Annotated in this window: 181 protein-coding genes and 2 pseudogenes; 97 read left to right on the top strand and 86 right to left on the bottom strand. The window is 72.8% G+C overall.

Going from position 1 to position 230,483, the window contains the following annotated elements; translation table 11 throughout:
• Positions 1 to 123: 123 nt before the first annotated feature.
• The 3 genes from ACFPIJ_RS14900 to ACFPIJ_RS14890 all read right to left on the bottom strand — a co-directional run bounded on the left by ACFPIJ_RS14900 (position 124) and on the right by ACFPIJ_RS14890 (position 2,665).
• Positions 124 to 1,125, bottom strand: coding sequence for a hypothetical protein (locus tag ACFPIJ_RS14900; RefSeq protein WP_380115457.1), 1,002 nt, complete (start codon positions 1,123 to 1,125; stop codon positions 124 to 126).
• 1 nt (position 1,126) lies between these two features.
• A complete protein-coding gene (locus ACFPIJ_RS14895) occupies positions 1,127 to 1,468 on the bottom strand; it encodes a pilin (protein ID WP_380115456.1) in 342 nt (113 codons plus the stop codon).
• Positions 1,469 to 1,783: 315 nt separating this feature from the next.
• Positions 1,784 to 2,665, bottom strand: a complete 882-nt coding sequence (locus ACFPIJ_RS14890; protein ID WP_380115455.1) for a sigma-70 RNA polymerase sigma factor region 4 domain-containing protein — start codon at positions 2,663 to 2,665, stop codon at positions 1,784 to 1,786.
• A 687-nt stretch (positions 2,666 to 3,352) separates the two neighbouring features.
• Here ACFPIJ_RS14890 and ACFPIJ_RS14885 point away from each other — a divergent pair.
• Positions 3,353 to 4,138 (top strand): hypothetical protein, encoded by a 786-nt coding sequence (locus ACFPIJ_RS14885; RefSeq protein WP_380115453.1) that lies wholly within the window; start codon positions 3,353 to 3,355, stop codon positions 4,136 to 4,138.
• A gap of 54 nt (positions 4,139 to 4,192) precedes the next feature.
• On the opposite strand, the pseudogene ACFPIJ_RS14880 reads toward ACFPIJ_RS14885, so the two are convergent.
• Positions 4,193 to 4,585, bottom strand: a pseudogene (locus ACFPIJ_RS14880) (IS256 family transposase); the annotation flags it as partial.
• A gap of 512 nt (positions 4,586 to 5,097) precedes the next feature.
• Between ACFPIJ_RS14880 and ACFPIJ_RS14875 the strand changes: the two are divergent.
• From ACFPIJ_RS14875 to ACFPIJ_RS14865, 3 genes are all read left to right on the top strand, one after another.
• Positions 5,098 to 5,508 (top strand): hypothetical protein, encoded by a 411-nt coding sequence (locus ACFPIJ_RS14875; protein WP_380115451.1) that lies wholly within the window; start codon positions 5,098 to 5,100, stop codon positions 5,506 to 5,508.
• A gap of 513 nt (positions 5,509 to 6,021) precedes the next feature.
• On the top strand, positions 6,022 to 7,368 hold the full coding sequence (locus ACFPIJ_RS14870) for a S8 family serine peptidase (protein ID WP_380115461.1): 1,347 nt from the start codon (positions 6,022 to 6,024) through the stop codon (positions 7,366 to 7,368).
• 107 nt (positions 7,369 to 7,475) lie between these two features.
• Complete coding sequence (locus ACFPIJ_RS14865; protein ID WP_380115450.1) at positions 7,476 to 7,712, top strand: hypothetical protein; 237 nt, start codon at positions 7,476 to 7,478, stop codon at positions 7,710 to 7,712.
• Between the two features lie 52 nt (positions 7,713 to 7,764).
• On the opposite strand, the gene ACFPIJ_RS14860 is transcribed toward ACFPIJ_RS14865, so the two are convergent.
• Positions 7,765 to 8,511: a sulfite exporter TauE/SafE family protein gene (locus tag ACFPIJ_RS14860; RefSeq protein ID WP_380115448.1), complete on the bottom strand. Its 747-nt coding sequence runs from the start codon at positions 8,509 to 8,511 to the stop codon at positions 7,765 to 7,767.
• Positions 8,512 to 8,544: 33 nt separating this feature from the next.
• Complete coding sequence (locus tag ACFPIJ_RS14855; protein WP_380115447.1) at positions 8,545 to 9,705, bottom strand: MFS transporter; 1,161 nt, start codon at positions 9,703 to 9,705, stop codon at positions 8,545 to 8,547.
• 64 nt (positions 9,706 to 9,769) lie between these two features.
• Between ACFPIJ_RS14855 and ACFPIJ_RS14850 the strand changes: the two genes are divergently transcribed.
• Positions 9,770 to 10,810 (top strand): DUF5937 family protein, encoded by a 1,041-nt coding sequence (locus ACFPIJ_RS14850; RefSeq protein WP_380115445.1) that lies wholly within the window; start codon positions 9,770 to 9,772, stop codon positions 10,808 to 10,810.
• On the opposite strand, the gene ACFPIJ_RS14845 is transcribed toward ACFPIJ_RS14850, so the two are convergent.
• From ACFPIJ_RS14845 to ACFPIJ_RS14785, 13 genes are all read right to left on the bottom strand, one after another.
• A complete protein-coding gene (locus tag ACFPIJ_RS14845) occupies positions 10,793 to 12,322 on the bottom strand; it encodes a S8 family serine peptidase (RefSeq protein WP_380115444.1) in 1,530 nt (509 codons plus the stop codon). The genes ACFPIJ_RS14850 and ACFPIJ_RS14845 overlap by 18 nt on opposite strands.
• 203 nt (positions 12,323 to 12,525) lie before the next feature.
• Entirely contained in the window at positions 12,526 to 12,885 is a 360-nt protein-coding gene (locus ACFPIJ_RS14840; RefSeq protein ID WP_380115442.1) for an immunity protein Imm33 domain-containing protein, read from the bottom strand.
• Positions 12,886 to 12,898: 13 nt separating this feature from the next.
• Positions 12,899 to 13,456 carry a hypothetical protein gene (locus tag ACFPIJ_RS14835; protein ID WP_380115441.1) on the bottom strand — a complete coding sequence of 186 codons (558 nt, stop codon included), beginning with the start codon at positions 13,454 to 13,456 and terminating at the stop codon, positions 12,899 to 12,901.
• Positions 13,456 to 14,097: a hypothetical protein gene (locus ACFPIJ_RS14830; protein ID WP_380115440.1), complete on the bottom strand. Its 642-nt coding sequence runs from the start codon at positions 14,095 to 14,097 to the stop codon at positions 13,456 to 13,458. Before ACFPIJ_RS14830 ends, ACFPIJ_RS14835 begins: the two co-directional genes overlap by 1 nt.
• A complete protein-coding gene (locus ACFPIJ_RS14825; RefSeq protein WP_380115439.1) occupies positions 14,094 to 15,410 on the bottom strand; it encodes a cation:proton antiporter in 1,317 nt (438 codons plus the stop codon). The genes ACFPIJ_RS14830 and ACFPIJ_RS14825 overlap by 4 nt, the downstream gene beginning before the upstream one ends.
• Positions 15,411 to 15,418: 8 nt before the next feature.
• Complete coding sequence (locus ACFPIJ_RS14820) at positions 15,419 to 16,678, bottom strand: ATP-grasp domain-containing protein (protein WP_380115438.1); 1,260 nt, start codon at positions 16,676 to 16,678, stop codon at positions 15,419 to 15,421.
• Positions 16,679 to 16,691: 13 nt separating this feature from the next.
• The gene (locus ACFPIJ_RS14815; RefSeq protein ID WP_380115436.1) at positions 16,692 to 17,075 is read right to left on the bottom strand and encodes a nuclear transport factor 2 family protein; all 384 of its coding nucleotides are present in this window, start codon (positions 17,073 to 17,075) and stop codon (positions 16,692 to 16,694) included.
• Positions 17,076 to 17,223: 148 nt separating this feature from the next.
• Positions 17,224 to 18,255 carry a guanitoxin biosynthesis L-enduracididine beta-hydroxylase GntD gene (gntD, locus tag ACFPIJ_RS14810; protein ID WP_380115435.1) on the bottom strand — a complete coding sequence of 344 codons (1,032 nt, stop codon included), beginning with the start codon at positions 18,253 to 18,255 and terminating at the stop codon, positions 17,224 to 17,226.
• On the bottom strand, positions 18,237 to 19,133 hold the full coding sequence (locus ACFPIJ_RS14805) for an MBL fold metallo-hydrolase (RefSeq protein ID WP_380115434.1): 897 nt from the start codon (positions 19,131 to 19,133) through the stop codon (positions 18,237 to 18,239). Before ACFPIJ_RS14805 ends, gntD begins: the two co-directional genes overlap by 19 nt.
• Complete coding sequence (ddaH, locus tag ACFPIJ_RS14800) at positions 19,130 to 19,939, bottom strand: dimethylargininase (protein WP_380115433.1); 810 nt, start codon at positions 19,937 to 19,939, stop codon at positions 19,130 to 19,132. The genes ACFPIJ_RS14805 and ddaH overlap by 4 nt, the downstream gene beginning before the upstream one ends.
• Before the next feature lie 10 nt (positions 19,940 to 19,949).
• On the bottom strand, positions 19,950 to 21,200 hold the full coding sequence (locus tag ACFPIJ_RS14795) for an ATP-grasp domain-containing protein (RefSeq protein WP_380115432.1): 1,251 nt from the start codon (positions 21,198 to 21,200) through the stop codon (positions 19,950 to 19,952).
• Between the two features lie 5 nt (positions 21,201 to 21,205).
• On the bottom strand, positions 21,206 to 22,282 hold the full coding sequence (locus ACFPIJ_RS14790; protein WP_380115431.1) for an NAD(P)/FAD-dependent oxidoreductase: 1,077 nt from the start codon (positions 22,280 to 22,282) through the stop codon (positions 21,206 to 21,208).
• A 31-nt stretch (positions 22,283 to 22,313) separates the two neighbouring features.
• Positions 22,314 to 23,282, bottom strand: coding sequence for a TauD/TfdA family dioxygenase (locus ACFPIJ_RS14785; RefSeq protein ID WP_380115430.1), 969 nt, complete (start codon positions 23,280 to 23,282; stop codon positions 22,314 to 22,316).
• A gap of 268 nt (positions 23,283 to 23,550) precedes the next feature.
• Between ACFPIJ_RS14785 and ACFPIJ_RS14780 the strand changes: the two genes are divergently transcribed.
• From ACFPIJ_RS14780 to ACFPIJ_RS14725, 12 genes and pseudogenes are all read left to right on the top strand, one after another.
• The gene (locus tag ACFPIJ_RS14780) at positions 23,551 to 24,831 is read left to right on the top strand and encodes a lysine N(6)-hydroxylase/L-ornithine N(5)-oxygenase family protein (protein ID WP_380115427.1); all 1,281 of its coding nucleotides are present in this window, start codon (positions 23,551 to 23,553) and stop codon (positions 24,829 to 24,831) included.
• A gap of 20 nt (positions 24,832 to 24,851) precedes the next feature.
• The gene (locus tag ACFPIJ_RS14775) at positions 24,852 to 25,238 is read left to right on the top strand and encodes a cupin domain-containing protein (RefSeq protein ID WP_380115424.1); all 387 of its coding nucleotides are present in this window, start codon (positions 24,852 to 24,854) and stop codon (positions 25,236 to 25,238) included.
• A 1-nt stretch (position 25,239) separates the two neighbouring features.
• Positions 25,240 to 26,892, top strand: coding sequence for a class I tRNA ligase family protein (locus ACFPIJ_RS14770; protein ID WP_380115423.1), 1,653 nt, complete (start codon positions 25,240 to 25,242; stop codon positions 26,890 to 26,892).
• An 8-nt stretch (positions 26,893 to 26,900) separates the two neighbouring features.
• Positions 26,901 to 28,178: an MFS transporter gene (locus ACFPIJ_RS14765; RefSeq protein WP_380115421.1), complete on the top strand. Its 1,278-nt coding sequence runs from the start codon at positions 26,901 to 26,903 to the stop codon at positions 28,176 to 28,178.
• A gap of 77 nt (positions 28,179 to 28,255) precedes the next feature.
• The gene (locus ACFPIJ_RS14760; protein ID WP_380115419.1) at positions 28,256 to 30,043 is read left to right on the top strand and encodes an ABC transporter substrate-binding protein; all 1,788 of its coding nucleotides are present in this window, start codon (positions 28,256 to 28,258) and stop codon (positions 30,041 to 30,043) included.
• An 85-nt stretch (positions 30,044 to 30,128) separates the two neighbouring features.
• Positions 30,129 to 31,397, top strand: coding sequence for an ATP-grasp domain-containing protein (locus ACFPIJ_RS14755; protein ID WP_380115418.1), 1,269 nt, complete (start codon positions 30,129 to 30,131; stop codon positions 31,395 to 31,397).
• Positions 31,394 to 31,867 (top strand): cobalamin B12-binding domain-containing protein, encoded by a 474-nt coding sequence (locus ACFPIJ_RS14750; protein WP_380115416.1) that lies wholly within the window; start codon positions 31,394 to 31,396, stop codon positions 31,865 to 31,867. The genes ACFPIJ_RS14755 and ACFPIJ_RS14750 overlap by 4 nt, the downstream gene beginning before the upstream one ends.
• 56 nt (positions 31,868 to 31,923) lie before the next feature.
• A pseudogene (locus ACFPIJ_RS14745) lies at positions 31,924 to 33,177 on the top strand (methylaspartate mutase); the annotation flags it as partial.
• A gap of 39 nt (positions 33,178 to 33,216) precedes the next feature.
• Positions 33,217 to 34,230 carry an asparagine synthetase A gene (locus ACFPIJ_RS14740; RefSeq protein WP_380115460.1) on the top strand — a complete coding sequence of 338 codons (1,014 nt, stop codon included), beginning with the start codon at positions 33,217 to 33,219 and terminating at the stop codon, positions 34,228 to 34,230.
• Between the two features lie 58 nt (positions 34,231 to 34,288).
• Positions 34,289 to 35,542 (top strand): glutamate synthase-related protein, encoded by a 1,254-nt coding sequence (locus ACFPIJ_RS14735; protein ID WP_380115414.1) that lies wholly within the window; start codon positions 34,289 to 34,291, stop codon positions 35,540 to 35,542.
• The gene (locus tag ACFPIJ_RS14730; RefSeq protein ID WP_380115412.1) at positions 35,539 to 35,877 is read left to right on the top strand and encodes an avidin-fold protein; all 339 of its coding nucleotides are present in this window, start codon (positions 35,539 to 35,541) and stop codon (positions 35,875 to 35,877) included. Before ACFPIJ_RS14735 ends, ACFPIJ_RS14730 begins: the two co-directional genes overlap by 4 nt.
• On the top strand, positions 35,874 to 36,893 hold the full coding sequence (locus ACFPIJ_RS14725; protein ID WP_380115411.1) for an asparaginase: 1,020 nt from the start codon (positions 35,874 to 35,876) through the stop codon (positions 36,891 to 36,893). The genes ACFPIJ_RS14730 and ACFPIJ_RS14725 overlap by 4 nt, the downstream gene beginning before the upstream one ends.
• A 6-nt stretch (positions 36,894 to 36,899) precedes the next feature.
• Here the strand turns inward: ACFPIJ_RS14725 and ACFPIJ_RS14720 are convergent, their stop codons facing one another.
• Entirely contained in the window at positions 36,900 to 38,357 is a 1,458-nt protein-coding gene (locus ACFPIJ_RS14720) for an AAA family ATPase (protein ID WP_380115410.1), read from the bottom strand.
• Positions 38,358 to 38,543: 186 nt separating this feature from the next.
• Between ACFPIJ_RS14720 and ACFPIJ_RS14715 the strand changes: the two genes are divergently transcribed.
• On the top strand, positions 38,544 to 38,717 hold the full coding sequence (locus ACFPIJ_RS14715) for a hypothetical protein (protein WP_380115409.1): 174 nt from the start codon (positions 38,544 to 38,546) through the stop codon (positions 38,715 to 38,717).
• A gap of 15 nt (positions 38,718 to 38,732) precedes the next feature.
• Here ACFPIJ_RS14715 and ACFPIJ_RS14710 read toward each other — a convergent pair whose 3' ends face one another.
• Positions 38,733 to 41,714: an AfsR/SARP family transcriptional regulator gene (locus tag ACFPIJ_RS14710; protein ID WP_380115407.1), complete on the bottom strand. Its 2,982-nt coding sequence runs from the start codon at positions 41,712 to 41,714 to the stop codon at positions 38,733 to 38,735.
• A gap of 388 nt (positions 41,715 to 42,102) precedes the next feature.
• Here ACFPIJ_RS14710 and ACFPIJ_RS14705 point away from each other — a divergent pair, with 388 nt between their 5' ends.
• On the top strand, positions 42,103 to 43,551 hold the full coding sequence (locus ACFPIJ_RS14705; RefSeq protein ID WP_380115405.1) for an RICIN domain-containing protein: 1,449 nt from the start codon (positions 42,103 to 42,105) through the stop codon (positions 43,549 to 43,551).
• Between the two features lie 25 nt (positions 43,552 to 43,576).
• Here ACFPIJ_RS14705 and ACFPIJ_RS14700 read toward each other — a convergent pair whose 3' ends face one another.
• From ACFPIJ_RS14700 to ACFPIJ_RS14680, 5 genes are all read right to left on the bottom strand, one after another.
• On the bottom strand, positions 43,577 to 44,233 hold the full coding sequence (locus ACFPIJ_RS14700; RefSeq protein WP_380115403.1) for a class I SAM-dependent methyltransferase: 657 nt from the start codon (positions 44,231 to 44,233) through the stop codon (positions 43,577 to 43,579).
• A 125-nt stretch (positions 44,234 to 44,358) separates the two neighbouring features.
• Positions 44,359 to 44,739 carry a restriction endonuclease gene (locus tag ACFPIJ_RS14695; RefSeq protein WP_380115402.1) on the bottom strand — a complete coding sequence of 127 codons (381 nt, stop codon included), beginning with the start codon at positions 44,737 to 44,739 and terminating at the stop codon, positions 44,359 to 44,361.
• A 28-nt stretch (positions 44,740 to 44,767) separates the two neighbouring features.
• Positions 44,768 to 46,186, bottom strand: a complete 1,419-nt coding sequence (gene tnpB, locus ACFPIJ_RS14690; RefSeq protein WP_380115400.1) for an IS607 family element RNA-guided endonuclease TnpB — start codon at positions 46,184 to 46,186, stop codon at positions 44,768 to 44,770.
• Entirely contained in the window at positions 46,183 to 46,764 is a 582-nt protein-coding gene (locus ACFPIJ_RS14685) for an IS607 family transposase (RefSeq protein WP_380115459.1), read from the bottom strand. The genes tnpB and ACFPIJ_RS14685 overlap by 4 nt, the downstream gene beginning before the upstream one ends.
• 89 nt (positions 46,765 to 46,853) lie before the next feature.
• Positions 46,854 to 47,555: an SDR family NAD(P)-dependent oxidoreductase gene (locus tag ACFPIJ_RS14680; RefSeq protein ID WP_380115398.1), complete on the bottom strand. Its 702-nt coding sequence runs from the start codon at positions 47,553 to 47,555 to the stop codon at positions 46,854 to 46,856.
• Between the two features lie 82 nt (positions 47,556 to 47,637).
• Here ACFPIJ_RS14680 and ACFPIJ_RS14675 point away from each other — a divergent pair, with 82 nt between their 5' ends.
• From ACFPIJ_RS14675 to ACFPIJ_RS14655, 5 genes are all read left to right on the top strand, one after another.
• Positions 47,638 to 48,216 carry a TetR/AcrR family transcriptional regulator gene (locus ACFPIJ_RS14675; RefSeq protein WP_380115397.1) on the top strand — a complete coding sequence of 193 codons (579 nt, stop codon included), beginning with the start codon at positions 47,638 to 47,640 and terminating at the stop codon, positions 48,214 to 48,216.
• Between the two features lie 126 nt (positions 48,217 to 48,342).
• Entirely contained in the window at positions 48,343 to 50,085 is a 1,743-nt protein-coding gene (locus ACFPIJ_RS14670; RefSeq protein WP_380115396.1) for a CocE/NonD family hydrolase, read from the top strand.
• A gap of 49 nt (positions 50,086 to 50,134) precedes the next feature.
• Positions 50,135 to 50,332 carry a hypothetical protein gene (locus ACFPIJ_RS14665; RefSeq protein WP_380115395.1) on the top strand — a complete coding sequence of 66 codons (198 nt, stop codon included), beginning with the start codon at positions 50,135 to 50,137 and terminating at the stop codon, positions 50,330 to 50,332.
• A gap of 75 nt (positions 50,333 to 50,407) precedes the next feature.
• Positions 50,408 to 52,114, top strand: a complete 1,707-nt coding sequence (locus tag ACFPIJ_RS14660) for an NAD-dependent malic enzyme (RefSeq protein ID WP_380115393.1) — start codon at positions 50,408 to 50,410, stop codon at positions 52,112 to 52,114.
• 5 nt (positions 52,115 to 52,119) lie between these two features.
• Positions 52,120 to 53,544 (top strand): class II fumarate hydratase, encoded by a 1,425-nt coding sequence (locus ACFPIJ_RS14655; protein WP_380115392.1) that lies wholly within the window; start codon positions 52,120 to 52,122, stop codon positions 53,542 to 53,544.
• A gap of 57 nt (positions 53,545 to 53,601) precedes the next feature.
• On the opposite strand, the gene ACFPIJ_RS14650 is transcribed toward ACFPIJ_RS14655, so the two are convergent.
• Together ACFPIJ_RS14650 and ACFPIJ_RS14645 are read right to left on the bottom strand one after the other, a co-directional pair.
• Positions 53,602 to 54,123, bottom strand: coding sequence for an RICIN domain-containing protein (locus ACFPIJ_RS14650; protein WP_380115391.1), 522 nt, complete (start codon positions 54,121 to 54,123; stop codon positions 53,602 to 53,604).
• Between the two features lie 56 nt (positions 54,124 to 54,179).
• Positions 54,180 to 55,370 carry an FAD-dependent monooxygenase gene (locus ACFPIJ_RS14645; RefSeq protein ID WP_380115389.1) on the bottom strand — a complete coding sequence of 397 codons (1,191 nt, stop codon included), beginning with the start codon at positions 55,368 to 55,370 and terminating at the stop codon, positions 54,180 to 54,182.
• 93 nt (positions 55,371 to 55,463) lie between these two features.
• On the opposite strand from ACFPIJ_RS14645, the gene ACFPIJ_RS14640 reads away from it, so the two are divergent.
• Both ACFPIJ_RS14640 and ACFPIJ_RS14635 read left to right on the top strand, forming a co-directional pair.
• Entirely contained in the window at positions 55,464 to 56,186 is a 723-nt protein-coding gene (locus ACFPIJ_RS14640; protein WP_380115387.1) for a TetR/AcrR family transcriptional regulator, read from the top strand.
• Positions 56,187 to 56,405: 219 nt separating this feature from the next.
• Positions 56,406 to 57,041, top strand: a complete 636-nt coding sequence (locus tag ACFPIJ_RS14635; RefSeq protein ID WP_380115386.1) for an HNH endonuclease family protein — start codon at positions 56,406 to 56,408, stop codon at positions 57,039 to 57,041.
• A 49-nt stretch (positions 57,042 to 57,090) separates the two neighbouring features.
• Here the strand turns inward: ACFPIJ_RS14635 and ACFPIJ_RS14630 are convergent, their stop codons facing one another.
• Both ACFPIJ_RS14630 and ACFPIJ_RS14625 read right to left on the bottom strand, forming a co-directional pair.
• Positions 57,091 to 57,330, bottom strand: coding sequence for a hypothetical protein (locus ACFPIJ_RS14630; protein WP_380115384.1), 240 nt, complete (start codon positions 57,328 to 57,330; stop codon positions 57,091 to 57,093).
• A gap of 86 nt (positions 57,331 to 57,416) precedes the next feature.
• Positions 57,417 to 58,226, bottom strand: a complete 810-nt coding sequence (locus tag ACFPIJ_RS14625; RefSeq protein WP_380115382.1) for a HEAT repeat domain-containing protein — start codon at positions 58,224 to 58,226, stop codon at positions 57,417 to 57,419.
• A 61-nt stretch (positions 58,227 to 58,287) separates the two neighbouring features.
• Here ACFPIJ_RS14625 and ACFPIJ_RS14620 point away from each other — a divergent pair, with 61 nt between their 5' ends.
• Together ACFPIJ_RS14620 and ACFPIJ_RS14615 are read left to right on the top strand one after the other, a co-directional pair.
• Entirely contained in the window at positions 58,288 to 60,006 is a 1,719-nt protein-coding gene (locus tag ACFPIJ_RS14620) for a cation:proton antiporter (protein WP_380115381.1), read from the top strand.
• Between the two features lie 6 nt (positions 60,007 to 60,012).
• Entirely contained in the window at positions 60,013 to 60,870 is an 858-nt protein-coding gene (locus ACFPIJ_RS14615) for a DUF3626 domain-containing protein (RefSeq protein ID WP_380115380.1), read from the top strand.
• Here the strand turns inward: ACFPIJ_RS14615 and ACFPIJ_RS14610 are convergent.
• Entirely contained in the window at positions 60,867 to 61,370 is a 504-nt protein-coding gene (locus tag ACFPIJ_RS14610; protein ID WP_380115379.1) for a hypothetical protein, read from the bottom strand. The genes ACFPIJ_RS14615 and ACFPIJ_RS14610 overlap by 4 nt on opposite strands.
• A 94-nt stretch (positions 61,371 to 61,464) precedes the next feature.
• A complete protein-coding gene (locus ACFPIJ_RS14605; protein WP_380115378.1) occupies positions 61,465 to 62,880 on the bottom strand; it encodes an amidohydrolase family protein in 1,416 nt (471 codons plus the stop codon).
• Positions 62,881 to 63,064: 184 nt separating this feature from the next.
• On the opposite strand from ACFPIJ_RS14605, the gene ACFPIJ_RS14600 reads away from it, so the two are divergent.
• Genes ACFPIJ_RS14600 through ACFPIJ_RS14570 form a run of 7 tightly spaced genes read left to right on the top strand, consistent with a single transcriptional unit; the run spans position 63,065 to position 69,149 of the window.
• The gene (locus ACFPIJ_RS14600) at positions 63,065 to 64,195 is read left to right on the top strand and encodes a CaiB/BaiF CoA transferase family protein (RefSeq protein ID WP_380115376.1); all 1,131 of its coding nucleotides are present in this window, start codon (positions 63,065 to 63,067) and stop codon (positions 64,193 to 64,195) included.
• A complete protein-coding gene (locus ACFPIJ_RS14595; protein WP_380115374.1) occupies positions 64,180 to 64,962 on the top strand; it encodes a citryl-CoA lyase in 783 nt (260 codons plus the stop codon). Before ACFPIJ_RS14600 ends, ACFPIJ_RS14595 begins: the two co-directional genes overlap by 16 nt.
• Before the next feature lie 13 nt (positions 64,963 to 64,975).
• Positions 64,976 to 65,839 carry a DODA-type extradiol aromatic ring-opening family dioxygenase gene (locus ACFPIJ_RS14590; protein ID WP_380115372.1) on the top strand — a complete coding sequence of 288 codons (864 nt, stop codon included), beginning with the start codon at positions 64,976 to 64,978 and terminating at the stop codon, positions 65,837 to 65,839.
• Positions 65,836 to 66,198: a hypothetical protein gene (locus ACFPIJ_RS14585; RefSeq protein ID WP_380115371.1), complete on the top strand. Its 363-nt coding sequence runs from the start codon at positions 65,836 to 65,838 to the stop codon at positions 66,196 to 66,198. Before ACFPIJ_RS14590 ends, ACFPIJ_RS14585 begins: the two co-directional genes overlap by 4 nt.
• Positions 66,198 to 67,148, top strand: a complete 951-nt coding sequence (locus ACFPIJ_RS14580; protein ID WP_380115370.1) for a quinone oxidoreductase family protein — start codon at positions 66,198 to 66,200, stop codon at positions 67,146 to 67,148. Before ACFPIJ_RS14585 ends, ACFPIJ_RS14580 begins: the two co-directional genes overlap by 1 nt.
• A 39-nt stretch (positions 67,149 to 67,187) precedes the next feature.
• Positions 67,188 to 68,009 (top strand): IclR family transcriptional regulator domain-containing protein, encoded by an 822-nt coding sequence (locus ACFPIJ_RS14575; RefSeq protein WP_380115369.1) that lies wholly within the window; start codon positions 67,188 to 67,190, stop codon positions 68,007 to 68,009.
• Positions 68,010 to 68,048: 39 nt separating this feature from the next.
• Positions 68,049 to 69,149 carry a hypothetical protein gene (locus ACFPIJ_RS14570; protein WP_380115367.1) on the top strand — a complete coding sequence of 367 codons (1,101 nt, stop codon included), beginning with the start codon at positions 68,049 to 68,051 and terminating at the stop codon, positions 69,147 to 69,149.
• Positions 69,150 to 69,195: 46 nt separating this feature from the next.
• On the opposite strand, the gene ctaD is transcribed toward ACFPIJ_RS14570, so the two are convergent.
• The 7 genes from ctaD to ACFPIJ_RS14535 form a co-directional block, all read right to left on the bottom strand.
• The gene (gene ctaD, locus ACFPIJ_RS14565) at positions 69,196 to 70,872 is read right to left on the bottom strand and encodes an aa3-type cytochrome oxidase subunit I (protein ID WP_380115366.1); all 1,677 of its coding nucleotides are present in this window, start codon (positions 70,870 to 70,872) and stop codon (positions 69,196 to 69,198) included.
• Positions 70,873 to 71,014: 142 nt separating this feature from the next.
• Positions 71,015 to 73,156 (bottom strand): hypothetical protein, encoded by a 2,142-nt coding sequence (locus tag ACFPIJ_RS14560; protein ID WP_380115364.1) that lies wholly within the window; start codon positions 73,154 to 73,156, stop codon positions 71,015 to 71,017.
• Entirely contained in the window at positions 73,156 to 75,099 is a 1,944-nt protein-coding gene (locus ACFPIJ_RS14555; protein WP_380115363.1) for a glycoside hydrolase family 31 protein, read from the bottom strand. The genes ACFPIJ_RS14560 and ACFPIJ_RS14555 overlap by 1 nt, the downstream gene beginning before the upstream one ends.
• Positions 75,100 to 75,107: 8 nt before the next feature.
• Positions 75,108 to 75,920 (bottom strand): carbohydrate ABC transporter permease, encoded by an 813-nt coding sequence (locus tag ACFPIJ_RS14550; RefSeq protein ID WP_380115361.1) that lies wholly within the window; start codon positions 75,918 to 75,920, stop codon positions 75,108 to 75,110.
• 41 nt (positions 75,921 to 75,961) lie between these two features.
• Positions 75,962 to 76,822, bottom strand: a complete 861-nt coding sequence (locus ACFPIJ_RS14545; RefSeq protein WP_380115359.1) for a carbohydrate ABC transporter permease — start codon at positions 76,820 to 76,822, stop codon at positions 75,962 to 75,964.
• The gene (locus ACFPIJ_RS14540; RefSeq protein WP_380115358.1) at positions 76,819 to 78,018 is read right to left on the bottom strand and encodes a sugar ABC transporter substrate-binding protein; all 1,200 of its coding nucleotides are present in this window, start codon (positions 78,016 to 78,018) and stop codon (positions 76,819 to 76,821) included. Before ACFPIJ_RS14540 ends, ACFPIJ_RS14545 begins: the two co-directional genes overlap by 4 nt.
• Positions 78,019 to 78,090: 72 nt before the next feature.
• On the bottom strand, positions 78,091 to 79,068 hold the full coding sequence (locus ACFPIJ_RS14535; RefSeq protein ID WP_380115357.1) for a LacI family DNA-binding transcriptional regulator: 978 nt from the start codon (positions 79,066 to 79,068) through the stop codon (positions 78,091 to 78,093).
• A gap of 161 nt (positions 79,069 to 79,229) precedes the next feature.
• Between ACFPIJ_RS14535 and ACFPIJ_RS14530 the strand changes: the two genes are divergently transcribed.
• Positions 79,230 to 80,321, top strand: coding sequence for a ricin-type beta-trefoil lectin domain protein (locus tag ACFPIJ_RS14530; RefSeq protein WP_380115356.1), 1,092 nt, complete (start codon positions 79,230 to 79,232; stop codon positions 80,319 to 80,321).
• A 64-nt stretch (positions 80,322 to 80,385) separates the two neighbouring features.
• Here ACFPIJ_RS14530 and ACFPIJ_RS14525 read toward each other — a convergent pair whose 3' ends face one another.
• The gene (locus ACFPIJ_RS14525) at positions 80,386 to 80,973 is read right to left on the bottom strand and encodes a hypothetical protein (protein WP_380115355.1); all 588 of its coding nucleotides are present in this window, start codon (positions 80,971 to 80,973) and stop codon (positions 80,386 to 80,388) included.
• A gap of 349 nt (positions 80,974 to 81,322) precedes the next feature.
• On the opposite strand from ACFPIJ_RS14525, the gene ACFPIJ_RS14520 reads away from it, so the two are divergent.
• Complete coding sequence (locus ACFPIJ_RS14520; protein ID WP_380115353.1) at positions 81,323 to 81,598, top strand: hypothetical protein; 276 nt, start codon at positions 81,323 to 81,325, stop codon at positions 81,596 to 81,598.
• A gap of 184 nt (positions 81,599 to 81,782) precedes the next feature.
• Here the strand turns inward: ACFPIJ_RS14520 and ACFPIJ_RS14515 are convergent, their stop codons facing one another.
• From ACFPIJ_RS14515 to ACFPIJ_RS14495, 5 genes are all read right to left on the bottom strand, one after another.
• Positions 81,783 to 81,998, bottom strand: coding sequence for a hypothetical protein (locus ACFPIJ_RS14515; RefSeq protein ID WP_380115352.1), 216 nt, complete (start codon positions 81,996 to 81,998; stop codon positions 81,783 to 81,785).
• Between the two features lie 68 nt (positions 81,999 to 82,066).
• Positions 82,067 to 82,561: a GNAT family N-acetyltransferase gene (locus ACFPIJ_RS14510; RefSeq protein WP_380115351.1), complete on the bottom strand. Its 495-nt coding sequence runs from the start codon at positions 82,559 to 82,561 to the stop codon at positions 82,067 to 82,069.
• The gene (locus tag ACFPIJ_RS14505; protein WP_380115349.1) at positions 82,527 to 83,000 is read right to left on the bottom strand and encodes a hypothetical protein; all 474 of its coding nucleotides are present in this window, start codon (positions 82,998 to 83,000) and stop codon (positions 82,527 to 82,529) included. The genes ACFPIJ_RS14510 and ACFPIJ_RS14505 overlap by 35 nt, the downstream gene beginning before the upstream one ends.
• Positions 83,001 to 83,034: 34 nt before the next feature.
• Positions 83,035 to 83,709: a response regulator gene (locus tag ACFPIJ_RS14500; RefSeq protein WP_380115347.1), complete on the bottom strand. Its 675-nt coding sequence runs from the start codon at positions 83,707 to 83,709 to the stop codon at positions 83,035 to 83,037.
• Positions 83,706 to 84,047, bottom strand: a complete 342-nt coding sequence (locus ACFPIJ_RS14495; protein ID WP_380115345.1) for a hypothetical protein — start codon at positions 84,045 to 84,047, stop codon at positions 83,706 to 83,708. Before ACFPIJ_RS14495 ends, ACFPIJ_RS14500 begins: the two co-directional genes overlap by 4 nt.
• 64 nt (positions 84,048 to 84,111) lie before the next feature.
• Here ACFPIJ_RS14495 and ACFPIJ_RS14490 point away from each other — a divergent pair, with 64 nt between their 5' ends.
• Positions 84,112 to 84,825 (top strand): PIG-L deacetylase family protein, encoded by a 714-nt coding sequence (locus tag ACFPIJ_RS14490; protein WP_380115343.1) that lies wholly within the window; start codon positions 84,112 to 84,114, stop codon positions 84,823 to 84,825.
• On the opposite strand, the gene ACFPIJ_RS14485 is transcribed toward ACFPIJ_RS14490, so the two are convergent.
• The gene (locus tag ACFPIJ_RS14485) at positions 84,809 to 86,104 is read right to left on the bottom strand and encodes a condensation domain-containing protein (RefSeq protein WP_380115342.1); all 1,296 of its coding nucleotides are present in this window, start codon (positions 86,102 to 86,104) and stop codon (positions 84,809 to 84,811) included. The two genes, ACFPIJ_RS14490 and ACFPIJ_RS14485, sit on opposite strands and share 17 nt — an antisense overlap.
• Before the next feature lie 97 nt (positions 86,105 to 86,201).
• Here ACFPIJ_RS14485 and ACFPIJ_RS14480 point away from each other — a divergent pair, with 97 nt between their 5' ends.
• Complete coding sequence (locus ACFPIJ_RS14480) at positions 86,202 to 87,362, top strand: hypothetical protein (RefSeq protein WP_380115340.1); 1,161 nt, start codon at positions 86,202 to 86,204, stop codon at positions 87,360 to 87,362.
• A 3-nt stretch (positions 87,363 to 87,365) separates the two neighbouring features.
• Here the strand turns inward: ACFPIJ_RS14480 and ACFPIJ_RS14475 are convergent, their stop codons facing one another.
• The 4 genes from ACFPIJ_RS14475 to ACFPIJ_RS14460 are packed head-to-tail and all read right to left on the bottom strand — an operon-like array spanning position 87,366 to position 91,320.
• Positions 87,366 to 88,253 carry a DUF4304 domain-containing protein gene (locus ACFPIJ_RS14475; RefSeq protein WP_380115339.1) on the bottom strand — a complete coding sequence of 296 codons (888 nt, stop codon included), beginning with the start codon at positions 88,251 to 88,253 and terminating at the stop codon, positions 87,366 to 87,368.
• Positions 88,250 to 89,290 carry a LacI family DNA-binding transcriptional regulator gene (locus tag ACFPIJ_RS14470; RefSeq protein ID WP_380115338.1) on the bottom strand — a complete coding sequence of 347 codons (1,041 nt, stop codon included), beginning with the start codon at positions 89,288 to 89,290 and terminating at the stop codon, positions 88,250 to 88,252. Before ACFPIJ_RS14470 ends, ACFPIJ_RS14475 begins: the two co-directional genes overlap by 4 nt.
• Before the next feature lie 21 nt (positions 89,291 to 89,311).
• Positions 89,312 to 90,343 carry a LacI family DNA-binding transcriptional regulator gene (locus ACFPIJ_RS14465; protein ID WP_380115336.1) on the bottom strand — a complete coding sequence of 344 codons (1,032 nt, stop codon included), beginning with the start codon at positions 90,341 to 90,343 and terminating at the stop codon, positions 89,312 to 89,314.
• Positions 90,344 to 90,354: 11 nt separating this feature from the next.
• On the bottom strand, positions 90,355 to 91,320 hold the full coding sequence (locus ACFPIJ_RS14460; protein WP_380115335.1) for an acetylxylan esterase: 966 nt from the start codon (positions 91,318 to 91,320) through the stop codon (positions 90,355 to 90,357).
• A 173-nt stretch (positions 91,321 to 91,493) separates the two neighbouring features.
• Here ACFPIJ_RS14460 and ACFPIJ_RS14455 point away from each other — a divergent pair, with 173 nt between their 5' ends.
• From ACFPIJ_RS14455 to ACFPIJ_RS14420, 8 genes are all read left to right on the top strand, one after another.
• Entirely contained in the window at positions 91,494 to 92,402 is a 909-nt protein-coding gene (locus ACFPIJ_RS14455) for an ABC transporter permease (RefSeq protein ID WP_380115334.1), read from the top strand.
• Positions 92,399 to 93,244 (top strand): carbohydrate ABC transporter permease, encoded by an 846-nt coding sequence (locus ACFPIJ_RS14450; RefSeq protein WP_380115332.1) that lies wholly within the window; start codon positions 92,399 to 92,401, stop codon positions 93,242 to 93,244. The genes ACFPIJ_RS14455 and ACFPIJ_RS14450 overlap by 4 nt, the downstream gene beginning before the upstream one ends.
• A gap of 23 nt (positions 93,245 to 93,267) precedes the next feature.
• Positions 93,268 to 94,926, top strand: a complete 1,659-nt coding sequence (locus tag ACFPIJ_RS14445) for an ABC transporter substrate-binding protein (protein WP_380115331.1) — start codon at positions 93,268 to 93,270, stop codon at positions 94,924 to 94,926.
• Positions 94,923 to 96,401, top strand: coding sequence for a GH39 family glycosyl hydrolase (locus ACFPIJ_RS14440; protein WP_380115330.1), 1,479 nt, complete (start codon positions 94,923 to 94,925; stop codon positions 96,399 to 96,401). The genes ACFPIJ_RS14445 and ACFPIJ_RS14440 overlap by 4 nt, the downstream gene beginning before the upstream one ends.
• A gap of 5 nt (positions 96,402 to 96,406) precedes the next feature.
• The gene (locus tag ACFPIJ_RS14435; RefSeq protein ID WP_380115329.1) at positions 96,407 to 97,045 is read left to right on the top strand and encodes a YesL family protein; all 639 of its coding nucleotides are present in this window, start codon (positions 96,407 to 96,409) and stop codon (positions 97,043 to 97,045) included.
• Positions 97,042 to 99,036 carry a beta-galactosidase gene (locus ACFPIJ_RS14430; protein WP_380115327.1) on the top strand — a complete coding sequence of 665 codons (1,995 nt, stop codon included), beginning with the start codon at positions 97,042 to 97,044 and terminating at the stop codon, positions 99,034 to 99,036. Before ACFPIJ_RS14435 ends, ACFPIJ_RS14430 begins: the two co-directional genes overlap by 4 nt.
• Complete coding sequence (locus ACFPIJ_RS14425) at positions 99,033 to 100,988, top strand: alpha-glucuronidase (protein WP_380115325.1); 1,956 nt, start codon at positions 99,033 to 99,035, stop codon at positions 100,986 to 100,988. The genes ACFPIJ_RS14430 and ACFPIJ_RS14425 overlap by 4 nt, the downstream gene beginning before the upstream one ends.
• Before the next feature lie 115 nt (positions 100,989 to 101,103).
• Positions 101,104 to 102,696 (top strand): glucuronyl esterase domain-containing protein, encoded by a 1,593-nt coding sequence (locus tag ACFPIJ_RS14420; RefSeq protein ID WP_380115323.1) that lies wholly within the window; start codon positions 101,104 to 101,106, stop codon positions 102,694 to 102,696.
• Positions 102,697 to 102,715: 19 nt separating this feature from the next.
• On the opposite strand, the gene ACFPIJ_RS14415 is transcribed toward ACFPIJ_RS14420, so the two are convergent.
• Complete coding sequence (locus tag ACFPIJ_RS14415; RefSeq protein WP_380115321.1) at positions 102,716 to 103,384, bottom strand: TetR/AcrR family transcriptional regulator; 669 nt, start codon at positions 103,382 to 103,384, stop codon at positions 102,716 to 102,718.
• Between the two features lie 99 nt (positions 103,385 to 103,483).
• Between ACFPIJ_RS14415 and ACFPIJ_RS14410 the strand changes: the two genes are divergently transcribed.
• Both ACFPIJ_RS14410 and ACFPIJ_RS14405 read left to right on the top strand, forming a co-directional pair.
• Entirely contained in the window at positions 103,484 to 104,221 is a 738-nt protein-coding gene (locus tag ACFPIJ_RS14410; protein ID WP_203853050.1) for a Crp/Fnr family transcriptional regulator, read from the top strand.
• A gap of 36 nt (positions 104,222 to 104,257) precedes the next feature.
• The gene (locus ACFPIJ_RS14405; RefSeq protein ID WP_380115320.1) at positions 104,258 to 104,545 is read left to right on the top strand and encodes a DUF1905 domain-containing protein; all 288 of its coding nucleotides are present in this window, start codon (positions 104,258 to 104,260) and stop codon (positions 104,543 to 104,545) included.
• Between the two features lie 6 nt (positions 104,546 to 104,551).
• Here the strand turns inward: ACFPIJ_RS14405 and ACFPIJ_RS14400 are convergent, their stop codons facing one another.
• Together ACFPIJ_RS14400 and ACFPIJ_RS14395 are read right to left on the bottom strand one after the other, a co-directional pair.
• The gene (locus ACFPIJ_RS14400; protein WP_380115319.1) at positions 104,552 to 105,457 is read right to left on the bottom strand and encodes a M56 family metallopeptidase; all 906 of its coding nucleotides are present in this window, start codon (positions 105,455 to 105,457) and stop codon (positions 104,552 to 104,554) included.
• Entirely contained in the window at positions 105,454 to 105,825 is a 372-nt protein-coding gene (locus tag ACFPIJ_RS14395; protein WP_203853053.1) for a BlaI/MecI/CopY family transcriptional regulator, read from the bottom strand. The genes ACFPIJ_RS14400 and ACFPIJ_RS14395 overlap by 4 nt, the downstream gene beginning before the upstream one ends.
• Positions 105,826 to 106,019: 194 nt before the next feature.
• Here ACFPIJ_RS14395 and ACFPIJ_RS14390 point away from each other — a divergent pair, with 194 nt between their 5' ends.
• Genes ACFPIJ_RS14390 through cydD form a run of 3 tightly spaced genes read left to right on the top strand, consistent with a single transcriptional unit; the run spans position 106,020 to position 112,304 of the window.
• Entirely contained in the window at positions 106,020 to 107,417 is a 1,398-nt protein-coding gene (locus ACFPIJ_RS14390; RefSeq protein WP_380115317.1) for a cytochrome ubiquinol oxidase subunit I, read from the top strand.
• 10 nt (positions 107,418 to 107,427) lie between these two features.
• Positions 107,428 to 108,438 carry a cytochrome d ubiquinol oxidase subunit II gene (gene cydB / locus ACFPIJ_RS14385; RefSeq protein WP_380115316.1) on the top strand — a complete coding sequence of 337 codons (1,011 nt, stop codon included), beginning with the start codon at positions 107,428 to 107,430 and terminating at the stop codon, positions 108,436 to 108,438.
• Positions 108,435 to 112,304, top strand: coding sequence for a thiol reductant ABC exporter subunit CydD (cydD, locus tag ACFPIJ_RS14380; protein ID WP_380115314.1), 3,870 nt, complete (start codon positions 108,435 to 108,437; stop codon positions 112,302 to 112,304). The genes cydB and cydD overlap by 4 nt, the downstream gene beginning before the upstream one ends.
• Here cydD and ACFPIJ_RS14375 read toward each other — a convergent pair.
• Positions 112,294 to 112,893 carry a TetR/AcrR family transcriptional regulator gene (locus ACFPIJ_RS14375; RefSeq protein ID WP_380115313.1) on the bottom strand — a complete coding sequence of 200 codons (600 nt, stop codon included), beginning with the start codon at positions 112,891 to 112,893 and terminating at the stop codon, positions 112,294 to 112,296. The two genes, cydD and ACFPIJ_RS14375, sit on opposite strands and share 11 nt — an antisense overlap.
• A gap of 58 nt (positions 112,894 to 112,951) precedes the next feature.
• Here ACFPIJ_RS14375 and ACFPIJ_RS14370 point away from each other — a divergent pair, with 58 nt between their 5' ends.
• The gene (locus ACFPIJ_RS14370) at positions 112,952 to 114,061 is read left to right on the top strand and encodes an alkane 1-monooxygenase (RefSeq protein ID WP_380115312.1); all 1,110 of its coding nucleotides are present in this window, start codon (positions 112,952 to 112,954) and stop codon (positions 114,059 to 114,061) included.
• An 8-nt stretch (positions 114,062 to 114,069) separates the two neighbouring features.
• Here ACFPIJ_RS14370 and ACFPIJ_RS14365 read toward each other — a convergent pair whose 3' ends face one another.
• Positions 114,070 to 114,381, bottom strand: a complete 312-nt coding sequence (locus ACFPIJ_RS14365) for a ribosomal protein L7/L12 (RefSeq protein ID WP_380115311.1) — start codon at positions 114,379 to 114,381, stop codon at positions 114,070 to 114,072.
• Positions 114,382 to 114,399: 18 nt separating this feature from the next.
• Positions 114,400 to 115,095, bottom strand: a complete 696-nt coding sequence (locus ACFPIJ_RS14360; RefSeq protein ID WP_380115310.1) for a DUF4386 domain-containing protein — start codon at positions 115,093 to 115,095, stop codon at positions 114,400 to 114,402.
• Between the two features lie 82 nt (positions 115,096 to 115,177).
• On the opposite strand from ACFPIJ_RS14360, the gene ACFPIJ_RS14355 reads away from it, so the two are divergent.
• Positions 115,178 to 115,858 (top strand): TetR/AcrR family transcriptional regulator C-terminal domain-containing protein, encoded by a 681-nt coding sequence (locus ACFPIJ_RS14355; protein ID WP_380115309.1) that lies wholly within the window; start codon positions 115,178 to 115,180, stop codon positions 115,856 to 115,858.
• Between the two features lie 6 nt (positions 115,859 to 115,864).
• Here the strand turns inward: ACFPIJ_RS14355 and ACFPIJ_RS14350 are convergent, their stop codons facing one another.
• Complete coding sequence (locus ACFPIJ_RS14350) at positions 115,865 to 118,441, bottom strand: DUF4132 domain-containing protein (RefSeq protein WP_380115308.1); 2,577 nt, start codon at positions 118,439 to 118,441, stop codon at positions 115,865 to 115,867.
• Between the two features lie 69 nt (positions 118,442 to 118,510).
• Here ACFPIJ_RS14350 and ACFPIJ_RS14345 point away from each other — a divergent pair, with 69 nt between their 5' ends.
• Complete coding sequence (locus ACFPIJ_RS14345) at positions 118,511 to 119,560, top strand: aldo/keto reductase (protein ID WP_380115307.1); 1,050 nt, start codon at positions 118,511 to 118,513, stop codon at positions 119,558 to 119,560.
• On the opposite strand, the gene ACFPIJ_RS14340 is transcribed toward ACFPIJ_RS14345, so the two are convergent.
• From ACFPIJ_RS14340 to ACFPIJ_RS14330, 3 genes are read right to left on the bottom strand one after another with little or no spacing between them, the layout of a single operon-like run.
• On the bottom strand, positions 119,557 to 119,895 hold the full coding sequence (locus tag ACFPIJ_RS14340) for a nuclear transport factor 2 family protein (RefSeq protein WP_380115306.1): 339 nt from the start codon (positions 119,893 to 119,895) through the stop codon (positions 119,557 to 119,559). The genes ACFPIJ_RS14345 and ACFPIJ_RS14340 overlap by 4 nt on opposite strands.
• Positions 119,892 to 120,437, bottom strand: a complete 546-nt coding sequence (locus tag ACFPIJ_RS14335; protein ID WP_380115304.1) for a TIGR03086 family metal-binding protein — start codon at positions 120,435 to 120,437, stop codon at positions 119,892 to 119,894. Before ACFPIJ_RS14335 ends, ACFPIJ_RS14340 begins: the two co-directional genes overlap by 4 nt.
• On the bottom strand, positions 120,427 to 120,783 hold the full coding sequence (locus ACFPIJ_RS14330) for a cupin domain-containing protein (protein WP_380115302.1): 357 nt from the start codon (positions 120,781 to 120,783) through the stop codon (positions 120,427 to 120,429). The genes ACFPIJ_RS14335 and ACFPIJ_RS14330 overlap by 11 nt, the downstream gene beginning before the upstream one ends.
• Before the next feature lie 87 nt (positions 120,784 to 120,870).
• Here ACFPIJ_RS14330 and ACFPIJ_RS14325 point away from each other — a divergent pair, with 87 nt between their 5' ends.
• Positions 120,871 to 124,068: an ATP-binding protein gene (locus ACFPIJ_RS14325; protein ID WP_380115301.1), complete on the top strand. Its 3,198-nt coding sequence runs from the start codon at positions 120,871 to 120,873 to the stop codon at positions 124,066 to 124,068.
• Here ACFPIJ_RS14325 and ACFPIJ_RS14320 read toward each other — a convergent pair.
• From ACFPIJ_RS14320 to ACFPIJ_RS14310, 3 genes are all read right to left on the bottom strand, one after another.
• A complete protein-coding gene (locus ACFPIJ_RS14320) occupies positions 124,055 to 124,924 on the bottom strand; it encodes an alpha/beta fold hydrolase (protein WP_380115300.1) in 870 nt (289 codons plus the stop codon). The genes ACFPIJ_RS14325 and ACFPIJ_RS14320 overlap by 14 nt on opposite strands.
• A gap of 66 nt (positions 124,925 to 124,990) precedes the next feature.
• Positions 124,991 to 125,407: a hypothetical protein gene (locus ACFPIJ_RS14315; RefSeq protein ID WP_380115299.1), complete on the bottom strand. Its 417-nt coding sequence runs from the start codon at positions 125,405 to 125,407 to the stop codon at positions 124,991 to 124,993.
• Between the two features lie 85 nt (positions 125,408 to 125,492).
• Positions 125,493 to 127,088: a CocE/NonD family hydrolase gene (locus ACFPIJ_RS14310; protein WP_380115297.1), complete on the bottom strand. Its 1,596-nt coding sequence runs from the start codon at positions 127,086 to 127,088 to the stop codon at positions 125,493 to 125,495.
• 143 nt (positions 127,089 to 127,231) lie between these two features.
• On the opposite strand from ACFPIJ_RS14310, the gene ACFPIJ_RS14305 reads away from it, so the two are divergent.
• The 3 genes from ACFPIJ_RS14305 (at position 127,232) to ACFPIJ_RS14295 (ending at position 133,738) form a co-directional block, all read left to right on the top strand.
• Positions 127,232 to 127,801 carry a TetR/AcrR family transcriptional regulator gene (locus ACFPIJ_RS14305; RefSeq protein ID WP_380115296.1) on the top strand — a complete coding sequence of 190 codons (570 nt, stop codon included), beginning with the start codon at positions 127,232 to 127,234 and terminating at the stop codon, positions 127,799 to 127,801.
• A gap of 127 nt (positions 127,802 to 127,928) precedes the next feature.
• A complete protein-coding gene (locus ACFPIJ_RS14300) occupies positions 127,929 to 131,252 on the top strand; it encodes a DUF4132 domain-containing protein (RefSeq protein WP_380115293.1) in 3,324 nt (1,107 codons plus the stop codon).
• Between the two features lie 1,379 nt (positions 131,253 to 132,631).
• Positions 132,632 to 133,738: a CPBP family intramembrane glutamic endopeptidase gene (locus ACFPIJ_RS14295; protein WP_380115292.1), complete on the top strand. Its 1,107-nt coding sequence runs from the start codon at positions 132,632 to 132,634 to the stop codon at positions 133,736 to 133,738.
• Between the two features lie 35 nt (positions 133,739 to 133,773).
• Here the strand turns inward: ACFPIJ_RS14295 and ACFPIJ_RS14290 are convergent, their stop codons facing one another.
• Positions 133,774 to 134,769: an aldo/keto reductase gene (locus ACFPIJ_RS14290; RefSeq protein ID WP_380115290.1), complete on the bottom strand. Its 996-nt coding sequence runs from the start codon at positions 134,767 to 134,769 to the stop codon at positions 133,774 to 133,776.
• 42 nt (positions 134,770 to 134,811) lie between these two features.
• Between ACFPIJ_RS14290 and ACFPIJ_RS14285 the strand changes: the two genes are divergently transcribed.
• Positions 134,812 to 135,660: a metallophosphoesterase gene (locus ACFPIJ_RS14285; protein WP_380115289.1), complete on the top strand. Its 849-nt coding sequence runs from the start codon at positions 134,812 to 134,814 to the stop codon at positions 135,658 to 135,660.
• Positions 135,661 to 135,713: 53 nt separating this feature from the next.
• Here ACFPIJ_RS14285 and ACFPIJ_RS14280 read toward each other — a convergent pair whose 3' ends face one another.
• The gene (locus ACFPIJ_RS14280; protein ID WP_380115288.1) at positions 135,714 to 137,390 is read right to left on the bottom strand and encodes a condensation domain-containing protein; all 1,677 of its coding nucleotides are present in this window, start codon (positions 137,388 to 137,390) and stop codon (positions 135,714 to 135,716) included.
• A gap of 240 nt (positions 137,391 to 137,630) precedes the next feature.
• On the opposite strand from ACFPIJ_RS14280, the gene ACFPIJ_RS14275 reads away from it, so the two are divergent.
• A complete protein-coding gene (locus ACFPIJ_RS14275; RefSeq protein WP_380115287.1) occupies positions 137,631 to 138,983 on the top strand; it encodes a glycoside hydrolase family 10 protein in 1,353 nt (450 codons plus the stop codon).
• A gap of 10 nt (positions 138,984 to 138,993) precedes the next feature.
• Positions 138,994 to 140,319: an extracellular catalytic domain type 1 short-chain-length polyhydroxyalkanoate depolymerase gene (locus tag ACFPIJ_RS14270; RefSeq protein WP_380115286.1), complete on the top strand. Its 1,326-nt coding sequence runs from the start codon at positions 138,994 to 138,996 to the stop codon at positions 140,317 to 140,319.
• A 58-nt stretch (positions 140,320 to 140,377) separates the two neighbouring features.
• Here the strand turns inward: ACFPIJ_RS14270 and ACFPIJ_RS14265 are convergent, their stop codons facing one another.
• On the bottom strand, positions 140,378 to 142,696 hold the full coding sequence (locus tag ACFPIJ_RS14265) for a beta-xylosidase/alpha-l-arabinosidase (RefSeq protein WP_380115284.1): 2,319 nt from the start codon (positions 142,694 to 142,696) through the stop codon (positions 140,378 to 140,380).
• A 105-nt stretch (positions 142,697 to 142,801) separates the two neighbouring features.
• Positions 142,802 to 143,806 carry a LacI family DNA-binding transcriptional regulator gene (locus ACFPIJ_RS14260; RefSeq protein WP_380115282.1) on the bottom strand — a complete coding sequence of 335 codons (1,005 nt, stop codon included), beginning with the start codon at positions 143,804 to 143,806 and terminating at the stop codon, positions 142,802 to 142,804.
• Between the two features lie 119 nt (positions 143,807 to 143,925).
• Here ACFPIJ_RS14260 and ACFPIJ_RS14255 point away from each other — a divergent pair, with 119 nt between their 5' ends.
• From ACFPIJ_RS14255 to ACFPIJ_RS14245, 3 genes are read left to right on the top strand one after another with little or no spacing between them, the layout of a single operon-like run.
• Positions 143,926 to 145,242, top strand: coding sequence for an ABC transporter substrate-binding protein (locus ACFPIJ_RS14255; protein WP_380115280.1), 1,317 nt, complete (start codon positions 143,926 to 143,928; stop codon positions 145,240 to 145,242).
• Between the two features lie 10 nt (positions 145,243 to 145,252).
• Positions 145,253 to 146,221: a carbohydrate ABC transporter permease gene (locus tag ACFPIJ_RS14250; RefSeq protein ID WP_380115279.1), complete on the top strand. Its 969-nt coding sequence runs from the start codon at positions 145,253 to 145,255 to the stop codon at positions 146,219 to 146,221.
• Between the two features lie 5 nt (positions 146,222 to 146,226).
• Positions 146,227 to 147,054, top strand: a complete 828-nt coding sequence (locus ACFPIJ_RS14245) for a carbohydrate ABC transporter permease (protein ID WP_380115278.1) — start codon at positions 146,227 to 146,229, stop codon at positions 147,052 to 147,054.
• Positions 147,055 to 147,130: 76 nt separating this feature from the next.
• On the opposite strand, the gene ACFPIJ_RS14240 is transcribed toward ACFPIJ_RS14245, so the two are convergent.
• Positions 147,131 to 147,769 carry a maleylpyruvate isomerase N-terminal domain-containing protein gene (locus ACFPIJ_RS14240; RefSeq protein WP_380115277.1) on the bottom strand — a complete coding sequence of 213 codons (639 nt, stop codon included), beginning with the start codon at positions 147,767 to 147,769 and terminating at the stop codon, positions 147,131 to 147,133.
• 37 nt (positions 147,770 to 147,806) lie between these two features.
• Positions 147,807 to 148,496: a TetR/AcrR family transcriptional regulator gene (locus ACFPIJ_RS14235; RefSeq protein ID WP_380115276.1), complete on the bottom strand. Its 690-nt coding sequence runs from the start codon at positions 148,494 to 148,496 to the stop codon at positions 147,807 to 147,809.
• Between the two features lie 90 nt (positions 148,497 to 148,586).
• On the opposite strand from ACFPIJ_RS14235, the gene ACFPIJ_RS14230 reads away from it, so the two are divergent.
• On the top strand, positions 148,587 to 149,564 hold the full coding sequence (locus tag ACFPIJ_RS14230) for an NAD(P)-dependent alcohol dehydrogenase (protein WP_380115275.1): 978 nt from the start codon (positions 148,587 to 148,589) through the stop codon (positions 149,562 to 149,564).
• Positions 149,565 to 149,569: 5 nt separating this feature from the next.
• Here the strand turns inward: ACFPIJ_RS14230 and ACFPIJ_RS14225 are convergent, their stop codons facing one another.
• Together ACFPIJ_RS14225 and ACFPIJ_RS14220 are read right to left on the bottom strand one after the other, a co-directional pair.
• Entirely contained in the window at positions 149,570 to 149,776 is a 207-nt protein-coding gene (locus ACFPIJ_RS14225; protein WP_380115274.1) for a hypothetical protein, read from the bottom strand.
• A 246-nt stretch (positions 149,777 to 150,022) separates the two neighbouring features.
• Positions 150,023 to 152,911: an ATP-binding protein gene (locus ACFPIJ_RS14220; protein WP_380115272.1), complete on the bottom strand. Its 2,889-nt coding sequence runs from the start codon at positions 152,909 to 152,911 to the stop codon at positions 150,023 to 150,025.
• A gap of 61 nt (positions 152,912 to 152,972) precedes the next feature.
• Here ACFPIJ_RS14220 and ACFPIJ_RS14215 point away from each other — a divergent pair, with 61 nt between their 5' ends.
• Together ACFPIJ_RS14215 and ACFPIJ_RS14210 are read left to right on the top strand one after the other, a co-directional pair.
• Positions 152,973 to 153,806, top strand: a complete 834-nt coding sequence (locus ACFPIJ_RS14215) for a PIG-L family deacetylase (RefSeq protein ID WP_380115270.1) — start codon at positions 152,973 to 152,975, stop codon at positions 153,804 to 153,806.
• A gap of 64 nt (positions 153,807 to 153,870) precedes the next feature.
• The gene (locus ACFPIJ_RS14210; RefSeq protein WP_380115269.1) at positions 153,871 to 154,755 is read left to right on the top strand and encodes an expansin EXLX1 family cellulose-binding protein; all 885 of its coding nucleotides are present in this window, start codon (positions 153,871 to 153,873) and stop codon (positions 154,753 to 154,755) included.
• Positions 154,756 to 154,765: 10 nt separating this feature from the next.
• Here the strand turns inward: ACFPIJ_RS14210 and ACFPIJ_RS14205 are convergent, their stop codons facing one another.
• Entirely contained in the window at positions 154,766 to 155,713 is a 948-nt protein-coding gene (locus ACFPIJ_RS14205; protein WP_380115267.1) for a methionyl-tRNA formyltransferase, read from the bottom strand.
• Between the two features lie 200 nt (positions 155,714 to 155,913).
• On the opposite strand from ACFPIJ_RS14205, the gene ACFPIJ_RS14200 reads away from it, so the two are divergent.
• The 8 genes from ACFPIJ_RS14200 (at position 155,914) to ACFPIJ_RS14165 (ending at position 187,098) form a co-directional block, all read left to right on the top strand.
• A complete protein-coding gene (locus ACFPIJ_RS14200; RefSeq protein ID WP_380115266.1) occupies positions 155,914 to 157,266 on the top strand; it encodes a lysine N(6)-hydroxylase/L-ornithine N(5)-oxygenase family protein in 1,353 nt (450 codons plus the stop codon).
• The gene (locus tag ACFPIJ_RS14195; protein ID WP_380115265.1) at positions 157,263 to 158,414 is read left to right on the top strand and encodes a FecCD family ABC transporter permease; all 1,152 of its coding nucleotides are present in this window, start codon (positions 157,263 to 157,265) and stop codon (positions 158,412 to 158,414) included. The genes ACFPIJ_RS14200 and ACFPIJ_RS14195 overlap by 4 nt, the downstream gene beginning before the upstream one ends.
• Before the next feature lie 5 nt (positions 158,415 to 158,419).
• A complete protein-coding gene (locus ACFPIJ_RS14190; RefSeq protein WP_380115264.1) occupies positions 158,420 to 159,478 on the top strand; it encodes a FecCD family ABC transporter permease in 1,059 nt (352 codons plus the stop codon).
• Complete coding sequence (locus ACFPIJ_RS14185; protein WP_380115262.1) at positions 159,475 to 160,278, top strand: ABC transporter ATP-binding protein; 804 nt, start codon at positions 159,475 to 159,477, stop codon at positions 160,276 to 160,278. Before ACFPIJ_RS14190 ends, ACFPIJ_RS14185 begins: the two co-directional genes overlap by 4 nt.
• Positions 160,279 to 160,308: 30 nt before the next feature.
• The gene (locus ACFPIJ_RS14180; protein WP_380115261.1) at positions 160,309 to 160,548 is read left to right on the top strand and encodes an MbtH family protein; all 240 of its coding nucleotides are present in this window, start codon (positions 160,309 to 160,311) and stop codon (positions 160,546 to 160,548) included.
• 1 nt (position 160,549) lies between these two features.
• Entirely contained in the window at positions 160,550 to 162,241 is a 1,692-nt protein-coding gene (locus ACFPIJ_RS14175) for an ABC transporter transmembrane domain-containing protein (protein WP_380115260.1), read from the top strand.
• A 150-nt stretch (positions 162,242 to 162,391) separates the two neighbouring features.
• Positions 162,392 to 164,158 carry an ABC transporter ATP-binding protein gene (locus tag ACFPIJ_RS14170; RefSeq protein WP_380115259.1) on the top strand — a complete coding sequence of 589 codons (1,767 nt, stop codon included), beginning with the start codon at positions 162,392 to 162,394 and terminating at the stop codon, positions 164,156 to 164,158.
• Positions 164,159 to 164,193: 35 nt separating this feature from the next.
• The gene (locus tag ACFPIJ_RS14165; protein ID WP_380115257.1) at positions 164,194 to 187,098 is read left to right on the top strand and encodes a non-ribosomal peptide synthase/polyketide synthase; all 22,905 of its coding nucleotides are present in this window, start codon (positions 164,194 to 164,196) and stop codon (positions 187,096 to 187,098) included.
• Positions 187,099 to 187,157: 59 nt separating this feature from the next.
• On the opposite strand, the gene ACFPIJ_RS14160 is transcribed toward ACFPIJ_RS14165, so the two are convergent.
• Positions 187,158 to 188,177, bottom strand: coding sequence for an ABC transporter substrate-binding protein (locus ACFPIJ_RS14160; RefSeq protein WP_380115255.1), 1,020 nt, complete (start codon positions 188,175 to 188,177; stop codon positions 187,158 to 187,160).
• A gap of 132 nt (positions 188,178 to 188,309) precedes the next feature.
• On the opposite strand from ACFPIJ_RS14160, the gene panD reads away from it, so the two are divergent.
• The 4 genes from panD (at position 188,310) to ACFPIJ_RS14140 (ending at position 195,774) form a co-directional block, all read left to right on the top strand.
• The gene (gene panD, locus ACFPIJ_RS14155; RefSeq protein WP_380115254.1) at positions 188,310 to 188,744 is read left to right on the top strand and encodes an aspartate 1-decarboxylase; all 435 of its coding nucleotides are present in this window, start codon (positions 188,310 to 188,312) and stop codon (positions 188,742 to 188,744) included.
• A 4-nt stretch (positions 188,745 to 188,748) separates the two neighbouring features.
• Entirely contained in the window at positions 188,749 to 189,120 is a 372-nt protein-coding gene (locus ACFPIJ_RS14150; RefSeq protein ID WP_380115252.1) for a hypothetical protein, read from the top strand.
• A gap of 123 nt (positions 189,121 to 189,243) precedes the next feature.
• Positions 189,244 to 190,128, top strand: a complete 885-nt coding sequence (locus tag ACFPIJ_RS14145; protein WP_380115251.1) for an alpha/beta fold hydrolase — start codon at positions 189,244 to 189,246, stop codon at positions 190,126 to 190,128.
• A 267-nt stretch (positions 190,129 to 190,395) separates the two neighbouring features.
• Positions 190,396 to 195,774, top strand: a complete 5,379-nt coding sequence (locus tag ACFPIJ_RS14140) for a HEAT repeat domain-containing protein (protein ID WP_380115250.1) — start codon at positions 190,396 to 190,398, stop codon at positions 195,772 to 195,774.
• 109 nt (positions 195,775 to 195,883) lie between these two features.
• Here ACFPIJ_RS14140 and ilvY read toward each other — a convergent pair whose 3' ends face one another.
• Positions 195,884 to 196,777: an HTH-type transcriptional activator IlvY gene (ilvY, locus tag ACFPIJ_RS14135; protein WP_380115249.1), complete on the bottom strand. Its 894-nt coding sequence runs from the start codon at positions 196,775 to 196,777 to the stop codon at positions 195,884 to 195,886.
• 74 nt (positions 196,778 to 196,851) lie between these two features.
• Here ilvY and ACFPIJ_RS14130 point away from each other — a divergent pair, with 74 nt between their 5' ends.
• The 3 genes from ACFPIJ_RS14130 to ACFPIJ_RS14120 all read left to right on the top strand — a co-directional run bounded on the left by ACFPIJ_RS14130 (position 196,852) and on the right by ACFPIJ_RS14120 (position 200,969).
• Positions 196,852 to 198,318: a ketol-acid reductoisomerase gene (locus tag ACFPIJ_RS14130; protein WP_380115248.1), complete on the top strand. Its 1,467-nt coding sequence runs from the start codon at positions 196,852 to 196,854 to the stop codon at positions 198,316 to 198,318.
• A 70-nt stretch (positions 198,319 to 198,388) separates the two neighbouring features.
• On the top strand, positions 198,389 to 198,826 hold the full coding sequence (locus ACFPIJ_RS14125) for a hypothetical protein (RefSeq protein WP_380115247.1): 438 nt from the start codon (positions 198,389 to 198,391) through the stop codon (positions 198,824 to 198,826).
• Positions 198,816 to 200,969: a hypothetical protein gene (locus ACFPIJ_RS14120; RefSeq protein ID WP_380115246.1), complete on the top strand. Its 2,154-nt coding sequence runs from the start codon at positions 198,816 to 198,818 to the stop codon at positions 200,967 to 200,969. Before ACFPIJ_RS14125 ends, ACFPIJ_RS14120 begins: the two co-directional genes overlap by 11 nt.
• An 11-nt stretch (positions 200,970 to 200,980) precedes the next feature.
• On the opposite strand, the gene ACFPIJ_RS14115 is transcribed toward ACFPIJ_RS14120, so the two are convergent.
• Entirely contained in the window at positions 200,981 to 201,244 is a 264-nt protein-coding gene (locus tag ACFPIJ_RS14115) for a hypothetical protein (RefSeq protein WP_380115245.1), read from the bottom strand.
• A gap of 146 nt (positions 201,245 to 201,390) precedes the next feature.
• Positions 201,391 to 201,999: a TetR/AcrR family transcriptional regulator gene (locus ACFPIJ_RS14110; RefSeq protein ID WP_380115244.1), complete on the bottom strand. Its 609-nt coding sequence runs from the start codon at positions 201,997 to 201,999 to the stop codon at positions 201,391 to 201,393.
• A 109-nt stretch (positions 202,000 to 202,108) separates the two neighbouring features.
• Between ACFPIJ_RS14110 and ACFPIJ_RS14105 the strand changes: the two genes are divergently transcribed.
• Positions 202,109 to 202,795 carry an SDR family NAD(P)-dependent oxidoreductase gene (locus ACFPIJ_RS14105; protein ID WP_380115242.1) on the top strand — a complete coding sequence of 229 codons (687 nt, stop codon included), beginning with the start codon at positions 202,109 to 202,111 and terminating at the stop codon, positions 202,793 to 202,795.
• A 6-nt stretch (positions 202,796 to 202,801) separates the two neighbouring features.
• Here ACFPIJ_RS14105 and ACFPIJ_RS14100 read toward each other — a convergent pair whose 3' ends face one another.
• The gene (locus ACFPIJ_RS14100; RefSeq protein WP_380115458.1) at positions 202,802 to 203,419 is read right to left on the bottom strand and encodes a response regulator; all 618 of its coding nucleotides are present in this window, start codon (positions 203,417 to 203,419) and stop codon (positions 202,802 to 202,804) included.
• 62 nt (positions 203,420 to 203,481) lie between these two features.
• Positions 203,482 to 204,771: a sensor histidine kinase gene (locus tag ACFPIJ_RS14095; RefSeq protein ID WP_380115241.1), complete on the bottom strand. Its 1,290-nt coding sequence runs from the start codon at positions 204,769 to 204,771 to the stop codon at positions 203,482 to 203,484.
• A 182-nt stretch (positions 204,772 to 204,953) separates the two neighbouring features.
• On the opposite strand from ACFPIJ_RS14095, the gene ACFPIJ_RS14090 reads away from it, so the two are divergent.
• Positions 204,954 to 205,676 carry an ABC transporter ATP-binding protein gene (locus ACFPIJ_RS14090; RefSeq protein ID WP_380115239.1) on the top strand — a complete coding sequence of 241 codons (723 nt, stop codon included), beginning with the start codon at positions 204,954 to 204,956 and terminating at the stop codon, positions 205,674 to 205,676.
• Positions 205,673 to 208,057: an ABC transporter permease gene (locus ACFPIJ_RS14085; protein WP_380115238.1), complete on the top strand. Its 2,385-nt coding sequence runs from the start codon at positions 205,673 to 205,675 to the stop codon at positions 208,055 to 208,057. The genes ACFPIJ_RS14090 and ACFPIJ_RS14085 overlap by 4 nt, the downstream gene beginning before the upstream one ends.
• A gap of 40 nt (positions 208,058 to 208,097) precedes the next feature.
• Here the strand turns inward: ACFPIJ_RS14085 and ACFPIJ_RS14080 are convergent, their stop codons facing one another.
• Positions 208,098 to 209,657, bottom strand: coding sequence for an alpha/beta hydrolase (locus ACFPIJ_RS14080; protein WP_380115237.1), 1,560 nt, complete (start codon positions 209,655 to 209,657; stop codon positions 208,098 to 208,100).
• Positions 209,658 to 209,804: 147 nt separating this feature from the next.
• Here ACFPIJ_RS14080 and ACFPIJ_RS14075 point away from each other — a divergent pair, with 147 nt between their 5' ends.
• The 3 genes from ACFPIJ_RS14075 (at position 209,805) to ACFPIJ_RS14065 (ending at position 215,527) form a co-directional block, all read left to right on the top strand.
• The gene (locus ACFPIJ_RS14075) at positions 209,805 to 210,860 is read left to right on the top strand and encodes a LacI family DNA-binding transcriptional regulator (protein WP_380115235.1); all 1,056 of its coding nucleotides are present in this window, start codon (positions 209,805 to 209,807) and stop codon (positions 210,858 to 210,860) included.
• A gap of 198 nt (positions 210,861 to 211,058) precedes the next feature.
• Positions 211,059 to 213,257, top strand: coding sequence for an RICIN domain-containing protein (locus ACFPIJ_RS14070; protein WP_380115234.1), 2,199 nt, complete (start codon positions 211,059 to 211,061; stop codon positions 213,255 to 213,257).
• An 83-nt stretch (positions 213,258 to 213,340) separates the two neighbouring features.
• The gene (locus ACFPIJ_RS14065; RefSeq protein ID WP_380115233.1) at positions 213,341 to 215,527 is read left to right on the top strand and encodes a carbohydrate-binding protein; all 2,187 of its coding nucleotides are present in this window, start codon (positions 213,341 to 213,343) and stop codon (positions 215,525 to 215,527) included.
• 246 nt (positions 215,528 to 215,773) lie between these two features.
• Here ACFPIJ_RS14065 and ACFPIJ_RS14060 read toward each other — a convergent pair whose 3' ends face one another.
• Positions 215,774 to 216,028 (bottom strand): hypothetical protein, encoded by a 255-nt coding sequence (locus tag ACFPIJ_RS14060; RefSeq protein WP_380115232.1) that lies wholly within the window; start codon positions 216,026 to 216,028, stop codon positions 215,774 to 215,776.
• A gap of 837 nt (positions 216,029 to 216,865) precedes the next feature.
• Positions 216,866 to 219,007: an NAD-dependent DNA ligase LigA gene (gene ligA, locus ACFPIJ_RS14055; protein WP_380115230.1), complete on the bottom strand. Its 2,142-nt coding sequence runs from the start codon at positions 219,005 to 219,007 to the stop codon at positions 216,866 to 216,868.
• A 109-nt stretch (positions 219,008 to 219,116) separates the two neighbouring features.
• Between ligA and ACFPIJ_RS14050 the strand changes: the two genes are divergently transcribed.
• From ACFPIJ_RS14050 to ACFPIJ_RS14040, 3 genes are all read left to right on the top strand, one after another.
• Positions 219,117 to 219,347, top strand: coding sequence for a hypothetical protein (locus ACFPIJ_RS14050; protein WP_380115229.1), 231 nt, complete (start codon positions 219,117 to 219,119; stop codon positions 219,345 to 219,347).
• A gap of 10 nt (positions 219,348 to 219,357) precedes the next feature.
• A complete protein-coding gene (locus ACFPIJ_RS14045) occupies positions 219,358 to 219,693 on the top strand; it encodes a VOC family protein (RefSeq protein WP_380115228.1) in 336 nt (111 codons plus the stop codon).
• Between the two features lie 137 nt (positions 219,694 to 219,830).
• Positions 219,831 to 220,832, top strand: a complete 1,002-nt coding sequence (locus ACFPIJ_RS14040; protein ID WP_380115226.1) for a LacI family DNA-binding transcriptional regulator — start codon at positions 219,831 to 219,833, stop codon at positions 220,830 to 220,832.
• 1,016 nt (positions 220,833 to 221,848) lie between these two features.
• Here ACFPIJ_RS14040 and ACFPIJ_RS14035 read toward each other — a convergent pair.
• The 5 genes from ACFPIJ_RS14035 to ACFPIJ_RS14015 all read right to left on the bottom strand — a co-directional run bounded on the left by ACFPIJ_RS14035 (position 221,849) and on the right by ACFPIJ_RS14015 (position 225,071).
• A complete protein-coding gene (locus ACFPIJ_RS14035) occupies positions 221,849 to 223,030 on the bottom strand; it encodes a hypothetical protein (RefSeq protein ID WP_380115225.1) in 1,182 nt (393 codons plus the stop codon).
• Positions 223,027 to 223,530: a SigE family RNA polymerase sigma factor gene (locus ACFPIJ_RS14030; protein ID WP_380115224.1), complete on the bottom strand. Its 504-nt coding sequence runs from the start codon at positions 223,528 to 223,530 to the stop codon at positions 223,027 to 223,029. The genes ACFPIJ_RS14035 and ACFPIJ_RS14030 overlap by 4 nt, the downstream gene beginning before the upstream one ends.
• 78 nt (positions 223,531 to 223,608) lie before the next feature.
• The gene (locus ACFPIJ_RS14025; RefSeq protein WP_380115223.1) at positions 223,609 to 223,737 is read right to left on the bottom strand and encodes a hypothetical protein; all 129 of its coding nucleotides are present in this window, start codon (positions 223,735 to 223,737) and stop codon (positions 223,609 to 223,611) included.
• A 190-nt stretch (positions 223,738 to 223,927) separates the two neighbouring features.
• The gene (locus ACFPIJ_RS14020) at positions 223,928 to 224,173 is read right to left on the bottom strand and encodes a DUF397 domain-containing protein (RefSeq protein WP_380115222.1); all 246 of its coding nucleotides are present in this window, start codon (positions 224,171 to 224,173) and stop codon (positions 223,928 to 223,930) included.
• Between the two features lie 40 nt (positions 224,174 to 224,213).
• Complete coding sequence (locus ACFPIJ_RS14015; RefSeq protein ID WP_380115221.1) at positions 224,214 to 225,071, bottom strand: helix-turn-helix domain-containing protein; 858 nt, start codon at positions 225,069 to 225,071, stop codon at positions 224,214 to 224,216.
• 166 nt (positions 225,072 to 225,237) lie between these two features.
• Between ACFPIJ_RS14015 and ACFPIJ_RS14010 the strand changes: the two genes are divergently transcribed.
• From ACFPIJ_RS14010 to ACFPIJ_RS13990, 5 genes are all read left to right on the top strand, one after another.
• Complete coding sequence (locus ACFPIJ_RS14010; RefSeq protein WP_380115220.1) at positions 225,238 to 225,876, top strand: GOLPH3/VPS74 family protein; 639 nt, start codon at positions 225,238 to 225,240, stop codon at positions 225,874 to 225,876.
• A gap of 75 nt (positions 225,877 to 225,951) precedes the next feature.
• On the top strand, positions 225,952 to 227,481 hold the full coding sequence (locus ACFPIJ_RS14005) for an APC family permease (protein WP_380115218.1): 1,530 nt from the start codon (positions 225,952 to 225,954) through the stop codon (positions 227,479 to 227,481).
• Between the two features lie 32 nt (positions 227,482 to 227,513).
• Entirely contained in the window at positions 227,514 to 228,128 is a 615-nt protein-coding gene (locus ACFPIJ_RS14000) for a GNAT family N-acetyltransferase (RefSeq protein WP_380115217.1), read from the top strand.
• Between the two features lie 80 nt (positions 228,129 to 228,208).
• Positions 228,209 to 229,309, top strand: coding sequence for a type III PLP-dependent enzyme (locus ACFPIJ_RS13995; protein WP_380115216.1), 1,101 nt, complete (start codon positions 228,209 to 228,211; stop codon positions 229,307 to 229,309).
• Between the two features lie 9 nt (positions 229,310 to 229,318).
• A partial coding sequence (locus ACFPIJ_RS13990; RefSeq protein ID WP_380115215.1) for an Hsp70 family protein occupies positions 229,319 to 230,483 on the top strand: 1,165 nt, incomplete at its 3' end.

Here is a 230,483-nt window from a genome sequence, read left to right as displayed (position 1 = left end):
CGTTCCGCCTCAAACCAAACCCAACAGCAAACGGAGACCGCGCAGTATGAAGCAGCCGTCGGGATACCGGCCGTCGGCTCGGTGTCCGGGTCATGACGCATGACCACTCCTATCTGACGGGTCCTATCTGACGGGCCAGCCGGCCGGCTGGCGTGTGCCGCGTCCACGGCCGGCGCCGGCTACGCGACCGCCGCCTCGTGCACCACCACCTGCACCGCGGCCGAAGCGCAGGGCCTTGGTCAACTGCTGGACGACCACGACCCGCAGGACCGTGCCGAGCATGTTCGGCTTGGACTGCGTGACGTACTTGCGCATCAGCCCGGGGATCTTCACGATCGCCCAGAACATGCACAGAATGATCAACAGGTTCAGGACGGCGTTCGTCTGCGCCGGAAAACCGAGCATCTGCAGGTTCGCGGCCGGGTTGAGGAAGATCGTCAACGTCGTGTGCAGGGCAACCGCTTGCATGATCACCGTGGCCAGCGTGGCGCCGAGCGTCCGCCACCACAGCTTCGCCACCGCCTCGGTGTGGGGGGTGCCGTGCAGTGCCAGGGCGATCGGGGCGATGCCCGCCACCACGATCAGCAACCCGACCCGGCTGATCCACTGCACCAACAGCAACCCGACCAGCACCGTGATCAGCAGCGCCAGCAACAGCAGCAGCAGCGCCGCCGGCGACTGCTGCTGCTGCGTGCCGACCGACGCGATCGTCATGTCGCGCAGCAGCCGCATCGACGCCGGCGAGCTGATGTTCTGCCCGGTCAACGCGGCCGTGACCGCGTTCGCCGTGGCGATCGCGGCGGAACACGCCGGCAGCGCGAAGTTCGCCGCGATCAACCCGATGATCAGCCGGGGCACGAGCTCTCCGGCACCGTAGCGGCTCTGGATGGTGTCACGTCCCATGACCAGCACCGCGACCCACAACCACGCCAGCACGTAGCAGGCGTTCACGATCTGCAGCGACGTGCCGGCAAACGCGCTCACCTGCGGCAACGTGGTGACATCCGGGTTGACGAAGACCGCGCTGGCAAGCAGGTCCCACAACGCGTTCAGCGCCGCAAGCACCGCCTTCGCGAACTGGTTGACGAGCGGACCGAGGACGCTGTTGCCGATCCAGTCGCCCATCTCAGCCGCCAATCCAACCCTTGACGACACCCAGCAGCACCGGCGCGAGCACGGCCAGGGCATAGCCGATCAGACTGTTCTTGAACGCCGAGTTCGACTTCTCGATCTCGGCCGGGTCGCCACCGGCCGCCAACCGGCGCAGCCCACCCACCGTGAGAAACAGCGTGGCGACCCCGACCAGAATCCCGGTGACCCAGTTCGTGATATTCGTGATGATCGCGTTGATCCGGGCCGTCGGGTTCGGATCAGGCGCCGGGGCAGCCGAGGCCGGCACGGCAGCGGCCGCGACGATCAGCGCAGTCACAACAACCGCGCTGATCCGGTAGACGATGCGGCGGAACATGATGACACCTCCCGCCCCGCCAAGGCGGGGCTCGAATCGGGGACGACAGGGCACCAGCAGGGACCGGGACGAGACCGAGGGAGCAACGCTCCTTCCAGCCGTGAGTGATCGAGCGCGAACACAGCCACACAGGCCAGCCACGCCCCGATCCCCGAGGCGCCGACACCGAGCTCCGTATGAGTCCGATGCCTTGCCACCGAATGCCTGCCGTCCGGCACCCAACACGACCCTGTTGGCCGAACCCGCACCCAACAGCACGCCAACAACCACGTCGGCTGATGCTCGCCAGGACCCGCCGAATGCCAACGGCGACGGTCAGGCCATCGAGCGGGCCACGGGCTGGTCAGACCTCTCAAGCTGTCCGGGACGTTGCCTCCGAGCTGATGCATCCCGGCCGTCGTCACCTCGCCGGGCTCGGATCGGCACGAACGCGAGGTCACCGGCGCGAATCGCCTCCGCGAGCCGCAACTCTGCTCTGCGCCGCCACGACGAGGCCATACCAGCACTGATCCCGAGCTGCTCAGCGCTCTGTGCCAGCGTTGTCTCTCCAAGCCGTGTCGCGCCGATCAGCGTCGCCTCGGCAGCATCCAGGACCCCCGCGGCGACGGCGCGGACCAGGACCAGATCCGGGTGGTCCCACGGCTGGACCGGCGCGAGCGGCCCGGCCACACCGGTCCGGACGAGCTGCGCGTCGGACTCACGGTCCCGGGCCTTGCGAGCCGCCCGCATGCCAGCGTCGATGAGCCGGCCACAGATCCGAGGCTCCGCAACATCGACGGTCTCCAACCGTGCGACAAAGCCGACGATGAGCTCCGAATCCAGATCATCGCTGTCGCCGTGCCACCCAGAGGCCAACACCCCGGCCACCCGACGCAGCCCTGGCATCGCGATCCCGACCGCGCCGATCACCCACGCCGGACCGTCCCGGCGCGCCCTGATCACCAACTCCCGCCAAACCGCATCACGAACCTGGAACGGTGTCGCCCACACCAACAGCACGCGACGCAGCTCATGCAACGGCAAGATCCGGTCCGGAAGCCCGTCGAATCCCCGCCCGTCGAACCCAACCTGCGTCGGCGCCTGCACGAGCAGATCGAAGGCGCGTTCCGCCGCATCCAACGGGGACGTCGGCCATTGCGACGACGAGAAACGGGAACGTGGTAGACGCGGTCGATCAGGTTGCTGCACAGCAGACATGCGCGGAACTCCCTTTAGCACGTCGCACCACCCCATTGGCGATGCCAGATGCACATCTGCGCACGCCGACCCAACACCACCGCTAGCTGCGCCGGCGCAATCACGGCAGTTGCCTCAGGCCAGCAACCCCACGTCCATGCTGCCGGAGCCAGCTGTAGACAGGTGGTCACCTGGAGCTATACGCCATGGTCCAGCGCGACGATCCGCGTGTTGAACGGTGTTGTCCAACCGGCACCGGGAACCACCATGTACCGATGCCGCGGCCGCCACCGGCGCCGGGCGCGGACCGAACATATCGCGGCGCAACGGAGCAATCGCCCAACATCACGGCCCTGTTTGCAAGGACAACGTAAGGCGCCGCCGCCCAACGTAAGCACGTGTTGGACGGAGCGAACCCAACAGCGCTGCACCGTTGGGTGGCTGTTGGGCGCAGCGAACCCAACAGCGCTGCACCGTTGGGTGGCTGTTGGGCGCAGCGAACCCAACAGTGCCAAACACAGGAGTGCTGTTGGGCGAATCTGACCCAACAGCACTACACGGTTGGTTGGCGTTGACCAGATGGGAACCAACACCGTTGCGCTGTTGGCCGCTGTTGCCCTGCTGAGTCCCGCGTTCCGCCGTCCGGAGTGCCGGCCTTGGGCGTTTGGGTGGTGCGAACACGGCTAGCAGCGCGGGGGCCATCCACCCATGACGCAACGTCCTGAACGGCGCCGGCAGCGCGCCAAGCACCCTGCATCACTGTGCGAGTGGCCAGACATCGACCACGACGCCCCATCTGGCGATCCGATCACCCGGATCGCAGTCTGGCGACTCGACGACAGCAACGATGACCATCTCGACGCCGATCCGAACACCGTCTTCACGTCGCAGCTCACCAAACGGCTTATCCTCATGTACAGCAATCGAGGAGACACGATTGTCGACCTCGACAACGATGCCCAGCTGCTCACGGCGGCCCGCGCTGCCGGCCGCGAACATCTCGCCATCACCGACACCGCAGACATCGCCGTGCTCGACGAGCTGCACTCCGACGGCCGACAGATCGGTCTCGTCACGGTGCAATGGCCTCGGCCTGCCCAACTCGACGTCCCCCCACCCGCCGCAGCGATCGCCGACTTGTTCCTGGCATGTCGACTGATGACCGGCGGGACCGCAACCGTCATCTTCGTTATGCATCCCGCCACGGCCGCAACCCCAGACACGTTCACTGGGTACGAGCGCGACCTGCGTGCCGCCGCCGAAGCATGCGGCTTCGGCCACCCACAACAGATCATCGCGGTCGGCGCACCGAGAGACGGCGATGCCTTCGTGTACTACGCCACCCACGCCGAAGCCAAGGACATCGCCGCGAGCGAGTCGTCGCCGCCCGTCAGGCTCCTGGTCTTCACGCCGCCGCCCGCGGGCACCCGCACGCACAGTTCCGAGCCAACCGTCGGCACCGTGTCGACGTTGCACGACTTGCTCGATCCCTGATACACCGCGTAGCGCGCGATCCCGGGCCCACGCGAATCCCGTTCACCGGAGGCGGGCGTCATCCTGCCACTGCACTGTCAGGCGGGTGACCGTCGTCGCGGACAGGCCCGCGTCGGTGCCGAGGAAGCTCTCCAGCGCGGGCACGAAGTCCTTACTGGACAGGCCATGCAGGTACAACAGCGGCAGCACCTCGGTCACCTTCGGCGACTTGCGGCACCACGCCGGCAACACCACCGAGGCGAACCGACGCCGCTGCCCGGTGACCTCGTCGACCCGCTTGTCGTTCACCCGCGGCGCCCGCACCTGCACCGCGCCGGCGTGCGCCGCGATGTACGCGGCGACCTCGGCCTCCAACGCCGCCGCCAGCATCCGCCGCGCACCCTCCCGCACGATCTCGTCGATCGGCGACACGCTCGACGCCGCCACAGCGGCAGCCGCTGGCGTCACGTCGGGGTCGGCAACTACCGTGAGCGTGGGCGTATCCTCCCGACCCGCGTTGGCGCGCGGGCCTCACTCGATACCTGGACTGGGCTTCGTTGGGAGGGTATCCCGCCCGACGCTCACCCACAGGCTTCGAGCATTACTCGCCATCGCCATCGCCAGATGGAAACACATCAGCGGACAATCCGCGCCAGCCCCCGTGCTCCTGACCGGCGCCACAGGGCCGCGACCGGCATCGGAGTTCGTGGAGTGGCTGATGTGGCCTCTGGCTGGGTGACCAATCCGACGCTGGGCTTGACCCACAGCCAACAACTCACCGCCCAGTCGCCGCGGCTGCGGGTGAGGTCGACGTTCTCGGCGCGGAGTTTGTCCGATACGGGCCAGCGCCGCGTCGAGGCGTTGCCGCAGCGACGCGGCGGTCGCCGCGGTCGGTGATGCGGGCGGGCGGTGTGGTTCCCTTACCCGGCAACGGGTTTCCTCTCGAGATCTCGACCTGCCTGCCGTGATACGGAGATGACATGGAGCGTGAGGCACTGGCCCGACTGCGTGACGCCTTGGCGCTCGTCCAACGGGACCTGGAGGCCGGCGGCGTGCGGCGGCAACTTCATCTCGAGGACGTCGACGGCTCCTGCGTCGTCGCCCTCGATGACGGTAGCTATTGGGGCGGCGGGCCAGAGCTGGACAGCGGGGAGGACGCCGCCGCGCTGTGGACGATGGCCGAAGCAGCGCAGGACTTGCTGGCAGTGGTCCTAGGCACGCTATGGCCAGTCTGCCCAAGGCATGATCTCGGTCTGCATGTGTGGCCGGACTGGGCCGGATTACAATGGTCCGCCGACGCGGGCCCTGGGAACACCGACGTGGTGGTGCAACGCCGACGGCGGACACAGGATCGCGTCGGCCAGCTTCCACCCAAGCACGTCCACACCTGAAACGCCCAACTACCGAGAACCAGTCAATAAGATCACGATGTACGGCTGCCGCACTGGACCCCGCAGCGGCGTCGCCGCGAACACGGTCACGCCGCCTGTCGGCATGCCTGCGCACATGATTTCCGAATGCTTACCTGCAGACGGCGAACTCGCCCGCCACATCTTCTACGGCCAGAAAGGCGAAATCAGCGCAGGCAGAGCCAGGTTTGCCTGGTGGGGCGCCGGGTACCGATCCTCCGCGCGTCGCTGTCGTATATGCCAACAGGGCAACAACACAGCACCGCCCCGCCTTGTCAGCGGGTTGCCGAGCCCGACCTGGGACGATCCCAGGACTCAATCGCGGCCGTGGAACGACATTCTTCATCGCGGCGGTGCAACGACTCCGGAAGACGGATGCTCATCGAGCCCGGCGGAGCGCACGTCGTTGGACCGGCAAACGGGTGCCGCCCAGGCAGTGGCGACTCGGGAAACGCGGCCTTTCATCAGACGAGCGAAGAGAGGATGTGTTGAGTGATGATGAGCGAGCCGAGTGATTTTGGTTTCGGTGAGGTCGACGGCGCTCTGGCGGGGCACCTGCCGGGCGAGGCGGGCGAGCCGACGGGACGTTATGTACTGACCTTGGCCGATGATGTGGTGGGCGACGCGAACACGATGAGGGCGACGCTCCAGTCGGTGGCCGGGGTGTCGAACGTCGTGGAAAGTGGTGAGCTGTCCGAGGGCGGCGCTGAGCTGCAGGAGCTGACCGATTCGGATGCCGTGCTGTATCCCAAGCTCGGGATCGCGGTGGTGACCGGTGCGGAAGACCGGTTGGAGTCGTTGAGCACGGCGACGGCCGAGGACGAGCGGATCGAGGCGATGGAGCCGGAGCTGACGGTTTATGCGCTGCAGCAGCCGGGGGTGCTGGAGACGGAGTACCTGCGGGGGTATCGGGACGCGGCGAACGAGCTGTATGAGCACGCCAACGGCGGCACTGCCGGTGTCGCAGTGGAGGCCGCGCCGTCGTTTGCCGACACGGCGGCGTTCACCTGGGGCCTGCAGGCCGTACGGGCCGACACGTCCCGGTTCAGCGGGCAGGGGGTGCCGGTCGCGATTCTCGATACCGGGTTCACGGTGCGCCACCCCGACTTTGCCGGCCGCCGCATCACAAGCAAATCGTTCATCCCCGACCAGGCACCACAGGACGGCCACGGCCACGGCACACACTGCACCGGCACCACGTCCGGGCCGCAGCGCCCGCCGGGGGGCGCCCGCCGCTACGGCATCGCCTACAACGACAACATCTTCATCGGCAAGGTTCTGAACAACCAGGGCAGAGGAACCGACGGGCAGATCCTGGCCGGCATGGAATGGGCCGTGAACAACCGCTGCCGGGTCATTTCCATGTCGCTCGGAGCCGACATATCCACCGTGTCGGCGGCCTATGAGGCGGCCGGTCGGCGGGCGCTCGCGAACAACTGCTTGATCGTCGCCGCCGCCGGCAACGGGGCCGGCCGCGCCCGCGGCAGATTTACGTTGGTCGGCAGGCCGGCGAACAGCCCGTCCATCATGGCTGTCGGCGCGGTGGACTCCCAACTGCGCATCGCGGACTTCTCGGCGCGTAGCAACCCGGTCGCCGGCGGCCAGGTCGACATCGTCGGACCCGGCGTGGATGTGTTCTCCACGTGGAAGATGCCCGACCGGCACCGGTCGATCTCCGGCACCAGCATGGCCACCCCGCATGTGGCGGGCTGTGCAGCGTTGTGGGCGCAGGCCACCGGCGCGGGCGGCGCCTCCCTGTATGCACAGCTCATCCGGTCCGCGCAGCGGCTTCCCATCCCCTCCATCGACGCGGGCGCGGGCCTGGTCCAGGCCCCGCAGTAGTCGCGCCCTCGGTTGGCCGGCGGCCCCGCCGGCCAACCGGCACAGGCCCCGCGGCCGCGTGAACATCCGGCCGCCGGCGTCAGGAGCCAGCACCTGGAGGTATCCGCATGGACCATGACATCACGGTCACCGTCGAGGACGCTCATCGGGAACGTATCGAGGCGGTTGCCGACCAGCTTCGGGCCGCCGGAATGCAGATCGGGCAGGTCCACCCCACGATCGGCGTCATCATCGGGACGGTGCCAGAACGCCAACGAGACGCAATCGCCAACGTGGGGGGCGTTGCCCATGTAGAGGAACAAGAGGTAGTCCAGCTACCACCCCCGGACGCTGACATTCAATAGGGTGTGTCCGCGGCGACACGGATCCGGTCCATCGCGACGCCTCCAGCAACGCTCAGCGGTACGCCTGCCAGCCGAGGTGCGCGGCGAGCCCGAGCCCCAGCACGGCGATGACGCCGCGCAGCGCCGCCGGCGGGCTCCGGCGGATCACGACCGGCCCGAGCCGCCCGCCGATGAACAGCCCGGCGCCGAGCGGCAGGACCGCCAGCCAGTGCACCGGGCCGAACAGCGCGAACGCGCACGCGGCGACCAGGTTCGCCGCGCCGAGCAGCACGTTCTTCGCGGCGCTGCCCCGGGCGAAGCTGTCCGGTGTCATCGCCAGGAACAGGGCGAGCAGCACGATGCCGGCGGCGGCGCCGAAGTAGCCGCCGTACACGCCGACGAGGGCGACCCCGACGGCCAGCAGCCACCCCTGCCGGGGGTGCCGTTCGGCGTCGGGGGCCTGCCGGGGCAGCAGGATCGCGAGGGACGCGGCGGCGATCAGCCACGGCACCACGAACTCGAACGTCTCCGCCGGCGCGAGCAGCAGCAGGGCGCTGCCGGCCGCACCCCCGGCGACGGCCGCGACCGCGAGCCACCGCAGCCGCGCCGCCTGCCCGTCCAGCTCGGGCCGGGACCCGACCACCGAGCCGGCGCTGGCGAACACGAGCGAGACGCTGTTGGTGACGTTCGCGGTCACGGGCGGCAGGCCGATCGCCAGCAGCATCGGGTAGCTGATCAGCGACGCCAGCCCGGCCACGCTGCCGACGAGCCCGGCGCCGATGCCGGCCAGGGGCAGCACCACGTACATCCACCATGTCACGCGCCAGAGTCTGCCCTGCGCCGCGCGGACCGGTCACAGGGCCCGGCGGGAGTGCAGCAACGCCGGGACGGCCAGCGCGACCGCGACCGCGCGGACGGTCCCGGCGACGAGGTACGGGGCGCGCAGCCCGTAGCGGTGGGCGATCAGCCCACCGATCACGGTCCCGGCCGGGACCAGCCCCCAGCCGAGCATCCTGGTGCTGCCGACGACGCGGCCCAGCAGGTCCGCCGGCACGAGCTCCTGCCGCAGGCCGGCGGTCACGACGTTCCAGGTCGTGGTGGCCAGGCCGTTGACCGCCAGGCACACCCCGAGCAGCGGCACGGTGGGGCTCGCGCCGGCGCCGAGGATCGCGGCGGCGTTGACGGCGAGCGCGCCGATGAGCGCCGGGACCGCGCCGACGCGCCCGGCGAGCCGCCCCGCGGCCAAACCCCCGGCGACCCCACCGAGTGCGGCTGCGGCGAGCAGCAGCCCGTAGCCGTGGGCGTCGACGTGCAGGGTCCGGGTCGCGAGGAGCACGAGGACGGTGTTGGCGAGCTGGCCGCAGCACATGTTGACGCTCACCAGCACCGCGAGGGTGCGCAGGAGCCGTTGCCGCGCCAGCCAGCGCACGCCGTCCCAGGTCGAGGGCCGGGAGGTCCGGACCGCGGCGCGGGCGGGCAGGCCGGCGAGCAGGCCGGCGGACAGGACCAGCGCGGTCGCGTACGCCACGAACGGCCACCAGGTGGCGAGCGCGAACAGCAGCCCACCCAGCGGCGGGCCGATGAACAGCTGGCCGGCGACGATCGCGGTCTGCTGGTGGCCGTTCGCCCGGTGCAGCAGCGGCCTCGCGACCAGCTCCGGCAGGACCGCCTGGGCCGCGGTGGAGTACACGACCGCGCAGCTGCCGAGGGCGAACGCGGTGACCACAAGCGTCGGCACGCCGGACCGGCCGCTTGCCAGAAAGACGCCCACCACGACGATCTGGGCGAGCTGCGCCCGCCACATCAGGGTGGTCCGGTCGCGCCGGTCGACGAGCGCGCCGGCCGGCAACGACACCAGCAGCCACGGCAGGTACGCCGCCGCGGCGACCAGCGACACCAGGCGGGGGTCGGTGGTGACCGTGACCGCGAGCAGCGGCATCGCGGCGACGTACGCGCCTTCGCCGGTGCTGCTGAGGCCGGTCGCCGACCACAGCCGCCAATAGGTCCGCGTCATGCCCGCATGCTCGCCGGGCGGCGCGGGAATCCCGCAGCATGTAGCGGTCGCCTAAACTGCCCGGGTGGCGTTGACGGTCGAGCTCAACGTGACGGACCTGGCCGCGACCCGGTTCGCGACCTCGCCGCTGTCGGAGACCGTGGCCTGCCTGCAGCAGCTCGGCGGGCACGAGCGGCGGGTCACCACCCGCCCCTGGCTGCGCTGGGCGCGGGACCAGCTGGCCCGCGACCCGGTCAACCTCGCCTGGACCTGGCCGCTGCTCGTCAACGGCCGGCCCACCTGGCCGGAGTTCCTCGTGCCGGCGCCGGCCGGGCCGCATCCCACCATCGAGGCGGAGCTCGCCGCGCTCCGGCAGACCCCGGCGCGGCAGGTGCGGGCCAGCCTGACCCGCGTCTTCGGGGCCGACCTGCCACCGGCGGCCGCGGCCCTCGCGGCCGACCCGGCCGAGGGGCTCCGCGGCATCGCCGGCGAGCTGCGCACCGCCCACCGGCGGCTCATCGCCCCGCACTGGCCGCGGCTGCGGGCGATCCTGGACGCGGACGTCCTGCACCGCGCGGAACGGCTCGCCACCGGCGGCGCGGAGCGGCTCTTCGCCGGCCTGCATCCCGAGGTGCGGTGGCGGGACGGCCGGCTCATGCTGGTCGGGCGGCGCTGGCCGGTCGACGTCACGGTGCGGCACGCACCGCGCGGGCTGGTGCTCATCCCGGTGGCGCTCGGCCCGCCGCACGTGTTCATCAAGCAGCACACGTCGACGCGGACCACGGTGCGCTACCCAGCCCGCGGGACGGTGCGACTGACCGGGGACGCCGAAGCGCCCGAAGCGCCCGAGGCCCTGGAACGGCTGCTGGGCCGGGCGAAGGCGCGCATCCTGGACCTCTTGTGCGTCCCCGCGACGACCTCCGACCTGGCCGGCGCGCTGGGGGTCACCCCGAGCGCGGTGTCGCAGCAGCTCGCCGTGCTGCGCGACTGCGGGCTGGTCCAGGGGCGGCGGGCCGGCCGGACGGTGCTGTACCGCACCACCGAGCTCGGCACCGCACTGTGCGCCGGGCCGTCGCCGGCCCGGCGCAGTTCCAACCGATCAGAAGACTTACGACCAGGACGCTGACGCCCAGTCGTCGCTGGACCAGTAGTGGCCGGACCAGTAGTGCCCGGACCAGTAGTGACCCGACCAGTAGTGCCCGGACCAGTCGGGGTCGGTCCACGTCGTGGCGCCGTTCCACGGCTTGCCGGTCCACGTCGCGGCGGCCCACGTCCTGGACGCCCAGGAGGTGCCGGTCCAGCCGTCGCCGGCGACGCGGTAGCCCATCCAGGTCCCGCCCGACCAGCTGGTCACGGCGGCGCTGCGCTGGGACCAGGTGGTGGTGTTGAGCGCGCCCCAGACGGTGTTGTCGCCGCTGAGGGCCACGTTGTCGCGGACCAGGCGGCTGGCGCCGCGGGCGTCGTCGAGCTTGCCGGTGCCGGTGGAGCGGTTCCAGCCGGTCGCGTACAGGTCCTGCGAGGCGAGCGCCGCGTTGAGGTTCAGCGCCTTGATGTTGCGCTGCATCGCCAGGCCGGAGACGAAGCTGGCCGAGGTGGTCAGGACGGTCTTGACCTGGTCCGGGGTGAGCGTCGGGCGGGCCTGCAGGAGCAGCGCGACCGCCGCGGAGGTGACCGCGGCCGCCTGGGAGCTGCCGCTGCCGCGCAGCAGGGTCGTGCCCACCTTCGCCGACGGGTACGTCAGGTCCACATTGGACCCCGGGTCGGCCAGGGACACGATGGACTCGCCGGGGGCCAGGACGCTGACGCTGCGGTTGGTGCCGCCGATCGTGGTGAACGAGGCGAAGTCGTCGTCGGCCGCGGTCGCGGTGCCCTTGGTGGTGCTGGCGGCGACCGCGATGACGGCGGGGTCGCTGGCCGGGTCGCTGACGACGGTGTCGCTGTTGCCCTCGTTGCCGGCCGCGGCGACGACGACGATGCCCTTCATCCATGCCTGCTCGACCGCGTACTGCACGGGGTCGGTCCACGAGTTCGGGGTGCCGCCGGTGCCGTAGGAGATGTTGATGACCCGGATCGGGTTGGCGGGGTCGTCGTTGCGGTGCGCCGCGACCCAGTCGATCGCCGCGATCATCTGCGACACGTCGACCGCGCCGTTGGCCGTGCCGACCTTGATGGACGTCAGCTTCGCCTTTGGCGCGATCCCGACGGTCCCGGTCGAAGGGTCGTTGCCGACGATGATGCCGGCCATGTGGGTGCCGTGCCCGTAGGTGTCGAGGTAGCGCAGGTCCGGGTCCTGCGACTCGAACGACAGGTCGGGGCCGTTGACGATCTGCGTGGCAGGCAGCCCGTCGACGGGGGCGACGCCAGTGTCGATGAGCGCGACGCCGACGCCGGCCCCGGTCAGCCCGGCCGCCGCGCCCGTGGACGCGTTGATGGACGCGCGCACCGCGGCGAGGGTGGTGCCACCGCTGCCGGTGCTGCTGCCGAGCCAGGCGCCGGCGGCCCAGCCGCCGTCGCCGACGGTGTGGTGGGTGGGTGCTGCGGCGGCGCCGAGTCCGGCGACGGCAGCGGCTGCGGCCGCGAGGGCCGCCACGATCCGGCGTCCTGCCGCCGCCCGCCGCCGCAAGGCAGATCTAGGCATGAGGTGCTCCGTTCCTGCCGCTGATGATCAGCGACGCGTGCTCCACGATGACCCGTCGCGGCCGGGAAATCACTGGCCGTGAGCCCTCTCGGGCCGCGCGGCCGCCGGATCCGTCCGACCACCTGACGCGATGTCAGGTGGTGACCGTCGCGCCGCACCCGTCCCGCACCCGTCCGGCCACCGTCCGAGCAAGGAAGCGTGATTCAGACGTCGAGGATGTCGGCGTCGAACCAGACGTCCTCGTAGTCCGGCGCGAGGAGCACCCGCCAGCCCGGTGGCAGCGCCAGGTAGGGCAGGAGATCCGGCGCGAGGTCAGCGACGTGCTCGACGTGACTGGGCACGAAGAACGCGTCGTCGTCCTGCGGGATCTCGTCGCCGCGCCACAGGAACCAGCCGTTGCCGTTGCCCGCCGGTGGGTGGCGCAGCGCGTGCAGCGGCAGCTCGTCGCGTCCCCGCGATGGGGCCACGGCGACCATGGTGCCGGGCACCGGCGCCTGCGGGTCGACCGAGAACCGCCGGCAGACCTCACGCTGCGCCGCTGACACCGTCATTGGACCGGTCATGCCGCACGCACCCCTATTGGTGAGCGCGGCCGAGGGCGTGGTCGGCGAGGATGCGGTTGTGGCCGCGGGCGAACAGCACCCGGCCCGACCCCATCACCCGCTCGGCGAGGGCCTGCGCGGCCTCGGCCACGACCGGGTCGCGCAGGACCGCGGCGATCTCGTCGTAGGGGCCGCGGACCATCATCTGGTCCTCGCCCGCGCCGTAGTACTGCGAGTCCACGAACTGCAGGTGCGGGTAGCGACGGGCGGCCTTCGACCGGCCGCCGAAGCCGGACTCGAGGGCGGAGCGTTCGACGATCATCAGCGCGTCGACCGGGGAGCCCTTCATCTTCGGCAGGGTCTGGTAGATGACGACGATGTCGGTGGCCCGCATGGTCAGCGCGGACAGCCGGCCCGGGGTGGTGCCCGGCAGGCAGGACAGCGCCCAGTACTCGCCTTCGGTGGCCGCGGCCTCGGGGAGCGCCGCGGCGACGTAGGCGGTGGCGACCTCGACGACCGGCGTGAAGAACTCGCCCCGGGCGAGGCGGTCGTACTTGCGTTGCATCGTCATGCCGCTGCTGGGTTTGCGCATCAGGAAGTCCCACCCCCGAGCGTGATGAAGACGTAGGTGTACTCGTCGAGGATCTTCGCCAGGGAGACGCCGGGGCGGCCGAGGTGCGCCGGCAGTGCGGCGTCGTCGATGCCGGTCGAGGCGACCAGGTCCGCGGCCCAGGCGCGGCCGAGCGTCAGGTGGCGGGTGAAGGCCGCCCCGTCCCTGGCCCCGTGCAGGGTGACCGCGATCGCGGCGTCCCAGGGCATCACGGTGTCCGGGCGCAGCGCGTAGAGGGCCTTGGCGGCCGCCGTCGGTCCCAGCGTGCGGCTGGGACCGGCCGGGGTGGCGGCGAGGGCCGCGTAGGCGGCGCCGAGCGCGGTGAGGTCGTCGTCGCCGGCCAGCCGCAGCGACCCGGTCGGCAGGGTGGCGCCGAACGCGTCCCACCAGGCCGCGGTGCCGGCGTCGAACACGTCGGGCTCGCCGTCGCGCGGATACCGGATCCGGCAGCCCCACGAGTTGAGCCAGCGGTGCAGGAGGCGGCGGTGGTCCGGCCGGTCGAGATCCGGACCTGGCACGGTCTGTGCGACGAACTCGTGCCAGGTCCGGTCCACGTTGGCGTAGCCGTTGAAGACCCCGATCGAGTGGGCGAGCCGGTCCGGGGTCGGGGCCTCCAGGGTCACGCCGACGATCCTACCGGGACCGCGGTGGGTGAATCGTCACGGTCGAGGCCGAGTCGCACCTCGCGGTCGTGTTCGTCCTGGGTCGTCGCGATGCGGCCGAGCGTGTAGCGCAGCATCGGCGGTGCCATCACCGAGGTGGCGAGGGCGACCAGCACGATGATGGTGTAGCCGGTGGTGTCGACGACACCGACCCGCAGCCCGACAGAGGCGACCACGATCTGCACGATGCCGCGCGCGTTGAGCCCGGCGCCGAGGCTCAGGGCGTGCCACCGGTCCAGGCCGATCATGCTCGCGCCGGCGTACGCGCCGCCGAACTTGCCGGCGACGGCGACGGCGAGGACCACGATCGCCGACAGGGCCACGACCGGGTTGCCGAGCAGGGTCAGGTCCATCCGCAGGCCGGCGGTGGCGAAGAAGATCGGGGCGAAGACGCCGAGGACGACGGTGCGCAGCGAGGCCAGCCTGGCCGGCTCGACGAGCCTGGTGGAGCTGATCGCGATGCCGCACAGGAACGCGCCCAGCACCGCCTCCATCTTCAGTGCCTGGGTGCCGGCCGAGGCCAGCAGGATCAGCACCGCGATGACGCCGACGGCAGCGCCCTGGTCGGTGGCCCGCAGGACGACGCGCAGCATGGGCCGCAGCACCAGCGCGGTGAAGAGCAGGATGCCCACGAGGGTGGCCACGCTGAGCGTGACCGCGCCGGTGCTGACGCCCACGGTGGCCATGGTGGTGACGACCGCGAGCAGGAGCCAGCCGACGGCGTCGTCGACCCCGGCCGCGATCAGGATCAGCTGGCCGAGGTCGCGGTGCAGGATGCGCAGGTCGGTGAGGATCTTCGCGATCACCGGGATCGCGCTGACGCACAGGGCGACGCCGATGAAACCGGCGAAGACGGCACGGTCGCCGCCCGCCGGCATGATCACGGCCGGCAGGAGCAGGCCGCACGCGATGCCGAGCCCGAGCGGGATGACCAGGCTGGTCAGGCTCACCACGCCGGCCCGCGGGCCCTGCCGGCGCAGCAGGCCGACGTCCAGGCACATGCCGGCGACGCCGACGAGCAGCAGCATGCCGATCTGCCCGACGGCGTCGAGCATGTTGAACTGGCCGGCCCGGTGCGGGAACAGCCACTCGGCCACCGGCGGCGAGAGGTGGCCGAGGACCGACGGCCCGAGCACCACGCCGGCGAAGAGCTCGCCGACGATCGCGGCCATGCCCAGCCGGGTCGCCAGCCGGCCGAGCAGGATGGCGGCCAGCAGCAGGACGGCGACCTGGGTCAGGAACACCAGCAGCGTCGCGGCCGCCACGGGCGGCATCGGCCCCATCAGGCACCGTCCAGGGGGGCCACGTCGACCTCGACGGCGGCGGCCGCAGCGTCCAGCGCGGCGTCGCACTCGGCGGGGGAGTCGCCGCGGCAGATGACGTAGGCGAACCGGGCGATGAAGTCGTGCGGCGGCAGCCGCAGCACCGTGCCGAGCTCGACCATGGCGTGCGCCTCCAGCAGCCCGGGCACGGAGCCGGGCGCGGGCAGGCGGATGCCCGTGATCCGCCCGTCGAAGGGCGGGTTCAGGAACCGGATGCCGACGGTGCCGGTGGTCCGGGACCGGGTGAGGTCCGGCCCGAGGCCGGTGGCGAGGTCCACGGCCACGAACGCTGGGTCGATGCCGGTGGCGAGTTTGCCGATGTACGGGATGAGGTCGCCGCCGAGCCGCGCGTTGACCTCGATGATCGCCGGGCCGCGGTCGGTGAGCCGGATCTCGGTGTGGGTGATGCCGTCGCGGACACCGACGGCGCGGTGCGCCTCGGTCAGCACGCGCAGGATCTCCGGGTCGCGCAGGAGCGGGTCGTCCACGCTGACCGTGTGGCCGATCTCCTCGAAGTACGGCGGCGCGCCGATGCGCTTGCGGGCCAGGAAGAACGGCTGGTACTCGCCGCGGTGCAGCGCGCCGTCGACGCTGATCTCGGGTCCTTCGAGGTACTCCTCGACCAGCACGCCGCCCTCGTACGCGGGAGCGCCGGTGTGGCTGGCAGCCTCCGCCACGGTGAAGGCCGCCTCGATCTCGGCGGCGTCGGCGGCCCGGACCACGCCGATGCTCGCGCCGCAGCCGCGGGGCTTCACCACCACCGGGTAGCCGAACCCGGCCGCGGTCTCGACCGCCTCCTCGAGGGTGGTGACGTAGGCGAACCGCGGCTGCGGCAGCCCGGCGGCGGTCAGCGCCAGGCGGTTGCGGTGCTTGTTGCGGCAGTTCTCGACGCCGTCCACGGACAGGCCCGGCAGGCCGAGCGCCTCGGCGATGTGCGCGGTGGTGACGACGAGGGTCTCGTCATAGGTGAACACGCCCATGACCCGGTGCTCGGCGGCGATCTCCTGCGCGGTCTTGACGAGGAGCTCCCGGTTGGGGATGAGCCGCTCCTGATCGACCAGCGGGACGACGGAGGTGTGCCGCACGTACGGCTGCTGCCACGTGTTCGGCGCGCCGTCGAGCAGCCACAGGGGCCGCCGGCGGCTGGCCGAGTCGAGCAGGTACTCCCGGTAGGTTTGTCGGGCGCTGCCGACGACGAGGACGACACCTTCACGGTCCATGGCCACGAACCTCTCAGTTGGGGGCGACGTAGTAGTAGCGGCGGTAACCGAGCAGCAGCCCGAAGTCGGACAGCGTGAAGACGTCGACGAACTCGACGTCGACGGGCGGGCGGACGAAGCGGCCGGTGACGACGATGCTGTCGCCCTCGGCGATGATCCGCTCGAGCAGGTGCCGGCCAGGTGGTCCGGTGACCTCGGCGTGCAGGCGCTGCACCTGCACCCGGCCCTGGCTCTGGGCCGCGTCCGGCCGGCGCACCTGGACGTTGTCGTCCAGCAGCGAGCCGTACGCGTCCAGGTTCCCGGCGTCCAGATAGTCGTAGGACAGCCGGACATGGTCGACGCCGACCGACGTGACGGCCGGGATCCGGGACGATCGTCTTGCGTCGTAGCCGGCCATGTCAGGTCCTCCGATCGGTGTGGCCCAAGCAGAGCCGGTGCGATTTACAGTGCGGGAGATCGCCAACCGTGCGTTATCACGGCGCTATCACGCCGGGTGGCGGTGCGGTGCGCACCGCCACCCGGCGCCGCGGTCACAACACGACGCGTCAGAACACGACGCGGGCGGTCGCGGAGGCCCGTGAGTCGCGCGACTTGCGGATGTCCCGGGTGATGTTGACGCGGCGCAGCCAGCGGTCCCGCCCGTCGAAGTTGGCCTTGAACGGCTGCCGGCCGTGCACCGCCCGGTAGTTGTCGACGAACATGACGTCGCCGGGCTCGAGCACGACCCCCCGCAGGTGCTTGTCAACCTCGGCCATGAACGCGTCCAGGGCCGCCACCGCCAGCGGGTCGTCGATGTCCCGTTCGATCGCGTCGGAGTCGAGCCGGATGTACGGGGCAGACGGGTCGCCGAACAGGACCGCGGTCTTCTCCGGGTTGCGGATGATCTCCTCGATCCGCGCGTAGCTGCGGGCGACCGCGGCCTCGGTCCCCGGCGCGACCACCATGTTCGGGTCGCGGTTGACGGGCAGGTGCGCGTCGTCCGGACGGAACACGAAGCGCTGCTCGAAGAGCACCTTCGACACCTCCTCGGCGATCGGCACCTCGTCCATGCACGCGAGCATCGTCGCGGTGCGGTCGGGGTTGCGCATGCACATGAGGCCGATGTAGTCGGCGCGGTACGGGTGGAACGCGTCCTCGGTGTGCCACAGCAGTTCGCTGGTGCTGCCGGAGTTGATCTGGCGGTCCTCGTCGCCCTTGATCGGCACCACCTCGTTGACCAGCCGGCCGCCCTGCTGGCTCGACCAGCAGAACACGTCGCCCAGCAGCGTCGCGCACAGGATGAAGAAGAACTCCTCGCGGACCGTGCCGGACTGGCGCAGGGTGTCCGCCCAGTGCTGCGGCGTGGCACCGATGCGGTCGTCGTCGACCTCGAAACCACTGACCAGCAGGGCACCCGAGGTCTCCTGGTGGCGCAGCTTGTGCGCGGTCGCCCGCAGGCGTTCGGGCATCCGCTGCGCGTAGAGGGTCACGCGGCGCAGAAACGCGGCGTCGTTCGCGTCGGGGAACGTATCGATCAGCTCGGCGAGGATCGCCTCGACCTCCGCACACTCGGTCGGGCTCAGGCGGACTTCCAGCACGACTGGACTCCATTCGGGTCGGTGAGGGTGAAACCGTGCCCGTCGCGGGCGACCAGCACCGCGGTGGGCGACGGGAAGTGGGAACCGATCAGCAGGGTGCCGGCGTCGGCGCACCGGCCGAGCAGTTCGACGCGGGTCCGCCGGGCCAGCTCGGGGTCGTGGTCGGCGTGGACGGTCCACTCCGGGTGCGCGATCTGGCACGGGTGATGGATCGCGTCGCCGGAGATGAGGGCGCGCTCACCGGCCGACTCCACCTCGACACTCACGTGGCCCGGGGTGTGTCCCGGGGTCGGGACCAGCCGGATGCCCTCGTGCACCCGGTGTTCGCCGGTGACGAGGTCGAGCAGCCCGGCGTCGAGCACCGGGCGCACCGAGTCCTCGAAGCCGGCCCGGTCGTCCGCGGACTCGCGTTCGGGTCGCGCCGCCCAGTAGCGGAACTCCGTCTCGCTGACGAGGTGCCGGGCCCGGGGGAATGTCGGCACCCACGACTCGTCGAGGGGCACGGTGTTCCAGCCGACGTGGTCGAAGTGCAGGTGCGTGGAGACCACGGTGTCGACGTCGCCGGGCTTCACCCCGTGCCCGGCGAGCCGCTCGAGGAAGTCGGTGTCCAGCCCGCTCCACGCGGGCAGGCCCGGCCGGGGCTTGCCGTTGCCGATGCCGGTGTCCACCACGACGACGGCGTCGCCCAGCTCGATGACGAACGCCTGCACCACACTGCGCAGCTCGCCGTCGTCGGTGATGAAGTCCGGTCGCAGCCAGGGAATGCCTTGCAGTCGCGACGGGGTGGCGTCGCGCATGCCGGACTGGATGATGCAGCCGGCGACGGAGGTCTCCACGATCGGTGTGACGCGGGCCGCGCCCACCTGCCATCCGGTCATGTTCGCAGTTCCAGCGTGCAGCACTTGACGCTGCCGCCGGCCTTGAGCAGCTCGGACATGTCCGCGCCGATCGGCTCGAAGCCGCGCTCCCGCACCTGCGCGATGAGCCCGGTCGCGGCCTGCGGCAGGACCACGTGCCGGCCGTCGGAGACCGCGTTGAGGCCGAACACGGCGGCGTCGAGGTCGCCCGCCCGGATGGCGTCCGGGTACAGCTCCTCCAGCAGCCGGCGGCTGTCCGGGGAGAACGCCCGCGGGTAGTACATGACGGTGTCGGCGTCGAGCACGCACAGGGCCGTGTCCAGGTGGTAGTAGTGCGGGTCGACCAGGGTCAGCCCCGTCACCGGCACGCCGAAGAACTCCGCGGCCTCGCCGTGCGCCCTGGAGTCGGTGCGGAAGCCGGTGCCGGCCAGGATCCGCCCGCCGGCCACGAGGTAGTCGCCCTCGCCCTCGTTGACCCAGCGGGACTGCCGCACGTCGTGGTAGCTGTGCGCGCGGAACCAGTCGAGGTAGGCACCGGCCTCCGGCTGGCGCTGCGGATGCCGGAACCGGGCGACGAATGCCTGACCGTTGAGGACGGTCGCGCCGTTCGCGGCGAACACCATGTCGAGCAGCCCCGGCCGCGGCTCGAGCTGCTCCACCCGGTGGCCCAGCTCGAGATAGAGGTCGCGCAGCCACTCCCATTGGGCGATCGCGAGGTCGGTGTCGGTGGGCTTCTTCGGGTCCATCCACGGGTTGATCGAGTACTCGACGTCGAAGAACGTCGGCCTGACCATCAGATAGTGCCGCGGGGTGGCTGTGCGGGGCATGCGGTCCTCCTCAGTGAGTCCCGGTCAGACGGACGTCGATCTTGCCGGCCAGATCGAGCGCTGCCCGCATGGCGTCGTCCAGGGACGTGCCGAGCGCGCCGATGCCGCCGATGATGCTGTTGCCTTCCGGGGGCCGGCGGATGACGTCGCCGGGCCGGGCCGTGATCTTCAGGAAGTACAGCTGCTCGGCCTCGGTCACCTCGGGCGGCGCGGTCACCGACTCGATCGTGCCGCTGGGGCAGATCAGGCACATCGCGGCCGTGTGCACCTCGGTCGGCTGGAAGTGGTGCACGTCGGGGTGCACGCCGGCGGCGACGTCGGCGACGGCCCGGATCGGGTCGTAGCCGGCGGAGATGCGGGCCATGTAGTCCAGTCCGCCGCCGCCCGGCCGGACCGCGATCTCGAGGATGAACGGCTTGCCCCGGTGGAAGCGCACCTCGGCGTGCATGACGCTGCGGTGCAGGCCCTGCGCCTTGACCGCGGAGCGGACCAGCGCGTGGACATCGGCGACCTGTTTGGCGGTGAGGGCGGTCGGCGCGTGGTGCACGTCGTCGTCGAACGTGTCGCCCTCGACGGTCACCCGGTCCACAATGGAGCCGAGGTAGACCTCGTCGTCCCAGACGAGCGCCTCGATGAGGTGTTCGTGCCCGTCCAGGAACGACTCGACCAGCAGCCCGTGCGGGCCGAGGTCTAGCCCACCGGCCTCCATCTCGTACCACGACATCCGCTGGATGCCGTCCTCGGCCTGCCGGTACCGTTCGCGCAGCTGCTCCTCGTCGTCGACGCGGAACACGAAGTTGCTCGCCGCGCCGAGGGTCGGCTTGAGGATGACCGGGTAGCCGAACTCCGTGGCCGCGGCGAGGGCCGCGTCGAGGTCGGTGACGAACGCGAAGCTCGGGTGCGCCACGTCGCCGCGTTCGTGCGCCTGCCGCATGATCAGCTTGTTGCGGCTGGCGACCGCCGCGTCGACGCCGATGCCCGGCAGGCCGAGCGCGGTCGCCACGGCGGCCACGGCGACGACCGCGGACTCGGAGAAGGTGAAGACGCCGTCGAAGTGCTCCTCGGCGTGCCACGCCTTGGCGTCGGCGATGAGGTCGTCGATGTGGGTGCTGCCGGCCCGGCGGTAGCGTTCCGCCGGCCAGAAGTCGTCGGAGCCGACGCCGTTGAGCACATAGAGCTCGACCCCGAGCGCGGCGATCTGCTGGTAGCGGGACAGGTAGTAGTAGGCGTTCTGGCTGGCTTCCAACCCGAGCAGTTTCACGACCCTCACCTCACTGGGACCTCGTTGGACACTTGCTGCACAAGGGAACGGGCGATGAGCGGGGCGAACTTGAACGCCCCGCCGCCGCACGCCGCGTAGGACACGACCCGGTCGCCGAGCATCACCGACATCGGGCCGCCGGTGGAGCGGCGCATCAGGTAGTAGGCGTCGCGGCCGCCGGTCACCCAGCCGGCGTCGAGGCCGCGGACCAGCGGCACGAACTGCTCGACGAGGTGGTCGCGCCAGTAGTGCGGGGTGTCGGTGCCACCGACCTCGGTGACGACCCGGCACGCGCTCGCGGCGCTGAGTTTCAGGGATGTGCCGGCGACGGGCGGCACCAGCCACCCGCCGTTGCTCGTGCCGAACGTCGAGATCGGCGGGGTGGCGGACCACACCGCGGTGTCCCGCTCCGGCACCGCGCAGAGGACCATGCTCTGCCGGCACAGCACCAACTCGTCGGCGAGGTGGGCCGGCAGCAGCCGCCGCGACCACGCCCCGGCGGCCAGCAGCACCGCGTCGGGGCGCAGCACCTCGCCGTCGGCGAGGTGGACGGCCGCGTCGTCGGCGTCGACCGCGACCGCGGCCCGGTGCGGCAGGAGCTCGGCGTCCGGGGCCGCCCGCAGCCAGCCGGCGCAGGCGATGAGGATCCGGTCGGCGAGCAGCACCCCGGCGAGGTCCTCCAGCACGGCGGTCGCCCCGTCCGGGAACCGCACCTGCGGGTAGGTCGCCGCCAGCGACAACGGGCCGAACAGGTGCGCCCCGGATCCCGCGCCCGTCAGCATCCGTTCGGCGCGGGCCAGGTCCTCGGCCGGCAGCACGTGCAACGCGCCGACCGGCTCGTAGATCCTGGTGCCGAGCAGCCGCTGCAGGCGCAGCCACTGGTGGTGGGCCCGGACCGCCGCGGCCGTCGCCGCCGGGTCGTCCAGGTGCAGCGCACGGATGACCCGTTGTTGGTCGAACGACGTGGAGCCGGACCAGGGGATGCCCGCCTGGTCGACGAGCACCACCTGATGCCCGGCGGACACGCACTCCACGGCGCTGAGCAGGCCGACGACGCCGGCGCCGACTATGACGATCCGCATGGCGCACCTCCGTCGCGCCGGTGCGGTGTCATCAGTGCACCCGGCGGCTGTCCGCGGCACTGCGGTAGCGGATGTCCCACAGGCTGCGGCGCAGGTAGGTGCGCTGCAACCAGCGGTCGTGACCGTCGTGCTGGGCGAGGAACTGCGACCGGGCGTGCAGGCCCTTGCGGTTGTTGATCAGCAGTGCCGTCCCGCGTTCGAGGCGCACCTCGTGCGCGACCGCGCGGCAGGACCGCTGCAGCTGCGCCAGTGCGGTGTCGGCCTCGACGGTCAGCCCCACCACGCCGTTGGCCGACACGACGATCCCAGGAGCCGACGGCGGGCCGGAGATGATGGCGATCGGGTCCGACAGCACCGCCGCGCCGCCGGCGTGGTCGCGCACGTAGCTGCCCGGCGCGTTCAGCCGGAACTGCGGGGTGCGCAGCGTCTGCTCCACGTCGGCGGGCAGGTCGCCGACCACGTCGCGGGCGTCCGCGTAGTAGGTGACGGCCTCCCGGTTGCGGTCCTGCCGGAGGCAGTTGAGCACCAGGAAGTCGGGGTTCGGCAGGTCGAACCGGCCGAACTCGTCGAACACGATGTCGCTGTGGAAGTTGAGGAACGCCGCTGAGCTCTGGTTCGTCTGCGACGTCGCGCCGGTGGACACCGGGACGACGTCGTGCACCAGCCGGCCGGCCTTCTCGGTGGTGATGCCCACCGGCTCGCCCAGCAGCTGGCTGAGGCCGAGCAGCACACCCTCGGCGACGAACGTCCGCTTCAGCGGGCTCGGCTCGCCGTTGACCGGCGTCATCGGCAGTTCGGGGTCGACGGGCAGGTTGCGCACGAGCGCGACACCGGCGGTGTCCGCGTGCCGCCCGAAGTCCAGGATGCCCTGCAGCAGGTCGATCGGCAGCGCCGAGAACACCACCCGCAACCAGGTCAGTGAGCGGTCGATGTCCTCGACCGGGTCGGGCGAGGACTCCAGCAGTTCGCCGATCGCGTCCCGGACACTGTCCGGGAGCACGAATTCGGTGAATGTTCGGTCCAATGTGCGGACATCCGCATCGGCAAGCATGGCCAACAATCCTCTCCAACGAGAAGGGGGCGTTGTTGGCAAGACAACCGCCTCGTCGAGACGACGTCAATGAATGCGATGACCGGGATTGTTGGTCGATGGTGGATTGATTGTTCTGCGCCCGGCGGGGTTCCGGTCAACGCCGGCACGGGGTGAAGTAGCCGGCAGCGAAGCGTGGTCCCGACGACGGTTGGAGCACTCTATGGCGGATCGAGACGTGGAACTACTGGCGATCGGGGCGGGACCATCGAACCTCGCACTCGCCGTGGCACTGGAGGAGCTCGCCCCGGATCTGGCGCGCGACTCCCTCATCATCGAGCGGAATCAGGAGGTGAGCTGGCAACCCGGAATGCTGTTTCCGGAGGCGCTTTCCAATACGTCGTTCCTGAAGGATCTGGTGACGTTGCGGAATCCGCGCAGCCGATTCTCGTTCCTCAATTATCTGCACGCCACCGGCCGGCTCGACCATTTCGTGAACATGGGCAGCCTGACGCCCTACCGGGCCGAGGTGGCGGACTACCTGCAGTGGACGGCGCGCTCGCTGGCGCTGGTGGAGCTGCAGTACGGCCGGCAGTGCGTGGACATCAGTCCGGTCTGGACCGGTGGCACGCTCACCGGCTGGACGACCACCCTCGCCGACGGCCGGACGATCGGCAGCCGGTATCTGGTCCTCGGCACCGGCCGCGACATCCGGATCCCCGAGGTGCTGCGCGACGTCGACCGGGACCGGGTGGTGCACAGCACCCAGTACCAGAAACGGATCGGCGCCCTGCGCAAGGACCTGCCCTACCGGGTGGTGGTGGTCGGCGGCGGGCAGAGCGCGGCGGAACTGTTCTACTCGGTGCAGATCGACCTGCCCGAGTGCCGTCCCACGATGGTGATGCGCTCGGTGGGCCTGAACTCCTACGAGACCAGCAAGTTCACCAACGAGCTGTTCTTCCCGTCGTTCGTCGACGAGTTCCACGCGTCCCGGCCGGAGGCGCGGGCGCAGATGCTCGCCGAGATGCGGCCCACCAACTACGCCGGGGTGGCGCCCGGCATGATGGATTCCCTCTACCGCCAGGTGTACCTGGACCGCCTCTCCGGCCGGTCCCGGCTGCAGATGATCACGATGCACGACATCACGTCGGCGCGCGACGAGGGCGACGAGATCGTCCTGGAGCTCACCGACTGGCGCAACGGCGCCACCCGTGAACTGCGCACCGATCTGGTGCTGCTCGGCACCGGGTTCTCCCCGCAGATGCCGTGGGCGGTGCGCCGGCTGGCGGAGCGGATCGGCCTGTCCGACGTCGCCGTCACCCGCGACTACCGCCTGGTCGTCGACCGGCCGAGCACGGCGGCGTGCTACCTGCACGGCGTCAACGAGCAGACCCACGGCATCGCCGACTCGCTGCTGTCGGTGATGGCGAACCGGGCCAACGACATCCTGCAGGACGTCCTCACCGGCGACCACCTCGACCTGACCCCTGTCACGGCGCCCGCCGTGGCGGCGACCTGACGAAGGAAGGAAAGGCAGTCATGGAAATCCGACCGCTGGTCCGGGAGCGCATGAACCACGAGAACGGCGCGGACGCACAGCGCCTGGTGCCGTGGCCGGTGCTGAACGCGCCGTTCGAGGGCTCCTGGTGCGTGGTCGCCCCGGGTGGCGCGACCGGGACGCACGCGCACCACGAGTACGAGATCTTCATCGCCCTCAGCGGCGAGGCGGTGCTGGACTCCGAGGGCGAGCGCAGGCCGTTCAAGGCCGGCGACATCGTGCACTTCCCGCCGCACACCGCGCACCGCGTCATCAACGAGAGCGACGAGGACTTCCAGCTCTACTGCGTGTGGTGGGACGCCGAGATGTCCGAGAAGTTCATGGCGCGGCACACGCAGGACCCGACGCAGCTGCCGGCGAAGGCCTGAGATGGCCGCGATCGACGGTGGGAACGGCCGTCCGGTCCTCGTGATCGGCGGCCCGCCCACGACGAATGGTGACCTGCACGTCGGGCACGTCGCCGGGCCGTACGTGGCGGCCGACGTGTGGTCGCGCTACCAGCGGGCCCTCGGCCGCGACGTGGTGTTCGCCTCCGGCGGCGACGACAGCCAGACCTACGTCACGACCACCGCCGCCCGGCTCGGCACCTCGCCGACCGAGCTCATCACGAAGTCGTGGTCGCAGATCAAGAGCACGTTCGAGGCGATGGGAATCGCCGTCGACGGCTTCGCGCCGACCGACGACGACTACCGGTCCACGGTGTACGACTACGTGAACCGCCTGCACGCACTGGGGAAGTTCCGGCTGCGCACGGTGCGCCTGCCCTACAGCGAGGCGACCGGCACGTACCTCGTGGAGGGCCTGGTCGGCGGGGACTGCCCGACCTGCCTGGCGGACAGCCGCGGCGGGATCTGCGAGGCCTGCGGGCACTGGATCGACTTCGACGGCCTGCTCGACCCGTGGAACCTGCTGGACCCGTCCGACGAGGTCACCTACCGCGAGGCGGAGATCCTGGTCTTCCCGCTCGAGGAGTACCGCGAACGGCTCATCGCGTTCCACGAGGAGAAGGCCTCCACCTGGCGGCCGCACCTCGTGTCGCTGATGCGGGAGCTGCTGTCCAAGCCGCTGCCGGACTACCCGATCACCTACCCGGTGGCGTGGGGCCTGCCCGCGCCGTTCCCGGAGACGCCGGGACAGACCATCAACGCGTGGACCGAGGGCATGCCGGCCTCGATGTACTGCAACCACTACGGCCGGCTGCAGCAGGGCCACCGGCCGCCGACCACCGACGACGCCTGGCGCGCCGAGCACGACGCGGAGCTGGTCTTCTTCGTCGGGTTCGACAACCTGTTCATCTGGGCGCTGGTCCACGTCGCGGAGCTGATGGCGCACGAGGGCCGCTACGTCCTGCCGAGCACGATCCTCACCAACGAGTTCTACGAGCTGGAGAACGAGAAGTTCTCCACCAGCAAGGGCCACCTCGTGTGGGCCAGGGACCTGGTGGCGGACGTGCCGCGGGACGTCGCCCGGTTCTACCTGAACCTCAGCGCCCCCGAGCACGCCCGCACGAACTTCAGCCAGGCGGTGCTGGACAAGGTCGCCGGCGAACGCCTCGTCGAGCCGTGGAACGAGCTCGGCACGACCCTCGCCAAGCTGGCGGTCGACGGTGAGCCCCTGCCCGTCTCACCGGGGACGCAGGCGCGGATCGCGGCCATGATCTCCCGGTTCCGGCACTGCTTCGAGCTGGACAGCTTCAGCCTGAGCCGGGCCGCCGACCTGGTGGTCCAGCACACCGCGCGGCTACGCGCCGACGCGCAGCTCGCCCTGACCGCGGAGCCGGCCGCGCTGCCGTTCCGTGCCGGTGACCTGTTCCTGCAGACGCGGGCGCTCATCACCTGCGTGTCGCCGATCCTCGTCGACGTCGCGGCCCAGGTGGCCGGGGACGGCGAGTTCGAGCCGCGGTTGTCGGCCGAGGCGTTCGACGTCACGCACACCACCGCGTTCACCGTGCCGGGCCTGAGCCTGCGCACGGCGGGCGCCGACCGTCCGGCCGATCCGGCCGTCCCGACCAGCATCGTTTGAGGCAGAACATGGCTATCGACACGTCATCGTCCACCACCACCGGCTCCGTCCGGCGGTCGAGGCTGACCGAGCGGCAACTCGTCGCCGCCGGATTCATCACCACCGCAGGCAACGCGTTCCAGATCACCGCGGCCGCCATCATGGTGTTCCGGGCCGAGAACACCACTCTGTCGGTCGGCTGGCTGTTCATCGCCGTGTCGATCCCGCAGGTCGTCCTGTCGGTCATGTTCGGCCGCCTGGTGGACCGGATGGACCGCCGGATCCTGTGCGTCATCGCCGACGTGGTGAGCGCGGTGACCGCGTTCGCGCTGCCGGTGTGGATGTGGTTCGGCGGGCCCGTCAGTCTCGGGTCCTACCTGGCGAACTTCCTGCTCGCCGTCACCGCGGCGCTGTTCATGCCGGCCAGCAACGCGCTGGTCAAGGAGCGCGTCCTGGACGGGCGGCTCGGCCGGTTCAACAGCCGCTACGAGATGGGCACCAACACCGGCATGCTCCTGGCGTCGTCCTCGGCCGGGTTCCTGATCGTCATCTTCGGTGCGACGCCGCTGCTCGTGTTCAACGCGTTCACCTTCGTCGCGTCGGCGATCCTGACCTGGTTCATCGGCGCCAAGCCGGTGGCCGGGACGTCGTCCACCTCGGACGGTGAGGACGGCGCGGCGACCGGCGGGCCGGCCACGCCGGTGCGACGGCAGCCGATCAAGCGGCTGGCGCTGCTGTACACCGCCGGCAACGCCAACCTGATGGTCAGCAACGTCATCCTCACCACCATCGTCCTGCAGCACTGGAAGCAGAGCCCGTGGGTGATCGGTGTGGTCGACGCGCTGGCCGGGGTCGGGTTCATCATCGGCGCCGCGTGCTACCCCTGGATCAGTGCCCGGATCAAGGGTCTGCACCTCGCGGTGCTCGGCCAGCTCGGGTGCATGACGATGGTCATCTTCGAGCCGCTGCACTACATCGCGCTCATGTCGGTCATCCCGGTCGCGGCGTTCTGCTTCGCCAACGGGCGTATCGCCGCCCGGACCCTGCTGATGCAGGCCAGCCCGGTGGAGCGGGTGGGCCGGATCTTCGGCGGCGCGCAGGCGTTCGGGCTGGCGCTCGGCGTGGCCGCGACGGTCGGACTGTCCGCCGTCGCCGACGGGATCTCGGTGCCCTGGGCCTTCTGGGGCCTGGTCATCCTCGTCGACGCCATCGCCGTCGGCACCTACCTGAGCCTCCGCAAGCCGCTGTCGGAGCCCGAAAAGGCTCCCGAGCCGGTCGCTGCCGAGCCGGTGGCCGTCCCCGCCTGACGGACGGCGGCGCCCGGTCCACCCGGGCCGGGCGCCGCCCGACCAGCCGGATCACCGCATCCACGAGAGAGGTCATGATGGACCAGCAGTTGACATCCGCGGCCCGCTCGGCACAAGGCGGCGTCGCCACGTGGGCCTGCCTTCCCGGGTTCCCGCCGGCGGTCATCTTCCCGTTCACACCGCCCGAGCGGTACGGCATGCGCAGCACCTACGAGTTCCAGATGCTCATGTACCGCCCGCTGTACTGGATCGGCCGGGACGGCAAACTGGAGATCGACTTCGACCTGAGCCTCGCCGACGAGCCGGTGTGGGACGAGGACGGCCGCACGGTCACCATCCGGATCAAGCCCTGGAAGTGGTCCAACGGCGAGACGGTGTGCGCCGACAACGTGATCTTCTGGATGAACATGCTCGCCCGCAAGGGCCCGCGGTTCGGCGCCTACGTCGAGGGGTTCTTCCCGGACAACCTGGTGTCCTACGAGAAGGTCGCGGACGACAAGGTGAGCTTCACCTTCGACCAGGTGTACTCGCAGTACTGGGTCCTGATGAACCAGCTGACGATGATCACGCCGATGCCGAAGGCCTGGGACCGGACCGCTGAAGGCCCGGCCGACGCCAGCCACGACATCGAGCAGGTCGAGGCGGTCTTCGACTACCTCCTGGCGCACAACGGCAGCCCGACCGCGGAGAGCAACGCCCACCGCGTGCTGTGGCCCGAGAGCCCGATCTGGAGCGTCGTCAACGGGCCCTGGAAGCTGCGGACGTTCACCGCGGAGGGCGCCGTCACGTTCGTGCCGAACGAGCACTACAGCGGCCCGAACCCGGCCCGGCTGGCGGAGTTCCGGCAGCTGCCGATCGAGACCGACGAGCAGGAGTACGAGCTGCTGCAGCAGGGTGACTCGATCCAGATCGGCTACCTGCCGATGGGGCTCGGCACGCAGCCCAGCGGCGACCCGACCGTCGGTGGCCCCAACCCCCTCGGCGACCGGTACGAGCTGGTCCCGCAGGTGCTGTTCAGCCTGCACTTCATGGCCCTGAACTTCTACAACCCGAACATCGCCGGCAAGCTCATCCACCAGCCGTACATCCGCCAGGCGCTGCAGAGCTGCCTCGACCAGGACTACGGCGCGCGGGAGATCTACCAGGGCTACGGGTGGCGCCAGGACGGCCCCGTGCCGAGCCTGCCGGACAGCGACCTGATCTCGCCGCGGCTGCGCAACGGCGGGGTGGTCTGGCCGTTCGACCCGGACCGGGCCCTGACGCTGCTCGCGGAGAACGGCTGGGACACCAGCGTCACGCCGGCCGTGTGCGTGCGGCCCGGCACCGGCCCCGGGGAGGCCGGCGAGGGCATCCCGGCGGGCACCGAGCTGAGCCTGTCGCTGCGGTACATCGAGGGCCGGCCCGCGCTGACCCGCCTGATGGAGCAGTTCCGCGCCGACGCCGGGAAGGCCGGCATCGAGCTGCGGCTGTCGGAGATCTACGCGTCGGTCCTCGTGGCGCAGGACGGGCCGGGCGCGCCGACGCCGGAGAACCCCCGCACGTGGGAGCTGTCCTGCTGGAACGGCGGCTGGGTCTACAACCACCCGACCGGCGAGAACCTCTTCCAGAGCGGCGCGGCCTGCAACTTCAGCAACTACCGCGACGAGCGCGCGGACGAGCTCATCGCCCGGACCGTCACCACCGACGACCCGCAGGCGCTCTACGACTACCAGGACTACATCAGCGAGCAGGCGCCGGTCCTGTTCACGCCGAACTTCCCGCGCCGGCTGTTCGAGGTCGCCTCGAACCTGCGCGGCTTCACGCCGGTCAACCCGTACGGCCTGATCAACCCGGAGAACTGGTACTACGTCGAGGAGGGGTCATGAGCGGCCAGCGAAGCGGCTCGGGCCGCGAAGCGGTATTGCAGCATCTCGGCTCGCGGCGGCGCCGGAGCGAAGCGGAGGTGGCGTCGTGAGACCGGTGATTCTCGTGGGCTTCGTGGGCGCCGCGCTGCCCACCCTGCCGGACATCCAGCCCGACCAGTCGGTGATCTTCGTGGAGGAGCCAGACGTCGTGCGCAAGCGCGACGTGCGGGTCAAGGTCGCCGGATGCCCGACCGTCCGGGAGCTCGTCGAGTGGGAGTTCCACCTGCCCGGCAAGGCCGACGAGTTCTACCACACCTACCGCGACCTGGACCCGGAGGCGGTCATCCCGCTGACCGAGTACGCGACGCCGTTCGCGGCCCGGCTCTCCGAGCGCTACGGCCTGCCGGGCGCCGGGTTCGCCGCCGCTTCGCTGCTGCGGGACAAGGCGTTGCTGCGCAACGTCAGCCGCGCGGCCGGGGTCACCAACCCGCGCAGCGTCCGGGTGGACGGCCCGCACGAGGTGCTCGCGTTCATGCGGTCGGTCGGCGGCCCGATCGTGCTCAAACCCGCCAACCGGCAGGCGTCCGTGGGCGCCTGGCTGATCCACGACCCGGCCGAGGTGCCGGAGGCGTGGGACGCCTGCGTGGTGCAGGACGAGGGCGTGTTCGTGCCGGACCGCCCGATGGAGCTGCGGATGCTCGCCGAGGAATGCGTGGTGGGGGAGCAGTTCAGCGTCGAGATGCTGGTGCGGGCCGGCGAGGACCTGTTCACCAACGTCACCCGCGCCCGCCTTGTCCCCGGCCAGATCCCGGCCGAGGCGTCCCACGTCGTCCCCGCTGACACGACGCCCGAGCTGATGGCGCTGCTCGGCGAGCAGACCCGGCGGATCGTCGACGCGGTCGGCTTCCGCGACGGCATCGTGCACTGCGAGTGGATCGTCCGCGACGGCGTGCCCAACCTGGTCGAGTGCGCCGGCCGGTTCGCCGGCGACGGCATCATCGAGCTGATCGAACGCGCCTACCCGGTGGACCTGGTGCGCGCGTACTACGCGGTGATGAAGGGCGTGCCGATCCCGGTCGTGCTGCCCCGCGCGGCCCAGCGGGCGGCGGCCGTGCGGTTCCTGACGATCGGCACCGGCGTCGTGCGCGACGTGCGCGGCGTCGACCGGGCCGCCGAGGCCGACGGGGTGTTCCTCTGCGACGTCACCGTCAAGGCGGGGGAGCGGTTCGGCGGGCTGCGCAGCTCGTGGGACCGGGTCGGCGACGTGATGGTCACCGGCGACACCCCGCAGGAGGCGCTGCGCCTGGCGGACAACGCCGCCGCGCTGATCGAGATCGACGTGCTCGTCCCGGAGCTGGAGACAGTGGCGCCGTGACGACCCAACCTGCCGGGACGCTCGTCGCACGGACCCGCCTCGACGTCGTCGTCACCGGCCTGTCCTCCGACGCGCACACCTGGAACCTGGTCTACCTGCAACTGCTGCTCGAAGAGCTCGGCTGCGCAGTGACCAACCTCGGCGGGTGCACGCCGGACGAGGTGATCGTGCGCGAGTGCGCCGACAGCCGGCCGGACCTGGTGGTGATCGGCAGCCTCAACGGCCACGGCTGCCAGGACGGCGTCCGGCTGATCGCCGCCATGCGGGCCTGCCCCGCCCTGGCGGCGACGCCGGTGGTGATCGGCGGCAAGCTCGACGTGGCGGGCGGCGGCGACGGCCACAACGGCGACCGGCTGCTGGCCGCCGGCTTCGACGCCGTGTTCGAGGACACCGGTGGGCTGAACCCCTTTCGGTCGTTCGTGCGGACCCTCGCCTGGCGACCGGCGGCGGCCTCGGTGGGCGCCAGATGACCGCGGACGTCACAGAAGCTCGGTCCGGTGCGCTGTCACTCACCGGGACGACCACCCTGCCGGCAGCAACGACGCTGCCGCGGGTGCCGTCCTTCGGCGAGGTGGTGGCGGCGCACCGGGCCGCCGGCCGGCTGGTCGTCCAGCCGAGGATGGGGTTCGCCGACCCGGCCCGCATGCGCCAGGGGCTGCTCGCCACCCGCGACGCCCGCGCGGCCACCGTCGGCACCATCACCCTCGACAGCTACACGAGGGTCGGTGACCACGACGCGGTGACCCGGGCCCTGGCCGCCGGCGCCGACCTCAACGGCTACCCCCTCGTCGACGCCGACCCGGCGGCCACCGCACGGATGCTGGCCGACGTGCTGACCCCGGCGTTCCCGGTGCAGGTGCGGCACGGCTCCGCCGACCCCCGGCGGATCGTGCGGACCCTGCTGCGCCGCGGGTTGCACGCCACCGAGGGCGGGCCGGTGTCCTACTGCCTGCCCTACAGCCGGATGCCGCTGGTCACCGCCGTGGAGCACTGGCGGCAGAGCTGCGAGCTCCTCGCGGCGGCCCGGGAGCACGGCAGCGAACCGCACCTGGAGACCTTCGGCGGCTGCATGATGGGCCAGCTGTGCCCACCGGCACTGCTCATCGCGTTGAGCGTGCTGGAGGGCATGTTCTTCCGGCAGCACGGGGTGCGCTGCGTCTCCTTCAGCTACGCCCAGCAGACGCATCCGGGCCAGGACGAGGAGGCCGTCGCGGCGTTGCAGCGGCTCATCCGACGGTACGTGCCGGACGTCCGCAGCCACGTCGTGATCTACACCTACATGGGGGTGTACCCACGCACCCCCGGCGGCGCACGGGGGCTGCTCGCCGCGTCGGCCCGGCTGGCGGTGCGCACCGGCGCCAGCCGGCTGATCGTCAAGACCTCGGCCGAGGCGCACCGGATCCCGACCGTGGCCGAGAACGTCGCCGCCCTGGAGCACGCCGCGGTCGCGGCCCGGCAGGTCGACCTCGGCGAACCGCCCACCGACACCGGCCTCTTCGCACAGGCGCAGGCCCTCATCGACAACGTGCTCGCGCTCGACGACGACCTCGGCCGGGCGCTGACGGTCGCGTTCGCCCGCGGCCACCTCGACGTGCCGTTCTGCCTGCACCCGGACAACGCCGGCCGGGCCCGCGGCTACCTGGACCCCGACGGTCGCCTGCAGTGGCAGCGCATCGGTGCGATGCCGCTCGGGGGTCTCGTCACGGTGCCGGCCACCGAACCGATGACGTCCGCCGGGCTGCTCGAGGCCCTGCAGTACGTGCAGCGGACGTACGACGCACAGCACTCCATCAATTCGACCGGAACTTGGGAGAGCCGCATGACCACCACCCCGCTGGACAGCAGGATCTCGGCCGGGCAACGGCCGCCCGGCACCCGCGCCCACCTGACCTCACCGGTGACCCAGGCGGCGCTGCGCATCCAGAACTCCGTCCTCGCCGGCAGCCGCGAATACCTGAGCACGCTGGGCTTCCAGGAGATGATGCCGCCGATCATCGGCCCGGTGACCGACCCCGGCGTGCGCGGCGCCAAGCAGATCGACGTGGACTTCTACGGGCACCGGTACAAGCTGATGACCAGCGTCATCCTGTACAAGCAGGCGTCGCTGCTGGCCTTCGACAAGATCTTCTACGTCGCGCCGAACGTCCGGCTCGAACCCCTCGAGACCGCGGGCACCGGCCGGCACCTGGCCGAGTTCACCCAGATCGACGTCGAGGTCGCCGACGCGAGCCGGGAAGACATCCTGGACCTGCTACAGGGCCTGCTGCGGCACATCGTCCGGCACGTGCTGCGCGAGAGCAAGGCCGACCTGGCCGCGCTCGGCCGCGACCCGGAGGTGTTCGAGGCGCTGCTGCGCGAGGAGTTCGAGCGGATCAGCCACCCGGACGCGGTGGCGCACCTGCGCCGGCTGCAGCACCTGCAGAGCACCGACTCGGAGATCGACTGGGAGGGCGAGCGGCTGATCTCCGAGCAGACCGACCGGCCGTTCTTCATCGTCGGCTACCCGAAGGGCTCCCGCGGGTTCACCGACGGTGAGTCGAGCACCGAGCCGGGCGTGCTGCGCAACTTCGACCTCATCGCCCCCGACGGGTTCGGCGAGCTGTGCAGCGGGGGCGAGCGCACGTACGAGTACCGCCGGCTCATCGAGCGCATGCGCGAGACCGGCGAGAACCCGGCCAAGTACACGTGGTACCTGGACCTGGCCCGGGAGGGCCTGCGCCCCAGCGCCGGTTTCGGTCTCGGGCTCGAACGCGTCACCCGGTACCTGGCCGGGCTGGACGCCGCCTGGCAGGCCAACGCCTTCCCCAAGCTGCCCGGGATCGTGTCGCCATGAGCGGACCAGAGCGCAGCGCAGCGGCCGCCCGACGCCGGAGCGCAGCGGGGGTGGCGGCATGATCAAAGCACCGCAGCTGCCGGAGGCGGCGATCCGGGCGCGGGCCCGCGACGCCACCGCGGCCGCCTTTCCCGACCTCACCGAGTACGGGCACGCGCTGTTCGGTGCGACCCCGGGCCCGCCGTCCGGCGACGAGCTCGACCTGGCGCGGATCGTGCCGCCGGTGTTCATGCCGCGGCGGCTGGAGCGGATGTTCGACCTCGGCCGCGAGCCGCTGCCCGGCGACGCCGTCCTCAGCTGCGAGATCGGCGGCTTCCAGGCGCCGCTGCCGGTCTTCCTGTGCGCGTTCGGCTCCACCCAGGTCGCCGGCCGCGGCCTGGGGGTGGACGCGAGTGAGCAGGCCGGCCGGCTCGGCATCCCGATGGTGATCGGCGAGAACGTGGTGCCGATGCACGGCTACGGCCGCACCGCCGACGATCCGCCGCCGGACGGTGGCCTGCTGGGCCGGATCCGGGCGTACGCCGACGCGGTGCCCGACGGGCTCGGCGGCGTCGTCGTGCAGCAGAGCACCGAGGACGCCGACGCCGAGGTGTGGAACCTCGTCTACAGCGACCCGTTCGCGACCCGGCTGCTCGACAGCGGCCGGCTCGCGTTCGAGCTGAAGGTCGGGCAGGGCGCCAAGCCCGGGCTCGGCGGGATGACGGTGATGTCCCGCCGGGCGGCCGCCGCCGTGTCCGAGCAGTACGCCATGGATGAGGCGTTCGGCCGGGACACCGGCATGGTGCTGCGGTGCAGCAGCCCCGGCACGTTCACCGAGGAGATCCTGCGCCAGCAGGTGCACCTGATGCGCAACAACTATCCGCGGGCGCGGGTGTGGGTGAAGCTGCACCCGGGCCGCGACGTCGGGCGCGCCGCCGAGGTGGCCTGGGCCGCCGGGGCGGACGCGGTCACGGTCGACGGCGCGGAGGGCGGCACCGGATGGGCGCCGTCGGTGTTCCTGGAGCAGGTCGGCCTGCCGCTCGCCGAGTGCCTGCGCCGGGTCGGCAAGCACGACGCGTCCCTGCTGGTCTCCGGCCGCGTCTGGGAGGGCAGCCGGGCCCTGAAGTGCCTGGCGATGGGGGCCTCGGCGGTCGGGCTCGGACGGGCCGCCCTGATCGCCGTGGACGAGGACGCCGCCGACGGGCTGGTGCGCCTGGTGCGCTGCCTGGAACTGGAGCTGCGGCTGCTGCTCAGCGCGCTCGGCAAGTACGACATCCATGAAGTGACCGAGGACGACCTGTGGTTTCCCGGCAGAGGTGAGGAGTCCCGATGACGATCAACTATGACGGCCGGACGTTCCGCGCGGTGCACGCCGACCCGTCGCTGCCGGCGTCCTCGGCGGTCTACCGGCAGAAGGACGACCTGGTGTGGGCGGAGTTCGGCGGCGGCGAGATCCGCCGGGGCTCGCTGACCGGCCTGTGCGGCGAGGACGGCGTGGTCGAGTTCGCCTACACGATGGTCCTGGCCGACGGCGCGGTGATCTCGGGGCGCAGCGTCAACACCCCGGAGTTCCTGCCGGACGGCCGGATCCAGCTCAACGAGGAATGGGAGCGCTACGGCTCGCACGCCGACCGCGGGTTCTCGGTCATCGTGGAAGTCCCGCAATGACCAGGGTCGGTCTCATTCTGACCGGCGGCACCGTGGGGGCCCGGCGGACCACCCGGGCCGGCGAGACGGTGGTCAGCGTGGCCACCGACTCGCCCGGCCCCGGACTGGTCGGCTCGGCCGTCCCGGCGGGGCTCGACATCGAGTTCGTGCCGCTGTCGCCGCTCACGCTCGCGTCGGAGGACATGCGGCCCGACGACTGGCGCAGGATCGCCGGCGCGGTGCGCGCGCACGTGGCCGCGGGCCTGCGCCGGGTGCTCATCCTGCACGGCACCGACACGATGTCCTTCACCGCCGCGGCGCTGTCGTTCATGCTCGCCGACCTCGACGTCACGGTCGTCATCACCGGCTCCAACGTGTCACCGGACCAGGAGCACTCCGACGCGCGCAAGAACATCCACGACGCCGTGGTCGCGCTGCTGGAGCTGCCGCGCGGCGCATACGTCGTCTTCGCCGGCGGCGAGGACCTGCCCAGCCTGGTCCACCTGGGCACCCAGGTGCGGAAGGTCCGCATCTCGGGGCAGTCGTTCCAGTCGGTCAACCGGCGCCCGGTCGCGCGGGTCCACGGCGGCGCGCTCACCTGGATCGACCGCTGGCGACCCGGATCGTCCGGCCCGGGCCCGCGCGGCGACCTGGATCCCGGGGTGCTGTCCTTCCGGCTGTATCCGGGGCTCGACTTCGACGCGATGCGGCACGCGCTGGAGGCCGGCGGGCACCGGGCCGTCGTCATCGAGCTGTACGCGGCGGTGACCGGGCCGAGCTTCGCGCTGCCGGAGTTCATCCGGAAATGCCGGGACGGCGGGGTGAACGTGTTCCTGACCGCGTCCGCGCCGGCGGCGGCGGACCTGAGCGTCTACGACTCGTTCGTCGCGTTGCGCGAGGCCGGCGGCAGGTACCTGCCCGGGATGATCCCGGAGACGGCCATCGTGAAATGCATGTGGGCGCTCGGGCAGACCAGGGACCCCGCGGCGGTCGCCGCGATCATGTCCACGCCGGTCGCGGGTGAGCTGACCGGCTGAGCGGCACTACGCGAGCACGTCGCCGCGGGCCGCGAAGGACAGCGCGTTGGCCCGCACCCGCGGCGGCAGGTCGGCGCGGCCGAGGTTCATCCGCCGGCTCACGATGGTGTCCGCCTCGGGTTTCGTCGCCGCCGCCGATGCCGGTGCTGGGGCGGCGTGCGGCGTGCTCATGGCGAACGCGCGGACCAGGGCCGACATGCCATACCGGCCGGTGCTGTCGGCCCTCGTGAGCAGCCCGCTGTCCACCAGTGACTCGAGAAGTTCGTCGGCCGCGTCGACACCGATGCCCATGCTGGCGGCAACACCGCCCGCGGTGGCGCCGGCGGCGACGAGTTCGTGCAGGGCCTGCCGGGCGGTGGGGGTGAGACGGCGGTAGGCGGCGGCGAAGATGTCGCGCACCTTGACATCGCCGACGCTGAGGCTCGCCATGACCCGTTCGGCGTCGGCGAGGGCCCCGGCCAGCCCGGCCACCGTCCATTCCGGCCTGGCGGCGATCCTGCGGCCGACGACGCTGACGGCCAGGGGCAGGTCGCCGCAGAGCTCGGCGAGCGCGTCGGCGGCGTCGAGCTCGGCCCGGATCCGCTCCTCGCCGGCGAGCCGGCCGATCAGGGTCAGCGACTCGGGCCGGGTGAGCACGCCCAGGTCGATGCGGTGCACGCCGTCCAACCCGAGCAGCCGGGCCCGGCTGGTCACCACGATCAGGCTGGAGGTGGACCGGCCGAGCAGCGGCCGCACCTGCCGTTCGTCGGTGGCGTTCTCCAGCAGCACGAACAGCCGCCGCTGCGCCAGCATCGTGCGGAACAGGCCGATCGAGGTCGCGTCGTCGGGCACATACGCGGGCGGCACGCCCAGCGCGTGCAGGAACCCCGGCACGACGCCGGCCGCCGACGACGTGGCGGCGCTGAGGTCGGCGTAGAGCTGCCCGTCCGGCAGCGCGGCGGACAGTTCGTCGGCGAGCCGGAGCGCGAACGTGGTCTTGCCGGCGCCGATCGGCCCGCTGATCATCAGCGCCGGACCGGCGTGGGTGGCCAGCCGCGCCGCGTCGGCCAGGGCCTGATCGCGGCCGACGAAGGTGCTCGTGCCCATCGGCAGCTGCGCCGGCCGGGCCGCCGCCGGTGCACGCCCGGTCCGGTCCACCGTGGACGGTGAGCGCGGCGGGGTCGGCGGGGCGTCCTGCTTCTCCGGCGGCGGTGCGGTGCCCTGCGCCGCCGCGAGTTCGCGCCACCGCCGCTCCCAGACGGTGGGTTCGCCCCCGCAGGCGGCCACGAAGGCCAGGGTCACCGGCAGCGACGGCAGCCGGTGCCCACTGGCGGCGCTGGAGAGCACCGACGGCGCGAACATCGCCGACCGCGCGAGCCGCCGGTAGCTCGGGTTGCCCGCCCGGCTGCGCAGCGCGCGCAGGTCGGAGGCGAACTCGCCGATCGGGTCCTGCACGCTGTCCAGCGGTCGTTCCGGCCTACCCATCGCATTTCTCCCTTGTGAGGCAGCGCGCTCAGTTCTGCCCGCACCCGGTATCCGCCCGGCATCACGGCGCCAACCGGCCGTGATAGCGCCGCTGATAGCGGCGCGATAACAGCCGCGATAGTCCCGGGTTTGCCGCCCTTCCTACGTTGTCGTCACCTGCCACAACGAACGAAGGAATCGCCCGCCATGCGTGCTTCCACAGTCGCCAGAATCGTTTTCGCCGTCACCGTCGCCGCCGTTCTGACGATCGGAGCGGGCGTCGCGTCCGCCGGCACCTCCGCCGCGCCGAGCGGCACCGCCACGACCGGTGGCACCTTCGCGGCCGGCGGCCCCAGCACCAACAACAACCCCTGGGACTGAACCTGATCCGGCGCGTCAGCGCCGAGCGGTGACCGTTGCCAGCAGCTGCTCGGCCTGGCCGCGTTCAGGTTCCATACTGCGGTCCTGGAACGTCGCGATCGCGCGCTCCAGCAATTCGGCGGCAGCGGCGGGTTCACCGATCCGGTCCATCAACCGGGCGAGGTCGAACCGGATGAGCGCCGCGCCGCCGTGGTCCAGGACCTGCTCCCGGACCGTGAGACCCCGCACGAACATCTCCCGGGCCTGCGTGAAGCGTCCCAGCTCGGTGTTCACCTGGCCGAGGTTGCGCAGCAGGTGACCCTCGCCGATGACGTCGCCGCTGCGCCGGACCATGGCCAGCACGTCGGTCAGGATCTGCTCCGCCTGCGCGCTCTCGCCGCGCTGGGCCAGGACCTGGGCCATCCGCCGCAGCGCCTGCGCCTGACCGCCGACGTAGCCCGCCGAGCGGTAGATGTCCAACGCCTCTTCCAGCTCCGCGTGGGCGATCGTGCCGTCGCCGCGACGCATCCGGATGTGTGCCCGCTGGGTCAGCACGGACGCCCGGCCCACGACGTCGCCGACCAGGTCGAAGCCCCGCAGCGCCTGCTGGTAGCTGTCCAGGGCGGCGTCGTCGGCGCCGCGCTGCCGGTCGAGCAGGCCCAGATCCCGGTGGCACATGGCCAGCCCGTGCCGGTCGTCGAGCCGCTGGAACAGCGACTGCGCCCGAGCCAGGGCGGCCCGGGCCTGGTCCGGCTGGCCGCGGCTGATGTGCAGGGTGCCGACCGAGGCGAGCAGCACCGCGGTGCCGCGGAGGTTGCCGGCCCGGTCGGTCGCCTCGAGGGCCTGCCGGTGGCTCTTCTCCCACTGCTCGTGATAGCCGCGCGCCTCGAACAGGGTCACCAGCGTCGCGGCCAGGTCCCAGCACAGCTCGTGGAGCTGCTCGGCGGCGGCCTGCTCGACGGCGGTGCAGAGGTTGACGTGCTCGCTGTCCATCCACTCGAGCGGATCGGCGAGGACCTGCTCCACGTATCCCGGCGGGGGCTGCCATCGCGGCGCGGTGCCGTGCAGCACCGTGAAGTCGCCGCCGTAGATCCGGCGGTGGGCCTGCTCGGCGATGGCGAGCCAGCCGCCGAGCATCCGTTCGCGGGCGGCCACCCGCACCGCGGCATCGTCGAGCGCCACGAGCTGCTCACGGGCGAACACCCGGATGATCTCGTGGAACCGGTATCGGAACTCGCCGGTCGGCTCGACCGCGACGGCCTCGAGCATCTGGACGTCGACGAGCGGCTCCAGCAGGTCGGACGGGAACGGCCGGTGGTCGTCGATGGCCGCGCCGGCCAGCCAGCCGGGCATGCTCGGCCCCTCCGCGAGACTGAGCAGCCGCAGCAGCGCCCGCGCGGACCGGTCCAGCCCGTCGTGGGTCAGCGACAGGCTGGCCCGGATCGTCATCTCGCCGTGCGCGAGCTCGTCGAGGCGGTGCCGTTCGTTGGCCAGCCGGTGCACCATCGACGCCAGCGACCAGTGCGGCCGGGCGGCCAGCCGGGCCGCGATGATCCGCAACGCCAGGGGCAGCCCGCCGACGGTGCGCACCAGCGCGACCGCGGCCTGCGACTCCTTGGCCACCCGCCCGGCGCCGATCACCCGGCCGAGCAGTTCGAGGGCCTGCGCGGTGTCGAGGATGTCCAGCTCCAGCTGGTGCGCGCCGGGCAGCGCGGTCAGCCGGACGCGGCTGGTCACCAGCACCGCGCAGCTCGCGCTGCCCGGCAGGAGCGGGATGATCTGCTGCTCCGACGCGGCGTCGTCGAGCACCACCAGGACCCGTCGCTGGGCCAGCAGATTGCGGTACATCTCCGCGCGCTCGTCGAGCGTGTCCGGGATCATCGGACCGGGAATGCCCAATGCCCGCAGGAACCGGCCGAGCACCTCCACCGTCTCGACCGGCACGGCGCGGGTGCCGCCCAGGTCGCAGTAGAGCTGGCCGGTCGGGAAGTGCTCCCGGCCGAGCCGATGCGCGATGTGCCGGGCCAGGGTGCTCTTACCGACCCCCGGCATGCCGACGATCACCACGACACCCATGGCCCGCCACGCGTCCGCGCCGGTGAGAATCTCCTCCGCGGCGTGGATGAGCTCGTCCCGGCCCACGAAGTCGGCGGTGTCGGCCGGCAGCTGGTGCGGCTGCTCCATCGGCGGCGGGCCCGCGGCGACCGGCGGGGCCACCTCGACCGGGCCCTGGCCGGGCAGTTCGTGCAGCGAGGGGGCCCCGGCCAGGATGGCCGCCTCGAGGCTGCGCAGGTCGTCGCCCGGCGTCAGGCCCAGCTCCTCGATGAGCAGGTCCCGGCCGGTGCGGTACACCTCGAGCGCCTCGGCCTGGCGGCCGGAGCGATACAGCGCCAGCATGAGCTGGCCACGCAGCCGCTCCCGCAACGGATGCTCGTGGACGAGCCGGCCGACCTCACCCACCAGCTGGTGGTGCCGGCCGAGTTCGAGCTCCAGGTCGAGGTAGGTTTCGATGGCGTTGAGGCGGTCCTCGTCGATCCGCAAGGCCCTGGCCCGCAGCGCGTCGCTGGGGATGCCGGTGAGGAACGGGCCACGCCACAGCGCGACCGCGGACCGGAGCCGCTCCGCCGCCTCCGCCCTGGCGCCGTCGCCGGCGAGCACCCGCGCCTCCGCGACCAGACGGTTGAACACGTGCAGGTCGATCGCGTCGTCGGTGGCGCGCATCAGGTATCCGGGGGACTTGGTCGCGATCGACGCCTGGATGCCCGCGTCGGCCAGATTCCGGCGCAGCCTCGACACGCAGATCTGGACCTGGGTCCGCGCGGTGTCCGGCGGCTCCTCGTCCCAGATCAGGTCCACCAGATGGCTGCTGCCGACGACCCGGTTGATCTCCATCAGCAGCGCGGCGAGGACCACTTCCTGCCGGCCGGGTGGCACCCGGACCGGCCCGTCGCGGCCGGTGACCTCCAGCGGCCCGAGCACCCTGAAGTCGATCCGCGCGCGCTCCGGCAGCCCCGCCACTGGGGAACGATACCGTATCTCCACGGTGACGGCGCCCTCACAGAATTGGGGAACGTTGATGTAACGGTCGCCTTCCAATCGCCCGCTGTCTATCAGGCAAAGGACACTCGTTTCGGCCCGGACGAGGGTTGTGTGAGTGTGACCCGTACGTTATTGGCGTATTCCTGCGTTCATCTGTGAGTAATGTCGAGCCTAGTATCGTAACGACAGCAGCCGATCTGCCGCCCGGCGTCGCCCGGAGTGCGCCCCCCGGCCGGGGTTCGGCCGATCATGAAATCTCTCTAAAGAAACTTGTCTATTTCGACGGATGTGCCCATCCTGGGTCCGTTCGTCCGTGTGGCAACGATGTCATATGGGTCCATGCATTCCTTCCGCCAAGGGAGTGTCTTTGAAAACGTTGTTCCGCCGACCGAAACGGTTCCTGCTCATCGGGGCGGCCGTCCTGCTGGGCACCGCCGCGCTCAACATCCCGGACTCCCTTGCCGGCACCGCCGCCCGGGACGGCGCCTCGACCGTCATGCCGGCCAACGACGCGGCCCGCGGGCTCGTCTACGACGGCTTCCGGGCCGGCACCGGCCGCTGCAAGGGCATGATGGAGGTCAAGAGCATCCCCGGTGCCTGCACCCACGGCCCGGACGCCACCTTTCCGGGCATGACCGTGTCCGAGTCCGTCGCGCCGCTGCCGGCGAACCTCGCGGCCGCCGGGACGGCCGCAGCCGCCGTCGTCTGTGACGGCGACGGGCAGAGCGGTAACCGGGTCCAGGTGCTCTACGTGCGCGGCTCCGGCAACGCCGACCGCTACAACCAGTACCTGGCCTCGATCCGCACCTGGACGCAGGGCGTCGACGACATCTACAGCGCCAGCGCCGCGCAGACCGGCGGCACCCGGCACATCCGGTTCGTCACCGACAGCGGCTGCAACATCGCGGTCACGAACGTGTCGATCGCCAACAGTGCGCTGAGCGACTTCGGCAACTCAGTGAACGCGCTGAAGAACGCGGGCTACAACCGCACCGACCGCAAGTACCTGATGTACGTGGACGCGACCGCGCTGTGTGGCGTCGCGTACGTGACGCTCGATGACCAGCCCGGGCAGAACAACGCCAACAACTCGGGCGCGAGCTACAGCCGGGTCGACTCCGGCTGCTGGTCGCCCGGCCCGGCCGCGCACGAACTGACGCACGCCATGGGCGCGGTGATGAGCTCGTCGCCGAACCACACGGCGTACGGCCACTGCACCGACGACTACGACATCATGTGTTACAACGACGGGCCCGGCACCTCCGTCCGGATCGTCTGCGCCGACCAGGCCCAGGACAACCGCCTGGACTGCAACAAGAACGACTACTTCAACACCAACCCGCCGGCCGGCTCCTACCTCGCCACCCACTGGAACGTCGCGAACAACCGGTTCCTGATCAACGGCGGCAACGGCGGCGGTGGCACCAGGACCGGCCCGCTGACCATGGTCGGCGTCGGCAAGTGCGTCGACGTCAACGCGGCCGGCACCGCCAACGGCACCAGGATCCAGATCTGGTCCTGCAACGGCGGCGCCGCCCAGCAGTGGACGGTGCAGGGCGACGGCTCGATCCGGGCCGTCGGCAAGTGCCTCGACGTGGCTTCGGGCGGCACCGCCAACGCCACCAAGCTCCAGCTGTGGGACTGCAACGGCACCGGCGCCCAGCAGTGGACCTACGACACGGCCCGGCAGACGCTGCGCAACCCGCAGTCCGGCCGCTGCCTGGACGACAACGCCGGCAGCACCACCGACGGCACCCAGCTGCAGATCTGGGACTGCAACGGCTCCAACGCGCAGCGGGTGACCCTGCCCGCCTGATCCGGCGATCCGGCGGCCCGGTGCACTACCTGCCGGGCCGCCGGTCTCCGCTGCCCCAGTAGTACGGCCCGGTCGAACGGACCTTGATGCGCCAGCCGAGCCGGTCGAGCCGCTGTTCGAGGTCCTCGGGCCGATGCGGAACCTTGACGATCCGGTAGGCCGTCCCGTCGGTGAGCCGGCGTTGAATCACCGGGGAATCCTCGCCCTCGATGAGTTCCTCGGCCGTGCGGTGCGTGTCGTCGACGAAGAACACCCGTCCGTCCGGCTCCAGACAGTCGGCCACCAGCGACCAGAACGACGCGAACCGTTCGGCCGGGACGTGTGACAGCCAGAACCCGAAGAACACGACGTCGTAGCGGCGCTCCGGCCGCCACTCGAACACGTCGCCGGTCATGAACCGCGCCGGCTGCGGGCCGACCCGGGCCGCGGCGATGCGGAGCATCTCGGCCGAGGCATCCACGGCCGTGACGTCGGCGGCGTGCCGCAGCAGCTGGGGCGTCCAGGTGCCGGGACCGCAGGCGAGTTCGAGCACGCTGCCGGTCGGCCGGAAGGCGTCCAGCGCCTCGGACAGCTCGTCACCGCCGGGGAACGGCAGCGCGTGGTCGTCGTACTCGCCCGCTACCGCCCGGTAGAACGAGGCCTGCTCGTCCAGCAACGCCGCCAGCCGTTCACCGTCACCCATCCATCGACTATCCCGCAGGATCGGTAGGCCTGGCCAGACCCGGTCCGGTCCGACGAGGTGGCGCCGGGCGATGGGACTGACCACGGTGCCGTTGTTCGTCGTGGCGCTGTTCGGCGCGGTGCGCTTCAGCCAGGGATCAAGGTCGACCGTGCGGCGCCGTCGAGCGGGGTGAAGTCATAGGCGTCGTCGCCGTCGGGGGTCATCACGTAGGCGCAGTACCGGCCGGTGGGGACGGGTGGGGCGGCCGTTGCGCTGTGGCGCGTGATGTAGGTCCACGCGGTGTCGACCAGGCGGACGCAGGCGATGCCGTGGGCCTCGGCGAACTCGAGGGCGCCGCTCTGGAAGCCGGTGGCGGCCACCACCACGCCCTTCTGGGCGCCCGTGGACTGGAGCTTGGCGAGCAGGACCTGCACGTCGGACCGTTTGACTGGGTCCTTGTGGCGCTTGCACTCGAACAGGATCAGGAAATCCATGCCGGCCAGCCGGAAGCGGGCCGTGACGTCCATGACGTAGGTCCCGTCCAGCCGTTACCTTTCAGCGGGCAAATGTGAGCACACGATCGGTAGCCGTCCGTTGCCGGGCGGCGTTGACCCAGGAGGGTCTAGACGCTTCGCGGCCCGCTGCCCCGCCTGCGGGTGCAGGTCTTACGGGTCCTACGTAGGCTCCACGTCCTGTTTTAGCGTCGCCCGGCAACTCCAGGTCGACGTGCCGCACGAGGGCGGCGAGATTGCGTGCTGCGTTGACGTCGCGGTCTAGGGACATCCCGCACGTGGTGCAGTCGAAGGTGCGCTCGGCCAGCGACAGCTTGGGTTTCACCGTCTGGCAGCCTGAGCAGGTCTTGGAGCTGGGGTACCACCGGTCGGCCACGTGCAGCGTGCTGCCGTACCAGCCGGTCTTGTAGCCGAGGTGCCGGCGCAGCGTCGCCGGGGCGGCGTCGGTCAGGGACCGGGCCAGCTTGCGGTTGCGGACCATCCCGGCCACATGCAGATTCTCGACCACAATCGTGTCGAACTGTTGAGCCAGTCGGGTGGTGAGCTGGTGCCACGAGTCGGCCCGCACGGCGGCAACCGTGGCGTGCAGCTTCGCGACCCGCTCCTGCGCCCTGTGCCACCGGTTCGACGCGGTTCGTTTGCGCTTGGTAGCTGGGTCGAACGGGCCGATCCGCCGAGAGGCCCGGCGTTGCGCCTTGCCCAGCTTCTTCAGGGCGGCCTTGAACGGAGCCGGGTTCGGCACCAGTTCGCCGGTGGAAAGCACCGCAAGATGCTTGATCCCGGCGTCCACGCCGACGACCCGCCCAGTCCTGGGTGCGTGCGCCGGACGACCGACGGTGCGACGGACGGCGACCTGGAATGAGCAGAACCAGCGGCCGGCGGTTTCGGAGACGGTCGCGGACAGGATCTGCGCAGTACCTGCCTGTACCCGGCGGGCCAGTTTGCGGGTGGACTCGCAGGCGCGGATGCGTCCCAGCCGGGGCAGCACCACATGCCGGTAGTCCGGGTCGACGCGGATCGCGCCGGTGGTGAACCGGGCGGACCGGTGGGCGTGCTTCTTCTTGGGGCGGGGCCAGCCCATCCGGCGCCCCTTGCGGGCACCGGTACGCGACGCGTGCCAGTTTCCCAGGGCGGCGGACAGGTTCGCCAGGCCGGTGTTGAACGCCTCCTTGGAGCACTCCGCCCACCACGGCGCCACCCAATGCTTGATCTCGTTCCAGGTCCGGCGCAGGTCCGGCAGAGACCAGCCTTGCCACGGCGTCAGGTCCGCCTCGGCCACCCCGTAGCTGGCCTCGGCGGCGCGCTGCGCTTTCACTGCGCAGACCCGGCGCAGCATGTGGTTGTACGCGAACCGGGCCGCGCCGGTGTTCCGCCGCAGCCCGCCCACCTGCGTGACAGTCGGATCGAGAGCAAACTTGTACGCCTGCACCGTCCAACCGGCGGGCGGCTCGTACCGCTTCACGGCAGGTCTCCCGCGTCTGCGGTGGCGGCGGCGACGGCTCGGCTTGCCCGGTTCGCCGCAGCTCGCCGGCCGTACAGCCGTGCGCAGAGACTCGTCAGGATCTCCGTCACGTCGCGGACCAGGTCGTCGTCGACTTCGGCGGGGTCGGCAACGAGCAGCCGGCGGCCCTGCGCCGTGAGCGCGGCCTCAACGTACTCAGCGCCGAAACGGACGAACCGGTCGCGGTGCTCGACCACGATCGTCGACACGGCCGGGTCGCGTAGCAACGCGAGGAACTTCTTGCGCCGGCCGTTGAGTGCGGACCCGACCTCGGTCACCACGCGGGAGACGACCATGTTCTGCCCGGTGGCCCAGGCGGTGACCCGGGCCACCTGACGGTCCAGGTCGTCGCGCTGGTCGGCCGACGACACCCGGGCATACACCACGACCTGCCCCTGCGGGGCGGCGTCGGCCACATCCACCATGATCGTGCCGGACGGGAGTCGCCGAGCGGGCACCGGCATGGTCCCCTCACGGAACCAGCGATACGCGGTCTGTGGGTGCACACCGTTACGCCGTGCCCACTCGGCAAGCTTAATCCATTGATACTAACACTCACGGATACATACGGATGCTCACGAACTAGTGAACTGTAGTCAGCCCCGTCGGCGGCGGGCCCGCCACCCGATCACGGATAGGTGAGCTCCGGCTGGCCGGCCGTGTCGGGCATGCTCCAGAGCAGGTCGGCAAGGTGCGCGGGGTCGACCGAGGGGATGCCGGGGACGGGTTCGCCGGCGGCCTCGGCCGCCCGCAGCCGCGCGTGGAACGGCGTGTGCTCGATCGCGGCACCGATGTAGAGCCCGCCGACGAAGACGCCCCGGCCGGCGACCGCGGCGTGCAGTGCCTGCAGGTAGTTGCGCTGCGCGGCCAGGATGACGCCGCCGGCGATGTGCGGATTGCCGTGCACGGCGCTGGCTCCCTGCGCGCTCAGGATCGCGCCGCTGCCCCGGGTGAGCATGGCCGGCAGGAACTCGCCCGTCAGTGCGAGCAGCGTGGAGAGACCGAGCGGCAGGAGGTCCAGCGCGTGCCGCGGGGTCAGCTCGAGCACCGGGATGAATCCGTTGGCGGAGGCGCCGTAGTAGAGCACGTCCGGGTCGCCGACCGCGGCGCGGATGCGTCCGGCCAGTTCCGGGACGGCGCCGGTGTCGGCGAGGTCGGCGACGATCACGTGCGCTCGCGCCCCGGCGCCGGTCAGCTGGGCGGCGAGCTGGTCGAGCGGCTCCTGGCGGCGGGCCACGAGGGCGACGGCGTAGCCCTCGCGCGCATACCGGTGGGCGACGGCTTGACCCAGGCCCGGGCCGGCCCCGAGCACGGCAATCGACTTGGACACGGCGACTCCCTCACGACGGCTGGCGGATAACTTGACGCTAGGGTCAAGTTGACGGTGCCGTCAAGTTGCTATCGTGAGGTGCGTGAACTCCAGCACGTCGGGGGTGCCCCTGCGGGCCGACGCCGCCCGCAACGTCACCCAGATCCGCGCCGCCGCCATCGCCGCGTTCCGTGGACGCGGACTGGGCACGCCACTGGAGGAGATCGCCGCGGCGGCCGGGGTCAGCAAGGCCACCGTGTACAACCGCTTCGGCGGGCGGGACGGGCTCATCGACGCCGTGATCGGCGAGCTCGTCGCCGCCGAGATGTACGCGATCATGGACCGGGCCGGCCGGGTCGACGCCCCGTGGCAGGCCATCGCCACCTACGTCGGCGACCGGCGTGACCTGCAGTACCGCGAACCCGCCTTCACCGACGCGCTGCTGATGCTCTACCCGAACTCCGCGCAGCTCGTCGCGCTCGCGACGGCCGCCACGGACATGACCGAACGGCTGCTGCGGCGGGGCCACGACGCGGGCGTGCTCCGTGAGGACTTCACCGCCGGCGACCTGTACTACGCCGACGTCGCCAACGGGCTCGCCCTCCGCGCGCTGCGGGCACCCTCGCGCGAGGACTACGACCGCCGGACCCGCTTCTTCATCGACGGCCTGCGCCCGCGCTAGCCGGCGCCCTTCCGAAAATCTCAACACGTGTTTATATTGCTCCGAGACGGGCGTGCTGAGCTGCCCGAACGGCCCCGCCATGCGGCCGTTCGGGCGCCGGACGTCGGACCGATCGAGGAGTTCGCCATGAGTGATGACCTGAAGGTGTTCATGCCGTCCCGCCCGCTGGAGCCGGGTGACCGGTACGGCCTGCTGAGCGGCTTCGACCCGGGGACCCGGACCCTGCCGGCGGGCTTTCAGATCGCGCCGCCGTTCCGGCCGATCCCGGTCGACATCGTGCTGGAGAAGGACGTGCCGGTGGTCCTGCGCGACGGCGTGACGATCCACGTCGACGTGCTGCGCCCCGCCGGGACGCAGCCGGTGCCGGTCATCGTGGCGTGGAGCCCGTACGGCAAGGGCCAGGGCACCTCCACCAGCGTGATGGGCGTGTTCGGGCTGGTCGGGCTGGACAACGGGATCGTCTCCGGGCTGGCGAAGTTCGAGGGCCCGGACCCGGCGTACTGGTGCGCGCGGGGCTACGGGATCTGCAACCCCGACGTGCGCGGCGTGGCCGACTCCGAGGGCGACAGCGTCCTGTGGGACCGTCAGGAGGGCCTGGACTGCTACGACCTGATCGAGTGGCTGGCCGGGCAGGAGTGGTGCACCGGCAAGGTCGCGATGAGCGGGACGTCCTATCTCGCGGTGTCGCAGTGGTTCACCGCGGCCGAGCAGCCGCCGCACCTGGCCGCGATCAACCCGTGGGAGGGCGTCAGCGACGTGTACCGCGACCTGGTGCTGCGCGGCGGGATGCCGGACACCGGGTTCGCCCGCCAGCTGCGGGACTTCAGCTTCTGGGGGCTCGGGCGCAAGGAGGACATCGTCGCGGAGGCCGAGCGGTACCCGTTGATGAACGACCTGTGGCAGCACAAGATCCCGGACTTCGACCGGATCACGGTGCCGGCCTACGTGGTGGCCAGCTACTCCAACACCCTGCACACCGCCGGGACGTTCCGCGCCTGGCGGCGGATGGCTTCGGCGGAGAAGTGGCTGCGGGTGCACAACACCCAGGAGTGGCCGGACTACTACGACGAGGCCAACGTCGAGGACCTGCGCCGGTTCTTCGACCACTACCTCAAGGGCGAGGACAACGGCTGGGAGCGCACGCCGCGCGTCCGGTACAGCCTGCTGGACCTTCGCGGTGGTGACCGGGTCGGCGTCGCCGCGGGCGAGTTCCCGCCGGCCGACGTCACCCCGACGAGGTACTACCTCGACGGCCGCTCGCGCGCCCTGACCACGACGGCGCCGGCGGACGCGGTGCCGGCCGCCTACGACGTCGGCGCGAACCCGGATCTGGTCTCCTTCGTGGTCCGGTTCGACCAGGAGACCGTCCTCGTCGGCTACCCGAAGGCCCACCTGTGGGTCGAGGCCCGCGGCGCCGACGACATGGACCTGTTCGTCCTGCTCCAGAAGCTCGACGCGCACGGCACCCCGCTGCAGGCGTTCACCACCCCCAACCAGGGCCCGATGGTGCAGGACCTCACCGAGCGCGGCGCCACGATCCTGCGGTACAAGGGATCCGACGGGCGGCTGCGGGTCTCGCTGCGCCACCTCGACGAGACACTGTCGACCGCCGACGTGCCGGCGCACAGCTTCGACCGGGTCGAGAAGCTCGCCCCCGGCGGGATCGTCGACGTGGAGATCGACCTGCTGCCGGTCGGGCTCGTCTTCCACCCCGGCGAGCAGCTCCGCCTCGTCGTCAGCGGCCGGAACCTGCTCGGGACGATGATGCCGAGGCTGGTCGAGTACACCCCGGCCAACAGCGGGCAGCACGTCATCCACACCGGTGGCGCGCACGCCTCCTACCTGCGGCTGCCGGTCCAGGCACGGTAGTCGCAGCGACCGGTGAGGAGCGTGACGGTGTGCGTGGCGCACGCACTTCGTGTGGCCGGAGGGCCTCCCGCACCACGTCGAGGCGCATGACGTCAGGCTGCCCGGCGAGGCCGGCGCCGTCGCCGCCTGGGGCGCGGCGCCCACCGGCGGCAACCCGGCCGCCCTGGACGGCGCCGCCCCGCTGCGGCCGTTCCTGTTCCACCGCACGCCGGGCGGTCTGGAGCCGATCTGGCTCGGCGAGGTGTAAGCCGGCGGCAACGGGTAGGCCCTTCGGCGAACGTGGCGAACCAGAGGCCGTGCCCGTTGAACGGAGGACGTGCTCATGACTGCTGTCGCGGCGAAACGAAGGTTCTGGGTCGAGGACGGATCGAGCGTGACCTCGGCCCGCGGCGTGGAGGTGCTCGACACGCCGTTGCTGAACAAGAACACGGCGTTCACCCGGCAGGAACGCGCGGAGCTGGGCCTGGAGGGGCTGCTGCCGGCGGCGGTGCAGACCCTGGAGGACCGGGTCAGGCGGGTGTACGAGCAGTACCACGAGCAGCCGACCGACCTGCTGAAGAACGTCTTCCTGGCGATGCTGCAGGACAACGACGAGGTGCTGTTCTACCGGCTGCTGACCGAGCACCTGCGCGAGATGCTGCCGGTCGTCTACGACCCGACGGTCGGTGAGGCGATCAAGCGGTACAGCCACGAATACCGCCGCCCGCGCGGGGTGTACCTGTCGATCGCCGAGCCCGACCGGATCGAGGCGGCGTTTCAGGACCTGGGGCTGGGCGCCGGTGACGTGGACCTGATCGTCGCCTCCGACGCCGAGGAGATCCTGGGCATCGGCGACTGGGGCGCCGGCGGGATCGGCATCGCCGTCGGCAAGCTCGCCGTCTACACCGCCGCCGCCGGGATCGACCCGGGCCGGGTGATTCCGGTGTCGCTGGACGTCGGCACCAACAACGAGGCGCTGCTCAACGACCCGGACTACGTCGGCAACCGGCACTCCCGTGTCCGGGGGCAGCGCTACGACGACTTCATCGACGCATACGTGCGGACCGCGACGAAACTGTTCCCCGGCGCGCTGCTGCACTGGGAGGACTTCGGCCCGAGCAACGGCCGGCGGATCCTGGAGCGGTACCGCGACCGGATCTGCACCTTCAACGACGACATGCAGGGCACCGGCGCGATCGTGCTCGCCGCGACCCTCAGCGCCGTCCGGGTGGCCGGCACCCGGATGCGCGACCAGCGGATCGTGATCTTCGGCGCCGGCACCGCCGGGGTCGGGATCGCCGACCAGCTGCGCGACGCGATGGTCCGCGACGGCCTCGAGCGGGGCGACGCCACCCGCCGGATCTGGTGCGTCGACCGGCAGGGCCTGCTCACCGACGACATGACCGCCCTGCGGGACTTCCAGAACCCCTACGCCCGGCCCACCGCGGAGGCCAGGGAATGGGCCGGCACCGGCGGGATCGGGCTCGCCGAGGTCGTCGCCAACGCGCAGCCGACCATGCTCATCGGCACCTCGACCGTGCACCGCGCGTTCACCGAGGCGATCGTGAAGGAGATGGCCCGGCACGTCGACCGGCCGATCATCTTCCCGCTGTCCAACCCGACCGAGCGCATCGAGGCGATGCCCAGCGACCTGATCGCGTGGACCGGCGGCCGGGGGCTCATCAGCACCGGCATTCCCGTGCCACCCGTGACGTACGAGGGCGTCACGTATGCGATCGGCCAGGCCAACAACGCCCTGCTGTACCCGGGGCTGGGCCTCGGCGCGGTGGTGGCCCGGGCGAAGCGGATCAGCGACGGGATGTTCGCCGCGGCCGCCGAAGCGGTGGCCGGCCTGGTCTCCGTGAGCACCCCGGGCGCGTCGCTGCTGCCACAGGTGGAGAACCTCCGGCAGGTGTCGGCGACCGTCGCCGTCGCCGTCGCGAAGCAGGCCGCCGCGGAGCACCTCGCCCAGGCCCCGCTCAAGGACCCGGTCCAGCAGGTCCAGGACGCGATGTGGCAGCCGGAGTACCGCCCGGTCCGGGCCGGGTGACGCGCATGGCCACCGTCCACGACATCCCCATCGGCCTGGCCGCCACCGGCACCCGCCGCGAGTTCGACAGCCTCGGCGACGTCGACGTGCCCGCCGGGCGCTACTGGGGCGCCCAGACCCAGCGCAGCCTCGAACACTTCAACATCGGCGACGACCGGATGCCGAAGGAGGTGTACCACGCCTACGGCATCGTGAAGAAGGCAGCGGCCGTCGTCAACACCGGCGCCGGCCGGCTGCCCGCGTGGAAGGGACGCCTGATCCAGCGGGTGTGCGACGAGGTCGCCAGCGGGGCCCTGGACGAGGAGTTCCCGCTCTACGTCTGGCAGACCGGCTCGGGGACGCAGTCCAACATGAACGTCAACGAGGTCATCTCCAACCGCTGCATCCAACTGGTCGCCGGGACGCTCGGCTCGCAGCGGCCGGTGCACCCCAACGACCACGTCAACATGGGGCAGTCGAGCAACGACACGTTCCCCACGGCCATGCACATCGCCGCGTACACGATGACGACCCACCGGACCATCCCGGCCCTGAAGCGGCTGCGTGACGCGCTCGCGCAGCACGCCCGGACGTGGGACGACGTGGTCAAGATCGGCCGGACCCACCTGGAGGACGCCACCCCGCTGACCGTCGGCCAGGAGTGGTCCGGCTACCACGCCGCCCTCGACGACGCGATCGCCGAGGTCGAGCACGCCACCGACGGGCTGCTGCAACTGGCCGTCGGCGGCACCGCGGTCGGGACCGGGCTCAACGCCCCCACCGGCTTCGGCGCGCAGGTCGCCCGGGAGATCGCCGCGATGACCGGCGCCCCCTTCCAGGCCGCACCGAACCCGTTCGCCGCGCAGGGCACCCTCGACCGGATGGTGCGCGCACACGGCGCGCTCAAGTCCCTCGCGGTGACCCTGTTCAAGATTGCCAACGACCTGCGCTGGCTGGGCTCCGGCCCCCGGACCGGCCTGCACGAGCTGCTGCTGCCGGCCAACGAGCCGGGCTCCTCGATCATGCCGGGAAAGGTCAACCCGACCCAGGCCGAGGCCATGCTCATGGTGGCCATCCAGGTCATCGCCTCGGACGTGGCCGTCACCATGGGCGGCGCCGAGGGCAACTTCGAGCTCAACGCCTTCCGCCCGATCCTGATCGACAACTACCTGCACTCGGCGCGGATCCTGGCCGACATGTCCGAGCACTTCCGCTCCTACATGGTCGAGGGCGCCGCACTGAACGAGCCGCAGCTGGCGTCCAATGTGGAACGCTCGGTGATGATGGTGACCGCGCTGTCACCGCTCATCGGCTACGACAAGGCCGCGGTCATCTCGCACCACGCCATCGCCCACGACCTGACCCTCAAGCAGGCCGCCCTCGCCAACGGCGTCAGCGAGGAGCTCTTCGACCGGGTCGTCGACCCCCTCGCCCTCACCCACGGCGGCTGAGTCCGTGCAGACGACCGCCCCGGCTCCGCGCGGGAGCCGGGGCGGTCACGGTTGCGGTCAGCGCCACGCCTGGTGCGTGGTCACGCCGCCGGCGTTGCAGTCGTACTGGACGAGCTTGGCGAGTGCCAGGATGCTGCCGTCGCGGACGGTCAGGCACTTCCAGCTGTTGCGGTTGACGAAGTGGTAGTAGCCCGGCACCGTGGTGATCTCGATCTGGAACCACCACTGGTTCGTGTCGCCGTGACAGGTGTACTGCTGGACGACCGCGTTGTTGGACTTGCTGCGGTCCCGCACGTCGAGGCACTTGCCGCTGTTGTAGTTGCGGATCAGGTAGAATCCCTCGTCGCCGACCGGCTCCAGGTTGAACAGCTGCGCCGTGGAGCCGTTGCACGGGGACTGCTGCAGCTGCAGCTTGTTGCTGGTGCCCCAGTTGGGGACGTCCATGCACTGCCCGCTGTGCGCCACGTCCCAGGAGCTCCACACCGGTGCCTGCGCGGCCTGCGCCGCCGCGACCGGCGTGATGGCCAGCCCGGCCCCGAGGACCAGCGCCAGCAGGACCCGGCGAACGATCGTGATCACTTCTCGTACCCACCTTCGGTTGTGCGCCGCCGCTCTGGCGGTGCACCGAGGAGGGTTCAGGACGGCCCTGAAACGGCGCTGAAACGATAGTCCGGCAGGTCGATGTCGGTGCTGCGGTCCTCGGCCGTCTTGAGCATCATGGCCATGAGCGGCGGCCGGTTGAGCAGCCAGTTGCGCATCCGGGCCGCCGTCGCGGTCCGCGGCGCGAAGAACCGGCCGGTGGTGTCGCCGCCCTTCTGGCAGCGCCGGGCGAAGTCGGCCAGCAGCCGCTCGTAGCGGGGGAACGCGACCGTGTGGTCGCCACCGGCGGCGGCCAGCTCGCCGGCGAGGACGTAGGCCGCGACCACCGCGGTGCCGGTGCCCATGCCGCCGATCGTGGCCCCGGCGGCGGCGTCGCCGATCAGCGCGATCCGGCCACGTGACCACGACGGGACGTCGACCCGGCAGATCGCGTCGAAGTAGAGGTCCGTCGCCCCGTCCAGCGCGGCGAGGAGCCGCGGCACCTCCCAGCCCATCCCGGTGAACCGCGCGCGGATGATGTCGCGCTGCTGGTCCTGGTCGTGCCGGTCGTAGTCGATGCGGGGCGCGGCGAACACCACGAAGGCGCCGGCCCTGGACGGGTCGCGGTGGTCGCCGCCGACGCTGGCCATCCGGCCGGGCGCGGTGAACAGCACCGAGTGCCGGTCGAGGCCCAGGTCGTTGGGCAGCCCCCAGGTCGCCACGTAGTAGCCGAGGTGCCGCACGAAGCGCACCTGCGGGCCGAACATCAGCCGGCGCACGGCCGAGTGCACCCCGTCGGCGCCGACGACCAAGTCGAAGGTGCGACGCGTGCCGCTGGCGAAGGTGACGTCCACGCCGCGGGCGGTGTCGGACATGGCCGCGATGCTGTCGCCGAACAGGTATTCGGTGGTGTCGCGGCTGCGCTCGTGCAGGACCCGGGCCAGGTCGAAGCGGGGCACCTCGATGTCGCCGCCGGCGAAGTGGGCCGGCAGCTCCATCAGCCGGCGGCCGGCGGCGTCGACGAACCGCATCGCGGTGCCGCCGGTCTGCACCGCGCGCAGGTCGTCGAGCACGCCCATCCGCTCCAGCACGCCGAGGTGGGTCCGGCCGCGGAAGTCGACCCGGTTGCCGCCGGCGCGCAGGGCCGGGGCGATCTCGACGACGGTCGGCCGGAAGCCGTGCCGCCCCAGCCAGTACGCCAGGGCCGGCCCCGCGATGCTGGCACCGGAGATCAGGACGGTCTTCATGGCTCACTCCTCCAAACAGTGTCCGACGGACACGGTTATTATTGTGTACCATGGAGACAGTTCGAGTGACAACATTCCGGGGGTTTGATCACGGTGCCGAGTGACTTCCTGTGGGGCGGCCGGGCGCAACCGACCCGGGGACCCAAGCCCACGCTGACGCCCGAGCACATCGCCGACGCCGGGATCGCCATCGCCGACGCCGAAGGACTCGCGGCGGTGACCATGCAGCGGGTGGCCGCCGATCGCGGGTTCACCAAGATGTCGCTGTACCGCTACGTGACGAGCAAGGGCGAACTCGTCGCGCTCATGGTCGAGCGGGCGATCGGCGCGCCCCCGGCCGTCGACCTGCCCGTCGACCTGTCCGGCGACCCGTCCGGCGACCCGGACGGCTGGCGGGCGGCGCTGAAGCAGTGGGCCCGGCACCTGCTCGAGGCCCACGTGCGGCACCCCTGGGCGGTCGAGGCGACCCTCGGCCCCCGGCCCGTCGGCCCCAACGAGCTGGCCTGGATGGAGTGCGCGGTGACCATCCTGCCGTCCGCGGGCCTGACCGGGACCGAGCGCCTCGACGCGATCGCGGTGCTCGCCGGCCACGTCCGCGCGATCGCCCAGCAGTTCATGGTGGGCCGGCATCCGGAGGAGGACCTGGCCACCGAGATCGCCGAGCAGCTGCGCCGGCACGGCGACCGCTTCCCGGCGCTGGCCGCGACGATGGCCGCCGCGGCGGCCGACGGCGGTCAGGACCAGGCGTTCGAGTTCGGCCTCGACCGGATCCTCGACGGCCTCGACCTCCTGATCACCCGCCGCGCTACCTCCTGACCGGGTCGAGGCGCTGACGCGCCCGCCCGCAAGCTGAACCTCCGCGCCCGTTCGGATGTGAACGGTCGGTGATGACGGCTGCATCTGTTGCGTCGTAGGACGTCCACGGGATGTTCACGCCACGGCCGTCGCACCTGACACTGGTGATCGTCGATATTTGTCGACGGCGGTGCCGGTACCGGTGCCGCCTTCATCGCCGCACGTCCGATCGGAGCAGGAATGACCCGACCGTCCCGTTTGCTCGCCGCGCTGCTGGCCGGTGCGCTCGCCGCGCTCGCCCTGACCGCACCCGCCGCCGCGGCCCCGACCGGGATCCCGTCGAAGGCGACGGCGCAGAGCTGGCTCACTGCGCTGACCGTCGCCGCCGAGGGCTCCTCCAGCGGCTACTCCCGTGACCTGTTCCCGCACTGGATCACCATCAGCGGCGCCTGCGACACCCGCGAGACCGTCCTCAAGCGCGACGGCACGTCGGTGGTCACCAGCAGCTCGTGCGCCGCCACCTCCGGCCGCTGGTACTCCCCGTACGACGGCGCGACCTGGACCGCCGCCTCGGACGTCGACATCGACCACGTCGTGCCGCTCTCCGAGGCGTGGCGCTCCGGTGCCAGCTCCTGGACCACCGCCAAGCGGCAGAGCTTCGCCAACGACCTCACCCGTCCGCAGCTGATCGCGGTCACCGACAACGTCAACCAGTCCAAGGGCGACCAGGACCCGTCGACGTGGCAGCCGTCGCTGTCGTCGTACCGCTGCACCTACGCGAAGATGTGGATCGCGGTGAAGCACTACTGGGCGCTGAAGCTGCAGTCCGCGGAGAAGTCCGCGCTGCAGACCATGCTCAACACCTGCTCCTCCTGACCCGCGCGGCGGTCGCCGGGGCGCGCCCGCGCCCCGGCGCCGCTGCCGATCAGCTCGCCAGCGGGTGCCCGCCGTCGCCGTCGACCTTGACGTCCATGATGCCGTCCTCGTCGAGGTCGACCATGGTGACGTTGACGGCGCCGTCACCGTCGCTGTCGAGCTGGAACAGGTCGGCCTTGCCGTTGCCGTCGGTGTCGATGGCCAGCACGTCGGCGACCCCGTCCTGGTTCGTGTCGACGGCGAGCAGCTCGTCGCGCTGATCGCCCCGGGTCTCGACTGATTCGGTCATGTCCGTCGCCTCTCGTGCCTGTGTCCCGCGATCGCTGGAGGAGGGCATCCTAATCCTCCAGCGACCCTCAGCGGACAGTCGCTGGGTCAGGCCGCCGCCGAGCCGGGCGAGCAGGCCTCGATCGCCGTGTCCAGGACGGACGGCAGGGGGTCCCGGAGCTGCCAGCCCGACTCCTTGAGGCGCAGCAGCGCGGGCAGCGCCTCGCTCGCCCCCAGCGCGCCCGCCGCCTCGACGACGAGGTTGCCCGGGTCGTCGTCGAGCCAGGCGAGCAGCGGGGCCAGGGTGCGCGGGTCGCCGCGGCGGGCCAGGCCGAGCAGGGCCTCACCGGCGGCGTCGCCATCCTCGTCGGTCAGCCGCGCGGCCAGGGCGTCACGGACGTCCTCGCCGTCCGCGTCCAGCTGGGAGCCGAGCCCGAACGTGGCCCAGTCCCGGACCTCCGGGTCGGCGTCCGCGCTCAGCCGGATCAGCCCCGCGACGGCTCGGGGGTCGGGCGGGTCGCCGGCGACGGCGGGTAGGGCGACCGCGACCGCGTACCGCACCTCGTCGCTGACGTGCCTGGCGTGGCCCAGGACCGCGGGCAGGCCCCGGTGGTCGCCGACGTGTCCGAGCGCGGTGACGGCGGCGGCGATGACGTCGGGCCGGTCGTCCGTGCCCGCCGCGATCAGGACGGGCAGCGTCTCCTCCAGAAACGGACGATCCGCCGCAAATCCGATCTGGCCCAGGATGTCCAGCCCCAGCACGCGGTCGGCGGTGCCGACGGCGCGGGCGAACCGGCAGGCCGCCTCGAACGCCTCCCGGTCGGTCCGGCGGTGCAGCTCGACCACGATTTCCCAGCGCGCCTCGGCATCGGTGTCCGCGAGCGCGGACGCGCGGTGGAGGAGTTCGTCGAGGGTCATCGGATCACCCTAGGACCCACCCGGGTGATCAGTGGCGGGGGAGCGTGCGAAATACTGCGGTATGAACCTCCAGCACGGTGTCCTCGCGATCGCGGCGATCCTCGCCATCGTCTCCGTGGCGAAAGTGGCGCCGCGGGTCGGTGTGGCGGTGCCCATCGCGCTGGTCGTCGTCGGGATCGGGGCCAGTTATCTGCCGTTCGTGCCGAATCTGGACGTCGACCCGCACCTGATCCTCACGGTGGTGCTGCCGCCGATCCTGTACTCGGCGGCGGTCAATGTGCACGCCACCGACTTCCGGCGCAACGTGAAGGCGATCGGTGGCCTGTCGGTGCTGCTCGTCGTCATCTCGGCGCTCGCCGTCGGGTTCCTGCTGCACTGGCTCATCCCGGACCTCAGCCTGGCCGCCGCGATCGCGCTCGGCGCGGTCGTCAGCCCGCCGGACGCGGTCGCGGCGATCTCGATCGGCAAGCGGCTCGGCCTGCCGCCGCGGCTCGTCATCGTGCTGGAGGGCGAGGGGCTCATCAACGACGCGACCGCGCTGGTCATGCTCCGTTCCGCGGTCGCCGCGACGGCCGGCGTGGTGTCGCTGTGGGACGTGGTCGGCGACTTCGCGTTCGCCGTCGCCGCCGGGTTGGTCATCGGGCTGCTCGCCGGGTTCGTGACCGTGTGGATCCGGGCGAAGCTCGACGAGCCGGTGCTGACCACGGCCATCTCGTTCATCGTGCCGTTCCTCGCGTTCGTCCCGGCGGAGGAGATCCACGCCTCCGGGGTGCTCGCCGTCGTCGTCGCCGGGCTGGTCACCGGGCATCAGAGCGCGCGGCACTTCACCGCGCAGGACCGCATCAGCGAGCGCACCAACTGGCGCACCGTGCAACTCCTGCTGGACAACGGCGTGTTCCTGCTCATGGGGTACCAGATCGTCATCGTCGTCCGGGACGTCCGGGAGGGGGAGGACGACGTCGCCCGCACCGTGCTCATCGGGCTCGCGGTGACCGCCGCGCTGGTGCTGCTGCGGGTGCTGTTCGTGCTGCCGCTCACCGCGTTGCTGCGCCGCGACCAGCGCCGCGCCCTGGCCCGCACCGACCGGCTCCAGGGCATCCTGGTCCGGCTGACCGAGCGGCAGCACGAGTCGGCGAAGAGCGCGGCGCGGGCCGGCTGGCTCGCCTCGCTGGTGCGCCGGCGGCAGGCCGACGACGCGTACCTGACCACCGAGGGGCTCGGCTGGCGCGGCGGCGCGGCGCTCGCCTGGGCCGGGATGCGCGGCGTCGTCACCCTCGCTGCGGCGCAGTCGCTGCCGGAGAGCGTCCCGCACCGCGCGCAGCTGATCCTCATCGCGTTCACCGTCGCGATCGTCACGCTCCTCGGGCAGGGCGCGACGCTGCCGGTGCTGATCCGCAAGCTGCGCATCGCCGGCACCGACGCCGAGGCCGACCGGCGCGAGCTGACCCGGCTCATCGGCGAGATCACCGCCGAGGGCGAGGACGTCCTGGACAATCCGGACCTGCGGCAGTCCAACGGGCAGCCGTTCGACCCGGACGTCCTGGAGGCCGCGCGGCGGGAGAACGCCGCCATCGGCCAGGCGCTCACCCAGCCGCACGACCCGGCCGAGTCCAGCGCCGCGCACCAGCGCCGCGAGCTGCACCGCCTGCTGCTGGAGTCGGCGCAGGCCGTGCTGCTCGACGCGCGGGAGTCCGGGACCTACACCTCGCGCGCCCTCGGCCACGTCCAGCACATGCTGGACACCGAGGTCTCCAGCCTCGACCCGGCCGAAGCGCACTGACCGGGTATGCACCTCTCGGGCCTGCGCGCGCTGCGGCACGTCGCCGCGCTGTCGGCCGGTCCACCGGCCGAGGCGTCCCTTCGGGTCACGCTCAACTTCCACCCCGACCGCACGGCCGGTGGCGAGCCCATGCTGCGAGGCCTCGCCACCGCCGGGAGGTACCTGTCGCAGTTCGTCACCGGCACCAGCAACGGCGGACTGACCGCGCATCCGGGCGGGGACCGGTGGCGCTGGGAACACGCGATGTTCGGCGGCGCCTATGACGACGCCCCCGCGGACGTCAGGCCCGTCTACGGCGGGCTGAACTTCCGCCGCAAGGAGGTCGGCGCGGCACCCCGCTTCGGATCGGCCCACCTGCGGCTGACCGCGGCGGTCCTGGCGAGGACGACGTTCTGCTATCCCGACAGCCACCTGGAGCCCACGGCCTTCGCGGTCGCCGATCGGATGTCGCTCATCGAGCTTGCCATCGCCGACGTTCGGGACGCGCTGGACGACTACATCGAGGCGCAGGTTCACGGCGGGGTCCGGCTCGACGGCGACGTCGAGGCCCTCGTGCTCGACCCCAGTTACCGGGGCACCGACGTCGAGACGGCGGCCCGGCGGCTGCCCTGCCCGATCGAGTGGCACCAGGGGTTCCGGCTCTCCGTGGCAGACCTTCGCCGGCACCCCGATTATCGAGGCGCGCGGTACGTCGAACTCGGCGCCGGGATCGCCGTCGACGGCCACCTCACACCCAGGCTGATCGGCGAGGCCGCCCGCAGCGGCCGGCACGACGACCAGGATCTCAAGCGGGTCTGGCACTACCTGGCCCGGTTCGGCGAAAGGCCGCCCCCGGGTCGGGAGCGGCCTTCACTGACAACCTAGTTGGAGGCGACGCCCAGTCCGGCGTTGCCGCTGTCGGCGGGGCCGTCCTCGTGACCGCCGGTGATCGAGGTGAAGGCGCTGTCGAGCTGCTCCCGCAGGGTGTCGAGGGTGGAGAATTCGGCCTGGTGCGAGGACTCGCTGCCCTCGGCGGCGAAGACGTGGTCGGTCTCGGCCTCGCTGTGGTCGTAGGAGGTGAAGTCCGACTCCTCGTAGTGCGCGCCGCTCGGGTTGGTGTACTCGACGTGGTGCCCCTGGTCGAACGAGGTCGACTCGGCCGAGGCGTGGTCCTGCTCGTAGACCGCGAACTGGTTGCTGGCGTCGGCCTCGCTGCCGGACGTCTGGTGCAGCTGGTCGAGGGACTCGTGATCCTGGCCGGTCTCGTACTGGCCGTAGTCCACGCCACCGCCGCCGTACGTGTCGGGCTGGTCGTCGCCGGTGTAGCCCGGGTCGAGCGCCTCCGGCTGGTCGTCGCCGGTGTAGCCGGGGTCGAGCTCGCTCATGTTCGTCCGCCCTCAGGGAAGTCGTGGTGTGGTGCTGGACAGAACGTTAGGCATGCCGGCGGTGCGCCGAATCCCCGGAACGTGCCACCGCCCGTCAGGCGTTGGTCCACTCGGTGTAGGTGTACGGGTTGTCGAGCACCTTCGTGGCCGGGATGTCGGGGTTCATGCCGCGGGCCCAGGCCTCCGGTCCCATCGTGGCGATCAGGTGCTCGACGGTCCGCTCGACGTCCTGGCGGGCCTTGGCGAGGTCGGCGCCGACGAGCTTGTGGTCGCGTTTGACGATGCGCCCGTTGACGAGCACGGTGTGCACGTCGCCGCGCTGCGCCTGGAACGCGACGTGGCCGTAGGGATTGAGGATCGGGAACATCACGGGGGAGTCGTCGTTCTTCAGCAGCACCACGTCGGCCTTGCGTCCGGGCTGCAGGCTGCCGACGACGCTGTCGAGGCCCAGGGCCCTGCTGCCGCCGCGGGTCGCCCAGTCGACCACCTGCTCGGCGCGCAGGTGCACGTGGGTGACGGTCTCCGCGCGGTCGTGCGCCTGCAGGTGCTCGCGGGAGCGGTCGGCGCCGAGGGTGGCCCGCATCGCGGAGAACAGGTCGCCGCTCCACCAGACGCTCGTGTCCATCGACAGTGACACCGGGATGCCGTGGTCGCGCAGCTGCCAGGTCGGCGGGTAGCCCTGGCCGGCGCTCTGCTCGCTCTCCGTGGACACCGAGACGGACCCTCCGGTCGCGGCGATGCGTTGGTACGAGTCGTGCGTGAGCGTGGCGGCGTGGACGTAGACGGTCGACGGGGTCATGAACCCGTGCTCGTGCATGAGGCGGATGCCGTCGTCGTTGGTGGCGCCCCACACCCCGGCGTGCGTGGTGACGGGCACCCCCAGCTCGCGGGCGACCTCGAAGGCGGCGCGCTCCGGGAAGGCGGGGTCGCCGGTGACGTCGAACGCCATCTGGAAGCCGAGCAGGTCGTTGCCGCCGATGCGGCGGGACACGAAGTCGCGGAACTCGGGGCTGGTCGCCCACTCCCACGGGCCCTGCTGGATGTTGCCGTAGGCGAGGACGAACCGGCCCGGGACCGACTCGAGGGCGTCGGCGGCGGCGTCGGCGTGCTGCGGGGTCTGCAGGCCGTGTGACCAGTCGACGGTGGTGGTGACGCCGGCGTCGAGCGCCTCGAGGGCACCGAGGACGTTGCCGGCGTGGATGTCCTCGGGGCGGAAGTGCCGGCCGGACTCCAGGTAGTACCAGACGAAGTACTGGGTGAGCGTCCAGTCGGCGCCGTACCCGCGCATCGCGGTCTGCCACAGGTGCCGGTGCGTGTCGATCATCCCGGGCATGACGATGCCGCCGGTGGCGTCGATCTCCACGGCGCCGGGCGGGGCGGTGAGGCCGACGCCGACCTCGGCGACGCGTTCGTCGACGACCAGGACGTCGGCGCCGGGGAGCACCGTGTGCGCGTCGTCCATCGTGAGTACCAGACCGTTGCGGAACAGCACCGCGGTCATTGCTGTCATCTCCTGTCGGTACGGATCGCCTTCTGCGGACGATTGTCCGTGTGGCGGTCACAGGATCGAGTGGCGAAAGTGTGGTCCGCCTCACGGAGCATGTCAAGAAGCCAGCCGTGGTTGACAGTGTGGATCTGCGGGTTGAAACTGGGTTCACCGGACGATTGTCCGCTGAGCGGACAGGAGATGCTTTGTGGAAACACGCGGACCGCTGAGCGGGTTGCTGGTGGCCGACTTCTCCAGGATCCTCGCGGGGCCGTACGCGACGATGCTCCTCGCCGACCTCGGCGCCGACGTGATCAAGGTGGAGGGGCCCGGCGGCGACGACACCCGCACCTGGATGCCGCCGACCCGCGACGGCGTGTCCACCTACTACCTCGGCATCAACCGCAACAAGCGCTCGATCGCCCTCGACCTGCGGCTGGACGACGACCTCGCCGCCGCGCAGGCGCTCGCCGCCCGCGCCGACGTGATGATCGAGAACTTCAAGCCCGGCGGCCTGCGCCGCTTCGGCCTCGACTACACCGCCGTCGCCGCCGCCAACCCCGGCGTCGTCTACGCCTCCATCAGCGGCTTCGGCGCCGGCGCCGGGGCGGCCCTGCCCGGCTACGACCTGATGGTGCAGGCGATCTCCGGGCTGATGAGCCTCACCGGCGATCCCGGCGGCCCCCCGTTCCGGGCCGGGATCTCCGTCTTCGACGTCATGGCCGGCATGCACGCGAGCATCGGCATCCTCGCCGCGCTGCACCACCGCACCGCCACCGGCGCCGGCCAGCACGTCGAGGTCAACCTGCTGTCCTCCGCGCTGTCCGGCCTCGTCAACCACAGCAGCGGGTACGTCGCGGGCGGCACCGTGCCGTTCCGCATGGGCAACGCGCACCCGAGCCTGTTCCCCTACGAGCCGCTGCCGACCGCCGACGGCGACCTCATCGTCATCGCCGGCAATGACGGCCAGTTCCGCAAGCTGTGCGCCGTGCTCGGCTGCGAGGAAATCCTCGACGACCCCCGGTTCCAGCGCAACCAGGACCGCACCGCGCACCGGGAGGCGCTGCGCCCGCTGCTCGTGCAGCGGCTGGCGGCCAAGGGCAAGGACGAGTGGTTCGCCGAGCTCATGGCCGCCGGCGTGCCGTGCGCACCCATCAACACCATCGACGGCGGCGTCGCCATGGCGACCTCCCTCGGCCTCGAACCGGTCGTCGAGGCCGGCGCGGTGCCGGGCATCCGCAACCCCATCACGCTCTCGGCGACCCCGCCGCGATACGAGCTGCCGCCGCCCGGCCTGGACGAGCACGGCGAGGAGATCCGGCAATGGCTGAAGAGCTGAGCTTCCCCACCTCCATCGGCACCTCCGACGCCGACCGCATCACGCTGCTCGGCCAGGACCTGGCCGCCGACCTCATGGGCCGGGTCGGCTTCGGCGAGCTGGCGTTCTGGCTGGTTGCCGGCCGCCGCCCCACGCCCGGCGAGACCCGGGTCTTCGAGGCGGTCCTGGTCGCACTCGCCGATCACGGGTTCACGCCGACCGCGATCGCGGCCCGGCTCACCTACGCCAGCGCGCCCGAGGCGCTGCAGGGCGCCCTGGCGGCGGGGCTGCTCGGCGGCGGCTCCCGCTTCCTCGGCGTCACCGAGGACTGCGCCGTCTTCCTGCACTCGGTCCTGGCCGGCGTCGAGGGAGAGCCCGACGACTGGGATGCCCTCGCCGCCGCCGCGATCACCGCCCGCCGCGCCGAAGGCAAGCTCGTGCCCGGCCTCGGCCATCCCGTGCACAAGGTGCAGGACCCGCGCACCCCGGTCCTGATCCGCATCGCCGAGGAGGAGGGGCTGCGCGGCCCGCACCTGCGCCTGTTCGAGGCGATCGGCCGGGCCCACCCCGCGATCCTCGGCCGCACCCTGCCGCTCAACGGCGCCGGGGTCTGCGGCGCGGCCCTCGCCGACCTCGGCCTGCCGGTCGAGATGCTGCGCGGCTTCGCGCTGCTGGCCCGCGCCGCCGGGCTGCTCGGCCACCTCGCCGAGGAGCGCCGCACCGGCCTCGGCCTGGAGATCTACCGCACCGTGGACCGCAACGCCCGCTACGTCACCCCCACCGAGTGAAAGGACCCGCGTCATGGCTCAGGTCGTCGCGGTCATCGCCTCGACACATCACCCGTTCTACTACAAGGCCAGCACCGCCACCGGCGCGGACCGCCCACCGTTCGCCGACGAGTGGGTCCGCAAGGTCACCGCGTTCCGCGAGACGTTGACCCGCGCCAACCCCGACGTGCTCGTCATGGTCGGCTCCGACCACTTCCACCAGCTGTGGCTGGACAACATGCCGCAGTTCCTCGTCGGCAAGGCACCGTTCTACGACGCGAACTGGCACAACGAGGAGCGCGAGTTCGGGCTGCCCCGGATGCTGCTGCGCGGCCAGGAGGACCTGTCCGCGCACGTGCTGCGCGAGGGCCTGGACGCCGGCTTCGACCTGGCGTTCAGCAACGAGCTGCGGATCGACCACAGCATCACCTGCCCGATCATCACGCTGCGGCCCGAGGCGGACCTGCCGATCGTGCCGATCTACACCAACATCTTCGCCCCGCCGCTGCCGCAGCCGAAACGGTTCGTGCAGCTCGGTCGCACCATCCGCGAACTGGTCGAATCCTGGCCCAGTGACCTGCGCGTCGCCGTCATCGGCACCGGGCATCTGTCCCTGGAGCTCGGCGGGCCCCGGCAGTTCGGGCCGCACGGCCCCGACCCCGAGTTCGACCGCCGGGCGGTGGAGTGGATCGCCAACGGCGACCTGGACGGCTGCCTGTCCGAGGTGACCCTCGACAGCCTGCACGCCCCGGGCAACGCCACCCACGGCTTCATGGACTTCATGCTCATGATGGGCGTCGCCGGCGACGGCGCGAAGGCCGACTACGTCGACACCTACGACCTGTTCCACACGATGGAGGCCTACTTCACCTGGTACCCACAGGGAGGTGTGTTGTGAGCAAGTACCTGCTGGACAAGTTCCTGTACACAGTGGACAGGGACCCTTCGTTGGTGGAGCGCTACCGTTCCGATCCCGTCGGGACCGTCACCTGGTGGGAGTCGACGCTGGCCAACGCGCTGCTCAACTGCCACGGCGGCGAGGCGAGCACCTGGCTGCGGTTCACCGACGAGGAGCGGGCCGCGCTGGCCGGGCACGACCACGTCGCGCTCTTCGCGCTCGGCGCGCACCCGTTCCTCACGCTGACGCTGTTCATCGCCATGTTCGAACGCGACCACGACGAGCCCCTGTTCTACCAGAAGCAGTACGGCGCCCGCCTGGCCCACTTCGAGCTGCCGTACCCGGACATCGCGACCTGATGCGCGCCGCCACGATCATCCGGTGCGGGCAGCCGCCGGTCGTCGTCTCGCGTCCCGTTCCGGTGCCCGCCGACGGCATGGTGACGGTCAGCGTGACCGCCGCGCCCATCACGCCGCTCGACCTGCTGTGCGCCTCCGGCACGTCGTACTTCGGCGCGCCCGCGGTGCCGTACGTCCCCGGCGTGCAGGGTGTCGGCACATTGCCCGACGGGACCGCGGTGTGGTTCCCGACCGACGCCGGGATGCGCCCCGGCGACGGCAGCATGGCCGAACAGGTCACCGTGCCCGCGTCCACGGTGATCCGGCTGCCCGCCGGCGCCGACCACCGCCTCATCGCCGCCCTCGGGCTGTCCGCCGTCGCCGCCTGGCAGGCGCTGACCTGGCGCGGCGAGCTACGCCCCGGCGAGCAGGTCGTCGTCCTCGGCGGCGGTGGCGTCGTCGGGCAGGCGGCGATCCAGCTTGCCCGCCTCGCCGGCGCCCGCCGGGTCATCGCCGCGTGCCGGTCCGCCGCCGCCCAGGAACGCGCGCACCGGCTCGGGGCCGACGCCGTCGTCCCGCTGCACGACACCGACGACGTGCCCGGTCTGGCCGAGCGGCTGCAGGACGCCACCGACGGTCCGGTCGACCTGGTGCTGGACCCGCTGTTCGGGATCCCGGCGGCGGCCGCCCTGCGGACCCTGCGCCGCGGCGGCAGGCTCGTGAACCTCGGCAGCGCCGCGGGGGAGGTCGCGCCGCTGGACTCCGTGACGCTGCGCAGCGGTTCGCTGCGGATCCTCGGTTACACCAACAACGAGCTCAGTGCGTCGGAGAAGGGCGCCACGATGCGATACCTCGCCGAGCACGCGACCGCCGGGCGGCTCGTCGTCGACCACGTGGCCGTGCCACTGGCCGACATCGCAGCAGCCTGGACCTCGCCGGCAACCCGGCGAGTAGTGGTCGTTCCAGGATAGTCTCGCTCGGCGGATCAACCACAACACCATGAGGCGGCGATGGCACAGCGCGGAGAAGGACCGGACTTCATCGAGGCCCTGGCGCGGGGGCTGGACGTGATCCGGGCGTTCCACGCCGACCGCCCGCGCATGAGCCTCGCCGAGGTCGCCGCCGCCACCGGCCTGGCCCGCCCGACCGCCCGCCGGATCCTGCTCACCCTGGAGGAGCTCGGCTACGTGCGGACCTCGGCCGGTGGCCACGAGCTCACCCCGCGCGTGCTCGAACTCGGCATGGCGTATGTCGGCGCCCTCTCCCTGTGGGACATGGCCCGCCCGCACATGGAGCAGCTCGTCGCCGCGACCGGCGAGTCGTCGTCGATCACCCAGCTGGACGGCTCCGACGTGGTCTACCTCGCGCGGGTGGCCGTACCGAAGATCATCGCGCTGCGGGTGCAGATCGGCACCCGCTTCCCGGCGGCCGTCACCTCCCAGGGCAAGGTGCTGCTCGCCGCGCTGCCCCCGGAGCAGCTCGACGCCGTCCTCGCCCTGCCCAGCCGCTCCGGCATCCAGCCGTGGGTACAGCACAGCCGGGCCGCGATCGACGCGATGCTGCGCGAGGTCAACGCCCGCGGCTTCGCCGTCGCCGACAACGAGCTGGCACCCGGCATCCGGTCCGTCGCCGTGCCGATCCGCGACGGCCGCGGCGAGGTCCGCGCGGCGATGAACGTCACCGTCAACTCGGCCGAGACCAGCACCAAGACCCTCCTCGACCGGCACCTGCCGCACCTGCAGCGGGCCGCCGGCGCGATCAGCTCCGACTGGGCGCTGTGGCAGTCCCGCCCGCAGGTGGACCAGGCGCTGACCCCGTCGCCCACGCGGTAGTTTGGCGGTAGACCCGCAACCGTTTGGCAGGGCGGTGCCATGCTCCGAGATCTGCTTCCCGTGCTGGTCATCGTGCTCGCGTCGGTGGCGATCCTGCTGACCGTCGCGTCCGCGACCCACACGCTGGTCGTGCCCCGCGCCACCTCGGTCCTGCTGACCCGCTGGATCATTGCCGCCAGCCGCGCGCTGTTCGACCTGCGTCTGCGGTGGACCCGCGGCTATCCGGCCCACGACCGGGTGCTGGCGATGTTCGCGCCGGTCACGCTGCTGGCGCTGCCGCTGGTGTGGCTGTCGGTCATCCTGGCCGGGTTCGCCGCCGTGTACTGGGCCCTCGGCGTGCGTCCGTGGCAGAACGCGCTGCTGGACAGCGGCTCGTCGCTGTTGACGCTCGGCTTCCACCAGCCGGGTGGCGTCGTCACCGGCGGGCTGCAGCTCATCGAGGCCACCCTCGGCCTGGGGCTGCTCGCGCTGCTGATCAGCTTCCTGCCGTCGCTGTACACCAGCTACTCCCGCCGCGAGATCCTGGTGACGGCGCTGGAGAGCGAGGCCGGCACCCCGCCGTCGGCCACCGAACTGCTGGAGCGGCTGCTGCAGGTCAAGGGCCTGACCCTGCTGGACGCGTACTGGCACGAGTGGACCCGCTGGTTCAACGAGATCGAGGAGACCCACTCATCCAACCCGTTGCTGGTGTTCTTCCGTTCCCCGTCGCCGGACCGGCACTGGGTGACCGCCGCCGGTGCCGTGCTGGACTCCGCGTCGCTGGTCGCCTCGACGTTCGCCTCCCAGGACCCGCAACCGTCGCACGCGGGGCTGTGCGTGCGGGCCGGCTCGCTCGCGCTGCGGCGCGTCGGCGACTACTTCCACATGCCCTACGATCCCGACCCGCGGCCGACCGACCCGATCGCGGTCACCCGTGCGGAGTTCGACGACGCGTGCCACCGGCTGGCCGCGGCCGGGGCGAAGCTCAAGGAGGACCGTGATCAGGCGTGGCGGGACTTCGCCGGGTGGCGGGTCTGCTACGAGCAGGTGCTGCTGCAGTTCGCGTCGCTCACCACGGCGCCGTCCGCCCCGTGGTCGGCCGACCGGCCGATCTCCTTCCACCACCTCCCGTTGACCCGCCGGTCCCGCACCCGGCCGTGACACGTCACCCGGTCCTCCACGGCGGGCTGTTCCCCGCCGTGACGCGTCACCGGTCCTCGACGGCGGGCCAGTCCCGGCCGGCGAGCTCCGGGAATTTCGCGTCGAACGCCGGCCGCTCGGAGCGGATGCGGGGCATCCGGTAGAAGTTGCGCAGCGGCGGCGGGCAGCTCGTCGCCCACTCCAGGGCGTTGCCATGGCCCCACGGGTCGTCGGCCCGGGTGACCCGGCCGACCTTGTAGGACCTCCACACGTTGTAGAGGAACGGCAGCGTGGCGGCGCCGAGGACGAACGAGCCGATCGTCGAGACCGTGTTGAGCAGGGTGAACCCGTCACCCGGCAGGTAATCGGCGTAGCGGCGCGGCATGCCCTGCGTGCCCAGCCAGTGCTGGACGAGGAAGGTCAGGTGGAAGCCGACGAACGTCAGCCAGAAGTGCAACCTGCCGAGCCGCTCGTCGAGCATCCGGCCGGTCATCTTCGGGAACCAGAAATAGACGCCGGAGTAGACCGCGAACACGATCGTGCCGAACAGCACGTAGTGGAAGTGCGCCACCACGAAGTACGTGTCGGTGACGTGGAAGTCGATCGGGGGGCTGGCGAGCAGGACGCCGGAGAGCCCGCCGAGCAGGAACGTGACGAGGAACCCGACGGCGAACAGCATCGGCGTCTCGAACGTCAGCTGCCCGCGCCACATCGTGCCGGTCCAGTTGAAGAACTTCATCCCGGTCGGGATGGCGATCAGGTAGCTGAGGAAGCTGAAGAACGGCAGCAGTACCTGGCCCGTGCCGAACATGTGGTGCGCCCACACGCTCATCGACAGCGCGCCGATCGCGATGGTGGCGCCGACCATACCCTTGTAGCCGAAGACTGGCTTGCGGCTGAACACCGGGATGACCTCGGTGATGATGCCGAAGAACGGCAGCGCAACGATGTACACCTCGGGATGGCCGAAGAACCAGAACAGGTGCTGCCACAGCATCGCGCCGCCGGTCTCCGCGTCATAGACGTGGGCGCCGAGGCGGCGGTCGGCCAGCAGCGTCAGCAGGGCCGCGGCGAGCAGCGGGAAGACCATGATGACCATGGCGGCGGTGATCAGGATGTTCCACGTGAAGATGGGCATCCGGAACATCGTCATGCCGGGTGCCCGCAGGGTGAGGATCGTGGTGATCATGTTGACCGCGCCGAGGATCGTGCCGAGGCCGGACAGGACGAGGCCGACGATCCACAGGTCGGCGCCGACACCGGGGGAGTTCGTGACGCTGTTGAGCGGGGCGTAGGCGAACCAGCCGAAGTCGGCCGCGCCGTTGGGGGTGATGAACCCGGCGATGACGAGGCTGCCGCCGAACAGGAAGAGCCAGTAGGCGAGCGCGTTCAGCCGGGGGAACGCGACGTCCGGCGCGCCGATCTGCAGCGGCACGATGTAGTTGGCGAACGCGAACACCACCGGCGTCGCGAACAGTAGCAGCATGACGGTGCCGTGAATGGTGAACAGCTGGTTGTACTGCTCCGGGGAGAGGAACTGCAGCCCCGGCCGGGCCAGTTCGGCGCGCATCAGCAGCGCCATCGCGCCACCGGCGATGAAGAACGCGAACGACGTGACCAGGTACAGGATGCCGATCTGTTTCGCGTCCGTGGTGCGCATCAGCCGCCCCAGCGCCGACCCTTTGATCATCGGCCGGACCTGGCGCCGGCGGTCCACCGCCGGACCCGGCTTCAACGTCGTCACGGCAACCCCCGAAGCGCAGCACGATCCCTGGCGCCGCTCGCTACCCGATCGCCCGCTGCCGAAACGGCCGGTGGCCCGACACCGGCCCGACATCGCGACCGGGCGCCGCGGCCGGCATCCGATGCCGGCCGCGGCGGGCCGGTCAGGCGGTGACGTCGGCGCTGTCGATGGCGACGTTCCAGCCGGAGCTGGCCGGGTGCTTCGTCCCCGTCACGCGGACCCGCAGGGTGTGCTGGCCGGCGGCGAGGACCGGGCTGGTCCACACCACGCCGGAGGCGTTGCGGGCCGGGGCGTAGTTGTCCACGAGGGACTCGGCGCCGCCGTCGACGGAGACCGCGATGATCTGCTGGTCGACGTCGCGGACGGCGTGCAGGGCGACGCGGGTGCCGGTGAACGGCAGCTGCGCCGTCGAGCCGGTGGTGAAGCTCCAGTTCGCCGTGCCCGCGTACATGTCGGCGATGCCCGTGGCGAGGCCCCAGCCGGCGCTGTAGACGAACCGGCCGTCGTTGCCGTCGATGACGGCCGGCGGGGCGGCGGCGGTGACGTCGGCCCGGTCCAGGGCGATGTTGATGCCGGTGGAGGCCGGGTTGCGCTGGCCGGTGTTGACGATCGTGAGCGTGTGCTGGCCGTTGGCAAGCGTTGGGCTGGTCCACACGACGCCGGAGGCGTTGCGGGCCGCCGCGTAGTTGTCGACCGTGGTCGGCGGGCCGCCGTCGACGGAGACGGTCATGCGGCCCTGGTCGACGTCGCGGACCGCGCGCAGGGCCACCTGGGTGCCGGTGAAGCGGAAGGTGGCCGTGGCGCCGGCGGTGTGGCTCCAGTTCGCGGTCCCGGCATACATGTCGGCGACGCCGGTGGTGAGGCCCCAGCCGGTGCCGTAGGTGAAGTCCGCCGCGTTCGCGTCCACAACAGACACACCGCCGCCGGTACCGCCGTCGATGGGGTTGCCGAGGGTCACCGTGTACGCGTCGGTGCCGGACACCATCGTCACGGGCACGGTCAGCGCACCGCCGGTGACCGTGAGGTCGGCGCTGCTGACGACGATCGGCGCGGCGAGCGGGGACTGGTCGGGGATGCGCTGCACCGTGACGCGGGTCCGGCCGCCGGACAGCAGCCATGACGGGATGCCGCTGAACGCGATCGACGTCGTGCCCGTCTGCCCGGTCTGGTTGCCCAGCAATGCGACCGCCCGGCCGGCGCCCTGGTCGACGGCGGCCGTGGCCGCGACGCCGGTGCCGCCGCTGACAGCGACGAGGTTGCCGGTGAGCTGGGCGTACGCGCGATACACCCACCACTGGCCGGTCGGCTGGCCGTTCCACAGCACCGAGTCCAGGGTGCCGGCGGTGCAGCAGTCCGACCAGATCGCGTGCGCGGCCGCGGACACGTCGGACGGGGCGAGCCGCGCGAGGTACCAGGCGAGGTACCCCGGCTGCTGCTGTTGCGAGAACAGGTACTCGTCGATGGTCATGGGCAGCGGGCCGACCCCGCGGGCGGACATGATGGCCTTGGCGTCGTTGGAATCGGCGAGGGGGTCGTTGCCGAAGTGCCAGTTGAGGACGCCCGGCAGGGTGCCGTCGGCCTTGGTGCGCGCCAGCCACGCGTCCAGCCAGCCGTGGTTGTAGCCGCTGTAGGACGGGCCGACGATCACCGCGGCCGGGTCGAGGCGCCGGATCTCGGTGACGGCGGTGTTCCACATCTGGTAGTACTGGGCGCTGTTCACCCCGCGGGGCCAGAAGCCGGTGCCGTCGGGTTCGTTCCAGATGTCGTAGCGCACCCGTACACCTGATGCCTTGACGTCGGTCACCAGCTGGGTGATGAACGAGCGCCAGTTGGTGCAGTCGCCGTTGTCGCAGGGGTAGACGGTGTTCGCGGGCTGTTCGGTGTCGGCGCCCCACACGTCGGAGACGAGCAGGTGGTAGGTGGCGTTGTAGGGCGCGGCGGTGACCCGGCGGGCCTGGTCGATCGCGGACGTGACCCGGACCTGGTAGCCGGTGCCGGCCCGGTAGCCGTCGCCGAGCCAGCCGTGCCCGGCGATGCGGGCGCCGCCGCCGCGGAACAGGGTCGGGCGCAACGGTTGCAGGAGGCTGTCGGCGGGGCCGACGCCGTTCTGGGTGAGGCCGTAGAGGAAGCCGGCGCCGGCGCGGGTCGGTGTCTTGCCGGGCGCGGCGAGGTTGACGGTCACGGTGCTGTCGGCGGCCTCGGCGGGTCCGGTGCCCACCACGGAAACCGCGGCGGCGAGGAGCAGGGCGGCGATGAGGCGGCTTGGCGGAGCTGCGCGGGACATCATTCCTCCTGAGCGATAGGGATCTGGGCGTTGTCCCGTAGGAACACGGGAATCTGCGCGAGCGGTGCGGCGACGGTGACGTGCCGCCCGCCCGGAAACGTGGTGCCGGTGTCGGTGTGCGTCCAGGTCGCGCCGGCGGGCAGGTACACCTCGCGGTGCGTGGTCGCCGGCGTGGTGACCGGCGCGACCAGCAGGTCCCGGCCGAACAGGAACGCGTCCTCGACGTCCCACGCGGCCGGGTCGTGCGGGAACTCCAGCAGCAGCGGGCGCATCAGCGGCAGCCCGGTGCGCAGCTGCTCGTGCAGATACGGGCGGAGCCGCTCGCGCAGCCGGATGAGCCGTTCGAGGATCGGGTAGACACCGGGGCCGTAGGACCAGGGTTCGTTCGGGCCGCCGCCGACCCCGACGCCGGCCCGATCGGCGCGCGGCTCCCGGTGCCCGTGCAGGCGCAGCAGCGGGCAGAACACGCCGAACTGGAACCAGCGCACCAGCAGCTCCCGGTAGTCCGGGTCGTTCGGGTCGCCGCCGTGGAAGCCGCCGATGTCGGTGGTCCACCACGGGATGCCGCTCATGGCGGTGTTGAGCCCGGCCCGCACCGACATCGCGAGCGCGTCGAAGGTGGCCGGGATGTCGCCGGACCACAGCGCCGCGCCGTAGCGCTGCGAGCCGGCCCACGCGGAGCGGACCAGGCTGAGCACCTCGGTCTCACCCTGGGCGCGCAGGTGTTCGTAGGCGCCCCGGGTGTGTTCGCGGGGGTACAGGTTGGCCACCTCGGCGCCCGGCCCGGCGGCGAGGTTCAGGTTGTGCAGGTGCCCGGGGCGGGTCTCCGGCTCGCACGCGTCGAGCCAGAACGCGCGGATGCCGGCCCGGCCGTAGTGCTGGTGGACGCGGTCCCAGAGGAAGTCGCGGGCGCGGGGGTCGGTGGCGTCGTAGAACGCGACCGCGAGCGGCGCGTCGGTCGGGCCGTCGGGCCAGTCGGCGTGCACGGCCGGGCCGTGGTCCGTGGCGGCGAGCAGCCCGGCGTCGCGCATCGCCGCGTAGTTCGCCGACAGCGGGCTCACCGACGGCCACACCGACACGACCAGTTCGACGCCGAGCGCCTTGAGCTCGCCGGCCATCGCCCGCGGGTCCGGCCAGGCGGCGGCGTCCCAGTCCCAGTCGCCGAGGTGTTTCCAGTGCAGGTAGTCCACGACGATGACGGACAGCGGCAGGTCGCGCCGGGCGTACTCGCGGGCGACGTCGAGGAGTTCCTGTTGCGAGGTGTACCGCAGCTTGCTCTGCCACAGCCCGGACGCCCACGCCGGCAGCTCGGGGGCGGGGCCGGTGACGTCGGCGTACCGGCGCAGGACGTCGGCGGGTTCGCCGGCGGTGAGCCAGTAGTCGATCTGCCGGGCCCGGTCGGCGACCCAGCGGGTGCCGTTGGCGGCCAGCTCCACCCGGCCCAGCGCCGGGTTGTTCCACAGCAGGCCGTAGCCGCGGCTGGAGACGGTGAACGGGATGCTCACCTCGCCGTTGCGCTGCCGCAGCTCCAGCACCATGCCCTTCTGGTCGAGGCGGCCGTGCCCGTGCTGGCCGAGCCCGTAGAAGCGCTCCCCGTCGTGCGCGTGGAAGCGTTGTTCGATGCGGTACGTGCCGCCGCCGGCCGCCTCGAAGTGCCGCGCCCCCGGCCACCAGAAGTGCGCGGGTTCCTCCCGCAGCAGCTCCGCGCCGGTGTCGGTGCGCCACGCGGTGAGCAGCCCGTCGTCACTGATCTCGACCCGCAGCCGGCCGTTGACGAGCCCGGCACCGTCCACAGTGGCCGGTGTCGCCGGCGGTGGCAGCAGCGCGCCCGGCAGGTCGGGCTCGATGCGGTGCAGGCCGGCCCGGACCCGGACGCTGTCGGCGCCCCAGGGTTCGACGGTGAGGACGTGGTGGCCCTGCCGCCAGGTCAGTTGCTTCGACACGAATGCTCCTAGTCTTTGACGCTGCCGCTGGTGATGCCGGCTGCGACGTACCGCTGCGCCACGACGAGCAGCACGGCGACCGGCAGCGAGGCGATGACCCCGGTGGCCATGACGCTGTTCCAGTCACTGATGTGCGCGCCGATGAAGCGGTAGATGCCGACCGTGATCGGGGCGGCCTCGTCGCGGGTGGTGAGGGTGACGGCGTAGAGGAAGTCCGCCCAGGCGAACAGGAACGAGAACAGGCTCGCGGTGATGACGGCGTTGCGGCTGACCGGCAGGATCACCGAGCGCAGCGCCCGCAGGCTGGACGCGCCGTCCAGGGCGGCGGCCTCGCGGATCTCGGCCGGGATGCCGCGCATGAACGCGTGCAGGATCAGCACGGCGAACGGCACGCACAGCGTCGAGTCGGCCAGGATCAGCGCGATCGGGGTGTTGATGAGGTACAGCTCGTTCGCCGCGACGTAGAACGCGTTGGCCATCACGATGCCGGGGATCATCTGCGCCACCAGCAGCGCGAACAGCAGCGTCCGGGCGAGCGGCGCGCCGAGCTGGGCGAGCCCGTAGGCGGCCGGCACGGCGACGGCCAGGGTGACCGCGACGGTGCCGAGCGCGACGTACAGGCTGGTGAGCAGGTGCCCGCCCTGGCTCTGCAGGGCGTTGCGGTAGCCGTCGAGGGTGCCGTGGATCGGCAGCCAGGTGGGCTCCGGTTGGATCAGCTCGGTCGACGGCAGCAGGGACGCGTTGAGCATCCAGTACAGGGGGAACAGCATCACCGCGAGGATCGCGATCCCGGCGGCGGTGCTCACGGCGCGTCTGCTCACGGCGCTTTTGCTCACGGCGCTTTTGCTCACGGCGCTTTTGCTCACGGCGTCCGCTTTTCGGCGCGCAGGTACGCCACCGCGAAAACGATCGCGACGAGCACGAGCACGTTGCCGACGGCGGCGCCGTGACCGAACGCCAACTGCTGGAAGGACAGGTCGTAGGAGTAGGTGGTGAGCGTCTGCGACGAGTCGGCCGGGCCGCCCTGGGTGAGCACCATGATGACGTCGAAGACCTTCAGCGTGTAGATGAGCCCGAGGGTGAGCACGACGGTGGTGACCGGGCGCAGCAGTGGCAGGGTGACCCGGCGGAACCGATGCCACGCCCCCGCGCCGTCCAGCTGCGCCGCCTCGTAGAGCTCGGCGGGGATGGCCTGCAGGCCGCCGTAGAGGATCACCATGTTGAACGGGATGCCGACCCAGACGTTGACCAGCGTCACCGCGGTCAGCGACAGGTCGGTGCTGGCCAGCCACGGCACCGGCTCCGACACCAGGTGCAGGTTGAGCAGCGTCCGGTTGAGGACCCCGGAGTCGGTCTCGAGGATCCAGCGCCAGGCGGTGCCGGACACCACGAGCGGCAGCAGCCACGGCACCAGCAGCAGCGAGCGCAGCGCCCCGCCGAGCGGGAAGTTCCGCTTGAAGAACACGGCCAGGGCGAGGCCGATGCCGAACTGCAGCAGCAGCGACCCGGCGGTGAACAGCACGGTGTTGGTGACGGTGCCGGCGAACGCCGGGTCGCGGAACACCTCGCGGTAGTTGCGCAACCCGACGAACGGCGCGACGCCCGTGTAGAACGACGTGACCGTGAAGTCCTGGAAGCCCATCCGCACGTTGGTGGCGAGCGGATACAGGTAGAACACGGCGACGTAGAGCCAGGCCGGGGCGACGAAGGCCAGCTTTCTCATTTCAGGGATGCCTGGGCCGCCTTGAGCGCCTCCTGCGGTGACTTGCCGCCGGCCAGGCACGACTGGATCGCGTTGAACAACGCCTCGCTGGTCTTCGGGTAGTCGGTGCCGAGGTCGGCGGTGCGGGCCTGCGCGGTGGCGACCTCCTCGACGAACGCGGCGAGCTGCGGGTTGCTCTGCGCGAGCGCGGCGGCGGCGGCCTGGTTGCTGGGGACGTAGCCGGCGGCCGTGGACCACTCGAGGCTCTTGTCCTTGCCCAGCAGGCACTTGAGGACGGCGATCGCCTTGCGTTCGCGCTCCGGGTTGCTGCGCCCGACGGTCCACATCTCGCCGCCGAGCGGGGTGACCGGCTTCGCCGTCGGCGCCGGGATCGGGATCGGGACGATGCCGAACTTGAGGCCCTGCTTGGCGTTCAGCGTCGGCAGTTGCCACGGGCCGTTGACCATCATCGCCGCGTTGCCGGCCATGAACTGGTCGTTGACGTCGGCCTGGGTCCACGTGACGACCGACTTGGACGCGGCCTTGGCGTCCACCAGGTCCTTCCAGAGCGTCAGGGCCTTGACGGCCTCGGGTGAGTCGAGCTGCTTGAGGTTCGCGCCCGCGGTCCAGAAGAACGGCTCGAACTGGAAGCTGCCCTCCTCGGTGCCGACGGCGGAGAACGCGATGCCGTAGCGGGTGCCCTTGGTGAGTGCCTTCGCGGCGGCGGTCAGCTCGTCCCAGGTCTTCGGCGGCTGGAGCCCGGCGGCGCTGAACAGGTCCTGGTTGTAGTAGAGGGCGAGGCCGTTGACGCCGGGTGCGATGCCGTAGGTGTCGCCCTTGTACTGGCCGGCGGTGACGATCGACGGGTAGAGCCCTTCGGTGCTGAGCTCCTTGAGCGGCACCAGGCCGCCGCTGGCGGCGAGCTGCGGCAGGTCGGGGTTGTCGACCAGGGCCAGGTCCGGCAGGGTCCGGGCCGAGGCCTGCTGCAGCAGTTTGGGCATGAACTGGGCGCGGGGCACCTGCTGGTGCTCGATCTTGACGCCCACCTCGGCGCCGCAGGCGTCGAGGAGTTTCGGCAGCTGGGTGTTCTGCGGTGCGGCCTCGTAGTAGTCGATCTCGGTGAGGGTGCCGGCGTCGTCCTTGGCCGTGCCGGCGCCGTCGCCACAGGCGGCAAGGGCAAGGACGGCGGTGGCTAATACGGCGGTGAACTTCTTCATGGAGGGGTGCCTTTCGTGGATTTGTCGAACTGATTCGACAATGCGCACAGCGCGCGGTGCGGGGGGTGTGGTTCAGCGGACCTTGAGGATGGGGGCGAGCATGGTGACCGACGGCTGCGCCGCGCCGTTGATCACGCCGGCGAGCCGTTGCACCGCGGTGCGGGCGAGCTCCTCCACCGGCAGGGACACCGACGTCACCGGGCGGGCCAGCCGGTCCGCGGCGTCGTCGGGGCAGATGGCGACGACGTCGACGTCGGCCCGGCCGAGGCCGGCGAGCCGGTCGATGACCAGCGGCAGCGCCCGCTCGTTGTAGACGATCAGCCCGGTGAGCTCCGGATCGCGGGTCACCAGGTCGGTCAGCGCGTCGACGACCCCGCCGCTGGAGGGCTCGCAGGCGGTCCAGGTGCCGGTCGCGCCCTCCTCGGCCAGCGCGGCCAGGGCGCCGTCGCGGGCGTGCTCCGCGTAGGCCAGGCCGCGCCGGTAGGTCTCCGGCGGCTGGCCGAGGAAGCCGACGTGCGTGTGCCCGCGCTCGAGGAGGTGCTCGGCGCAGGTCCGTCCGCAGGCGACGAAGTCGAAGTCGACATAGGGCAGGCCGTGCGGGTTGGCCGGGGTGCCGACCAGGACCGCCGGGCACTTCAGCGAGCGCAGCAGCTTCGGGCGCGGGTCCTTGTGCTGCACCTCCATCACCATCACGCCGTCGACCATCGCCGAGCCGACCGCGTCGCGGATGGCGGTGGCCCCGTCGTCGTCGGTCAGCATGAGCAGCTTGAGCCCGGCCTCCTGGGCGGCGGTGAGTGCGGCCCAGACGTAAGGCATCTGGACCTGGTTGTGCGGGCCGTGCACGAGCGGCAGGGCCATGGCGATGACCCCGGTCCGGCCGGTGCGGATGGACCGCGCGCCGGCGTGCGGGCGGAACTGCAGCGCCTCGATGCTCGCCTCGACCCTGGCGATGGTCTCGGCGGAGATCGAACGGTTGCCGCTGAGCACGTAGGAGACCGTGCTGCGGGAGACCCCCGCGTGCTTGGCGACGTCGGCGATGGTCACGGCCATGCCCCACATCCTCCCCTACGCCTCATGCGCTCCGGTGCCCGTCGAACTGATTCGAAACCTAGCACCACGATTTTCTGGTGACAAGGCCGCGCGCTGGCATTGACAGATATCTGTTAGGCAGGTTACCTATCCGGTACCCGCCCACCCTGTCTGGAGCCCCCATGCGCAGACCCCTCCTGGCGCTCGCGTCGGTTGCCCTGTCCCTGGTCGCGACCGCCGCGTACGCGCTGACCACCGCCACCCCGGCGCTCGCCGCCGGACCCACCGCGAGCCAGCTGCTCGCCAAGACCCAGACCTGCACCCAGGTCTCCAACGGCCGCTACGCCACCGACGACGGCGGCGCCGAGACCGTCGCGATCTGCAAGAACGGCAGCGCGTACTTCTGGACCGCCGACATGGACATCGACTGCGACGGCATCTCCACCTCGCGCTGCAACGCCTCCACCGACCCCTGGTATCAGGCGCAGACGTCCTTCACCACGTCCACCGGCGCCTACTTCACCTCCGACGTGACCCGCTACTACGTGGTGCCGCTGCCCAGCAGCCGGTTCACCTACTCGGCCAACGGCATCCGGGCCGGCAGCGTCGCCGCCGTCGTCTACAACGGCAAGGTCGCCTACGCCGTCTTCGCCGACGAGGGCCCCAGCAACATCATCGGCGAGGGCTCCTACGCCCTGGCCGTCGCGCTCGGCATCGACCCCAACCCGGCCAGCGGCGGCACCGCCGGCCCGGTCACCTTCATCGTCTTCCCCAGCAGCGTGCCGAACCCGGTGGAGAACAACACCACCATCGACAACGTCGGCTCCGCCGCGGCATCGTCCTGGGTCGGCTCCGCTCCTCCCACCACGACTCCTCCGACCACGACCCCGCCCGCCGGCAGCACCGGCCCGATCCACGGCTACGGCGGCAAGTGCGTCGACGTGGCAGCGGCCAGCAGCGCCAACGGCGCCGCGGTCCAGCTGTACGACTGCAACGGCACGAACGCCCAGAACTGGACCCGCGCCACCGACGGCACCCTGCGCGCCCTCGGCAAGTGCATGGACGTGACCGGCGCCGGCACCGCCAACGGCACCAAGGTCCAGCTCTACGACTGCAACGGCACCGCCGCGCAACGCTGGACCCGCACCGGCTCCACCCTCGTCAACGCCGGCTCCGGCAAGTGCCTCGACGCCACCGGCCCCAGCTCCGCCAACGGCACCCGCCTGCAGATCTGGACCTGCTCCGGCGCCGCGAACCAGCTCTGGACCTACTGACCGCCCGCGTCACACGGCCGGACGTCGCCACGCCGCCGGCCGTGTCCCGCCGCCCCGCCCAGGGTCACCGGGCCCAGACGGTCACGTTGAAGGTGATCTTGTCCGGATGTCCCGCTATCACGGCCGCCACGACCTGCAGCAGCGCCACGTTGCCCTCGCTGGTTCGTGCGCAGATCTGCGTCTCCAGGAAGACGTGGCTGTAGGGGATCGGTTCACTGGTCTGCCCCACGCGGGCGCATTCCTCGAACGAGCCTTTCCCACCGGGAATCCGGTGCGCGGCCCCCGAAGCCGCACGGATTCCCTCAATGTCCTGGCCGAGCAGCAGATCGGCGCCGCCGCGGCAGTCCGGGGTCGTCATCCGCCAGTTCTCCGCCGCGGGTGTGTCCAGGTCGACACAGTTGAGAAACGGGAGGACCAGGGAACCGCTGCGAAGCTGCTGCCCGCTCGGCACCGTCGGGCTCGGGGTGGGCTGGGCGCCGGGCTTGACGGGATTCGCGGCCAACGCTTGCCACCTGCCGTTTTCGGCGTGCAGCTGGTCGATCGACGCCCGCTGGTCGGCGATGGTTCGCCGGTTCGCGTCGAGTTCCTGGTTGGCCTTGACCAGGAGAAAGCTGAGGACCAGGCTGACCAGCGCCGCCGCCAGCCCGATCACGGCAACGACGGTCTGGAGGCGGCGGGTGCCCGAAGGAGGCACCTCGCCGGCGAGCGGGACCGGCTCCGATACACCGTCTGTCATGGCGACCTCCCCGAAATTGCGCCAGCGGCGACCCAACGCAGGGTATCGACAACGAACCAGTCCCATGACCCCGCGCGACAGCACCTGGGGAGTGCAAGCCTTCTGCACCTTCCTGGGCCTCGACCTCGACCTCGGCCCACAAGCGGATGCGCCGGCTCGACCCTCTACGCCGTGCTCCGTGAGCGCGAACCAGGTCTGGACCTACTGACCGCCCGCGTCACACGGCCGGACGTCGCCACGCCGCCGGCCGTGTGATGATGCTGCGGTGCAGCCGCCGCCACGCCCGTCGAGGGTCTTCCGCGCCAACGACATCCTGTCCGGCCGGGTCGTCCTGGACGGCTACCCCTTCCGCTACATCGTCGTCGGCCCGGCCATGTCGGTGTCGACCGCGGTCAGCGCCGCGTTCAACCGCGCCGCGGGCGAGAACACGATGTTCGACGAGGTGCTGACGGCGGTCGAGTTCCTGGAGACCCGCGGTTGGGAGCTGGTCAGCATGGACCAGGGCTTCGTCGCCTGCCTGCGCCGCGTCGCCCCCCGCTGACGGCGATGGTGGGATGGCTGGGTTCGCGCCCAGGAGCCTGTTGACAGCGTGCACTGGGGAGAAACGGCAATCTCCCGCCGCTGCTGATGATCGAAGGAGCGCCGTGGTCGCCCACGCGGCCAACCGGCTCGTTCGATCTGCGACCAAGCCCGGTTCTCGCCGCCGGCCGTGTGCTGCCGGGCCATCATGGTGCGCCGGGTGCGTCTCGCTCCTTGGCGGCGGACGCCTGGTCGGCGGCGTCGTCGCGGGCGCGCCGGGGCTCCAACCACAGCATCCTGATGAGCACACCTGTCGTCACCCCGGCCAGCACGAGGAATACCGACCTTCCGGTGATGTGGTGGAGCCACGCCATGGTGCCGACGAACAGAACGGCGCACACCACTGCCAGTGCTGTTCGCATCGCGCCTCCGGGGTCAGGGGAGCTTCGGGAGCATTGGAGGTTTCGGATTCCACGGGATGATGGGCAGTCTAGGCAGGATGCAGCTCGAGGCGGAACCGCTGTTCGAGGCGGCCGCTGCGCGGGTGCGGGGTGGGGTCGCCGCACGGGAGCCAGCCGTGCCGCTCGTAGAGGTCGACGGCCCGGGGGTTGTCCAGGTAGACGTCCAGCTCGCCGTGGGTGAAGCCGGCGGCCGACAGGTGGACCGGCAGTGCCAGCATCAGCTGCCGGCCGACACCGCTGCCCCAGCTGCGGGGGTGCACCGCCAGGTACCGGACGTCGGCGGTCGACCCGTCCGCGGGCGTCGGCTCGACGGCCGCGAAGCCGACAACCCGGTCGCCCGGGTCGAGCGCGACGAGCAGCAGCGACCTGGGCGAGCCCTCGATCACCCGCTCGATGACGGGGCGGGCCAGTGAGAGCGGCGCGACCTCGGTGTCGCCGTCGCGGGCCGCCGTCGCCGCGGCCCAGATCGCGGCCGCGTCGTCGAAGTGCTCACGATGCCCGGCCACTCGGATGCGAACCTTCATCGGTCGAGTCTGTCGCCGGCGGCTCGGCAGAGCGACCGATTTCGGCCGCCGGCGCGGCGCGGAGCCGGGCCGCCACCGCGGTGCACAGAACCCAGCCGTCCTGCCTGACGTGTGCGGGGTCGGTGGGGCGCCAGCCGCGGGCGAGCGCCTCGTCCAGCAGCGCCCGCACCACACGGGGCTGGTGCAGGTTCAGGTAGTCCTCGCCGTGGATCACGCCGCCCGAGTGCAGGAGGCCGTCCGGGACCAGCCGGCCGGGTCCGGCCTCGAACAGCACCTCGAGCCGGCCCGGTGCACCGGCGCGGCGCACCGCGAGCCGTTCGACGCAACCGTGGTAGTGCGGTGGGCCGCCGTCGTGCTCGACGCGGTGCCGGTGCGACAGGGACCACCGATACGTCAGCCGGTCGACGACCAGCACCCGGGCACCTATGCGGCGAGGCACAGCGGCACGCTACCGCGTCGCGGCAAGGAAGGCGCTATAGGTCGAGGCGGTAGCCGAGGCCGGGGCGGGTGACGATGTGCCGGGGGCGGGCCGGGTCGCGTTCGAGCTTGCGGCGCAGGTTGGCGAAGTGCACCCGCAGGTAGTTGGTCTCGGTCTCGTACCGGGGGCCCCAGACCTCGCGCAGCAGCTGGCGGTGCTCCACGACGGTGCCGGGGTGGCGGGCGAGGACCTCGAGGAGGTGCCACTCCGTCGGGGTGAGGCCGACCTCGCCGGCGGGGCCGACCGCGCGCTTGGTCGCCAGGTCGAGGGTGAACGACTCGGTGGTGATGACCGGTGCGTCCGCGGGCGCGGACCCGCGGCGCAGCGCGGCGCGGATCCTGGCGAGGAGCTCGTCGATGCCGAACGGCTTGGTGACGTAGTCGTCGGCGCCGGCGTCCAGGGCGGCCACCTTCGACGGCTCCGAGTGCCGGGCCGACAGCACGATGATGGGCACGGCGCTCCAGCCGCGCAGGCCCTTCACGACCTCGATGCCGTCGAGGTCGGGCAGGCCCAGGTCGACGATGGCGAGGTCCGGGTGGTGGTTGCCGGCGGAGATGAGGCCGGCGGTCGCGGTGACGGCGGTGTCGACCTGGTAGCCGCGGGCGGTGAGGTTGACCCGCAACGCGCGCAGCAGCGGCTCGTCGTCGTCGACGATGAGGATCCGGCTCACGGTTCGTATTGTCCCGCAACGGGCGCGCCCGCCGCCGGGCCTTCATCCGGGTGGCTGGGCGCCTGGGGGCGCGCGGCGCGGCGGGCCCGCCAGATGAGCCAGATCCCGGTGGCCACGACGAGCGGCCCGGCGGTGCAACCGATCGCCAGCAGCACGAGGGTGACGTGCCCGTCCCGGGCCTCCTGCGCCATCATCTCCGGCGTGGCGTCCTGGCTCGGGATGAACTGCCCCGGGCCGAGCGCGGCGAGCACCCACGGCAGCACCACCCCAGCTCCCGCCGCCAGCCGGTCCAGCCGATCCGCGCCCGCCACCCCCTCGACATCCGGTGATCTTCGCACGGCGCCGGTCCGTGACCCGACAGCACGCGGTGGCGGCGGGGGAGTGTGCGGTATGCATGGAGGCGTGGAAGAGCAGGTCGAGAAGCTCGGCACGATCGTGTCGATCTGGGCGCATCCCGATGACGAGACCTACCTGGCGGGTGGGATCATGGCGGCCGCCGCCGAGCTCGGGCAGCGGGTCGTGTGCGTCAGTGCCACCGAAGGTGAGCACGGCACCGACGACCCGGTCGCGTGGCCGCCGGAGCGGCTCGGGCGCACCCGCCGCTGGGAGGCGGCCGCGGCGATGGCCGTGCTCGGCGTCGCCGACCACCGCTTCCTGGGCTATCCCGACGGTGGGATGGCCGCCCTGGACCCCGAGGAGCCGGTGGCGCGGATCGCGGCGCTGCTCGTCGACGTCGCCCCGGACACGGTGCTCACGTTCGGCCCGGACGGCGGGACGTTCCATCCCGACCACCAGACCATCTCCGCGTGGGTCGGGGCGGCGTGGGACCGGGCGGGCCGGCCCGGGCGGCTGCTGCACGCGACGATGACCGCGGAGCACCTGGAGACCTGGGGCGAGCGGTACGAGCAGTGGCGGGTCTTCATGACCGACGAGCGCCCGGTCGGGGTGGCGCCCGATGACCTGGCGGTGGACCTGCGGCTCACCGGCGCGGCGCTGGACCGCAAGATCGCCGCGCTGCTCGCCATGCACACCCAGGTCGCGCCCGCCGTGGCGCTGCTGGGCATCGACGACTACCGGGCCCTGAACGCGGGGGAGGCGTTCATCGAGGCGCCGTGACCAGGTCCTCGGCCGCGTGGACCACCGCGGCCTCGATGTCGCGGGCACACCGCTGGATCGCGTCCGGGGTGAACCGGTGGGTGTCGCCCCACAACGAGTAGCTCATGGCGTCCTCGACGTGCAGGTACAGCGACCCGTCGTAGGTGTCCTCGCGGACGCCCCAGTGCACGGTGGTCCCGGCAAGGGCGGCGCGGACGGCGCCGATCGCCGGGACCGGCCCGGGGTCCTCGTCGCGGGTCTCCATCCGCCGGTCGTTGAGGTAGCAGGTCAGGTCGTGGCCGGCGACGAGGTCCTGGTGGACGGCCGGGTCGTAGTAGCCGTGCTTGTAGGCGCCCATCGCCGCGCTGAACGCCCGCGCGACCACCTCGTCGAACGGGCCGGTCACGTCGATCACGCACAGCCCGAACTGCCGGAGGCTGCCGACCGCCTCGGCGAAGCCGGGCCGGAACCGGTTGCTGACGACCACCTGCACGACGGCGGTGTCGGCGCCGGTGAGGCGGGCGGCCGCGACGGCGTACGCAGCGAGGAGGATCGGCCCGGTCGCGACCCGGGTCCGGGCCGCGACCCGCCGCAGGGCGAGGGCCAGCGCCGGCGAGTCGCAGACGACCTCCCAGAACCGCGGCTCGTCCGGGTCGAACGGCACCACCGGGACGGGCGCGTGCGGGACCCGCAGCAGCTGGCGTTGCCAGTACCGCAGCGACTGCTGGCTCTGCCGCAGCGCCGCCGGGGTCCGCTGCTGCCGTGCCAGGTCCAGCGGCTGGATGCCCTGCGGAGCGGCGTCCAGATCGGCCAGGTCGCGCACCACGGCGTTGATGCCGAACCCGTCGACGACGACGTGGTAGTACATCACCACGATGTGCGTGAGCGTCCCGCCGGAGCGGACCACTGCCATCCGCAGCGGCCACTCCGTGACCGGGTCGAACCTGGTCGTCTGGTATCGGACCCGGAGCCGCTCCGCCGCGAGGTCCGGGTCGCCGGTGGCGTCGAGGATCTCGAGAGCGGTCTCACCGGAGCTCGACACCACCTGCCGCGGCGGCCCGCCGTCCACAAGGGACAGTCTGGTGCGCAGCGCCTGGTGCCGGCCCACCAGGGAGCGCAGCACCGCCGCGACCCCCTCGACGGTCTCACCGTCGGCGGCGCGGACGGTGCCGCCGATGTTCATCGTCCGGCCGGTGCGCCGCATGAGGTCCCAGACGTCGCGCTGCCCCCAGGTCAGCTCCTCGACCCCGGATCCTTCGCCCTCGAACGCGACGACGACGTGACTCGTGCTGTTCCCCACCAACGACTCCCGTCCTGAGGCCCGCCGCGAGCGTGCGGCCCGCCGCCGGTGGTGTCAACGCGCGGCGGCGGGGGGCGTCGTTGGTACTGTTGCCGCCGTGGAACTTTCACGCGACGATGCGTCCGTCATCTCGCTGACCGGCCCCGACAGCCACCGGCTGGTGCGCAGTCCGGGTGTCGGCAGTGTCGTCATCGGCCCCGCGGCCGGCGGGTCGCAACGCCCGGACCTGGTCGTCGCCGCGGACGACGCGATCGACTGGACGGTGTTCGATCCGTTCAAGGTCCCGGCCGGATATCCGTGGCCACGCATCATCGTCTACGAGGGCGACGACACCGGCTTCTTCGACTGGGCGCGGCGCCGCCCGATCGAGACCTTCGAGTGGCGGCCGGGCGTGGCGCACGTGGTCGACGCGACCGGGGCATACGTCAGCCGCCTCGGGATCACGCTGCGAAACGCGCCGCTGCACCTGACCGTGCCGTCCGTGCCGCACGGGGTCCTGACCGTCAACGGCGACCTGAGCCTGCTGACTGCCGTGCTCGCCGACGGCGGCGCCTGCCCGGCGGTGGAGTTCAACCCCGACACGCTGCCCGCCGCGGACGCGGTGCCACTGCGCCTGCCGGAACTGCCGGCCTTCGCCGCCGCGCAGCGGGTGGGCGTGACGGTGCGGCCGTTGCGCCAGGCGTTCGACTGCGCCAGCCTGCTGCAGTTCCCCGACACCCGCCACCTCTCGCTCGGCGGGCAGCTGGTCAACGTCGCCGCCCTGGCGCAGCTGCGGCACCTGCGCAGCCTGCGGCTGCGGTTCTGCCCCGACCTGACCGGGCTGCCCGCGCTGGACAGCTGGCCCGAGCTGACCCACCTGATCGCGTTCAACGTGGAGGAGACCGCCGGCAAGCGGCTGCGCGGCGAGCTGCGCCGGCCCGACCGGCAGTGGGAGCACAGCGGCGTCTCCCAGCTGCGCAAGCCCGAGTGGTTCGCCACCGAGTACGGCCTGCCGTTCTCGGGCTGGCCGGCCGGGAAGGCGAAGAAGGCGACGACGGCGTTCCGCACCGCCCAGCGCGCGATCGCGACCGCGACCGGGCCGGACGGCGTCGAGGCGGCGATCCGCGCGTTCGTCGCGGTGGTCAACGCGATGCGGGGCATCGAGACGACCGAACGGGAGGACGCGGGCGACGCGGTGTCCCAGTTGGCCGCGGACACCCCGGTCGGCGATCTCACCGAGGACGCCCAGGAGTGGTTCGACGACGCCCGCGACTTCTGAAACCTACCGCCACGTGATGTCGGCGAACGAGGGCGCCAGCTTGGCGAACGCGCGGCGCAGCGGGCGGAGGAACTCCTCGGCGGTGGCGCCGTAGAAGTCGGCGGTGCACGTGCGGCCGTCGCGAACGAGCGTGTGGTACGCGGCCGCGTGGTCCCGCCGGAGCTCCGTCAGGTGCTGATCCAGCTTGTCCACCAGGTGCCGGACCGCGCTGACGCCGTCGTGGTCCGCGGCGGTCCGGAACACCGCGGTCAGTGCCGGTGCGTCGGCCGGGGGCGGGCAGTTCAGGCCGAGCCGCGCCGCGAACCGGGCGGCCTCCCGGGGCAGCGGGCCGGGCGGCGCGTCCGCGACGATGCCGGACAGCCATTCCTGGGCGAGGTCCGGTGCGCCCGCGGTCGCCGCCAGGTAGACGTGCCGCAGCCCCAGGACGCCGTGCGGCAGCGGGGTGCCGCGCACCCAGGCGAGGACGCCGGCGTCGGTGCGCACCTCGTCGAACCACGGGAGGTCCTGGACCGCCCGGCCGGCGTCCGCGCCGAGTGACCGCAGATCGGTTGCCGCGTCGAACGTCCACCAGCGCGAGCCGGTGCGCCGCAGGTGGCACTGGTGCTCGTCCGGCGGCTCCGGCGGCGGCACCAACGCCACGAACGCGTCCAGATCGTGCAGGAAGACACCCAGGTGGACGGTGAAGGCGCCGCCGTGGCGGGAGTTCCATCGGTGCGGCTCGACGGTGAGCAGCTCCTGCCGGTCGGCAAGGGTGCGCCGGTAGTTGCGGCCCCGGCCGGTGAAACCCTGCCGCTTGAGCACCGGCGTCACGTCCCGGGCCAGCAGCTCGGAGATGACCGCCTTCGCCGAGCGGTCCATGGCCGGCCTGGACTCGTCCGGCGGCGAGATCACGACCCGGCCAGCGGGGGAGGTGCGGTGCTGGCGCGCACGACGAGCTGGGTGGCCAGCTCGACCCGGGCCGGCTCGACCGTCTCGCCGACCGCCAGCTGCAGCACCATCCGGGCCGCGGTGGCGCCCATCTCGGCGAACGGCTGCCGCACGGTGGTCATCGGCGGGCCGCACCACCGGGTCACCTCGATGTCGTCGAAGCCGACGACGCTGACGTCGTCGGGGATGCGCACGCCGAGCAGGCGGGCGGCCTCGTAGACACCGAGCGCCTGCAGGTCGTCGCCGCACAGGATCGCGGTCGGCGGGTCGGGCATGGTGAGCAGCTGCCGGCCGAGCAGGGCACCGTCGTCGAAGTGGAACCGGCCGTGCCGGACCAGCCGCGGGTCGAGGGGCACGCCGGCGGCGTCCAGGGCGCCGCGGCACGCCTCGAGGCGTGCCCGCGCGCACAGGTACTCCATCGGGCCGGTGATCACGCCGACCCGCCGGTGCCCGAGGTCGAGCAGGTGGCGGGTCGCGGCGATGCCACCGCTCCAGTTCGTCGCACCGACCGACGGGATCGAGTGCATCGGCTCGCCGGTCGGGTCGAGCACGACCATGGGGACGCCGCTCGCGGTGAGCTGCTCGTACTGCCGGGCACGGAACGCCGAGTTGACCGCGATGACGCCGGTGGGGCGGCGGGCGAGGAGCCGGTCGGCGGTGCGGCGGCCGCCGGGGGCGGGGCCCTGCAGGTCGGTGAACCCGACCGCGAGGCCGCGGTCGCGCACCACCTGCTCGACGCCGCGCAGGATCTCCATCGCGAGGTGGCTCTCCAGGCCGTAGAAGGCGACCTCGACGCTCGGCGACGCGACCGTGGACTCGCCGCGGCGGTAGCCGTGCTCGCGCAGCAGCGCCTCGACCCGGTCCCGGGTCTCCACGGCGATGCCGGACCGTCCGTTCAGAACTTTCGAAACGGTCGGCGGGGACACGCCGGCGAGCTGGGCGATGGTCGCGACGGTGACCTCGCCACGGCGACGGCGGCCCTGCGGCTTCCCGGATTCCACCGCGCCAGTCTAGGACCGTTCCTAAGACATGGAAATATTTCCAAGTGGGGCGGTGCTGGCCCGCACGACGAGCGGGGTGGCGAGCTCCAGGCGGGTCGAGTCCAGGGGGTCGCCGGCGATGAGCGTCAGCAGCATCCGGGTGGCGAGGCCCGCCATCTCGGTCAGCGGCTGGCGCACCGTCGTCAGCGGCGGGATCGACCAGCGGGCCTGCTCGAGGTCGTCGAACCCGACGACGCTCAGGTCGTCGGGGACGCGCAGGCCGCGCTCGTAGAGGGCCTCGTAGGCGCCGCGGGCCATCTCGTCGGCGCAGGCGAAGATCGCGGTCGGCGGTGCCGGCAGATCCAGCAGCGCCAGGGTCTCCCGGTGCCCGGTCGGGCTGGTGAAGTCGCCGGTGCGCTCGTAGCTCGCGGGGACCGGCAGGCCCGCGGCGTGCATCGCGGCCCGGTAGCCGTCGACGCGGGCCCGCGCGCACAGCACGTCGCCCGGGCCGCCGATGACGGCGATCCGCCGGTGGCCGAGGCCGATCAGGTGCTCGGTGGCGGTCAGCGCCCCGGTCCAGTTGGTGGCGCCGACCGACGGCACGCTCGGGTCCGGCTGCCCGGCGGGGTCGACGACCACGACCGGGATGCCGAGCTGGGCGAGGCGGGCCCGCTGGTCGGCGGCGAGCTCCGACAGCACCAGCAGGACCCCGTCGGACCGGCGCGCCGCCAGGCTCTCCAGCCAGCGCCGGTCGGGCGCGGTGCGGGTGCGGCCGTGCACGGCGGAGACGACGACGCCGATCCCGGCGCGGTGCGCGACCTCCTCCACGCCGGCCAGGATCTCCATCGCCCAGGCATTGCCGAGGTCGACGAAGACGACGTCGATGAGACCGGCGGTGCGGGCCGCCGGGGTGCGGCGGGGCAGGTAGCTGCGGGCGCGCAGCAGCTCCTCGATCCGCTCCCGGGTCGCGGGTGCGACGTCGTGCCGGCCGTTGAGCACCTTGGAGACGGTCGGGACGGAGACCCCCGCCTCGGCGGCGATCTCGGCCATGGTGGCCCTGCTGTGCGACGCCATGGCCCGCGAGTCTACGCCGCAAGTTTCGCGGCCAGCCAGTCCAGCTGGCGGCGGACGTGGACCGCGTCGCCGCCCTCGTGCCCGTTGAACGGATACGTGAGCATGGTGCGGTCCGCGCCGCCGTAGGCGTTGTACGCGGCGAACACGGTGCTCGGCGGGCACACCGGGTCGCGCAGCCCGGTGCCGAAGTGGCCGGGGGCGGCCGCCCGCCGGGCCAGGTGCACGCCGTCCATATAGGACAGCGTGCGCCACACCTGTTCCGCGGCGTCCCGGTGCACCGCCAGGTACTGGGCGATCTCCCCGTAGGGCGCGGCGTCGGTGAGTGCGACGGCCCGCTCGACGTGGCACAGGAACGGCGCGGTGGCGAGCAGTGCGGCCAGGTCGGGGACGAGACCCGCGACCGCCAGGGCGAGCCCGCCGCCCTGGCTGTTGCCCAGCGCCGCGACCCGCGCCGGATCGACGCCGGGCAGCGCCCGCACCGCGTCGACGGCCCGCACCGCGTCGGTGATCAGCCGCCGGTAGTAGTAGTCGTGCGGGGACAGGATGCCCCGGGTGACCGGCTGGAATCCGCCGGCGTGCGGGTCGGGGGTGTCGCCGCCGTTGCCGTACCGGTCGCCCTGGCCGCGGTTGTCCATCAGCAGGTGCGCGTACCCGGCGGTGACCCAGGTGAGGCGCTCGTGCGGCAGGCCGCGCCCGCGCCCGTACCCGGCGAACTCCACGACCGCCGGCAAAGCCCCGGTCGCGCCGGCGGGACGGCTGAGCCAGGCCCGGACCGGGTCGCCGCCGAACCCGGCGAACGTGACGTCCCAGGTGTCGACGAGCCGCAACCCGGTCGCCACCGGCACGGCGGAAAGGACCGGCGCAGAGGCGCGTGCCGCGTCGAGCGTCGAGGCCCAGAACGCATCGAGGTCGGTGGGTTCGGCCAGTACAGGGGCGTACCGGCATAGCTCCGGCAGTGCGAGGTCGAACTGTGGCATGAGGATCCTCGACCGAAAGTTTCCATGGGCTCCGGTGTCGCCCGCTGGTCAAGTGTGCGCAGCTCATGAGCCAGATATCGAGTCCTTGACAGTACGTAGTGATGAATCTACATTACCCGATGCTTGCCGAATGATTGCCGAAAGTTTCGAAGATTCGGGGAGGGAGGCCGGGCATGAGCCGCCGCACCTGGCGAGCCGCACTGCGCCGCGACTGGCAGCTGTACTCCCTCGCCGTGCTGCCACTGCTGTTCTTCGTCGTCTTCCGGTATCTGCCGATGGCCGGCAACGTCATCGCCTTCCGCCGCTACCGGCCCGGCGGCGACCTGTTCGGCGAGACCTGGGTGGGCCTGCGCTACTTCCGGATGTTCTGGCAGGACCCGACGTTCTGGCACGTCTTCACCAACACGCTCGTCCTCGGCGGGCTGACCCTGCTGCTCGTGTTCCCCCTGCCGATCGTCCTGGCGCTGCTGCTCAACGAGGTGCGCACCCGCTGGCTCAAGCGGCTCGTCCAGACGATCTCGTACCTGCCGCACTTCCTGTCGATCGTCGTCGTGGCCGGCATCGTCATGCAGCTGCTCGCCCTCGACGGCGCGGTCAACGCGGGCCTGCGCGCGGTCGGCGCCGACGCCGTGCCGTTCCTGCAGCAGCCCGGCTGGTTCCGCGCCATCTACGTCTCCTCCGAGATGTGGCAGACCGTCGGCTGGGGCACGATCCTGTACCTCGCCGCCCTGACCACCATCGACCACGAGCTCTACGAGGCGGCCCGCATCGACGGCGCGAGCCGGTGGCGGCAGACCTGGCACGTGACGCTGCCCGGCATCCGCCCGACGATGGTGACGCTGCTGATCCTCAACATCGGCACGTTCCTGTCGGTCGGGTTCGAGAAGGTCCTGCTGCTGTACAACCCGCTGACCTTCCCGACCGCCGACGTCATCTCCACCTACCTGTACCGGGTCGGCGTGGTGTCCGGCAGCTTCAGCTACGCCGCCGCGATCGGGCTGTTCGAGTCGGTGATCGGCCTGACCCTCGTGCTCACGGCGAACTTCGTGTCCAAACGAACGGTCGGGGCGAGCCTGTGGTGAAACGAGCCGCCCTCGGGCTGATCCTCACCGGCGTCGTGGTGCTGACGCTGTACCCGTTCCTCAACGTCGTCGCCCGCTCGTTCAGCGAGGAGCAGGCGATCCAGGCCGGGACGGTGAACCTGCTGCCGCGCGGGTTCAACACGACCACCTACGAGGTCGTGCTGTCCGACCCCGTGTTCTGGACCAACTACCGCAACACCCTCGTCTACACCGTCGTGGCCACGGTCATCTCGATCGTGCTCACCACCTGCTTCGCGTACGTGCTGTCCAAACGCCACCTGAAGGGCCGCGCGCTGCTGGTCGGGGTCGCGGTCTTCACCATGTTCTTCAACGGCGGCCTGATCCCCAACTACGTCCTGGTCAGCGGGCTCGGCCTGCGCAACACGATCTGGGCGGTGGTGCTGCCCAACGCCATCAGCGTGTTCAACCTCCTCGTCATGAAGGCCTTCTTCGAGGGCCTGCCGGCCGAGCTGGAGGAGGCCGCCGCCGTCGACGGGCTCGGCACCTACGGGATCCTGTGGCGGATCGTGCTGCCGCTGTCGAAGGCCGTCATCGCCACGATGGTCCTGTTCTACGCGGTGTTCTTCTGGAACTCGTGGTTCCCGGCGTTCCTGTACCTGGACGACGCCGACCTGTTCCCGGTCACCATCTACCTGCGCAACCTCATCGCCGGGTCCACCGGCGGGTCCGACATCTCCACGCCCTCGGACACGGCACTGCAGATCGCGGCGAACATCCAGGCCGTGACGATCGTGCTCACGGCGCTGCCGATCATGCTCGGCTACCCCTTCATCCAGCGGTATTTCGTCTCCGGGATCACCCTCGGCGCCGTCAAGGGATGACGGCCGCAGACAAAGGAGCTTCTGTGCACCAGATTTCGCACCAGGTTTCCAGGCGCGCCCTCTTCGGCGCGTGCGGCGCGGCCGCGGTGGCCGCGCTGGCCGGCTGCGGCGACGATGACGACCCCGACAAGGGCCAGGACTACACCGGGCACCGCGACGGCGCCATGGACGGCTACGGCGCCGGCCAGCAGTTCACCGCCACCCAGCCGCTGACCTTCTCCATCATGATGCTCAGCAACGCGGGCTACCCGTACAAGGCCGACTGGCTGTTCTTCAAGGAGCTCACCAAGCGCACCAACGTGACGCTGCAGGCGACCGTCGTGCCCGGCAGCGACTACAACCAGAAGCGCAGCGTCGTGGTCGCGGCCGGGGACGCCCCGATGATCATCCCGAAGACGTACCACCCCGACGAGGAGGCCTACATCGCCGGCGGGGCGATCCTACCCATCAGCGACCACCTCGACCTGCTGCCGAACTTCCGCGACCAGGTCGCCAGGTGGAACCTGCAGTCCGACCTCGACGGGTTCCGCCAGGAGGACGGCAAGTTCTACCTGCTGCCCGGCCTGCACGAGGACGTCTGGGCCGACTACTCCCTGGCCGTGCGCACCGACGTGCTGCAGCAGCTCAACCTGCAGGTCCCCAAGACGTGGGAGGACCTGCGCACCGTGCTGCGGGCCATGAAGGCCGCCCACCCCGACGTGTACCCGCTGTCGGACCGCTGGAGCACCCCGGCCAACCCCGGCGGCAACAACCTGCTGTCGATCGTCGGCACCGCGTACGGCGTCCAGGCCGGCTGGACCTACCAGCACGCCCGCTGGGACGAGACGGCGAAGGCGTTCGGCTACACCGGTGCGAGCCCGCAGTACAAGCAGATGGTCGAGTACCTCAACTCGCTGGTGACGGAGAAGCTCGTCGACCCCGAGAGCTTCACCCAGTCCGACGACATCGCCAAGCAGAAGTTCGCCAACGGCAGGTCGTTCGTGATCAGCTGCAACGCCCAGACCCTCGTCAACGAGCTGCGGCCCAGCATCGCGAAGATCCCCGGCGCGACCGTGCTGAAGATCCCCACGCCGACCGGCCCGATGGGCGACACGAAGGCCGGCACCCGCCTCGAGGGCGGCGTCATGATCTCGGCGAAGGCCCGCGACAGCAAGAACTTCGTGGCGCTCATGCAGTTCATGGACTGGCTGTACTACTCGCCGCAGGGCAAGCTGTTCGCCAAGTGGGGGGTCGAGGGCACCACGTACACCGGCAACGTCGACGACGGCACGTTCAAGCTCGCCGCCGACGTCAACTGGGGCGGGCTGAACCCCACCGGCACGAAGAACCTCCAGGTCGAATACGGCTTCCTCAACGGCGTCTTCGTCTACGGCGGCACCACCAAGCTGCTCAACTCGCAGTTCCCCAAGGAGGAACTCGCGTTCCAGGAGGTCATGAACGCCCGTAAGAACCAGCCGCTCCCGCCGCCCCGCCCCCTCAACGCCGACGAGCGCGAACAGGCGACACTGTGGGAGACCACGCTGAAGGACCACGTGAACCAGCAGACGCTGAAGTTCATCCTCGGCTCCCGCCCGCTCAGCGAGTGGGACGCCTACGTCACCGAGCTCAAGGGCAAGAACATGACCCGGTACATCGAGGTCGTGAACGCCGCCTACAACCGGTACAAGAAGAACCACGGGTGAGCGCGTGGCGGCACTGCGTCGGCGCCGGGCGGTTCGAGCTCGCGCTGCGCCGCGACTACCAGGAGTCGCTCGCGCTGCTCCAGCGTGAGATCGGGTTCCGGCACATCCGCCAGCACGGGCTGTTCAGCGACGGCATGGGCGTGCACCGGCCCTACGGGCACGGCGGCGAGCGGCGGGTGCTGCACTCGTTCACCTACGTCGACCAGGTCGTGGACGCCTACCTGGAGCTCGGTGTCCGGCCGTTCGTAGAGCTCGGGTTCATGCCGCCCGGGCTCGCGTCCGGCGACCAGACCGTGTTCTGGTGGCGGGGCAACGTGACCCCGCCCAGCGACCGCAAGGAGTGGGCGGCGCTGGTCCGCGGCACCGTCGCACACCTCGTCGACCGCTACGGTCTCGACGAGGTGCGCGGCTGGCCGATCGAGGTGTGGAACGAGCCGGACCTCAAGGACTTCTGGCAGCACGCGGACCAGGACGCCTACCACGACCTGTACGAGGCCGCCGCCAACGCGGTGAAGGACGTCGACGCGTCGCTGCAGGTCGGCGGCCCGGCACTGTCGCCCGGTGCGGACGACGGCTGGCTGCCGCGGTTCGCCGAGTTCGTCGCCGCACGGGACGTCCCGATCGACTTCGTGAGCCGGCACGCGTACACCTCCGGCGCCGCCCAGCACGTGCCCTTCGGCGTGCACCAGACCCTCGCCCCGGCGGCGACGCTGCTGGAGCAGTTCGCGGCGCCGCGGCGGCAGCTCGCCGGCACCGCCCTGGCGGGGCTGCCGGTGCACATCACCGAGTTCAACTCCTCCTACCGCCCGGACAACCCGATCCACGACACCGCGTTCCACGCCGCCTACCTTGCACCGGTCGTCGCCGCCGCGGGCGACCTGGTCGACTCGTTCTCCTACTGGACGTTCTGCGACGTGTTCGAGGAGAACGGGATCCCGGCGGCGCTGTTCCACGGCGGCTTCGGGCTGCTCACCCACCGCCAGGTCAAGAAGCCCACGTTCCACCTGTACGCGTTCCTGGCCCGCATGGGCGACCAGGTCGTGGCCCGCGGCGACGACCACCTGGTGACCCGGGACGGCACCGGCCGGGTCACCGTGCTCGCCTGGGCGCCGGTCGACCACACCGGCCGCGGCCCGGCGGAGGTCGGGCACCGCGTCCGGCTGTCCGTCCCCGTCGGACAGCCGAGCGGAACCGCGTATGTGGCGAGGTCTTCGGTGTCGGAGGAGGCGGGCAATGCGTGGGCGGCGTGGCGGGAGCTGGGCAGCCCCCGCTCTCCCAGCGCACGGCAGCTCGACGCGTTGCACGAGGCGGCGGAGCCGGCCCGGCGGCACCACGCCGCGCCCGTCGTTCAAGGGCGGGCCGAGCTCGACCTGACCCTCGCCGCGCACGAGGTGACCCTGGTCGAGGTCACCGCCGTCCACGACGAGACGCCGCCGTGGTGGGACGACGCCCGACTGCTGGGCGGCACCCGATGAGCGCCATGACGTTCAACGGGCCGCTCTCTCGCGTCGCGGCCCGCACCTACACGCTGCTCGTGGTGGAGGCGCTGGTCGTCGTCACCACCGCACCGGGGCTGGTGCCGCTGGTCCTGCTCGACCGGAGCCTCGCCGCGATCGTCGGACTTCTGCCGGTCGGGCCGGCGCTGTCCGCCGCCCTCTACGCGCTGCACCGGCAGCCCGCCGACCTCGCCGACCTGCGGCCGGCCGCCGCGTTCTGGCGCGGCTACCGGCGCAACGCCGGGGCGGCGCTGCGGGTCTGGGCGCCGCTGCTGGCCGTGCTGGGCGTCGTCGCCGTCAGCCTCACCCATCGCGCCGCGGCCGGGGTGCCCGCCTGGTGGTCGGCGCTGCTGGTCGTGGTCGCGGCGGCGGCGACCGTCCTGGCCGTCACGGCCCTGGTCATCGTCTCCCTCTTCGAGTTCCGGCCGCCGGACGTGCTGCGCCTGGCCATGCGTTTCCCGCTGGTCTCCCTCGGCACCGGCGGGCTGCTCGTGGCGGCCGCCGCCGTCACCGTGCTCACGTCGGAGGCGGTGCTGCTGCTGCTCGCCTCCGCGTTCGCCGCCGCGCTCCTGGCCGTCACCCGCCCGATGATCACCGGGATCACGCAACGGTACACGGCGTGAATCCCGGCATGGACGCCTTCCGGGCCCGGCTCGGCGGGTTCGCGTTCGGCGGCGACTACAACCCCGAGCAGTGGGACCGCGCGGTGTGGGACGAGGACGTCGAGCTCATGCGGCGCGCCGGGGTCAACCTCGTCACCCTCGGCGTGTTCGCGTGGGCGTCGCTGGAGCCGGAGCCCGGCCGGTTCACCTTCGACTGGCTCGACGACGCCATGGACCTGTTGCATCGCAACGGCATCAGCGTCGACCTCGGCACCCCGACCGCGGCGCCGCCGGTGTGGCTGTCCCACGAACACCCGGAGGTGCTGCCCGTCATGGAGGACGGCGAGGTGTTCGGCTTCGGCAACAGGATGCACTATGACCCGACATCGCCGGTGTACCGGGAGCACGCCGCCCGGATCACGACGGCGCTCGCCTCGCGGTACCGCCACCACCCGGCGCTCGCCATGTGGCACATCGGCAACGAGTACGGCCCGACCGCCTACACCACGGCCGCGGCGGCGGCGTTCCGGGACTGGCTGCGGCGCCGGTACGGCGACCTCGACGCGCTCAACGACGCCTGGTACACCCGGTTCTGGGGCCAGCGCTACAGCGACTGGGAGCAGGTGGGCCCGCCGGAGGTGCCCCGCTCGTGGTCGAACCCGGCCCGGCGCCTCGACTTCCACAGGTTCGTCTCCGACGCGCTGCTCGAGTGCTTCGTGATGGAGCGCGACATCGTCCGCTCGTACCGCGCCGACCTGCCGGTCGTCACGAACTTCATGCGGTTCCACCGCCAGACGGATTCATGGCGCTGGGCGGCACACGAGGACGCGGTCGCGCTGGACATCTACCCCGACCCCGGGCAGGCCGGCTCGCACGTCGCCGCCGCGCTCAACTTCGACCTCATGCGGTCGCTGCGGGGTGAGCCGTGGCTGCTGATGGAGCAGGCCGCCGGCGCCGTCTCCCAGTGGCGGGTCAACCACGTCAAGCGCCCGGGGCGGATGCGGCTGGGCTCCTACCAGGCCGTCGCGCACGGCGCCGACAGCGTCCTGTTCTTCCAGTGGCGTGCGGGTCGCGGCGGCCACGAACGCTTCCACTCCGCGATGCTGCCGCACTCCGGGACCCGGTCGCGCACCTGGCGGGAGGTCGAGGCGCTCGGCCGCGAGCTGCCGAGGATCGCCGCCGTCGCCGGGTCCGGCTCCACCGCCGAGGTCGCCGTCCTGTTCGACTGGAACGCCTGGTGGGGCCTGGAGGTCACGCACGGGCTGCCCCGCAACGACTTCGACTACCCGGCGATCGTGACCGCGCACTACCGGCCGCTGCTGGAGGCGCAGCACGCCGTGGACCTCGTCTCGTTCGGCTCCGACTTCGGCCGGTACCGGGTGGTCGTGGTGCCCAACGCGTATCTCGTCGACGACCGCTGCACCGCCGCCCTGGAAGCGTTCGTCGCCGCCGGCGGGACCCTGGTGTGCTCGTTCTTCTCCGGCGTCGTCGACGAGCGCAACCAGGTGCGGCAGCCCGCCTACCCGGGCGCGTTCCGGCGGCTCATCGGCGCCTACATCGACGAGTACGCGCCGCTCGAGACGTCCGTCGCGGTGCGGTTCGCCGACGGGTGCGTCGCGAGCGCCGACTGGTGGCAGGACAGCCTGCACCCGGAGACCGCGACGGTGCTCGCCACCTACCTCGACGGGGATCTCGCCGGGCGCGCCGCCGTCGTGACGAACTCGTTGGGCACCGGACGGGTGGTGTACGTCGGCACCCGCCTGGACGCCGGAGCGCTGCGTGACACGATCCTCGACGCGGTCGCCGCGGCGGGCGTGGCACCGGTCGTGCGCGACGCCCCGCCGCACGTCGAGGCGACCGTGCGCGGCGGCTTCCTGTTCCTGCTCAACCACTCCGGCACCGACACCGCGACCGTCCCGGCGACCGGCGTCGACCTGCTCACCGGGGCCTCCGTGGACGGCGCCGTCACGCTCGAGCCGCTGGGGGTGGCCGTGATCGAGACGCGGTCGTGACCGGCGACGTCCACCCCGCGTGGCTGCCGCCGGCGGCGCTGCGGGCCGTCGGCTCGCGCCGGGTGCTGATCCAGGGCGACGGGCTGCTCGTGGACACGGTGCGCGCCGAGCTCTCCGGGGCCTGCGAACGGTTCGGCGGGACGGTCGGCGGCGACGGTCCGTTCGACCTGGTCCTCAAGCTGTCCAGCGGGCGGCTGCCGCCCGACCCGGACGTCTTCGTCCTGTCCCGCGCCGCCGGTGTCACCGTCGTGCGTGCCGACGAACCGGCCGGGCTGCTCTACGGGTTCTTCCACGTGGTGCGGCTCGGCGAGGCGGCCTTCGACGGCGCGTTTCCGCCCCGGCCGCACCGGCCCGCGATCCGCCGGCGGATGGTCCAGCACTGGGACAACGTGGACGTGCACCCCGTCATGGGCCAGGTCGAGCGCGGCTACGCCGGTGGCTCCGTCTTCTGGCACGAGGGCGCGCTGCGCACCGACCTGTCCAGGGTCACCGCCTACGCCCGCCTGCTGGCGTCCTGCGGGGTCAACGCCCTGTGCGTGAACAACGTCAACGTGCACGCGACCGAGGCGCGGCTGCTGACCGGCCGGCTCGGCGACGTCGCCGCGATCGCGGATCTCCTGCGCCCGTTCGGGATCCGCGTCCACCTGTCCGTGAGCTTCGCCGCGCCGGCCGCCGACCTCGGCACCGCCGACCCCCTCGACCCGCGGGTGGTGGCCTGGTGGGCGGACACCACCCGGCGGGTCTACGCGACGATCCCCGACTTCGGCGGCTACGTCGTGAAGGCCGACTCCGAGGGGCAGCCCGGCCCGTTCGCCTACGGCCGCAGCCACGCCGACGGTGCCAACACCCTCGCCGCCGCGCTCGCCCCGCACGGCGGCGTCGTGCACTGGCGGGCGTTCGTCTACAACCACCGGCAGGACTGGCGCGACCGCGGCACCGACCGGGCCCGCGCCGCCCACGACCACTTCGTCCCGCTCGACGGCACCTTCGGTGACAACGTGATCCTGCAGGTGAAGCACGGCCCGATCGACTTCCAGGCCCGGGAGCCGGTGTCGCCGCTCATCGCCGCGATGCCCGCCACCCGCGTCGCGGTCGAGGTGCAGGCGACCCAGGAGTACACCGGCCAGCAGCGGCATGTGTGCTACCTCGCTCCGATGTGGAGCGAGGTGCTCGGCTTCACCCCCTTTGGTGCCGAGGGCCCGCCGGTGGCTGGTCTCGCGGCCGGTCTTGTCGCGGTGTCGAACGTCGGCGACGACCCGTTCTGGACCGGGCACCCGCTCGCCCAGGCGAACCTGTACGCGTTCGGCCGGCTCGCCTGGGACCCGCGCCTCGACCCCGTCGCCGTGCTCGACGAGTGGATCGACCTGACGTTCGGGCCCGGACCGGGGGAGCCGCGCGACACGCTGCACGCCGTCATGGACGACTCGTGGCGGACCTACGAGCGGTACACCGCCCCGCTCGGCGTCGGCTTCATGGTCCGCCCGGGGCACCACTACGGCCCCGACGTCGACGGCTACGAGTACACGCCGTGGGGCACCTACCACTTCGCCGACCGCGACGGCGTCGGCGTGGACCGCACCCGCGCCACCGGCACCGGCTTCACCGGCCAGTACCCGCCGGCCTGGTCGCGGGTGTACGAGTCAGTCTACGACTGCCCGGACGAGCTGCTGCTGTTCTTCCACCATGTGCCCTACGGGCACGTCCTGCACGACGGCGGCACCGTCATCCAGCACATCTACGACACGCACTTCGAGGGCGTCGAGGCGGTCGCGGCGATGCGGGACCGCTGGGCGGCGCTGCCAGCCGGGCTGGTCGGCCCGGCGCTCGCCGCGCGCGTCGCCGAGCGCCTGGACGAGCAGCTGCGCAGCGCCGTCGAGTGGCGGGACCAGATCAACGCGTACTTCTTCCGCAAGTCCGGCGTCCGCGACGCGCACGGCCGCCGCATCCACTGATCGTTGCCGGCCGCGATGCAAGGTTCACGATGTTTCCTGGTCGCTTGGAAACCTTGCTGTGCCGACACCGATTCGTTCTGCGACGCTGCCTGCCACCATTCAGTTAGGAGCGTCGATGAGAAGACCCTGGATCGTCGTCATCACGGTCGCCGCGGCCCTCGCCCTCGGCACCGCCGCGGTGACGGTCACCGCCGGCGCCGCCGTCACCGCGTCCACTGTGGAGGACGAGGGCGCCGACTGCCCGGTGCCCGCGCTGCCCGACGCCGGCGCGCTGCCGGCCAACGCGAAGCTGCCCGACCCGTTCAAGCGCCTGGACGGCACCCGCATCGCCACGACGTCCGACTGGCGGTGCCGGCGGGAGGAGGTCAAGAAGCTGGCGGAGAAGTTCGTCTACGGTGAGAAGCCCGCGAAGCCGCAGAGCGTCACCGGCACGGTGTCCAGCACCGGTGTCACCGTGAACGTCACCCACAACGGCAGGAGCGCGAGCTTCTCCGCGCGGGTCGAGCTGCCCGGCGGCACCGGGCCCTTCCCCGCCGTCGTCGTCCTGGGCGGCTTCGGCGCGGACACCGCCGCCATCAAGGCCGCCGGTGCCGCCGTGATCAGCTACGACCCGTATGCGGTCGGCAAGGAAGGTACCCCGCGCACCAACAAGCAGGGCGCGTTCTACAGCATCTACGGCGCCACCAGCGGCACCGGCCTGCTGATGGCGTGGGCGTGGGGCGTGAGCCGCATCATCGACGTGGTCGCCGGGTCCGACGGGCGGATCCTCAAAGCCGACGCGATGGGCGTCACCGGGTGCTCGCGCTTCGGCAAGGGCGCGTTCGTCGTCGGCGCGTTCGACCAGCGCATCGCGCTGACCATGCCGATCGAGTCGGGCAGCGCCGGCGTGCCCATCTTCCGGGGCATCCCGGGGGAGGGCGCGCAGAGCCTCAGCAGTGCCTACGGGGAGCAGCCGTGGCTCGGCGACGCGTTCGGCACGTTCACCGGCAGCCCGAACCGGCTGCCGGTCGACACGCACGAGATGGTCGCGATGGTCGCGCCGCGGGGGCTGTTCATCATGGACAACCCGCACATCGCCAACCTCGGCCCGAGGTCCGCGAGCGTGGCCGCGCTCGGCGGGGCCGAGGTGTACAAGGCGCTCGGCGCGGGAGCGAACATCACCTACTGGTCGGACGTCCAGGACGGCAACCACTGCGCCAACCGCGCCGAGTGGCGGGTCCCGTTGCAGCAGCACATCGCGAAGTACCTGCTGCGGACCGGCAACGAGCCCGGCACGATCAGGATCGCCGCCAAGGCCCTGGGCCGGCTGGCGGACTGGAGCGACTGGCAGACCCCGGTCCTCGGCGACACCTCCCAGTCGCCGTCCGTATCCCAGTCGGCATCTCAGTCGGCGTCGCCGTCCAGAAGTCCGTCGCAGTCCGCGGGGCGGGGATGCTCGGCCGCCGTCACGATCCAGAACGTCTGGGACGGCGGCTTCGTGGCGTCGGTACGGGTGACCGCCGGCGCCGCCGCGATCACCGGCTGGGCCGTCCAGCTCGGCGTCCCCAACGGCACGATCACCAGCCTGTGGAACGGCCGGCGTAGCGGCACCACGGTGTCGAACGAGACGTACAACGGATCCCTGGGCGCCGGCGCCTCGACGGAGTTCGGCTTCCAGGGCACCGGCTCGGCCGCCGGTATCACCGCGACCGGCTGCACCGCGACCTGAACACCCGGCCGCCGGGCGCTCAGGTCTGCTGCAGCGCCCGGCGGATGGTGGCCGCGACGGTGTCCGGATCCCGCTGGTCGTGCAGGACGATGACGGCGGTGCCGTTGCCGTTGGTGGCCGGCTCGGGGGTCGCGAAGAGCGCCACGACCTGGGCCATGGCGGCCTCGAGCTCGGCGGCCGGCTCGGTGGTGTCGCGCCGCAGCCACCGGCGCAGCACGTGGTTGTGCGCGGAGACGACGGCGGCGGCCATCAGCTCCGCGCGCAGCGCCGCCCCGGGCGCGGGGCCCATCCACTCGGCGATGAACTCCCGGAACAGCCGCTGATACCGCGCGACGCTGGCGATCTCGCGGTCCCGCAGGGTGGCGATCCGGCTGGTGAGCGCATAGCGGCGGCGGGCCCGGTCGTCCTCCTCGACGTAGCGCAGCAGCACCAGCCGCACCGCCTCGGTGACGGCCACGATCGCGGTGCCGGCGGTGGACGTGGCGAGACGGTCCTTGACGGTCGCGATGAGCCGGTCGTGATCCGGGAAGATCACGTCCTCCTTGGACCGGTAGTGGCGGAACAGCGTGGTCCGGCCGACGCCCGCCCGGTCGGCGATGTCGTCGGCGGTCGTCTGCTCGTAGCCGCGCTCGTCGAACAGCTCGAGCGCGGCATCGACAAGACGATCTCGTACAGGAATCCCGGTCACGGTCCCATCCTCGCGCATCGCTCTGACCTGTTGCTTTCCGGTCTCGGTATCTAGTACCGTCGCAATGGTACTGAGTACCGCCTGGCTTGGGGAGGGCTCATGGTCCTGACGTTTCCATCCCGCACCACCAGCGCAGCGACGGTCACCGCCGACCCGGTCCTGCGCTCGACCGACCTGTTCCGCAGCATCGACCCGGACGCCGCGACCGCGCTCGCCGCGGAGTTCGAGACGATCCGCGCGGAGCGCGGCACGGTGCTGTTCGCCGAGGGTGACCCCGGCGACCGGCTGTACATCGTGCTGGCCGGCAAGGTGAAGCTCAGCCGCAGCTCCCGGGACGGCCGCGAGGGTGTCATGGCACTGCTCGGACCGACCGACCACTTCGGCGACTTCGAGCTGCTCGACGGCGGCCCGCGCGTCGTCGGCGCCACCGTCGTCGCCGACGCCCGCCTGGCCGTGCTGCCCAAGCCGGTCCTGGACCGGTGGATCGCGTACCACCCCTACGTGGCGGAGCAGCTGCTGCGCGTCATCGCCCGCGGCATCCGCGGTCACCGCGCCGCCGTCGACGACCGGCTCTACAGCGACGTGCCCGGGCGGGTCGCCAGCCGGATCATCCAGCTCGCGCACCGCTTCGGCGTCGTCGAGGACGGTGCCACCCGCGTGGTGCACGACCTCACCCAGACGGAGCTGGCGCAGTTCGTCGGCGCCTCCCGGGAGTCGGTGAACAAGGTCCTCGCCGACTACGCCGCCCGCGGCTGGCTGCGCCTGGAGCACAAGTGCGTGGTCATCCTCGACAACGCGCCCCTGGCCCGCCGCGCGCAACACGGGCGTCGCCGCTGACCGGCTTCTGTGCTGACCGGCTTCTATGCTGAGCCGGTGGATCTGGAGTTCAGCGGCGAGGTGTGGTTCTGGCGCGGCCCGTCACCGTTCCACTTCGTTACGGTGCCCGAGGACGACTGCGCGGCACTGCGCGACGCGGCCGCGCTCGTCACCTACGGCTGGGGCATGATCCCGGTCGCGGCGCGGATCGGCGGCACCGCCTGGACGACGTCGCTGTTCCCGAAGGACGGCCGGTATCTCGTGCCGCTGAAGGACCGGGTGCGCAAGGCCGAGCAGATCGACGTCGGCGACACCGTCACGATCCGGCTCACCGTCGACGTCTGAGCCGGTCTACAACGGCCAGCTGTGCATTGCCCGATCCAGCCACGGCACGACCAGCAGCACCGTCGGCAGCACCAGGATCGCGGCGGCGAGGGCATACACCGCGGCGCTGAGCCGCGCGTCGGTGCCGGGCGCGCCGGGCGCGAGCCGGTCCAGCCGCCACCGGCGCTCCCGCGCCGCGTCGTGCGGCTCGAGTTCGAGGTCGCCGACCGGCCCGCCGAGGGCCTGCAACGCCTCCCGCAGCGGCTCGTTGCCGTGCCGACGGCGGGCCGCGTCGTCGGCGAGGGCCTCGAGCAGGATGTGCACGGCGTCCAGCGGGGCGCGGCTGCGCAGCGGGGCGGGCACCGCCCGGTAGAAGGCGGTGAAGGACTCCATCACCACGTCGTGCCGGGCGCGCAGGTGCGCCCGCTCGTGCGCGAGCACCGCGGCCACCTGCGGGTCGCTCAGCAGCCGCAGCGTGCCGTGGCTGAGCACGATCCTGGGGGAGCGGCCCGGCACGCAGTACGCGAACGGCAGGCCGCCGTCCAGGACCCGCACGTCGTCGTCGAAGTCGGCGCGCTCCTCGGCCCGGTCCAGCAGGTCGGCGAGCAGCCGGTGCCGGGCCCGGCGGACGCGGGACCGGTATGCCACCAGGCCGACCGACACGAGCAACCGCACGACGATGACGGCGGCCACGCCGAGGGCCGCCACGAGCGCGGCCACGCCCAGGGTCTGGTCGGCGCCGTGGGCCCGGACCAGCTCCTCGGGAGCGGCGAGCACCACGCCCAGCGCGCACAGCACCGCGGCCAGGGTGACCGACTGCCACAGCACGACGGTGGCGCCCGGCGCCCGCGCCGTCCACCGGGCCCGCGCGAGCGGGCCGGGCACGATGAGCGACAGGGTCAGGCCGAGCGCCCCGAGCAGGAGTGCGGTCACCGGTCCCCGGCGGCGGCCTTGAGCGCCGCGGCCAGCGCGGCGGCGCCGTCGGGGCCGACCCGCCCGACGAAGTGGGCGAGGGCCGCGTCGCGGGCGGCGCCGTCGGGGGCGGCGCTGAGCGCGTCGAACATGAGCGCCGCGGTCATCTCCTCGCGGGTCTGCGTGGCGGCATACCGGTAGGCGCGGTCGGCCTTCTGCTGGGTGACGACGCCCTTCTTGGCGAGCCGGTCCAGCACGGTCATCACGGTCGTGTAGGCCAGGCCCCGCGCGGGGTCCAGCCGCTCGTGCACCTGCCGGACGGTCAGCGGCTCGCCGGCGTCCCACAACTGCGCCATGACCTCGCGTTCCAGGTCTCCGAGTCCGCTCAAGTCCTCACCTCCGCCAACTGCTCCGCCATGAGTGCCCCTCCGCTCCGCTCATGTCCTCACCTCCGTCAACTGCCCCGCCATGAGCGCCCCTCCGCTTCGCTCCGGACCGCTCATGGCCAGTGTAACGCGGATTACGGTGCGCGTCGTACTACAACTCGTAGTATGTACTACGTACTGTCGTAGATGGGGGCCTCATGGACGTGCTCGACCTGACCCGGCTGCAGTTCGCCGTCGTCACGATCTACCACTACCTGTTCGTGCCGCTGTCGATCAGCCTGTCGGCGACCACGGCCGGGCTGCAGATCGCCTGGATGCGCACCGGCCAGGACCGGTACCGGCAGCTGACCCTGCTCGTCGGCAAGCTGCTCATCGTCACCTTCGCCGTCGGCGTCGTCACCGGCCTGGTCCAGGAGTTCCAGTTCGGGCTCGCCTGGAGCGGATTCGCCCGCTTCTACGGCGACGTCTTCGGCCCCACCCTCGCCATCGAGGGCATGCTCGCGTTCTTCCTCGAGGCGACGTTCCTCGCCCTGTGGTACTTCGGCTGGGACCGGCTGTCCCGCCGGGTCCACCTGGCCACGATCGTCGTCGTCGCCGTCGGCACCCTGCTCTCGGCGTTCATCATCCTGGCCGCGAACTCCTTCATGCAGCACCCGGTCGCCTACGAGCTCGACCCGGTCACCGGCCGCGCCCACCTGACCAGCTTCCGCGAACTGCTGCTCAACAAGGTCAACCTCGCCGCGTTCCCGCACACCACGGCCGGCGCCGTCATGGTCGGCGGCGCGCTCCTCCTGGCCGTCGGCGCCTGGCGCGCCTGGTCGAGCAAGGAGGACGCCGACGCGCCCGCGTTCGGCACCCTGGCCCGCATCGGCGCCTGGATGACCGTGGCCGGCGGGGCGTTCACCGCGATCACCGGCGACCACCTCGGCAAGGTCATCACCCAGGTGCAGCCGATGAAGATGGCGGCCGCCGAGGCGCTGTACAGCACCACGACCGGCGCGCCGTTCTCCCTGTTCGCGATCGGCAACCCCGCCGGCGGCGAGCCGTTCTTCAGCCTCGAGGTGCCCAACCTGCTGTCGATCCTCGCCTACGGCGACCCGAACGCCACCGTCGCCGGCATCGACGACCTGCAGGCGCAGTACGCCGCCGCCTACGGCCCCGGCAGCTACATCCCGATGGTCCCGGTGGCGTTCTGGACGTTCCGCGCCATGATCGGCGCCGGCATGCTCGCCATGCTGCTCGCCCTGCTCTACCTGTGGCGGGCCCGCCGCGGCCGCCGTCCCGACACCTGGCTGATCCGCACCGCGATGCTGCTGCCGCTGCTGCCCGCCGCCGCCAACAGCCTCGGCTGGATCTTCACCGAGACCGCCCGGCAGCCGTGGATCGCGTTCGGCCTGTCGAAGGTCGCCGACGGCATCTCCCCGGGCCTCACCAGCGGCGAGGTCCTCGCGTCCCTGCTCGGCTTCGCCGCCGTCTACGGCGTCCTCGCCGTCGTGTGGCTGCGCCTGGTCCGGCACCTCGTCCGCCAGCCGCTCAGCGCCCCACCGGCCGCCGCCGAAGACGGTGCCGAATCCGAACCGGCCATGTGCTACTGAGGAGACTTCGATGGATCTCGTCATCATCTGGTACGCCCTGGTCGTGCTCTGCTGGGTTTTGTTCTTCGTGCTCGAGGGCTTCGACTTCGGGGTCGGGCTGCTCGCCCCGCTGCTCGGCCGCGACGAGCACGAACGCGCCGCCGCCGTGCGCACCATCGGCCCGTTCTGGGACGGCAACGAGGTGTGGCTGGTCGCCGCGATCGGCGTCACCTTCGCCGCCTTCCCGTCGTGGTACGCGGCCCTGCTGTCCGGCCTGTACCTGCCGATGGTGGCGATCCTCCTGCTGCTCGCCGGCCGTGGCGTGGCCCTGGAGTTCCGGGGCAAGCACGACGACCCGCGCTGGCGCCGCCGGTGCGATCTCGCCCTTGCCGCCTGCTCCGCCGGGGTGGTGCTGCTGTGGGGCGCCGTGCTGACTGTCTTCGTCCGCGGCCTTGCCCTCGACGCCGGCGGCGATGTCGTCGGCGGCGGCCTCGACCGCACCCTCGCGCCGGTCCTCACCCCGGCCGCCGCGCTCGGCGCCCTCCTGGCCCTGACCGCCGCGGTGCTGCTCGGCGCGACCTTCCTGGCGCTGCGGACCACCGGCCCGGTGCGCCGCCGGGCCGCGCTGCTGGCCCGCCGCGTCGCCACCGGCGGCACCGCCGCCGCCCTGATCGTGGCGGCCGCCTCGGCACTCGCCGGTGCCGGTGCCATCGTCGCGCTCGCTGCCGCGCTGCCCCTCGCCGGCGTCGCCCTGCTCGCCAGGCGGTCGGGGACGCGGTGGGAGGCGGCCGCCTTCGGGCTCACCGCGCTCACCGTGGCCGCCACCGTCGTCGCCGTCCTCACCGCCAACGGCGACGTCGTCCTGCCGAGCACCCTGTCCGGGGCGTGGTCGCTGACCATGGACGGCGCCGCCGCCACCGGCCCCGCACTGCGGCTGATCAGCGTCGCCGCCGTCATCGTGCTCCCCGGGGTGCTGGTGTACCAGGCGTGGTCGTACCGCGTGTTCCGCCAGCGCGTCGCCAGCGAACGGATCGCCTCATGACCCGGCGTCCCGGCGGCGGACCCGTCGACCCGCGGCTGCTGCGGCACGCCCGCACCAGCCGGGCCGGAATCGCCGCCCTCGCGGTCACCGGCGCCGCACAGGCCGCCGCGACGGTGGTCCTCGCCGTGGTGCTCACCGGCATCGTCGTCGACCTCGCCGGCGGTCATGTCGGTGCCGGCTCCATCGCCGCGCTGGCTGGGGTGTACGCCGCCCGGGCCGCGCTGAGCTGGGCCGAACAGGTCGTCGGGCACCGCACCGCCGCCCGGGTCACCGACGAGCTGCGCCGGTCGGTGCTGCACGCCGCGCTGCGCCGGGGACCGGCGTGGGTCGCCGGCTACGGCACCGGCCGGCTCGTCGCCGTGCTCAGCGGCGGCCTCGACACGCTGCGGCCCTGGTTCAGCGGCTACCTGCCGTCACTCATCCTCGGCGTGGTCCTGCCGCCCCTCGTCGTGGTCACGATGCTGTTCGCCGACCCCGCCTCGGCCGGGATCGTCCTGGTCACCCTGCCGCTCGTGCCGCTGCTCGGCGCGCTCATCGGCTGGGCCACCCAACGCCGCGCCCAGGACCGCTGGCAGGCCGGCGCCCGCCTCGCCGGGCACTTCCTTGACGCCGTGCGCGGCATCGCGACGCTGCGCCTGTTCGGCCGGGCCGGCCGCCAGGTCGCGGAGGTCCGGCGGATGACCGACGGGCACCGCGCCGCGACCGTGCGGGTGCTGCGGATCGCGTTCCTCTCCTCGACCGCCCTGGACCTGGTCGGGACGCTGTCGGTCGGGCTGGTCGCGGTCGAGGCCGGGCTCCGGGTCGCCGCCGGCCGGCTCGACCTGGGCCCCGCGCTGCTGGTCATCCTGCTCGCGCCGGAGGCGTACCGGCCGCTGCGCGAGGTCGCCGCCCGCTTCCACGCCAGCGCCGACGCGGGCGCCGTCATCGCCGACGTCGACGAGATCCTGACCCCTTTTGTCGATGCCCCTGCGGTGGCGCCCCGCACGGCACCGGGGGTGGCCGCGGCCGGCGTCCGCGTGCGGCACCCGGGCGCCGCCGTCGACGCGCTGCACCTGCCCGGCCTCATGGTCCACAGTGGAGAACTGGTCGCGCTGCGCGGGCCGTCGGGCGCCGGGAAGACCACCACGCTGCGGGTCCTGGCGGGGCTGCAACCGGTGCTGGCCGGCACCGTCGAGGTCGGGGGCAGGCCGCTGTACCTGCCGCAGGACCCGAGCCTGCCGCACGCGCGGACGGTCGCCGAGGCGGTCGCCCTGGACGGCGAGGACCACCCCGACGACCGCGCGGTTCTCGACGCCCTGCGGACCGTCGGGCTCGACACCGAGATCCTGGCCCTGCCCGGCGGCCTCGGCACCCCGCTCGGCGAGCGCGGCCAGGGCCTCTCGTCGGGCCAGCGGCAGCGGCTCGCGCTCGCCCGGCTGCTGCGCGAGGCCGCCGCCGGTCCCGCCGTCGTCCTGCTCGACGAGCCGACCGCACACCTGGACGCCACCGCCGAACGCCTCGTCATCGCCGAGCTGCGGGCCCTGGCCGCCCGTGGCTGCGCCGTGCTCGTCGTCGCCCACCGCCCGGCAGTCCTCGCCGCCGCCGACCGGACCGTGCGGATCACGCCACCCGCCGCCACCCACCGAATGCCGGCGTCCGCCCCCTCGCCTGAGCCCGCGGTTGAGCCCGTGTCCGTGGTTGAGCCCGCGTCTGTGGTTGAGCCCGCGTCTGTGGTTGAGGCCGCGTCCGTGGTTGAGCCGGCGGCTTGGCCCGCACCGCCGGCCGCGGTCGCGCCCGGGTTTGATGTCGGAGTCGGGCCCACGCCTGAGCCCGCGGTCTCGCCGGGACTCGGCGCCGGGGTCGGGGCTGGGGCCGGGCGGACGGGCGCGGCGGAAGCTCCGCGGCGGCCCGACGGCGGCCGGCGGTGGTGGCGGCGGCCGGGGACGGCGGTCGGGCTGGGCGCGGCGTCCTGGCTCGCCGGCATCACCCTCACCGGGGCGGCGACCTGGCTGCTCGTGCGCGCCGCCGAGCTGCCGCCGGTGCTCACGCTGTCCACGGCCGTCGTCCTCGTGCGGGGCAGCGCCGTCGCCCGGCCGCTGCTGCGCTACCTGGAGCGCCTGGTCTCGCACGAGGTGGCGTTCGCCCGGCTCGGCACGTGGCGGGCGGAGGTGTACGCCGACCTGGTGCCCAGGGTTCCCGGCCCGGCCCTGCACCGCCGTGGTGACCTGCTCACCCGGGTGGTCGACGACGTTGACGGGCGGGTCGACGGGCTGCTGCGGGGGCGCCTGCCCGCGTACGCCGCCTGGGCCGCGATCACGGTCGCCGTGGCCGTCGCGGCGGTCGTGAGCCCCGCAGCCGCGGGTGCGCTCGCCGCTGGTGTCGCCGTCGCGGGCGGGCTGGCGCCGTGGCTGGCCGCTCGGCACGCGGCCCGGGTCGACGCGGCCACCGGCCGGGCCCGAGCGGAACTGCGCGACGCCGTCGTGGAGACCGTCGAAGGGGTGGAGGACCTCGCAACCCGCGACGCAGCCGCCGCGCTCGCCGTCCCCGACCGGCGCAGCCGGGCCCTGTCGCGGCTGGAGTCCGCCGCGGCGGGCACGGAAGGCGCGGCGTCGGCGCTGGCGCAGCTCGGGTGGGGCGTGGCGGTGGTCGGCGTCGCGGTCGCCGCGGCCGCCGGGGGACACCCGGCCGAGACCGCCGCGATCCTGCTGCTGGGCACCGTCGCCCTCGCCGAGCCGGTGCTGACGCTGCCCGGCGCGGCCGTCGCCCGGCGCGCAGCGGCCGGTGCCCGCGCCCGCCTCGCCGGCGTCGCCGCCCAGCCGTGCCCGGCCGGTCCCGCCGACGTGGTGGACGTGGAATCCGCAGCGGTCGGTGTCCGCGCCCGCCTTGCTGGTGTTGCCGGTCAGCCGTGCCCAGCTGGCCCAGTCGTCGCGGTGGACGTGGTGGACGTGGTGGACGTGGAATCCGCAGCGGCCGGTGCCCGCGCCCGCCTTGCTGGTGTTGCCGTCCAGCCGGGCTCGGCCGGTCCCGCCGTCGCGGTGGATGTGGTGGACGTGGTGGACGTGGAATCCGCAGCGGCCGGTGCCCGCGCCCACCTTGCCGGTGTTGCCGGTCAGCCGTGCCCGGCCGGTCCTGGCGCAACGGTGGCCGCGGTGGGCGGTACCGCCGCGGAATCCACAATGGACAGAAACCCGGTGGTGACCGTCGGCGGGCTCACCGCGGGCTGGGACCCGGACCGGCCGCCGGTGCTGCGCGGGCTGGACCTCGATCTCCCGCCGGGGCGGCGGGTCGCGGTGCTCGGGGCGTCCGGCAGCGGCAAGTCGACGCTCGCGGCCGTGCTGGTGCGGATGCTCGACCCGCGTGGCGGCGGGGTCCGGCTCGGCGGCACCGATCTGCGCGACCTGCCCGACCCGGTGCTGCGCCGCACGGTCGGCCTGGTCGGCGACGCCGCGGACCACGTCTTCGCGACCACGGTGCGGGAGAACCTGCGCCTGGCCCGGCCGGCGGCGACCGACGACGAGCTGCGCGCCGCGCTCGCCGGTGCCCATCTCGGGCCGTGGCTGGAGCGGCTGGCGGCGGGCCTCGACACCTGGCTCGGCGAGGGTGGCACCACCATCTCCGGCGGCCAGCGGCGGCGCCTCGCGATGGCCCGGGCGCTGCTGGCCGACCCGGCGCTGCTGGTGCTCGACGAGCCGACCGAGGGTCTGGAGGAGCAGGAGGCGGCCGTGCTGATGACGGACCTCCTCGCCGCCGCGACGGGGCGCTCGGTGCTGCTGCTCACCCACCGCCGGGACGGCCTGGCGCACGTCGACGCCGTCTACGACCTCGTCGACGGCCGCCTGGCCCCGGCGGAAGTCGCAACGGTGGCCCCGGCGGTGCTCACGGCGTGAGCAGGCGCACCAGGACGTCGGTGAGGTCGTCGGCGGTGCGTTCGGGTGCCTGCGACGGCTGGACGATGTGGCTGACCACGAGCCGCACGATCGACTCCGCGGCCACCGCGACCACCCGCGGGTCGTGGTCCGGCAGGTGGGTGCCCGCCCAGTCGCCGATGACCGCGGTCGCCGCGGTGAGGAGCAGCTCCGAGCGGGTCGTCAGGAACGGCAGCAGCTCGTCGGCGCTGCCCCTGGCACTGGTCAGGATCGCTTTGATCAGCGGGTTGCCGGCCGCCTCGCGCAGCGTGTGCCCGATCGCGGCGCGGCCGGCGGCCCGGATGTCGGGGCCGTGCCGCTGCAGCGCGGCGCGCACGTCGGCCACGAACGCGTCGATCTCGCGGGCGGCGAGGGCCTCCGCCAGCCCGGACTTGTCGCCGAACTCGTTGTAGACCGTCTGGCGGCTCACCCCGGCGACCCGGGCGACGTCGGCCATCCGCACGCCGTCCCAGCCGTTGCCGATGGTCAGGTCCCGCGCGGCGGTCACCAGCGCCTCGCGCAGCCGCTCCCGATTGGTCTCGCGGTACGTCACCGGCACCAATGTAGACATCGAATCGCATAGCGTCCAGTCTCTTGACACGGAAGCCGTCTGTGTCAACCATGGCGGCATGGACATCGCTGTCGATGCCTGGCGGGACCGCCGGCTCCCGCTCTGGCCCCTCGCGCTCGTCGTGCCCGCCCTGCCGTTCGCCGGACTCGCGCTGAGCGGAGCCGGCGCCGCCGGCGCGTGGGGCTGGTGGCTGACCCCGCTCGTCGTCTTCGGCCTGATCCCGCTGGTCGACCTGCTCATCGGCGACGACCGGCAGAACCCGCCGGAGGAGGCGGTCCCGGCACTGCAGCGCTCGCCGTACTACCGCTGGATCACCTACCTGTACCTGCCCGCGCAGTACGCCGCGCTGGTCCTGACCTGCCGGGTCTGGGCGGACGGGGTGGGACCGGTCGCGGGCGCCGGGCTGGTGCTCACCGCCGGGATCGTCAACGGCGTCGCCATCAACACCGCGCACGAGCTCGGCCACAAGCGGGAGCGGGCCGAGCGCCGGCTGTCGCGGATCGCGCTCGCCCCGACCGGCTACGGCCACTTCTACGTCGAGCACAACCGCGGCCACCACGTGCGGGTCGCGACCCCGCAGGACCCGGCCAGCGCCCGGCTCGGCGAGTCGTTCTGGCGGTTCTGGCCGCGCACGGTCGCCGGCAGCGCGCGCTCCGCGTGGCGGCTGGAGTCCGCCAGGTTCCGCATCCGCGGCCGCAGCCCGTGGACGTGGCGCAACGACGTGCTGACCGCGTGGGCGATGACCGTCGTGCTGTTCGCCGCGCTGACGGCGGCACTTGGCTGGATCGTGCTGCCGTTCCTGGTGCTGCAGGCCGTCGTCGGCTTCTCGGTCCTCGAGGCGGTCAACTACCTGGAGCACTACGGGCTGCTGCGGCAGCCGACCGGGACCGGCCGCCCGGAGAAGGTCGACCCGCGGCACAGCTGGAACAGCGACCGCCTCGTCACCAACGTCTTCCTGTTCCAGCTGCAGCGCCACAGCGACCACCACGCCAACCCGTTGCGCCGCTACCAGGTGCTGCGCACCTTCGACGTGTCACCGCAACTGCCGGCGGGCTACGCCACGATGCTGGTTCTGGCGCTCATCCCGCCGCTGTGGCGCCGGGTGATGGACCCGCGCGTGCTCGCGCACTACGGCGGCGACGCCCGGCTGGCCAACCGCGGGCCGTGACCAGAAGCTCAGCGGAGGCCGTGCTGCCGTTGCAGGGCCTCGACGGCGTCCTTGGCCTCCTGCAGGCTCGCGCCCGTCGCCGCCCGGTACACCTTGATGGCCTGGATCTTGCGGCCGGCGAGGAGCTCCTGCATGACGACGGCGGGCGCGTCCGGCTCCGGCTCGCGGATGCCGAGGTGGTCCATGATGAGGTCCAGCTTGCGCTCGAGCACCGCGAGCCGGCGGGCCTGATGGTCGGCGGCGGCGCGGCGGCCGCTGCCGGCGACCAGCATCACGAGGACGAACGGCAGGAGCACGACGAACGGCAGGATCCATTCCATGCCCGCCATTGAACACCGTCACGCGGCGGCGGCGACCGCTCCGGCCACGGGGTCCAGGGCGGTCCGCCGCACGCCACGCACGAGCAGGTAGCCGACCATCCACACCTCGCCGACCGTCGCCGGGATCACCAGGACGTCGGCGACCCCGGCCGCGCCGGGGGCGAGGTACGTGACGAACGTGCCGAGCACGTAGCCGGCGCCGCCGGCGATGAGGACCCAGCCGAGGGCGCGGGGCATCCAGCCCGAGCTGAGCACGCACCACCCCATCGGCAGCAGCCACAGGCCGAAGAAGATCCCGCCGACGCTCCACAGGGCGCCGCTGATCTCGTACAGCAGCTGGGTGCCGGCCGCCGCGTCGCCGAACGGGTCGGTGGCCAGGTCGAGTGCGGTGCCCAGCAGCGCCGCGCTGCCGAGGATCACGACCGCGTTGACGAGCCCGAACGCGGCGATGCTGCCGGCGGCGACCTGGTCGGTGGTGCGGAAGAGCCGGTAGAACCACACGGCGGCGAGGGCCTGGGTGAGGACGGTGAGCAGTTCGAGGGCGACGCCGGCGCGGGCGAGGGACTCGTGTTCCACGAGGTTGGCCAGGGTCGCGGCGGGGTCGCCGTCGACGAAGAGCCGGGACCTGACGAGCAGGAAGCCGAGGCCGCCGGTGACGGCGAGGCCCAGGTAGAGCAGCCCGGTGACCCGGGCGGTGCGGACCAGCGGATGCATGATGCTCCTTCGAAGGGTCAACCTTACCTCGTAAGGTAACCATACGTTGTAAGGTGAGGACAAGGGGCGAAGGAGGGCACGGTTGGCAGCGAAGGCGTCACGACCACCGCTCAGCCGGGAGCGGGTCCTGGCGGCGGCGGTCGCGCTGGTCGACGGGCACGGCCTGGCGGCGCTGACGATGCGCCGGCTCGCCGTCGACCTCGGCGTCGAGGCGATGTCGCTCTACTACCACCTGCCCGACAAAGAGGCGCTGCTCGACGGCGTCGCCGAGACCGTGGTCGACGAGGTCGTCGCGGCGGTCGGCCCGCCGGCGGGCGGCGGCGACTGGAAGGCGGTCCTGCGCCGGCAGTTCCTCACCGCCCGCGGCGTGATGCTGCGCCACCCGTGGGCACCCGGGCTGCTCGGCACCCGCCGGACCGTGCCGGCGGGCGTGTTCCAGTACTACGAACAGATCCTGGGCACGCTGATCGGCGGCGGGTTCACCTACCGCCTGGGGCACCGGGCGCTGCACGCGTTCGGCAGCATGCCGCTCGGCTTCGCCCAGGAGGTGTTCAGCCCGGCCACGGCCGGTGGCAGCATGGACGTCGAGGACACCGAGGAGAGCCTGGCCGCGATGGCCGAGGCGATGCCGCACCTGACCGCAATGGTCGCCGCCGAGCTGCACGCCGAGACCGACCCGACCCTGGGCTGGTGCGACAGCCAGGTCGAGTTCGAGTTCACCCTCGACCTGCTCCTCGACGGCCTCGACCGGCTTCGCGCCTGAGAAGCGTCACAGCTGGTGCAGGTCGCGCAGCAGCTCGGACATCGCCACCTCGTCGACGGCACCCAGCTGGACCTCGTCCGCGGCGTTGCGCCGGTACCCGATCCGGCCGCGCGACACGACCAGGGCGCTCAGGGTCTGCTCCGGGTCATCACCGGGACGGCCGATCGTGAAGCCCGGCTTCAGCCGGACGTAGGCCCGCAGCCCGCCCGGCAGCGGCCGTTCGATCCACGGCTGGTGCCCGTTGTCCTGCGGCGTGGCCCGGGTCCAGCCGGACCGTTCGAGCCCGAGCACCCGCCCGGACGGCACGACCCGGCCGTCGAACGTGTCGAGCTGCACCGCCTTCGCCTCCGGCTGGGTGAGCGCGTAGGTCTCGCGGCCCAGCTGGGGGAAGGGCTGCAGCAGCTCGTAGTCGGCGAAGACGTCGGCCCACTGCGCCACGGCGGCGAGCCGCAGCGGGTGGGCGACCCCCACGAGCGCGCCGTCGGGCAGCGTGCACGTGTCGTCGTCGACGCCGGCGTACGAGCCGTCCTCCGCCACCCGGAACGATCCGTCCACTGTGGATCCGTCGGCCGCCGCCTCGAACGACCAGACGAGCCGCCGGGCGAGATGACGCACCAGGGGGTGACCGACGATGAAGGTGGCGAACTCGGGTGCCGTCCAGCGCCGCCTGGTCACCATCGCCCGCTCGAACCGGCGGATCTGGTCCCCGGCCAGGGTCCGCACGTCCTTCTTGAGCGCGCTGAACCGCTGGTACGCGGCCGGGCCCAGGGTGGCGTCGTCGCGGGCGCCCGGCTTCGGCAGTGACTTGAGCCGCTTGCCGTCCTCGTCGGCGACCGTGGGACGCAGCTGGTCGTCGAAGCCGACGACGAACCGGCGCGGCCCGTAGTCGAGCACCAGGCCGCCGTCGGCCCGCAGGCCGAGGTCCGGCACGAGCCGGTCGGCGAGCTGCTCGCCGGTCAGGCCGAGCCGCCCGGCGACCGCGTGCAGCATGCTCCGCGCCGAGGAGGCGAGCCCGGCGAACTTGACCTTCTCCGCGACGTCGTTGAGGTGGATGAGCGCCACGTCGGTGCCCAGCCCGGTCAGCACCGACAGCCCGGCGACCGCGCGGTGATGGCCACCCGTGCCGGGCCACACCTTGATGAGCGGCGTCAGCCGCCGGACCACGTCGTCGTCGCCGATCCAGGCCAGCCCGAGCATCGCCCAGGTGCCGGACGTCGGCATCCCGATCGACTGCCAGCGCTGGAACAGTGCCCAGCCGAACGCGGCCAGGGACGCCCGGTCGCAGGCCGCGACGACCTCGTCGAGATCGGCCGGCGCCTTCCCGGCCATTGCCTTCCCGGTCCGGCTGAGCAGCAGGACGACGAGCCGCCGGGTGGCGTCGACCGGCAGGGCCCGGCCGCTCGACAGCCGCACCCGCGGCAGGATCGCGGCGTCGGCCCAGCCGGGCAGCTCCGGCAGCGGGCTGCGGACCAGCAGCGGCGCCGGGATCTCCCCGGGGTCGCACTCCGGCACCAGGGCGGGGGCCCACGCAGTGCCCAGATGCGGCCGGGCCAGTTCGAGCGCCTCGGGATAGCCGGTCGCGTACGCCTCGAACAGCTCGTCGTCCAGCAGGCGGATCGCCCGGACGGGAAAGCGCTGCCCCGCGTCGAGCAGGGCGAGCCGCACCTGCGGCTGCTCGGCGTGCGCGATCAGGGCCCGGAAGGCGTCGTCGTCCGGCAGGAGCGCCAGGGCGGTGGCGGTGCGTTCGCGTTGTTCGGTGTGGTAGGGCAGCAGCGTCCCCAGCAGCTCTGCGAGCACGGGGGCGAGCGCGACGCCCACGCCGTCGACGACCGTTGCCACGGATTCGTCGGACGCCAGCAACTGGGCCTTCCACGGAGCCGCGGTGAACCGGGACAGCTGGTCGGCGTCGCCGAGCGCCCACATGACGAGCGCTACCGAGTCTCGCGCCGTGGTCGCGGTGACCGCCGCGATGTCCTCGTCGACCCAGTCCCTGCACTCCGGCATCAGGAACGACGTCGCGGCCCGTGCGGGCAGGCCACGCGCTGAGCGTACCGTGGCCAAAACGTCGCGCACGGCGGCGTGATCCTCGTCGTTCGCCACGACGAGGTGGGCCCGGATCCGGCCGAGGATCGGCATCCACTCCAGGTTGGTTTCCTCGGCCGGCCGGCGGCGGCCGATCGGCTCGTCCGGGCGCAGCCAGCGCGCGCCGGGGTCGCCGACCCGCAGGTCGACCAGTTCGGCTGCGGCGACGGCGGCGAACACCGGCCCGTGGGTGGCGATCCAGGCGTCCGCGATCATCATGGTGTCGACGCGGGTGCCGGCGACGTGGCGTAGGACCTTCGCGGCGACCACCGCCGCGCCCAGCGGCGACGCCACCCCTTGCGCCGCCGCTCTCAGGTCCGGGTCGGTCTCGGGGTGAGCGAGGGACCCGGTGAGGTCGCCGGCCTTCGCGGCGACGAGGCGCTCGAGCTTCTTCGCCGCGTCCTTCGTCGGGAACGGCGCCGGGACGGCGACACCGCCCCGGCGCGGGTACAGCCACGACAGCCACGACGCAGGAAACCTCAGCAGATCCTCGTTGCGCACCGGCGGACTCCTCCTCGAACCGACCCTCAGATCCCGACACCCTAGTGCCCGGCTGGGTATCGTGTCCGGGTGGAATATCGCGCGCTCGGCCGGTCCGGTCTGATGGTCTCCGTCCTCACCATGGGCACGATGACGTTCGGTGGCAAGGGTGGCTTCGCCGCCGTCGGCGCCACCGACGTGCCGGAGGCACGCCGCCAGGTCGACCAGTGCCTCGACGCCGGGGTGAACCTCATCGACACCGCCGACGTCTACAGCGACGGCGAGTCGGAGCGCATCGTCGGCGAGGTCATCAAGGGGCGCCGCGACGACGTCCTGGTCGCGACCAAGGTCCGGATGCCGATGGGGCCCGGCCCCAACGATGCCGGGCTGTCCCGGCAGCACGTGATCGCCGGGTGCGAGGCGAGCCTGCGCCGGCTCGGCACGGACCACATCGACCTGTACCAGCTGCACGAGTGGGACGGCGTCACCCCGCTGCAGGAGACGTTCGAGGCCCTGGACCTGCTGGTGCGCGCGGGCAAGGTCCGCTACGTCGGGTTGTCCAACTACGCCGGATGGCAGCTGATGAAGGCGGTCGGCACCGCGATCCTGCACGGGCTGCCGCGCCCCGTCAGCCAGCAGATCTACTACTCGCTGCAGGCGCGCGACGCGGAATACGAGCTGATCCCCGCCGCCGTCGACCAGCACCTCGGCGTCCTGGTGTGGAGCCCCCTGGCAGGCGGGCTGATGTCGGGCAAGTACCGGCGCGGGCACCAGCCGCCGGCCGGTTCCCGGCACCTCTCCGACTGGGATGAGCCGCCGGTGTACGACCAGGAGAAGCTCTACGACACCGTCGAGGTCCTCGTGGAGATCGGCGCGGGCCACGGGGTGTCGGCCGCGCAGGTCGCGCTCGCCTACATCCTCGGCCGTCCCGCCGTGACGTCGCTGGTCATCGGCGCCCGCACGAGCGAGCAGCTCGCCGACAACCTCGCCGCCGCGGACCTGGTCCTCAGCGACGAGGAGCGGCGCCGGTTGGACGACGTCAGCGCCGTCAACCTGCTGTACCCGTACTGGCACCAGGCGAAGACCGCCCGGGACCGGCTCTCACCCGCGGACCTGACCCTGCTCGGCCCGCACCTCTAACCCTTGACGTAGGCGCGTTTCTCGGCGACCAGGCCGTCCCGGACGGTGAACAGGTCCACGCCGCGCACGTGCCCGCCGGTGTACCGGTAGTGCCACAGCACCACGACCCGGTCGCCGGCCTCGAACACCTCCTCGGCGGTGAACCGGGCGTCGGGGGAGTCCGCGAACAGCCGCTCCCACGCCGCCCGGACGGCGTCCGCCCCGACGTGCCGCTGCCCGCCGGGCGGGGCGGTGTCCTCGAACACGCAGTCGGCCGTCATCGCCCGCATGATCGCGTCGACGTCCTTGGCGTCGAACGCAGCGTTGAACCGTTCGACCGCGGCGAGGGCGTTCACGGCTGCCGCCCGAACATCGCCAGGAGCGTGTGCGTCGGCCCGGCGCCGGTGGGCACCACGCCCCGCGGGCCGATCAGTCCGGCCTGCCGGTAGGCGTCCTCGGTGCCCTCGAACCAGGCCAGCACCGCCGCGACCGTCTCCGGGTCGAGGTCCGGGTCGGCGCCGAGGGCGCGGCCGAGGTCCCAGGCGTGCACGAGGTGATCGGCGGTGAGCTGCATCGCGTACTCGTGCCCCGGCACGTCACCGAACGACAGGTGCACGATGCGCTCCATCGCCCCGGCCGCGGCGACCGCTTCCCGCGCCGCGGCCGCGGCGTCGAGCGGGTCACCCGCCGCGACGTCGCCGACCTCGGCGACGGTGCGGCCGGCGAACAGCGGCACCGTCCACAGGTCCTCCTCCACGACGTGCTGGACCAGGGCCCGCACGTCCCAGCCCGCGCAGGGGGTCGGCGCCGTCCAGTGTCCGCCGATCGCCCGGACCTGCCCGGCGAACGCGTCCGCGGCCCGCGCGTACAGCTCGGCGACGGTCGGCTCACTTGGCATAGTTGGACGCTCCCCACCAGTCGACGACCACGACCGGCTCGTCGCCGACGACCCACGCGTCGTGCCCGGACGGCAGCGCCGTCACCTGCCCCGGCGTGGCGTCGAACTCGCGGCCGTCGCTGGTGCGCACCCGCAGTGTCCCAGACACGTGGTACTGGAAGTGCGGGGCCTCGCACCATTCGGTGCCGGCGAGCGGCCGGACGTCGGTCGACCAGCGCCAGCCCGGTTGTAGGGTGAGTCGACCGATCTCGGTGCCGTTGATGTGCACCAGGTCGGCGCGCCCGTTGGGGAACTCGCGCGTCTCGGCCGGGTCGGCGAAGTCCCGCAGTTCGTAAGCGTCGCTCATGGTGTCCTCCATTCGTCGGTGGTCGTTGCTGACGGTAGGGACGCGACCTGGCAGAAACCTGGCGGTCCCGTTCGCTTTCGTTTGGGGGTGGTGATCGGGGTGGGGGAGGTGCGGCTGCACCTGCTGGGCCGCTTCCGGGTGCTCCGCGACGGCCAGGAGGTCCCGCCGGCCGCGTTCGCCGGCCGCAAGGTCCGGGTCCTGCTGCGGATCCTGGCGACCCGCCGCCCTGACCTCGTCGCCAACGACGTCCTCGCCGCGGCGCTGTGGCCCGACCGGCTCCCGGCCGACCCGGCCGGCAACGTCAACGTCCTGGTCAACCGGGCCCGTCGGGCGCTGGGCGACCCGGCGCTGGTGATCACCGGCCCCGGCGGGTACGCCCTGGGCCAGTGCCGCCTGGACATCGCGGAGTTCCTCGACGCGGTGACGGCCGCCCGCGACCACGCGGCCGCCGGCGACCCCGGCGCTGCGCTGCGGTCCGCGACGGCGGCCCTGGCACTGTGGGCGGAGCCGCTGCCCGAGGACGCCTACACCGACTGGGCCCGCGGCGCCCGGGAGCGGCTGACCCGGGCCTGGGTCGACGTGCTCGAGGCCGCCGCAGGCGCGGCGTCGGCGCTCGGTGACCACGTTGCCGCCGCCGGGTACGCCGCCGACGTCGTCGCCGCCGAGCCGCTGCGCGAGTCGGGTGTCCTGCTGCTGGCGCGGGCCCTCGCCGCGCGGGGTGACCGGGCCGGCGCCCTCACCCAGCTGGACCGGTCGCGCCGCCGGCTCGCCGAAGAGCTCGGCGTCGACCCGTCCGCCGAGGCCGCCGACCTCCAGTTGCGCCTGCTGCGCGGCGACGCCCCGGCCGCCGCGGCCGGGCCCGGCGCCGGCGGCGGCTCGCCGGTCCCGTCGGCCGGTGGGGCGGTGCCATCGGCCAGCGGGGCGGTGCCGTCGCGGCTGCGGTTCGTGGGGCGGGACGACGCCGTCGCCCGGCTCCGGCGGGTGCTCGCCGAGGGCGGGATCGCGGCCGTCGGCGGCGTCGCCGGCGTCGGCAAGTCCCGGCTCGTCGCCGAGGCGCTGCGCGGGTGGACGGCGCCGGTCATCGCCGCGAAAGCGTTCTCACCCGAACGGGCCGAGGCCTGGGGGCTGGCCCGGTCACTGCTGCGCGAGGCTCTCGCCGTCGACGACGCCGTCGCCCGGTCGCTGCCACCCCGCATCCGGGAGGTGCTCTCGACGCTGCTGCCCGAGCTCGCCGAGCTGTCCACTTCGGACATCGGCGCCGACGGGGAGAGCCGGCGGGCGCTCCTGCTCGCCGGCGGGCTGCGGATCCTCGAGGCGGCGACCGGTGACGGCGCCGTCCTCGTCGCCGACGACGTGCAGTGGGCCGACCCGTCCAGCCTGACCCTGCTCGGCTCGGCGCTGGCGCGGCTGCCCCGGCTGGCCGCCGTGCTCGTGTTCCGCTCCGGGGAACTGCCGGCGTCGGTGCTGGCGGAACTGCGCGACGTGCGGCCCGTCACCGACATCACCCTCGACCCGCTCACCCCGGCGGCCGTGGCAGGGCTGGTCGGTGACCGTACCCTCGCCGCGGCTGTCGTCGACAGCACCGACCGCACACCGTTCGCGATCGCCGAGGTGCTGCGCGAACTCGTCGCGCTCGGCGCGGTCCGGGTGGACGCGACCGGCTGGTGCGCCACAGACCCTTCCGCGGCCCGGCTCGCGGCGCAGCTCGGACGGGCCGGGCAGCGCCGGTCGGTGCTGCGGCGGATCGAACGGCACGCCGCGGGCACCGAGGTGCTCGCCCTGGTGGCGCTGCTCGCGCGGGAAGCGCCGGCCAGGACTGTCGCGGAGGCCGCCGAACTGCCGCACCGGGCGGTCCTGGACACGCTGTCGGCGCTCGCGGAGGTCGGCCTGGTCCGCCTCGGCGAGGACGGCTGGGCCGCCGCGCACGATCTCGTTGGCGAGACCGTCGTCGCGCACCTGACCCCGGCGCGGCTGGGCCGCCTGCACGGCCTGCTCGCCAGGGCCCTGGAAGCCGAGGACGCGGATCCGTCCGAGGTCGCCCGGCATCACCGCGAGTCGGGGGACTCGGCGACCGCCGCCGCCTGGTATGAGCGCGCCGCCCGGGCGGCGCTGCGCGGCCACGCCACGCACGAGTCGGTCGCGCTGTGCGACGCCGGTCTTGCGCTGCACCCGCGCGGCCCGGCGCGGGGCACGCTGTTGGAGCTGCGGGCGGACGCGGGCGCGGTGCACGGGGCGCACGCCGCGGCCGAGGCCGACCTGCGCGCGGCGCTGCTCGCCGACCCGGCGGGCCCGCGGGCGCGGCGCCTGGCGAGGCTGGCGATGCTGACGTTCGGCGCGCAGAACCCGCGCCGGGCCGCCGAGCTCGCCGAACTGGCCCTCGTGGAGGCGACCGACGACGCCGCGATGCGGGCGTTCGCCCTGGACACCGCGGCCATTCTGGACATGAACCTCGGCGAGCCGGCCCGTGCCGCCGCCCGTGCCCAGGCGGCGTTGGAGCTGTACCAACGCCTCGGCGACGCGGGCGGGGTCGCGCGGATCCTCGACGGCCGGGCGATGGCCACGTTCCTGGACGGCCGGATCGGCGCGGCGGTGGAGCTGTTCGACCGGGTAGCGCGGTCCTTCGGCGACGCCGGTGACCTGCTGCGGGTGGTGACGCCGCGCTCGACCCGCGGGCACGGGCTCGTCTTCCTCGGCCGGCCCGCCGAGGGTCTCACCGACGCCGCCGAGGCGCTGCGGCTGGCCAGGGACCTCGACGCGGCGGAAGGGCAGGCGTATGCGCTGTGGCACCGCAGCGAGGCACTGTCGGCGCTGGGCCGGCCCGACGAGGGTCTCGCCGACGCTGCCGAGGCGTTGCGCGTCGCCCTGGACGCCGGCCACCGCGGCTGGACCGCGACCGCTCACCGCGCCCGCGGCATCGCCCTGCAGGTGCGGGGATTGCTGGACGAGGCCGCGGCGGCGTTCCGGGACTCCGCGGTGGCGGCCGGGTCGGACCTGACCCTGTTCGCGTCGTGGGCGGCGGCGCGCGGCGCGATGTGCGCAGTCGCGCTGGGCCGCCTCGCCGACGCGGACCGCCTCACCGCCGAGGCCCTGGCGACCGGCCCGGCGCTCGGGCACTACGAGGCCCGGCTCGCCGCGGTGGAACTCGCGTCCGCCCGCGGCGATGCCGGCGTCACCCGCCTGGCGGCCGGCGCGCTCGCCGCCGCCGAGGCGGGCGGCCACGCGGCGTCCGCGGCCCGGCTGGCGGAGTTGTCGCGGAATCCGTCCGGCGACGTCAGGCGCTCGTGAGGACCTGGCGGAGCTTGGCGGCGAACTCGTCGGGTTTGCCGGCGTAGCCGTGCTCGCCGCCGAGGAAGCCGCCGTGGTGGCTGGGGAACACGGTGGCGTCCTGGCCGAGCAGCGCGGCGGTGGCGATGGCGGTGCGCGCGGTGTAGGTGCCCGCCGACTCCTCGCCGACCGCGATCACGATCCGGGTCGGTGCCGCGGTGAGCGCGGCCGGGTCGGGGCGGTAGTCGGTGACGGCCCAGGAGCGCTTCGACAGCAGCGGGTCGTCGCGGGTGCCGTCGTCCTCGGCCGGCATGCCGAACATCGCCGGGTCGGGCGCGGGCTGGGCGAAAAACTCCTCGGTGAACTCGCCCTGCCAGGACGTCATCACGATGAACGCGGCCATTCCCGCGCCCCACCCCTTGGCCTCGTACGCGTCGTTGAAGAATGCCCGGGCGCGGTCGGCCCCCACGGCGTCGGGGAGCGCCGAGCTGATCGGCGGCTCGTGCGCCACGAGCGTGGCGACGTCGGCCGGGTGGGTCGCGACCAGTTCCAGGCCGGTGACCGCGCCGCCGCTGCTGCCGAACACGTCGACCGGGCCGGTGCCGAGCGACGTGATCAGCGCGTGCAGGTCGGTGGCCTGCTGCTGCGGCGTGTTGTCGGTGCCGCCGTCGGTGCGGACGCTGCGGCCGAGCCCGCGCGGGTCGTAGGTGACGACCGTGCGGTCCGGGAAGAGCTCGGCGAGCGTCGCGAAGCCGTCCGCCGCCATCGGCTGGCCGATCATGAGCAGCAGCGGCTGCCCGTCGGCCGGCGGGAGCGGGCCGCGCACGTCGTAGACCAGGTCGACACCGGGCAGCGCGAGGGTGTGTGTCTGCGTCATGCAGCCGAGCCTACGACGCCGCACCCGCGTCGCGGGGATGCTTCGGCTGGTCGGGGACGGTGAACGTCAGATGTCCACGTCGATCGAAATGGTGCCGGTGTCCACGGTGCAGATCTCGGTGGTGCCGCCGGCCATGGTGAAGTCGACGTTGTACGGGTGCTCGGCGCCGCCGCCGTCGGTGAGGGTCAGGTTGGCGACGCCGGTGCTGCCCGGGGTGTGCTGCGACGAGACGAGCTTGATCTTCCACGGCCGCTGCAGGCCCTCGAAGTCCGTCTTGAGCTGGTCCGCGGTCAGCGGCTTCGCGGGCCGGGCGCCGGTGCACCAGTGCGCCGCGGCGGCGGTGTAGTCGGCGCGTTCCAGCTCGCCGAAGAGGCCTTCGACGGCCACCTTGATGCGCTTGCCGTCGCCGTCCTCGAACGGCTCGGCGACGCAGCCGGCGAGGGCGAGGGTGAGGCAGGCGGTCACGGCGAGCTTGCGCATCATGCCCGCCACGGTAGGTGCCGGCGGCCCGCTGGTGCGTCGGGCCGCCGACACCTGCCGTGCGGCGTGGATCACCGTGCGTTTTCGATTACCGCAGTGGCACGTCCACGTAGGACCCGCCGGCGACGGTGACCGAGCCGCCGAAGGTGTTCGCGTCGTAGTACAGCGGGTCGACCGTGTCCACGACGAGGGTGAGCGAGTGCCCGGCCGGCACGTCGTACGCGGTCGCCTGCAACGCCACGTCGACGCTGCGGCTGCCCCCTGCGGTGCCGAGCCAGCTGACGGGGGCGTGCGTGATGAGCTTGGCGTTACCGAGGCTGTCGAGGTCGTAGAGGTACGCCACGACGGTGCCCTGGGCGGCGGTGCCCGTGAGGTTCAGGTGCACCTTCGGGATGCCCCGGATGCGCTGGACAGTCGACGGGCGGTCCGAGGCCCAGACCCCGGCCCGGAGGCGGTCCACGGTCGGCAGCCAGATCTGCGGCAGGATCCCGGTGAGCGCGGCGGCGCCGTTGGTCAGCAGCACCACCCCGCCGTCGGCGGTCGTGTTCAGGTCGGACGGGAGGGTCTTGCTCCAGCCCGTGGAGGGTGCGCCGCCGAGCAGTCCGGTCCCGTCATACCAACGGATCTGGCCCAGTCCGTACCGGCGGACGCTCCCGTTGAGCGAGGACCAGGCCGGGTAACTCTCCTGGCCGGCGTTGTGCGGTTTCACGAGCACCGGGGGTTCCGCGCCGATCCCGGTATCGACCCCCGCGAGGTACTGGTCGAACCAGCGGTAGGCGCTGCTCCACACGTCGTTGGGCAGGCCGATGACGCCGGTGAGCTCGGCGATGGCGTGGTCACCGGGCCGCAGCTCCAGGCGTTTCGGGCCGGCCAACCGGCCGTAGAAGTCGACCAGCTGATTGGGCGGGAAGATCGAGTCGCCCCACGAGTTGGCGATGAGCACCGCCGGGCGGTTCGCGTTGATCGCGTCGAGGTAGGTCGCCGCGGAGCGGACGCCGGCCCACGCCATGATCTGCGCGACGTTGCGGTTGGCGTTGAAGTCGTCGAGCTTGCCGGTCAGATCCGGCCCGGCGTTGCCGAGCAGCGCGGCGGCGAGCTGCAGCAGCCCGGCCGACTGCTGGTGGCGGGTCTGGTCGCCGTACAGCGAGTACACCAGGTCCGTCCAGCCGCTCATCATGACGACCGCCCGGATGCGCCGGTCGAACGCCGAGCCGAGCAGGCTGATGCCGGCGCCGTAGGAGATGCCGGCCGCGCCGATGCGGGCCGGGTCGGCGGCGGTGTTCGCGATCGTCCAGTCGATGACCGCGGACAGGTCGGCCATGTCCTTCGGCCCGGCGGTGTCGATCTCGCCGCCGGAGGACCACCAGCCGCGTGGGGTGTAGGACACGACCACGTAGCCGCGGCCGGCGAGGGTGTTGGCCTGGGCGATGTACTCGAGGTCGTTGAGGCCCCAGCTGGCGGGGAAGACGATCGCCGGGTAGCGGCCGGCGGCGGACGGGGCGATCACGTTGGCCTTGAGCACGACACCGCCGGAGCCGGTGATGTCGACGAACCGGAAGCCGGTGGTGGCGACCGCGGTGCTCACTGTGCCGGCGGTGGCCGGGCTCGGGCCCACCACGGTCAGGATGGCCGCGGCGAGCACGGCCAACAGGACAACGGACAGGGGTGTTCGGCGCTTCGCCATGCGCACTCCTCTGGGGGCTTCATCAGGGCGGGTGCCTTGGTGGCGGGAGCGTAGGAGTGCGTACCGAGAATTTGAAGTTCATGACATTATCGTTACTTGCCGGTAACATGTGTGGTCCCGCTGTTGCTTGGAGGGGGTGGCCGGTGCTGTACGGAGCCCAGACGCCGCGTCGCCGGGACGCGCAGCGCAACCGCTCGGCCATCGTCGAGGCGGCCACCGAACTGATGCTGGGCCGGCACACCGCCGTGCTGATGCCGGAGATCGCCCGGCGGGCCGGGGTCGGGCAGGCGACCATCTACCGCCACTTCCCGGACCGGCAGGCGCTGACCGCGGCCGTGGTCGCGCACGAACTGGCCCGGCTCGAGGCATACGTGGCCGCCAACGCCGACCGGCCGGCCGCCTTCCGGGACCTGCTCGCCGAACTGCTGCGGACCCAGATCGCGATGCGGCCCCTCGTCCTGCACGTGCGCCGCCTGGATCGGCAGACGCGGGACCGGTACCAGCAGCGCATGATCACCACGCTCACGGCGCCGTTGCGGCGGGCCCAGCAGGCCGGGTACGTCCGCGCCGACCTCGCCCCGGCCGACCTGGCCCTGCTGTGCACGATGATCGAGGGTGTGGTGGAGTCCGCCGACGACTCCGCCGCGACCCGCTCCATCGACCTCATGCTGGAGGGGGTCTGCATCGGGGAGCCGGTTCCTGCCGCCGAATGACCGCCATGATCGGCATGGCCGGCGTGATCCTTCCGAGCGCTGTCGCTCGATTTTTTGTCGGTGGGCGCCGCTATGGTGTTGCCGTTCGCCGGTGCACCCCGGGCAGGCCGCGACCCAGGAGACGATCATGAGTGCCGAGGACGCGCTGGTCATCCCGGCGGCGTGGAGCGCCGCCGCCTACCCGCGGCGCGGTGCGGTCCCGGTCGGCTACACGCCACGGCCGACCGCCGTCACCGAGACCGCGCACGTGCTCGGCCTGCACCGCGACGCGATCCTCGCCGACCTCAGGCGCCAGGGCGTGCCGGATGACCTGGCCGACGCCGGCCGGGCCTGGCTCACCGGTGACCCCGGCCGCACCCCGCTCGGCGCCGCCGTCGTCGCCGGACTGCTCTTCGTCCGGCTCAGCTGGCGCGAGACCGGCTGGGCCGGCTCGATCGCCGACGGCTGGATCACCGAGCACGGCGTCGACTTCGCCGCCCGCGCCTACCTGGAGCTCGCCGGCCTGGACCTGGGCCGGTATTTCACCGGGCACCCCGCCACCGCCCCGCGCCGCCGCGGGCCGTCCGCCGTCCCTGACAGCTCGCGCTCTGACGGGACCACACTGGTCCGAGCCGCGATCGCCGGCGCGCCCGAGCAGGAGTATGCCGATGTCGTGCGCGTGCTGGAGGAGTTCCGCGGGGGTGTGGCCCACCAGCGGTTCACCGCCACGTTCCTCGACCCGACCAGGCCCGGCTGGGTCGAGGAGGACATCGCCGCCCTCGCCACGGTCCCCTGGCACGGCACCGCCGCGAACAACCTGCTGACCTGCGTCACCACCGCCGAGCAGGTCGACGCCCTCGTCGCGGCGGCCGGCGAGCTCGACCGGTTCGGCCATGACGCCATCGTGTATTCCCTGGTGCACGGTGCCGGCAGCGCCGCGCTCGGCCCGCTGCTGGCGTGGCTCGACCATGAATATGCCGACGCGGACGTCCGCCGCACGCTGCTGCCGATCATCGCGGCGCTGCCGACGGACGCGGCGTTCACCGCGTTGCTGGAGCGGATCGACCAGCAGTATGTGCCGGCCACCGTCGTCGAGACGGCGGGCCGGTTCCCCGCCCGGGCGGTGCGGCTGCTCGCCGTCCACGCCGGCCGCCGGGTCGTCGCCGAGCTGCTCCGGCCGCACGTCGCCAGGCACCGCAAGCTCGCCGAGACGGTGCTGCCCGAGCTGCCGGCCGACGCGGCCCGGCGCATCACCACAGTCATCGAGGCGATCGACGCCGTGCGGGAGGCGCCGTTGGATGCCCTCCCGCCGGTCCTGGTCAACCCGCCGTGGACCGGCCCGCGCAAGGCGTCGCCGCAGGTCGTGATCGACGGGCTCACCTGCACCGACGGGCCGTCGTCGGTGTGGGCGCCCGGTGAGCGCGACGCCTGGCGCGGCGGCTCGACCCACCTAGCGCAGTTCTGGCGGCGTGCCGTCGACGTCGACTCCGGCGCCGCCTGGATCCGTCGCGGCAACGCCGCCCCGGTCTCCGCGGTCCACTTCTTCCTGGAGGCGCCGGAGCCCGTCGCGGCCCCGCTGCTCGCCGAGTGGCGCACCGACCGGCTCGGCGACAACGCCGCTGACTGGCTGCGGCTGCTCGTCGCCCGGTTCGACGCGGCCGCGTATCCCGTCGTCCTCGCCGTCGCCCGGGAGGCACCCGCGGAGGCCGCCAAGGCGATGCTGCCGGTCGCCGGGCCGGACCTGGCATTGCTGGTCGCGGACTGGTTCCACCGGGTGAAGCCGCTGCGCGCCCGGGCCCGGGCCTGGCTGCTGCGGCACCCGGCGGCGGCGGCCAGGGCCCTCGCCCCCGCCGCGCTCGGCAAGGCGGGCCCGACCCGCCGGGTCGCCGGGCTCGCCCTCGCGGCCATCGGCCGGGCCGGTCACCGCGACGCCGCGGTCACCGCCGTCGCGGACGCCCACGGCTGGCCGGCCGCCGACGCGGTCGCCGCGCTGCTCGACGCCGACCCGCTCACCGTGCCGGTGGCCCGGATGCCGAGCCTGCCGGACTGGGCCGACCCCACCGTCCTGGCCCCGGTCCGGCTGCGCGACGGCAGCGCCGCGCTGCCCGCCACCGCGGTGCGGCACCTGCTGCTGATGCTCGCCATCAGCAAACCCGACGAGCCGTATGCGGGCATCGACCTCGTCCGCGAGGTGTGCGACCCGGCCGACCTCGCCGAGTTCGGCTGGTCGCTGTTCCAGCAGTGGCTGATCCTCGACGGCCCGTCCAAGGGCGCCTGGGCCTTCGACGCGCTGAGCCTCATCGGCGACGACGAGACCGTCCGCCGGCTCAGCCCCCTGATCCGCACCTGGCCGACGCAGAACCTGCGGGCCCGCGCCGTTACCGGCGTCGACGTCCTCGCCCGCCTCGGCTCCGACCTGGCCCTGATGCACCTGCACGGCATCGCCGACAAGGTGAAGAACCGCTCGGTCCGCGAGCGCGCCGCCGAGCGCCTCGCCGACGCCGCCACCACCCGCGGCCTGAGCCCCGAGCAGCTCGCCGACCGGCTCGTGCCGGACCTCGGCCTGCGCGCCGACGGCGGCCTGGTGCTCGACTACGGCCCGCGCCGGTTCGTCGTCGGCTTCGACGACCAGCTGCGCCCGACCGTCGCCGACGAGGACGGCAAGCGCCTCAAGTCCCTGCCGAAGCCGGGCGCCCGCGACGACGCCACCCTCGGCCCGGCCGCGTACCAGCGCTTCAGCGCCCTCAAGAAGGACGTCCGGACCATCGCCGCCGACCAGATCCGCCGCCTGGAGCGGGCCATGGTCCGCCGGCGCCGCTGGACGGCCGAGGAGCTGCGCGAGCTGTTCGTCGCCCACCCGCTCGTGTGGCACCTCGCCCGCCGGCTGGTGTGGGCCGGCTACGCCGACGACGGCACGGCGCACACCGCGTTCCGGATCGCCGAGGACCGCACCCTCGCCACCGTCGACGACGACCCAGCCACCCTCGACCCCTCGGCGACCGTCGGCATCGCCCACCCGCTGGACCTCGGCGCCGACCTCGCCCGCTGGTCCGTTGTCTTCGCCGACTACGAGATCCTGCAGCCGTTCCCGCAACTCGGCCGCGAGATCCACGCACTCACCCCGGCGGAGCGCACGTCCGTGACCCTGACCCGCTTCGACGGCCTGGCCGGCCCGTCGGGCCGCTTCATGAGCCTCGACCGCCACGGCTGGCGCCTGGGGCCGCCCCTGGACGGCGGGGGACAGTGCTGGGTGGAGCGCGACCTGGCCGGCGGGCACCTCGTGATCGCCGAACTCCATCCGGGCATCGCCATCGGCGACCCGTCCCTCACCCCGCAGCAGACGATCCGCGACGTGCACATCGTCGCGGCGGGCGACGACCCCCAGTCCACCGACCACCACATCCCGTTCGCCGTCCTCGACCCGATCACCGCCTCAGAGGTCCTCCGCGACCTGCACCTCGCCACGGCGTAACCCCACTCCGCCCGCCGCGACCCACCGGACCCGCCACGCGCGGCGCCACGTGCCGGCGGGTTTCCGGGATCGCGGCGCGGCGTGGGGTGCCGGCGGACTGCCCGTCGGCCGCTGATCGTCGAGCGACCGGCGACGCGCGGTCCTCCGCGGCTGTCGGCCCTGCGTCCGCGGCTGTCGGCCCTGCGTCCGCGGCTGTCGGCCGGGCGTCTGCGGCTGTCGGCCGGGCGTCTGCGGCTGTCGGCCTGCATCTGCGGTGCGAGGCAGACGCGGGGCTGGCGGCCCCGCGTCTGCGGCGTCGGCCTGCATCTGCGGCTGGCGGCCCCGCGTCTATGGCTGGCGGCCCCGCGTCTGTGGCTGGCGGCCTGCATCTGCGGTGCGAGGCAGACGCGCATCCTGCGCTGCAGATCGGCACCGGGCGGGCTCGCGTCCGCTGGCGTGTGGTGCGGACGCTGGTCCAGACACGGCCTTTGGTCGTTGCCGGAGTGTGCCGAACTTCGGGCGCCCGGAAATCGGCCGAGATCGCGTTGTCGTGTTCCGGGTTCGGCTGCCCGGGCTCTTGCCAGGCGGCCACGGGACGACTTCGAAAACCTCGCACATGATCGAAGGACGCCGATGGCCGCCCCGACGACCATCCGGCTCCTTCGATCTGTGCAGGGTCCTGTCCAGTGAGTGGCGGCGCGACAAGCGGAACGATTTCCGGGTCAGCGAGCCTGTTGCGTTTTGGCGGAAAACCGTCTCGTCGACGATCGCCGCGCCCCTCGACGGCCGCCGATTGGCGGCGCCCGGCCCGCACAGCCGTGTTTCTCTCAGCACGGAACGTGAGACGGCCATTTCGCAACAGGCTCCAGCTGCCCAGGGATCCTTCCGGTTGTGGGGAATCCGGCCACGACGCCCGCGTGCCCAGCGCGCGGTCCGGTGCTGCCGGGGTCCGGATCAGCCGCTTCGCCCGCGTGTTCCGCGCCGGGAGTGGATCTTCCTGGTGATCGAAGTCGCGGGCCGGCTGTCCGCACAGCCCGTGCGCGACTTCGATCTGTGAGAGCTTGTGTCAAGCGGGTGATGGAGCGACAAGCCGAACGATTTCCGGGTCAGGTGCCCGGGGATCCTTCGGGTTGTGGGGAATCCGGCGACGTCGCCGCGTGCCTGCCGCCGGATCCGGCACTGCCGATGTCCAGACCAGCCTCGTTGCCCCGCTTGTGTAGCGCCGGGAGCGGATCTCCCGGTGATCGAAGTCGCGGGCCGGCTGTCCGCACGGCCCGTGCACGGCTTCGATCACGACCGGCAGTCTGTCTCCGGCGGTCGGCTGTCGGCTGTTCGACTACGGTCGAAGGTGTCCATTGTGGGGCGGCGAAAGAGTGGGTCCCTGCCGCAGAATGAGCGGCGTGACCATCGTGGACCCGCCCGGTATCCCGTTCCACCGGCTTGCCCGCACCCCCGCGCACCGCTGGTGGCGCCCGATCACGGGCACGCTGGTCGTGGCGGCGGCCGGGTTCGGGCTGATGATGGCCGTCTACAGTGTCGCGTCCGTCGCGGGCAGCATCGCCGGCCGGCCGAACGACGAGGACGGCCTGTTCTCCTTCGGGGCGATCGGTAACACCGCGCTGGACCTGCTGGTGCTGGCCTCGATCATTCCGTGCGTGCTGTTCGCCGTCTGGTGGGGGAAGGTCCGGTCCGTGGGCACCGTCTCGTCGGTGCAGGGCCGGCTGCGGCTGCGCTGGCTCGGCGTGTGCCTGCTGGTGTCGGTGCCGGCCGTGGTGTTGATGGTGGTCACGACGGCCGTCCTGTTCGCCGTGACCGACCCTGGCGGCGGCGAGGAGGAGGCCGGCGAGTGGGTCGGCGCCAGTGAGTTCACGGTCGCGGTGCTGATGCTGCTCCTGCTGGTTCCGTTGCAGGCGGCCGCGGAGGAGTACCTGTGCCGCGGCTGGTTCCTGCAGGCCGTCGGAGCGTTCGTGCGCGCGCCGTGGCTGCCGATCGGGGTGCAGGCGCTCATCTTCGCCGCGATGCACGGGTTCGGCACCTCGTGGGGGCTGGCGGAGGTGATCTGCTTCGGCGTGGTCACGGGATGGCTGGCGGTGCGCACCGGGGGCCTGGAGGCCGGCATCGCCCTGCACGCGGTCAACAACCTGGTCGGGATGGGCATCTCGGCGGCCTTCGGCGACCTCGCGAGCACGGAGACCGCCGCGGACGCGCCGTGGCAGATCTTCGCCGTCGACGCGCCGATGCTGGTGGTGTACGCAGCGGTGATCGCCTGGCTGGCCCGCCGCCGGAACGTCGTGAACCTCGCCCCACCACTGCCGCCCGCGCCGACCGATTCGTCCACGCCGTTCGACCCGCCCGCACCGGACGACCCGCCCGCACCGGATGGGCCAGCCGCGCTGGTTGGGCCGGCTGCGCTGGTTGGGCCGGCTGCGCTGGTTGGGCCGGCCGGGCCGGATGGGCCGGCCGCGCCGGACGGGCCGGCTACGGAGACGGTGCCGCAGCCCGCCTGAGCTGGGACCGGAGGCCGTCCGGGTGGTCGACGGCGCTACCCAGCCGGGACCGGTGCCTCCGCCGGCAGCAGGCCGGCCGCCTTGAGCGACCGCCACAACCCGGCTGGCACCGGATGGGCGAGCAGCTCCGCGTTGGCCGTGACCTCGTCCGGGGTACGGGCACCGACGAGGACCGCGGCCACCGCCGGATGACCGAACGCGAACTGGATCGCCGCGGCCAGGGGCGGCACGTGGTGCTCGGCGCAGACGGCGCGGACCGCCCGCACCCGCTCCAGCAGCGCGGCGGGCACGTTCGGATAGCCGTACGCGGCGCCGGATCGCGGCTCGGCGAGCAGCCCGGCCTGGAATACGCCCGCCGCGAACACCGCCACCCCCTGCCGCGCGCACAACGGCAGGAGCTCGGCGAGACCGGTCTGATCCAGCAGCGTGTACCGCCCGGCGAGCAGCACGCAGTCGGGGCCGGGCGCGGGTGCCTCCCGCAGGAACCGGGCCGCCACGTCGGCGTGGTTGACCCCGAGCGACACGGCCCGGATCACGCCCGCGGCCCGCAGGTCGGCCAGGGCCTGGTACGCCTCGGCGAGCGCCACCGGATAGTTCAGGTCCGGGTCGTGGATGTGCAGCACGTCGACGCGGTCCAGCCCGAGGCGCGTCAGGCTGTCCTCGAGGGAACGCCGCACCGCCTGCCGGGTGTAGTCGAGGCGCGGTCCGACGCCGGGTGGCGGGTCCGCCCAGATGTCCTGGGTGTCGGTGCCGTCGGGTTCGATGAGGCGGCCGACCTTGGTGCACAGGACGTATGCGTCGCGGGGACGGGGCCGCAGGGCGAGTCCCGTCCGGAACTCGGATCGGCCGTACCCGTACACCGGCGCCGTGTCGAACAGGCGGACGCCGAGGTCCCAGGCCCGCTCGACGGTCGCCGCCGCGTCCTCGTCGCTCACCGGTGTGAACAGCCCGCCGAGCGACGCCAGTCCCAGCCCGAGCCGGCTCACCGTCAGCCCGGTCCGCCCCAGCGGGATCATGTCGTCTGCGCGCACAGCACGAGCATGCCGGATGCGCGGCCCGGTTACGCTGGCGGGATGTCACGCGTCGTCGTCCTGCCGGACCGGGGGACGCTGCTGGTGGGCACCGACCTGCACGGCAACCTGGCCGACTTCCACGCGATCGTGCGCCGCTTCGTGGAGCTGGGCACCGAGAGCCACCTGCTGTTGTGCGGCGACCTGGTCCACGGGCCGGCGCTGTCACCCGACGCGTGGCCGGACCACCTGGGCTCGTACTACACCGACGCGTCGGTCGAACTGCTCGACGAGGCATGGCGGCTGCAGCAACGGTTTCCCGGCCGGGTCCACTACCTGCTCGGTAACCACGAGCACGCGCACCTCGGCGGTCCCCGCCTGGAGAAGTTCCACCCCGACGAGGCCCGCCATCTCGAGGACACGTACGGGCCCGGACGGTTCGCCGAGGTGAGGGACTGGCTGGCCGGCTGGCCCCTCGCCGCCGTCGCGCCGGCGGCGGGCATCGTGTTCACGCACGCCGCCCCGCACGCGGTCATCGACGGGGCGGCCGACCTCGAGGCGGCGCCGCTGGCCGGGCACGAGGACGTCCCGCTGCACGAGATGGCGTCGCGGAGCGTGGTCGGTGCGCTGCTGTGGGCCCGGACCACGAGCGCGGACCGGGCGACCGCGTTCCTGCGCGCCCTGCACCCCGACGCCCGGGTCGCGGTCTTCGGCCATGACGTGATCCGGGAGGGCCACCTCGTCGAGCACGAGCCGCTGCTGTGCGTCTCCACCAGCTTCGGCTGCCACGACGGCGACAAGGTGTACCTCGAATGGGACCTCGCCGTCCCCGCCGGCAGCGCGACGGCCCTCGCCCGCGCCGGCCTGCGCCGGCTCCACCCGGACGCGCCACCCGTGCACCGGCACGGCTGACCGCACAAAAGAGCCGCAGTGCCCACAAAAACATCACCGGTGTACACCAAGGGTCAGGTCGGGCTCAGTGCCAGTGCGGCGGCCCGGCCGGTGCCCTCGCACAGGACCGGCACGGCCCGCCAGTCCGCGAGCGAGCATGGATCCACCGGCGATTGTCCACAGAGGACATAGCGCCCGGGTGTCATCGCGGCGTGCCGGCCCGGCAGTGCGGCCAGGCACCGCCGGTGCGCCTCCTCAACCGTGCCCGGGCCGCCGGCGACGTACGCGACCAGCGGTGCACCGTCCACGGACGCGAAGACCCGGCAGGCAGCCGGTGCTAGGGCGTCGTCGACAAGCCGCTGGACCTCGGCGAGGTCGACCCAGCAGCGGTCGACACGCAGCCAGCCCGCCGGCCGCTCGATCGGTGGCAGGGCGAGCGCCGCGACGATGCCGGCGTGGTCGAGGTCGCCGGCGGCCGCGGCGACGAGAAGCCGCTCCAGGGCCAGCAGCAGCGCCGTGACCTCGGCCGGTCCGACCCGGCCGGTGTCGCCGCTCCGCAGGCGGGCCACCAGCGCGCCGTCGACGCTGCCGAGGTCGAAGCGGAGCAGGACGTCGGTCGCCGGCAGGTCCACCCACTGGGTCTCCGTCGCCGCGGCCCGCCCGATCTCCCGCAGCGGCCGCGGGGCCGGGGCGCGGGTGTCCATGACGACGCTGTTGAACACCGGCTCGAACGACGGCGCCACCCCACGGTCCGCGGTGATGCGGATCGAGTGCTCATGCTGGCGGTACACGTCGTAGGCGCCGTGCAGGCCCGCCTGCAGGACCGCGCCGAAGCAGCGCCGCACCAGGGCGTCGAAACCCGAGTCGCCGACCTCGACGGTCAGGAACGTGGACTGCGCCAGGGTGCCCACGTAGCGGAGCAGGTCGGACTCGAACCGGTTCGCCGAGAGCGTGACGAAACTGCAGGTGGCGTCGCCGGTACGGCGGGAAAGCAGCGCACAGAACGCGGCCAGGACGATGGCCGGGCGGCTCGTGCCGGTGCGGGCCGCGACGTGCTCCAGCGCCATTGCCGCGGCGGTCGAGGAGATGCCGCAGGCGCCGGAGCCGCCGCCGGGTCCGGTGCGCGGCCCGGCGTACGGGTGCGCAGGCGCCTCCCGCAGCGCACGCTCCCAGTGCCGCAGCGCCGTCTCCATCCGCCGGCGCCGGGCCGGCCGGGCCTCCAGCACGGCCCGGTCGAGGGGCTGCGGCCGGGGTTCGCCGGGCACCCGGGCGGCGGGGTCGCGGATCAGCTCGGCGAACTCGGCGTCCAGCACCGCCAGGGCCTGGAAGTCCGCCACGATGTGCGAGCAGACCACAACGGCGGCGCTGACGTGCCCGTCGCTGACGGCGACCGCGAACCGGACCGGCGGCGCCGCGGCGGGATCGAACGGCTCGGCCCGGCACAGCGCGACGAGCCGCGCGGCGTCGGGTCCTGAGTGGACCCGTAGCGGCAGTGTGCCGGACGCGAGGACGTGCTGGACGCCGGGGTCGCCGAGTTGGTACGTGCTGCGCAACCCCTCGTGCCGGCACAGCAGCACCTCGAAGCAGTCGGCGACGTCCCGGACCGTCGTGCCGGGCGGGACGGCGAAGGCGTGGTCGAGGACCGCGGCGGGCGCGTGCGGGACGTCGAGCAGCCACTTCGCGATGTTGCGCTGGCCGGCGGTGAGTGGCCCGGCTCCGGACCGGTGTCCCTCGAACCGTAATCGCACCATTTTCAGGTCCTTTCCACTCCGGCCGAATGCGGCGCACCGTCATCGAATCAACAAACTATGGCGCCGATCAATGAAAGTTTCAGTATTCCTTTTTCGAAAATGGTGCGGCGGGCCGCTGCCAGCAGGGCAGCCCCGGCCACCGCGGGAAATCCGCAACAGCCAAGGCGTTGCCGGACGGCCATTCCGTGATGCTGATCGGGTCCCCGCCGAACAATGTTTCGAAACGAAGGGTCTGCGCAAATGGACAAGAAACGCAAGCTGGCCGCCGCCGGGGCCGGAGCTCTGGCCGTCGCCGTGGCGCTGGGCATCGCGTCGACCGCGGACGCCGCCGCGTCCACGCTCGGCGCGGCCGCCGCGGAGCAGGGTCGGTACTTCGGCACGGCGGTCGCGGCGTACAAGCTCAGCGACTCCGTCTACTCGGGCATCCTGGACCGCGAGTTCAACATGGTCACGCCCGAGAACGAGATGAAGTGGGACGCGACCGAGCCGTCGCAGGGCTCGTTCTCCTACGGATCCGCCGACCAGATCGTGTCTCACGCCCAGTCGCACAACCAGCGGATCCGCGGTCACGCCCTCGCGTGGCATTCGCAGCAGCCGGGCTGGGCGCAGAACCTGTCCGGGACCGCGCTGCGCAACGCCATGGTCAACCACGTCACGCAGGTCGCCACCCACTACAAGGGCAAGATCTATGCGTGGGACGTGGTCAACGAGGCGTTCGCCGACGGTGGTGGCGGCGGGCGCCGCGACTCGAATCTGCAGCGCACCGGCAACGACTGGATCGAGGTCGCGTTCCGCACCGCGCGGGCCGCCGACCCGGGCGCGAAGCTCTGCTACAACGACTACAACACCGACGGGCAGAACGCGAAGTCCAACGCCGTCTACGCGATGGTGCAGGACTTCAAGTCCCGCGGCGTGCCGATCGACTGTGTGGGGTTCCAGTCGCACTTCAACTCCGCCAGCCCCGTACCAAGTGATTATCAGGCGAATCTGCAGCGGTTCGCGAACCTCGGCGTCGACGTGCAGATCACCGAGCTGGACATCGAGGGCTCCGGCAGCACCCAGGCCGAGAACTTCCGCAAGGTCACCCAGGCCTGCCTGAACGTGAGCCGCTGCACCGGCATCACCGTGTGGGGCATCCGGGACAGCGACTCGTGGCGGGCGTCGGGCACGCCGCTGCTGTTCGACGGCAACGGCAACAAGAAGGCCGCGTACACCAGCACCCTGGCGGCGCTGGGTGGCGGAAGCCCGACGAGCAACCCGCCGGTGAGCAGCAGCAGCTCGGCGCCGCCGAGCTCGCAGCCGCCGATCCCGTCGGGTGGCTGCACCGCGACGGTGTCGGTGAACCAGTGGCAGGGCGGGTTCGTCGCCACCGTCCGCGTGACCGCCGGCGCCAACGGCACCAACGCCTGGGCCGTCACGCTGCCGCTGCCGTCCGGGGCCACCGTCACCAACTCGTGGAACACGAGCCGGTCGGGCAACACGTGGAGCAACGTGTCCTACAACGGCCGGATCACCGCCGGGCAGTACACCGAGTTCGGCTTCCAGGCCACCGGCACCGCCGGCACGCTGAGCCCGACCTGCGCCGCGAGCTGAGGAGGACCGGATGCGTCTGATCAAAGCCGCCCTGGCCGCCGCGGTCCTGGCCGTCGCCGGCATCACCCTGATCGCGTCGCCGGCGGCCGCCGCCACCCTGACCGAGGTCACCAACTTCGGCACCAACCCGACCAACCTGCGCATGCACCTGTACGTGCCCAACACCGTGGCCGCCCGCCCGGCGGTCGTCGTGGCCGTGCACTACTGCACCGGATCCGGCCCGGCGTTCTACTCCGGCACCGAGTTCGCGTCGCTCGCCGACCGGTACGGGTTCATCGTGGTGTACCCGTCGGCCACCCGCAGCGGCAACTGCTTCGACGTCTCCTCGCCGGAGGCGCTGCGGCGCGGCGGTGGCAGCGACCCGGTCGGCATCATGTCGATGGTCACCTACGTCCAGCAGCACAACAACGCCGACCCGGGCCGGATCTACGTCACCGGCGCCTCGTCCGGCGGCATGATGACCAACGTCCTGCTCGGCGACTACCCGGACGTGTTCAAGGCCGGTGCGGCGTTCATGGGCGTCCCGTTCGGCTGCTTCGCCACCACCGACGGCTCGTCCTGGAACAGCACCTGCTCCAGCGGCCAGCTCAACAAAACGCCGCAGCAGTGGGGTGATCTGGTCCGGGCCGCCTATCCCGGGTACACCGGGGCCCGCCCGCGGATGCAGGTCTTCCACGGCACCAACGACACCACCCTCGCCTACCCGAACTTCGGCGAGGAGATCGAGCAGTGGACGAACGTGCTCGGGGTCAGCCAGACCCCGGTGTTCACCGACCAGCCGCAGTCCGGCTGGACCCGCACCCGCTACGGCAACGCGGGCACCATGGCCCCCGTCGAGGGGATCAGCCTGGCCGGCGTCGGGCACAACCTGCCCCTGGCCGGGCAGGCCGCGATGGTGATCGCGTTCTTCGGCCTGTCCGGGGGCACGACCCCGACGAGCACCCCGCCCAGTTCGCCGCCGGCCTCGCCGTCGAGTCCGCCGTCGAGTCCGCCGTCGAGCCAGTCGCCGGGGCCGGCCGGTGGGTGCCGCGTGTCGTACACCGTGAACGCCTGGAACACCGGGCTGACCACGGCCGTCACGGTCACCAACGCGGGCACCACCCCCGTCAACGGCTGGACCCTCGGGTTCACGCTGCCGTCGGGGCAGACCGTCACCTCCGCGTGGAACGCCACCGTGAGCCCGGCCTCGGGTGCGGTCACGGCGCGGAACCTGAGCTACAACGCGACGATCCCGCCCGGCGGATCGACGTCGTTCGGGTTCCAGGCGAACCACTCCGGTAACACCGGCAAGCCGGCCGCGTTCACCCTGAACGGCAGCGCCTGCACGGCCGTCTGAAAGACGATGAAGGGCGGGACCCGAAACCCGGGTCCCGCCCTTCGCGCGTGCTGAACCGTCAGCGCAACGAAATCACCGGGTGCAGCTGCCGATCGTGGCCGACGACGCGGCGCGGGCCGGCGACCGGGACCCGCACCGCCGCGTGGACGTCCACACTGGACCGCGCGACGCGCAGCTCGACGTCGCCCGGCTCGACCAGGCGCCGCCCGTCCCGGCCGGAGTAGGACAGCAGGTCGGCGTGCAGCCCGAACACGACCGTGCGGTGCTGCCCCGGCGCGAGGTCCACCCGGGCCGCGGCGATCAGCTGCCGCTCGGGCCGGGCCACCTCGGCGACGGGGTCGTGCAGGTACACCTGGACGACGGTGCTCGTCGCGCGGTCGCCGTCGTTGCTCACCGGCACCGCCAGCTCCACGGTGCCGTCGGTGGCCCAGCCGCCGGCGGGGGAGAGGGTGACCTCGCCCCACGTCGTGCCGGTGTAGGACAGCCCGTGTCCGAACGCGAACAGCGGCGTCGGGTCCACGCTGCTGACGCCGCTGCGGCGGGCGAGCGGCGCGGCCAGGTAGGTCGACGGTTGCGAGGCACCGGCCCCCGGGAAGCTGACCGGCAGCCGGCCCGACGGGTCGATCCGTCCACTGAGGACACCCTCGATCGCGGTGGCACCCTCCTCGCCGGGGAAGAACCCGCACAGCACCGCGGCGAGCCGGTCGACCTGGCGGGACAGCTCATACGGGCGGCCGACGAGCAGGACCAGCACGACCGGCGTACCGGTGGCCAGCAGCGCCTCGAGGAGCTCCTCCTGCCGCCCGGGCAGCCGCAGGTCGGCCGCGTCGCAGCCCTCCCCGGACGTGCCGCCACCGAACAGCCCAGACAGGTCACCGAGGACCGCGACGCACACGTCGGCCCCGGCGGCGGCCTCGGCCGCGGCGGCGATCTGCTCGTCGTCGCCGCCGACGACCGGGCAGCCCAGCGCGTACGTGACGTCGTGCCCGGCCTTCAGCGCGTCCAGCACCGACGGCACGGACACGCCCGCGGGCACGTCCGGGTGGTGCACCAGGACGTGCCGGGGGAACGAGTAGCAGCCGAGCATCGCGCCGGACTCCGCTGCGCCGGGACCGACGACGGCGAGCCGGGCGCCGGGGCGCAACGGCAGCGCGGATTCGTTGCGCAGCAGGACGATCGAGCGTTCCGCGAGCTGCCGGGCCAGGTCACGGGCCTCGGGCGGGTCGATGTCCACAGTGGCGTCGGACAGCGCGGGAGGCGACGGCTGCCAGTCCTCGTCGAGCAGGCCGAGGGCGCACTTCTGCAGCAGGATCCGGGTGACGGCCCGGTCGATGAGGGCCTCGTCGACGTCGCCGGCCTCGACGGCGTCCAGCAGCGGCGCGCCGTAGCAGTTGGCGCCGGGCAGCTCGACGTCGATGCCGGCGCGCAGGGCGAGCGCGGCCGCGTCGGCGCGGGTGCCGGCGACGCCGTGCAGCGTCTGCAGGAACGCGACGGAGAAGTAGTCGGACACGACCGTGCCGTCGAAGCGCAGCCGGTCCCGGAGCAGGTCGGTGAGCAGCGCCGGGTCCGCGGCGGCGGGGACGCCGTCGAGGTCGGTGTAGCTGTTCATGACCGAGCGGGCACCGGCGCGCAGCGCCATCTCGAACGGCGGCAGCAGCACGTCGGCGAGCTCGCGCGGCCCGATCGACACCGGCGCGAGGTTGCGCCCGGCGCGGGAGGCGGAGTAGCCGGCGAAGTGTTTGAGGGTGGCGACGACGCCGGCGGACTCCAGCCCGCGCACGTAGGCGGCGCCGATCGTGCCGACCAGGTGCGGGTCCTCGCCGATGGTCTCCTCGACCCGCCCCCAGCGCAGGTCCCGGACCACGTCCAGGACCGGGGCGAGGCCCTGCTGGATGCCGAGGCGGCGCATGGTGCGGCCGATCTGCGCGCCCATCCGCTCGATCAGCTCCGGGTCGAAGCTCGCGCCCCACGACAGCGGCGCCGGGTAGATGGTCGCCTGCCAGGCGGCCAGGCCGGTCAGGCACTCCTCGTGCACGATCGCCGGGAGGCCGAAGCGGCCCGCGGCGATGATCTCGCGCTGGAGGCGGGCAACCCGCCGGGCGCCGTCGGCGGGCGCGATCGGCGTGGTGCCGTAGGCGCGGGTCACCTGGCCCAGGCCGTGCGGGATGAGGGCGGGCCAGTCGATCGGGTCGGGCGCCTGGTCGTGCTGATGCGGGGCGACCTCGCCGGCGGTGTCGTCGACGTCGAGCCAGGCGCCGTACATCTGCGCCACCTTCTCGCGCAGGGTCATCCGGGTCATCAGGTCGGCCACGCGTGCGGACGCGGGCGCCGTGGTGTCCCGCCAGGTTCCGGCGGAGACGCCGCTGTCGAGTGTCACGCTCGGGCTCCAATGTTCGTGCAGGGTGGCGTTGGCCGGGCAGGGTCGCACCGCGCGCCGCGTGCGCCGTTGCGCACGGCGCGGTCGCGGGGCGCCGTGAAACGTTCAGACCGCGCGGGTCGACTGGCGCACGACGAGCCGGGTCGGGAGCCGGACGTGGGTCGTGTCGACCGGCGCGCCGTGCATGAGCTTGATCAGCAGTTCGATCGCGTGCTGGCCCATCGCGTGGATCGGCTGCTCAACGGTGGTGAGGGCGGGGCTGGCCAGGGCCGCCTCGGGGACGTTGTCGAACCCGACGACGGACAGGTCGTCGGGCACCCGCAGCCCCATCGACGCCGCGACCTCGACGGCGGCGATCGCCGAGACGTCGTTGGCGCCGAAGATGGCGGTGGGCCGGTCCGGGTTGCTGAGCAGCAGGTGGGCCGCTGCGGCGGAGGAGTCCGGGTCGTAGTCGCCGACCTGGATCAGGTCGGGGTCGACGGGCACGCCGGCGTCGCACATGGCCTCGCGGAAGCCCCGCTCACGTAACCGGGAGGACTCCAGGTCCGGCCGGCCGGTGATCATCGCGATGCGGCGGTGCCCCAGGTCGAGCAGGTGCTGGGTGCCCAGCCTGGCGCCGTTGAAGTTGTCCGAGTCGACGGTCGGCAGGCCGGACGGCCCGGCGTGCGGGTCCACGGCGACCACGGCGGTGCCGTAGTCGACGTCGATCACCGTCGGCGTGACCAGGACCGCGCCGTCGATCAGCGTGCCGGACAGCCGCGACAGGTAGCGCTGCTCCCAGCCGGCCTGGTCGCTGGTGCGCCCGCCGGCGGAGTAGACGACCAGCTCGTAGCCGGTGCCCTTGATCGCCTTCGCGGCGCCCTTGAGCAGCTCGGTGCTGAACGGCTCCAGGTCGGCGACGAGGATGCCGATGACGTTGGTCTTGTGGTTGCGCAGGCTCTGCGCCACGAGACTCGCCTCGTAGCCCAGCTCGCGGATGACGGACTGGACGTGTGCGCTGGTCGCGGCGGACACCCCGTAACGGGCGTTGAGCACCTTGGACACCGTCGCCACCGAGACGCCCGCGGTCGCGGCGACGTCCCGGATCGTGATTCGAGAACTGGGCTTCACGAGGGCAGAGTAACTTCCGATAACGATATCAACAACGATTGACAAGCCTAGTTCCTGAGGCGGAGACTCTGCGGTCATCGAGGGCCGAGCCCTTCGGCTCGGCTCGCCCCCGTCAGGAGATGATCACTTTGAACGTCCGCCTGAGCACCCCACGGAGGCTGGCCGCGATCACCGTCGCATTGGCGATGGTCGTGCCCTCCCTGACCGCATGCGGCGACGACGAACCCAGCTCGAGCGGTGACCCGAATGCCGCCACGACCTTGACCTGGTGGCACAACGGCGCCCAGGATCCCGCCAAGGGCGTCTGGCAGTCGCTCGCCGACCAGTACCACGCCGACCATCCGAATGTGTCGTTCAAGGTCGAGCCGGCACAGAACGAAGCGCTCAAGACCAAGATCTCGGTGGCGCTGCAGTCGCCGACACCGCCGAGCATCTTCCAGCAGTGGGGTGGCGGTGCCCTGGCCACCCAGGTGGAGTCCGGCAAGCTCATGGACATCACCGATGCGACGTCGAGCTGGATCCAGGAGCTCGGCGCCGGCGCCAAGGGCTGGCAGGTCGAGGGCAAGCAGTACGGCGTGCCCTTCGGCCTGCACGTCGTCGGCTTCTGGTACCGCACGGATCTCTTCACCCAGGCCGGCATCACCGCGCCCCCGAAAACGATGGAAGAGCTCAACGCCGCCGTCACCAAGCTGAAGGCCAAGGGCATCGCCCCGATCGCCGTCGGCGGCAAGGACAAGTGGCCCGACGCCTTCTGGTGGTCCTACTTCGCGATCCGCGAATGCTCCCTGGACACCGTGAAGAACACCGTGAAGAACCTCAAGATGGACGACCCGTGCTGGGTCAAGGCCGGCGAGGACCTCAAGGCGTTCCTCGACACCAAACCGTTCCAGGACGCCTTCCTCGGCACCCCCGCCCAGCAGGGCGCGGGCAGCTCGGCGGGTCTGCTCGCCAATGGCAAGGCCGCGATGGAGCTGCAGGGTGACTGGGAGCTGCCCACGATGATCCCGCTGACCGAGGACAAGGAGTACGCCAAGAAGCTCAGCTGGTTCGAGTTCCCGGCTGTTGCCGGTGGCAAGGGCACCCCTGGGACCGCGCTCGGCGGCGGCGACGGCTACTCCTGTGCCGTCAAGGCCGGCGCGGCGTGCGCCGACTTCCTCAAGTACATCGCCAGTGCCCCGGTGCAGCAGAAACTGGTGCAGACCAACACGATCAGCCTGCCGGCGAACCCGGCGGCGATCTCCGCCATCCAGGACCCCACGCTCAAGACCGTGCAGGAATACCTGAACAAGGCGCCGTACATCCAGGTGTACTTCGACCAGGCTCTGCCCACGAGCGTCGGGCAGGCACTCAACGACGCCATCGCCGACTTCTTCGCCGGCAAGGGCAGCCCGCAGGGCATCGTCGACGCCTTCACCAAGGCGGTCGCGAACAAGTGATGGGCCACTGATGGGAACCGTTGCCGCCGCAACGGCGCCCGCGAAGCAGGCCGGCCGCGATGTATCGCGGCCGGCCCGCCGGCCCGGGCGCCGCGGCACCCGGCTGGAACTCGTGTTGCTGCTCAGCCCGGCGCTCGTGCTGTTCGTCGGGTTCGTGCTGCTGCCGATCGCGGTCGCCGTCTACTACAGCTTCTACAAATGGACCGGGTTCAGCCCCCGAACCCCGTACGGGCTGGGCAACTACCAGCGGGTCCTGGAGGACGAGGTCTTCCGGTCCGCGCTGCTGCACAACTTGATCATCGCCGTGCTGTCCGTCGTCATCCAGCTGCCCCTGTCGATCGCGCTGGCGCTGCTGCTCAACCGCAAGATCCGCGGGCGGGCGGTGCTGCGGCTGGTGGTGTTCGCGCCGTACGTGCTGTCGGAGGCCATCACCGCGGTCGTCTGGCTGCTGATGCTGCAGCCCGGCGGCCTGGTCGACCAGTTGTTCAACGCGGTCGGCCTCGGGGGCCTGATCCAGGACTGGCTCGCCGACGGCGACCTGGTGCTCTACACGCTCTTCGTGGTCATCACCTGGAAGTACATCGGCTTCGGCATCATCCTGCTGCTCGCCGGGTTGCAGAGCATCCCGTCCGAGCTGCGGGAGGCCGCCTCGACCGACGGTGCGTCCCCGTGGGACACGACCCGCCACATCGTGCTGCCGCTGCTCGGGCCCACCATCCGGATCTGGATCTTCCTGTCCGTCATCGGTTCGCTGCAACTGTTCGACCTGGTGTGGATCATGACGCTCGGCGGTCCGGCGAGCGCCTCGGCAACCATGGCGACATACCTGCTCGACCACGGTTTCAGCCGCTACGAGTTCGGGTTCGGCAGCGCCGTCGCCGTCGTGCTCTTCGTCGTGTGCTTCATCTTCGCCCTGCTGTACCAGCGCTTCGCGTTGCGCCGCGACCTGCGGGGCGCACTGACCGGAACCAAGGGGTGACCGGCATGAAGAGACGCCTGTCATTGGGGACGCCGTTCACGTATCTCGTCGTGCTGTTCGTCATCGGCGTGACCGTCGTGCCGCTGCTGTTCACCGTCCTCGGCGGGTTCCGCACCAACGCGCAGATCAACAACGAGCCGGTCGGCTGGCCGTCGCCGTGGAACCTGGGCAACTACACCGACGTGCTCAGCTCCGACGTCTTCTGGCAGGCGATGGGCAACAGCACGCTCATCTCCGTCATCACCACCGCCCTCGCCGTCGGCGTCGGGTCGATGGCGGCGTTCGCACTCTCCCGCTACACGTTCGCCGGGCGCGAGTCGCTGTACACCCTGTTCACGCTGGGCCTGCTGTTCCCGCTCACCGCGGCGGCCCTGCCGCTGTATCTGCTGTTGCGCGAGCTGGACCTGCTGGAGAACCCGCTCGGGGTGGCGCTGCCGCAGGCCGCGTTCGCCCTGCCGATCACGATCGTCATCCTGCGCCCGTTCATGGCCGCGATCCCCGGCGAGCTGGAGGACGCGGCGGCGATGGACGGCGCCGGCCGGCTCGGGTTCTTCTGGCGGATCCTGATCCCGCTGAGCCGGCCCGCGCTGACGACCGTGGCGATCCTGGCGTTCGTCACCAGCTGGAACGCCTACCTGCTGCCGCTGCTGGTGCTCAGCGACCCGGCGAACTTCACCCTGCCGCTCGGTGTCGCCGCGTTCCAGTCCCAGTTCTCCCAGGACACCGCCCGGATCCTGGCCTATACAGCGGCCTCGATGATCCCCGCGATCGGCTTCTTCGTGTTCGCCGAACGGCACATCGTCGGCGGCCTCACCGGGTCGGTCAAGGGCTGAGCCGCCGCACCTTCGCCGGGGAACGATCGGCGCGTCTCTCCGGCGGAGGTGCGGCTTCGATACAGCCCCTAGCTGCCTACAGTGCGGCGATCGAGGCCGGTGCCCGTTCGGCCCGGCTCAGCGCGCGCAGCACGTCGGTCTGGCCGTGGCGGCGCAGGGCGATGCGGGACAGGATGTCCACGACCGTCTCGACGGCGGCGGGCGGGAACTCGGGCGTCGTGACGCCGACGCTGTGCGCCAGGTCGTCGCTGTGCACGACGACCTCCAGCAGCCGGCTCGCCACGAAGTCGTCCAGGGCGATCGACCACGCACCCCAGGTGGGGCGGCGCACCGGCCGGTCCGGCGCGGCCGGCAGCTCCGTGCGCAGGGACGCGACGGTGGCCTCGACCCGCGCGGCGAGGTCGGCCGGCCCGTCCGCGGCGTCGTCCTCGCCGCTGGTGCGGATGAGGACGTTGAACGGTTCGTCCAGGTCGGATCCGATCCAGTGCACCCGGGCGTAGTACTCGTGCAGGCCGATGACCTCCTCGGTGGGCACCGGCTCGGCGAGGACCTTGGGGATGAAGAAGATCTGCCCCGCCAGGTGCCCGGCGAGCCCCTGCACGCTGAGTTTGGGCAGGGCGCTCGGCTCGTGCCACGCGGCGGCCACCTCCGGTGCGGCGAGCAACCGGGCCGCGGTCGCCGCGGCGGTGAGATAGAGCTCCCTGATCTGCGTCATGCCTGCGGCAACACCCGGCCGGCGGGGCGCATTCCGATCAATCCGGCCGGGAGGTCCAGCCGCGCGCCCGGAGCCGTTCGAGGCCGTCCAGGATCAGGTCCAGCGTGAACTCGAACTCGAACTGGTCGTCGCAGCCGCTGCCGACCACCGATGCGTCGTCGTGCGCGACCTGGGTCGTGATTTCGGTGATGTACGGGTACCGCTCGGCCATCTGCCGGACCAGCTGCGGATCGACGGGCGCGTCGCTCGGCGGGGGAGTGCCGAACAGCTCCTGCGAGAAGCCGAGGATGCGGCTGCCCATCGCGTGCATCACGTGGTGGGTGAGGTCGACGGAGAAGCCGCCGGCCCGGAACATGCCGATCATCGAGTCCATGTACTGCAGGACCACCGGCGTGGCGGCGGTGCGGGACTCGAGCACCCGGGACGCCCAGGGGTGGCGCAGCAGCGCCCGGCGGGCGGAGAGGATCCGCTCGCGGACAGCGGACTGCCAGTCGGTGCCGGCGACGGGTGGGTCGATCTCGCCGACGACGACGTCGAGCATGCCGTCGAGGAGCTCCTCCTTGTTGGCGACGTGCTTGTAGAGCGCCATCGGCACGACGCCCAGGGTCTGCGCGAGGTTGCGCATGCTGAGCGCGTCGATCCCCGTGCCGTCGGCGAGGTCCACGGCGGCGCGCAGCACGCGGTCCCTGGTCAGGGGCGCGCGCCGAAGGGTGTCCACCTGCCGCACCCTATCTCCCCTTGACTGGTGTACGCCGTACACCTTACCGTCAAAGGGTGCTGGTGTACGCCGTACACCTTCCGAAAAGGAGGAAACGCGATGAAGGCGATCGTCCAGGACCGCTACGGCCCGTCCGACGTGCTGCGGCTCGGTGAGGTCGACCCGCCGGTGACCGCCGCCGGCGAGGTGCTCGTCCGGGTCCACGCGGCCTCCGTCAACGCCCGGGACTGGCACGTCATGCGCGGCGATCCGTACGTCGCCCGGATGGCCTTCGGGCTCGGCGCGCCGAAGGTGCGGGTCCGCGGCACGGACTTCGCCGGCCGGGTCGAGGCCGTCGGCGCGGGGGTCACGGGCTTCCGCCCCGGCGACGAGGTGTTCGGCGAGATCGACGCCGCGTTCGCCGAGTACGTCCGGATCCCGGCCACCGGTCCGCTGGCGATCAAGCCGGCCAACCTCACGTTCGAGCAGGCCGCCGCGTTGCCCCTGGCCGCGAACACGGCCCTCATGGGCCTGCGCGACGCGGCGCGGGTCACCGCCGGGCAGCACGTCCTGATCAACGGCGCGTCCGGCGGCGTCGGCACGTTCGCCGTGCAGATCGCCAAGGCCTTCGGGGCGCGGGTCACCGCCGTGTGCAGCACCAGGAACGCCGACCTGGTCCGCTCCCTCGGCGCGGACCAGGTGATCGACTACTCCCGGGAGGACTTCACCCTCGGCGCCGACCGGTACGACGTCGTGTTCGACCTCGTCGGCAACCACTCACTGGCCGAATTCCGGCGGGTCCTGACGCCCGCGGGGACCCTGGTGCTGTCCGGCGGCGGCGTGTCCGGGGGCGGCAGCCTCTTCGGGCCGGTCGGCCTCATCACCCGGGGACGGCTGGTGTCGAGGTTCGTCCGCCACCGGGTGGTCGTCCTCGTCGCGGTGCCGAGCGGCAGGAACCTCGAGACGCTGGGGGAACTCGTCGAGTCCGGCGCGATCACCCCGGTCATCGATCGCACGTTCCCGCTCAGCGACGGCGCGGAGGCGGTCCGCTACCTCGAGATGGACCATGCGCGGGCGAAGGTCGTCATCACCGTCTGAACGGGCTATGCCGGCACCCTCGGCTCCTCCGCGTCGAGCTCGGCCAGCAGGATCCGGGCGTGTGCCGCGTAGCGCTCGCTGACCTCGACGGTGTGCAGGACGGCGGCGTGCCGTTCGCCCGGAGTGACCCTGCGGGTGGCGGCGAGCTGATCCCGCGCCGCGCGCAGGTGCGCCAGGTGCGCGTCAAGGAGCACAAGAATGTCGTGGTGCATGGGTCCTGACCCTCGACGTCGGGTGGCGTTGCCGCCGTTGCCAGAGCGGAACGGCGGCACGGCCGGCTACTTCTTCTTCTTGTTCTTCTTGTTCTTCTTCTTGTCCTTCTTCGACTTCTTCGCCATCTGAACCCACCCCCGATTCCTGCTGGTTTGTACCCGCGGATTCGATGTTTAGCCTAGTGGCCGGCGGGGCTACGCATTGGAAGATCGTTCACCTTGTGTACACCTTCCGTTCACCAACGCTCAGGGGGTGGTCGGCAGGGTGAACGTGAACGTGGTGCCGGTCGGCTCGGCCGGGGTGGCGGTGATCGTGCCGTGGTGCGCGTCGACGATGGCCTTGGTGACGGCCAGGCCGAGGCCGGTGCCCTTGATGCCGTGCGCGAGCGCCGTCGAGGCGCGGAAGAACCGGGTGAACAGCTGCTGGTACTGCTCGGCCGGAACCCCGATGCCGGTGTCGCTGACGCTGATGGCGGCGGCGGCGTCGCCGGCGCTCACGGCGGCGACCGTGACCGTCCCGCCGGCCGGGGTGTACTTGACGGCGTTGGAGAGCAGGTTGTCCAGCACCTGCCGCAGCCGCGCCGGGTCGGCCCGCACCGTCAGGTTCGCGCCGGGTTCGAGCCGGACCGTGAGACCCTTGGCGTCAGCGGCCGGCCGGTGGTCCTCGACCGCCTCCCGCAACGCCCTGGTCAGTGACAGCGGCCGCGGGTTGACCGCGAGGCTCGCGCTGCCGAGCCGGGCCAGGTCCAGCAGGTCGTCGACGAGCTGCTGCATGTGGCTGCTGTGCCGGAAGATGACCTCGCCGTAGCGGCGCACCTCGTCGCTGACGCCGGGCTCGTCGCCGATGATCTCCGCGTAGCCGAGGATCGTGCCGATCGGGTTGCGCAGCTCGTGCGAGACGAGGGCGACGAGGTCGTCCTTCATCCGGTCCAGCTCCCGCAGCCGCTCCACCTGCTGCCGCTGCTCGGCGAGGAGTTCCTCCCGGTGCTCGGCGAGGACGCGGCGCTCGGTGACGTTGCTGCTCATCCCGTCCAGGAACAGCCGGCCGTCCTCCCGCCGGGCCAGCGCGCGGGTCCACACCCAGCGCGTGACACCGTCGAAACCGAGGACCCGGACCTCCATCTCGGCCGGCTGGTCCGCGGCGACGGACGCGCTGAACCCGCTGAACTCCTTGACGTCGTCCGGGTGGACCCGCTCGGCGAGGACCATGGCCAGGTCGGTGCCGCTGGGCATCGGCGAGCCGAACACCCCGGCGCCGTCGGGGCTGGCGTACACCGACCGGACGGACTGGTCCGGCAGCACCTCGACGGTCCAGACGAAGTCGTTGACCCTGGCGATGACACGGTCGAAGTCCAGGCGCGCGGCGGCGAGGGCGGTGCTGAGGTCGTCGGCGCGCAGCCGCTCGATGTGCCGGGCGATGTGCGCGCAGACACCGTCGAGCATGGCCACGACGTCCGGGTCGGGCGGGACGAGCCGTTCGGTGGCGAACACGAGGACGCCGAGCACGGTCCCGCCGCTGAGGACCGGCAACCCGATCACGGCGTGCAACCCCGCGGCGACGGCGGCGGCCGTGCGTTTCGAGGCGTACGGCAGCTGGTTGACGTCGGCGATCCACTGCGGCCGCCCGGTGCGCCAGACCTGGCCGATCATCCCGCCGTCGCGGGTGACCGGCGGCGGATCGTGGAGGAAGCCGGGCCGGGCCCGCCCGGGGTTGGCCCAGACACCGAGCCGGATCGCCGTGTCGGTGTCCGGGTCGACGTGCCAGTACTCGCCGAACGCCCAGTCGAGCGCGACCGTGACCGCCTCGATGACCGCCTCCGCCGCCTGCGCCGCGCCGCCCGCGGTCGTCAACGCCTCGGCGACGGCGAGCTGCGCGTCCCGGAGCCGCTCGGCCTGGTGCGCCTCGGTGATGTCGTGCATCGCCACGACCGCGCCGAGCCGCTGGCCGTCCGGGGCGTCGATCGGCTGGCCGTTGCACAGGAACCGCCGCTGCACGCCGCCCGGGCCGCCGACCACCAGTTCCTCGCCGTGGACGTGCTCCCCGGCGAACGCGCGGGCGAGCGGCACCTGGTCGGGTCGCAGCAGCCGCCGGCCGTCCGCGGCGAACAGCTGAAACCGCTCCGCCCAGGTCTGCCCCGTGGTCGGTTCCACCGGCACGCCCTGGTGCGTGTCGTGGAACGCGCGGTTGACCGTGGCGAGCCGGCCCTCGCTGTCGCAGGCGACGACGGCCGTGTCGAGGCTGTCCAGCAGCGCCCGCTGGAACGTGCGCTCGGCCTCCAGCTGCCGCCGCGCCGCCTGCCGGTTGCTCAGGTCGTGCACGAACGCGTGCACGACCGCCCGGTGGCGTTCGGCGTACACCTGGGCGACGACCTCGATCGGGAACCTCCGGCCGGTCCGGTCCACCGCCGTCACCTCGAGGGTCGCGGCGGACCCGCGGCCGGCCGCCCCGGCCAGCCAGGCGGCGAAGTCGTCGCGGCACTCGTCGGCGACGACCAGGCCGGCCGGCCGGCCGAGGGTCTCCGCCGCGGACCGGCCGAACATCCGCTCCGCGGCGACGTTCCAGGCCAGCACGGCGCCGGCCGCGTCGAGCGACATGAACGCGTCGGCGGCGCTGTCCAGCACCGCCTGGGTGCGCGTCGAGGCGAGCATCAGCTCGCTGTTGGCCAGCCGCAGCGCCAGCTCGACCTCGGCGGCGCCGGCCAGGTCCGCGACCGCGTCGAGCTCCTCGGCGGTCCACTGCCGTGGCGTGTGGTCGACGACACAGAACGCGCCCAGCACCTGCCCGTCCGGGGTGCGCAGCGGGTGTCCGGCGCAGGCGGGTCCCAGCCGGCCGCCTCCGGTCACGGCCACCGGCGCGTCGCTGTCCACCACGCTCCGGCAGAGGTCAGCCACCGGTGAGTCCGGCCCGACCACGGGCCCGGCCACACTGACGAAGACCTGCCCGTCGGCGTCGACCAGGGACACCAGGGCGGACGGCACGCCGACCGCCCGCCGGGCGAGGCGGGTCAGGCGGTCCAGCGAGGGCACCCCGGCGGCCTGCAGCAGCCCGGTGGCGTGCAGCGACTCCAGGCGCGCCGGATCACCGTCGCGCCCCGCGGGCGTCGCACCCGCCGATCGTGACCCACGACCCCGCACACCCTGTTATCGGCGCCACGGTGGCCGACCTGAGCCGGGGGCGCTGGATAGGGTGGGACGCATGGCTCAACGACCCCTGACGCTGATGGCAGTGCACGCGCACCCCGACGACGAGGCGACCGGCACCGGTGGTGTGCTGGCCAGGTATGCCGCGGAAGGGGTCACGACAGTGCTGGTGACGTGCACCGACGGGCGCTGCGGGGACGGGCCCGGCGGGGTCAAGCCGGGGGAGCCGGGCCACGACCCGGCGGCGGTGGCCGCGATGCGCCTGGTGGAGCTCGAGGCCAGCTGCGCCGCGTTGAAGGTCACGCACCTGGAGGTGCTCGGCTACCCGGACTCCGGGATGATGGGCTGGCCGACGAACGACGCGGCCGGCTCGTTCTGGACCACGCCCGTGCCGGAGGCCGCGCAGCGCCTCGCCGCGCTCATCGACCGTTACCAGCCGGACGTGGTCGTCACCTACGACGAGAACGGGTTCTACGGGCACCCGGACCACATCCAGGCGCACCGGATCACGATGGCCGCGGTCGAGCTGACCGGCAGCCCGGCCAAGGTGTACTGGACGACGGTCCCGCGCTCCGGCATGGAGGAGTTCGGCAAGACGCTGCGCGAGCTTGGCGTCGAGTTTCCCGAGCCGGACCCCGACGCGCCGCCGGCCGGTCCGCCGATGGGTCTGCCCGACGAGGAGATCTCGACGTGGGTGGACACCCGGGCCTATGGGCCGCAGAAGTTCGACGCGCTCGCCGCGCACGCCAGCCAGGGCGAGAACATCTTCTTCCTGCGCATGGGCAAGGAGAAGTTCACCGAGCTGATGGGGGTGGAGACCTTCGTGCGGGTGCGCGACACCACCGGCGCGCCGCTGCCGGAGGATGACCTGTTCGCCGGGCTGCGCTGAGGCGTCTGAGGAGCGCCTTAAGCGTTCCTTTGGTGCGGCCGGGGCGGTCGGGGGTGCGGCTACGATGCCGTTCGTGCTGGACACCCCCGAACCCTCGCCGTGGTGGACGCGCCGCCGGACCTGGGTGGTCGCGGCCGCCGGTGCCGTCGTGGCGGGCACCGCGACCGTCGCGCTCGTCGCGCAGTCGTCCGGGGCCGCCTGCGCCGCGGCCGCCGCCTCGTCCGGCCAGGCGACGTACTACGCGGCCGACGGCGGCGGCAACTGCTCGTTCGACCAGGTGTCGAACCCCCTCGTCGTGGCCCTCGGCAACGCCGAGTACGCCGCCGGTGCCGCGTGCGGCGGCTACCTGGACGTCAAGGGCCCGAAGGGCACGGTGCGGGTGAAGGTCACCGACCGCTGCCCGGAGTGCGCCGCCGGCCACCTGGATCTGAGCAGGCAGGCGTTCGCGAAGATCGGCGACCCGGTCGCCGGGATCATCAAGGTGACCTACAGCAAGGTGACCAGCCCGCCGGTGCCCGGCCCGATGACGGTGCGGGTGAAGGAGGGCTCGTCGCGGTACTGGCTGGCGTTGCGCCTGGACAACACCGGCAACCCGCTGTCCGCCGTGGAGGTGCAGGCCGGCGGCGGCTGGAAGGCGCTGAGCCACACCGACTACAACTACTGGATCGCCCAGAACGGGGCCGGCACCGGCCCGTTCACGGTCCGGGTCACCGACACCGCCGGGCGGCGCACGACCCTGACCGGGGTGACGTTGACCGTCGGCACCGTGCAGCGCCCGGGCGCCACCGCCACCTCGGCGCCGAAGACCCCGGCGGCCAGCAGGCCGGGCACCACCGCGGCCGGGTCGGCACCGAAGTCGCCCACCGGCGAGCCGGCCAGTGAACCCGCCGAAGCCGGCACTGAAACCAGCACCGGCGCGGTGGCTCAGCCGCCCGCGAGGTGCGGCTGAGCGGCTCGGGTCAGCGCCGGCTGGTCAGGTAACCGCCCATCGTCGTGAAGTAGTCGGTGGCGGCCAGTTCCGTGCCGTCCTCGGTGCGGATCCGTTCGACGGCCAGGCCATGGCTGCGGCCGCGGCGGGCCTCGGCGCCGGCCACGATGACCACGGCGTCGCCCTCGCGGATGAAGATCCGGCCGGGGGTGCCGCCGTACAGTCCCTTGGACACCGACGCGGCGACGATGCGGATGCGGTGGCCGCGGTGATACGTGAACGCGTTCGGATACGGGTCGGACTGTGCCCGCACGAGCCGGTCGAGGTCCTCCGCCGGCCAGGTCCAGTCGATGCGGCTGTCCTCCTCGGCCCGCTTGTGGAAGAAGCTCGCCTTGGAGCGGTCCTGCGGGGTCCAGTCGGTGCGCCCGGACGCGATCAGGTCCAGGCCGTCCACGGTGATCGGGCCGAACAGCTCCAGGGTCTTGTGGAACAGGTCGGTGGTGGTGTCCCGGTCGCCGACAGGGACCGCCCGCTGCAGCACGATGTCACCGGCGTCGAGCCCGGCGTCCATCATGTGCGCGGTGACCCCGACCTCCTTCTCCCCGTTGATGAGGGCCCAGATCAGCGGGGCGAAGCCGCCGTAGGACGGCAGCAGTGAGTCGTGCACGTTGAGCGTGCCGAGCCGGGGGAGCTCGAAGATCTCCGGCGGGATCCAGGTGCGCCAGTTCGTGGCGACGATCACGTCCGGGTCGGCCTGCTTGAGCCGGTCGAGCAGTTCGGGGTCGTCGGGCCGGTCGCGGATGAGGACCTCGACCCCGTGCTCGGTGGCGAGATCGGCGACCGAGTCGCTCCAGATCCGCTCATAAGGGTGGTCGCTCGCCGGGTGGGTCACCACCAGCGCGACCTCGTGCTCGGAGGCCAGCAGCGCCTGGAGCGTGCGGTGCCCCCAGGTCTGATATCCGAACATGACGACGCGCATGGGGCCTCCCAGGTGAGTGACAACATTCGATGCCATAGCCTTCGATCGGAGGTTAGGTTAGTCTACCCTTCATTCACGTGGAAGCCGCGGGGCGATCGTGACAAGGACGCTAGCTAAGGTTAGGCTTGCCTAACTCCACATCAGCGGGTGGCGGAGCCGGAACGGTCGAGCCGGGTCTCGACGTGAACGATGGGACTGCGATGCCAGAGTTGCGCCAGGAGGACGCTGTGCCGGTCTACGACCTCGTCGGGGTCGGCTTCGGCCCTTCGAACCTGGCGCTCGCGATCGCGGTGCACGAGCGCAACGCCACCGCCGGTTCGGCGCCCGTGAGCGCGGTGTTCCTGGAGCGGCAGGCCGCCTTCGGCTGGCACCGGGGGATGCTGATCGAGGACGCGACGATGCAGGTGTCCTTCCTCAAGGACCTCGTCACGATGCGCAACCCGACCAGCTCCTTCAGCTTCCTGTGCTACCTGCACGAGCGCGGCCGGCTCATCGACTTCGTCAACCACAAGAGCCTGTTCCCGCTGCGGATCGAGTTCCACGACTACCTCGAGTGGGCCGCCGTCCGCGTCGACGACCTGGTCCGCTACGGCGCCGACGTCACCGCCGTGCGTCCCGTCGTCACCGACGACGTCGTGACGGCCTACGACGTGGAGGCACGGGACGCCACCGGTGCGCCGTACACCGTCCGCACCCGCAACGTCGTGCTCGCCAGCGGCCTGCGCCCCGCCCTGCCGCCGGGCATCGAGGCGTCGCAGCGGGTCTGGCACAGCCGGGACCTGCTGACCAATGTGGACGGTCTGGCCGGCACCGACCCGTCCCGGTTCGTCGTCGTCGGCGCCGGGCAGAGTGCCGCCGAGGTGACCGCGTTCCTGCACGAACGCTTCCCGTCGGCCGAGGTGTGCGGCGTGCTGTCCCGCTACGGCTACAGCCCCGCCGACGACAGCCCCTTCGCCAACCGCATCTTCGACCCCCTCGCCGTCGACGACTACTTCGACGCCTCCGCGCAGGTGAAGTCGATGCTGCTGGGCTACCACGCCAACACCAACTACTCCGTGGTCGACACCGACCTCATCGAGACGCTCTACCGCCGCGTGTACCGGGAGAAGGTGCTCGGCTCACAACGGCTCCGCCTGCTCAACGTGTCCCGGCTCACCGCCGCCGAGGAGACCGGCGGCCGGGTCGCGGTGACCGTCGAGTCGATGCTCACCGGCGCGCGCACCGTCCTGGACGCCGACGTGCTCGTCTGCGCCACCGGCTACGCGCCCGCCGACCCGTTCCCGCTGCTCGGTGAGCTCGCCGGCCGCTGCCACTACGACGAGCAGGGCCGCGCCGTCGTCGACCGCGACTACCGCATCCGCACCGACCCCGCCGTGCACGCCGGGATCTACCTGCAGGGCGGCACCGAACACACCCACGGCATCAGCTCCTCGCTGCTGTCCAACACCGCGATCCGCTCCGCCGAGATCCTCGAGTCGGTCTGCGGCCGGCGGCACGTCGAGCCCGCCCTGCCCGCACTGTCCGGCTCGGGCCGAGCCAGCTCCTACGCGTGAGCGGGCCCACCCCACCGCAGCCACCGCCGCAGGCCACCGCGGCGCTGCTCACCACGGCGCGCCGCTCGCCGGCCCTGGTGTCTGGCGCTGCGGTGCCCGGCGCCGTCGTGGCCCAGCCGGCTCCGGCGAAGCGGCCAGCGGGCCTGGCCGCCACGAACGCCCGGCGCGGGCTGTGGCTCGCCGTGTCCGTCGGGGTCCTCGCGGTGTGCTGCCTGCTGAGCATCGTCGTGGGCACCAAGAACCTGTCCCCGGCCACGATCTGGGACGCGTTCGCGCACTACACCGGCACCACCGACCAGTCGATCGTGCGGGACCTGCGGGTGCCGCGGACCGTCCTGGCGGTCCTCGTCGGCGCCGCGCTCGGCATCTCCGGCGCCGTCATCCAGGCGGTCACCCGCAACCCCCTCGCCGACACGCAGGTCCTCGGGATCAACGCGGGCGCGGGGCTGTTCGTCGTGATCGCGATCGGGCTGCTCGGCCTGTCCAGCATCACCGCCTACGTCTGGTTCGCCTTCGCCGGCGTCGTCGTGGCGATGGTGCTCGTCTACGCCCTCGCCGCCGTCGGCCGCGGACCCGCCACGCCGGTGCGGCTGCTGCTCGCCGGCGTCGCGCTCGGCGCCGTCCTCGAGGGGATCTCCTCCGGCATCCGCCTGATCCGCCCGAGGGCCTTCTACTACCTGCGCTTCTGGGACGTCGGCGCGCTCACCGGCCGCGGCTGGGACGTCATCGGCGCGGTCGCCCCGTTCGTCGTCGCCGGACTCGTCCTCGCCCTGCTGGTCGCGCGGTCCCTGAACACGGTCGCGCTCGGCGACGACCTGGCCCGGTCCCTGGGCGCGAACCTCGGCCGCACCCGGGCCGGCGCGGTGCTGTCGGTGACGCTGCTCGCCGGCGCGGCGACCGCGGCGGTCGGGCCGATCGGCTTCGTCGGGCTGATGGTGCCGCACGTCGCCCGGTGGATCACCGGACCCGACCAGCGGTGGATCTTCGCGTACACCCTCGTCGGCGGCCCGACGCTGCTGCTCGCCGCCGACGTCCTCGGCCGGGTCGTGCTGCGCCCCGGCGAGCTGCAGGCCGGGGTCGTGACCGCGTTCGTGGGGGCGCCCGTGCTCATCTGGCTGGTCCGCCGCCGCTCGGCGAGCGCGCTGTGAACCCCGTGAAGTCAAGGTCCGTCGACTTCGGACGGTCGGCGCTCGTGCTGCGGCTCGGCCCGATCGCCTCCGTCCGCCTCGGGGTCCGCACCACCGTCACCTGCCTCATGCTGCTGCTGCTCGCCGCCGCCGTGGCGGTCCTCGCGCTCGGCACCGGCGAGTTCACCGCGACCCCGGCCGAGGTGCTGCAGGCCCTCACCGGCGAGGGCTCCCGCGCCGTCCGGCTCGTCGTGGTCGAGTGGCGCCTGCCCCGCGTCCTGCTAGCCCTGCTGGTCGGCGCCGCGATGGGCCTGTCCGGTGCCATCTTCCAGGCGCTGACCCGCAACCCGCTCGGCAGCCCCGACGTGCTCGGGTTCAGCACCGGCGCGTACACCGGCGTCCTGGTCTGTGTGGTGTTCGTCGGCCGCAGCTACCCGCAGACCGCCACCGCCGCCCTCATCGGCGGCATCGCCACCGCCGCCGCGGTCTACCTGCTGTCGCTGCGGCGCGGCGTGCAGGGCTTCCGGCTCATCATCGTCGGCATCGCGATCAGCGCCGTGCTCAGCTCGATCAACGAGTGGTTCATCATCAAGGTCGACCTGCAGACCGCCATCTCCGCCACGATCTGGGGCAAGGGCACGCTGAACGGCCTCGGCTGGGCCCAGGTCACGCCGGCCGCCGTCACCATCGGCGGGCTGAGCGTCCTGGTCCTCGCCCTCGGCCGGCGGCTGCAGGTGCTGGAGCTCGGCGACGACGCCGCGGCCGCCGTCGGTGTCGGCGTCGAACGGACCCGCCTGGCCTACCTCGCCCTGGGCGTGGCGCTGATCGCCGCCGCCACCGCCGTCGCCGGACCGATCTCGTTCGTGGCCCTGGCCGCGCCGCAGCTCGCGCACCGGCTGGCCCGCACCGCCGGGATCGCCCTGGCCCCGTCCGCCGCCATGGGCGCGCTGCTGCTCATGGCCAGCGACTTCGCCGCGCAGCGGGCGTTCGCGCCGACCCAGCTGCCGGTCGGCGTCGTCACCGTGTCGATCGGCGGCCTGTACTTCGTGTGGCTACTGGCCAGACAGGCGAGGAGATCAGCATGACCCGATTGCGCGCGGACGGCATCACCGTCGGCTACGACCGCAGGACGATCAGCGCCGACCTGGACCTGGCGGTCCCCGACGGCCGGTTCACCGTGATCGTCGGTCCCAACGCCTGCGGCAAGTCGACGCTGCTGCGGGCGCTGTCCCGGCTGCTCGCCCCGGCCAAGGGCCAGGTGTTGCTGGACGGCAAATCGATCCACGCCTACCCGGCGAAGGAGGTGGCCCGGCGGCTCGGGCTGCTGCCGCAGTCCTCCGTCGCGCCGGACGGCATCTCCGTGGCCGAGCTCGTCGCCCGTGGCCGGTTCCCGCACCAGCGGCTGCTGCGCCAGTGGTCCGCCGACGACGAGGCCGCGGTCGCCGCCGCGATGGCCGCGACCGGCGTCACCGAACTGTCCGCGGACCCCGTCGACACGCTGTCCGGCGGTCAGCGGCAGCGGGTGTGGGTCGCGATGGTCCTCGCCCAGCAGACCCCGATCGTCCTGCTCGACGAGCCGACCACGTTCCTGGACATCGCCCACCAGGTCGAGCTGCTGGAACTGTGCCTGCGGCTCAACCGCGAGCAGGGCACCACGATGGTCGCCGTCCTGCACGACCTCAACCACGCCTGCCGCTACGCCGATCACATCGTGGTGATGAAGGCGGGCGTCATCGTCGCCGAGGGCGACCCGCGGCACGTCGTCACCGGCGAGCTCGTCGAGGACGTCTTCGGCCTGCCGTGCCGCATCATCCCCGACCCGGAGACCGGCACCCCGCTGGTCATCCCGCGCGCCGGCGCCCTGCACGCCGCCCTGCCGCTCTGATCCGCAGCCCTTCGACAGATAGGAACGACCATGTCCAGCAACCCGTTCGACGACGAGAACGGCACGTTCTTCGTGCTCGTCAACGACGAGGACCAGCACTCGCTGTGGCCGACGTTCGCCGCGGTGCCGGCGGGCTGGCGGATCGTCTTCGGCGAGAGCGGCCAGACCTCCCGCCAGGAGTGCGTGGACTACGTCGACCGCCACTGGACCGACCTGCGGCCCAGGAGCCTGCGGGAGAGCATGTCGCAGGACACCGCCCCGGCCGCCTGAGATGCCGCCGACCACCGGATCCCTCATCCTGCGGCGCTCCATCACCCGCAACCGGGGCCGCCTCGCCCGCGGCACCGGCCTGATCAGCCTGCACCAGCTCGCCGAGGCGACGGTGCCGGTCCTCATCGGCGTCGGCATCGACCGTGCCGTCGCGCCCGGCGACGGCACGGCCCTGCTGCTCTGGGTGGCGGCGCTCGGCGCGCTGTTCGTCGGGCTGCACCTGTGCTACCGCTTCGGCGCCCGCCAGCTGATGCTCGCCATCGCGAACGAGGCGTACCTGCTGCGCGGCGAGCTGGCCGCGAAGATCGTGCACCCGCGGCGGCTGCGCACGGACCTGCGGGCCGGCGAGTTGCTGACGGTGTCCAGCACCGACGCTGACAACGTCTCCTACCTGCTGGACTACGTGCCGCGCATCGCGGGCGCGATCACCGCGACCGCGGTCAGCGCCGCCGTGCTGCTCGTCGTCGACTGGCGGCTCGGCCTGGTTGTGCTCGTCGGCACCCCGCTCGTGCTGGTCGGCATGCAGTTCGCCGGTCCGCTCATCACCCGGCGGGTCACCGAGCAGCAGGAGCTGGCCGGGAAGGCCACCGCCCTGGCCACCGACCTCGTCAGCGGCGTCCGGCCGTTGCGCGGGCTCGGCGCCGAGCGGGCCGCCGCCCGCCGGTACCGTGACGTCAGCCAGGCCTCGCTGCGCGCCTCGCTGCGGGCGGCCGGCACCCAGAGCCGCTACCTCGCGTTCTCCACCGCCGGCAGCGCGCTGCTCGCGTGCGGGGTGGCCGTGCTCGCGGGCTGGTTCGCCCTCGACGGCCGCATCAGCGTCGGCGAGTTCATCATGGTCATCGGCCTGGCCCAGTTCCTGCTCGAGCCGATCGGGCTCCTCGCGATCGTGCCGAGCTGGGTCGCCGAGGCGCGCGCCTCCGCGGACCGGGCCGCGCTCGTCCTGGGCGCCGAGCTGCTGCTGCCCCCCGGCGAAGCGCAGAAAACCGCTACAGAGCCGCATCTTGTACTGGCGGCGCTGCGCCACGGGACCCTCGAGGGCCTCGACCTGACGGTGCGCGCCGGCGAGTTCGTCGGCGTGGTCACCCCCCGCTCCGCCGACGGCGAGGCGATCGTGCGGCTCCTCGCCGGCGGCGTCCCGCCCGAGGAGTTCGAGGGCTCCATCCTGCTCGGCGGGGTCGCCCTGCACGACCTGGAGCCGGCCCAGGCCCGGGCCGTCATGCTCGTCGAACCCCACCAGACGGACCTGTTCACCGGCACCGTCGCCGCCAACGTCGCGGGCCCGGCCCCGGCCGACCGGACGCGGCTGCTGGAGGCGCTCGCCGCCTCGGCGGCCGACGAGGTCGTCGACGGCCACCCCGACGGCATCGACCGGCACGTCGCCGAGCGCGGCGCCACCCTGTCCGGCGGGCAACGGCAGCGGCTCGCGCTCGCCCGCGCGCTGCTGGCCCACCCGCCGATCCTGGTGCTGCACGACCCGACCACCGCCGTCGACGCCGTCACCGAGCAGTCGATCGCGCGGGCCGTCCGCGCGCTGCGTCAGGAGCGCACGACCGTCGTCGTCACCAGCAGTCCCGCCATCCTCGCCGTCGCCGACCGGGTCGTCGTCGTCGACGACGGGCGGGTCACGGTCGAGGGCGGGCACGCCGAGCTGGGCGCGACCCACGACAACTACCGGAAGGTGGTGCTGCGATGAGCGGCCAGCGGAGCGTCTCGGGCCGCGAATTGGTGGCGTTGGTTTGGCTCGCGGCGACGCCGGAGGTGGCGTCGTGAGCGGCCAGCGGAGCGTCTCGGGCCGCGAATTGGTGGCGTTGGTTTGGCTCGCGGCGACGCCGGAGGTGGCGTCGTGAGCACCGAGCACCTCCCGATCGCGGACCGGCGCGAGACGCTGCGCTGGCTGCGCGGCGAACTGCGGGCCAGGTGGGGGCAGGCGGCCGGCGCGTTCGCGGTCGGCCTGCTGGCCGCCGCGGCCGGGGTCACCCCCGTCTACGCCCTCGGCGTTCTCGTCGACCGGGTCCGGGCCGGCGCGCCCACCTCCGACATCGTCGGGATCAGCGTCGTCATCATCGCCGCCGCGCTCGTCGCCGGTGTCACCACCGCGGTGTCGACGTACCTGATCGCCCGGCTCGGCGGCGAGGTTCTGGCCGCCCTGCGCGAGGACGTCGTCGCCCGGGCCGTCACGCTGCCGTCAACCCGCCTCGAACGAGCCGGCAAGGGCGAGCTCATGTCGCGGGTCGGCCCGGACGTCGCCGCCGTCAACAAGGCCGTCACCGACGTGCTGCCGACGATGACCTCCTCGGCGCTGCTCGCGGCGCTCAGCATCGCCGCGATGATCGGCATCGACTGGCGGCTCGGCCTCGCCGGGCTCGTCACCGTCCCCATGTACGTCGTCGCGCTGCGCTGGTACCTGCCGCGCTCCGCGCCCGGCTACGCCGTCGAACGCGCCGCCGTCGGCGAACGGTCCCAGCTGCTGCTGGAGAGCGTGCAGGGGCTGCGGACCGTGCACGCGTACCGGCTGGAGACCCCGCACCTGCAGGGCATCAACGCCGCGTCCGCCCGGGCCCGTGACGTGTCGGTGAACGTGTTCGGGTTCTTCATCAGGTTCGTCGGCAGGGTCAACCGGGCCGAGTTCGTCGGGCTCGCCGCCATCGTCGTCACCGGCTTCCTGCTCGTGCGGGACGGCACGGTCACCGTCGGCGGGACCGCGGCCGCGGCGGTGCTGTTCCACCGGCTGTTCAACCCGGTGTCGATGCTGCTGTACACGTTCGACGAGCTGCAGGCGGGCGGCGCCGGACTGGCCCGGCTGGTCGGCGTCGTCAGCATCCCCGACGAACCGCGGGAGGCGGCCGCCGACGGCCAGTCCCCGGTGGACAGCACCCTCGAGGTGGCCGGGGTCCGGTTCGGCTACCCGGGCGGCACCGAGGTGCTGCACGGCGTCAGCCTGCGGATCGAGGCCGGCCAGCGGGTCGCGCTCGTCGGCTCCACCGGTGCCGGCAAGTCGACCCTCGCCGCCGTCGCCGCCGGGATCCTCCAGCCGGCCGCCGGGTCCGCCAGCATCGGCGGGATGCCGGTCGGGCTGATGGACCCGGCCCTGCTGCGCTCGCAGGTCGCCATCATCAGCCAGGAGACGCACGTCTTCGCCGGCCCGCTCATCGAGGACCTGCGCCTGGCCCGGCCCGGCGCCTCCGACGCCGACATCGACGCGGCCCTGGCGACGGTCGGCGCCACCGGCTGGGTCCAGGCGCTGCCCGACGGGGTGCAGACCGTGGTCGGCGAGGGCGGCCACGACCTGACCGCCGCCCGCGCGCAGCAGGTCGCGCTGGCCCGGCTGGTCCTCGCCGACCCGGCGGTCGCCATCCTCGACGAGGCCACCGCGGAGGCCGGCAGCTTCGGCGCCCGCGACCTGGAGGACTCCGCGCTCGCCGCGACCGCCGGCCGCACCACGCTCGTCGTGGCGCACCGGCTCACCCAGGCCAGGTCCGCGGACCGGGTCGTCGTCCTGGAGGACGGCCGGGTCGCCGAGGAGGGCAGCCACGACGAGCTGGTCCTTGCCGGCGGCCGGTACGCACAGCTCTGGGCGGCGTGGGAGTCCCGCACGCCGACCTTCCCGTAACCAGACCCCGAACGTAGACAAAGGCAGGAACAACCGTGTCCACAGTGGACGTGCTGCGGCAGCTGGACGACTGGAACAACCCGACGGAGCCCGGCCACCGCAGCACCGTCGCCGCGTTGTTCACCGCCCAGGTCCGGCGTTCGCCGGAGGCGCCGGCCCTGGTCGCGGGGGACACCCGGCTCAGCTACGCCGAGCTGGGTGCCCGCGTCTTCCGGCTGGCCCGCTCGCTGCGCGCCCGCGGGCTCGCCGACGAGGAGATCGTCGGCATCGCCGTGCCGCGGTCCGCGGAGATGGTCGTCGGCGTGCTCGCCGCGATGGTGGCCGGCGGCGCGTTCGTGCCGGTCGACCCGGCGTGGCCGGCGGAACGCCGCCGGCAGGTGCTCGACGACGCCGCCGTCCGCATCGTCCTGGACGAGGCCGAGTTCCGCGACGGCGCGCACGCGGACGAGTCGCCGGAGCCGCTGGACCTGGACCTGGCGCCGGGCCGGCTCGCATACGTCATCTTCACGTCCGGCTCGACCGGGCGGCCGAAGGGCGCGATGATCCGGCACGAGGCGATCTGCGAACGCCTGCGCTGGCAGGTCGAGGAGATCCTCGGGTTCGGCGCCGGCGACGCCAGCCTGTTCAAGGCGCCCCTGGCGTTCGACATCTCGGTCAACGAGATCCTGCTGCCGCTGGTGTCCGGCGGCACCGTCGTCGTGGCCGAACCGGGCGGCGAACGCGACCCGCAGTATCTGCTCGACCTCATCGCCGGGGAGCGGGTCACGTTCGTGTACCTGGTCTCCTCGATGCTGGACGTGCTGCTGGAGATGGATCGCGGGCACGGCCGGCTCGGCGGGCTCAAGCACGTCTGGTGCGGCGGCGAGGTGCTCACCCCTGAGCTGTTCGACCGGTTCCGCACTCAGCTCGGCACCACCCTCTATCACGGCTACGGCCCGGCCGAGGCGACCATCGGCGTCTCCCACGTCATCTACCGCGACGCCGCCGAACGCATCGCCACCTCGATCGGCCGGCCCAACCCGCACACCCAGCTGTACGTGCTGGACGACGCGCTCACCCCGCTGCCGCCGGGCGCGACCGGGGAGCTGTACGCCGCCGGCTTCCTGCTCGGCCGCGGCTACGTCAACGCACCCGGGCTGACCGCCGCGCGGTTCGTCGCCAACCCCTTCAACGCCCTCGGCGGCCGCCTCTACCGCACCGGCGACCTGGCCCGCTGGACCCCGGACGGCGCCCTGGAGTTCGTCGGCCGGGCCGACAACCAGGTGAAGATCCGCGGGATGCGCCTCGAACTGGAAGAGGTCGAGGCGGTCCTCGCCGCGCACCCGGCGGTGCGGCACGCGGCCGTCGCCGTGCGGCGCAACCCGGCCGGCGCGAGCCACCTCGTCGGCTACGTCATCGCCCCGGTCGAAAGCTCCGGGGACGCCGACTTCACCGGCTGGTGCGCCGGTCGGCTGCCGGAGTACGCCGTGCCCAGCGTCGTCGTGCGCCTGGACGCGCTGCCCGTCAACGCCAACGGCAAGGTCGACCGGGCCGCGCTGCCCGCGCCCGTCCTGCCCGGCAGCACCGGCACCGGCCGGGCCCCGCGGACCGCCATGGAGCAGGCGCTGTGCGACGTGTTCGCCGCCGTGCTCGGCGTGCCCGTCGCGGCCGACGACGACTTCTTCGCCCTCGGCGGGGACAGCATCGTCGCCATCGGCGTGGTCCGCGAGGCCCGCCGCGCCGGGATCGCGATGCGCCCCAGGGACCTGCTGACCCACCGGACCCCGGCCGGCGTCGCGGCCGTCGCGGCCGCCGCCGCCGCGCCCACGTCCGAGGTGGACCGCACCGGCGACGTCCCGGACACGCCGATCGTGGCGTGGCTGCGCGAGCACGGGCCCGCCCTCGACGGGTTCTACCAGGCGGTCACCCTGCACACCCCGGCCGGACTCACCCTGGACACCCTGCAGCGGATGGTCGTGGCGCTGCTGTCCACCCACGACGCGCTGCGCGCCCGGGTCGCCGGCGGCAGCCTCACCATCCCGCCGTTTGACCCCGCCCTGGTGCCGGCCGTGGTGCGGGTCCCGTCCACGGCGGACGGTGCGGCCCTGGACGGCGCCGTTGCCCGCCTCGACCCGGCGGCCGGCGTGATGGCCGCGTTCACCTGGCTCGACGCCGGGCCGGACGCGCCCGGCCGGCTCATCGTCGCCGTGCACCACATCGTCGTCGACGGGGTGTCGCTGCGCATCGTCGCCGAGGACCTGCGCGCCCTGTGGGACGCCGTCACCGCCGGCCGCCCCGCCACGCTGGAGCCGGCCGCCACGTCGCCGCGGCAGTGGGCGGACGCCCTCACCACCGCCGCCCGCGACAGGCGGTTCGCCGCCGACGCCGCGTACTGGCAGGCCGTCGCCGCCGTCGCCGACCCGCCGCTCGGCCACCGCCCGCTGGACCCGGCCCGCGACGTCGTCGGCACCGAACGGCGGCTCACCGTCAGCCTGTCCACCGCCACCACGGCGCGGCTGCTCGGCGCCGTCCCGGCCGCGATCCACGGCGGCGTCGACGACGCGCTCGTCACCGCCGCCGCCCTCGCCGTGCACCGCTGGCGCGGTGGCGCCCCCGGCCCGGTCCTGCTGGAGCTGGAAGGGCACGGCCGGGAGGAGGAACTCGCCGGTGACCTCGACCTGTCCCGCACCGTCGGCTGGTTCACCACCCTGTTCCCGGTCGCGGTCGACGCCGGCGACGGCACCGACCTCGGGGCGTCGGTCAAGGCCGTCAAGGACCAGCTGCGCGCGGTGCCGTCGCACGGCCTGAGCCACGGCGTGCTGCACCACCTCGCCGGACGGGCCGGCCTCGCGGCCACCCCGCAGGTCCTCGTGCACTACCTCGGCCGGTTCGGCGCCGGCGACGGCCGCCCGTGGACGGAGGCGTCCACCGTCGCCGAGGACCGCGACCCGCGGATGCCACTGCCCCGCGTCCTGGAGCTCAACGCGGTCACCTTCGACACCGCCGACGGCCCGGTCCTGTCCGCGACGTTCAGCTGGCCCGCCGGGGTCCTCGACGAGGACGCCGTGCGCACCTTCGCCGGGCACTGGACCGGCCTGCTGGACGCGATCGCCGCCGACCCGCGGGTCGCCGGGCACACCCCGTCCGACTTCCCCCTCGCCGCGATCGACCAGGCCGACGTCGACCGCTTCGCCGGTGACGTGCCGGTGGGCGGGCTGCTCGACGTCCTGCCGCTCACGCCGCTGCAGGCCGGGCTGTACTTCCACGCGACGTACACGACCGGCGCCGACCCGTACGTGGTGCAGCAGCGGGTCGAGCTGACCGGGCCGCTGGACCCGGACCGGCTGCACGCCGCCGCGGACCGCCTCCTGGACCGGCACCCGAACCTCGCCGCCGCGTTCCGCCCGACCGGCGCCGGCGACATCGTGGCCGTGCACGCCGCCGGCATCGTCGCACCGTGGCGGACCGTGACCGTCACCGACCCGCGGGACCTCGACGGCGTCGCGGCCGTGGACCGTTCGCACCCGTTCGACCTCGCCGAGCCGCCGGCGATGCGGTTCACGCTGGTGCGCCTCGCCGCCGACCGGCACGTCCTCATCCACACGATCCACCACATCGCCGCCGACGGCTGGTCGGTGCCGATCATGTTCAACGACCTCCTGGCGCTGTACGCGGGCGACCCGCTGCCACCGGCCGTGCCGTTCCGCGACTTCCTCGCCGCGGCCGGTGCCCAGCGGCCCGACCACGCCGTGTGGGACCGGCTCCTGGACGGCGTGCACGAACCGACCCGGCTGCTCGGCGCGCTGCCCCCCGCCCCGGCCGGCGCCGACGGGCACGGGCGGGTCACCCGCGAACTGCCCGCCACGCTCAGCGCCGCCGTGCGGGCCTTCGCCACCGCGCACGGCCTCACCGTCGGCAACGTCGTCGGCGGTGTCTGGGGCGTGCTGCTCGGCCGGCTCACCGGCCGTGCCGACGTCACGTTCGGCTCGACCGTCGCCGGCCGGGGGCTCGCCGTGCCCGGCATCGAGCGCATCGCCGGCCTGCTCATCAACACCGTCCCGGCGCGGGTGCGCTGGGCACCGGGGCAGCGGCTCGCCGCCGCCGTCGGCGCGTTCGCCGCCGACCAGCGCGAGATCATGGACCACGAGCATGTGCCGCTCACCGAGCTGCAGCGGCGGCTCGGCATCCAGGAGCTGTTCGACACCCTCGTCGTCGTGGAGAACTACCCCGACGTCTCCGTCGCCGGCGGCGACCTGCGGGTCACCGGCATCGACGTCGTCGAGGCACCGCACTATCCCGTCACGCTCATGGTCCGGCCCGGCGACCCGTTCACGATCGCCGTCACCCACGACCGCCGGCTCGTCGACCCGGCCACCGCGTCGCGCCTGCTGGAGCAGTACGTGGCGCTCCTGTCGGCCCTGGACGCCACCTGTGCCGTGCCCCTCGCCGAGGTGGTCGCCGCGCCCGCCCTCCCGGCCGCGCACGACGGGACCGTCCTGGACCTGCTGACCTTCCCCGATCGGACCGCCGTCGTCTGCGGCGACCGGGAGCTGAGCTACGCCGAGCTGGACCGGCGCTCCGGCCGGCTCGCGCACGCCCTCGCCGCCGCCGGGGTCAGCCGCGGTGACGTCGTCGCCGTCGCCGCCGGCCGGTCCGCCGACCTGCCCGTCGCGGTCCTCGGCGTGCTGCGCGCCGGCGCCGCGGTCCTGCCCGTCGACCCCGCCTACCCCGCCGCCCGCATCGAGCTCATGCTCCGCGACGCGGCCCCGGTCTGCGTCCTCACCGACGACACCGCCGGTGGGTTGCCCGCGCACGGACTGCCGGTGCTGCGGATCGGTGCGGCGATCGCCGCCGCCACCGGACACCTGCAGGTGTCCGGGCTCACCGGCGCCGACGCCGCCACAGTGCTGTTCACGTCGGGCTCGACCGGGGTCCCGAAGGCCGTCGTCGGCACCCATGCGGCGCTCGCCAACCGGCTGGCCTGGGCCCGCGACGCCTGGCCGGCCGGGGTCCGGGTGGCGAAGAGCTCGCTGAGCTTCGTGGACGGCACCACCGAACTGCTCGGCGGGCTCGTCGCCGGCGCCACGACCGTCCTCGCCGACGACGCCACCGCCGCGGACGGCGCCGCCCTCGGCCGGCTCGTCGAGGACAGCGGCGCCGAGCAGCTCCTGGCCGTGCCGAGCCTGGCCGCGGCCCTGGCCGAGTCCGCCCCGTCCCGGGTGCGCGGCCTGCGCCGCTGGATCACCAGCGGCGAGGCGCTGACCCCCGCCGTCGTGCGGGCCCTCGCCGCCGCGTCACCGGCCGCCGAGCTCGTCAACTCGTACGGCTCCTCCGAGGTCGCCGGCGACGTCCTCACCACCGTCGTGGATCCCGGCCAGGTGACACTCGGCACGCCCGTCCCCGGCGTCCAGGTGCACCTGCTCGACGCGGCCCTGACCCTGGTCCCGGACGGCGCCGTCGGTGAGATCTACGTCGGTGGCGGGCAGAACGCCCGCGGGTATCTGGGCCGGGCCGGGATCACCGCCGGCAGGTTCGTCGCCGACCCGTTCGGTGCGCCGGGGGACCGGCTCTACCGCACCGGCGACCTCGGGCGCCGCGACAGCGCCGGGCGGATCGAGTTCCTCGGCCGGGCCGACGACCAGGTCAAGATCAACGGCTTCCGGGTGGAGCTCGGCGAGGTCGAGGCGGCCCTGACCCGCCGGCCCGGGGTGACCGACGCCGCCGCCGTCCAGCGCGGCAACGCCCTCGCCGCCTACGTCGTGGGCACCGCAGTCGACCCGGTGGCGGTCCGCGACGCGCTGCGGGCCGAACTGCCCGCGCACCTCGTCCCCGCGACCATCACGGTCCTGGACGCGATCCCGTTGCTGCCCAACGGCAAACGCGACCGGGCCGCGCTGCCGGCGCCCGTCACGGCGCGGGCACGGGGCGGCGCGCCGCGCACCGCCCGCCAGGCCCGGATCAGCGCCTGCTACACCGCCGTGCTCGGCACCGAGGCCGGGCCCGACGACGACTTCTTCGCCCTCGGCGGCGACAGCATCGCCGCCATCCGCGTCATCAACCGGCTGGCCCAGGACGGCATCGTGCTCACCACCCGCGACATCTTCGACCACCGGACCCCCGGCGCCCTCGACGCGCACCTCGGCACCGCGGCGCCGGCCGGAGTGCCGGCCGCCGCCGGCGACCCCGAGGCGTCCGGCCCGCTGCCGCTGCTGCCCGCCGTGGAACGCCTGACCGACGTCCCCGACGGCGGACCCGCCCGGCTCGCCCTCTTCCAGGCCCCGGCCGGACTCACCGAACCGGTCCTGCGGCGGGCGCTGCAGGCCGTCCTCGACCACCACGACGGGCTGCGGCTGCGGATCACCCGCGAGTCCGGGCTGTTCCTCACCCTGGAGATCACCGCACCCGGCACCGTCGACGCCGCGGACCTGCTGCGCCGGGCGCCGCTGTCCGGCGGCGCCCTCGACCGGGCGGTCGCCGCCCTGGACCCGTCCGCGCCGCTGACCGTCGTGTGGCTCGACGCCGGCGCGGACACCGCCGGGCAGGTGCTGCTCGCCGCCCACCCCCTCGCCGCCGACGACGTCACCCTCACCCTCGTCGCCGACGACCTCGCCGCCGCCTGCACCGCCGTCGCCGACGGCCGGACGCCGCACCTGGCGCCGGTCGGCACGGCGCTGCGCGCCCACGCCCGCGCCGCGCAGGAGGACGCCGGCCGGCCCGGCCGGGTCGCGGAGTTCGCGCACTGGCAGGACGTGCTGCGGCCGGGCGCGGACCCGGCGCCCGGCTTCCGCGGCGGCGCCGTCACCGGCCGGCAGGCCCGCGTCTTCGCCGGTCCCGTCGCCGCGAAGCTCGCCGCCGCGCCCGAGCTGGCCGCCCTCGCCGCGCTCCGCGTGGCCGTGCCGGACCCCGCCGACCTGGTCGTCGAGGTCGAACGCGCCGCCCGCCACCTCGTGCGGGTGGCACCGGACGAGGACCTCACCCGCACCGCCGGGCTGTGCGCGACCGTCGTGCCGGTGCGGATCGCCGCCGCCTCCGACGGCGCGGCCGCGCTCGTGCACGCCGCCGTCGCGCTCGGCGCCGCACCCGACAACGGCGCCGGGCACGGCCTGCTGCGGCACGGCAACCCGCGGGTCGGCCGGGCCCTGGAGGCCTTGGAGATCTCGGGGCGCGCCGCCGGCCCCCGGATCCTCAGCCGCACCACCGGATTCGGCACCCCGGCGGGCTGGCCCCGGCTGGCGATCGAAACACCCGCCGACCCGCTGCTCGGCTCCCGATACGCGGTGCAGTGCGAGCTCGCCCTCACCGGCGACGGCCGGGTCGAGGCGACCCTGCAGCACGTGTCCGACGTGGACGGTGCCACGCTCGCCGAGCGGTGGTGGCACGCGCTGGAGACCCTGTCGCGGCAGCCGACCCCGCCCGCCGCCGAGGTGTGGGAGCTGTCCCCGCTGCAGCGCGGCGTGTACTACCAGGCCACGTTCGACCAGGTCGCCAACACGTACATCGCGCAGAACGTCTTCGACCTCGACCGGCGCGTCGACGTCGACGCGATGACCCGCGCGTTCGGCGAGCTGCTGCGCCGGCACCCGACGCTGCGGGCCGCGTTCGTCGGCGACGGTGTCCCGGCCCCCGTCCAGGTGATCGCGCCCGAGGTCGCCGCGGCCGTCGCCGTGGTCGAGGTCCACGACGAGGACGGCTTCGCCGCGCTGGCCGCCCGGGACCGGACCGAGCCGTTCGACCTGGCCACGCCGCCGCTGGTCCGGCTCACCGTCGCCCGGCGCCCCGGCGGCCGCGACACGCTGCTGCTGACCAGCCACTTCCTGCTCTGGGACGGCTGGTCCCGGGAGCTCGTGCTGCGTGACCTGTTCGCCCTGTACGCGGGGCACACCCCCGCCGCGCCGGCGGCGTCGTTCACCGACTACCTCGGCTGGCTCGCCGCCCGCGACACCGCCGCGTCGGCCGCCGCCTGGCGCCGCGCGCTCGGCGACGTCTCCGAGGCGACCCTGGTGGCGCCGGAGGCGGCGGGCCGCGCGCCGATGCTGTCGGAGCGGGTCCTCGCCGTCCTGCCCGCCGGGGTCACCGCCCGGCTCACCGAGCAGGTCCGGCACGCCGGCCTCACCCTCAACTCGCTGCTCACCGCCGCGCTCGGCCTCGTCATCGGCTACGAGACCGGCCGCACCGACGTCGTCTTCGGCACCACCGTCGCCGGCCGCCCCACCGACCTGCCCGGCATCGACCAGGTCGTCGGCCTGTTCCTCAACACCGTGCCGGCCCGGGTCACCGCGACCGCCGGCACCACCGTGCTCGACCTCGCCCGCCGGGCCCAGGCGGACCGCCTCGACCTCGGCCCGCACGAGTACCTCGGGCTCGGCGAGATCCAGCGGGCCGCCGGGCACGAGCAGCTCTTCGACGCCCTGTACGTGCTGCAGAACTTCCTCGCCGACGACACGTTCGCCGACCTGGAACGCGAGCAGGGCATCGTCGGCGTCGACTACAGCGACACCACCCACTACCCGCTGACCTGGGTGCTCACCCCGGGCGCGAACCTGCGGCTGAAGCTCGAATACCGCCCCGACGTGTTCACCGAGGCGCGGGCGACGGCGATGACCGACCGCCTCGTCAGGCTCCTCACGATCCTGGCCGGCGGCCTCGACGTCCCCGTCGGCGCCGTGGACCTGCTGTCGGCGGCCGAGACGGACGCGCTGCGGGCGGCGTGGCGGGCCACGGAGCACCCGATCGGCGCGGCGACCATCGCCGACCTGCTCGCCGAGCGGGCCGCGACCTGCCCCGCCGACACCGCGCTCGTCTCCGGTGCCGAGGTGCTGACCTACGCGGAGCTGGACGCCCGGGTGAACCGCACCGCCCAGCTGCTCCTCGCCAATGGCGCCGGGCCGGAGCAGATCGTGGCCCTCGCTTTGCCGCGCGGCGTCGACATGGTCGTGGCGCTGTTCGCGGTGCTGCGGGCCGGCGCGGCATACCTGCCCCTCGAACTGGACCACCCCGTCGACCGGCTCGCCGACATGCTCGCCGACGCGCGCCCGGTGCTGCTGGTCGCGCTGCCCGGCACCGCGGTCGCGGCCCGGCACGACGGCGCCGTCGTCAGCCCCGCCGACGCCGCCCACTTCCCGTCGGACCCGCCGCCCCGCGACGACGACCCGCACCGCCTGGACCGGCCCGCCTACGTCATCTACACGTCGGGGTCCACCGGCAAACCGAAGGGCGTCGTCACCCCGTACCGCGGCCTCACCAACATGCAACTGAACCACCGGGCCGAGATCTTCGCCCCGGCGGTCGCCCGCGCCCGGGCCGCCGGCCGGGACCGGTTGCGGATCGCGCACACCGTCTCGTTCTCCTTCGACATGTCGTGGGAGGAGCTGCTGTGGCTGGTGGAGGGCCACGAGGTGCACGTGTGCGACGAGGAGCTGCGCCGCGACGCGGTCGCGCTCGTCGCCTACTGCCGGGCGCAACGGGTCGACGTGATCAACGTGACCCCGACCTACGCGCATCACCTCTTCGACGAGGGGCTGCTGGACCCGGCCGGGCACCCGCCGTGCCTGGTGCTGCTGGGCGGTGAGGCCGTCTCCGACGCGGTCTGGTCGCGGCTGCGCACCTCGGATCGGTCGACCGGTTACAACCTGTACGGGCCCACCGAGTACACCATCAACACCCTCGGCGCGGGCACCGACGACAGCGCGACGCCCACCGTCGGCCGGCCGATCTGGAACACCCGCGGCTACGTGCTGGATCAGTTCCTGCGGCCCGTGCTGCCGGGCACGGTCGGCGAGCTCTACATCGCCGGGGCCGGTCTGGCCCGCGGCTACCTGCACGCCTCCGGGCTCAGCGCGGCGCGGTTCGTGGCGGACCCGTTCACGGCCGGCGGTCGCATGTACCGCACCGGCGACCTGGTCCGGGAGCGCGCCGACGGGAACCTGGACTTCCTCGGCCGCAGCGACGACCAGGTGAAGATCCGCGGCTACCGGGTCGAGCTCGGCGAGGTCGAGGCCGCCGTCGCCGCGCTGCCGCAGGTCCGGCAGGCCGCCGTGGTCGCCCGCGCCGACGCGGTCGTGCCGGGGCTGAAGAAACTGGTGGCCTACCTGGTGCCGGCCGGCGACGGGACCGACCTGGCCGGCACGGTCCGCGCGGCACTCGCCGAGCGGCTGCCGTCCTACATGGTGCCGTCCCTGTACGGCGTCGTGGCGTCGCTGCCGCTGACCGTCAACGGCAAGCTCGACGTCGCCGCCCTGCCGGAGCCGTCCGCCCCGGGCGGGGCCGGCGGCGCGCTGCAGGGCCCGCGCAACGAGCGTGAACGCGTGCTGTGTGCGATCTACGCCGACGTCCTCGGGCTGAGCGCGATCGGCATCGACGAGGACTTCTTCGTCGCCGGCGGCGACAGCATCGCCTCGATCGCGGTCGCCGGCCGGGCCCGCCGCGAGGGGCTGCCCGTCACGCCCCGCGACATCTTCCGCCGGCGCAGCGTCCAGGCGGTCGTCGCCGCCCTGCCGGCTGCCCCGGCGGCCATGGGCGGCACCGGCGGCCCCGTCGACGACGGCACCGGGCCGGTCACGCTGACCCCGATGCTCGCCGAGACCCGAGCGGCGGCGACCCCGCTGTCGCGGTTCTACCAGGCGATGACGTTGCGCACCCCGGCCGGGCTGACCCGGCCGGCGCTCGACGCGGTCCTGCGGGCCCTGGTCGACACCCATCACCTGCTGCGGGCCGTCGTCGACCGGGACTGGACGATCACCGTCCCGCCGCCGGGGACGCCGGTGCCCGTCACCGAGGGCCCGCTCGACGTCGCCGCCGCGGCGGCCCGGCTCGACCCGCACCGCGGCGTCATGCTGCAGGCCGTCTGGTCGGCCGGCACCCGGGAGCTGCTGCTCGTCGTGCACCACCTGGTCATCGACGGCGTCTCCTGGCGGATCATCGGCGCCGACCTGGCCCGCGCCTGGCGGGATCCCGCCACCTTGGAGCCGGTGCCGACCTCCTTCCGCGGCTGGTCTCGGCTCACCACCGCGCACTCGGAGCGGTTCACCGCGGAGCTCGGCCACTGGCGGGACGTCCTGGCCACCCCGGACCCGCTGCTCGGCTCGCGCGCGGCGGACCCGGCCGTCGACACCGCCGCCACCGTGCGGACCGTCACCGTCACGCTGCCGGCCGCCGACAGCGGCGCCGTGCTGACCCAGGCGCCGGCCGCCCTGCACGGCACCGTCAACGACGTCCTGCTGACCGCGTTCGCCCTGGCCGTGCGCGCCTGGCGGCCCGCGGCCGACCCGGCGGTCGTGGTCAGCCTCGAGGGCCACGGCCGCGAGGGCGACGTCTACGGCACCGACCTGGACCTGTCCCGCACCGTCGGCTGGTTCACCGCCATCTACCCGGTCCGCCTCGACCCCGGCCCGGTCGCCTGGGACGACGTCCTCGCCGCCGGGCCAGCCCTGGCCGGCGCGGCCCGCGCGGTCAAGGAACAGCTGCGGGCGGTGCCCGCCAAGGGCCTCGGCTACGGCGTCCTGCGTCACCTCCGGCAGGAGCTGACCGGTCCGGTGCCGCAGATCCTGTTCAACTACCTCGGCCGGTTCCCGACCGGCTCGGCCGCCGACTGGGCCCCGACCGGACCCCTGGAGGAGGGCGTCGACCCGGCGAACCCGGCGATGACGCTCGAGGTCAACGCGTACGCCGCCGACGGGCCGGACGGCGTCACGTTCACCGCGGCGCTGTCGTTCCCCACCGGGCTGTTCGCCGAGGCCGACGTGACCGGGCTGGCGCGGCGCTGGCTCGCCGCGCTCGCCGCCCTCGGCCGCTGCGCGGACCTCGCCGGGCACACCCCGTCGGACTTCCCGCTGGTCCGCCTCGCCCAGGACGACGTCGACGACCTCGCCGGCGCCGAGGACATCCTGCCGCTGCTGCCGTTGCAGGAGGGCATGTACGTCCACCAGGCCATGTCGGACCCGGGCGCCGACACGTACCGGGTGCAGCAGGTCGCGCGGCTGTCCGGCCCGGTCGACCCGGTGCGGCTGCGGGCCGCGGTCGAGGCGGCCGTGCGGCGGCACGCCGCCCTGCGTGCCGGCTTCCGGGAGCTGCGCGACGGCCGGATCGTGCAGGCGATCGCGCCGTCGGTCCCGGTGCCGTGGCGGCACGTCGCCGACGCCCCGGATCTGGACGCCGTGTGCGCCGAGGAAATCGCCGAGCCGTTCGACCTGGCCCGGCCGCCCGCGCTGCGCTACGCCCTCGTCTCGCTCGGCGCCACCGACCACCGGCTGGTCGAGACGATGCACCACGTCCTCGCCGACGGCTGGTCCTACCCGCTCGTGTTCAGCGACATCATCGCCGCGTACGAGCTCGGCACGGACCTGCCCGCGCCCGCGACCACGTTCCGCGACCACGTCGAGGCCGTCACGGCCCGCGACCGGGACGCGGCCCGCGCCGTCTGGTCCCGCGCCCTGGACGGGGTGGTGCCGGCGCTGCTGTACCCGTCCGGCAGCCCCGTCGCCGCGCACGACAGCGTCCACCGGGCACTGTCCACGCAGGACACGGCGGCGCTGACCGCGGCGGTCCGCGCGCACGGGGTCACCCTCAGCACCGCCGTGCACGCCGCCTGGGGCCTGCTGCTCGGCCGGCTCCTCGGCCGTGACCGGGTGGTGTTCGGCTCGACCGTCTCCGGCCGCGGCGGCGACCTGCCCGGCGTCGAGACGGTCGTCGGCCTGCTCATCAACACGCTGCCGCTGCCGATGGCGTGGCGGCCCGACGAGCCGCTCGGCGCGGTCCTCACCCGCCTGCAGGAGCAGCAGAGCGAGGTCCTCGACGCGCAGCACATCGGCCTGGCCGAACTGGCCCGCCTCGCCGGGGTCCGCGAGTTGTTCGACTCGATGGTGGTCGTGGAGAACTTCCCCGCCGTGCGGTCCACTCCTGCCTCGCCGCTGACCGTGGACGGCTTCACGGGCACCGACTCGCCGCACTACCCGGTCGCGCTGGTCGCGTTCCCCGGCGACGAGCTGACCCTGGAGGTCAAGTACGACGTGGCCCTGGTCGGCGCGGCCCGGGCGGCCGAGCTGCTCGATGCCGTGGAGACGATCCTGCGCGGCTTCGCGACCGGCCTCGACGCGCCGGTCGGTGCGCCCGTCCCCGCCGACGTGCCCACAGTGGACGGCACGCTCGCGGAGCGCCGCGGCGAGGTGGACCCGTCGGCGGTGGCGGTCAGCCACGGGGAGGACCGGCTCACCTACGCCGAGCTCGACGCCCGCGCCAACCGCCTCGCCCGCGAGCTGATCGCCCGCGGCGTGCGGCCCGAGTCGCGGGTCGCGGTCGCGCTGCCCCGCGGCGTCGACCTGGTCGTGGCGCTGCTCGCCGTCATCCGGTCCGGCGGCTGCTACGTGCCCGTCGACACCGGCGCGCCGGTCAGCCGCAGCGCCTACATCCTTGCCGACGCGGCACCCGTGTGCCTGCTCACCGACGCCGCGACCGCGGCCGCGCTCGACGCCGGCATCCCGGCGATCCTGCTCGACGGCCCACTGCCCGAGCACGACCACGGACCGCTGTCCGGCACCGGGCTGCGCCCGGACAACACCGCGTACATCATCTACACGTCCGGCTCGACCGGGCAGCCGAAGGGCGTCGCGGTCACCCACCGCAACGTGCTGACCCTGTTCGCCGCCGCCGACCGGCTGTTCACGTTCGGCCCGGACGACGTGTGGACGATGTTCCACTCCTACGCGTTCGACTTCTCCGTCTGGGAGCTGTGGGGCGCGCTGCTCTACGGCGGCCGCCTGGTCGTCGTGGGCAACGACGTCGCCCGCGACCCGGGCCGCTTCGTCGAGCTGCTGCGCGCCGAACGCGTCACCGTCCTCAACCAGACCCCGTCCGCGTTCTACCCGCTCACCGCCGAGGACACGGCCGGGCTCGCCCTGCGCTACGTCGTCTTCGGCGGCGAGGCCCTCGACCCGGGCCGGCTGCGGCCCTGGTACGCCACGCACGCCGACGACGCACCGTTGCTGGTCAACATGTACGGCATCACCGAGACGACCGTGCACGTGACGTTCCGGGCGCTCAGCCGGCACGACGCGACCGCCAACAGCGTCATCGGCACCGCGCTGCCGAGCCTGCGCGCCTACGTGCTCGACCAGCGGCTGCAGCCGGTCCCGGCCGGCGTCACCGGCGAGCTGTACGTCGCCGGCGACCAGCTCGCCCGCGGCTACCTCGACCGGCCCGGCCTGACCGCGGCCCGGTTCGTGGCCAACCCGTTCGTGCCCGGACGGCTGTATCGCAGCGGCGACCTCGCCACCTGGACCGCCGGCGGCGACCTAATCTATGCCGGCCGCTCCGACCAGCAGGTGAAGGTCCGCGGCCATCGCGTCGAGCTCGGCGAGATCGAGGCCGCGCTGCTCGATGTCGAGGGCGTCACCAACGCCGCCGTCAACCTGCACGACGGCCGGCTCGTCGCCTACCTGGTCGGCCGGTCCACAGTGGATGTCGAGGCGGTCCGGGCGCACCTGGAGCGGCGGCTGCCGTCCTACATGGTCCCGGCCGCGTACCTGCCGCTGCCCGCGCTCCCGCTGACCGTCAACGGCAAGCTGGACCGGGCCGCGCTGCCGGCGCCCACCGGCGAACGGGCCGCGCCGGTGCAGGCCGCGGCCGGTGAGTCCGAGTCGCAGCGGCTGCTGCGCACGCTGATCGCCGAGGTCGTCGGGGTCTCCGAGGTCGGCGCCGACGAGGACTTCTTCGCCGTCGGCGGGGACAGCATCATCGCGATCCAGCTGGCCAACCGGGCCCGCCGGGCCGGGCTGTCGCTGACCCCGCGCGACGTGTTCGTGCACCGCACCGCGGCCGCCCTCGCCGCCCTGGCCGCGCCGCAACCACAACCGCAGCAGGAGCAGCCGTCCGACGGGGTCGGCGAGGTGCCGCTGCTGCCGGTCGTGCAGCGCCTGGCCGAGCTGGGCGGGCGGATCCACCGCCACAACCAGGCGGAGCTGCTGCTCACCCCGGCCGGCAGCACCCACGAGCGGATCACCGGCCTGGTCGAGGGGCTGGTGCGCCGCCACGACGCCCTGCGCCTCCGGCTGCACCGCCCGTCGCCGATGCTGTGGTCCCTCGAGGCCCGGCCTTCCTCGGACGCGTCCACCGTGGACGTGCGGCGGGTCGCCGCGGCCGGGCTCGGCGACGCCGCCTTGCGTGAGCTGATCGGCGTCGAGTCCGACGCCGCGGCGGACCGGCTCGACCCCGACGCCGGCGCCGTCCTGCAGGCCGTCTGGTTCGACCGGGGCCCGGCGGAGCGGGGCCGGCTGTTGCTGGTCGCGCACCATCTCGTCGTCGACGGCGTGTCCTGGCGGATCCTCACCGACGACCTCCGCGACGGCTCCACCGAGGCGCACGGCGGCACGTCGCTGCGCGCCTACGCCCGGCTCCTGCACGAGCAGGCCGGCCAGGCGGCGTGGCTCGGCGAGTTCGAGCACTGGGCCGCCACCCTCGCCCCCGGCGGTGAGCTCGACCCGACGAGGCACACCATCGGGCTGACCGTCGGCCAGACCCGCGAGCACGAGCTGCGCCTGCCGCCGGAGGTGACCGGGCCGCTGCTCAGCTCCGTCCCGGCCGCCGCGGGGGCCGACGTCACCTCGACGCTCGTCGCCGCGCTGCGGATCGCGGTGGGCCGCTGGCGGGCCGGCCGCGACGCCGACCCGGGCGCACCGCTGACCCTGGACCTGGAACGGCACGGCCGGGAGGAGTTCGACGGCACGGACCTGTCCCGGACCGTCGGCTGGTTCACCGCGATCGCCCCCGTGCGGCTGCCGGCGGTGCCGGACGGGCCGCGGGCCCTCGCCGACGTGCACAAGCTCGTCACCGCCGCACCGGACAACGGGCTCGGCTTCGGGCTGCTGCGCTACGCCAACGCCCGCACCGCACCCGCGCTCGCCCGGCTCGGCACGCCGCAGGTGCTGTTCAACTACCTGGGCCGGTTCGCGGCGGCGTCGCAGGACTGGGACACCGCGCCGGAGGCGGACGCGCTGCGCACCGCACCCGACCCGGACCTCGGCACGCCGTACCTCCTGGAGATCAACGCCGCCTGCCACACCACCCCGGACGGACCCGAACTGCGGGCCGTGCTCACCTACGCCGACGAGGGCCTCGACATCCCCGGTCTCGCCGCGCACTGGGCGGACGCGTTGCGCGAGCTGTGCGCGCCCACCGACGAGGTGTGGCCGCTGTCGCCGCTGCAGGAGGGCCTGTACGTCCAGGCCGGCCTCGCCGGTGCCGCGGACGTGTACGTCGCCCAGAACGCGTTCGACTTCGCCGGGCGCCTCGACCCCGAGCGGCTCGCCGCCGCCTGGTCGAAGGTCCTGGAGCGGCACCCGGCGATCCGCCTCGGGTTCACCGCCGGCGACGGGCCGCGGCCCGTCGCGGTGCTCGCCGCCGCCGTGGAGGGGCGGGTCGCGGTGGTCGAGGGCGACCTGGACACGATCATGGCCGAGGACCGCACCCGGCCCTTCGACCTGGCCACGCCGCCGCTGGCCCGGCTCACCGTGGTGCGCCGGCCGGACGGCACCGACCGGCTGCTGTTCACCTACCACCTGCTGCTGTGGGACGGCTGGTCCCGCGAACTCGTCCTGCGGGACCTGTTCGCCCACTACGCCGGGCAGACCCCGGCGCCGCCGGCGGCCCGGTTCACCGACTACCTCGGCTGGGTCGCCGCCCAGGACGCCGGCGCGTCGGCGCGGGCCTGGGCGGAGTCGCTGCGGGGCCTGGACGAACCCACGATCCTCTACCCGGCGGCTGCGGGCACCCGGCCGGTGCTCGCGACCAGCATCGCCCGGCAGCTCACCGAGGCGCAGACGGCCCGGCTCACCGCCCTGGCCCGGGCCCGGGGCGTCACCCTCAACGCGGTGCTCAGCACCGCGCTCGGGGTGGTCCTCGCGCACGCCGCCGGGCGCAAGGAGGCGGTGTTCGGCATCACCGTCGCCGGCCGCCCCACCGAGCTGCCCGGCATCGACGAGGTCGTCGGGGTCTTCCTCAACACCGTCCCGGCCCGGGTCACCCTCACACCCGGCGAGCCGGTCGCCGACGTGCTGCGCCGCGTCCAGGCCGACCGGATCGACCTGATGCCGCACGAGTACCTCGGCCTCGGCGAGATCCAGCGCGCCGCCGGCCGCACCACACTGTTCGACAACCTCTATGTGCTGCAGAACTTCCTCGACGACGACACGTTCACCGACCTGGAGACCGAGCACGGGATCGTCGGCGTGACCGCGGTCGACGCCACCCACTACCCGCTGACCTGGGTCGCCACGCCCGGCCGGCGGCTGCGGATCCGCCTGGAGTACCGCGCCGACGTCGTCCCGGCGGAGGACGCCGAGGCGCTGCTGGGCCGTCTGGAGCGGGTGCTGCTGGCCCTGGCCGAGGACGCCGCGACGCCGGTCGCCGCGCTGCCGGTCGCCTCTCCCGCGGTGCTGGAGGGCGTGCGGGGGGAGATCCTCCCGGACACCATCGCCGAGCTGATGGCGGCGCAGGCGGCGCGGACCCCGGACGCGCCGGCGCTCACCTTCGGCGCGACCACCGTCACCTACGCCGACCTCGACGCGCGGGTCAACCGCCTGGCCCGGCACCTGCTGAGCCTCGGGGCCGGCCCGGAGCGCATCGTGGCACTCGCGCTGCCCCGCTCGATCGACATGGTCGTGGCGCTGTTCGCCGTGCTGCGCACCGGATCGGCGTACCTGCCGCTCGAACTCGACCACCCCGACGACCGGCTCCTGGTGATGATCGAGGACGCCCGCCCGTTGCTGGTGCTCACCGCCGGCCGGCTCGACGGCGTCCGCCTGGACACCCTGGACCTGTCCGCGGTGTCCGGCGCCCCGCTCACCGGCACGGAGCTCGGCGCGTTCGCGCCCGGCACCCCGGGCCGCATGGACCATCCCGCCTACGTCATCTACACGTCAGGGTCCACCGGCAGGCCGAAGGGCGTCGTCACCCCGTACCGCGGCCTCACGAACATGCAGCAGAACCACCGCGAGGCCATCTTCGCGCCGACGATCGCCGCGCAGGGCGGCCGGACCCTCACCATCGCCCACACCGTGTCGTTCTCCTTCGACATGTCGTGGGAGGAACTGCTGTGGCTGGTCGAGGGTCACCACGTGCACGTGTGCGACGAGCACTTGCGGCGCGACGCGGTCGCGCTGGCCGCCTACTGCGCCCGGCACGGCGTCGACGTCGTCAACGTCACCCCCACCTACGCCCAGCACCTGCTCGACGCCGGCCTGCTCACCGGCGCCCACCGGCCGGCCCTGGTCCTGCTCGGCGGCGAGCACGTGCCCGAGGGCCTGTGGGCCACGCTCCGGGACGCCGACGGGGTGCTCGGCTACAACCTGTACGGCCCCACCGAATACACCATCAACACCCTCGGCGGCGGCACCACCGACAGCGCGACGTCCACTGTGGGCACGCCGATCTGGAACACCAGCGGCTACGTCCTGGACGACTGGCTGCGGCCCGTCCCGCCCGGGGTCCCCGGTGAGCTGTACATCACCGGCGCCGGGCTGGCCCGCGGCTACCTCAACCGGCCCGCGCTCACCGCCGACCGGTTCGTCGCGGACCCCGCGGTCCCCGGCGGCCGTATGTACCGCACCGGCGACCTGGTCCGGGTCCGCGCCGACGGCCTGCTGGACTTCCTGGGCCGCACCGACGACCAGGTGAAGATCCGCGGCTACCGCATCGAGCTCGGCGAGGTCCAGGCCGCGATCGCGGCGCAGCCAGGCGTCCGGCAGTGCGCGGTCCTCGCCGTGGCCGACGGCACCGGCGGCAAGCGGCTCGTCACGTACCTCGTCGCGGACGCCGCCCTGGACGTCGCGGCGCTGCGGAACGCGCTGAAGGCGACGATGCCGGCGTACATGGTGCCCACGGCATACGCCGTCGTGCCCGCCCTGCCGCTGACCGTCAACGGCAAGCTCGACGTGGCGGCGCTGCCGGAGCCGCAGTCCGTCGCCGCCGGCGGGCGGGCCGCCGCCACCGACACCGAACGGCGGCTGTGCACCGTCTTCGGCGAGGTCCTCGGCGTGCCCGGCTACGGCGTCGAGGACGACTTCTTCGACCGCGGCGGGCACTCGCTCATCGCGATGCGGCTCCTCGGCCGGCTGCGCACCGAACTGGGCGCCGACCTGCCGCTACGGGCCCTGTTCGACGCACCGACCCCGGAGCGGCTCGCGTTGCGCCTGTCCGGCGGCGCTTCTGTCGGCCGGCCCGCGTTGACGGCCCGCCCGCGCCCCGAACGCATCCCGCTGTCGCCGGCGCAGGAGCGGCTCCTGCTGCTGCAGCACCTCGACCCCGCCTCCACGGCGTACAACTACCCGCTCGTGATGCGGCTGCGCGGCAGTGTCGACGGCGCCGCACTGCGCGCCGCCCTGGCCGACGTGACCGCCCGCCACGAGGTGCTCCGCACCCTGGTCACCCTGGATGGTCAGCGGGTGCTGCCGTCCGTGCAGGTCCCGGTGTACGACCAGCTGGACGCCGCCCTGTCGCGGCCGTTCGACCTCGCGGCCGAGGCGCCGATCCGGGCCGCGGTCGTCGCCGAGCCGGACGGCGGCACCCTGCTCGCCCTGGTCCTGCACCACATCGCCATGGACGAGTGGTCCGACCTGCCGTTGCTGCGGGACCTCACGGACGCGTACACGGCCCGCCTCGCCGGCCGGGCACCGTCGTGGGCGCCGCTGCCGGTGCAGTACGCCGACTATGCCGCCTGGCAGGCCGACCTGCTCGGCGACCCGGCGGACCCGGCGAGCGGGCACGCCACGTCCCGGCGGTTCTGGCAGGAGCAGCTGCGCGGGCTGCCGGAGGAGATCCAGCTGCCCGGCGCGCTGCCGCGGACCGCACCAGGACCGGCCGGACAGGTCGGCGCGACGCTGCCCGCCGAGCTCGTCACCTGGCTCCGGACCCTCGCCGGGGAGCAGTCCGCGAGCCTGTTCATGGCCCTGCACGCCGGTCTCGCTGTCCTGCTGTCCCGGCACGGCGCGGGGGAGGACGTCCCGATCGGCACGCCCACCTCCGGGCGCGGCGACCCGGCGCTCGCCGACCTCGTCGGCTTCTTCGTCAACACCGTCGTGCTGCGCACCGACCTGTCCGGCGCGCCGACCTTCACGGACCTGCTGCGCCGGGTCCGCGCCGCCGATCTCGCCGCGTTCGAGCATGCCGAGCTGCCGTTCCAGCAGGTCGTCGAGGCGGTCAACCCTGCTCGCGCGCCGGGCCGCAACCCGCTGTTCCAGGTGATGATCGGCTACCACCACCGGCCCGCCGGGGACGGCACGGTCCTCGGCCTGCCGCTCGGACCCGAACCCGGCTTCGCCGCCGACCCGAAGGTCGACCTCAACGTGACCTTCGTCGACGCCGGGGCCACCGTCGACGTGACGCTCGAGTACGACACCGCCCGCTTCACCGCCGGGACCGTTCACCGCCTGGTCGAGCGGCTCGTCCGGCTCCTCACGGACCTGGCCGGGCACCCCGGCGCGGCGGTCCGGGACGCGGCGCTGCTGGCCGCGGACGACGAGGCGGACCTGGCGCGGTGGTCGACCGGTGGCCCGCTGCCGCCGACCGGTTCGTGGGTCACGGCGTTTCGCGGCCACGCCGCCCGGGCGCCGCACGCCGACGCGCTCGTCCACGATGGACGGACCTGGAGCTACGCGGAGCTCGACGCCGCCTCCGACCGGCTCGCCGCCGCGCTGATCGCGAAGGGAGCGGGCCCGGAGCAGCTGGTCGGCATCGCGCTGCCGCGCACCGCCGAGCTGGTCGTCGCGGTCCTCGCGGTGCACAAGACGGGCGCGGCGTACCTGCCGCTGGACCCGGCGTTCCCGGCGGACCGGCTCGCGTACATGGTCCAGGACGCCCGCCCCGTCGTGGTCCTGGACTCCTCGACGGACCTGTCCGGCACCGGCTTCTCCGGCGGCGCTGTGCCGGATCCGCAGAGCGCGGCCTACGTCATCTACACGTCCGGCTCGACCGGGCGGCCGAAGGGCGTCGTGGTCACGCACCGGGACCTGGAGGCGTTCCTCGCCGCCGTCGGCGAGGTCGTGCCGGTGACCGCCGCGGACCGGCTCCTCGCCGTCACCACCCTGTCGTTCGACATCTCGGTGCTGGAGCTGCTGCAGCCGCTACGCACCGGCGGCTGCGTCGTGCTCGCCTCCGGCGCGCAGGTCCGCGACCCGGCGCTGCTGGCTGATCTGGTCGGCACCGCGACGGTCATGCAGGCCACCCCGTCGCTGTGGGCGGCGCTGCTGGAGGCGTCCGATGTGGACCTCAGCGGCGTGCGGGCCCTCGTCGGCGGGGAGGCGCTGCCGCCGTCGCTCGCCGCCGCGTTGTCCGGGCGGGCCCGGTCCGTGACGAACCTCTACGGCCCCACCGAGGTCACCGTCTGGGCGACCGCGGCGCCGGTCGGCGCGTCCCGGCCCACCATCGGCGGCCCGCTGCCCGGCACGTCGGCGGTCGTCCTGGACGCCGCACTGCGGCCGGTGCCGCCGGGGGTGGCCGGTGAGCTGTACCTCGGCGGTGCCCAGGTCGCCCGCGGCTATCTCGGCCGCGCCGCGCTCACCGCGGGCCGGTTCGTCGCCGGGCCGGACGGTGACCGGCTCTACCGCACCGGCGATCTGGTGCGGTGGGTGGACGGGTCGCTGGAGTTTCTCGGCCGCACCGACTTCCAGGTGAAGGTCCGCGGGCACCGCATCGAGCTCGGCGAGATCGAGGCCGTCCTCGCCGGGCACCCGGAGGTGTCCCGGGCCGTGGTCATCGCCCGCGACGACCGGCTCATCGGCTACGTGACCACGTCCGGTTCGCCGGACCTCGGGCGCTACCTCGCCGACCGGCTGCCCGCGTACCTGGTGCCGGCGGCGTTCGTGGTGCTCGATGCGGTGCCGCAGACCCCGAACGGCAAGGTCGACCGGGCCGCGCTGCCCGACCCCGCGTTCGCCGCGGGGACGGCCGTGGACCGGCCGCGTAGCCGGACCGAGGAGCGGCTCTGCGAGCTCGCCGCGGAGGTCCTGGGGGTGGCCGGGGCCGGGGTCGGCGACGACTTCTTCGCCCTGGGCGCGCACTCGCTGCTGCTGGTCCGGCTCGCCGCCGCGATCCGCCGCGAGTTCGGAGTCGAGCTGGCGGTCGCGGACCTGTTCACGGCGCCGACCGTGGAAGGGGTGGCCCGCCGGCTCGCCGGTGACGGGCCGGCCGGCGACGCCCTGGCACCGGTCGTCACCCTGCATCCCGGGGCCGACCTGCCGCCGCTGTTCTGCCTGCCGCCGGCCAGCGGCCTGGTGTGGCAGTTCGCCGGGCTCAAGCGGCGGCTGCCGGCGGGGGTGCCGCTGATCGGGCTCCAGTCGCCGCGGCTGAGCCGCACCACGGACCTGCCGGTGACCCTGGACGACCTCGCGGACGAGTACGCCGGGCTGGTGACGGAGGTCGCCCCGGACGGGCCGGTGCGGTTGCTCGGGTGGTCCTTCGGGGGTGCGGTGGCGCATTCGGTGGCGGCGCGGCTGGTGGCGGCCGGCCGGGACGTGACGTTCGTCGGCATGCTCGACTCGCACCGGTCCCTTCCGGCGGCGGTGTCGGGTGACTGGGATGGGCCGGCGGCGATCGCGGCGCTGCTGCAGGAGTTCGGCTTCGACGTGTCGGCGGGCGCGGTGCCGACCGTGGCGGACGCGGTGACGTTCGTGCGGGCCGCCGGCGGCGGCGTGGCCGCGCTCTCCGACGCGCAGATCGCCCGGGTCGTGGAGAACTACCTCGACAGCGACCGGATGATGGCCGGCGCGCGGCCCGGCGTCCTCGCCGCGGACGTGCTGTTCGTCGACGCCACCGTCCCGGAGGCCGGGTTCACCGGCACCGCGTCGGACGGCTGGCGCTCCCTTGTGGACGGCCGGTTCCAGGCGGTCGGGATCGCCTGCGGGCACTCGGAGCTGCTCGACCCGCACGTGCTGGGGCAGCTCGGCCCGATCGTCGCGCGGGAGCTCCTCGGGGTCTGAGCGCGCGGAAGGGGGCGGCGCCGGTCGGCGCCGCCCCCCTTCGTCGTCGGTGTTCGTCGTTACGCGGCGGCCAGGTCCGGGACCTTGGTGGCCGGGTCGTTGTCGGCGGCGGCTGCGAGGGCCGGCACCAGGATGTCCAGCGCGAAGAGCAGCGCGTTGGGGCCGCTGTAGGACAGCGCGCCCGACAGCGGCGTCTCGAACGTGGTGTAGAGAGTGCGGTCGGTGGTGACGACCTTCAGCTTGGCGAAGACCGGCGAGGCGGTCATCGTCGCCTTGGTCGCGCCGTTGACGAAGAGGATGTCCTTGTCGACCAGGTCGAGCCGCTCCTCGCTGATCTCGTCCTTGTCCGTCTGGGCGGCGAAGCCGAGGGCGTCGAACAGGGCGCGGCGCGGGTCCTTGGCGGCGATCAGCCAGTGCGTGCCGTTCTCCGGGCCGAAGTCCTCGACGAGCACCTTGCCGGCGAACTCCGGGTGCGCCTTCTTGACCTCGGCGAGCTTCGCGTTGACCTTGTCGACGAGCGCCTTCGCCTCGGCCGACCTGCCCAGGGCCTTGCCGGTGGTGAGGGTCTGCACGTCCCACGGGGTCTGCTCGTCGGCGTAGTCCTTTGACTGCACGACGGTCGGCGCGATCTGGCTGAGCCGGTCGTACGTCTCCTGGTTGATCGTCTCGTAGATGGCCAGGATCAGGTCCGGCTTCTCCTTGAGGATCGCCTCGAAGTTGATCTCGGCGGAGAACGTCGGCAGCGCCTTGCCGCCCAGCGCCGACTTGACCCACGGGTAGTTCGGGTACTCGGTGAACCACTCACGGGTGCTGACCGGCGTGACGCCGAGCGCGATCGCGAAGTCCTGGTCGTTCCAGCCGACGGTGAGGACGCGCTTCGGCTCGGACTCGATCTTCGTCGATCCGAACTTGTGCTCGATCGTCACGGGGAAGGCGGCGGGTGCGGCGGACGCGCTCGCCGGGGCGGCGGTCTCCTTCTCGTCGCCGCCACACGCGGTGAGGGAGGCCGCGGCGAGGAGGGCCGCGGCGGCGAGCGCCGTATGGCGCAGCCAGTTCCTGGATCGGGGGGCGCGGATCATCAAGGCTCCTTGGAGGGGTTCGGGTTCGCAGCCGACGCGTCGGAGGGCGGCGCGACGAAGCAGGAATGTAGGTTAGCATTGCCTAACTTCGGTTGGGCTTCTCGTGTCCACCCCTTTGGAGAGGACGACTCAATGCAGCGCACCCTGCTCGGCGGCAAGATCCATCGCGCGACGGTGACCCAGGCGGATCTGCACTACGTCGGATCGATCACCATCGACATCGTGCTGCTGGAGGCGGCCGGCCTGGTCGAGGGGGAACAGGTGCAGGTCGTCGACATCGACACCGGCGCGCGCCTGACCACGTACGTGATCGAGGGCGCCCGCGACAGCGGCGTCATCGGCATCAACGGCGCCGCCGCCCGGCTCGTCTCACCCGGCGACCTCGTGATCATCATGTCGTTCGAACTCGTCGACGACACCGAGATCGCGCGGCACCGCTCCCGCGTCGTGCACGTCGACAAGGCCAACCGCATCGTCGAACTCGGCACCGACCCGGCCGCTCCCGTCCCCGGCGCCCCCGATCAGCGCCCCGGGCGCGACGCGGCCGTCCTGACGCCGAGCCGCTGACCTCATGGCCCCGCCGTCGAGGGACGACATCTGCACGCTCACGGTGTGCCGTGACTGCTGCTGCGGCAGCCTCGACAAGCACCCCGACGTCGACCACGACGGGCAGCTCGCCGCGCTGCGGGCCGGTGCCGGCAGGCACCGGGTGCGGGTCAGCGAGTGCCTCTCGGTCTGCGAACGCTCCAACGTCGTGGTGGTGCAGCCGTGCCCGTCCGCCCGCCGCCGCGGGGCCAGACCCGTCTACCTGGGCGACGTCCTCGACGACGACGCGCTGGATGCAGTGACGTCCTGGCTCACCGCCGGTGGGCCCGGCGTCGCCGCGGTGCCCGGCCGGCTCGCCGGCCATGTGTTCGACCGTTCCGCGGCCGAGGTCGGCTGACGCTCGTGCCTCCGGCTGCCCGGTTCGGGGCGGCCGGGGGCAACTGCCGTCGTGCTTCCCTGGTGCCTGCCGTCGTGCCGTGGGCACTTCCGGAGATCGTGTCTCATGGCGGATGCTGGCCCGATGGTCACCGGACTCGCGCGGCACGACGACGTCACCATCGCCTACGAGCGGCTCGGCCCCGCCGACGGCGAACCGCTGCTGCTCATCATGGGCCTCGGCATGCAATTGGTGTCGTGGCCCGACGAGCTCTGCGCGATGCTCGTCGACCGTGGCTTCAGCGTCGTGCGGTTCGACAACCGCGACGCCGGGCAGTCCACCCACTTCTCGCACGCCGGCAACCCCAGCATCCTGCAGCTCTTCGCCCGGCCGCGGGCCGTCGCGCCGTACCGTCTCGCCGACATGGCCGGCGACGCCGCCGCGGTCCTCGACGCCGTCGGCTGGCCCAGCGCGCACGTGGTCGGCGCCTCGCTCGGCGGCATGATCGCCCAGGCCCTCGCGATCGGCCACCCCGACCGGGTGCGGACCCTCACCTCGGTCATGTCGACCCCGTCGCCGCGGATCGGCCGGCCCCGCCCGGGTGCCCTCGCCGCCCTCGGCGAACGGCCCGCCACCAACCGGGACGAGGCCGGTGAACGCATGGTCCGGGTGTTCCGGGTGATCGGCTCTCCCGGCTACCCGCACAACGAGGAGTGGCTGCGCGACGTGGGCCGCCGCGCGTACGACCGGGGGCACGACCCCGCCGGCGGCCGTCGCCAGCTCGCCGCGATCCGCGCCTCCGGTGACCGCCGGGCGGCCCTCGCCGGGGTCCGCGTGCCGACCCTGGTCCTGCACGGCGACGCGGATCCCCTCGTCCGCCCGTCCGGCGGCCGGGCCACCGCCGCCGCCGTGCCCGGCGCCCGCCTCGTCGTGTACCCGGGCATGGGCCACGACCTGCCACACCCGCTGTGGTCGGACATGATCGACCAGATCAGCAACCTCACGGGCGTCGCCCGCCGGCCCGCCTGACCGCTGACCGCTGGCCCGCCTGACTGCCGGCCCGCCTGGCCGGGTCGGCCGTTCACCCGCCTGCTTGGCCGGGTCGCGGGTCGGCCGTTCACCCGTTGGCTGGGTGACCGTCCGCTGCTTGGCCGGGTCGGTCGTTCACCCGCTTGCTTGGCCGGGTCGCGGGTCGGCGTCCGCCCGCTTGGCCGGGTCGGCCGTCCAGCCGCCTGGCCGGGTCGGCCGCCCTCAGGCTGCCCGAATGCGTTTGCGTGGCTGCCTAGGATCGGGGGCGTGACCCAGCCGACGGAACCCACGACCGCCGCCATCGGGCGGGGCGACGCGGACTGGCTCGCCGCCAACGTCGACGGCACCGCCTGCCCGCCCGGCCTGCTGGCCCGACTTGCCCGGCACGCCGATCCGCGGCTGCGGCTCCTCGCGGTGCGCTGGCTCGGCGAGCGCCTGGCGGGCGAACCCGACCCCGGCGACGAGGTCACGCGGCTCCTGGCCGCGCAACCGGCCCGGCTCCTCCCGGACGATCCGGGCCGCGTCGACGGGACACCGGAGGTCGCCCTCGCCACCGCTGACCTGTTCCAGCGCCACGGCCGGCACCTGCCGGCCGCTGCCTGGCCGCGCTGGCGGGACGCCACCGTCCCGGCGGTGGTGCGGGTCGCCTGGCTGCGGGCCGAGCTGCTGCACCTGCCCGGCCGGCTCGCCGCGGAGCCGCGCGGCGAGGCGCTGTATCAGGCCGTGGCCGGGCTGCGGTGTGCCGGCGTGCCCGACCCGGCCCGGCTCGTCCAGGAACTCGCCGGCCGCGACGACCCCGTCCTGCGGGCCGCCGCGTTGCGACTGGGCCGGGAGGCGCTGCACGCCGCGGTCCTCGCCCCGGCGCCCGCCCGCCACCTGCTGGTCCGGCTCCTGGACAGCACCGACCCGGCGGTCCTCGCCGGCGCCCTGACCGAGCTGGCGCAGCCGTGGGCCGCCGTCGACCCGGCCACCCCGCACCGCCTGCGCGGCCTCCTTGCCGGTGCCGACCGGGGCGCGGCCGTCATCGACGCCGCGGTGAACGCCGCCGCCCGGCACGGCCTGCGGGACGCGCTGCTCGACACCGCCGCCGACACCGGCCGGCCACCCCGCGCCCGGCGGCGCGCCCTCGCGGCGCTCGGCGACCTCCTCGACCGCGACGACATCCCCGCCGTTGTCGAGCTCGCCGCCGCCGACCCGCTGCTGCTCGGCCAGCCCGCCGTCGTCTGTCTCGCCGCCATGCACCACCGCGGGCTGTTCCCCAGCGGTGACGCGGCCACCGGCATCGTCGGCCTCGCCCTCGCCGACCACACGATTTCCGCCGCGACGGTGACGATGCTGCTGTACCCGGCCCGCCACCCCGTCCAGGCCACCCTGCTGGACGCACGGCCGGCCGACCCGACCTGGCCGCGGCGGCTGGCACTGCTGGTCGAGCTCGCCCGCCAGGGCCCGCCGGACCTCGACGTCGGCGCGGCTGTCGCAGGGCTGCTGCCGGCCGCCGCCGCCCTGGAGCCGTTCCTCGCCGCGCTCCGGGACCTGCGCCACGCCCCCGCCGAGGACGCCGTCCTCGCCACCCTGCCCAGGGCGCCCGCCGCCGCGTTGCACGCGCTGGAGGCGATCGGCGGGGCCAGGACGGTCGCCGTGCTCGCCGGTGCGCTGGAGGGCGACGGGGTGGCGTACCTGCGACCATGGCGACACCAGGCACTCGAACTGTGCTGGCGGCTCGCCGCCGACCCGGCCCGCCGGCACGCGCTGCTGCGCCGGCTCGACCCGGCGACGCTGCCCGACGCCGTCGCCGCGGACCTCGGGCGGCCCGACGAGCGCGAGCTGGCGGTGCTGCGCGCCCGCACCGCCCCGGACCGGCCGGTCGACGCCCTCGTCGAGCTCGCCCGCACCGCCGACACCGGCACCGTGCCCGCGCTCACCGAGGTCCTCGGCCGCATCGTCGCCGAGCTCGCGATCGCCTGGGACACCCGCGGCAACCCGCCGGGGCAGCGGCACACCCTCCCCGCCGACCTGGCCGACGCGGTCGCGGACCCGGACCGGCCCGCGGACGCCACCCAACCCATGCCCGTCGTGCCGCAACGGGTCGTCGACGCGATCTGCGCCCTCGGCGGACGCCTGCACCGCCTCGGCCGGATCCGGCCGGTCTGCCTGCTCGACGCCGGGTCCGCGGCGGAGGCCGGCGACGCGCTCGTCGCGAGCATCGCGCTGGACCTGCTGGACCGGCCGAACGCCACCCCGACCGAACTGGCCGTGCTGCTGGAGGTGCTGCGGCGGGCACCGTACGACGGGACCCCCGCCCGCGTCCACCGCCTGCTGCGCCACCGCGACCCGCACGTGCGCAAGCACACCATCGGGCTGCTCGCCCACGACGGTGGCGGCGCCGAGGCGCTGGCCGCGACCCTGACGGTGCTGACGGCCGCCGCCGACGTGCAGACGGCCCGCCAGGCGCTTGCCGCGCTCGGCCAGGTCGGCGCCCGGTGGGCCGCCCACGCCGTCGCCGCCTGCCTCGACCACCCGAACATGAACGTGAAGAAGGCGGCCGCCGAGGCGCTGCGCACCGCCGGCACTCCCGCCACCGTCCCGCACCTGCTCGGCTGGCTCGGCCGGCACGACAACCCCGGGCTGCGCACCGCGCTGATGTCCGCGCTGCGGGACCTGCTCGCCGACGCCACCACCGCGACGGTCCTCGCCGCGGCCGAGCAGGCCGACCCGGGCCGGACCCGCGACCTGCTCCTGGAAGCCCTCGACCGCGCCCTGCCGGCCCGAGCGGTCGCGGCGCTCACCGATCAGGGCTCACCGGCAGGCCCCGGGTTGCTGCGCCTCATCGCCTCCGGTCGGGTACGCCTCAGCGCCGGCACCATGGCCGACCTCGCCACCCGCATGGCGGCGCACGGCGTGACCCCACCGCCCGCCTCCCCGGCCACCGCCCCGCACCCCGACCTCGTCACGCTCACCCGCGACGGCTGGCACGACCGCGTCGCCCGCCGGGTGGCTTCGGGACACGACCCCGCAGACCTGCCCGAGGCGCTGCTGCCCGCGCTGCGGCGGCTGCTGCCCGACTGGCTCCGGCTCGCCGCGACCGACCCGGCGATCCGCCCGCCCGTGCTGCGCCTCGTCCTGGGCTGCTGCCCGGCACCGTGGACCGACGCGGAGCGGGCCGCGTTCACCCGGTCGCGGCAGGTCCTCGTCGCCGGCCTCGGCGAACTGCCGCCCGCCGACCGCGACGGGCTGCTGGCCGTCCTCGAGGACCTGGCCCCACACCTCACCCCGACGGCCGCCTTCGACGTGGCAACCGAACTGCGGCGGGCACCGGCGACCCCGGCCGGGCACCGCAGCACGCTGCCCCTGCTCCGGCTGTGCGGCGCGGTGCTCACCCGCGCCGACGTCGAGCGGGCCCTCGCCGACGCCGCGCTCGGCGCCGACCCCTGGCTGGGCGAGGTCCGGGTCCTGCGCGAGGCGTTCGCCGTGCCCGAGCCCCCGGCCCCGGCCGCGGCGGGTCCGCGGCTGCCCGCCGCAGCGGGTCCGCAGTCGTCCGCTCCGGCTGGTTCATGGCTGCCCGCCGTAGCGGGTCCGCAGTCGTCCGCTTCGGTTGGTTCGTGGTTGTCCGCCCGGGCCGGTTCGCCGTTGTCTGCTTCGGTTGGTTCGCGGGTGTCCGCTTCCGCTGGTTCGCGAGCGCCCGCTCCGGTCGGTGGGCCGCTTGCCGCCCGTAACTCGCGGGAGCGGCTGGCGGCGCTGGTGGAGGCGTGGCCGGCGACCAACTCCGCTGACCGGCCGCGGCTGCTGGACCGCATGGCCGACCTCCAGCCGATCGACGCCCCACCGTGGACCATCGACGAGGAGGCGCATCGTCCCGTCCCGCCCCCGCGGACACCACACGACGGCGACCTCGACCAGCCGCGCTCGGCCGTCCATCGCGCCCGGCTCCTCGACCAGCTCGAACACCCCGCCCCGGGCACGACCCAGCGCCGCCTGGCGGTCGAGGCGCTGCGGTCCTGGCCCGAGCCGGACATCCAGCGCCGGCTGCTGACGGCGCACCTCCGCGGTGACGCCGACGTGCCACCCACCGCCGCCCTGGCTCGCACCCTCACCGCCGCCGACCTCACCGGCCAGACTTCCGCCAGCCTCGCCGCGACCAGCTCGACCGCCGCTGACCGCATCGGCGCCGACCACGCCGCCGCTGACCTCACCGGCCAGACTTCCGCCAGCCTCGCCGCCGCTGACGCCGCTGACCTCGCCGCCGCCGATCTCGCCGGCCCTGCCGCGGACCTCGCCGCGACCAGCTCGACCGCCGCTGACCGCATCGGCGCCGGCCACGCCGCCGCCGACCTCGCCGACCACGCCGCCGCTGACCCCGCTGACCTCACCGACCTCGCCGCCGCAGACTCCGCCGACCTCGCCGCCGATCTCACCGGCCAGGCCTCCGCCAGCCTCGCCGCTGCCGGCTCGACCGCCGCTGACCGCATCGGCGCCGACCTCGCCGCCGCTGACCTCACCGACCTCGCCGCCGCCGATCTCACCGGCGCTGCCGCGGACCTCGCCGCTGCCGGCCACGCCGCCGCTGACCTCACCGACCTCGCCGCCGCAGACTCCGCCGACCTCGCCGCCGCTGACCTCACCGACCCCGCCGCCGCAGTCCCCGCCGACCTCGCCGCCGCCGACCTCACCGGCGCTGCCGCGGACCTCGCCGCTGTCGGCTCGCCCGCCGCTGACCTTGCCGCCACCGGCGGGGCCGCCGCTGATCTCGGTGGGAACGGCCTGCCCGATGCCGGCGTGGCGAGGTCCGATCTGGCCGCCGCGTACCTCGGTGCGGCCGGGCTGCGTGCCGTCGACCGTGCCCCGTCAGGCTCGGCCGGCATCGATCTGGGTGGGGGTGGCACGGGCGAGGCGGTGCTGGTGCGGGCGGTGCGGCTCGCCGCTCATCTCGACCCGGCGGGGCTGGCGCCGCTCATCCCGGCCCTGCAACGGCTCCGGGAGCACGGCACGCCGGACGTCCGGACCGCCGCCGACGCGGTGCTGCGCCAGCTCCCGGACCGCATCCGCGCCGGCGTGCTCGGTGAGCCGCTCGACCCCTTGCTCGTGCCCGCGCCGGTCGAGCCAGGGCTGCCGGCCGCGCTGCTGGAGCACCCGGTGCGACCCGCCGGTGCCGGCCCGCCGACCCGCAAGGACCTGCTCGACCGGGCCCGCGCCGGTGACGCCGGGCAGATCCGGGTCGCCCTGGCGGCGCTCGCCGAGACCAGCGGCGACGGTGACACCGACGTCGCCGAGCTGCTCGAACACCTGTTGCGGCACCCCGAGTCGAAGGTACGCCTGCACGCACACCGGGTGTCGCGGCAGGTGCTGGACCGCCCGGTGTACCTGCGGCACAGCGAAATCCTCCTCACCGACCCACAGCCGGACATCGTCCGCGCCGCGATCCGGGCCGTCAGCGGCGCCACCTGGACCCCGGCGATCGGCGCGGTCGTCGGGCTCCTGCTGCACGCCGACCCGACCGTACGGCGGACCGCCGAGGCCGGCCTGACCCGCTTCGGCCAGGCCGCCGTGCCCGCGGTCACGAAGGCCGCCGGCCGCGCCCGCCCGGATCGCCGCGCCGTCTACACCACCGTCCTGGCCACCCTCGCCGCCACCGCCGACCCGCCCTCCTGACCCCACCCTCCCGGTGTGCCCGGCTTGAACCGGCCCGGACGGCCGGTGCGCGACTTCGATCATCGGGACGCGATCCACTCCGGGGGCGCAACGAAGCACCGGCGAGCTGTCAGGCCGGCTGGTGAGGTCTGGTGGCGGCGACCGAGGCCCACAGCGCCGACAGGATGGGGCGGCGCAGGTCGGTGCGGCGGGCGCAGAGGCCGATGGTGAAGGTGCCGATCGGTGGGTCGGTGGGCACGACGGCGAGCCGGTTCTTGACGGCGCTGGTGTCCAGCACCAGGTGGGGGACGACGCCGGCGCCGACGCCCAGCGCGACGAGCGTGAGCAAAGCCTCGTGGCCGTCCACCTCGGCGGCGATCGTCGGGTCGAGCCGCCGGCGGCGGAACCAGCGGCGGGCGGCGTCGCGGGCGAGGCCGCCGCGGGGCAGGACGAAGGGCACCGCGGCCCAGTCGCCGGTGCGGGCGGCGGTCCGCAGCGGGCGGGCGGTGCGGGCCACGACGCACACCAGCGGCGTGTCGGCCACCGGGGCGCTGGCCAGGTGCTCGGGCACGCGGTCCGGCAGCGCGGCGACGGTGACGTCGACCGCGCCCTCGTCGAGGCGGCCGATCGCGCCGGCCGCGTCGCCGGTCTGCAGCTCCAGCCGGACCTGCGGATGGGCCCGGCGGAACGGTGCGAGGAGGTCGGGCAGGATCGCCTGGCCCGCCGTCACGGAGGAGAAGATCCTCAGGGTGCCGCTGAGGCCCGCCGCGTCCGGGCCGTGTTCGCGGTAGTCGGTCCACAGGGCGAGGGCCTGCCTGGCGTACTCGGCGAAGCGCCGGCCCTCCTCGGTGAGCGCGACGCCGCGCGGGCCGCGGTCGAGCAGGCGCGCGCCGACCTGGGTCTCCAGCCGTTGGACGGTCCGGGTCAGGGTGGCCGGGCTGAGGTGCCGCTCCACGCTGGTGCGGCCGAAGTTGAGCGTGTCGGCCAGGTGCAGGTACACCCGCAGCGGTTCCAGTGTGTCCATGTTTCATCTCCTGCAACGTGTCGTTGCGATGGTTGCGCTTGCCGCAAGGCGATTGTCGCCGATAGAACGGGTTCATGGCCGCTCTCACGTCCCAGTTGTTCCCTGTCCAGACCGTCGACCTGCCAGGTGGCGCCGAGCCGATCGTGCCCGGCGGGCGGCACCTGTTCCCGTTGCTCCCGGCCGCCCTCGCCGGGGTGCGGAAGATCGGCGTGCTCGGCTGGGGGCCGCAGGGCCGGGCGCAGGCGCTGAACCTCCGCGATTCGCTGCAGGGCAGCGGCATTCAGGTCGCGGTGGGGCTGCGGGCCGGCTCAGCGTCGGCGGACGCGGCACGCAACGAGGGGTTCCGGACCGAGGACGGCACGCTGGGCGACTGGCTGGCCGTGGCGGCCAGCAGCGACCTGGTCATCGCGCTCGTCTCCGACGCGGCGCTCGCCGCCCATCACCAGGAGCTGTTCGCGGCGCTGCGACCCGGCACGACGCTCGGGCTGTCGCACGGGTTCCTCGTCGGTCACCTGAGCCAGACCGGCGGTGACTTCCCGGCCGGCATCAGCGTCGTCGCGGTCTGCCCGAAGGGGATGGGCGACTCGGTGCGGCGGCTGTACCTGCAGGGCGCGCACGTCAACGGCGCCGGCATCAACAGCAGCGTGGCGGTGCACCGCGACCACGACGGGCGGGCCGTCGAGCGGGCGCTGGCCTGGTCGGTCGGGCTGGGCTCGCCGTACACGTTCGGCACCACGCTGGACAGCGAGTACCGGTCCGACATCGTCGGCGAGCGGGCCGTCCTCCTCGGCGCCGTGCACGGCCTGGTCGAGAGCCTCTACCAGCGCTTCCGGCTCGCCGGCGACGACCCGCTGACCGCCTACGAGCGGTCCTGCGAGAACGTGACCGGGCCCATCGCGCGGACGATCTCCGCCGACGGGCCGGCCGCGGTGCGCGACCGCCTCGACCCGGCGGGGCAGGACGTGTTCGACCGGGCGTACGCGGCCACGTACCAGCCGGCCTTCGACGTGATCGCGGAGATCTACGACGAGGTCGACTCGGGCAACGAGTTGCGCAGCGTGGTGCTGGCCGCCCAGCGGCTGGCCAGCCGGCCGATGGCGCCGATCAGCGGGTCGCCGATGTGGGCGGCCGGCCCGGCGGTCCGGGCCCGGCGCGCCGAGCGTGACCTGCCGGTCGAGCCGTTCACCGCGGGTGCCTTCCTCGCCGTCCTGACCGCTCAGGTGGACCTGCTCGCCGGGCGTGGCCACCCGTGGTCGGAGGTCATCAACGAGTCGGTCATCGAGGCGGTGGACTCGTTGCTGCCGTACATGCACGCCCGCGACGTCGCGTACATGGTGGACAACTGCTCGGTCACGGCCCGGCTCGGCTCCCGCAAGTGGGGTCCGCGGTTCCAGGCGGCGTGCGAGCAGATCGCGTTCCCCGCCTTCGACGGCCCCGGTGACCCGGACCACCGGCTGGTGGACGCGTTCCGCAAGAACCCGATGCACGAGGCGCTCGCGACCCTCGCCCCGCTGCGCCCGCCCGTCGACATCTCGGTCTGACCCGAACCCGACCGGGTGACGACCGGTCGATCTCCTGGAACGCCGCTCCGGCCGTCCCTATGGTGGGCCGATGAGCGCAGCCGGTGCGGCCATGTGGGGTCTGTTCGCGGCGCTCGCGCTCGAATGCCTCGACCTGCTCGGTGCGCTGCGCCGGGCAGGTCGGCCGCCGTGGCGGGGGGCGGGAGAGCCGGGCGTGGTGCCGTACGCGATCTCCGCCGCCGTCCGTTGCCTCACCGGCGCCGGTCTCGCCGCCGCCGTGGCCGCCGCCGGGCAGGTGACCACGCCGGGTGGGGCGGCCGCCGTCGGGCTCGCGGCGCCACTGCTCCTGACGCACCTGGTCCGGCTCGCCCGGCCGGTTGTCGGTGTGGGTGTTTCCGCCGGTACCCCGGCCGCGGCGCCCGCCGGCAGCCCCGGGTCGACGCTGCTCGCCTCGGCCCGCCCGTCCCGGCTTCGGGTCAAGCTTCCCGCCGCCCGGAAGAAGACCGGCGACGACCACCGTGCGGATTGACCGCCTCGCCGCGCGGGTCCTGGCCGCCCTGACCCGCGACGATCACGACGGCCCGGCCCGGGTCCCGCTGCTTGCCGCGCTGAGCCGGGACACCCCCGCGTTCGGCGGTGCGACCGCCGTGTCCACGCCAGGAACCGGGCCGCGATGGACGTTTCCGGCCGCCCTCCTGCGCCGCGCCGCCCCACCGGCCGAGCACCAGCCGGCGCCACCGGAGCAGCGGGAGCGACCGGCGGCCCGGCCCGGCCACGTCGACGGCCCACCGCGGAAGACAACCGGTGGAACCGCGCGCAACGGAGACGACGACCCCCTGTGGCGCGGCAACCCTGACGGCGCCCTACGCCGCGGCGACGACGACACCCGACGGCACGGCAACGACAACGACGATGCCCGACGGCACGGCAGCGGTAACGACAACGACAACGACGCCCGGCGGCACGACAACGACGCCCGGCGGCACGACAACGACGCCCGGCGGCACGACAACGACGCCCGGCGGCACGACAACGACGCCCGGCGGCACGACAACGACGCCCGGCGGCACGGCGACGATGCACAACGGCACGGCGACGGCGTCCAGCGACCGGCCGCCGACAACGGCCCGCCGCGGCAGGCAAGACGGGAGCCCGGCCCGCCGCCGCTGTTCTCGATGCCGGACCCCACCCCGGCCCGCCGCATGCCATCGACCACGACCCGGCGGTTGTGCGCGGCCGTGCACCTCGACGCCGACCTCGCCCGGCGCGTCGTCGCGGAGCTCACCGGTGACCCGCGCCGGGCCGTCCCACCGTCGGTCGGGTTCGACCTGGAGCCGGTGCTGTGCCACGCGCTACGGGCGAGGCTCCTGGCCACCGCCCGCGACGGCTTCCTCACCGCGACCGTGCTCGCCGCGCTGGTCCTCGCGCCCCGCACGACCGCCGCGGTGCTGCTCCCCGGCGCCGCCGCCGGGCTGGGCCGGGCCGCGCCGGTGCGGGCGGTGCCGCCGGCCGGCCGGGCGCTGTTCGCCGCCGCGCTCGTCTTCGGCCTCGTGACCGCCGTCGGTGCGGCCCTGACGGTGCTCGGCGCCGCCGCCCCCGCGCCGGCCGGCACCGGTGAACTCGACCGGCTCGCCGCCGCCGTCGGTGCCGCACCCGGCCCGAGGGTGTGGGTGGCGGTCGCCGTGCTGCTCGCCGGCGCGGCCGCCGGGCACCTCGCCCACCTGGCGTGGACCGCGGCCACTCTGACCGCCGCCACGAATCCGGCCCCGCTGCGGGCGGCGACGGCGCAGCGGGTGCGAACCGTTGCCGCCGCCCAGCGGGGCAACGTCGCCTTCAGCCGCGCCGATCCGTTCGTCGGCGCCGGGCCGCGGGTGCGGGGCTGGTCGGTCGCGGTGGCGTTGCGGGCCACCGACTCCGGCGTCTACCGGCCGCGCAGCCCCGCGACCCTCGACCCGGTCCTGCTGCGCCGGCACGTCGGGCAGGCGTTGCAGGGCCTCGGCGACGGCGGCGCCGGCCACGCCGGGGTCCCCGGGCTGGCCGTGACGCCGTACCTCGCCGCCGACGGGGTCCGCTGCGCGGGTGACCCGCTGCTCGAGGACGACACGCCGTTGCCGCTCGCGTCCCGGGAGGCCCTGGACGCCGTGGTCCGCGGGCCGCAGGAGGGGCTGCGCCACTACGACCGGGTCGTGATCGTGCCGCGGGCCCGTGGCGTCACCACGGCGGAGGGCCGGCCCGTCGTGCCGCCCGACGACGGTGACGGGCTCGTGTCGGTGTTCGTGCACACGTCGATCGAGGCGTCCGTGGTGTACGTCGAGCTGTCGGCGCACGTCCTGCCACCGGTGCACACCGCGTATTACGGGTCGCAGGCGCCGGCCGTACACCTGGAAACGCTGACGCAACTGACCGGTGCGCCATGGCGGCTCGCCCGGACGGCGGCCGGCTCGCTGCGGGCGGTGTCGCGACGCGTGCACCGGGAGGGCTGGCACGACCACAGCGCGCGCCTCGGCGTGCGCGAGATCGCCAACGGCCCCGCCGCTGGATTGGCCGCGCTGGAGGCGATGAAGTACGTGCTGATCGTGGAGCGCGTCGTGGTCGAGGCGGTCGCGGACTTCCTGGAACGCTACGACCTGGACGCCACCACGTTCCGCGCCGAGGTGCCGACCACCCGCTGACGCGGTCGGGGTCAGCCGGCCGAGGCCGGCCGGGCCACCGCGTCAGCGTCGTAGTAGCGCACGCCGGAGTGGGGATTCTGCGTGAGCCACGCGAGTGCCTCGTTGACCTCGTGCGCGTACCACTCCGTGTAGCCGCACGCCGCGCAGATCCACACCTCGAAACGCCCCGCCTCGACGCGCTTGCCGGACCCCCCGCTGTTTGCCGCGCCGGAGGACGACCGGGTGACTCCGGGCAGGAGAGTGAGGCCGTTGATGGATTCGGTGTCGGGGAGCATGACGGGGTCGACGTGCCAAAGCCGCGGGCATTGACACTTCGCACAACGGCGACTCGTACGCATGGGCGCAGCGTAGAAGATCTCCCGGAGGCCACACCGGAGACAGTCTCCTTGCGGACACGCCCCTTTCAACAGGCGGGACGCCGTCAGGAATGGGGCAGGACGGCTCGCAGGGCGATGTCGACGGACGCCTGGAGGTCCTCGCGGCGCGCGCCGGCCGCGGCATGGACGGCGTGTCCCTCGCTGAGCGCCATCACGAACCGTGCCAACGCCCGGGCATCCATGCCGGGCGGCAGGTCTCCCTCGTCCGCCGCGCGGGACAGCCGTGCTTCGAGGACGGACTCGGTGGCGGCCCGGCCGGCGGCCAGGATCTCGGCGATGCCGGCGTTCTCCGGCGAGCAGGCCAGGCCGCCCTGGACGGAGAGGCAGCCCGGGGGGTGATCGCCGGCGGTGAGGCCGTCGGCGCTGGAGCGCAGGAACGCTTCGATGGCGGCGTGCGCGGTGGGCTGTTCGAGCGCGGCGCGGGCCCTGGCCACCTGGGTCTCGTGGTAGCGGGCGAAAGCGCGCTGGAACAGCTGCTGCTTGCTGCCGAACGTCGCGTACAGGCTCGGCCGGTTGATGCCCATCGCACTGGTGAGGGCGGTCAGTGACGCACCCTCGTAGCCGTGTCGCCAGAAGACCTCGGCGGCCCGGTCGAGGACGGTCTCCTCGTCGAAGGCCCGCGGTCGTCCGATGGTGGGCGTCTCAGCGCTCATGAGCCCATCGTACCGCTCGGTACAAATCGTGATCCAGGCCACCGACCGATCGGTACAAAACTTGCTATGGTGGCCGGTAACCGATCGGTACAAAAAGAGGGGCCTCCGCATGACCGTCACACTGATCACCGGCGCGAACAAGGGCATCGGTTTCGAGACAGCGAAGCAGCTCACCGATGCGGGCCACATCGTCTACCTCGGCGCCCGGGACGTCGAGCGGGGCAGGAAGGCCGCGGCGGCCCTGGACGTGCGATTCGTGCAGCTCGACGTCACCGACGACGCGTCGGTGCACGACGCGCTGGCAACCGTCGAGGCGGCCGAGGGCCGGCTCGACGTCCTGGTGCACAACGCGGGCATCCTCGCCGACGGCGTCGTCGACGGACCGGCGGCCCTGCGGGCGTTCGACACCAACGCGGTGGGGATCGTCCGGGTCACGGAGGCGGCCCTGCCCCTGCTCCGCAAGTCGTCGAACCCCACGGTGGTCACCGTTTCGAGCAGCATGGGATCGTTCTGGGCGGTGACCAATCCCGAGCGGCCCGAGTCCACCATGCCGCTCGCGCTCTACGCGGCGTCCAAAGCGGCGGCGACCATGCTCACCGTCCAGTACGCCAAGTCCCAGCCCGGGATCAAGTTCAACGCACTGGAGCCCGGCACCACCGCCACCGACATGACCGCCGCCTTCGGGATCGGAAGGTCAGTGGTGGAGAGCGCCAGGAGCGTCGTGCGCCTGGCCACGCTCGGCCCGGACGGCCCGACCGGCACCTTCCAGGACGATCACGGGGAACTGCCCTGGTAGCTGCGTTCAGGGCGGCGCGGAGCCGGGGGTGACGAGGCCGGTCTCGTAGGCCGCGACGATCGCCTGGGCGCGGTCGCGCAGCTGCAGCTTCGACAGGATCCGGGCGATGTGGGTCTTCACGGTGGCGTCGCTGAGCTGCAGGCGGGCGGCGAGCTCGGCGTTGCTCAGGCCGCGCGCGAGCAGTCGCAGCACCTCCACCTCGCGGGGAGTGAGCCCGGACAGGTCGCGGTGCAGGGTGGCCGTGCGCCCGTCGCGGGCGGCGTACCGCTCGATGAGCCGCCGCGTGATCGACGGGGCGAGCAGCGCGTCCCCGGCCCGCACCAGCCGCACCGCCGCGACGAGCTGCTCGGGGCTGACGTCCTTGAGCAGGAAGCCGCTGGCGCCCGCGGACAGGGCCGCGTAGACGTACTGGTCGAGGTCGAACGTGGTGAGGATGATGACGCGCGGCGCGGCCGCGTTGACCGGGCCGCCCAGGATGCGGCGGGTCGCCTCGAGGCCGTCCATCCGGGGCATCCGGACGTCCATCAGCACCACGTCGGGCCGGGTGCGGCGGACCGCGTCGACCGCCTCGGCGCCGTCGGAGGCGTCCGCGACGACCTCGATCCCGCCGGCGGTCAGGATCATCCTGAACCCGGTGCGCACGAGCGCCTGGTCGTCGGCGACGACCACGCGAAGGGCGGCCTCGGTCACAGCTCTCCGATCGGTATGACGGCGCGGACCTGGAAGCCGCCGGCGCCGGTCGGGCCGGCGGACAGGCTACCGCCGTGCACGTCGAGGCGGTCGCGCAGCCCGGCGAGGCCCCGGCCGCTACCGGGGTCCGCGGCCAGGTCGGCGGTGCCACCGGTGTCGGTGACGTCGATGCGCAGCGCGTCCGGGGTGTGCTCGACGGTCACGGTCACCGAGGCGCCCGCGGCGTACTTGACGGTGTTGGTGAGCGCCTCCTGCACGACGCGGTAGGCGGCCAGCTCGATGCCCGCCGGCAGGGGCACCCGGGTGCCGGTCTGGACCACGTCGACGGGCACACCGGTGCGCCGGACGCCGTCGGCAAGGACCCCGAGCTGGTCGAGGCCCGGGGTCGGAGCGAGGTCGAATCCGTCGCCGTCCATCGTCAGCAGGCCCATGACGTGGCGCAGCTCGACCATCGCGGCCCGGCCGCTGGACTCGACCGCGAGCAGGGCCTCCTTCGCCAGCTTCGGCTCGGTGTCCAGGACCGTGCGGGCGGCGCCGGCCTGCACCACCATCATGCTCACGTTGTGGCTGACGACGTCGTGCAGCTCACCGGCGAGCCGGGCCCGCTCCTGCTGCACGGCGAGGCTGGTCGCCGTGGCCTGCTCCCGTTGCAGGGCCAGGGCCCGCTGCTTCCAGGTGTGGATCGCGTTGGCGATGAGGCTGACCGCGCACAGCAGCAGGAACGTCGCGTACCCCGGCGCCGGCGAGTTCTCCTGGTCGATGGACACCAGCCCCGCGGCGGCCACGACGATGCTGCCGATGGCCAGGATCCGGCGGCGGCTGTAGAGGGCGGCGCTGTAGGCGGCGAACCCGAAGCAGACCAGCGTCGGGGTCGGGTCGTACCCGGGCCAGGTGGGCAGCGTCACGGCGACGAACACGATGATCCACAGCGACGCGAGCGGATACCTGCGGCGGGTGACCAGCGGCAGCGCGGTGAACGCCACCAGCACCAGCTGCCAGCCGGCGGCCCCGGCGGGAAAGGCGTCCGGACCGAACGGCGGCTCATGCCGGAACTCGGGCAGCTGCGGCACCTCCGGCGCCACGGGGAACTTGTCGGGCGGCACGTAGATGGGTGTGTGCTCGTCGCCGCGGTTGCGGGCCGAGTCGACGGTGGCGATGGTGAGCACGAGCGCCAGCACCGCGTCGGCGGCCCACGCCCACCGGCTGAGCTTCAGTGGCGGGCCGGTCACGCGCCGCAGCTCGGCGTCGATCGCCCGGAGCTGTCGCCTGACGAACCCGGTGTCCATGCGACCAGTCTGCCAAGGACCCCCGCCCGGCGGCATCGGCCTCGGTGACCACGCGGTGCCACGCGGCGTAGTCCAAAGTGATGACCCGGTGCCCGGATTGCGTCACCACGGGCGACGTGCCGGTGCACGCCCGGTTCATACGGTCGGAGCGTCCATTCGTTTCCGCAGCCGTGGAGGTACCGATGACCGCGCCACTCATCCAGATCAGCGACGTGAGCAAACGCTACGACGACGGGCCCCCGGCGCTCGACAGCCTGACGTTGCGCATCGACGCCGGTGAGGCCGTCGCGGTGCTCGGCGCCTCCGGCAGCGGCAAGTCGACGCTGCTCAACCTGATCGCCGGGCTGGACCGGCCGACCGCCGGCAGCGTCACCGTCGACGGGGTCCGGGTCGACGGGCTCGGCGAGGCCGCGTCGGCGAAGTACCGCCGGGCCCGCATCGGCATGGTCTTCCAGTTCTTCAACCTCGTCGACGACCTGACCGTCCACGACAACGTGCTGCTGCCCGCCCAGCTTGCCGGGGTACCCCGGAGCGAGGCCACGGCACGGGCGGACGAGCTGCTGGAGCGCCTCGGTGTGCGGCGGCACGCCAAGGCGTTCCCCGGCCGGCTGTCCGGCGGGGAACGGCAGCGGGTCGCGGTGGCGCGGGCGCTGATGAACCGGCCGTCGCTGCTGCTGGCCGACGAGCCGACCGGCGCCCTGGACACCGCCTCCGGCCGGGAGGTCCGCGACCTGCTGACCGCCCTGCACCGCGAGGGACAGACGCTGGTCCTGGTCACCCACGACGTCACCCTGGCGCAGGAGTGCGCCACCCGGACCATCGAGCTGGTCGACGGCCGGCTCAGCCGGGACGTCCGGCACGGCCTGGCCGACAGCGGCGCCGTCCCGGCCGGCGGTGCCCGGTGAGCGGCGTCGGCCGGATCGTGCGGGCCGGCGGCCGCCGCCGGGTCCAGTCGGTGGTGATGGCGCTGACGACGTGCCTCGCGGTGTCCGCGTCGGTGCTCGCGGCGGGGCTGCTGGTCGCGTCGCAGGCGCCGTTCGACAAGGGGTTCGCCAAGCAGCAGGGCGCGCACCTGGCCGCCGCGTTCGACGCCGGCCTGACGACGTCGGCCGCCGTGGCCGCCACCGCCGGCGCGGCCGGGGCGACCGCCAGCGCCGGGCCGTTCCGGACCGTGTCGCTGCGCCCGACGACCGCCGAGGGCCCGAACGTCGGGGGCGGCAACCGCCCACCGGCGGGCATCACGCTGCCACCGGCGGCGCTCGTCGGCCGCGCCGACGCCGGCGGTTCCGTCGACCGGCTCGACCTGACCGACGGCCGCTGGGTCGCCGCCACCGGGGAGATCGTGTGGGCGGCGGGCAAGGGACCGTTCGTGGTCGGTGACAAGCTCACGTTCAAGGACGCGCCCGGCAGCCCGACGCTGACCGTCGTGGGGCTGGCCCGGTCGGTGAGCGGCACCGCCGAGGCGTGGACGACGCCGGAGCAGCTGACCGCGATGGCCGGCCAGGCCGGCGGCTACCAGATGCTGTACCGCTTCGCCGACGTCACCACCGAGGCGCAGATGACCACGCACCGCACCGCGGTCGCCGGTGCCGTGCCGGCCGACGCGATGACCGGCGCCATCTCGTACCTCACCGTGAAGCACACGGCGGAGCGCACGGCGGCGACGTTCGTGCCGTTCGTGGTGGCGTTCGGGGTGCTGGGCCTGTGCATGTCGGTGCTCATCATCGGCGTCGTGGTCAGCGGGTCGGTCGGCGCGGCGACCCGGCGCATCGGCATCCTGAAGGCCGTCGGCTTCACCCCGGCCCAGGTCACCCGGGCCTACGTCGGGCAGGCGCTGATCCCGGCCGTCGTCGGCACCGTCCTCGGCGTGGTGCTGGGCAACGTGGCCGCGGTGCCGGTCCTGCAGGACGAGAGCGAGGCCTTCGACACGGCCCGGATGACGATCGAACCGTGGGTGAGCGTGGTCGTGCCGATCGTCGCGCTCATCGCGGTCGCCGTCACCGCGTTCTTCCCGGCGCTGCGGGCCGGCCGGCTGCGGACCGTGGCCGCCCTGGCCGTCGGCCGGACCCCGGTCGCCGGGCGCGGGCGGACCGCCCGGCGGGTCCTCGGCCGGCTGCCGCTGCCCCGCGCGGTGAGCCTCGGGCTGGCCAACCCGTTCACCAGCCCGTCCCGGTCGGCGACGATCGTCGCCGCGGTCGCCCTCGGCGCGCTCGGCGTCACGTTCGGCATCGGCCTGGCCACGTCGCTCGCCGACATCCAGGAGGGCCTGAACCGGCGCAGCGCGGGCGACGTCGTGGCGCACACGCGCATGGGTCCGCCGCCCGGGCAGGAGCCGCCGTCGGCGCCACCGGACCCGGCCGTGGCCCTCGCGAAGCTGACCGCGGCGGTCCAGGCGCAGCCCGGGACCAAGCGCAGCTTCACCACCGGCGAGGTCGAGCTCAGCGTGTCCGGCCTGGCCGGCGCCGCGAGCGTCATGGTGTTCGACGGCGACGCGTCCTGGGGCAGCTACGAGATCATCTCCGGGAAGTGGTTCGACGGGCCCGGTCAGATCGTCGTGCCGACCGCGTTCCTGCGCTCGACCGGCCTGCACGTCGGCGACACCGCGACGCTTTCGGACGGTGGGCACTCCGTCAAGGTCCGCATCGTGGGGGAGTCGCTCGACCTCAGCGAGGACGGGCGGGTCGTCGTCACCGACAAGGCGACCCTCGCGGACTTCGGCCCGGGCCTCGGACTCGAGGGCGCCGAGGTGCACATCGAGCTCAACGACGGCGTGTCCGCGAAGTCCTATGTGGACGAGCTGAACAAGGTGCTGGAGCCGATCGGCGGTAGCGCGGACGTCAACGTCGGGGAGATCAGCAGCACCGTGGTCGCGATGGACACCCTCGCCGCGACGCTGACCGTCATGCTCGTCGTCGTCGCCGGGATGGGCGTGCTCAACACGCTCGTGCTCGACACCCGCGAGCGCGTCCACGACCTCGGCGTGTTCAAGGCGCTCGGCATGTCGCCGCGGCAGACCGTCACGATGGTCCTCACCTCCGTCGCCGGCACCGGCCTGCTGGCCGGCGCGATCGGGGTGCCGGTCGGCATCCTGCTGCACCACGCGGTGCTGCCGGCGATGGGCCGGGCCGCCGGCACCGGGATCCCGCCCGGCTACATCGAGGTCTACGGCCCGCTGATGGTGGTGCCGCTGGTCCTCGGCGGGCTCGCCATCGCCGGTGTGGGCGCGCTGCTGCCCGCCGGGTGGGCCGCCCGCATCCGCACCGCCACCGCGTTGCGGACGGAGTAGTTCCGTGGAGGGGCCGGTCTCCCGGCCCCTCCACATCCAGTCAGCGCTCGCGGGGCACCAGCCACCGGGGCGCGCCACCGGTCAGGGAAGCGGCAGCGGCCGGTGCGCTCTGCGTGCATGAGGCACCCTCGGCGGGCAGGGCGGCGGTGTCGAGGTAGGTGAGCATCGCCGCGCCGATGCACGGGTTGAAGTCGGTCGCCGCGACGTGCCCGTCTGCCTTGTAGGTGAGCAGCCGCGCGTTGCCGAGCTGCTCGACCATCCGCCGCCCCCACTGATACGGGGTGGCCGGGTCGTGCGTGCCGGCGATGACGAGGACGGGTGCCGCGCCGGCCGGGTTGCGGAACGGGCCGCGGAACACGTCCTTCTGCGGCTGGTCGTAGACGGCGTAGACCAGGTCCTGGCCGAACGCGTACATCCACTGGTGCGGGAACATCGCGTAGCTGTGCCGGGCGTCGCCGACGTAGTCCTGCACGTCGCGGGGCAGCCGGTGGTCCTGCGCGGTGACCGCGTAATAGGACGCGGTCGCCTGGTAGGTGCCGTCGGGCGCCCGGCCCGTGTAGTAGTCGAGCAGGTCCCGCATGAAGCTGGCGTCACCGGCCGCGGCCTCCCGCAGCGCCTTCGACAGCAGCGTCCAGTCATATCTGGCGTACATCGCGTGCGTCGCCACCCGCAGGACGTCGTCGCCGCGCACGGAGTCCGGGTGCTGGGCGTGCGGCGCGGGCAGCGGGGCCCGGTTCATGGCCGCGACCAGGTCGTCGAAGCCGTCCTCGGGGAACCCGCCGGAGGCGAAGAACCGGTCCAGGGAGTTCTCGAACGACGCGTTCTGCTCCCGCCGCATCTCGAACGGCCGGTTCGTCCACACGTCCGGGTCGACCGGCGAGTCCAGCAGCAGCGCCCGGGCCCGGCCCGGGAACAGGCTCGCGTAGGTGGCGCCGATGTGCGCGCCGTAGGACATGCCGAGGTAGGTGAGCTTCTCGTCGCCGACCGCCCGCCGCAGCAGGTCGAGGTCCCGGGCCGAGTTCGCGGTCCCGAGGTAGGGCAGGATCCCCGGGTTGCGCTCGGCGCAGGTGCGGACCGAGTCGCGGGCGCTGCGGACCGCCGCCTTCAGGTCGAGCTCGAACAGCGGCGTGAACGTGGTGCTCGGCGACGCGTTGTCCTCCTCCGGCGTGCTGCAGTCCACGGCCGGGACGCTGCCGGCGATCCCGCGCGGATCCCAGCTGACCACGTCGAACCGGGCGAACGTGTCGAGGGCCCCAGGCGGCGCCCCGCGCAGGAACCCGACCCCGGACCCGCCCGGGCCGCCGGGGTTGACGAACATGGACCCGATCCGGCGCGACTGGTCCTTCGCCGGCCACTTGATGACGGGCAGCCGGAACGTCGGCCCCCGCCGGTCCCCGTAGTCGCGGGGCACGGTCGCGGTCGCGCACTGGAACCCACCGCCGCAGTCCGTCCATTCGAGTTTTGGCGTGGGTACGGCGGCAGCGAGGTCGGACGGGTCGGCGGCGGCCCGTCCGGCGGCCCCGGCGAGCAGCCCCGCACCGACGGCGAGTGCCGCCGCGGCCCGGAGCCAGGAAATGGTTGAACGCCCGGTTGGAGGCATGGTGGCGCTCCTTGAGAGAGGTTTGGGTTGCCTCATGTCACCGCCTGCCGCCACGGGGCAACGTGTACAAGGACGCTCAACCCGTGTCGTCACGCCGACGTATCAGCCGAGCGCTCCGATCGCTCCGGGCCACTATGCTGTGTGGTGATGAAACAAGCCCGTGAAACAGAGCAGCGCACCGCGACCCAGCAGCGCGTCACGATCCGCGACGTCGCGCAGCAGACCGGCCTGTCGATCGCGACGGTGTCCCGGGTGCTCAACGGGCGCTCCAACGTCGCCCCGGACACCCGCGACCGGGTCCTCGAGGCGATGGGCGGGCTCGGCCGGCAGGCGCCGCGCCGGCGGGGTTCGAGTGCGGGCGACGGGAAGGCCGACAACGGCGTCTACGTGCGCTGCCCGTATGTGCTCACGGACTACTTCGGGCTGATCGTGTCCGCGATCGCGGAGGCCCTGCACGTGCACGGCATGCACGCGATCGTGGACGCCGGCGAGTCGTCGTGGAAGCGCACCGAGGTGCTCAAGACGCTGACCGGCTGGCCGCAGGTGGTGGGCGCGCTGCTCATCCTGCCGTCGGAGCCCGAGGGCGACCTGGAGCGGCTGCGCGACCAGGGCTTCCCGTTCGTGGTGGTCGACCCGCGCACTTCGCCGCCGCGTGACATCGCGGCCGTGTCCGCGGCCAACTTCGCCGGCGCCCGGCGCCTGGTCACGCACCTGACGGAGCTCGGCCACCGGCGCATCGGCGTGCTCGGCGGCCCGCCGGAGTGGATGGCGAGCACCGACCGGCTGGCCGGCTACCTCGCGCCCCTCGTCGGCGTCGGGGTGCTGCCCACGCCCGACCTGGTGCGGTCCGTGACCGACCCGACGGTGGAGGAGGGCTACCGGGTCGCCGCCGAGCTGCTGGACCGGCGGGACCGGCCGACGGCCCTGGTGGCGTTCAACGACAAGATGGCCGTCGGGGCGCTGCACGCCGCCGCCGACCGCGGCCTGCGGGTGCCGCACGACCTGTCGGTGGCCGGCTTCGACGACATCGACGTGGCCCGGGCCGCCCACCCGGCGCTCACCACGGTCCGGCAGCCCCTCGGCGAGATGGGCCGGATGGCGGTCAGTCTTCTCGGCCGGATGCTGGCCGGGCACGAACTGGACGCGCTGCACGTGGAGCTGGCGACCGACCTGGTGGTGCGGGGCTCGACCGGACCCGTTTGACGCGTGTTTCACCGGGACTTCCATCGAGACCTGAAAAAAGTTGCCGTGTTCTGTTGACACGCCACCGCATTGACGTGTTTCCTTCCTGTTACAGGCGCCGATGGATCCCGGCGTGGCACCGCACCCCCAACCCCTCACCCAGCGACCCGCCAGTCGACATCGGGTCGGACGGTCATGCCCGCCCAGAACAGGACCCCCATGCTCCCAACGCTTCGCAGCAGGTGGCGCACCGCGCTGCTGGCGGTCGGCGTCACCGCCGCCGTCGTCGGCACGATCGGTGTCGTCGCCATGTCCACCGCGTCCGCCGCCAGCAGCGGCCGGATCACCAGTGCCGCCAACGGCAAGTGCCTCGACGTGACCAACGGCTCCACTGCGGACGGCAACCAGCCGCAGATGTGGACCTGCTACACCGGCAGCGCGAACCAGAACTGGACCTTCGCCGACAACGGTTCCGTGCAGGGCCTCGGCAAGTGCCTCGATGTCGCCAACGGTTCGACCGCCGACGGTGCCGTGGTGCACCTGTGGACCTGCTACGACACCGTCGCCAGCCAGAAGTGGCAGCTGACCGCGGCCGGTGACCTGGTCAACACCAACGCCGGCAAATGCCTGGACATCAAGGACAACAACCTCGCCGACGGCGCCAAGCTGCAGCTGTGGTCGTGCGCCGGCACCGCCAACCAGAAGTGGACGTTCAGCGGCGGCAGCACCAACCCGACGCCCACCACCGTCCCGCCCAACGGCAGCAACCCTGATCTGGGTCCGAACGTGTCGGTGTTCGACCCGTCGATGTCGGCCTCGACGATCCAGAGCCGGCTGAACACGGTGTTCAACCAGCAGGTGAGCAACCAGTTCGGCGACGCCCGGTTCGCGTTGTTGTTCAAGCCCGGCACGTACAACGTCAATGCCAACGTCGGGTTCTTCACCCAGGTCGCGGGTCTCGGCCTCAGCCCGGACTCGGTGGTCATCAACGGTGCCGTGCACGCCGAGGCGGACTGGTGGCCGGACGGTTCGCAGAACGCGACGCAGAACTTCTGGCGGTCCGCGGAGAACCTGTCCGTGACCCCGACCGGTGGCCTGGACCGGTGGGCGGTGTCGCAGGCGGCGCCGTACCGGCGGATGCACGTGCGCGGCAACCTCGCCCTGTCCGACGGGGGCTGGTCGTCCGGCGGCTGGATCTCCGACAGCAAGATCGACGGCCAGATCCAGTCCGGCACGCAGCAGCAGTGGATCACCCGGAACTCGCAGATCGGCAGCTGGACCGGGCAGAACTGGAACCAGGTGTTCGTCGGCACCAGCGGCGCGCCCGCGAACAGTTTCCCGTCGCCGCCGTACACCACCGTCGGCAGCACGCCGGTCGTTCGGGAGAAGCCGTTCCTCTATGTCGACTCGGCCGGTGCCTACCAGGTGTTCGTGCCGTCGCTGCGCACGAACTCGTCCGGGAACAGCTGGTCGTCCGGCACCACGGCGGGGTCGTCGCTGCCGATCAGCCAGTTCTACATCGTCAAGGCCGGCGCGACCGCCGCGTCGATCAACGCCGCGCTCGCCGCGGGCCAGAACCTGCTGTTCACGCCCGGCGTGTACCACGTCAACGACACCATCCGGATCACCCGGGCGAACACCGTCGTGCTCGGCCTGGGCCTGGCCACGATCGTGCCCGACAACGGCGTCACCGCGATGACGGTCGCCGACGTGGACGGCGTGAAGGTGGCCGGCATCCTGTTCGACGCGGGCACGACCAACTCGCAGGTGCTCATGGAGGTCGGCCCGTCCGGGTCCGCCGCGGACCACGCGGGGAACCCGACGTCGCTGCATGACGTGTTCTTCCGCATCGGCGGTTCCATCGCCGGCAAGGCGACCGTGTCGCTGCGGGTGAACAGCAACAACGTCATCGGCGACCACATGTGGATCTGGCGCGCCGACCACGGCAACGGCGGCACCGTCGGCTGGAACACCAACACCGCCGCCAACGGCCTGGTCGTCAACGGCAACAACGTCACCATGTACGGGCTGTTCGTCGAGCACTACCAGCAGTACCAGACCATCTGGAACGGCAACGGCGGCCGCACGTACTTCTACCAGAACGAGATCCCCTACGACGTGCCCAACCAGGCCGGCTGGTCCTCCGGCGGCGGCGCCCAGGGCTGGGCCGCCTACAAGGTCGGCGCTTCAGTGACCAGCCACGAAGCCTGGGGCCTCGGCAGCTACTGCTACTTCTCCACCAACCCCAGCGTCGTGCTGGGCCACTCGTTCGAGGTTCCTGTGACTCCGAACGTGAAGTTCCACAACATGGTCACCGTCTCCCTCGGCGGCACCGGCACCATCTCGCGGGTCATCAACAACACCGGCGGGACCGTCAACAGCGGCAACCAGGTCACCTACCTGGTCAGCGGCCCGTAACCGTTCCACCCGTTTCCGGTGCGGCGTCGCTTGCGGCGGCGCCGCACCACCAAATCCCGCACGATCCAACCTCAGGAGGCCCTGTGAGGCGATCCATCTCCGTGGCGACCGTTGCGCTGGTCACCGCCGGCACCCTGGCGGTGCCGGGCGCGGCGCACGCCGGGCACGGCGCGCTCGTCACTGGCACGTACTCGACCGGCGCCGCCCACTGGCAGCCGCTGCCGGACGCCCGGATCGGTGCCGGCGCCGACACCAGGGCAGACGCGACCGTGGTCGTCGATCCGAGCCGTCCGCGGCAGTCGTACACCGGCATCGGTTTCTCGATCGACGAGACGACCGTGTCCAACCTGTGGAAGCTCACCCCGCAGCAGCGGGAGGACGCCGTCCGGCTCCTCGTCGACCCGCGCACCGGCGCCGGCCTCGACCGCTTCCGGCTGACCATCGGCAGCCCCGACCTCATCGAGCACCTGCCGTTCTGGTCCTACGACGACCTGCCGGCCGGCGTCACCGAAGACCTGGACCTGCGGCACTTCAGCATCCAGCGCGACATCGACCTGCACATCGTCGACACCGTCAAGCTGATCCAGAAGTACAACCCCCGCGCGACGTTCCTCGCCTCGGCCTGGAGCGCCCCGGCGTGGATGAAGACCAACAACCGCTTCCTCGGCGAGGTCGCGCTCAAGCCCGGCAGCACGACCGAGTACTACCAGGTCGGCAAGCTGCGCGACGACCGCATCGACGTCTTCGCCCGCTACTACGTGAAGTACGTGCAGGCGTACGCCCGTCTCGGCATCCGCGTCGACGCGCTGACGCTGCTCAACGAGCCCGGCATGGACGTCGTCTACCCGGCCATGGACATCAGCGTCGAGCAGCAGCAGAAGCTGTCCGTCGCGATCGACCGGGAGCTGCGCCGGGCCCGCCTCGACGTCGACCTCTACATCCACGACTTCAACTTCTACGACTGGCGCGACCCGAACAGCACCGCCACCAAGAACTACTACCGCGTGCTGAACGACCCCGCCGCCGCCCGCGCCGCCGACGCGATCGCCTTCCACCCGTACTGGGGCGACCCCACCGTCATGCGCGACGCCTACGAGCAGACCGGCAAGCCCGTGCACCTGACCGAGACCAGCGACCTGTCGCCGGCCACGGTCCTCGCCGACTTCCGCCTCGACGCGTCCTCCTACATCCTGTGGGCCCAGGCGACCGACCAGGACGGCGGCACCCTGCACTGGACCCCCGCCCGCGACAACAACGTCGACTGGGACGAGGTCGCCCGCACCACCAAGTGGCCGGACCGGCTGGTCAAGGTCGACACCACCGCCCGCACCTTCACCGTCCGCGACGAGCTCTACCAGCTCGGGCAGTTCTCGCGGTACCTCACCCCGGCGCACGTGCGGGTCGCCTCCAGCGGCACCGCGGACGGCATCAGCAACGTCGTCTACCGCGACCAGCACGACGGCTACGTCGCGGTGATCGGCAACGCGCTCGACGTCGACCGCACCGTGCGGGTCGTGCTCGCCGGCCGGTCCTTCGTCGCGACCGTCCCCGCGCACGCCTACGCCACCTACCGCTGGACCGCCGACCTGCCGCGCGGCCGTAACGACACCCCGGCCCTGGCGCAACCGGCTCCGGTCGTGGTCGACCAGTACAGCACCACGTCGCTCCAGCTGCGTGCCACCGACCGCGACGCGCTGGCGTTCTACGCCACCGACCTGCCCGACGGCGTCACCGTCGACGCCGCCACCGGCGTGGTCACCCTGCGCCCGACCGTCCCCGGCACCATCGACCTTCCCGTCACCGTCACCGACGGCCGCGCCAGCTCCTCGACGACCGTCCACGTCACCGTCCAGCCGCACGGCGCCCCGGTCGGCGCGAAGGTCGAGGCCGAGGCGTACGTGGCCCAGCACGGCTGGACCGACGGCGGCCCCAACTTCATCGAGACCAACCCCGCCGCCAGCGGCGGCCGCAATGTCGGCTGGACCTCGGCCGGCAACTGGCTCGCCTACCGCCTCGACGTCGCCGCCGGCACCTACGACGTGGAACTGCGCGTCGCCAACGGCTCCGGCGCCCCGGCACCCGGCGCCATCTCACTGCGCGACGCGACCGGCGCCACCCTCGCCACCGCGTCGGTGCCCGACACCGGCGGCTGGGGCACCTACCAGTCGATCCACGTCCCGATCACCGTCACCGCCACCGGCGACCAGCAGCTGACGCTGTTCTGCGAGACCGGCGGCTTCAACGTCGACTACCTGCGCCTCACCGTGTAACAGCCCCCCGCGCCGCACCGGATCCCGCTGCCCCCGGGGTCCGGTGGGGCGCTCTCATGATCGGCGCGGCGGCTGCCGTGCTGCGGAGGCGGTGGTCCCTGCGGGATGCACCCGCCGCCACGCCGACCATCAAACCCCCGTGCCATGAACCTAACAAGCTCCCGGGCTCACGATCGGCCCTGACGAGTTCCGGACAGCTGGCTTGCCAGCGCGGCCCGGGTGCCTGTTGGCTCAAGGGTTCGTATCTCAGTCGATGAAGACGCCGTTGACGAGGGCGTTCGCGCCGGCCGACACCTGGACCGTGAAGGTGACCGTCCACGAGGCGTAGGTGCCGCCGGCGAACGTGCCGACGGTGGCCGCGTCAAGGGTGTCGAGAGTGTCGCCGTCGAGGTTGGTGACGGTGATGCTCTGGCGCCGGACGCCGCCGCCGTCCCAGTCCATCACGTAGAGGCTGACCTTGTGGGTCTGCCCGTCCGAGATCTGGACCTTCACCTGGATCATGAACGGTCGACCGCCGGTCGGAGCGATGGGGTGGCTCCAGCAGTTCAGTGCGAACGGCTCGCGACCCGAGCAAGGCCCGCAACTACCTGGAACGCCGCCGCACCAATGGCGACAGCACCGCAGCATCGGCGGCTCGACACAGGAAAGGCGGGCGCGACCGCGGCGGGTGCCGGTCGCGCCGGAGTGGGCTGCTCGTGTCGGCGGGTGCTGGCGGTCGTTGGGTGGGTTGCTCGTGCTGCGGTGCCGGTCGTCGTGGTGGGGCTGGTTGTGCCGGTCGTGCTGGTCGTGCGCCGGTCGCGCTGATGGGTGCTGTTGAGGCGGCGTGGACTGCTCGTGCCGGCGGGTGCTGTCCGAGATCGTGTGGGCTGCTCGTGCTGGCGGTGTTGGTCGCGGCGTCGTTGCGAACCGGCAACGCGCCGCAGGACGGCGATGTGTGACGCCGCCGTGCCGGTGCCTGCGGGCGCGCTGTCGGGGTGCCAGTGCCCAAGCGGTCCCCGCCACCGGTCCCCGCCACCGGTTCGCCACGCCGGCGAGGACCGGGGCACTGTCCGCGTCCCGAAGGCGTCTTCGAGCAGCGCGAGCAGCATCGTCGCGTGCTGGTGCCGCCCGCCGAACGTGGCGACCCGGGGGTCCGTGGCGAACGACGTGCCGGCCACCCCGTTGAGCAGGTCGGCGAAGCGCCGCCAGAACTTCTCCTTCGCGCAGCCGACCGGCGGCCGGAGTGCCCTCGCCGACGATCTCCGTCAGCGGTTGCTGACCGTGCGGCTGGGCGTGGTCCGGTTGCTGACCGTGCGGCTGGGCGTGGCCCGGTCGCTGGTCTGCGGTGGCCGGCTGCCGTCAGGCGAGGATGTCGGTGATGGCGGCCTCGTCCCCGGACAGGTACGCCTGCAGCAACGCGGCGAACCGGTCCGCGGGCAGGATGCGGATGCCCAGCTGCTCAGCCTTCTCGGCCTTGGAGCCGGCGCCGTCGCCGACGACGACCAGGTCGGTGCGCTTCGAGACGGAGCCGGAGGACTTGCCGCCGAGGCGTTCGACGGCCTCGTTGCCCTCGTCGCGGGTGAGGCCGGGCACCGAGCCGGTGACCACGACCGTCATCGGGCTGCCGTCGGGGCGGCGCAGCGGCAGGGCCATCGGGGCGGCGCCGTCGGTGTCCGTGTCCGCGTCCGGGTCGGTGCCGGAGGTGGTGGCGGACGGCGGGGCGAGGTCGGGCTCGGACATGTTGACGCCGCGGGCGACCAGCTTGGCGATGACCGGGGCCAGGTCGACCAGCTCGGCGGCGATGGTCACGGCGCGCTCCGGGCCGACGCCCTCGACCTGTTGCAGGTCCTCGACGGACGCGTCCTGCAGCGCCTGCATCGTGCCGAAGTGGCGGGCCAGCCGGCGGGACATGGACCTGCCCGTCATGCGCACGCCGAGGCCGGTCAGCACGCGGGCGAGTGACTGGTCCTTGGACGCCTGGATGGCGGCGACGAGCTTGGTGGCGGACAGCTCGCCCATCCGATCGAGGCTCGCGACGGTGGGCACGTCGAGGTCATACAGGTCGGCCGGGTCGGTGACGTGACCGGCGGCGACCACCAGGTCGATGACCTTCCCGCCGAGGCCTTCGATGTCCATCGAGTGGCGGGCGGCGTAATACGCGAGGGACTCGTGCGCACCGCAGGCCCGGCCGCGGGTGCACCGCCAGCGCTTCTGGCTGCGGTCGATCTCGCCGTCGCAGCGGGGGCAACGGGCCGGCGGCTCGAACGGCACCGAGTCCGCCGGGCGCTCGTCGAGCTTGGCGCCGGTGACCTCGGGGATGACGTCGCCGGCGCGACGGACGAACACCACGTCGCCGGGGCGCACGTTGCGCCGGACCAGGTCGTCGAAGTTGTGCAGGGTCGCGGAGGTGACGGTGACCCCGCTGATCTGGACCGCCTCGAGCACCGCCACGGGGGTGATCACGCCGGTCCGGCCGATCTGCACCTCGATCTGCAGCAGCCGGGTGGTGCGGGTGTCGGCCGGGAACTTGTACGCCACGCCCCACCGCGGCGCCCGGCTCGACGAGCCCGCGGCGTCCCGGTCGGCGGGCAGGTCCGCCTTGATGACCGCGCCGTCGATGCCGAACCCGAGCGTGCCCCGGCTCGTGCTGAGCGCGTGCACCGCGGCGAGGACCTCCTCGATGGTGCCGCACACCGGCGTCCCGGCGACGGACCCGCCGGTCGTGGCGATCCCGAGCCGCTCCAGCTCGGCCATCGCGTCCGAGTTGGCGACGGTGGCGAAGGACTCGCTGTGGACCGAATACGCGAAGAACGACAGCGGCGCGTCATAGGTGCGGTCCTGTGCACGCAGCGTGCCGGCGGCGGCGCTGCGTGGGTGCGCGAACGCGGGCTCGCCCGTGCCCGTGCGCATCACGTTGGCCTTCTCGAAGTCGGCGTCGGTCATGAACACCTCGCCGCGCACCTCGAGGGTCACCGGCTCGGCGAGCTGCTCGGGCAGCCCCACCGCGCGCCGGGCCTGCCCGGTCACGTCCTCACCGGCGCGCCCGTCGCCGCGGGTCGCGACCTGCACGAGGCGGCCGTCGACATAGCGGGCGGCGATCGCCAGCCCGTCGATCTTCGGCTCCACCGTGAACCCGCCGGCGGGACGGCCCAGGATCCGGTCCAGCCGGGCCGCCCACTTGCGCAGCGTGTCCTCGTCGAACACGTTGTCCAGGCTGAGCATCGGCGTGCTGTGCACGACGTCGCCGACCACCCCGCCGCCGGCACCGACGACCTCGGTCGGGGACTCGTCGGCCTTCCAGGCCGGCTGCGCCGCCTCCGTCGCCGCGACCCGCGCCAGCAACGCGTCATACACGGCGTCGTCCATGTCCAGGTCAGATCCGCCGTAGTACGCGGCGGCGGCCTGCCGGATCGCACCGATCGCGGCCCGATACTCCTCGACCGCCGCGAACGGCTCAGCCTTCGCGGCATCGACGACCAGACCAGCACCCGGTTCCTGCACAACGGCCTCCACAACCTCAAGGAATACGAGCAGCCTAGTCAGCGGGTACGACAATTTTGGGCCGCACCTAAAGGCCGGTTTTCGATGATCCGGGGCATTTCGGCAAGTTGTGGGCCGCCACGCCATCGGCCGTGTCGCCCTGCCGCTCAAGGCCCGCGTCGAGGGCTCCCCGGAGATGGTGGCGGTGCTGCGCGGCAAACCGGACGGCGACACCATTGCGGTCACCGTCGGAAACATGGCGGACGAACCCGTCAAAGGCCCCTACAGCCTCGTACACCTCGAACTCGCCGCCGCGGCGGACAGCAGAAATCACGTCAGCGTCTACCGGCGGCCGGAGTAGGGTGCCGCCCATGGCTGCCTACATCAAGTCGGTGACGTTCGACAGCGCCGACGCGCTGGTGCTGGCCCGGTTCTGGGCCGCGGCGCTGGGCACCGACGTCGATGAGGAGTCCACATCGGACAAGGCGTTCGTCGAGGCCGCCGGGTGGGGCGGGCCGAACATCTGGTTCGCCCGGGTGCCGGAGGGCAAGACCGCGAAGAACCGCGTGCACTTCGACCTGCGGGCACCCGGCGCGGTGGCCGACGAGGTTGCCAGGCTGGAGGCGCTCGGCGCCACGGTCCTGCAGGTGGGCGACGAGCTGACGGTCATGGCCGACCCCGAAGGCAACGAGTTCTGCGTCGAGTAGCGGCTCCCGGGTCATCCGAACGGCCATTCCCCACCCCCAGATCGCGGCGTACCGCCCGGCACGGCATATCGTGGCAGCGCTAACATCAACATGGGGGGAGGGCGATGCGTCCAACGAGCCAGGGCCGGGCAGCGGTCATGAACGACGTCGCGCGACTCGCCGGCGTGTCCCACCAGACCGTCTCGCGGGTGCTGAACCAGCACCCGAGCGTCAGCCCCGCCACGCGTGAGCGGGTCCTGGAGGCGGTCCGGCAGCTCAACTACCGCCCGAACGCCATGGCCCGCGGCCTCGCCGGCCGGCGGTCCCGGGTGATCGGCGTCGTCAGTTTCGACACGATTCTCTACGGGCCGGCCTCGACCCTCCTGGGCATCGAGCGCGCCGCCCGCGCCGCGGGGTACGGCGTCAGCATCGTCACCCTCGAGCAGCTCGACCACAGCGGCATGGTCAACGCCCTGGAGGCCCTCGCCGACCAGTCCGTCGCCGGGGTCGTCGTCATCGCCCCGCAGACCGCCGCCGCAGCAGCGCTGCACAGCCTCCCGCTCGGGGTCGCCGCGGTCGCCGTCGAGTCCAACGTCGGCGGCGAGATCCCCGCGATCTCCGTCGACCAGGTCACCGGCGCCCGCCTCGCCGTCCAGCACCTGCTGGGCCTCGGCCACCGCAAGGTCTGGCACCTGTCCGGCCCCCGCGACTGGCTGGAGACCCACGGCCGCATCGAAGGCTGGCGCGGTGCCCTCGAGGAGGCCGGCCTGCCCGCCCCGCCGCTCATGACCGGCGACTGGTCCGCCCGCTCCGGCTACCAGGCGGGCCTCGAGCTCGCCCGCCGCGACGACGTCACCGCCGTCTTCGCCGGCAACGACCAGATGGCGCTGGGCATGATGCGCGCCTTCCACGAGCACGGCATCCGCGTCCCCGACGACGTCAGCATCGTCGGTTTCGACGACATCCCGGAGGCCGAGTTCCTGTCGCCGCCGCTGACCACGATCCGCCAGGACTTCGACGAGGTCGGCCGCCGCTGCATCGCCGCCCTGCTCAGCGCCATCGAGGCCGACCTCCCGGAAGGCCCTGACCGCCCCGAGCCCGACCCGCACGTCGCGCCCACCCTGGTCCTGCGCCGCAGCACCGCCGCTCCGAAAAGCTGAACAGCAAGAACACGAGCAGGGCTCCGGTCCGTCGTGGGCGCGGTCCGCTGCTCCCGTCAGCCACCGGTCAGGCCGTGGACGGCCTTCCCTGCCAGGTCCGCCGCCAGTCACGCAGACACGACCTGCGGTCGTGACAAGCCCGCGGCCGTAACCGGCCGCCCGCGACCTGCGGCCGCGACAGGCCCGCAGCCGTAACCGGCCGCCCGATCCCGCGACCTGCGGCCGCGACAGGCCCGCAGCCGTGACCGGCCGCGCCGATCCCGCGACCTGCGGCCGTGACAGGCCCGCGACCTGCGGTCGTGGCAAGCCCGCGGCCGTGACCGGCCGCGCCGATCCCGCGACCTGCGGCCGCGATGCAACCAACCCCGGCAACGGCCGCAGACCGAAGTCCTGGGGTCGCGCGCCGTCCGGCTCGCCCGCCGCCACCGCGCCGCTCCACCCTCCTTTGCCGGACCCGTCCCACCACCAGCACCCACGCGGCGTTGATCGAAGTCGTGTGCTGGCTGTGTGGCCGGCCGGGGCGCGGCTTCGATCATCGGGGCGGTCGGCTTCCGGGGTCGCGTCCTTCGGAGGCGGGGCGGGCGCGCAGTGGGTGTGGGAGGCGACGTGTCGCGGTGTCGGTGTCGTTGACCGAAGTCGCGCGCTGGCTGCGCGGACAGCCGGTCGGCGACTCCGATCACCGGGGAGATCCACTCCCGACACGACACAGGCGGGCAACGAGGCTGACCCAAACCTCGGCAGCGCCGAACCGGGCGGCGACCACGCGGCGTCGTTGCCGGAATCCCACAAGCCGAAGGATCCCCGGGCACCTGTGGCCAGCGATCCTTCGGACTGTGGGAGACCGCCACTACCTGGTTGATGACTGGTCCCCTGGGGTCACCGATCAACCAGGTAGTCGCAAGATCGCTGATGCTCTCTGACCCCGGGCGGCCGGAGGCTGCGCGGAACCACCGAGCGGCGATGCGGCGCCGGAAACGGGTCGCACAGCTGGGTGGGCGGGAGCAACGGGCGTCGGGTCAGCGGCGGCAGTCCCAGCGGAACGGTTCGATCGAGCCGCCCGTGTTCTTCGTCGCGGCGCCGCCGATGACCCGGCCGTCAGCGCTGATCGAGGTCACCTGCACATGGTCGTACCCTGGCGGCGCAGGCAAGGGCGTCAGCCGGGCGCCGTCCCAGAACACCGCGTCGGTGAACCGGTTGATCACCAGCGTCCCGTCGGCGGTGATGCGCCCGGAGCCGTTGAAGACGTCGTCGGCCTCGAGGATCTCCACAGTGCCGGAGGACAGCTGCCAGCGCGCCGGCTTCGGGTCGCCCGGCCCGGTCCGCCGACCCGTCGCCGGGTCGAGGTTCTGGACGGACAGGTAGTTGACCATGCCGGTGACCCAGTCGCCGGCGATCTGGATCGGGAGGCCGCCCGGCAGCCCCGGCGGGGTCGGCAGGGCCACACCGGTGCCGTCGGCGTTCCACAGGTACGGGGTGGCGCCCTGGTCCAGGTCGCCCAGGATCCGGCCGTCGTCGGTGATTCCCCGGGCCGAGGAGGACCGGCCGGCCGGTGTCGGCAGCAGCACCGGTGCGTCAAGGGCGGTGTGCCGCCACAGCACCGCGCGGAACGTCTTGCCCGGCATCGCCGCCTCGCCGACGATGTCGCCGGCCGCGTTGATGCCGTACGCCCACGCCCGCGTCGCCCCGGACGGCCTGGGCAGCATGACGACGGCCCCGTCGGCGGTGGTCCGGTAGGCGTCGTTCTCCACCGCGCCGATCGCGGTCCCGGAAGCGTTCAGCGCCCACGTCTGCAGCCGTTCGCCGGTGGTGTGCCGCCGCACGACGACGCCGTCGCGGTACACGATCAGCAGCCCGGGGTCGGGAGCGCGGGAGAACGCGACGTACCTGCCGCTCGGATCGGTGAAGGCGGCGCCGATGTCGCCGTCGACGTCCACCCTCGCGACCGTGCACCCCGACGGATGCGCACTGACCGACGGCGACGGCGAAGGCGAGGGCCGGGCCGGGCCGCCTTGCGGCGGGCGGACCGCAAAGGCGACGCCGGCCAGGGTGACGAGGACGACCACCGCCGCGCACCCCGCGGCGACGGCACCGCGCCGCCGGCGCACCCGGGTCCGCCCGGCGGCGATGACGTCGTCGACCCGGACCCGGCTGTCCGGGACGGCCTCGCCGGTCAGGACGGAGAACGGATTCTCGTTCATGCCTCGCTCCTTGCGAACTCGTCGAGCAGCCTGCGCAGGTTTCCCAGCCCGCTGAACGTCTGCCGCTTCACGGTCCCCTCCGAGCGGTGCAGCAGCCGCGCCACCTCGGCGACCGGCAGATCGCACAGGAAGCGCAGCACCAGCACCGTGCGCTGCCCTTCCGGCAGGCGCCGCAGCGCGGCCCGCAGCACCATCCGCTGCTCGACGAGCGGGTCGTCGGCGGCGACCGGCAGGTCCGGGGTGGTCTCCCGCAGCTGCACCTTCGCCCACCAGCGCCGCCGGTCGCTGAGGCAGGAGCGCACGAGCATCGTGTGCACGTAGGCGTCGAGGTTCTCCACGTCGTGCATCCGGGTCCAGCGCTGGTACAGCACCGTCAGCGTGTTCTGCACCGCGTCGTCGGCCCGGTCCCGGTCGCCGAGGACCTGGTACGCCACCCGGTGCAGCCGCGGTATCCGCGCCTGCACGTACTGGCTGAAGTCATGTTCCCGATCCGGGCGCACCTGGTGGTCCCTTCCGTGGACGTTCCACCAGGGTGATGTCGCCAGGAGGGTGCCGGGTTGACCGCCGCCGCGAAGTTTTCACCGCCGCAGCGGGCGTGGCGCATCGAGCGGGACCGCGGACACGACCTCGATCGCCTCCGCCATGGCGAGAAGGGCCTGCACGGCGTGCGCGTCGGGCACCGCCGGCGTGGTCACGGAACGGATCACCCGGCGATGCAAGCACCTCCTGGAGATCAATGAGTGGCGGCGCCGTTACAGATACTGCAAAAGCCGACGGTGGCGCCACCGGGCGGCCAGGAATAGCATCGACCAGTATCTTCGCAGAGGGCTGATGCATTGCTGCACCAGCCCATACGCGGATCAATGATGTTCGGGATTGAGGAAGCCGGGAAAAGCGTCAGTTGGTCATATCAAAAGTGCCGTGCTTGGCGTCGGATACGAACGACTCCCAAGCCGCCGGACTGAACCGCAATACCGGTCCGTCCGGATTCTTGCTGTCGCGGACGCCGACAACGGAGTCAACGACTGCGACTTCGACGCAGTTGTTGCCGCCGTTGCCGTTGCTGCGACTGCTTTTGTGCCAGCTGGTGTCGGTGAATTGACCAGACAAAACATGCACCTCCTTCCGTTTGCGCTGAACCATGCGACTGAACGGTGGAACGCTGAGACGGCGCGCGGACAGCTCAGTCGAGCAGGCGTTCGATCAACGATATCGATGACGATTCGCTGAGGGCTCGGCTCCTCAGCCGTTCGAACTCGTCGCGGTAGCGCTTGACCTCCGCAGGCTGCTCCTCGTAGTAGTCCCCGGCAAGCCCCTCCAGGTATATGACATCCAAGTGGGCGACGTCGGGAAACTCGAGCAGCGCGACCGAACCGCCCATGAAGGGGTGCTCGCCGGCGCCGTACGGCACGATCCGCATCGACACGTTGGGCAGTGCCGCGACGTCGATGAGCTTGCGCCGCTGCTCCTGCATCACTGACGGCCCGCCGACGACGCGGTGGATCACCGACTCGTCGATGAGGGCCACCAGCTGCAGCGGGGACGGCGCGGTCAGGCGCGCCTGGCGCATCCTGCGCAGCGCGACCCGCCGTTCGATCGTCTCCTTGCGGTCGTGCCGGCGCCCGGTGCCGATCAACGCCCGCATGTACGCCTCGGACTGCAGCAGCCCCGGCAGCACGATCGGCTCCCAGACGCGGGTGATCGAGGCGTCGGCCTCCATGCCGACGAAGTTCCCCGGCCGCATGACGTCGCGGTAGTCCGTCCACCAGGTGCGCTGCTTGCCCTGCCGGGCGAGCGCCAGCAGCGCCTCGCGGTAGTCCACGTCCTGCACCCCGTACAGGGTCAGCAGGTCGTTGACGTCCCGCGCGGTCACCGGCACGCGGGCGTTCTCAATTCTGGTGACCTTGGCCGAATGCCACTCGAAGTGCCGGGACACGGATTCCTGTGTGAATCCGGCCTCCTCGCGACTTTTCTTCAGTTCCGCTGCCAGTCGACGGCGGCGAAGCGTTGGTCCCTCGTCCTTGGCGGCGTCAATGTCCACGGCAATGATCCTATGCAATCTGCGGGATGCGCATACCCCGAGTCTAGTACTCGTTGCACTACGCGCCGTGTTGGGTACATGATGCTCGGGGACATCGAAGCCAGCACATGTGGCTGCTGGCCCGTTCGCTGATGTGCTCGAGGTGCCTCGAGAAAGCGTGGTCACGATGCTTGCAAACAGCTATTACCTGATTGCCCACGACGATCGCACCGGCCGTTCCCGGCTGCACCCACGAGCGTCAGGTCTCGGCCTGGCCTCGTCCCTTCTCGGTGAATTGATGTTGTACGGGCGGCTGCGCGCCATGACCGGCGACCTGTACGTCGTCAGCCAGGAGCCGCCTGGCGACTCGCTCGCGCACCGGGTGCTGGACCTGCTGATCGCGCAGCCACAGCACCGCGAGATCCGCACCTGGCTGGCCTACCTCGCCGCCGACGCGACCGACCAGGTCGGCGAGCGGCTGCTGCGGGCCGGCGTGGTCGAGCCGGTGACCCGCCGCAAGCTGCTCAGCGCGCAGACGCTGTACCTGCCGCTGAGCGCCGAGCAGCGCAACACCGCCGCGTGGGAGTCGATCCGGCTGTCCGAGGCGCTCGCGCACCGCCGCTCGATGGGCCTGGCCGACCGGGCGCTCATCGCGCTCGTGGTCGCGACCGGCCTGACCCGGCACGTGTTCGCGGGCGTCCAGGAGCAGCGCGAATGCATGCGCCAGCTGCCGGCGATCATGGCGTCCCTGCCGGACGACGTGGTCCAGCTCGTCCAGTACACCGAGGCCGCGGTGGGCTCAGCGCTCGCCGTGGGTCGTCGGTGACATTCGGTGGGCCGCCACCACTATCACCGCGGCGCGTTGCGCACCAGCACGACTGACCGCGTGAGGAGACCGAACATGGCGCGGAGCACCGCGAGCGGGCCGGACATCGTGACCCGGGGCCTGGCCAGCAACCGCCTCGGCGTGCCGTCGGTGGTGTTCTTCGGGGTCGCGGGCGCGGCGCCGCTGACGGTGATCCTCGGCGCCATCTCGACGATCTACGCCGTGGTCGGCAACACGGCGGTGCCCCTGGTGTACTTCGTGGCGGCACTCATCCTGTCGATCTTCACCGTCGGGTTCGTGGCGATGAGCCGGCACATCGTCAACTCCGGCGCCTTCTACTCCTACATCAGTCACGGGCTGGGCCGGGTCACCGGCGTGGCGGCGGCGTTCATCGCGCTGCCGGCCTACGCGGCCATGCAGATCGGCCTGTTCGGCCTGCTCGGGGTGGTCGCCTCCGGCATTCTCGAGGCCAGCGGCATCGAGGCCAGCTGGTTCGCCTGCGCGCTCGTCGGCTGGTTCCTGATCGCGGTGCTCGGCGTGCTGTGGGTCGACCTCAGCGGCAAGGTGCTCGCCGTGCTGCTCACCGCCGAGATCACCATCGTGCTCATCTACGACGCGATCATGATCGCGCACCCTGCCGGCGGCCGGGTCAGCACCGAGACCCTCGCCCCAGCCCAGCTGCTGACGCCGGAGGTCGCGGCGATGCTGGTGCTCGCGATCGCCGGCTTCGTCGGGTTCGAGGCGACCGTCGTGCTGTCCGAGGAGGCGAAGGACCCGAAGCACACCATCGCCCGGGCCACGCACTGGGCGGTCCTGCTGCCGGGGCTGCTCTGCGGCGTCTCGGCGTGGGCGATGTCGGTGAACACCGGCGCCGGCAACATCGTGCAGGCGGCCAAGGACCAGGAGACCGACCTCGTCTTCGCGCTGGTCACGCCGTACGTGCCCGAAGCGTTCATCAACGTCGGCTACGTGCTGTTCCTGACCAGCGTGTTCGCCGCGGCCCTGGCGTTCCACGCGGCGGTCGCCCGCTATCAGTTCGCCCTGGGCCGGGAGCGGGTGCTGCCGAGACTGTGGGGCGTCGCGCACCCGCGCACCGGGGCCCCGATGCTGGGCTCGATCACCCAGAGCCTGCTCGCCCTGACGGTCCTCTTCGTCTACTGGGCGACCCACACCGATCCGTTGATCCACCTCTTCGCCTGGGGTACGACCGTCGGCGGGCTCGGCGTCCTGATGCTCATGTGGGGCGCGTCCGCCGCCGTCATCGCGTTCTTCATCCGGCACCGCCGGCGGGAGAACGTGTGGCGCGCGCAGATCGCCCCGTTGCTGGCGTTCCTGCTCCTCAGCGCGGTGCTCGCCGCGACGATCATCGGACTGGGCGACCTGCTGCAGGTCGAGTCGGACTCGATCTTCAACTGGGTGTTCTCGGCGGCCTACGCCGTCTTCGCCGTGGTGGGCGTCCTCTGGGCGGTCATCATGCGCGCCGCGCGGCCCGAGTCCTACGCCGGCATCGGCCGGGGCGCCGAGCAGCGGGTCCTGCCGGAGAGCCCGAGCTTCCCGGTGTCGCACTCGATGCCGCGCACGTCCGACGTCGCCCACCACTCCTAACCTTCCACTGTGGACACCGAAAGAGGATGGTCATGACGCATGCCATTCAGGATGTCGTCCTCCGCGACATCGAACCGGTCGACACCGACGAGATCACCGAGGTCCTCACCGCCGCGATGAGCGACGGTCCGGTCGCCCGCTGGATGGCGCCCGACCCCGATGTCCGCCGCGAGTACAGCCCCGAGTACTTCGCCATCTTCACCGAGCACGCGGTGCGCTTCGGCGAGGTGTACGCCACCGTCGACCCGATCGACGGTCGGCTGTCCGGTGTCGCGTTGTGGTTCCCGCTGACCCGCGCGATCCCGCCGCCGATCGACTACGACCGGCGGCTCAAGGAGGCCTCCGGACCGGCGTTCGACCGGGCCTGCCAGCTCGACGCGCTGCTCGAGGAGGAGCACCCGATCGTGCCGCACCACTACCTGGCGTTCCTCGCGGTGCGTCCGGAGCGGCAGAACCTCGGCATCGGCAGCGCCATGCTCGCCCGCCACCACAGCCGCCTCGACCGGGCCGGCCTCCCGGCGTACCTGGAGGCCAACGATCCCCGCAACCGCGAGCTGTACCTCCGGCACGGGTACCAGAGCCGCCCGCCGATCCTGCTGCCGCAGGGCCCGCCCGTGTGGCCGATGTGGCGCCCGCCGTGGACGTGAGCCCCGGCAGGACCGGGTAGTACAAAAGTTACGATGCGCAATATCCTGACCACGCAGGATGACGTGGACGGGAGGGCCGGGTGGACCACCGCCGCCGAACACCGGAGCTGCTCATCGACCTCGACCGGGTGGCCGCGCAGTACCATGCGCTCACCGCGGGCCTGCCGGGCTGCACCGTGCACTACGCCATGAAGTGCAACCCGCATCCGGAGATCCTCGCCGAGCTGCACGGCCTCGGCTGCCGCTTCGAGGTCGCCTCCGCCCCCGAGCTCGACCTGCTCGCCGGCGCCGGCGTCGACCCGGCGGACACGCTGTTCAGCAACCCCGTCAAACCGGTCGGCCACATCGCCCACGCGCACGCGAAAGGCTTGTGGCGCTTCGCGTTCGACTCCGAGGACGAGCTGGACAAGCTGGCCGCCGCGGCCCCCGGCGCGGCCGTGTACGTGCGGCTCGCCGCCCACCAGATCCGCAGCGGCGTGCCCAGCGAGGGCAAGTTCGGCGTCGACGTCGCGACCGCCACCGCCCTGCTGCTCGGCGCCCGGGACCGGGGACTGCGCCCGTTCGGCGTCGCCTTCCACGTCGGCTCCCAGATGCTGCTCCCGCAGGCCTGGCGGGCCCCGCTGCGCGCCGTCGCGCAGGTGATGGACAAGCTTGCCGCCGAGCAGGTGTTTCTCCAGATGGTGAACGTCGGCGGTGGCTTCCCCGCCCGCTATGCAAGCACGGTGCCGCCTTTGTCGGATTACGCGGCGGCGATCACCACCGGTCTGGCCGGACTGCCCTACGAGGTCCCGGTCGTCATCGAACCGGGCCGGGCGGTGGTCGCCGCGGCCGGCACCCTGCGCGCCACCGTCATCGGCACCGCGCTGCGCCACGGCAAGCGCTGGATCCACCTCGACGTCGGCGCCTTCAACGGCCTGATGGAGAGCCTGGAGACCGGCAACCAGCTCCGCTTCCCGGTCACCGACTCGCGGGGCGCCCGGACCCGGGAACGCTGCCACCTCACCGGCCCGACCTGCGACAGCCAGGACACCATCATGTTCGACGTGGAGCTGTCCGCCGGCCTGCGCACCGGCGACGAGGTGTACATCGCCAGCACCGGCTCCTACACCAGCGTCTACGCCTCCTCCTTCAACGGCTTCGATCCGCCCGTCGTGCGCTGCGTGCGGCGCGCCGGAGTCTAAGCTCTGCCGATGCGTTCGGGCTTCGTCCTCGGCATCGACTTCGGTACGTCCAACACCGTCGCGGTGCTCGCCTGGCCCGACGGCCCGGTCAAGCCGTTGCTGTTCGACGGCTCGCCGCTGCTGCGCTCCGCCGTGTACCTCGACCGCTCGGGCGGCCTGGTCGTCGGCCGCGACGCCGTGCACAGCGCCCGGCTCGACCCGGCCCGCTACGAGCCCAACCCGAAACGCGGCATCGACCACGACGTGGTCCTGCTCGGCGACGCCGAGGTGCCGGTCACGGACCTGGTCGCCGCGGTGCTGCGCCGGGTCCTCGAGGAGGCGCACCGCACCACCGGCGGGGTCGCACCGGTCAGCGTGGCGCTCACCCATCCCGCCGCGTGGGGGCCGCGCCGTCGCCGCATCCTGCTCGACGCGGCCACGGCGGCGGGACTCACGTCCGTGGAGCTCGTCGCCGAACCGATCGCGGCCGCGTGCGCGTTCCTCAACCAGGTCCGCGTCCCCGTCGCGATCGGCCAGTCATTGGTGGTGTACGACCTGGGCGCCGGCACCTTCGATGTCAGCGTGGTCCGGCGGGAGGAGGCCGGCTTCACCATCGTGGCCACCGACGGCCTCGCCGATGTGGGCGGCCTCGACGTCGACGCGGCGGTCGTCGGCTACTTCGGCGCCGTCTACGCCGCCGACCGGGCCGAGGACTGGCAGCGGCTGGAGCACCCCGCGGCCGCCGCCGACCGCCGGGCCCGCCGGCAGCTCTGGGACGACGTGCAGACCGCGAAGGAGCTGCTGTCCCGCAGCGGCAGCACGGTGGTGTACCTGTCCGGCCTGGACACCGAGGCCACCCTGGGGCGCGAGCAGCTCGACCGGCTCGCGACGGTGCTGCTGCGCCGCACCGCCGACCTCACCAGGATCATCCTGCAACGGGTGGGGATCGACGCGGCCGCGACGGCCGGGGTGTTCCTGGTCGGCGGGGCGAGCCGGATGCCGCTCGTGGCCACGCTGCTGCACCGCATCGTGGGTGTCCCGCCGCTGGTGGTGGAGCAGCCCGAGCTGGTCGTCGCCGAGGGCAGCGTCCTGGCCGTCGAGGCACGGCCGCCGGCCGAGCCGGTCGCGGCGCCGGAGGGTGCTTCTCCGGTCGTGGCGTCGAAGGCTGCGGCGTCGGAGGGTGCTTCTCCGGTCG

The sequence above is a fragment of the Dactylosporangium cerinum genome (genome assembly GCF_042653625.1).
Lineage (GTDB): Bacteria > Actinomycetota > Actinomycetes > Mycobacteriales > Micromonosporaceae > Dactylosporangium > Dactylosporangium cerinum.
Note: the sequence above shows the minus strand (reverse complement) of the source record. Positions and strands in the feature narration are given on the sequence as shown.

Excerpts from the sequence above, each read along its gene's own strand:
- ACFPIJ_RS14900 (WP_380115457.1), bottom strand. The coding sequence starts at position 1,125 with ATGGGCGACTGGATCGGCAACAGCGTCCTCGGTCCGCTCGTCAACCAG.
- ACFPIJ_RS14895 (WP_380115456.1), bottom strand. The coding sequence starts at position 1,468 with ATGTTCCGCCGCATCGTCTACCGGATCAGCGCGGTTGTTGTGACTGCG.
- ACFPIJ_RS14890 (WP_380115455.1), bottom strand. The coding sequence starts at position 2,665 with ATGTCTGCTGTGCAGCAACCTGATCGACCGCGTCTACCACGTTCCCGT.
- ACFPIJ_RS14885 (WP_380115453.1), top strand. The coding sequence starts at position 3,353 with ATGACGCAACGTCCTGAACGGCGCCGGCAGCGCGCCAAGCACCCTGCA.
- ACFPIJ_RS14875 (WP_380115451.1), top strand. The coding sequence starts at position 5,098 with ATGGAGCGTGAGGCACTGGCCCGACTGCGTGACGCCTTGGCGCTCGTC.
- ACFPIJ_RS14870 (WP_380115461.1), top strand. The coding sequence starts at position 6,022 with ATGATGAGCGAGCCGAGTGATTTTGGTTTCGGTGAGGTCGACGGCGCT.
- ACFPIJ_RS14865 (WP_380115450.1), top strand. The coding sequence starts at position 7,476 with ATGGACCATGACATCACGGTCACCGTCGAGGACGCTCATCGGGAACGT.
- ACFPIJ_RS14855 (WP_380115447.1), bottom strand. The coding sequence starts at position 9,705 with ATGACGCGGACCTATTGGCGGCTGTGGTCGGCGACCGGCCTCAGCAGC.
- ACFPIJ_RS14845 (WP_380115444.1), bottom strand. The coding sequence starts at position 12,322 with ATGCCTAGATCTGCCTTGCGGCGGCGGGCGGCGGCAGGACGCCGGATC.
- ACFPIJ_RS14840 (WP_380115442.1), bottom strand. The coding sequence starts at position 12,885 with ATGACCGGTCCAATGACGGTGTCAGCGGCGCAGCGTGAGGTCTGCCGG.
- ACFPIJ_RS14835 (WP_380115441.1), bottom strand. The coding sequence starts at position 13,456 with ATGCGCAAACCCAGCAGCGGCATGACGATGCAACGCAAGTACGACCGC.
- ACFPIJ_RS14825 (WP_380115439.1), bottom strand. The coding sequence starts at position 15,410 with ATGCCGCCCGTGGCGGCCGCGACGCTGCTGGTGTTCCTGACCCAGGTC.
- ACFPIJ_RS14820 (WP_380115438.1), bottom strand. The coding sequence starts at position 16,678 with ATGGACCGTGAAGGTGTCGTCCTCGTCGTCGGCAGCGCCCGACAAACC.
- ACFPIJ_RS14815 (WP_380115436.1), bottom strand. The coding sequence starts at position 17,075 with ATGGCCGGCTACGACGCAAGACGATCGTCCCGGATCCCGGCCGTCACG.
- ACFPIJ_RS14805 (WP_380115434.1), bottom strand. The coding sequence starts at position 19,133 with ATGACCGGATGGCAGGTGGGCGCGGCCCGCGTCACACCGATCGTGGAG.
- ddaH (WP_380115433.1), bottom strand. The coding sequence starts at position 19,939 with ATGCCCCGCACAGCCACCCCGCGGCACTATCTGATGGTCAGGCCGACG.
- ACFPIJ_RS14790 (WP_380115431.1), bottom strand. The coding sequence starts at position 22,282 with ATGCGGATCGTCATAGTCGGCGCCGGCGTCGTCGGCCTGCTCAGCGCC.
- ACFPIJ_RS14775 (WP_380115424.1), top strand. The coding sequence starts at position 24,852 with ATGGAAATCCGACCGCTGGTCCGGGAGCGCATGAACCACGAGAACGGC.
- ACFPIJ_RS14770 (WP_380115423.1), top strand. The coding sequence starts at position 25,240 with ATGGCCGCGATCGACGGTGGGAACGGCCGTCCGGTCCTCGTGATCGGC.
- ACFPIJ_RS14765 (WP_380115421.1), top strand. The coding sequence starts at position 26,901 with ATGGCTATCGACACGTCATCGTCCACCACCACCGGCTCCGTCCGGCGG.
- ACFPIJ_RS14760 (WP_380115419.1), top strand. The coding sequence starts at position 28,256 with ATGGACCAGCAGTTGACATCCGCGGCCCGCTCGGCACAAGGCGGCGTC.
- ACFPIJ_RS14740 (WP_380115460.1), top strand. The coding sequence starts at position 33,217 with ATGACCACCACCCCGCTGGACAGCAGGATCTCGGCCGGGCAACGGCCG.
- ACFPIJ_RS14735 (WP_380115414.1), top strand. The coding sequence starts at position 34,289 with ATGATCAAAGCACCGCAGCTGCCGGAGGCGGCGATCCGGGCGCGGGCC.
- ACFPIJ_RS14730 (WP_380115412.1), top strand. The coding sequence starts at position 35,539 with ATGACGATCAACTATGACGGCCGGACGTTCCGCGCGGTGCACGCCGAC.
- ACFPIJ_RS14725 (WP_380115411.1), top strand. The coding sequence starts at position 35,874 with ATGACCAGGGTCGGTCTCATTCTGACCGGCGGCACCGTGGGGGCCCGG.
- ACFPIJ_RS14720 (WP_380115410.1), bottom strand. The coding sequence starts at position 38,357 with ATGGGTAGGCCGGAACGACCGCTGGACAGCGTGCAGGACCCGATCGGC.
- ACFPIJ_RS14715 (WP_380115409.1), top strand. The coding sequence starts at position 38,544 with ATGCGTGCTTCCACAGTCGCCAGAATCGTTTTCGCCGTCACCGTCGCC.
- ACFPIJ_RS14700 (WP_380115403.1), bottom strand. The coding sequence starts at position 44,233 with ATGGGTGACGGTGAACGGCTGGCGGCGTTGCTGGACGAGCAGGCCTCG.
- ACFPIJ_RS14695 (WP_380115402.1), bottom strand. The coding sequence starts at position 44,739 with ATGGACGTCACGGCCCGCTTCCGGCTGGCCGGCATGGATTTCCTGATC.
- ACFPIJ_RS14670 (WP_380115396.1), top strand. The coding sequence starts at position 48,343 with ATGAGTGATGACCTGAAGGTGTTCATGCCGTCCCGCCCGCTGGAGCCG.
- ACFPIJ_RS14660 (WP_380115393.1), top strand. The coding sequence starts at position 50,408 with ATGACTGCTGTCGCGGCGAAACGAAGGTTCTGGGTCGAGGACGGATCG.
- ACFPIJ_RS14655 (WP_380115392.1), top strand. The coding sequence starts at position 52,120 with ATGGCCACCGTCCACGACATCCCCATCGGCCTGGCCGCCACCGGCACC.
- ACFPIJ_RS14645 (WP_380115389.1), bottom strand. The coding sequence starts at position 55,370 with ATGAAGACCGTCCTGATCTCCGGTGCCAGCATCGCGGGGCCGGCCCTG.
- ACFPIJ_RS14635 (WP_380115386.1), top strand. The coding sequence starts at position 56,406 with ATGACCCGACCGTCCCGTTTGCTCGCCGCGCTGCTGGCCGGTGCGCTC.
- ACFPIJ_RS14630 (WP_380115384.1), bottom strand. The coding sequence starts at position 57,330 with ATGACCGAATCAGTCGAGACCCGGGGCGATCAGCGCGACGAGCTGCTC.
- ACFPIJ_RS14625 (WP_380115382.1), bottom strand. The coding sequence starts at position 58,226 with ATGACCCTCGACGAACTCCTCCACCGCGCGTCCGCGCTCGCGGACACC.
- ACFPIJ_RS14620 (WP_380115381.1), top strand. The coding sequence starts at position 58,288 with ATGAACCTCCAGCACGGTGTCCTCGCGATCGCGGCGATCCTCGCCATC.
- ACFPIJ_RS14615 (WP_380115380.1), top strand. The coding sequence starts at position 60,013 with ATGCACCTCTCGGGCCTGCGCGCGCTGCGGCACGTCGCCGCGCTGTCG.
- ACFPIJ_RS14610 (WP_380115379.1), bottom strand. The coding sequence starts at position 61,370 with ATGAGCGAGCTCGACCCCGGCTACACCGGCGACGACCAGCCGGAGGCG.
- ACFPIJ_RS14605 (WP_380115378.1), bottom strand. The coding sequence starts at position 62,880 with ATGACAGCAATGACCGCGGTGCTGTTCCGCAACGGTCTGGTACTCACG.
- ACFPIJ_RS14595 (WP_380115374.1), top strand. The coding sequence starts at position 64,180 with ATGGCTGAAGAGCTGAGCTTCCCCACCTCCATCGGCACCTCCGACGCC.
- ACFPIJ_RS14590 (WP_380115372.1), top strand. The coding sequence starts at position 64,976 with ATGGCTCAGGTCGTCGCGGTCATCGCCTCGACACATCACCCGTTCTAC.
- ACFPIJ_RS14580 (WP_380115370.1), top strand. The coding sequence starts at position 66,198 with ATGCGCGCCGCCACGATCATCCGGTGCGGGCAGCCGCCGGTCGTCGTC.
- ACFPIJ_RS14575 (WP_380115369.1), top strand. The coding sequence starts at position 67,188 with ATGGCACAGCGCGGAGAAGGACCGGACTTCATCGAGGCCCTGGCGCGG.
- ACFPIJ_RS14570 (WP_380115367.1), top strand. The coding sequence starts at position 68,049 with ATGCTCCGAGATCTGCTTCCCGTGCTGGTCATCGTGCTCGCGTCGGTG.
- ACFPIJ_RS14560 (WP_380115364.1), bottom strand. The coding sequence starts at position 73,156 with ATGTCCCGCGCAGCTCCGCCAAGCCGCCTCATCGCCGCCCTGCTCCTC.
- ACFPIJ_RS14545 (WP_380115359.1), bottom strand. The coding sequence starts at position 76,822 with ATGAGAAAGCTGGCCTTCGTCGCCCCGGCCTGGCTCTACGTCGCCGTG.
- ACFPIJ_RS14540 (WP_380115358.1), bottom strand. The coding sequence starts at position 78,018 with ATGAAGAAGTTCACCGCCGTATTAGCCACCGCCGTCCTTGCCCTTGCC.
- ACFPIJ_RS14535 (WP_380115357.1), bottom strand. The coding sequence starts at position 79,068 with ATGGCCGTGACCATCGCCGACGTCGCCAAGCACGCGGGGGTCTCCCGC.
- ACFPIJ_RS14530 (WP_380115356.1), top strand. The coding sequence starts at position 79,230 with ATGCGCAGACCCCTCCTGGCGCTCGCGTCGGTTGCCCTGTCCCTGGTC.
- ACFPIJ_RS14515 (WP_380115352.1), bottom strand. The coding sequence starts at position 81,998 with ATGCGAACAGCACTGGCAGTGGTGTGCGCCGTTCTGTTCGTCGGCACC.
- ACFPIJ_RS14510 (WP_380115351.1), bottom strand. The coding sequence starts at position 82,561 with ATGAAGGTTCGCATCCGAGTGGCCGGGCATCGTGAGCACTTCGACGAC.
- ACFPIJ_RS14465 (WP_380115336.1), bottom strand. The coding sequence starts at position 90,343 with ATGGCGTCGCACAGCAGGGCCACCATGGCCGAGATCGCCGCCGAGGCG.
- ACFPIJ_RS14460 (WP_380115335.1), bottom strand. The coding sequence starts at position 91,320 with ATGCCACAGTTCGACCTCGCACTGCCGGAGCTATGCCGGTACGCCCCT.
- ACFPIJ_RS14455 (WP_380115334.1), top strand. The coding sequence starts at position 91,494 with ATGAGCCGCCGCACCTGGCGAGCCGCACTGCGCCGCGACTGGCAGCTG.
- ACFPIJ_RS14435 (WP_380115329.1), top strand. The coding sequence starts at position 96,407 with ATGACGTTCAACGGGCCGCTCTCTCGCGTCGCGGCCCGCACCTACACG.
- ACFPIJ_RS14420 (WP_380115323.1), top strand. The coding sequence starts at position 101,104 with ATGAGAAGACCCTGGATCGTCGTCATCACGGTCGCCGCGGCCCTCGCC.
- ACFPIJ_RS14410 (WP_203853050.1), top strand. The coding sequence starts at position 103,484 with ATGGTCCTGACGTTTCCATCCCGCACCACCAGCGCAGCGACGGTCACC.
- ACFPIJ_RS14390 (WP_380115317.1), top strand. The coding sequence starts at position 106,020 with ATGGACGTGCTCGACCTGACCCGGCTGCAGTTCGCCGTCGTCACGATC.
- cydB (WP_380115316.1), top strand. The coding sequence starts at position 107,428 with ATGGATCTCGTCATCATCTGGTACGCCCTGGTCGTGCTCTGCTGGGTT.
- cydD (WP_380115314.1), top strand. The coding sequence starts at position 108,435 with ATGACCCGGCGTCCCGGCGGCGGACCCGTCGACCCGCGGCTGCTGCGG.
- ACFPIJ_RS14375 (WP_380115313.1), bottom strand. The coding sequence starts at position 112,893 with ATGTCTACATTGGTGCCGGTGACGTACCGCGAGACCAATCGGGAGCGG.
- ACFPIJ_RS14370 (WP_380115312.1), top strand. The coding sequence starts at position 112,952 with ATGGACATCGCTGTCGATGCCTGGCGGGACCGCCGGCTCCCGCTCTGG.
- ACFPIJ_RS14365 (WP_380115311.1), bottom strand. The coding sequence starts at position 114,381 with ATGGAATGGATCCTGCCGTTCGTCGTGCTCCTGCCGTTCGTCCTCGTG.
- ACFPIJ_RS14360 (WP_380115310.1), bottom strand. The coding sequence starts at position 115,095 with ATGCATCCGCTGGTCCGCACCGCCCGGGTCACCGGGCTGCTCTACCTG.
- ACFPIJ_RS14335 (WP_380115304.1), bottom strand. The coding sequence starts at position 120,437 with ATGCCAAGTGAGCCGACCGTCGCCGAGCTGTACGCGCGGGCCGCGGAC.
- ACFPIJ_RS14330 (WP_380115302.1), bottom strand. The coding sequence starts at position 120,783 with ATGAGCGACGCTTACGAACTGCGGGACTTCGCCGACCCGGCCGAGACG.
- ACFPIJ_RS14320 (WP_380115300.1), bottom strand. The coding sequence starts at position 124,924 with ATGACGCAGACACACACCCTCGCGCTGCCCGGTGTCGACCTGGTCTAC.
- ACFPIJ_RS14315 (WP_380115299.1), bottom strand. The coding sequence starts at position 125,407 with ATGATGCGCAAGCTCGCCGTGACCGCCTGCCTCACCCTCGCCCTCGCC.
- ACFPIJ_RS14310 (WP_380115297.1), bottom strand. The coding sequence starts at position 127,088 with ATGGCGAAGCGCCGAACACCCCTGTCCGTTGTCCTGTTGGCCGTGCTC.
- ACFPIJ_RS14300 (WP_380115293.1), top strand. The coding sequence starts at position 127,929 with ATGAGTGCCGAGGACGCGCTGGTCATCCCGGCGGCGTGGAGCGCCGCC.
- ACFPIJ_RS14285 (WP_380115289.1), top strand. The coding sequence starts at position 134,812 with ATGTCACGCGTCGTCGTCCTGCCGGACCGGGGGACGCTGCTGGTGGGC.
- ACFPIJ_RS14280 (WP_380115288.1), bottom strand. The coding sequence starts at position 137,390 with ATGGTGCGATTACGGTTCGAGGGACACCGGTCCGGAGCCGGGCCACTC.
- ACFPIJ_RS14275 (WP_380115287.1), top strand. The coding sequence starts at position 137,631 with ATGGACAAGAAACGCAAGCTGGCCGCCGCCGGGGCCGGAGCTCTGGCC.
- ACFPIJ_RS14270 (WP_380115286.1), top strand. The coding sequence starts at position 138,994 with ATGCGTCTGATCAAAGCCGCCCTGGCCGCCGCGGTCCTGGCCGTCGCC.
- ACFPIJ_RS14255 (WP_380115280.1), top strand. The coding sequence starts at position 143,926 with ATGATCACTTTGAACGTCCGCCTGAGCACCCCACGGAGGCTGGCCGCG.
- ACFPIJ_RS14250 (WP_380115279.1), top strand. The coding sequence starts at position 145,253 with ATGGGAACCGTTGCCGCCGCAACGGCGCCCGCGAAGCAGGCCGGCCGC.
- ACFPIJ_RS14245 (WP_380115278.1), top strand. The coding sequence starts at position 146,227 with ATGAAGAGACGCCTGTCATTGGGGACGCCGTTCACGTATCTCGTCGTG.
- ACFPIJ_RS14240 (WP_380115277.1), bottom strand. The coding sequence starts at position 147,769 with ATGACGCAGATCAGGGAGCTCTATCTCACCGCCGCGGCGACCGCGGCC.
- ACFPIJ_RS14230 (WP_380115275.1), top strand. The coding sequence starts at position 148,587 with ATGAAGGCGATCGTCCAGGACCGCTACGGCCCGTCCGACGTGCTGCGG.
- ACFPIJ_RS14225 (WP_380115274.1), bottom strand. The coding sequence starts at position 149,776 with ATGCACCACGACATTCTTGTGCTCCTTGACGCGCACCTGGCGCACCTG.
- ACFPIJ_RS14215 (WP_380115270.1), top strand. The coding sequence starts at position 152,973 with ATGGCTCAACGACCCCTGACGCTGATGGCAGTGCACGCGCACCCCGAC.
- ACFPIJ_RS14210 (WP_380115269.1), top strand. The coding sequence starts at position 153,871 with ATGCCGTTCGTGCTGGACACCCCCGAACCCTCGCCGTGGTGGACGCGC.
- ACFPIJ_RS14205 (WP_380115267.1), bottom strand. The coding sequence starts at position 155,713 with ATGCGCGTCGTCATGTTCGGATATCAGACCTGGGGGCACCGCACGCTC.
- ACFPIJ_RS14200 (WP_380115266.1), top strand. The coding sequence starts at position 155,914 with ATGCCAGAGTTGCGCCAGGAGGACGCTGTGCCGGTCTACGACCTCGTC.
- ACFPIJ_RS14185 (WP_380115262.1), top strand. The coding sequence starts at position 159,475 with ATGACCCGATTGCGCGCGGACGGCATCACCGTCGGCTACGACCGCAGG.
- ACFPIJ_RS14180 (WP_380115261.1), top strand. The coding sequence starts at position 160,309 with ATGTCCAGCAACCCGTTCGACGACGAGAACGGCACGTTCTTCGTGCTC.
- ACFPIJ_RS14175 (WP_380115260.1), top strand. The coding sequence starts at position 160,550 with ATGCCGCCGACCACCGGATCCCTCATCCTGCGGCGCTCCATCACCCGC.
- ACFPIJ_RS14160 (WP_380115255.1), bottom strand. The coding sequence starts at position 188,177 with ATGATCCGCGCCCCCCGATCCAGGAACTGGCTGCGCCATACGGCGCTC.
- panD (WP_380115254.1), top strand. The coding sequence starts at position 188,310 with ATGCAGCGCACCCTGCTCGGCGGCAAGATCCATCGCGCGACGGTGACC.
- ACFPIJ_RS14150 (WP_380115252.1), top strand. The coding sequence starts at position 188,749 with ATGGCCCCGCCGTCGAGGGACGACATCTGCACGCTCACGGTGTGCCGT.
- ACFPIJ_RS14145 (WP_380115251.1), top strand. The coding sequence starts at position 189,244 with ATGGTCACCGGACTCGCGCGGCACGACGACGTCACCATCGCCTACGAG.
- ilvY (WP_380115249.1), bottom strand. The coding sequence starts at position 196,777 with ATGGACACACTGGAACCGCTGCGGGTGTACCTGCACCTGGCCGACACG.
- ACFPIJ_RS14130 (WP_380115248.1), top strand. The coding sequence starts at position 196,852 with ATGGCCGCTCTCACGTCCCAGTTGTTCCCTGTCCAGACCGTCGACCTG.
- ACFPIJ_RS14125 (WP_380115247.1), top strand. The coding sequence starts at position 198,389 with ATGAGCGCAGCCGGTGCGGCCATGTGGGGTCTGTTCGCGGCGCTCGCG.
- ACFPIJ_RS14115 (WP_380115245.1), bottom strand. The coding sequence starts at position 201,244 with ATGCTCCCCGACACCGAATCCATCAACGGCCTCACTCTCCTGCCCGGA.
- ACFPIJ_RS14110 (WP_380115244.1), bottom strand. The coding sequence starts at position 201,999 with ATGAGCGCTGAGACGCCCACCATCGGACGACCGCGGGCCTTCGACGAG.
- ACFPIJ_RS14105 (WP_380115242.1), top strand. The coding sequence starts at position 202,109 with ATGACCGTCACACTGATCACCGGCGCGAACAAGGGCATCGGTTTCGAG.
- ACFPIJ_RS14100 (WP_380115458.1), bottom strand. The coding sequence starts at position 203,419 with ATGATCCTGACCGCCGGCGGGATCGAGGTCGTCGCGGACGCCTCCGAC.
- ACFPIJ_RS14095 (WP_380115241.1), bottom strand. The coding sequence starts at position 204,771 with ATGGACACCGGGTTCGTCAGGCGACAGCTCCGGGCGATCGACGCCGAG.
- ACFPIJ_RS14090 (WP_380115239.1), top strand. The coding sequence starts at position 204,954 with ATGACCGCGCCACTCATCCAGATCAGCGACGTGAGCAAACGCTACGAC.
- ACFPIJ_RS14080 (WP_380115237.1), bottom strand. The coding sequence starts at position 209,657 with ATGCCTCCAACCGGGCGTTCAACCATTTCCTGGCTCCGGGCCGCGGCG.
- ACFPIJ_RS14075 (WP_380115235.1), top strand. The coding sequence starts at position 209,805 with ATGAAACAAGCCCGTGAAACAGAGCAGCGCACCGCGACCCAGCAGCGC.
- ACFPIJ_RS14070 (WP_380115234.1), top strand. The coding sequence starts at position 211,059 with ATGCTCCCAACGCTTCGCAGCAGGTGGCGCACCGCGCTGCTGGCGGTC.
- ACFPIJ_RS14060 (WP_380115232.1), bottom strand. The coding sequence starts at position 216,028 with ATGATCCAGGTGAAGGTCCAGATCTCGGACGGGCAGACCCACAAGGTC.
- ACFPIJ_RS14045 (WP_380115228.1), top strand. The coding sequence starts at position 219,358 with ATGGCTGCCTACATCAAGTCGGTGACGTTCGACAGCGCCGACGCGCTG.
- ACFPIJ_RS14040 (WP_380115226.1), top strand. The coding sequence starts at position 219,831 with ATGAACGACGTCGCGCGACTCGCCGGCGTGTCCCACCAGACCGTCTCG.
- ACFPIJ_RS14035 (WP_380115225.1), bottom strand. The coding sequence starts at position 223,030 with ATGAACGAGAATCCGTTCTCCGTCCTGACCGGCGAGGCCGTCCCGGAC.
- ACFPIJ_RS14020 (WP_380115222.1), bottom strand. The coding sequence starts at position 224,173 with ATGGTTCAGCGCAAACGGAAGGAGGTGCATGTTTTGTCTGGTCAATTC.
- ACFPIJ_RS14010 (WP_380115220.1), top strand. The coding sequence starts at position 225,238 with ATGCTTGCAAACAGCTATTACCTGATTGCCCACGACGATCGCACCGGC.
- ACFPIJ_RS14005 (WP_380115218.1), top strand. The coding sequence starts at position 225,952 with ATGGCGCGGAGCACCGCGAGCGGGCCGGACATCGTGACCCGGGGCCTG.
- ACFPIJ_RS14000 (WP_380115217.1), top strand. The coding sequence starts at position 227,514 with ATGACGCATGCCATTCAGGATGTCGTCCTCCGCGACATCGAACCGGTC.